General features: G+C 51.3%; 191 protein-coding genes, 9 tRNA genes, 1 rRNA gene and 1 other RNA gene (2 of these 202 cut by a window edge). 50 read left to right on the top strand and 152 right to left on the bottom strand.

Annotated features, from left to right (window positions below):
- The 16 genes from MKZ15_RS01745 to MKZ15_RS01670 all read right to left on the bottom strand — a co-directional run.
- Positions 1 to 135, bottom strand: partial view of an LLM class flavin-dependent oxidoreductase gene (locus MKZ15_RS01745; RefSeq protein WP_213623125.1) — the 5' end (the start) only. Its footprint begins 942 nt before the window's first position; 135 of the gene's 1,077 nt are visible here — the first part of the coding sequence; its start codon is at positions 133 to 135; the stop codon falls past the left edge of the window.
- A 38-nt stretch (positions 136 to 173) separates the two neighbouring features.
- Entirely contained in the window at positions 174 to 1,328 is a 1,155-nt protein-coding gene (locus tag MKZ15_RS01740; RefSeq protein WP_339819342.1) for an ABC transporter substrate-binding protein, read from the bottom strand.
- A 76-nt stretch (positions 1,329 to 1,404) separates the two neighbouring features.
- Positions 1,405 to 2,259, bottom strand: coding sequence for an ABC transporter permease (locus MKZ15_RS01735; protein WP_339819340.1), 855 nt, complete (start codon positions 2,257 to 2,259; stop codon positions 1,405 to 1,407).
- Positions 2,260 to 2,286: 27 nt separating this feature from the next.
- Positions 2,287 to 3,072, bottom strand: coding sequence for an ABC transporter ATP-binding protein (locus tag MKZ15_RS01730; RefSeq protein ID WP_339819337.1), 786 nt, complete (start codon positions 3,070 to 3,072; stop codon positions 2,287 to 2,289).
- A 378-nt stretch (positions 3,073 to 3,450) separates the two neighbouring features.
- A complete protein-coding gene (locus tag MKZ15_RS01725) occupies positions 3,451 to 4,479 on the bottom strand; it encodes an SPFH domain-containing protein (protein ID WP_213623121.1) in 1,029 nt (342 codons plus the stop codon).
- A 20-nt stretch (positions 4,480 to 4,499) separates the two neighbouring features.
- Entirely contained in the window at positions 4,500 to 5,252 is a 753-nt protein-coding gene (locus tag MKZ15_RS01720) for a TPM domain-containing protein (protein ID WP_339822249.1), read from the bottom strand.
- Positions 5,253 to 5,302: 50 nt separating this feature from the next.
- Positions 5,303 to 6,334: a TFIIB-type zinc ribbon-containing protein gene (locus tag MKZ15_RS01715; RefSeq protein ID WP_339822246.1), complete on the bottom strand. Its 1,032-nt coding sequence runs from the start codon at positions 6,332 to 6,334 to the stop codon at positions 5,303 to 5,305.
- A gap of 31 nt (positions 6,335 to 6,365) precedes the next feature.
- Positions 6,366 to 7,064, bottom strand: coding sequence for a PspA/IM30 family protein (locus MKZ15_RS01710; RefSeq protein WP_339819333.1), 699 nt, complete (start codon positions 7,062 to 7,064; stop codon positions 6,366 to 6,368).
- Positions 7,065 to 7,187: 123 nt separating this feature from the next.
- A complete protein-coding gene (locus MKZ15_RS01705) occupies positions 7,188 to 7,337 on the bottom strand; it encodes a hypothetical protein (protein WP_193417174.1) in 150 nt (49 codons plus the stop codon).
- A 77-nt stretch (positions 7,338 to 7,414) separates the two neighbouring features.
- Positions 7,415 to 8,437 carry a PHP domain-containing protein gene (locus tag MKZ15_RS01700; protein WP_339819331.1) on the bottom strand — a complete coding sequence of 341 codons (1,023 nt, stop codon included), beginning with the start codon at positions 8,435 to 8,437 and terminating at the stop codon, positions 7,415 to 7,417.
- 19 nt (positions 8,438 to 8,456) lie between these two features.
- A complete protein-coding gene (locus tag MKZ15_RS01695; protein WP_339819329.1) occupies positions 8,457 to 9,281 on the bottom strand; it encodes an alkaline phosphatase family protein in 825 nt (274 codons plus the stop codon).
- A 14-nt stretch (positions 9,282 to 9,295) separates the two neighbouring features.
- Positions 9,296 to 10,084, bottom strand: a complete 789-nt coding sequence (locus MKZ15_RS01690) for a DeoR/GlpR family DNA-binding transcription regulator (RefSeq protein ID WP_155606874.1) — start codon at positions 10,082 to 10,084, stop codon at positions 9,296 to 9,298.
- Between the two features lie 5 nt (positions 10,085 to 10,089).
- Positions 10,090 to 11,136 carry an ABC transporter ATP-binding protein gene (locus MKZ15_RS01685; protein ID WP_213623116.1) on the bottom strand — a complete coding sequence of 349 codons (1,047 nt, stop codon included), beginning with the start codon at positions 11,134 to 11,136 and terminating at the stop codon, positions 10,090 to 10,092.
- A complete protein-coding gene (locus MKZ15_RS01680) occupies positions 11,133 to 11,942 on the bottom strand; it encodes an ABC transporter permease (protein WP_339819326.1) in 810 nt (269 codons plus the stop codon). Before MKZ15_RS01680 ends, MKZ15_RS01685 begins: the two co-directional genes overlap by 4 nt.
- Positions 11,942 to 12,862 (bottom strand): ABC transporter permease subunit, encoded by a 921-nt coding sequence (locus MKZ15_RS01675; RefSeq protein WP_339819323.1) that lies wholly within the window; start codon positions 12,860 to 12,862, stop codon positions 11,942 to 11,944. Before MKZ15_RS01675 ends, MKZ15_RS01680 begins: the two co-directional genes overlap by 1 nt.
- Before the next feature lie 96 nt (positions 12,863 to 12,958).
- Positions 12,959 to 14,086, bottom strand: coding sequence for an ABC transporter substrate-binding protein (locus MKZ15_RS01670; RefSeq protein WP_339819320.1), 1,128 nt, complete (start codon positions 14,084 to 14,086; stop codon positions 12,959 to 12,961).
- 245 nt (positions 14,087 to 14,331) lie between these two features.
- Between MKZ15_RS01670 and MKZ15_RS01665 the strand changes: the two genes are divergently transcribed.
- From MKZ15_RS01665 to MKZ15_RS01635, 7 genes are all read left to right on the top strand, one after another.
- The gene (locus MKZ15_RS01665) at positions 14,332 to 14,739 is read left to right on the top strand and encodes a CidA/LrgA family protein (RefSeq protein WP_155606878.1); all 408 of its coding nucleotides are present in this window, start codon (positions 14,332 to 14,334) and stop codon (positions 14,737 to 14,739) included.
- On the top strand, positions 14,709 to 15,398 hold the full coding sequence (locus MKZ15_RS01660; RefSeq protein WP_193417182.1) for an LrgB family protein: 690 nt from the start codon (positions 14,709 to 14,711) through the stop codon (positions 15,396 to 15,398). The genes MKZ15_RS01665 and MKZ15_RS01660 overlap by 31 nt, the downstream gene beginning before the upstream one ends.
- Before the next feature lie 808 nt (positions 15,399 to 16,206).
- Positions 16,207 to 16,746, top strand: a complete 540-nt coding sequence (locus MKZ15_RS01655) for a hypothetical protein (RefSeq protein WP_339819317.1) — start codon at positions 16,207 to 16,209, stop codon at positions 16,744 to 16,746.
- Between the two features lie 102 nt (positions 16,747 to 16,848).
- Entirely contained in the window at positions 16,849 to 17,571 is a 723-nt protein-coding gene (locus tag MKZ15_RS01650) for a VanZ family protein (RefSeq protein WP_339819315.1), read from the top strand.
- Positions 17,572 to 17,713: 142 nt separating this feature from the next.
- Positions 17,714 to 18,562: an ABC transporter permease gene (locus tag MKZ15_RS01645; RefSeq protein ID WP_339819313.1), complete on the top strand. Its 849-nt coding sequence runs from the start codon at positions 17,714 to 17,716 to the stop codon at positions 18,560 to 18,562.
- A gap of 10 nt (positions 18,563 to 18,572) precedes the next feature.
- Positions 18,573 to 19,751: a hypothetical protein gene (locus MKZ15_RS01640; RefSeq protein WP_339819311.1), complete on the top strand. Its 1,179-nt coding sequence runs from the start codon at positions 18,573 to 18,575 to the stop codon at positions 19,749 to 19,751.
- Positions 19,744 to 20,424 (top strand): ABC transporter ATP-binding protein, encoded by a 681-nt coding sequence (locus tag MKZ15_RS01635; RefSeq protein ID WP_339819310.1) that lies wholly within the window; start codon positions 19,744 to 19,746, stop codon positions 20,422 to 20,424. The genes MKZ15_RS01640 and MKZ15_RS01635 overlap by 8 nt, the downstream gene beginning before the upstream one ends.
- 172 nt (positions 20,425 to 20,596) lie before the next feature.
- Here the strand turns inward: MKZ15_RS01635 and MKZ15_RS01630 are convergent, their stop codons facing one another.
- Both MKZ15_RS01630 and MKZ15_RS01625 read right to left on the bottom strand, forming a co-directional pair.
- Complete coding sequence (locus tag MKZ15_RS01630) at positions 20,597 to 21,580, bottom strand: VanZ family protein (RefSeq protein ID WP_339819308.1); 984 nt, start codon at positions 21,578 to 21,580, stop codon at positions 20,597 to 20,599.
- A 165-nt stretch (positions 21,581 to 21,745) separates the two neighbouring features.
- A complete protein-coding gene (locus MKZ15_RS01625; protein WP_155606881.1) occupies positions 21,746 to 22,264 on the bottom strand; it encodes an SRPBCC domain-containing protein in 519 nt (172 codons plus the stop codon).
- Positions 22,265 to 22,455: 191 nt separating this feature from the next.
- On the opposite strand from MKZ15_RS01625, the gene MKZ15_RS01620 reads away from it, so the two are divergent.
- The 3 genes from MKZ15_RS01620 to MKZ15_RS01610 all read left to right on the top strand — a co-directional run bounded on the left by MKZ15_RS01620 (position 22,456) and on the right by MKZ15_RS01610 (position 24,612).
- Positions 22,456 to 23,754 carry an arsenic transporter gene (locus tag MKZ15_RS01620; RefSeq protein ID WP_339819305.1) on the top strand — a complete coding sequence of 433 codons (1,299 nt, stop codon included), beginning with the start codon at positions 22,456 to 22,458 and terminating at the stop codon, positions 23,752 to 23,754.
- A gap of 182 nt (positions 23,755 to 23,936) precedes the next feature.
- Complete coding sequence (locus tag MKZ15_RS01615; RefSeq protein WP_339819303.1) at positions 23,937 to 24,203, top strand: AbrB family transcriptional regulator; 267 nt, start codon at positions 23,937 to 23,939, stop codon at positions 24,201 to 24,203.
- 1 nt (position 24,204) lies between these two features.
- A complete protein-coding gene (locus MKZ15_RS01610) occupies positions 24,205 to 24,612 on the top strand; it encodes a type II toxin-antitoxin system death-on-curing family toxin (RefSeq protein WP_339819301.1) in 408 nt (135 codons plus the stop codon).
- A gap of 308 nt (positions 24,613 to 24,920) precedes the next feature.
- Here MKZ15_RS01610 and MKZ15_RS01605 read toward each other — a convergent pair whose 3' ends face one another.
- A complete protein-coding gene (locus MKZ15_RS01605; RefSeq protein WP_339819297.1) occupies positions 24,921 to 25,943 on the bottom strand; it encodes an SGNH/GDSL hydrolase family protein in 1,023 nt (340 codons plus the stop codon).
- Between the two features lie 277 nt (positions 25,944 to 26,220).
- On the opposite strand from MKZ15_RS01605, the gene MKZ15_RS01600 reads away from it, so the two are divergent.
- Positions 26,221 to 27,282, top strand: a complete 1,062-nt coding sequence (locus tag MKZ15_RS01600; RefSeq protein ID WP_339819294.1) for a GntR family transcriptional regulator — start codon at positions 26,221 to 26,223, stop codon at positions 27,280 to 27,282.
- Between the two features lie 41 nt (positions 27,283 to 27,323).
- Complete coding sequence (locus MKZ15_RS01595) at positions 27,324 to 28,304, top strand: GDSL-type esterase/lipase family protein (RefSeq protein ID WP_339819291.1); 981 nt, start codon at positions 27,324 to 27,326, stop codon at positions 28,302 to 28,304.
- 18 nt (positions 28,305 to 28,322) lie between these two features.
- Here MKZ15_RS01595 and MKZ15_RS01590 read toward each other — a convergent pair whose 3' ends face one another.
- The 4 genes from MKZ15_RS01590 to MKZ15_RS01575 all read right to left on the bottom strand — a co-directional run bounded on the left by MKZ15_RS01590 (position 28,323) and on the right by MKZ15_RS01575 (position 34,630).
- On the bottom strand, positions 28,323 to 31,058 hold the full coding sequence (locus tag MKZ15_RS01590; RefSeq protein WP_339819288.1) for a family 78 glycoside hydrolase catalytic domain: 2,736 nt from the start codon (positions 31,056 to 31,058) through the stop codon (positions 28,323 to 28,325).
- A gap of 112 nt (positions 31,059 to 31,170) precedes the next feature.
- Entirely contained in the window at positions 31,171 to 32,715 is a 1,545-nt protein-coding gene (locus tag MKZ15_RS01585) for an extracellular solute-binding protein (protein WP_339819285.1), read from the bottom strand.
- A gap of 41 nt (positions 32,716 to 32,756) precedes the next feature.
- A complete protein-coding gene (locus MKZ15_RS01580) occupies positions 32,757 to 33,668 on the bottom strand; it encodes a carbohydrate ABC transporter permease (RefSeq protein ID WP_339819282.1) in 912 nt (303 codons plus the stop codon).
- 50 nt (positions 33,669 to 33,718) lie between these two features.
- Positions 33,719 to 34,630 (bottom strand): ABC transporter permease subunit, encoded by a 912-nt coding sequence (locus MKZ15_RS01575; RefSeq protein WP_339819280.1) that lies wholly within the window; start codon positions 34,628 to 34,630, stop codon positions 33,719 to 33,721.
- A 244-nt stretch (positions 34,631 to 34,874) separates the two neighbouring features.
- Here MKZ15_RS01575 and MKZ15_RS01570 point away from each other — a divergent pair, with 244 nt between their 5' ends.
- Complete coding sequence (locus MKZ15_RS01570; protein WP_339819278.1) at positions 34,875 to 37,121, top strand: helix-turn-helix domain-containing protein; 2,247 nt, start codon at positions 34,875 to 34,877, stop codon at positions 37,119 to 37,121.
- An 80-nt stretch (positions 37,122 to 37,201) separates the two neighbouring features.
- Here the strand turns inward: MKZ15_RS01570 and MKZ15_RS01565 are convergent, their stop codons facing one another.
- The 7 genes from MKZ15_RS01565 to MKZ15_RS01535 all read right to left on the bottom strand — a co-directional run bounded on the left by MKZ15_RS01565 (position 37,202) and on the right by MKZ15_RS01535 (position 47,310).
- Positions 37,202 to 38,836, bottom strand: coding sequence for a hypothetical protein (locus tag MKZ15_RS01565; protein WP_339819277.1), 1,635 nt, complete (start codon positions 38,834 to 38,836; stop codon positions 37,202 to 37,204).
- A 108-nt stretch (positions 38,837 to 38,944) separates the two neighbouring features.
- Entirely contained in the window at positions 38,945 to 39,613 is a 669-nt protein-coding gene (locus MKZ15_RS01560; RefSeq protein ID WP_339819276.1) for an SGNH/GDSL hydrolase family protein, read from the bottom strand.
- On the bottom strand, positions 39,610 to 42,594 hold the full coding sequence (locus tag MKZ15_RS01555) for a glycoside hydrolase family 38 C-terminal domain-containing protein (RefSeq protein WP_339819273.1): 2,985 nt from the start codon (positions 42,592 to 42,594) through the stop codon (positions 39,610 to 39,612). Before MKZ15_RS01555 ends, MKZ15_RS01560 begins: the two co-directional genes overlap by 4 nt.
- 102 nt (positions 42,595 to 42,696) lie before the next feature.
- On the bottom strand, positions 42,697 to 44,319 hold the full coding sequence (locus MKZ15_RS01550) for an extracellular solute-binding protein (RefSeq protein WP_339819271.1): 1,623 nt from the start codon (positions 44,317 to 44,319) through the stop codon (positions 42,697 to 42,699).
- 32 nt (positions 44,320 to 44,351) lie between these two features.
- Positions 44,352 to 45,248: a carbohydrate ABC transporter permease gene (locus MKZ15_RS01545; RefSeq protein ID WP_155607024.1), complete on the bottom strand. Its 897-nt coding sequence runs from the start codon at positions 45,246 to 45,248 to the stop codon at positions 44,352 to 44,354.
- An 11-nt stretch (positions 45,249 to 45,259) separates the two neighbouring features.
- On the bottom strand, positions 45,260 to 46,174 hold the full coding sequence (locus tag MKZ15_RS01540) for an ABC transporter permease subunit (protein ID WP_339819268.1): 915 nt from the start codon (positions 46,172 to 46,174) through the stop codon (positions 45,260 to 45,262).
- Between the two features lie 290 nt (positions 46,175 to 46,464).
- A complete protein-coding gene (locus MKZ15_RS01535; protein WP_339819266.1) occupies positions 46,465 to 47,310 on the bottom strand; it encodes an AraC family transcriptional regulator in 846 nt (281 codons plus the stop codon).
- A 155-nt stretch (positions 47,311 to 47,465) separates the two neighbouring features.
- Here MKZ15_RS01535 and MKZ15_RS01530 point away from each other — a divergent pair, with 155 nt between their 5' ends.
- Positions 47,466 to 48,407: a DUF1861 family protein gene (locus MKZ15_RS01530; RefSeq protein WP_339819263.1), complete on the top strand. Its 942-nt coding sequence runs from the start codon at positions 47,466 to 47,468 to the stop codon at positions 48,405 to 48,407.
- Between the two features lie 326 nt (positions 48,408 to 48,733).
- Positions 48,734 to 49,816 carry a GntR family transcriptional regulator gene (locus MKZ15_RS01525; protein WP_155607021.1) on the top strand — a complete coding sequence of 361 codons (1,083 nt, stop codon included), beginning with the start codon at positions 48,734 to 48,736 and terminating at the stop codon, positions 49,814 to 49,816.
- 51 nt (positions 49,817 to 49,867) lie between these two features.
- Here MKZ15_RS01525 and MKZ15_RS01520 read toward each other — a convergent pair whose 3' ends face one another.
- The gene (locus MKZ15_RS01520; RefSeq protein WP_155607020.1) at positions 49,868 to 50,704 is read right to left on the bottom strand and encodes a YitT family protein; all 837 of its coding nucleotides are present in this window, start codon (positions 50,702 to 50,704) and stop codon (positions 49,868 to 49,870) included.
- Between the two features lie 290 nt (positions 50,705 to 50,994).
- Between MKZ15_RS01520 and MKZ15_RS01515 the strand changes: the two genes are divergently transcribed.
- The 6 genes from MKZ15_RS01515 (at position 50,995) to MKZ15_RS01490 (ending at position 59,990) form a co-directional block, all read left to right on the top strand.
- The gene (locus MKZ15_RS01515) at positions 50,995 to 52,848 is read left to right on the top strand and encodes a sensor histidine kinase (RefSeq protein WP_339819259.1); all 1,854 of its coding nucleotides are present in this window, start codon (positions 50,995 to 50,997) and stop codon (positions 52,846 to 52,848) included.
- A 1-nt stretch (position 52,849) separates the two neighbouring features.
- A complete protein-coding gene (locus MKZ15_RS01510; RefSeq protein WP_193417204.1) occupies positions 52,850 to 53,695 on the top strand; it encodes a response regulator in 846 nt (281 codons plus the stop codon).
- A gap of 152 nt (positions 53,696 to 53,847) precedes the next feature.
- On the top strand, positions 53,848 to 55,188 hold the full coding sequence (locus MKZ15_RS01505) for an extracellular solute-binding protein (RefSeq protein ID WP_339819256.1): 1,341 nt from the start codon (positions 53,848 to 53,850) through the stop codon (positions 55,186 to 55,188).
- A 215-nt stretch (positions 55,189 to 55,403) separates the two neighbouring features.
- Positions 55,404 to 56,285: a sugar ABC transporter permease gene (locus MKZ15_RS01500; RefSeq protein ID WP_193417206.1), complete on the top strand. Its 882-nt coding sequence runs from the start codon at positions 55,404 to 55,406 to the stop codon at positions 56,283 to 56,285.
- Positions 56,286 to 56,489: 204 nt separating this feature from the next.
- Positions 56,490 to 57,317, top strand: coding sequence for a carbohydrate ABC transporter permease (locus tag MKZ15_RS01495; RefSeq protein ID WP_155607017.1), 828 nt, complete (start codon positions 56,490 to 56,492; stop codon positions 57,315 to 57,317).
- A gap of 414 nt (positions 57,318 to 57,731) precedes the next feature.
- Complete coding sequence (locus tag MKZ15_RS01490) at positions 57,732 to 59,990, top strand: FAD-dependent oxidoreductase (RefSeq protein ID WP_339819254.1); 2,259 nt, start codon at positions 57,732 to 57,734, stop codon at positions 59,988 to 59,990.
- A gap of 51 nt (positions 59,991 to 60,041) precedes the next feature.
- Here the strand turns inward: MKZ15_RS01490 and MKZ15_RS01485 are convergent, their stop codons facing one another.
- Positions 60,042 to 62,339 carry a nitric-oxide reductase large subunit gene (locus MKZ15_RS01485; RefSeq protein WP_155607015.1) on the bottom strand — a complete coding sequence of 766 codons (2,298 nt, stop codon included), beginning with the start codon at positions 62,337 to 62,339 and terminating at the stop codon, positions 60,042 to 60,044.
- A gap of 219 nt (positions 62,340 to 62,558) precedes the next feature.
- Between MKZ15_RS01485 and MKZ15_RS01480 the strand changes: the two genes are divergently transcribed.
- Positions 62,559 to 65,624 (top strand): endo-1,4-beta-xylanase, encoded by a 3,066-nt coding sequence (locus tag MKZ15_RS01480; protein WP_339819251.1) that lies wholly within the window; start codon positions 62,559 to 62,561, stop codon positions 65,622 to 65,624.
- A 56-nt stretch (positions 65,625 to 65,680) separates the two neighbouring features.
- Here the strand turns inward: MKZ15_RS01480 and MKZ15_RS01475 are convergent, their stop codons facing one another.
- The 18 genes from MKZ15_RS01475 to MKZ15_RS01390 all read right to left on the bottom strand — a co-directional run bounded on the left by MKZ15_RS01475 (position 65,681) and on the right by MKZ15_RS01390 (position 88,345).
- Complete coding sequence (locus tag MKZ15_RS01475; protein WP_339819248.1) at positions 65,681 to 67,201, bottom strand: ABC transporter substrate-binding protein; 1,521 nt, start codon at positions 67,199 to 67,201, stop codon at positions 65,681 to 65,683.
- Positions 67,202 to 67,228: 27 nt separating this feature from the next.
- Positions 67,229 to 67,990: a helix-turn-helix domain-containing protein gene (locus MKZ15_RS01470; RefSeq protein WP_155607012.1), complete on the bottom strand. Its 762-nt coding sequence runs from the start codon at positions 67,988 to 67,990 to the stop codon at positions 67,229 to 67,231.
- Positions 67,991 to 67,997: 7 nt separating this feature from the next.
- Positions 67,998 to 69,725 carry a histidine kinase gene (locus tag MKZ15_RS01465; protein ID WP_193417211.1) on the bottom strand — a complete coding sequence of 576 codons (1,728 nt, stop codon included), beginning with the start codon at positions 69,723 to 69,725 and terminating at the stop codon, positions 67,998 to 68,000.
- 134 nt (positions 69,726 to 69,859) lie between these two features.
- A complete protein-coding gene (locus tag MKZ15_RS01460; protein WP_339819244.1) occupies positions 69,860 to 71,359 on the bottom strand; it encodes an ABC transporter substrate-binding protein in 1,500 nt (499 codons plus the stop codon).
- A 64-nt stretch (positions 71,360 to 71,423) separates the two neighbouring features.
- Positions 71,424 to 72,353, bottom strand: a complete 930-nt coding sequence (locus MKZ15_RS01455; RefSeq protein WP_213623098.1) for a carbohydrate ABC transporter permease — start codon at positions 72,351 to 72,353, stop codon at positions 71,424 to 71,426.
- Between the two features lie 12 nt (positions 72,354 to 72,365).
- Complete coding sequence (locus MKZ15_RS01450; RefSeq protein ID WP_339819241.1) at positions 72,366 to 73,310, bottom strand: ABC transporter permease subunit; 945 nt, start codon at positions 73,308 to 73,310, stop codon at positions 72,366 to 72,368.
- Between the two features lie 170 nt (positions 73,311 to 73,480).
- Entirely contained in the window at positions 73,481 to 75,010 is a 1,530-nt protein-coding gene (ahpF, locus tag MKZ15_RS01445) for an alkyl hydroperoxide reductase subunit F (protein WP_339819238.1), read from the bottom strand.
- Positions 75,011 to 75,022: 12 nt separating this feature from the next.
- On the bottom strand, positions 75,023 to 75,586 hold the full coding sequence (ahpC, locus tag MKZ15_RS01440) for an alkyl hydroperoxide reductase subunit C (protein ID WP_155607006.1): 564 nt from the start codon (positions 75,584 to 75,586) through the stop codon (positions 75,023 to 75,025).
- A gap of 272 nt (positions 75,587 to 75,858) precedes the next feature.
- Complete coding sequence (locus MKZ15_RS01435) at positions 75,859 to 76,293, bottom strand: HNH endonuclease (RefSeq protein WP_339819236.1); 435 nt, start codon at positions 76,291 to 76,293, stop codon at positions 75,859 to 75,861.
- Positions 76,294 to 76,316: 23 nt separating this feature from the next.
- On the bottom strand, positions 76,317 to 77,420 hold the full coding sequence (locus MKZ15_RS01430; protein WP_339819234.1) for an NAD(P)-binding protein: 1,104 nt from the start codon (positions 77,418 to 77,420) through the stop codon (positions 76,317 to 76,319).
- Positions 77,421 to 77,514: 94 nt separating this feature from the next.
- A complete protein-coding gene (locus tag MKZ15_RS01425; RefSeq protein WP_339822243.1) occupies positions 77,515 to 78,162 on the bottom strand; it encodes a polysaccharide deacetylase family protein in 648 nt (215 codons plus the stop codon).
- Between the two features lie 41 nt (positions 78,163 to 78,203).
- Positions 78,204 to 79,688: an alpha-N-arabinofuranosidase gene (locus MKZ15_RS01420; RefSeq protein ID WP_155607004.1), complete on the bottom strand. Its 1,485-nt coding sequence runs from the start codon at positions 79,686 to 79,688 to the stop codon at positions 78,204 to 78,206.
- 20 nt (positions 79,689 to 79,708) lie between these two features.
- Positions 79,709 to 80,566, bottom strand: coding sequence for a carbohydrate ABC transporter permease (locus MKZ15_RS01415; protein WP_213623095.1), 858 nt, complete (start codon positions 80,564 to 80,566; stop codon positions 79,709 to 79,711).
- A gap of 11 nt (positions 80,567 to 80,577) precedes the next feature.
- On the bottom strand, positions 80,578 to 81,447 hold the full coding sequence (locus tag MKZ15_RS01410) for a sugar ABC transporter permease (RefSeq protein ID WP_155607002.1): 870 nt from the start codon (positions 81,445 to 81,447) through the stop codon (positions 80,578 to 80,580).
- 71 nt (positions 81,448 to 81,518) lie between these two features.
- On the bottom strand, positions 81,519 to 82,838 hold the full coding sequence (locus MKZ15_RS01405) for an extracellular solute-binding protein (protein WP_155607001.1): 1,320 nt from the start codon (positions 82,836 to 82,838) through the stop codon (positions 81,519 to 81,521).
- 118 nt (positions 82,839 to 82,956) lie between these two features.
- Positions 82,957 to 84,534, bottom strand: coding sequence for a response regulator (locus MKZ15_RS01400; protein ID WP_339819231.1), 1,578 nt, complete (start codon positions 84,532 to 84,534; stop codon positions 82,957 to 82,959).
- The gene (locus tag MKZ15_RS01395) at positions 84,522 to 86,348 is read right to left on the bottom strand and encodes a sensor histidine kinase (RefSeq protein ID WP_339819230.1); all 1,827 of its coding nucleotides are present in this window, start codon (positions 86,346 to 86,348) and stop codon (positions 84,522 to 84,524) included. Before MKZ15_RS01395 ends, MKZ15_RS01400 begins: the two co-directional genes overlap by 13 nt.
- Positions 86,349 to 86,536: 188 nt before the next feature.
- A complete protein-coding gene (locus MKZ15_RS01390; protein WP_339819228.1) occupies positions 86,537 to 88,345 on the bottom strand; it encodes a sugar-binding protein in 1,809 nt (602 codons plus the stop codon).
- 365 nt (positions 88,346 to 88,710) lie between these two features.
- Between MKZ15_RS01390 and sigJ the strand changes: the two genes are divergently transcribed.
- Complete coding sequence (gene sigJ / locus MKZ15_RS01385; protein ID WP_339819226.1) at positions 88,711 to 89,571, top strand: RNA polymerase sigma factor SigJ; 861 nt, start codon at positions 88,711 to 88,713, stop codon at positions 89,569 to 89,571.
- A gap of 65 nt (positions 89,572 to 89,636) precedes the next feature.
- On the opposite strand, the gene MKZ15_RS01380 is transcribed toward sigJ, so the two are convergent.
- The 17 genes from MKZ15_RS01380 to MKZ15_RS01300 all read right to left on the bottom strand — a co-directional run bounded on the left by MKZ15_RS01380 (position 89,637) and on the right by MKZ15_RS01300 (position 112,968).
- Positions 89,637 to 90,116 (bottom strand): carboxymuconolactone decarboxylase family protein, encoded by a 480-nt coding sequence (locus MKZ15_RS01380; protein WP_339819224.1) that lies wholly within the window; start codon positions 90,114 to 90,116, stop codon positions 89,637 to 89,639.
- A gap of 128 nt (positions 90,117 to 90,244) precedes the next feature.
- Positions 90,245 to 91,636 (bottom strand): glycoside hydrolase family 32 protein, encoded by a 1,392-nt coding sequence (locus MKZ15_RS01375; protein ID WP_339819222.1) that lies wholly within the window; start codon positions 91,634 to 91,636, stop codon positions 90,245 to 90,247.
- A 27-nt stretch (positions 91,637 to 91,663) separates the two neighbouring features.
- Complete coding sequence (locus MKZ15_RS01370) at positions 91,664 to 93,931, bottom strand: GH92 family glycosyl hydrolase (RefSeq protein WP_339819219.1); 2,268 nt, start codon at positions 93,929 to 93,931, stop codon at positions 91,664 to 91,666.
- Between the two features lie 200 nt (positions 93,932 to 94,131).
- On the bottom strand, positions 94,132 to 98,322 hold the full coding sequence (locus MKZ15_RS01365) for an S-layer homology domain-containing protein (RefSeq protein WP_339819217.1): 4,191 nt from the start codon (positions 98,320 to 98,322) through the stop codon (positions 94,132 to 94,134).
- A gap of 193 nt (positions 98,323 to 98,515) precedes the next feature.
- Positions 98,516 to 99,712 carry a hypothetical protein gene (locus MKZ15_RS01360; protein WP_339819214.1) on the bottom strand — a complete coding sequence of 399 codons (1,197 nt, stop codon included), beginning with the start codon at positions 99,710 to 99,712 and terminating at the stop codon, positions 98,516 to 98,518.
- A 172-nt stretch (positions 99,713 to 99,884) separates the two neighbouring features.
- Positions 99,885 to 100,667: a sensor domain-containing protein gene (locus MKZ15_RS01355; protein ID WP_339819211.1), complete on the bottom strand. Its 783-nt coding sequence runs from the start codon at positions 100,665 to 100,667 to the stop codon at positions 99,885 to 99,887.
- Between the two features lie 180 nt (positions 100,668 to 100,847).
- The gene (locus MKZ15_RS01350; protein WP_193417230.1) at positions 100,848 to 101,279 is read right to left on the bottom strand and encodes a DUF1259 domain-containing protein; all 432 of its coding nucleotides are present in this window, start codon (positions 101,277 to 101,279) and stop codon (positions 100,848 to 100,850) included.
- Positions 101,280 to 101,322: 43 nt separating this feature from the next.
- Positions 101,323 to 101,742 carry a DUF1259 domain-containing protein gene (locus tag MKZ15_RS01345; protein WP_155606990.1) on the bottom strand — a complete coding sequence of 140 codons (420 nt, stop codon included), beginning with the start codon at positions 101,740 to 101,742 and terminating at the stop codon, positions 101,323 to 101,325.
- Between the two features lie 141 nt (positions 101,743 to 101,883).
- A complete protein-coding gene (locus tag MKZ15_RS01340; RefSeq protein WP_339819208.1) occupies positions 101,884 to 102,627 on the bottom strand; it encodes a CPBP family intramembrane glutamic endopeptidase in 744 nt (247 codons plus the stop codon).
- Between the two features lie 2 nt (positions 102,628 to 102,629).
- Positions 102,630 to 103,211 (bottom strand): TetR/AcrR family transcriptional regulator, encoded by a 582-nt coding sequence (locus MKZ15_RS01335; RefSeq protein ID WP_339819206.1) that lies wholly within the window; start codon positions 103,209 to 103,211, stop codon positions 102,630 to 102,632.
- Between the two features lie 114 nt (positions 103,212 to 103,325).
- Complete coding sequence (locus MKZ15_RS01330; protein WP_339819204.1) at positions 103,326 to 104,003, bottom strand: phosphatase PAP2 family protein; 678 nt, start codon at positions 104,001 to 104,003, stop codon at positions 103,326 to 103,328.
- A gap of 226 nt (positions 104,004 to 104,229) precedes the next feature.
- The gene (locus MKZ15_RS01325; RefSeq protein ID WP_155606987.1) at positions 104,230 to 104,703 is read right to left on the bottom strand and encodes an SRPBCC family protein; all 474 of its coding nucleotides are present in this window, start codon (positions 104,701 to 104,703) and stop codon (positions 104,230 to 104,232) included.
- A 3-nt stretch (positions 104,704 to 104,706) separates the two neighbouring features.
- The gene (locus tag MKZ15_RS01320) at positions 104,707 to 109,470 is read right to left on the bottom strand and encodes a leucine-rich repeat protein (RefSeq protein ID WP_339819201.1); all 4,764 of its coding nucleotides are present in this window, start codon (positions 109,468 to 109,470) and stop codon (positions 104,707 to 104,709) included.
- Positions 109,471 to 109,573: 103 nt separating this feature from the next.
- The gene (locus MKZ15_RS01315; RefSeq protein ID WP_339819198.1) at positions 109,574 to 110,164 is read right to left on the bottom strand and encodes a response regulator transcription factor; all 591 of its coding nucleotides are present in this window, start codon (positions 110,162 to 110,164) and stop codon (positions 109,574 to 109,576) included.
- Positions 110,136 to 111,377 (bottom strand): histidine kinase, encoded by a 1,242-nt coding sequence (locus MKZ15_RS01310; RefSeq protein WP_339819196.1) that lies wholly within the window; start codon positions 111,375 to 111,377, stop codon positions 110,136 to 110,138. The genes MKZ15_RS01315 and MKZ15_RS01310 overlap by 29 nt, the downstream gene beginning before the upstream one ends.
- 155 nt (positions 111,378 to 111,532) lie before the next feature.
- Positions 111,533 to 112,297, bottom strand: a complete 765-nt coding sequence (locus MKZ15_RS01305) for an SDR family oxidoreductase (protein WP_339819194.1) — start codon at positions 112,295 to 112,297, stop codon at positions 111,533 to 111,535.
- A gap of 89 nt (positions 112,298 to 112,386) precedes the next feature.
- Complete coding sequence (locus MKZ15_RS01300; protein ID WP_339819191.1) at positions 112,387 to 112,968, bottom strand: TetR/AcrR family transcriptional regulator; 582 nt, start codon at positions 112,966 to 112,968, stop codon at positions 112,387 to 112,389.
- Between the two features lie 178 nt (positions 112,969 to 113,146).
- On the opposite strand from MKZ15_RS01300, the gene MKZ15_RS01295 reads away from it, so the two are divergent.
- Together MKZ15_RS01295 and MKZ15_RS01290 are read left to right on the top strand one after the other, a co-directional pair.
- On the top strand, positions 113,147 to 114,055 hold the full coding sequence (locus MKZ15_RS01295) for an oxidoreductase (protein ID WP_339819189.1): 909 nt from the start codon (positions 113,147 to 113,149) through the stop codon (positions 114,053 to 114,055).
- Between the two features lie 136 nt (positions 114,056 to 114,191).
- Positions 114,192 to 116,216, top strand: a complete 2,025-nt coding sequence (locus tag MKZ15_RS01290; RefSeq protein WP_339819187.1) for a right-handed parallel beta-helix repeat-containing protein — start codon at positions 114,192 to 114,194, stop codon at positions 116,214 to 116,216.
- Between the two features lie 281 nt (positions 116,217 to 116,497).
- Here MKZ15_RS01290 and MKZ15_RS01285 read toward each other — a convergent pair whose 3' ends face one another.
- The 3 genes from MKZ15_RS01285 to MKZ15_RS01275 form a co-directional block, all read right to left on the bottom strand.
- Complete coding sequence (locus MKZ15_RS01285) at positions 116,498 to 117,247, bottom strand: DUF3800 domain-containing protein (protein ID WP_155606980.1); 750 nt, start codon at positions 117,245 to 117,247, stop codon at positions 116,498 to 116,500.
- 203 nt (positions 117,248 to 117,450) lie between these two features.
- Positions 117,451 to 117,648 (bottom strand): hypothetical protein, encoded by a 198-nt coding sequence (locus MKZ15_RS01280; RefSeq protein ID WP_339819184.1) that lies wholly within the window; start codon positions 117,646 to 117,648, stop codon positions 117,451 to 117,453.
- Between the two features lie 178 nt (positions 117,649 to 117,826).
- Positions 117,827 to 118,033, bottom strand: coding sequence for a helix-turn-helix transcriptional regulator (locus MKZ15_RS01275; RefSeq protein WP_339819182.1), 207 nt, complete (start codon positions 118,031 to 118,033; stop codon positions 117,827 to 117,829).
- 169 nt (positions 118,034 to 118,202) lie between these two features.
- Here MKZ15_RS01275 and MKZ15_RS01270 point away from each other — a divergent pair, with 169 nt between their 5' ends.
- Both MKZ15_RS01270 and MKZ15_RS01265 read left to right on the top strand, forming a co-directional pair.
- Positions 118,203 to 118,499 (top strand): hypothetical protein, encoded by a 297-nt coding sequence (locus MKZ15_RS01270; protein WP_339819180.1) that lies wholly within the window; start codon positions 118,203 to 118,205, stop codon positions 118,497 to 118,499.
- Complete coding sequence (locus MKZ15_RS01265; RefSeq protein ID WP_339822588.1) at positions 118,465 to 118,689, top strand: hypothetical protein; 225 nt, start codon at positions 118,465 to 118,467, stop codon at positions 118,687 to 118,689. Before MKZ15_RS01270 ends, MKZ15_RS01265 begins: the two co-directional genes overlap by 35 nt.
- 137 nt (positions 118,690 to 118,826) lie before the next feature.
- Here the strand turns inward: MKZ15_RS01265 and MKZ15_RS01260 are convergent, their stop codons facing one another.
- The 7 genes from MKZ15_RS01260 to MKZ15_RS01230 form a co-directional block, all read right to left on the bottom strand.
- Positions 118,827 to 119,645 carry a hypothetical protein gene (locus MKZ15_RS01260; RefSeq protein ID WP_339819179.1) on the bottom strand — a complete coding sequence of 273 codons (819 nt, stop codon included), beginning with the start codon at positions 119,643 to 119,645 and terminating at the stop codon, positions 118,827 to 118,829.
- Between the two features lie 98 nt (positions 119,646 to 119,743).
- Complete coding sequence (locus MKZ15_RS01255; protein ID WP_339819178.1) at positions 119,744 to 120,589, bottom strand: hypothetical protein; 846 nt, start codon at positions 120,587 to 120,589, stop codon at positions 119,744 to 119,746.
- Positions 120,586 to 120,921 carry a hypothetical protein gene (locus tag MKZ15_RS01250; protein ID WP_339819175.1) on the bottom strand — a complete coding sequence of 112 codons (336 nt, stop codon included), beginning with the start codon at positions 120,919 to 120,921 and terminating at the stop codon, positions 120,586 to 120,588. Before MKZ15_RS01250 ends, MKZ15_RS01255 begins: the two co-directional genes overlap by 4 nt.
- 1 nt (position 120,922) lies before the next feature.
- The gene (locus tag MKZ15_RS01245; RefSeq protein WP_339819173.1) at positions 120,923 to 121,234 is read right to left on the bottom strand and encodes a pentapeptide repeat-containing protein; all 312 of its coding nucleotides are present in this window, start codon (positions 121,232 to 121,234) and stop codon (positions 120,923 to 120,925) included.
- A gap of 212 nt (positions 121,235 to 121,446) precedes the next feature.
- Positions 121,447 to 123,834, bottom strand: a complete 2,388-nt coding sequence (locus tag MKZ15_RS01240) for a restriction endonuclease-like protein (protein ID WP_339819170.1) — start codon at positions 123,832 to 123,834, stop codon at positions 121,447 to 121,449.
- Positions 123,806 to 125,803 (bottom strand): DUF3578 domain-containing protein, encoded by a 1,998-nt coding sequence (locus tag MKZ15_RS01235; RefSeq protein ID WP_339819167.1) that lies wholly within the window; start codon positions 125,801 to 125,803, stop codon positions 123,806 to 123,808. Before MKZ15_RS01235 ends, MKZ15_RS01240 begins: the two co-directional genes overlap by 29 nt.
- A gap of 403 nt (positions 125,804 to 126,206) precedes the next feature.
- Positions 126,207 to 126,410, bottom strand: a complete 204-nt coding sequence (locus MKZ15_RS01230; RefSeq protein ID WP_339819165.1) for a helix-turn-helix transcriptional regulator — start codon at positions 126,408 to 126,410, stop codon at positions 126,207 to 126,209.
- A 169-nt stretch (positions 126,411 to 126,579) separates the two neighbouring features.
- Between MKZ15_RS01230 and MKZ15_RS01225 the strand changes: the two genes are divergently transcribed.
- Positions 126,580 to 126,867, top strand: a complete 288-nt coding sequence (locus MKZ15_RS01225) for a hypothetical protein (RefSeq protein ID WP_339819163.1) — start codon at positions 126,580 to 126,582, stop codon at positions 126,865 to 126,867.
- Between the two features lie 145 nt (positions 126,868 to 127,012).
- On the opposite strand, the gene MKZ15_RS01220 is transcribed toward MKZ15_RS01225, so the two are convergent.
- The 6 genes from MKZ15_RS01220 to MKZ15_RS01195 form a co-directional block, all read right to left on the bottom strand.
- On the bottom strand, positions 127,013 to 127,783 hold the full coding sequence (locus MKZ15_RS01220; protein ID WP_339819159.1) for a hypothetical protein: 771 nt from the start codon (positions 127,781 to 127,783) through the stop codon (positions 127,013 to 127,015).
- 15 nt (positions 127,784 to 127,798) lie between these two features.
- Positions 127,799 to 129,727: a hypothetical protein gene (locus tag MKZ15_RS01215; RefSeq protein ID WP_339819155.1), complete on the bottom strand. Its 1,929-nt coding sequence runs from the start codon at positions 129,725 to 129,727 to the stop codon at positions 127,799 to 127,801.
- Between the two features lie 181 nt (positions 129,728 to 129,908).
- On the bottom strand, positions 129,909 to 132,782 hold the full coding sequence (locus tag MKZ15_RS01210; protein WP_339819154.1) for a DEAD/DEAH box helicase family protein: 2,874 nt from the start codon (positions 132,780 to 132,782) through the stop codon (positions 129,909 to 129,911).
- Positions 132,783 to 133,259: 477 nt separating this feature from the next.
- Positions 133,260 to 133,623: a transfer-messenger RNA gene (gene ssrA, locus MKZ15_RS01205) on the bottom strand.
- 185 nt (positions 133,624 to 133,808) lie between these two features.
- Positions 133,809 to 134,288 carry an SsrA-binding protein SmpB gene (gene smpB / locus MKZ15_RS01200; protein WP_178024351.1) on the bottom strand — a complete coding sequence of 160 codons (480 nt, stop codon included), beginning with the start codon at positions 134,286 to 134,288 and terminating at the stop codon, positions 133,809 to 133,811.
- A 104-nt stretch (positions 134,289 to 134,392) separates the two neighbouring features.
- Positions 134,393 to 135,247, bottom strand: a complete 855-nt coding sequence (locus MKZ15_RS01195; RefSeq protein WP_339819146.1) for a MurR/RpiR family transcriptional regulator — start codon at positions 135,245 to 135,247, stop codon at positions 134,393 to 134,395.
- Positions 135,248 to 135,434: 187 nt separating this feature from the next.
- On the opposite strand from MKZ15_RS01195, the gene MKZ15_RS01190 reads away from it, so the two are divergent.
- The 4 genes from MKZ15_RS01190 to MKZ15_RS01175 are packed head-to-tail and all read left to right on the top strand — an operon-like array spanning position 135,435 to position 139,767.
- Positions 135,435 to 136,322, top strand: a complete 888-nt coding sequence (locus MKZ15_RS01190) for a cell division protein FtsQ (protein ID WP_339819144.1) — start codon at positions 135,435 to 135,437, stop codon at positions 136,320 to 136,322.
- The gene (locus MKZ15_RS01185) at positions 136,315 to 138,165 is read left to right on the top strand and encodes an energy-coupling factor transporter ATPase (protein ID WP_339819143.1); all 1,851 of its coding nucleotides are present in this window, start codon (positions 136,315 to 136,317) and stop codon (positions 138,163 to 138,165) included. Before MKZ15_RS01190 ends, MKZ15_RS01185 begins: the two co-directional genes overlap by 8 nt.
- Positions 138,140 to 138,961, top strand: a complete 822-nt coding sequence (locus MKZ15_RS01180) for an energy-coupling factor transporter transmembrane component T (protein ID WP_339819141.1) — start codon at positions 138,140 to 138,142, stop codon at positions 138,959 to 138,961. Before MKZ15_RS01185 ends, MKZ15_RS01180 begins: the two co-directional genes overlap by 26 nt.
- Positions 138,962 to 138,981: 20 nt before the next feature.
- Positions 138,982 to 139,767 carry a PHP-associated domain-containing protein gene (locus MKZ15_RS01175; RefSeq protein ID WP_339819139.1) on the top strand — a complete coding sequence of 262 codons (786 nt, stop codon included), beginning with the start codon at positions 138,982 to 138,984 and terminating at the stop codon, positions 139,765 to 139,767.
- Positions 139,768 to 139,820: 53 nt separating this feature from the next.
- On the opposite strand, the gene MKZ15_RS01170 is transcribed toward MKZ15_RS01175, so the two are convergent.
- From MKZ15_RS01170 to rnr, 8 genes are all read right to left on the bottom strand, one after another.
- Entirely contained in the window at positions 139,821 to 141,620 is a 1,800-nt protein-coding gene (locus tag MKZ15_RS01170) for a phosphatase PAP2 family protein (RefSeq protein WP_339819137.1), read from the bottom strand.
- A gap of 262 nt (positions 141,621 to 141,882) precedes the next feature.
- Positions 141,883 to 143,643: a sugar-binding domain-containing protein gene (locus MKZ15_RS01165; RefSeq protein ID WP_339819136.1), complete on the bottom strand. Its 1,761-nt coding sequence runs from the start codon at positions 143,641 to 143,643 to the stop codon at positions 141,883 to 141,885.
- A 23-nt stretch (positions 143,644 to 143,666) separates the two neighbouring features.
- A complete protein-coding gene (locus MKZ15_RS01160) occupies positions 143,667 to 146,135 on the bottom strand; it encodes a family 43 glycosylhydrolase (protein ID WP_339819135.1) in 2,469 nt (822 codons plus the stop codon).
- A 9-nt stretch (positions 146,136 to 146,144) separates the two neighbouring features.
- Positions 146,145 to 146,984 carry a carbohydrate ABC transporter permease gene (locus tag MKZ15_RS01155; RefSeq protein ID WP_155606962.1) on the bottom strand — a complete coding sequence of 280 codons (840 nt, stop codon included), beginning with the start codon at positions 146,982 to 146,984 and terminating at the stop codon, positions 146,145 to 146,147.
- A 39-nt stretch (positions 146,985 to 147,023) separates the two neighbouring features.
- The gene (locus MKZ15_RS01150) at positions 147,024 to 147,917 is read right to left on the bottom strand and encodes a sugar ABC transporter permease (RefSeq protein ID WP_155606961.1); all 894 of its coding nucleotides are present in this window, start codon (positions 147,915 to 147,917) and stop codon (positions 147,024 to 147,026) included.
- Between the two features lie 90 nt (positions 147,918 to 148,007).
- On the bottom strand, positions 148,008 to 149,399 hold the full coding sequence (locus tag MKZ15_RS01145; RefSeq protein ID WP_155606960.1) for a sugar ABC transporter substrate-binding protein: 1,392 nt from the start codon (positions 149,397 to 149,399) through the stop codon (positions 148,008 to 148,010).
- A gap of 131 nt (positions 149,400 to 149,530) precedes the next feature.
- Complete coding sequence (locus tag MKZ15_RS01140; RefSeq protein ID WP_339819132.1) at positions 149,531 to 150,598, bottom strand: GntR family transcriptional regulator; 1,068 nt, start codon at positions 150,596 to 150,598, stop codon at positions 149,531 to 149,533.
- Positions 150,599 to 151,173: 575 nt separating this feature from the next.
- Entirely contained in the window at positions 151,174 to 153,873 is a 2,700-nt protein-coding gene (gene rnr, locus MKZ15_RS01135; protein ID WP_339819131.1) for a ribonuclease R, read from the bottom strand.
- 242 nt (positions 153,874 to 154,115) lie between these two features.
- On the opposite strand from rnr, the gene MKZ15_RS01130 reads away from it, so the two are divergent.
- On the top strand, positions 154,116 to 155,669 hold the full coding sequence (locus tag MKZ15_RS01130) for a methyl-accepting chemotaxis protein (protein ID WP_155606958.1): 1,554 nt from the start codon (positions 154,116 to 154,118) through the stop codon (positions 155,667 to 155,669).
- Positions 155,670 to 155,755: 86 nt separating this feature from the next.
- On the opposite strand, the gene MKZ15_RS01125 is transcribed toward MKZ15_RS01130, so the two are convergent.
- From MKZ15_RS01125 to MKZ15_RS01115, 3 genes are all read right to left on the bottom strand, one after another.
- On the bottom strand, positions 155,756 to 156,328 hold the full coding sequence (locus MKZ15_RS01125; RefSeq protein WP_339819127.1) for a GNAT family N-acetyltransferase: 573 nt from the start codon (positions 156,326 to 156,328) through the stop codon (positions 155,756 to 155,758).
- 198 nt (positions 156,329 to 156,526) lie between these two features.
- Complete coding sequence (gene secG / locus MKZ15_RS01120; protein ID WP_155606956.1) at positions 156,527 to 156,760, bottom strand: preprotein translocase subunit SecG; 234 nt, start codon at positions 156,758 to 156,760, stop codon at positions 156,527 to 156,529.
- Between the two features lie 135 nt (positions 156,761 to 156,895).
- Entirely contained in the window at positions 156,896 to 158,575 is a 1,680-nt protein-coding gene (locus MKZ15_RS01115) for an alpha-glucosidase (protein ID WP_339819125.1), read from the bottom strand.
- 671 nt (positions 158,576 to 159,246) lie between these two features.
- Here MKZ15_RS01115 and MKZ15_RS01110 point away from each other — a divergent pair.
- Positions 159,247 to 160,536: a methyl-accepting chemotaxis protein gene (locus MKZ15_RS01110; RefSeq protein ID WP_339819124.1), complete on the top strand. Its 1,290-nt coding sequence runs from the start codon at positions 159,247 to 159,249 to the stop codon at positions 160,534 to 160,536.
- On the opposite strand, the gene MKZ15_RS01105 is transcribed toward MKZ15_RS01110, so the two are convergent.
- The 12 genes from MKZ15_RS01105 to MKZ15_RS01050 all read right to left on the bottom strand — a co-directional run bounded on the left by MKZ15_RS01105 (position 160,533) and on the right by MKZ15_RS01050 (position 174,624).
- Positions 160,533 to 160,778: a hypothetical protein gene (locus MKZ15_RS01105; protein WP_339819123.1), complete on the bottom strand. Its 246-nt coding sequence runs from the start codon at positions 160,776 to 160,778 to the stop codon at positions 160,533 to 160,535. The two genes, MKZ15_RS01110 and MKZ15_RS01105, sit on opposite strands and share 4 nt — an antisense overlap.
- A gap of 80 nt (positions 160,779 to 160,858) precedes the next feature.
- Positions 160,859 to 162,151 carry a phosphopyruvate hydratase gene (gene eno, locus MKZ15_RS01100; protein ID WP_155606954.1) on the bottom strand — a complete coding sequence of 431 codons (1,293 nt, stop codon included), beginning with the start codon at positions 162,149 to 162,151 and terminating at the stop codon, positions 160,859 to 160,861.
- Between the two features lie 36 nt (positions 162,152 to 162,187).
- Positions 162,188 to 163,735 (bottom strand): 2,3-bisphosphoglycerate-independent phosphoglycerate mutase, encoded by a 1,548-nt coding sequence (gpmI, locus tag MKZ15_RS01095; RefSeq protein ID WP_193417270.1) that lies wholly within the window; start codon positions 163,733 to 163,735, stop codon positions 162,188 to 162,190.
- Positions 163,736 to 164,488 (bottom strand): triose-phosphate isomerase, encoded by a 753-nt coding sequence (tpiA, locus tag MKZ15_RS01090; RefSeq protein ID WP_193417271.1) that lies wholly within the window; start codon positions 164,486 to 164,488, stop codon positions 163,736 to 163,738. It abuts the gene before it with no gap.
- A gap of 248 nt (positions 164,489 to 164,736) precedes the next feature.
- Positions 164,737 to 165,918: a phosphoglycerate kinase gene (locus MKZ15_RS01085; protein ID WP_155606952.1), complete on the bottom strand. Its 1,182-nt coding sequence runs from the start codon at positions 165,916 to 165,918 to the stop codon at positions 164,737 to 164,739.
- Between the two features lie 207 nt (positions 165,919 to 166,125).
- Positions 166,126 to 167,136, bottom strand: coding sequence for a type I glyceraldehyde-3-phosphate dehydrogenase (gene gap, locus MKZ15_RS01080; RefSeq protein ID WP_339819118.1), 1,011 nt, complete (start codon positions 167,134 to 167,136; stop codon positions 166,126 to 166,128).
- A 77-nt stretch (positions 167,137 to 167,213) separates the two neighbouring features.
- Positions 167,214 to 168,260 carry a sugar-binding domain-containing protein gene (locus MKZ15_RS01075; protein WP_155606950.1) on the bottom strand — a complete coding sequence of 349 codons (1,047 nt, stop codon included), beginning with the start codon at positions 168,258 to 168,260 and terminating at the stop codon, positions 167,214 to 167,216.
- Between the two features lie 288 nt (positions 168,261 to 168,548).
- Positions 168,549 to 169,898 carry a glycoside hydrolase family 30 beta sandwich domain-containing protein gene (locus MKZ15_RS01070; protein ID WP_339819114.1) on the bottom strand — a complete coding sequence of 450 codons (1,350 nt, stop codon included), beginning with the start codon at positions 169,896 to 169,898 and terminating at the stop codon, positions 168,549 to 168,551.
- 33 nt (positions 169,899 to 169,931) lie between these two features.
- Complete coding sequence (locus MKZ15_RS01065; protein WP_339819112.1) at positions 169,932 to 171,578, bottom strand: sugar ABC transporter substrate-binding protein; 1,647 nt, start codon at positions 171,576 to 171,578, stop codon at positions 169,932 to 169,934.
- A gap of 77 nt (positions 171,579 to 171,655) precedes the next feature.
- On the bottom strand, positions 171,656 to 172,543 hold the full coding sequence (locus MKZ15_RS01060; RefSeq protein ID WP_339819110.1) for a carbohydrate ABC transporter permease: 888 nt from the start codon (positions 172,541 to 172,543) through the stop codon (positions 171,656 to 171,658).
- Positions 172,544 to 172,559: 16 nt separating this feature from the next.
- Positions 172,560 to 173,516 carry an ABC transporter permease subunit gene (locus tag MKZ15_RS01055; protein WP_339819108.1) on the bottom strand — a complete coding sequence of 319 codons (957 nt, stop codon included), beginning with the start codon at positions 173,514 to 173,516 and terminating at the stop codon, positions 172,560 to 172,562.
- Between the two features lie 97 nt (positions 173,517 to 173,613).
- Positions 173,614 to 174,624, bottom strand: a complete 1,011-nt coding sequence (locus tag MKZ15_RS01050; RefSeq protein WP_155606945.1) for a LacI family DNA-binding transcriptional regulator — start codon at positions 174,622 to 174,624, stop codon at positions 173,614 to 173,616.
- A 161-nt stretch (positions 174,625 to 174,785) separates the two neighbouring features.
- On the opposite strand from MKZ15_RS01050, the gene MKZ15_RS01045 reads away from it, so the two are divergent.
- The 3 genes from MKZ15_RS01045 (at position 174,786) to ade (ending at position 178,088) form a co-directional block, all read left to right on the top strand.
- Positions 174,786 to 174,860, top strand: a tRNA-Arg gene (locus MKZ15_RS01045).
- 223 nt (positions 174,861 to 175,083) lie between these two features.
- A complete protein-coding gene (gene clpP, locus MKZ15_RS01040; RefSeq protein WP_280516406.1) occupies positions 175,084 to 175,683 on the top strand; it encodes an ATP-dependent Clp endopeptidase proteolytic subunit ClpP in 600 nt (199 codons plus the stop codon).
- A 608-nt stretch (positions 175,684 to 176,291) separates the two neighbouring features.
- The gene (gene ade / locus MKZ15_RS01035; RefSeq protein ID WP_339819106.1) at positions 176,292 to 178,088 is read left to right on the top strand and encodes an adenine deaminase; all 1,797 of its coding nucleotides are present in this window, start codon (positions 176,292 to 176,294) and stop codon (positions 178,086 to 178,088) included.
- Positions 178,089 to 178,232: 144 nt separating this feature from the next.
- On the opposite strand, the gene MKZ15_RS01030 is transcribed toward ade, so the two are convergent.
- The 14 genes from MKZ15_RS01030 to MKZ15_RS00965 form a co-directional block, all read right to left on the bottom strand.
- The gene (locus MKZ15_RS01030; RefSeq protein WP_339819104.1) at positions 178,233 to 179,240 is read right to left on the bottom strand and encodes a LacI family DNA-binding transcriptional regulator; all 1,008 of its coding nucleotides are present in this window, start codon (positions 179,238 to 179,240) and stop codon (positions 178,233 to 178,235) included.
- A 19-nt stretch (positions 179,241 to 179,259) separates the two neighbouring features.
- The gene (uxaC, locus tag MKZ15_RS01025) at positions 179,260 to 180,672 is read right to left on the bottom strand and encodes a glucuronate isomerase (RefSeq protein WP_339819101.1); all 1,413 of its coding nucleotides are present in this window, start codon (positions 180,670 to 180,672) and stop codon (positions 179,260 to 179,262) included.
- Between the two features lie 386 nt (positions 180,673 to 181,058).
- Complete coding sequence (locus tag MKZ15_RS01020; RefSeq protein ID WP_339819099.1) at positions 181,059 to 181,838, bottom strand: DUF3298 and DUF4163 domain-containing protein; 780 nt, start codon at positions 181,836 to 181,838, stop codon at positions 181,059 to 181,061.
- Positions 181,839 to 181,974: 136 nt separating this feature from the next.
- Positions 181,975 to 183,018, bottom strand: a complete 1,044-nt coding sequence (locus tag MKZ15_RS01015; RefSeq protein ID WP_280516408.1) for a spermidine/putrescine ABC transporter substrate-binding protein — start codon at positions 183,016 to 183,018, stop codon at positions 181,975 to 181,977.
- A gap of 52 nt (positions 183,019 to 183,070) precedes the next feature.
- Entirely contained in the window at positions 183,071 to 183,877 is an 807-nt protein-coding gene (locus tag MKZ15_RS01010; RefSeq protein WP_155606938.1) for an ABC transporter permease, read from the bottom strand.
- The gene (locus MKZ15_RS01005; protein ID WP_339819096.1) at positions 183,874 to 184,725 is read right to left on the bottom strand and encodes an ABC transporter permease; all 852 of its coding nucleotides are present in this window, start codon (positions 184,723 to 184,725) and stop codon (positions 183,874 to 183,876) included. The genes MKZ15_RS01010 and MKZ15_RS01005 overlap by 4 nt, the downstream gene beginning before the upstream one ends.
- On the bottom strand, positions 184,722 to 185,696 hold the full coding sequence (locus MKZ15_RS01000) for an ABC transporter ATP-binding protein (protein WP_155606936.1): 975 nt from the start codon (positions 185,694 to 185,696) through the stop codon (positions 184,722 to 184,724). Before MKZ15_RS01000 ends, MKZ15_RS01005 begins: the two co-directional genes overlap by 4 nt.
- 207 nt (positions 185,697 to 185,903) lie before the next feature.
- The gene (locus MKZ15_RS00995) at positions 185,904 to 186,659 is read right to left on the bottom strand and encodes an SIMPL domain-containing protein (RefSeq protein ID WP_155606935.1); all 756 of its coding nucleotides are present in this window, start codon (positions 186,657 to 186,659) and stop codon (positions 185,904 to 185,906) included.
- 149 nt (positions 186,660 to 186,808) lie between these two features.
- Positions 186,809 to 187,078: an HPr family phosphocarrier protein gene (locus MKZ15_RS00990; protein ID WP_155606934.1), complete on the bottom strand. Its 270-nt coding sequence runs from the start codon at positions 187,076 to 187,078 to the stop codon at positions 186,809 to 186,811.
- A gap of 109 nt (positions 187,079 to 187,187) precedes the next feature.
- Complete coding sequence (gene whiA / locus MKZ15_RS00985) at positions 187,188 to 188,117, bottom strand: DNA-binding protein WhiA (RefSeq protein ID WP_155606933.1); 930 nt, start codon at positions 188,115 to 188,117, stop codon at positions 187,188 to 187,190.
- A gap of 5 nt (positions 188,118 to 188,122) precedes the next feature.
- Entirely contained in the window at positions 188,123 to 189,067 is a 945-nt protein-coding gene (locus MKZ15_RS00980) for a YvcK family protein (RefSeq protein ID WP_155607041.1), read from the bottom strand.
- A gap of 124 nt (positions 189,068 to 189,191) precedes the next feature.
- Positions 189,192 to 190,082 (bottom strand): RNase adapter RapZ, encoded by an 891-nt coding sequence (gene rapZ / locus MKZ15_RS00975; RefSeq protein ID WP_193417279.1) that lies wholly within the window; start codon positions 190,080 to 190,082, stop codon positions 189,192 to 189,194.
- Between the two features lie 344 nt (positions 190,083 to 190,426).
- Positions 190,427 to 191,377, bottom strand: coding sequence for an ROK family glucokinase (locus MKZ15_RS00970; RefSeq protein ID WP_155606931.1), 951 nt, complete (start codon positions 191,375 to 191,377; stop codon positions 190,427 to 190,429).
- Between the two features lie 350 nt (positions 191,378 to 191,727).
- A complete protein-coding gene (locus MKZ15_RS00965; RefSeq protein WP_339819088.1) occupies positions 191,728 to 193,014 on the bottom strand; it encodes a DUF438 domain-containing protein in 1,287 nt (428 codons plus the stop codon).
- Between the two features lie 195 nt (positions 193,015 to 193,209).
- Between MKZ15_RS00965 and MKZ15_RS00960 the strand changes: the two genes are divergently transcribed.
- Genes MKZ15_RS00960 through MKZ15_RS00940 form a run of 5 tightly spaced genes read left to right on the top strand, consistent with a single transcriptional unit; the run spans position 193,210 to position 197,726 of the window.
- Complete coding sequence (locus tag MKZ15_RS00960) at positions 193,210 to 193,890, top strand: response regulator transcription factor (RefSeq protein WP_155606929.1); 681 nt, start codon at positions 193,210 to 193,212, stop codon at positions 193,888 to 193,890.
- The gene (locus MKZ15_RS00955) at positions 193,887 to 195,296 is read left to right on the top strand and encodes a HAMP domain-containing sensor histidine kinase (RefSeq protein ID WP_339819085.1); all 1,410 of its coding nucleotides are present in this window, start codon (positions 193,887 to 193,889) and stop codon (positions 195,294 to 195,296) included. The genes MKZ15_RS00960 and MKZ15_RS00955 overlap by 4 nt, the downstream gene beginning before the upstream one ends.
- Positions 195,297 to 195,356: 60 nt before the next feature.
- Complete coding sequence (locus tag MKZ15_RS00950) at positions 195,357 to 196,271, top strand: ABC transporter ATP-binding protein (protein ID WP_339819084.1); 915 nt, start codon at positions 195,357 to 195,359, stop codon at positions 196,269 to 196,271.
- Positions 196,268 to 196,984, top strand: coding sequence for an ABC transporter permease (locus MKZ15_RS00945; RefSeq protein ID WP_155606927.1), 717 nt, complete (start codon positions 196,268 to 196,270; stop codon positions 196,982 to 196,984). Before MKZ15_RS00950 ends, MKZ15_RS00945 begins: the two co-directional genes overlap by 4 nt.
- 1 nt (position 196,985) lies before the next feature.
- Positions 196,986 to 197,726, top strand: a complete 741-nt coding sequence (locus MKZ15_RS00940; RefSeq protein ID WP_339819082.1) for an ABC transporter permease — start codon at positions 196,986 to 196,988, stop codon at positions 197,724 to 197,726.
- Positions 197,727 to 197,840: 114 nt separating this feature from the next.
- On the opposite strand, the gene MKZ15_RS00935 is transcribed toward MKZ15_RS00940, so the two are convergent.
- From MKZ15_RS00935 to MKZ15_RS00925, 3 genes are all read right to left on the bottom strand, one after another.
- Entirely contained in the window at positions 197,841 to 198,695 is an 855-nt protein-coding gene (locus tag MKZ15_RS00935; RefSeq protein ID WP_193417285.1) for a carbohydrate ABC transporter permease, read from the bottom strand.
- Positions 198,696 to 198,698: 3 nt separating this feature from the next.
- Positions 198,699 to 199,667, bottom strand: coding sequence for a sugar ABC transporter permease (locus MKZ15_RS00930; RefSeq protein ID WP_193417286.1), 969 nt, complete (start codon positions 199,665 to 199,667; stop codon positions 198,699 to 198,701).
- A gap of 75 nt (positions 199,668 to 199,742) precedes the next feature.
- Complete coding sequence (locus tag MKZ15_RS00925; RefSeq protein WP_239483722.1) at positions 199,743 to 201,155, bottom strand: carbohydrate ABC transporter substrate-binding protein; 1,413 nt, start codon at positions 201,153 to 201,155, stop codon at positions 199,743 to 199,745.
- A 264-nt stretch (positions 201,156 to 201,419) separates the two neighbouring features.
- Here MKZ15_RS00925 and MKZ15_RS00920 point away from each other — a divergent pair, with 264 nt between their 5' ends.
- Genes MKZ15_RS00920 through MKZ15_RS00905 form a run of 4 tightly spaced genes read left to right on the top strand, consistent with a single transcriptional unit; the run spans position 201,420 to position 204,900 of the window.
- A complete protein-coding gene (locus MKZ15_RS00920) occupies positions 201,420 to 202,331 on the top strand; it encodes an ABC transporter ATP-binding protein (RefSeq protein ID WP_339819079.1) in 912 nt (303 codons plus the stop codon).
- A gap of 2 nt (positions 202,332 to 202,333) precedes the next feature.
- Positions 202,334 to 203,071 carry an ABC transporter permease gene (locus MKZ15_RS00915; RefSeq protein WP_339819076.1) on the top strand — a complete coding sequence of 246 codons (738 nt, stop codon included), beginning with the start codon at positions 202,334 to 202,336 and terminating at the stop codon, positions 203,069 to 203,071.
- Positions 203,072 to 203,077: 6 nt separating this feature from the next.
- The gene (locus MKZ15_RS00910) at positions 203,078 to 204,301 is read left to right on the top strand and encodes a sensor histidine kinase (protein WP_213623036.1); all 1,224 of its coding nucleotides are present in this window, start codon (positions 203,078 to 203,080) and stop codon (positions 204,299 to 204,301) included.
- A complete protein-coding gene (locus MKZ15_RS00905) occupies positions 204,298 to 204,900 on the top strand; it encodes a response regulator transcription factor (protein ID WP_155606920.1) in 603 nt (200 codons plus the stop codon). The genes MKZ15_RS00910 and MKZ15_RS00905 overlap by 4 nt, the downstream gene beginning before the upstream one ends.
- 287 nt (positions 204,901 to 205,187) lie before the next feature.
- Here the strand turns inward: MKZ15_RS00905 and trxB are convergent, their stop codons facing one another.
- The 3 genes from trxB to MKZ15_RS00890 all read right to left on the bottom strand — a co-directional run bounded on the left by trxB (position 205,188) and on the right by MKZ15_RS00890 (position 208,330).
- Entirely contained in the window at positions 205,188 to 206,144 is a 957-nt protein-coding gene (gene trxB, locus MKZ15_RS00900; protein WP_155606919.1) for a thioredoxin-disulfide reductase, read from the bottom strand.
- Between the two features lie 111 nt (positions 206,145 to 206,255).
- The gene (locus MKZ15_RS00895) at positions 206,256 to 207,992 is read right to left on the bottom strand and encodes a tetratricopeptide repeat protein (protein ID WP_339819073.1); all 1,737 of its coding nucleotides are present in this window, start codon (positions 207,990 to 207,992) and stop codon (positions 206,256 to 206,258) included.
- Between the two features lie 50 nt (positions 207,993 to 208,042).
- Positions 208,043 to 208,330, bottom strand: coding sequence for a hypothetical protein (locus tag MKZ15_RS00890; protein ID WP_339819070.1), 288 nt, complete (start codon positions 208,328 to 208,330; stop codon positions 208,043 to 208,045).
- A 22-nt stretch (positions 208,331 to 208,352) separates the two neighbouring features.
- On the opposite strand from MKZ15_RS00890, the gene MKZ15_RS00885 reads away from it, so the two are divergent.
- On the top strand, positions 208,353 to 208,745 hold the full coding sequence (locus MKZ15_RS00885) for a DUF1801 domain-containing protein (protein ID WP_213623034.1): 393 nt from the start codon (positions 208,353 to 208,355) through the stop codon (positions 208,743 to 208,745).
- Positions 208,746 to 208,795: 50 nt separating this feature from the next.
- Here the strand turns inward: MKZ15_RS00885 and MKZ15_RS00880 are convergent, their stop codons facing one another.
- Genes MKZ15_RS00880 through hisA form a run of 5 tightly spaced genes read right to left on the bottom strand, consistent with a single transcriptional unit; the run spans position 208,796 to position 212,859 of the window.
- Positions 208,796 to 209,743, bottom strand: coding sequence for a ribose-phosphate pyrophosphokinase (locus MKZ15_RS00880; RefSeq protein WP_155606916.1), 948 nt, complete (start codon positions 209,741 to 209,743; stop codon positions 208,796 to 208,798).
- A 17-nt stretch (positions 209,744 to 209,760) separates the two neighbouring features.
- Positions 209,761 to 210,597, bottom strand: coding sequence for a histidinol-phosphatase HisJ (hisJ, locus tag MKZ15_RS00875; protein ID WP_193417293.1), 837 nt, complete (start codon positions 210,595 to 210,597; stop codon positions 209,761 to 209,763).
- A gap of 18 nt (positions 210,598 to 210,615) precedes the next feature.
- Positions 210,616 to 211,326 carry a bifunctional phosphoribosyl-AMP cyclohydrolase/phosphoribosyl-ATP diphosphatase HisIE gene (gene hisIE / locus MKZ15_RS00870; RefSeq protein WP_193417294.1) on the bottom strand — a complete coding sequence of 237 codons (711 nt, stop codon included), beginning with the start codon at positions 211,324 to 211,326 and terminating at the stop codon, positions 210,616 to 210,618.
- Positions 211,323 to 212,081 carry an imidazole glycerol phosphate synthase subunit HisF gene (gene hisF / locus MKZ15_RS00865; protein ID WP_193417295.1) on the bottom strand — a complete coding sequence of 253 codons (759 nt, stop codon included), beginning with the start codon at positions 212,079 to 212,081 and terminating at the stop codon, positions 211,323 to 211,325. Before hisF ends, hisIE begins: the two co-directional genes overlap by 4 nt.
- Before the next feature lie 22 nt (positions 212,082 to 212,103).
- Entirely contained in the window at positions 212,104 to 212,859 is a 756-nt protein-coding gene (gene hisA, locus MKZ15_RS00860; RefSeq protein WP_193417296.1) for a 1-(5-phosphoribosyl)-5-[(5-phosphoribosylamino)methylideneamino]imidazole-4-carboxamide isomerase, read from the bottom strand.
- A 55-nt stretch (positions 212,860 to 212,914) separates the two neighbouring features.
- Between hisA and MKZ15_RS00855 the strand changes: the two genes are divergently transcribed.
- A complete protein-coding gene (locus MKZ15_RS00855) occupies positions 212,915 to 213,175 on the top strand; it encodes a hypothetical protein (protein ID WP_193417297.1) in 261 nt (86 codons plus the stop codon).
- A 25-nt stretch (positions 213,176 to 213,200) separates the two neighbouring features.
- Here the strand turns inward: MKZ15_RS00855 and hisH are convergent, their stop codons facing one another.
- The 6 genes from hisH to MKZ15_RS00825 form a co-directional block, all read right to left on the bottom strand.
- Complete coding sequence (gene hisH / locus MKZ15_RS00850) at positions 213,201 to 213,833, bottom strand: imidazole glycerol phosphate synthase subunit HisH (protein ID WP_339819062.1); 633 nt, start codon at positions 213,831 to 213,833, stop codon at positions 213,201 to 213,203.
- A gap of 4 nt (positions 213,834 to 213,837) precedes the next feature.
- On the bottom strand, positions 213,838 to 214,452 hold the full coding sequence (hisB, locus tag MKZ15_RS00845) for an imidazoleglycerol-phosphate dehydratase HisB (protein ID WP_193417299.1): 615 nt from the start codon (positions 214,450 to 214,452) through the stop codon (positions 213,838 to 213,840).
- Positions 214,445 to 215,749 (bottom strand): histidinol dehydrogenase, encoded by a 1,305-nt coding sequence (gene hisD, locus MKZ15_RS00840; protein ID WP_339822239.1) that lies wholly within the window; start codon positions 215,747 to 215,749, stop codon positions 214,445 to 214,447. The genes hisB and hisD overlap by 8 nt, the downstream gene beginning before the upstream one ends.
- A gap of 49 nt (positions 215,750 to 215,798) precedes the next feature.
- Positions 215,799 to 216,443 carry an ATP phosphoribosyltransferase gene (hisG, locus tag MKZ15_RS00835; protein ID WP_213623030.1) on the bottom strand — a complete coding sequence of 215 codons (645 nt, stop codon included), beginning with the start codon at positions 216,441 to 216,443 and terminating at the stop codon, positions 215,799 to 215,801.
- Between the two features lie 39 nt (positions 216,444 to 216,482).
- The gene (locus MKZ15_RS00830) at positions 216,483 to 217,682 is read right to left on the bottom strand and encodes an ATP phosphoribosyltransferase regulatory subunit (RefSeq protein WP_339819060.1); all 1,200 of its coding nucleotides are present in this window, start codon (positions 217,680 to 217,682) and stop codon (positions 216,483 to 216,485) included.
- Between the two features lie 244 nt (positions 217,683 to 217,926).
- Entirely contained in the window at positions 217,927 to 219,144 is a 1,218-nt protein-coding gene (locus MKZ15_RS00825) for an acyltransferase (protein ID WP_339819058.1), read from the bottom strand.
- Positions 219,145 to 219,360: 216 nt separating this feature from the next.
- Between MKZ15_RS00825 and MKZ15_RS00820 the strand changes: the two genes are divergently transcribed.
- Positions 219,361 to 219,885: a sigma-70 family RNA polymerase sigma factor gene (locus tag MKZ15_RS00820; RefSeq protein ID WP_339819056.1), complete on the top strand. Its 525-nt coding sequence runs from the start codon at positions 219,361 to 219,363 to the stop codon at positions 219,883 to 219,885.
- Positions 219,878 to 221,275, top strand: coding sequence for a DUF4179 domain-containing protein (locus tag MKZ15_RS00815; RefSeq protein ID WP_339819054.1), 1,398 nt, complete (start codon positions 219,878 to 219,880; stop codon positions 221,273 to 221,275). Before MKZ15_RS00820 ends, MKZ15_RS00815 begins: the two co-directional genes overlap by 8 nt.
- Before the next feature lie 403 nt (positions 221,276 to 221,678).
- Here MKZ15_RS00815 and MKZ15_RS00810 read toward each other — a convergent pair whose 3' ends face one another.
- The 15 genes from MKZ15_RS00810 to MKZ15_RS00740 form a co-directional block, all read right to left on the bottom strand.
- Entirely contained in the window at positions 221,679 to 222,170 is a 492-nt protein-coding gene (locus MKZ15_RS00810; RefSeq protein WP_193417304.1) for an acyltransferase, read from the bottom strand.
- On the bottom strand, positions 222,167 to 222,820 hold the full coding sequence (gene ppaX, locus MKZ15_RS00805) for a pyrophosphatase PpaX (RefSeq protein ID WP_339819050.1): 654 nt from the start codon (positions 222,818 to 222,820) through the stop codon (positions 222,167 to 222,169). The genes MKZ15_RS00810 and ppaX overlap by 4 nt, the downstream gene beginning before the upstream one ends.
- Before the next feature lie 7 nt (positions 222,821 to 222,827).
- The gene (lgt, locus tag MKZ15_RS00800; RefSeq protein ID WP_339819048.1) at positions 222,828 to 223,865 is read right to left on the bottom strand and encodes a prolipoprotein diacylglyceryl transferase; all 1,038 of its coding nucleotides are present in this window, start codon (positions 223,863 to 223,865) and stop codon (positions 222,828 to 222,830) included.
- A gap of 11 nt (positions 223,866 to 223,876) precedes the next feature.
- Positions 223,877 to 224,818, bottom strand: coding sequence for an HPr(Ser) kinase/phosphatase (gene hprK / locus MKZ15_RS00795; RefSeq protein WP_155606902.1), 942 nt, complete (start codon positions 224,816 to 224,818; stop codon positions 223,877 to 223,879).
- A gap of 255 nt (positions 224,819 to 225,073) precedes the next feature.
- Positions 225,074 to 226,195 (bottom strand): sn-glycerol-3-phosphate ABC transporter ATP-binding protein UgpC, encoded by a 1,122-nt coding sequence (gene ugpC / locus MKZ15_RS00790; RefSeq protein WP_339819044.1) that lies wholly within the window; start codon positions 226,193 to 226,195, stop codon positions 225,074 to 225,076.
- Between the two features lie 127 nt (positions 226,196 to 226,322).
- The gene (locus tag MKZ15_RS00785) at positions 226,323 to 227,468 is read right to left on the bottom strand and encodes a helix-turn-helix domain-containing protein (RefSeq protein WP_193417307.1); all 1,146 of its coding nucleotides are present in this window, start codon (positions 227,466 to 227,468) and stop codon (positions 226,323 to 226,325) included.
- Between the two features lie 81 nt (positions 227,469 to 227,549).
- A tRNA-Lys gene (locus MKZ15_RS00780) sits at positions 227,550 to 227,622 on the bottom strand.
- Between the two features lie 8 nt (positions 227,623 to 227,630).
- Positions 227,631 to 227,716 (bottom strand) — tRNA-Tyr (locus MKZ15_RS00775).
- A gap of 51 nt (positions 227,717 to 227,767) precedes the next feature.
- Positions 227,768 to 227,840 (bottom strand) — tRNA-Phe (locus MKZ15_RS00770).
- 83 nt (positions 227,841 to 227,923) lie between these two features.
- Positions 227,924 to 228,000 (bottom strand) — tRNA-Asp (locus MKZ15_RS00765).
- Positions 228,001 to 228,012: 12 nt separating this feature from the next.
- Positions 228,013 to 228,088, bottom strand: a tRNA-Thr gene (locus MKZ15_RS00760).
- A 37-nt stretch (positions 228,089 to 228,125) separates the two neighbouring features.
- Positions 228,126 to 228,201, bottom strand: a tRNA-Val gene (locus MKZ15_RS00755).
- A gap of 9 nt (positions 228,202 to 228,210) precedes the next feature.
- Positions 228,211 to 228,287, bottom strand: a tRNA-Met gene (locus MKZ15_RS00750).
- Positions 228,288 to 228,307: 20 nt separating this feature from the next.
- Positions 228,308 to 228,399: transfer RNA gene (locus MKZ15_RS00745), tRNA-Ser, on the bottom strand.
- 64 nt (positions 228,400 to 228,463) lie between these two features.
- Positions 228,464 to 230,686, bottom strand: a 23S ribosomal RNA gene (locus MKZ15_RS00740) (it continues 704 nt past the right edge of the window).

Raw genomic sequence — 230,686 nt, 5'->3', positions numbered from 1 at the left:
GGCGATGACCGCCGCTTTCCTATTGATGGCATAACTCCCGTCCAATCGCGGGGAGGTTTCGGAAATGATCCAGCCTCCGTTGGTCACCGGCAAAAACACCCCGAAATCCACTTTGTTATAATCGATCGTCGTCATCGGTTCGTCACTCCTTGTATTTTATGAAATTCATAGGCTTATTCCGGCCAAATCAACATTTCACCGTCATAAATCGAATCGATATAGGCATTGTTCATCACTTGATCGACGGGGAGCTGCTCCTTGATGACGCCGGCTAAGGACAACATCTCGATTTCGCGCGACCACTGCTCTTCTGCCTGCCAGGCTACGCCGTGACCTGGGATACGGGATTGCCTTACCAGATTGCTCTCGACCGACCAACGGTTCGTCTCCGTCGGCAAGTCGTATACGGAATCGGATTTGGATGCCATCACCTTTAAGGCTTCCTCGCCATGCGACACCGCATAGTCGTGCGCCCGAGATACAGCTCTCAGGAAATCTTCCACCGCTGTCGGGTGTGCCTCGGCGAACTTGTTGTTCACCGTCAAGACGCCAAAGGAGGTTTCCGCTCCGAACTGGCCGGGGTCGATAATCGAAACCTCAACACCCATTTGCTGCATCAGATAAGGCTCGTTCGACTTGTATACCGTTAATGCGTCCACTTGGCCAGAACTCAACACCGTTGGATCGTATCCTACGGAAACCCCTTTGACTTCCGTCGGGTCCACGCCCGAATTCTTGAACATCGCGACGACGTTCGCCGGCATGGCTCCGTGGTAGCCAAGCATTTTGCCAACCAGGTCCTTGGGCTCCTTCAGGCCGGAATCACTCATGACCATAATGGCGCTAGTGCCCGTGGAGCCGAACGTAGCGATCCCTTTGATGTCCGCGCCGTTCGAGACGGATTGGATCACGAGGCTCGGCGTGCCCGCGCTGGCAATTTGCGCCTGACCTGCCGCCAGGAACTTCATACCCTCCGAATCGAGCCCGGGCATGATCTTTACGTTAAGTCCCAACTCCTTGAAATAACCCAGCTCCTGGGCCATCACAACCTCGATATCCGGCGGAGATGCCGCGTAATAATAACCTGTGATGTACGTAATTTCTCCGGCCTCTTCATTGAGCTTCTTTCTCGCTTCCCAATCGACAGGTCCGTCCTCCGCAGAGCCGTTTGCCGATTCAACCGAGTTGGACGGTTCTCCGGCTCCATGATCCGCAGCGGCATTCGCCGCAGGAGTTGGCGCCTTGCCTGAACTACCGCAGGCCGACAACATCATGGCAGTCAACATCATTAGTACCAATAACAACGGTATTTTTTTGCTTTTCTCCATCTCCATGCTCCTCCATCTCCCTATCCAATATCTCTCATCTATGCGGTCAGCCCGTGGCTGGTCCGGCCTCATTCAATTAGTCTCGGTCGCCGCCCATCGCGTGCCAGAACAACACCTTCCGTTCGATAAACCGCACGACGTTCGTCAACAGAATTCCCATGATCGCCAGCATAAAGATCGCCGAAAACATTCGCTCGGTCTGCAAATAGTTGCTGGACATCATGATGACGTTGCCGAGACCTTCCGTCGATCCACTCCATTCCCCTACTACAGCCCCCATTACACTAAGGCTGACGCAGGTTCTCGCTGCCGAGAACAGATACGGCAAGCTATTCGGCAAACGCAGCTTGAAGAATATTTCCCGTTTGCTGGCATGTAGAGATTGCATGTATTCCAAGTGATTTCCATCAATCGAGCGAAATCCCGTGATCGAATTAATCAACATCGGGAAAAACGTGATAATCGCAGCGATGAGTATTTTCGGCAGCGCATCGAAACCGAACCAGAGGATAAACAAAGGGGCAATGGCTATAATCGGCGTGACGTTGGCAAGAACCGCGATCGGCAGCAGGGTTCGCTCCAGCAAAGGGGAATGGGCCATAAATATCCCGGCAACAATCGCGACCGCCATACCTAGGAAGAATCCTGCCAAAGCTTCGAATAACGTCACCCCGGCGTGAGGCAAATAAAATCCAATGGAAGTTGCAAACTCATATAACACCGATGACGGGGCCGGCAAGGTGACCGGCTGAATCTTGAACAGGCGCACCGCAAGTTCCCAAGCCAGAAACAAGGCAACGAACGCGGCAAGGGGCGGCAAGTACGGCGAGGAAACCACACGGGACTTTACTCTGCTTAGGACGGACGCCTCTTTCTGTTTCCCCGGCTTCGAAGCGACCCTGATTACGCCTTCTCTAGCAGCACTTCTCATGACAGAACCACTTCCTTTCTAGATCTATCAATTCGACTTCCATTCATCCCGCAAGTAACCCCGGATCTCGGCAACATACCGATGGAACTCTTCGGTGTCCTCAATCGGGCCACGTCTCGGCCTTGGCAAGCCAATGTCGATTACCGCCGCTATACGCCCCGGTCTAGCCGACATCACCACCACCTTGTCGGACAATAAAACGGCTTCCCTCAAGCTGTGCGTCACAAACAGCACCGTTTTCTGATGCGACTCCCAGATGTCTAGCAATTGATAGCTAATTTTCTCCCGAGTGATCTCATCCAAAGCGGAAAAAGGTTCATCCATGAGAAGAATAGGCGCTCCGGAGCCGAACGCCCTGGCGATTCCTACCCTTTGCTGCATGCCCCCGGACAATTCCTTCGCGTAGGCATTCACGAAATCGCCAAGCCCGACGGATTTCAGCAATTCTACAGGATCTTCCCGTTCTACCACCTTAACGGCGGCGGTTCCCCTTACGTTCACCTCAAACGGAAGATTCATGTTCTCCAAGACGGTTCGCCAAGGAAACAAAGCCGGAGATTGAGGAACGAAACCGAATTGCTTCCGGCTCTGCGCGTCGAGCGGGCTCAGCCCCCCGATCGTAACCTCGCCCCGATCCACCTCGGCAAGTCCGCCTACGATGCGGAGCAGGGTTGACTTGCCGCATCCGCTTGGACCGATCAGACTGACGAAGGTGCCCTGTTCCAACTCCAGATGAATGTCCCGCAACGCTTCGGTCATATGACCCCGGCGCTTAAACCATTTACTGACATCGCTCACCTTGATGTAAGTCAATCCTCATCACCACACTATGCATTTAATTAGTTGATTAAAAATAATTAACTATCTATTTAATTTGTTATTCAAAATAGTAGCACCACCCAACTTTTATGTCAACTTATATTACAAAGAAAAATTTATTTTTGGCATTTCATTTGAGAATATAGTCAATATTCACGTTTATATGTTAGGTATAATGACATGTATTTCGTTATTCAATCAAAATTCACTTCCAAATTCGGTTTTTTCGTTATGTTAATTAACAAGTTAATCAACCCTGTTTCAACTGACTCTAAACAAAAAAAACACCGTTCTACCTTTTCGGTAGTGAACGGTGTTTGTTTTCCATCTGTCGAATACTCGCGAAGCTAGCAATGGTTAGAACAGAATCCCTTACGCCAGCTTCTGCCCGCAATTCGGGCAGAAATTCGCGCCATCGTTCTTGGCCCCGCAGTTCGGGCAGAAATTAGGGCGCTTGGAACCTGCTCCTGCGGCGGAAGGCGCCGAGGGTTGCGGCGGCTGACTCGTCCCTGGGTTCGGCGACTGCGGCTGCGAATGATCCTTCCCGTGGTCTGGTTCCGAATTCAGGTTCTTCATCATTTCCTTGGCCAGGTTCATGCCCATCATCATGCCCGCCATGTCCGAAGCGGCCCCGCCGCCCTGCACCTTGCCCGAGGCGAGGCCGTCGGTCATGCTGACCTGCTGGTATTTCGGCAGATTGCCGATCATTTCATGCGACGCCGTCTTGGTGATCATATCCTGAATTTCCTTCGGATAACTGAAGCTCATGACCTGGAATCCCGTAATCGCCAGCCCGTCGTCCATCACCTGCATATCCAGGTCTTCCTGAATGCCCCGCGCGATATCCGCAGCGTTGGCCTGCAGATTAAACATGTCTTTGCCCTCTCGGCTAATCCACTTCATCAGCAATTGGTCGAGTACGGAGGTAATGCGAAGTCTGACGTCCTCCACCAAATAACTTTGCTTGACTCCCGCAACCTTATCAATTAACGTCACATAGTCATTGACCTTGAAATTAAACGTACCGTTTGCACGAATCGGCATCCCGCCGGGGAGCTGGGGCGTAGGAATTAACACCGGATTTTGCGTGCCCCACCGGACCGTAAACTCCTTCGTGTTCACGAACAACACCTCAACCCGCATGCCGCTGTTGAAGCCGAACTTAAACCCTTTCAGCGTAGACAGGAACGGCACGATTTCCGAGGCAACGTTATATTCGCCTTCCTCCTTGAAAATCCCCTCGATTTTCCCGTTATTGATAAAGACGGCATCCTGCCCCGAGCGGATGATCAGCTTACTCCCTTTTTTGATCTCCCGGTTATTCCATTTCCAGAAAATCATGTCGTCCCGGAACTCTTCCCATTCCACGACATTGGCAAATTGGCTCTTGAAAAAACTCATAGGCTACCCTGCCCCTTCCGTTAAAATGATCCCCGGCTCCCGCTATGCGAGTGTCCGCCGCTGGTCGTTCCTCCGCCTCCACCGCCACTGCTGCCGCCTCCGCCCCCACTGCTGCTGCTCTCGATCTTCGTTTTCGTTACCGTGGTACGGAGATAGTTGTCTTGCCGCCATATAACGCCGGAGTCACCCGAATCCTCGTAGGTACGATTGTTCACCGTGACCCTGCCGCCGCTCCGGAACGCCATTATACCGACAACCACTCCCCCGATGACGAGTGCGATCACGAGTTGAATGGCGGTATTGAACAGGAGGTTATCCGGATTCACTCCCGGTCGGAACCCCATATACCGGTAGGATGTGCGTATGTATTCTGCGAAGGCGCCATGATAATCGCCTGCCGTTAGGAGCGGGGCGATTTTATTGCGAATCTTATCCAAACGGCTGTCATCCAGGTATTTCTCACCTTTATAGAAACCCGCCAAATATAAATCCCGGTTGCGCATATCCAACGTCAAAATCACGGCATTGCCATGGGCTTTGTCGTACCCCGGAGCTCGCTCGTCATAGAAATCCTCCGTCAACTTGACGACGTCCTCATCTTCGGGGTTATCCGTCGTAAAGACGATAAAGTCCGTCTCCCGTTTCGGCCCGTATTCATTAGCCAAAGCATTCAAATCATCGATATATTCCGGATACAGAATATCGGCTTCGTCGTAAATCAGCTTCTTCTCGGTTGGTGTTTGTTCTGCCCAAGCCGTCAACGGAGTCAGCATCCATAACGCGACCAACGTTAGCAACAAAAACGTGGTTACCCTTCGCTTGTTCATATGAAGCCGCCTCCCAACATCCAGGCCACGATTTTGAGCCCCAGGAAAGATACAGCCGATACGCCGGCGAACCATGCCGCCATTTTCCCCTTGCTAAGTGGCGGTTTCCCCACCACTTTCCCCGTCTGCCCGTTCATCGCAAACGTGTATTGTTTCCCCTTGTAGTTGTAATAAACCATCCACACCGGAAGCAGCGTATAATCGGACCGCTTAACGGTCGTATCCATCTGCTTGTCGGAATAACTTACCGTAGCATATTCAGCAACAGTCGAAGATATATAGGATTCGATATAAGGCATTGTTTTCTCCTGGGCTCTCGGGGTGAGTTGCTCGCTGTTAAAGTTATACTTTTCGGCGATATAGCCTGCGAGATAAGGCGTCTTAAACGTCTTCAATTGATCGTAGGGAAAAGGCTCCAGCTTATCCATCAGCTGATCGTCCATTTTCGCCGAGGCATCGATCGGCAGCCGCACATAATTGAGACGGATTCTCCGGTAGAACTCGTAATAATCCGTTTCCGTGTATTGGTAATCGCCTCTCCGATAGCTTCTCACCTGGGTCCCTTGGCCGCGGACATCCACATTATGAAGTAAGTCGTACAACCAGAACGGCACGTACATCCCGGTGATGTTCTGGATGCGGTCCGCGGTCATGAAGCCGCGGGGCGTGAGCAGCCCTTTCCGACACCATTTCTTGAAGGCCGCCATCGCTTCTTCCTTGCTGATCGCAAAGGGGATCACCTGTTGCGGGGCCAGCTTTCCGGTCAGGCGATCGCTCAACACCACGGCGGAGCCGCAGAAGCTGCAGGTCGTCGCACTGGTCTCCGGTTCCGTCACGATCACCGCGCCGCAGCTTTCGCAATGATACTCCCGGACCTCATCCTCCGCGAATACCTCCTGCTTTAACGGGTCGGGAATTTGCTCGATATTGTCTTTGCGGCCGCAGCTTGGGCAGGATAACATGCCCGTCGTACTATCGAAAGTCATGCCGCTGCCGCAGCTCGGACATTTGTATTCAATGACCGGCAAATCGTTCACCTCAATCCATCCGAATAAGAATTCAGAAATTTTGCTTATTTATTTTCGCTTTAAGCGCCGCGAGTTCGTCCTCCGGAGTAGTTACCGTAAGAGTACCCGACTCCTCTCTGGCCGTGTTGTTGCCCTTCTCCAGCTCCGCGAAGATAGCATCCAGATCGTCTTCCCGCGTCCCAGCTCGCAGCTCGGCCAATGCCAGCGCTTCGTTCAGCGCTTGATCGGCCTTCGCCTCCAGCTCGCGAAGAGTCTCCTTCCCACCGGAAGCCTGTGTCCGGCTCAGCGTTTCGGCCTCCGCCAGTTTGCGCTTCAGCTCGGCTTGCCGCGCCTCCAGCCCCTGCAGTTCGGAACCCAGCTTATCCTGCATCCGCTTCATTTTGGACGAATTGTCCGCGGCTTGCTCGTAGGCCGCCTGCAGCCCATTCAGACGCTCCGCCTGCTTCCCCTTCCGCTCCAGAAACTTCAGCGCGGCAGATTCGTCGCCCGATTCCACCGCTTTCTCCGCATACCGCTGTAGCTTCCGGACCTCCTCGGCGCACTCATCCAGCGCGCGCTTCGCCCGTTCTTCCTCCACCTGCACCGCCGTCGCCTCCGCCTTGACTTGCCCTATATCCAGCCTCAACTGGCGAATATAGGCATCCACCGTCGCTGCCGGATCCGGTGAACGCTCCAGCAATGCGGAGAGATTGGACCGCATCACGTCCCGAAACCTCGCCAAGATTCCCACTTCTCGTCCTCCTTCAGATCCGTTATTTACTTAATAATACATCAAATCCGATCCATTGGTTTCAATGTCGGCGATGAAGGGATGGCAAAAATAAAAACGCCCCCAAAGGGGCGCATACACGGGTTATTGGTCAGAGTCTTCCTTTTTCTCGGAGTACGCGATCAGGTTGACCTTCTCCCCGAGGGTTTGCTCGATCTTCTCCTCGAGCCTCCGAATCTCCTGAACCAGCGACGCCCGGTCCTCCAAATCCGTGAATTCGTAATCTTGTTGCATAACGCTACACTCCTCCCTAGTTTTAAGATAACTTGCGCGGAAAGGAGTCGTTATATGCAGCAGCGGGGTCATAAACCTTACTTGGCTGCCGCATGGTTATTCTTAAAAATCGGCACCATCCGCCGCTTCCCTTCCCGAAACACCGCCAGCTCCTTATATCCGAGCTTGACCATGTCGGCCAAGGCCGTATCGAGCAGGGTGCCGATATCGTCCGGAAAGTGAGCATCGGAGGATAACGTCAGCGGAACCCCGTAATGGGCCAATACCGACAGGAACAAAGGACTCGGGCAGCTCTCGGCGATGGGATAGCGGTAGGCGAGGCCGGTATTGATCTCCGTAGCGACGCCGCTACGGGCCATTTCCTTGGCGATGCTCCGGTAATACGGCAGCAGCTTCTTCTCATTAGCCGGCCGGAAGCCAAACACCTTCAGGTTGTCCGGATGGGCGATAATCTGGAACAACCCCGAGACGCTAGCCTGTCGCAGCAATTCGTAATAATCCGCGTAGGTTTGCACGGGATCCCGGCCGTCAAAGCCGGTCTTCGCCTCCGGATTGTCGAAACCCCAGCCTTCCAGAAAATGTACCGAGCCGATCACGTAATCCCAATCATAGCCGGACAAAATCTCACCCAATTCCGCTTCGCACCCGGGGAAGAAATCCGCCTCGATGCCGAGGGCCAAATCCGGCCGAGTCTTCTTCGCCTTCGTGACGAAGTTCACGAAATCCGCGATCGATGCCACGCATACTTGGTCCAACCAGGTCCGCTGCAGCTTGCCAACCCGACTGTCATCCAACAGCATATGTTTCTCGTAATACGGGCGGCATTCCCGGAACCGGTACAGATGATCGACGACGCCAAACTCCTGAATGCCGCGTTCGCGCCCCCGAATCAAGTAGCGATCCAACCATTCTTCGCTATAGGCTCCCTGCTCCATACGCCGAGACAACAGCTGTTTCATTTCTTCGGCATACTCGATCGTGTGATGCCCCAGCGCTGGATCCGGCCCCGGCTCGGTCGCAGCCAATCCTTGTAAGGTACGCGATAGCCAGCGCAAAGAATACGGGCCTTCTTCCAGATGAAAATGCATGTCAACCTTCACCCGCAAACTCCCTCCTTGTCTACTCCCATTTCACCATGGCCCCGGAAGGCTTGATCCCGAGATAATGGCACATCAGCGGAGCCAAATAGAGTTGGGACAATCCCTGATCGCTCTGGAGCTTCGGCGACGGAATCGGTAACTCGCCAAATACATACAGCGGAACGTTTCGCTCCTCTGGCTCGGTTCCTCCATGTTGTCCCGCCGCATTCATCCCGTGATCGGAGGTGACGATAATCTCATACCCTTGCGACCGCCACAGCGGCACAAGGGTAGCCAGCATCCCATCCACCGCGCGGACGGCGCCTTCGTACTGCTTGCTTTCCCCGCCGTGCTTATGCCCCATATCGTCGATGTTCATCGAGTGGATATAAAGGAAGCTCGGATCATACGTCGTGCGCAAATGCTCCGCATCGAGGAACAGATGGCTATCCGGATAGTGGTCTTCAAAATAAAAGATTCCGTGCTGAATCGGCTGGTTTTCCTCATGCTGATGCCGGTCGGTGACCGGATTAAACGGTGCCCGGTTATACAGTTCGCCGACCCAATGGTACGCAGCGGCGGCCGTTCTTAGTCCCGCGGCTACGGCGAGATGGAACACGCTTTGCTCCCGGCTTAGCCGCGCAATGTGATTCGCCGTGATGCCGTTTCTCGCAACTGGCGTACCGGTCAACAGCACTTCGTAGAGCGGGCGCGACAAGCTCGGAAGCTGCGACTGCACTTGATAACAGGTAACCTCCCCCTGCTCCACGAGATGCTCCATGTACCCGAGATACTTGCGGGCAGCATCATATCTTAACCCGTCCAGTACTACCACGACGAGCTTCTTGGCTTCTGCTGATGACATTCGTTTCTCCCCCTTTAATTGGTGGCTTCCATCCATTGGATCCGATGACTGCGGAGCGTCTGCATCCACTCCTTTGGTGCGGCGGCGTCGCTGACAATGGCGTGAACCTGCCCAAGCGGCGCGATCTCCACGAAAGCTTCCTTGCCCAGCTTGGACGCATCGGCCAGCACGATCGTGCGGGACGCCGCTTCGATCATCCGGCGCGACATCCCCGTCTCGTCAACATCGTAATCGCTGATTCCGCGTTCCAAGGAGATCCCCCCGATGGAGATAAACGCCTTATCGACCCGAAACTGCGACAATATGCTTTCGCCGATCGTTCCCGACATCGACTGTTGCTCCGGATTTAATTCCCCGCCTACCACAAATATCTTCCCGGAAAACCTCCCGCCGTTCAGCGATTCCATCAAGTGATACGCCACGGCCAGCGAGTTCGTCAGGATCGTAAGCCGCTCCCGCCCGGCAATCGCCTTGGCCATCTCCAGTGTCGTCGTGCCGATATCGATGGCGATCGTATCGCCGGATTCGATCAGCTCAGCGGCAGCCCGGCCGATTCGCTCCTTCTCCTCCGCCTTGACCTTCTGACGCTGCAAATACGGCGGTTCGTAGCTGGTTAGCTTAGTCAGGACCGCGCCGCCGTACACTCTTTTGGCCAAACCTTCTTTCTCCAGCAGGATCAAATCGCGGCGTACGGTCTCTTCTGATACGGTGAAGCGATGCGAGAGTTCCGGTACCTTCACCTGTCCCTCCTGCTTCAACTGCTCCATGATGAATCGTTTGCGTTCCTCGGATGAAATGGACAACTTGCTTAGGCCCCTTCCTTCTCTAGCTGCAGCAATTGTGCGCGATCCAAAGCCAGGGCGACCTTGCGGTCCTCCTCCAACCGACGGCTTCGCCCGTCATTTAAGGCATCCACTGTCAGCCGGATGCCGGCGGCATCGATGGCGTAACGGATCACGTTGCCGAGGATCGACGCCGAATGAACGGTTCCTTCCACAATCGGTTTGCCCGCATGGATCAGGTCAATCTCTTGATCCTGTTCGCCGACCAGCGAAAGCGCCTCCGGCCGGATGGCATAACTCTCCCCGTCGCCGGGGACCGTGCCGAACAGCCGCATCGCTTCAGCCCGCGTCAGCACGTTGTAGCTGCCCATGAACCGCGCGACGAACTCGGTGACAGGCTTGCCGTACAATTCCTCCGGCGTCCCTTGTTGTACGATATTCCCTTGATTCATTAGGCAGACCCGGTCGGATAAAGTTAGCGCTTCTTCCTGATCATGCGTGACGAAGATCGTGGTCATGTTGAATTGCTTTTGAATCTCGCGGATTTCCGTCCGCAGGTTTTTGCGGATTTTCGCATCCAGCGCGCTCAGCGGCTCATCCAGCAGAAGCACCTTGGGCCGGACGGCGAGCGATCGGGCGAGCGCCACCCGCTGCTGCTGGCCTCCCGACAGTTGTGCGGGATAGGCGTCCCGCTTGTCGGTCAAGTCAATGAGCTCCAAGAGTTCGCCGGATCTTTGGCGACGGGCTTCCTTGGTCATCCCGCGCATCCGCATGCCGTATTCGATATTCTCGCTGACCGTCAGATTCGGGAACAAAGCGTACGATTGGAACACCATGCCGATCTCTCGGCTGCGAGGGGGCAGGTTGACGATGTCCTTGTCATCCAGCCAAATCCGCCCTTCGTTGATCTCCGTCAGACCGGCGATGCAGCGCAGCAGCGTGCTTTTTCCACATCCGGACGGACCTAACAGCGTGACGAGTTCCCCCTCGCGAATGTCCAAATTCACCTGATTCAGCACCGTCGTCGTTCCGAATTGCTTACGGATCCCTTCCAGCTTCAGATATGGCTTCATTCTGAAATCCCCCTGTTTACTTTTTTGCCGAGTTTCATCAAGATCATGGACAACGCCAGGATAAACAAGAAATACGAAATCGCGATCGCGCTGGCCAAATGCCCGCTTTCATTCATGCGCCGGGACAAGTACACTTGGATGGTCTGAATATGTCCCCCAACCAGCATATTGGTCATGACGAATTCCCCGAATAGCACGGAAAAAGACAACAGCGTCGAAGTCACCACGCCCGGCCAAATGTTCGGCAAAATCACGGTCACGAACGCTTTCATGCGGCCGGCACCCAGCATTTCCGCGGCATTCAGCAGCTCCGGCGCCGATACGGTCAACAGGCTGTTGCGGATGCCCTGGTACATATAAGGCAGCACGATGATGAAATACGCGCCGATCAAAATATAGGCGGTGCCCGAAATGTTGATTGGACCGGTGGAATATGTGCGGATCAACCCCACCGCAGCAACGACGCCGGGCACGGCATAAGGGAGCACGACGATTCCTTTCATGAAGCTCTCCAGCCGGGGCAAGTAAACGGTGATGATGAAAACGGCCGGCAGCATGACGGCCAGGCTAAGCGCGATACTGATCGCGCAGAGGTACAGGGATTTCCACAACGCGTCCAGAAATCGCGCATCCTGGAACATTCCGCTGAACCACTCCAACGTCCAGCTCTCCGGCAGGAGGGTCGCTTGCCACTCCTTCGCGAACGCGTAAATCATCGTCGCCAGAAGGGGGAGCAGCAGATAGGCCATCATCACGAGCATCAGCGAACGCGAGCCCCATCCTGCTTTCTTGCTTGGCGTCTGCATTACAATTCCTCCTTCAACGCAGGAGATTTCAGCTTGGGCCATCTCCGCCGACTGCGGACCTTACCCTCCGATGAGCCGGATTGAAACTGGTGCAGGCGCTGGGTCATCTTGTGGTTGAGATATACAGCCAGCAGCGTCGACAAGCCCATAATGACCGCCAGCGCATTCCCCAGCTGCGGCTCGGTCACGACATCGCCCGAGACCAGATTGCCGATTCGCACAGCGAGCAAATTGAAATTGCTTCCGACGAGGGCATAAGCGGTTGCGTAAGCGCCCATCGCATTCGCGAATAAGATTCCCAGCGTACCGAACACGGCCGGCAGCAGCACCGGAATCCCGATCGTTCTCCAAAACTGCCAATGGCTCGCGCCAAGCAGCGACGCTGCTTCCTTCCACTGCTCCCGAATCCCGTAAAACGACGGGTACAGCAGCAACAAAGCCAGGGGAACCTGAAAATAGACATACACCAGGACCAGCCCCGACCAGCTATATAAGTTGAAACCGGCAAACACGTCCCACCCCCACTGCTTAAAGAGCAAGGTAAAAACCCCATTGCTCCCGAGCAGGATAATGTACGCGAAGGCGAGCGGCACGCCAGCGAAATTCGAAGTCATATTGGACACCATGATCAAGCGGTCCCGCATCTTCGGCGCGAACCGCGTTACGGAGTAGGCGCATGCCAATCCGACGACAATCCCGATGACGCTCGAGAAGACCGAGATCAACAAGCTATTCTGAATGGCTTTGAGATAATAGTCGCTTTGAAAAATTCGGGCGTAATACCCAAACGTGATTCCGGCACCCTTCTCCGGGCTGACGCTTCCCGTTAACATCGACACGATCGGCACCAGTTGGAACAGGGCCACCATGACGACGAAAGGAACCAGTCCAAGCAGATACCAGCGATTTTTCCGTTTCACGCCACACCCTCCTTATTGGAAAAAAGGGGCGCCCTCCGTCCAAGACGTTTGACGCACCACTTCAAATGGTAGAACTCGGACTCGCAATTCGTCCAGTTAGTTCATATGAACAAGCACGCGCTCCTGCCACAGCTGCGGCAGCTTCTTCGTTGTTTCTTCCCAAGCCTTGTAGTCGCCGATCGGCTTCACGTTGGCATAGGCATCGGCCGGCAGCAGCTTGGCGGCAACGTCCTCGGGAAGCTGTACGTTCTCGCGGATCGGACGGGCATAGCCCTTCGCCAGGTTGATTTGGCCGGCATCACTCAAGATGTACTCACGTGCCAGCTTGGCCGCATGCGGATGCGGCGCGTATTTGTTAATGATCGTAGCGTAACCGCTGACCACGCTGCCTTCCTTCGGAATAGCGACGTTAAACTTCTCCGGACCGCCCAGTTGATCGCGGTAGTTCAGGGCATTGAAGTCCCAGAACAAGGTCACTTGCACTTCGCCTTTCTCGATGTTGGCCAGCGAAGCTTCTGCGCTGGATAAGCGGCCTTTTTTCGCCAAGTCTTCGAAGTAAGCAATCCCCGGCTCGATGTTCGTTTCATCCCCGCCGTAGGCAATGGCGGCGGCCAGGACGGCCATTTGCGCTTGCGCAGCTTTGGTCACGTCGCCGACGATGATTTTATAGTCGCCGTTCTTCAGATCTTCCCAGCTTTGCGGCGGTTGTTGGACCAGGTCCGTGTTCGTGAAGAAAGCGATAGACCCTTGGTACCCTACGATCCAGTGGCCGTCCTTATCCTTGGCCCAATCCGGAACCTCGTCCCAATACGAGGTTTTGAACGGTTGGGTCACGCCCTTGTTCACGGCAACCGGACCAAACGCGATCCCCACGTCGCCGATATCTGCGGTCGGTTTGTCCTTCTCCGCCTCGAATTTGGCGATTTCATCGGCACTCGACATATCCGTATCCGTGTGATCCAGCGAATACTTGGTTTTCAGATCCACCCAAGTATCTTTCCAGTTCGCCCACGTATCCGGCATGCCTACGCTCACGACAGAACCTTCTTCTTTCGCTTTCGCTTCCAGATCGGCCAGCGTAAGCTCCTCGGCCTGCGCCGCTCCGCTTGTGTCCGTAGCGGCCGCATTGCCTCCATTGTCACTCGCACCACAAGCCGCTAGCATCAATACAAACAAGGATAAGACCAGACCCAGCGTGAACTGCTTCTTTAACCCAAATTTCATGGTTTTCATGCACTCCCTGTGGATTATTGTGGGTTCGTTATGTATTTCTGTTGATTCCGACCCAAGTAGAGTATAGGTTTTGACTGTTTGCGCTGGATTAATGGAAATGGTGAAGTTTATTAAATCGGAGGCGGATGATTTGTTCGGATTTTCGCCCTTGTAAAGTGCGTTCCGGAAGGGATAAGATTACTTTGACATTTTTCGGCAGCAAGGAGGCGCAATGAAGAGGACACTCTTCCACATCTATGAAAGTCATTCATTTCTTCTTCCAGATTGCCCTGCTCACGGGGTTTTACGGTGCAGGGTTGTTGCTTCAGACGGTAAGCAAGGCACCGATTCCCGGGAGCATCTTCGGCCTCGTGCTGTTGTTCCTGGCTCTTAAACTGCGGATTGTTCCTGCGAGGTGGATGGAACAAGGGGCCGGATTTATGCAAAAGTTGATCCCGTTATTCCTGGTACCGGCCACGGTTGGCGTCATGGACTATTTCCAGGTGTTCACTGCGGGCGGACAATGGCTGATTCTAATCGTTGTGCTCAGCACGCTTTTAACCATGATATTGGCAGGGTTGACTACGCAATGGGTAGCCCAACGGACCTCGAAACCTCAAGAGGAGGCGATCCCATGCGTGAAATCCTTTACGAAGCAGGCATAGTGCTGGGCGTAGTCCTCTTATACCTCCTGATGAGCGGATTGTATCGCAAGTTGAAATGGGCCATTCTCGTTCCGGTCCTCACCTGTTCCGCACTCGTGATCGGCTTGTTGATGACGACGGGGACTTCCTACGGCGATTTCATGAGAGGCGGACGTTGGCTGCAATATGGTCTTGGCCCCGCCGTCGTAGCGCTCGCCTACCCGATGTACAAAGAACTCGACGCGTTGCTCAGAGAATGGAGAGCGGTCCTCGCCGGCACGATCGTCGGCATTGCGGCTGGAATGATCAGCGGCATCGGATTTGCCCTATGGGCAGGGTATCCCCGTGAACTGATCGTGTCCATCTTGCCCAAATCGATTACAACACCGGTTGCGATGGAAATCTCCAGCAGCTTGGGAGGGAACGCATCCATTACCTCCGCCCTGGTGATGCTCGCGGGGCTTACGGGTGTCATTCTGGGCCCTATCGTCTTCAAATGCTTTGGAATTACCAACGACAACGGGAGGGGCATTGGCTTCGGGGCCGCCTCCCATGCGCTAGGCACGGGCAAGGCCGCGGAGTTTGGACCCACCGTCGTCTCGACCAGCACGGTGGCTCTGACCTTTAGCGCCGTGTTCGGCTCCGTGCTGGCGCCGTTGGTCGCTTGGCTCTTGTTGTGATCAGGGGAACAGCGGATGAGCCTCGCCTCGTCACTTCTTGTAGCCTCGTAGCCTCCTCCCTCTGCAGTTCCACGCATGCAAATAAGGCCCTTTTGGGGCCTTATTTTTGTTAATTTGGCTCTTTCGCCGAAAATAAGGGACTTTTATGGCCTTATCGATCCGGGCGCCGGCCAAAACCGCATTTTCCCGGCCTATCCATGCAAAATAAGGCCAAAAAAGGCCGCTATTTCGAGCCAAACGCCAATCGGGAGGAAAATAAGGCCCTTTTTTACCCTATTTCCGCACGCGGCCAACGCAACAAATGCCCGAGAGGCCGCAGCCATATGCTACATACTTATTGTTACAACAACTACGTCACCGATCTGTTGACCCCCCTATCGACCAATCTGCTACTCTCGGCATTATAAGGGCGAAATCCTCAAATCTATGTTGGTTAGCAAAACTGTCCTCATCTACAAGTTTTGATTTTGCATATAAGAGCCTCGAAACAAATAACTCTCCCATATATAAATAGAGTAAAAGACTATTCCATGTATATTTACGTTTATTACATACAAAGAGAAAGTTAGATTATTTAGATATGTTTAACTTATATTATAATATTTTACAATTTGGTATTTTCGCGATAATATGACTCTTGTAATTAGTAAATATTTACTATTAAATACTTATCAAGGAAAGGAGATGGCGTTTATAAGCAATGACAGATAAAATCTACATTGATTTATAACTCCATCTAAGATTAAACGAAGATGATTTTTGATGAGCAGAAGTCCATTAATTAATCCAATTAAGGAGGAGTTTTATCATGATTTTTAATCTCAAGAACATTAAAAAATCATTTATCATTGCTACGTTACTATGTTTGGTAATGGTTTTGGGTACTTCCGCAAATGTATCAGCCAATGAAAGCGACAAATCTATTAAACTTTCATATGGTGAGAATTATGAGAATAAAGAGACAGGCGAATATTTCAGATGGGTAACATCTCCCACGAAAAAAGGAATCGCAGCAAACTCTGTAGCTAAAGAATTTGAATTTAAGATTCGTTTCTCTGTAGAATCAGATGGTTTTACAATTGACAGTTCTTCAGTGGATATTGATTCTACTGCCTGGGTCGAGGATGTATTTGGAAATGTAGAGAGTGGTTACGAAGGTCATAAATATACGGTCCAACTTAGTCGATTGTTAACAACAAAAAGTTTGCAGTTTGATATAGACGGGACAGAATCCGGAACAATTTCAGGACTTACGAGTGGCGGTACTTATAAGATAAAAATTATCAATAATGATTATATTCCAGACGGTCAATATTTGGTCGGATATGGATCTGTAACAAATAATTAAAGAAACACATCAAAAAATGGTATTATAGAAGGCGATGATATCGTCTTCTATAATACCATGCTTTTATTTCGACAATTTTTCCGGAGGTGTGGATAGCATAAAATGAAAAAAAATATGATTTACCAGAAAGTCATAGCATTTTTTTTCTATGGCATAAGTTTAGCAATTCTTCTACTACTCATTTATGCATTGTTTAAAACTAATTTTTCCGGGACAATTTTTAAATATATATCACTTGCTGCTATTCTTTATTTTGTATTTGTTCTAATTGCAAACTCATTGCTATTATTAGCAGTTAACAATAATACACTGAGAATCAGAACATTCAAATTTAGCTTTTTTCTTTACTTTTTAATCTACATCACTATGATGTGTGGATTATTATTCAAATCTGGTGTAGATTGGAAATATAGTTCTCTGATAGAATATTATGTTGAAAACTCTAATCTCATACCTTTTAAAACAATATCGTTTTATTTTTTAGCTTTTGTAGGTGACTACATAAATAAGTCGATTGTGTTAGGAAATATTGTAGGTAACATTTTAATGTTTGTTCCTTTGGATTTATTTATAAGTATTTTCTTCCCTTCAAAGATAATTGGTTTAAAAAGAAAAATATTTATGTTCCTTTTTTTCATCATAATGATTGAAGTTATTCAATTAGTAACCCAAACAGGATTCTTTGATGTAGATGACATTATACTTAATTCCATCGGTTTTATGACTGGTTATTTCTTATTCAGGACACAGAGCATTCAAAAAATGATTAGATTTGTATTTATTCATGAAAAGGCGCCTAAAAGTGAGGACTATGCGGAGAATTAGAACTTTCCTTGAGGTTTTGAGTAGACAATTTATCAATGACGCAAAAATTAACGTAATCATCTTGTGTACTTTAATTCTGACCTTTTCTTTTGTATTTATCATATCCGGAGATATCGTATCGAAGTTTTTAGAGTATGGAAAAATGAATGTTGCTGTGAGGACTTACGAAATTAGACTCGCGGGTGCTAATTCTGTTGAATCCTTTGATTCTATTTTTAAGGAATTCATAAACAAACGAATCGAAAAAATAACTCACCTGAATCTATCTGCAAAAAATAGCGTCATTCGCCATTTTGATGTTGCTTTTGATCATCAACATACCAACCTCTATCCCCATACCAACAATACAATCATTCTAGGTCGAAATTTTAGTAATAGCGAGCTACTATATGGGCTAAATGTAATCATACTAAGTCAGAAAGATTACTCAAAATATTATAGTAATTATAAATTAGGTGATATTGTTCAATTTGCAGATTATGATTTCAGATTTATTGGTATTCATAATGAAGATAAAATAAGCGGTCCCATAATCCCTTATAATACTGTGCTGAAACTCTCAAAAGGCAATGAAAATAACTTTCGCGTCAATGAAGCCTTTATATTGATGGAGGAACGATTAAATAAAAAAGAGATTCGTGCAGTTGTCAGATCAGCCAAAAATCATCTGAATTATGACACTGACTATCAAATTACCACCTCCTCTTCTTGGATGAAAGACAGTATCTTAAAAAATACGTCCGGGAGTGTTATTTCTGCATTTATAGTTATCGTGTTCAGTTCACTTAATATAATTAATTTGCTTCGGATCATCCATTTTCGGAATAAGAACGTAATGAAAATATACAGAGTTCTTGGTTATGAGGACAAATATATTGCTTTTAATTTCATTGTGATATTGGTTGTGTTAACAATTATTTCAGTAATTCTCGGATCTTATTTAGCTGGTCCAATAGGTTCATATATTAAGCAAATTACGGCTGTCTATTAAAGAGGAGAATATGAGCAGAATTTTTGAATTTATTAAAATATATGCCTCCCCCAGCAAATACAAGTACTTATATCTTTCTTTGGAGCTAGTCGTTTTTTGTTTCATATTTCATCTGGTTTTTAATAATGTCGGAGAAATCAAACTCATTAAACAAACATTGGAAAGAGCCGGTGCAAGTCACCTATATCTTGCCGAGATGACTATTAGCGACATGAATAATCTATCTAAAAAATTAGCTGTTTTGCAGAAGAAATTACCTTATGGAATTGAAATGATCAGCCCCTCGAAAAAGCTGGCGTTTACAGATCAATTGCAAGGTAATCAACAAATTACCGTAGATTTTTTATCACGGAATGAAATCAAACAATATAAATATTTGATCTCAAAAGGTGACTATTTTCAAGATATTGATGATAGTGAGAAAATTTACCCAACTATAGTTCCGAAAAAATTAAGCAATAAATACGAATTAGGAAAAGCTTATAACATTACGATAAATAAAAATCTGATGAGCCTGCAATCTATTAAAATTAAAATCATAGGAGTTCGAAATGACAACTATATTTTGGAACACACCTATGGGAATCCCAATATTTACCGAGGGGATAGTACAATCTTAGTATTTGATCGTATAGGCGAAATTTCTAAGCTTTTCTATAGTGAATTCGATGGTTCGGTTTCCATCATGTTCGAGAATACTCGTCCTTATTCTGAAGGTGTGTTTACTTCATTTTTAGAAGATATGGGTTTAAAAAATATTAATAATCTTGAAGAGAACATCCTTATGCTAAAAGGATTAACATATAAGGATTTATATATATACCTCACTCTTTTAATTGTCATTTTCCCACTTATCGTTGTTTCGATATCAAGTTTCTTTTACCTAGAATTTCATAATAGAAAAAGCGAACTATTCATTTTAAAGAATTGCGGCATCGACGTGAAATTTTATTTCCAATCAATGTATATTATGAATTTAGCATTCTTCCTAGTTCCAGTAATACTTCAAGAAATCGTCTGGTTTTTGATATGCTCGGGTTACGGTATCCGATATTTTTGGTTGCACTGTTTGTTAATTCTTGCGTTATGTTTTGTTACAGTAACCTTGATTACTTCGTTTAATTCATATTTTTTTAAGAAAGTTAATTATGATGATAAGTCATTAGATAAGGAGATCATATGTGAATAACAATAAAACAAATGACATTATTGTATTGAATAAAATAACAAAAGAGTATAGCGGAAATGAACTAGCACTCAATAACGTTACTCTTTCTATAACTACTGGTGAGATGATTGCAATTGTTGGCGCATCCGGGTCAGGTAAAACTACCTTGATGAACATCATTGGGGGAAATATCAAAAATTACTCGGGTAGCTATCATTTCCAAGGAAGAGACTTCAAATCCATATCAAAAAAAGAAATAGCGGAAATAAAAAATAAGCATATCGGTTATGTACTACAGAATTTTGGATTAATCGAAGACATGTCAGTCTATAACAACCTTAAACTGCCTTTACTATTTAATCAGGCTATTCAAATTGATCAATTCAATAAAATGATTGTAAATACATTGAACAAAGTAGGTTTACCTAATTTTGCCACAAAAAAGACAAGACTCTTATCCGGTGGCGAAAAACAACGTGTAGCGATTGCAAGAGCCATCATAAATAACCCGGAATTAGTTATTGCAGATGAACCAACAGGGGCATTGGATTCCAAAAATACTATCGCCAGTATGGAGTTATTCAAAAAACTTAATAAAGAGAACGGGATCACTTTTATTATCGCAACTCATAATAGTTACGTAGCAGACATGTGTAACAGAGTAGTCGTTATACAAGATGGAAAGATAAAATAAAAATATTCAGGAAGAAGTAAGGTGATATTGGCCTATGGTCGTGCTCATGATCTTTTTGAAGACGAGGGTAAAGCTTGGAGGGCGGTGAAGCCGCTGATCAGGGCACTTTCATTACCTTACAAGATTTAATTCAGAAAACAAAGGAGCCCGCCAACCTATCCGTTGCATCTCTTTACTCAACCACGCTAACCAACACCGCTTCGGCCACTTGCCGATCCTCATCGGATAGCCAGACTTTCACTGGGGGAGCCATCTCCCTCGTTTCCAACAAAGAAACGACTTCGGATCTGGATGCCTTTTGATAGTTGCTGATCACGGTATGTTGATGGGAACGGATGTGGCTGACGAAGAATTTCGTTGCGTCTGTGATTGGGAACCGACCCTCCTCGCCCTCCGCTTCTTCTGGAGCCGAAGTTCCCCTTAGTTTCAGGTTCATCTGCACCGTCACTTCTTGTGTTCCCACAGCGGTCAAACTCCCAAACACATCGGCCCGAGCTTCATCCCAACCTGCCATCACCTCTTTATTCTCGTCGACAAAACCAACCCTTGTATTGGAGAATGGCAAAAGGCTGTCATAACCCAGCATTCTGGCGGAAGCGACTCCGGCTAAGCCAACCAGCATAAAGAGGACAATCAAGACCGTCAGGAGGCGATTCGTCGAAGAGGTTTTTTTTCGGAACCAACGATAGATCCCGATCCCGATCACCCCACCCAAAGTATTCAATAGAATATCGTCGATATCGCTGCTGCCCAAAGCCAGGACATATTGAATGATCTCAAGCAGGAGCGAGGTAACCAGCAGCCAGAGCGATTGCAGACGAATAGACCTTCCTTTCCCTGCATGGGCCGCCAAGATCCCCAAAGGGACGAACAACGCGATATTCCCCCCTACATTAAGCAATGCTCTTCCCATACCCATATTGGGGCTCGTGAAGAACTCTGCGATCGTATAAAAAGGAATCCAATTGATGCTTCTTATCGACCGCTCTCCCGCATGGTAGAAAATCGCCGCAAAAGGAACCGTCTTAAACAAAATCACCTGAAGCGTGAATAAACCATATGCGCTAAATAATAAGTAAAAGAGCGCCTGCAACCAACGGCTTGTTCTGGCTTGGCTGAGGTTGATGCTCCGTCCTCGATCGAACTTTGAATCCATCCTGTAGATCCACCTTCCTTGGTTCTTTTTTGAGGCCACCTTTCACAAGGTTCGTACTATCGGAATTACGTTTGGATGGATCCATTAGTTAGCGCCTTTAGGCTTCTTAGGCAAAAAGAAAACAGCCGCCGGCACTTCAAGCCGACAGCTGTTCTTGATTCTTGCTTATTTCACTTCGCTCAGGCGCTCTTCCAGGCGATCCCACGTTTCGGTAATGCCTTGCAGCATGCCCATATCCATAACGGTTTTGAGCGATTCCGAAGAAACGTATTCCCCCCGGCTGACTAGCTTCGTTTGGCCGCCGCCCAGATCAATGAACTCCATTGTAATGACGGTGGCTGGCAACGAAGCGTTGACGTTCCCCTCGGCATCCGAGAAGTAATCGGTATAAACGAACCCGTCTGGTTCGTCAATTTCCTTGTATACGGCTTTGCCCCAGGATTCCGTTCCGTAAAAATCCCCCATTTGCGGGTCCATGCATTTCATGCAGTAATGCCAGATCCCGCCAGGCTGGAAATCGACGGTGCATACCGTAACCTCAAATCCCCTTGGTCCCCACCAGTGTTTCAGATGCTCCGCTTCTTTAAACATGGAGAACACCAGCTCTTTCGGCGCGTTAAACACCCGTTCCAGTACCAGTACCGTTTCATTTTCCACGCGGTGAACCATCGTTTGATTCGACATCGACAAATCCTCCTCATTGGGATTAGAGATTTAGGTTTTATGAGAACAATATACACTATACGGAATATTCCTGTAAAGGAATATTTAAAATTGATGTACAAATAAAGAAAGCAGTGAGACAATGATTAACGGCTTAGGCTTAATACAGAGCCCGGAAAGATAGAGAGAGTTTGGGGGAAGAAGAGAAACCGATGGAATTTGACATCTTAGCAGCATCGCTCATTTTTGTGATTACCTTAACCTTTGTGATTTGGCAGCCAAAGGGGCTGAATATTGGGTGGTCCGCCTGCGGTGGCGCAGTGCTGGCCCTGCTAGCCGGCGTCGTCGGATTAGACGACGTAGGGGAAGTCGTGCAGATCACGTGGAACGCCACCTTGACGTTTATCGCAATCATTATCATTTCGCTGATCTTGGACGAGATCGGCTTGTTCGAATGGGCGGCGCTGCATATGGCCCGGGCTGCTCGGAGCAGCGGCATTCGCATGTTCGTTTACGTTAGCTTGCTGGGGGCGGTTGTCTCGGCGTTTTTTGCTAACGATGGGGCGGCCTTGATCCTCACACCGATCGTGCTCGCGATGGTCCGCCATTTGAATTTTGAGGAGAAAATGATCTTTCCTTTCATTATAGCCAGCGGATTTATCGCGGATACCACCTCACTGCCTCTCGTCGTCAGCAACCTGGTGAACATCGTATCGGCGGACTATTTCGGGATTGGTTTCGCGCAGTATGCCGCCCGGATGATTATACCGAATCTGTTCTCGCTGGCGGCGACGATTACCGTGTTGCTGCTCTATTTTCGCAAAAGCATCCCTCGTGCCTATGACCCGTCCAAGCTCAAAGCACCGGCCGAGGCCATCAAAGACCCGCGCTTATTCCGCTTGTCCTGGGTAGTGATGGGGATCCTGCTGGTCGGATACCTGGTGAGCGAGTTCCTCCATCTCCCGGTGTCCTTGCTTGCCGATGCAGTGGCCCTGATCTTCTGGGCGATTGCCCGTCGGAGCCAAGCGGTCGACACGAAGGCCGTCATGAAAGGCGCGCCATGGAACATCGTCGTTTTCTCGATCGGGATGTACGTCGTTGTGTATGGCCTCGGCAATGCCGGGCTGACCGAGGTCTTGGCGGATCTCATCCAAGCGGCGGCGGATCAAGGCCTGTTCGTGTCCACGATGGCCATGGGTTACATCTCGGCGTTCTTGTCGTCGATCATGAACAACCTGCCGGCCGTCATGACCGGCGTACTTGGCATCGCCGAAACCGCCACCTCGGGTACGGTCCGCGAATCGCTGATCTACGCCAACGTCATCGGCGCCGACCTCGGCCCGAAGATCACGCCGATCGGCTCGCTCGCCACCCTTGTCTGGCTCCACGTCCTCGCTAAGAAGGGCGTCCGTATCTCTTGGGGGACATACTTCAAGGTCGGCATCGTGCTGACGATCCCGATTTTGTTCGCGACGTTGTTGGGGTTGTGGGTGGTTTTGAGGGTGTTTTAAGAGGGGCAATTGCCCCCTTTTCTTATTCCACGAATATCAATTTACTCCCTTGATACTTCCATTTTGCGGTGATATCCTCAATGCCAATGCGGCTTCGGATAAGGTTTATTTTAGGTTACAAGTAATAAACCATAATGTATAATTGTTATAACAATTGAATAGTATAATAAGGAGGTATATCTATGGGTAAGGTGATGCATGAAATGGAACGTAAAGTAACGAAGTTTGGAAATAGTCTCGGAATTACCATGACCGAAGCTCTGAAGCAAATCGGACTAGATATAGGTGATGCTGTGAAAATCGATGTAAATGAAGCAGATGGAGAAATTATTATACGTAAGGCCAACAAGGTAACTCTACCTGCAGGGATCAGCCCCGAGTTTCTCGAAACCCTCTCCAATGTGATGGAAGAGTACGATGAAACATTAAAAGGCCTGAAGGATCGATAGTATGCCCATTCGATACCTAACGGTTCAAGAGGTTGTAGCCATAAATGTTGCTGTGATCCAAAAGTATAGTCCAGAGGAACATGTTGGAATTAAAGATAGGGGCCTATTGGAGTCAGCGGTATTTCGCCCTCAATCCTCCGCTTTTAGTAAGGAAGCCTATCCTACACTATTTGACAAATCCGCAGCTTTATTTCAATCCCTTGGGCAAAATCATCCTTTCCATAACGCAAACAAAAGAACCGCATTTACCGCTCTGGTTATCTTCTTAAAACTGAACGGTTTTGACTTTATCATGGACCAAAAGGCGGCTGAAGATTTAACCGTCAACATGGTAAACCATCATTATGAGTTTCAGGAATTAGCTCAAGTGATTCAACAACATTGCTCTAACACACAAACAGATAAATAGTCCCCTTATAGTGTGAAAACAGTGAATTTACAAGGATCCGCGGGCTCCCCCTTCTCTCTCTTCTGTCTCTTCTATCTCTTACTCTTCTAGCTAGTGCAAAGAAATTATGGAGAATTACCGGAGAGGGTGAGCGATTGAACCTTCTTGAGAACCACCTCGAAGATTTCGTCCTTTTTGCAAGAAAGGTCTGTGATTTCGATGCCTAGACCCAGCATACAATTCAACTCGAACCAAAGGAACGCGAAAAATCATTCACCTGATTCATCACGTTCCTTCGATCTTTCCTAGGCGTCTTATTGATTTCAAATTCAAAACACGCATTCCGTGGCGATCGTTGGCCGCTTAAGTAGTTCCCATCCGGTCTTGGCAGAAATAAAAGAAGCAAGCTCCGAGCCCATGCGATAATGCGTTTGATAGCCGGGATGGTATCGTCCGCCCCATCCTTCAACCTCTGGATGGATTAAGCCTAGATCAACCAGGAACACTTTCTGATTTCCGTTTTGGTTGAAATGGGATACCACCTTTTGGACACTGGGGAGATAATTGTTATTCATGGTTCCGACACAGCAAAATACATAAGGATCTTGATATTTCTCCAGAATGGTCCGAACGAATTCGATATAAGCTGCGATATACTCTTCATCAACGATCGGCGTTGAATAATCATTTTGGCCCAAGTTAATGACCACCCCATCCGGAATATAGCATTTGAAATCCCAAGGCGTCGTCCCTTTCCCAAGTGTCCCGTAAAAATGCTCCGGCAACCCTTGCTGGTTCCCTACCGCATCCTGCCAAACGCCAATTCCGCAGATCGCCAGCGTATGATATTCCGCGTTTAGCATCCTGGCGCTGATCCCGACATAGGACATGTATCCGTCGTCCAGATGTGGCGCTTCGGCGAGCTCATGGGGATGGCCAATCCCGGCCCCGTCCGTGATTGAATCGCCATAGTATTCAAGCCGGAGCGACTTTGCCGCAGGCGGGGTAAGGAAGCTTCCGCCCTCAGGCAACGAAAAGCGATGGAACGTAATCCCTCCCGTTAGAATCCCCGTGCGTTTATGGATCTCTAACGTATGTTCTCCATCAGGCAATCCCTGTTCAATGACGTACTCATGGACTCCCTTCTTCAAATTAATCCAATTCCGGGCTACGCCGTCCAGTACGATTTCAACATAATCCTTCCCGTCGGAATCCTCCGCCGTCATGGTAATTGCAGTTCCCCGAAAAGCAAGAAAAACGGCTGAGTTCACCCACCCGCATCTTGGAAGTTCCTCCTCAGTCAGGTCAAACCTCCCCATGAATCTAGCATGTTGCGAAAAATGAAACTCCATTGCTGCTCCTCCCTTCAACTTCGAGTATTGTCACCAAACCGAGCATATATCAGTTTAAATAAAGTATACTTTATTTATTAATATATTCTCTTTTCATATTATCAATCGACCCCTATTCAGTCAATAACATATAAGATATGCGCCCGCTAAGTCTTTATGTATAATACTTAAAGGGATGCGGAATAAATTTCTCGCCTAATAATAAAGTATACTTTTATAAGACAATATACTATAATCAAGTATAAAGAACGAGAGACTGAAATCGAGGGGTATTAAGGTGAACGAACCGAAATATGACACCGTAAAACGAGCGCTACTCCATCAGATTCAATCCGGCAAACTTCGGCCTGGCGATAAATTGCCCAGCGAGGAAGATCTAATGAAGCAGTTTCAAGTAAGTGGCATTACGATACGCAAAGCCATGACCGAACTGGCGAACGAAGGCGCCATCATCAGAATTAAACGGAAAGGCTCTTTCGTAACCCAAACTCAGGCCGCAGATCCATCCAGCCGTTTGATCGCATTTATCTTATCGGCAGAGGATAATTACGATGTTTCGTATATGAAAATCATTAAAGGGGCTCAACAAGCGGCAGCTGAATTCAACTATTCCTTAATTGTGGAATGGAGTAACGAGAATCTCGCTGTGGAACAGGCATCCATCCAGAAGATGCTGGACCGGAAAGTCGACGGGTTTTTGATCTATCCGTTTGATCCGGTCCAAAGTCAGGACAACTACCAATTCATCGAACGAAACAACATTCCTTACCTATTGGTAGACCGGTACAATGTGGATCATCCCAGTTATTTTTCCGGCTGCAACAATTTTGACGGGGCCATCCTCGCTACTCGGGAGCTCCTCCGCCTAAAACACACGAAAGTCAAATTTACCAGCTATCATTTCTTCCTACAATCCGAACAAGAACGATTCGCCGGTTATTGCAGCGCCATGCGTCAGGCCGGTCTTCCGGTCACCGACGACAATTTGTTAACCGACATTGATTATGACCAATTGACTGACAGCATTAGGAAACGTGAGGTTACCGCTTTGTTTTGTTCCAATGACAAGCTGGCCATTGAAATAATCGGGCAATTGTCTAGTCGCGGCATCAACATCCCGCAAAATGTTTCCATTATGGGATTCGACGATTGGGACCATTCCGACAATTTGTCGATCGGATTATCGACCATCCGGCAAGATTTCGAAGAAATCGGCAGAAACGCCGCAAACCTGCTGCACCAGGTTATCCAAGGCAATACCCATGGAAACAACACGAAAATATTGTCGGGGGTTTCTTTGGTCATCCGGGAATCCACCTGCGAGAATCCATATGCATAGCCTTATCAAATCACAAACCCCACGAAAGGAAGGACCCTTTAATGAGATTCGACTTTTTGACCTTTAGTCTCAGACACGGACTATTCCATCAAGAGCAGGACGGAATATCCTGCTTCCTCCCTGGCAGTGCGATTACCGTGCGTTTCCACGGGCGAGAAGTCACTGCCGAAATTGAGGATGTTAACGGAGAGGGTAAAAGCTGGGTAAACGTCTATATCGACGATCTCCCCGTACGGGTGATGAGAATCGATCCGGATAACCGGGTATACCAGCTGGCCGACGACCTGGAGGACGCCCCGCATACTTTAACGCTGCAGAAGCGAACGGAAGCGGCATTTGGCACCCTCAAATTCACCAACCTAACCACAGAAAATGGAATCTTTCTGAGCCCGCCGTCCCCTCTCCCCCGCCGCCTGCTGATCATCGGCGATTCGATCACTTGCGGCTTTGGCAACGAGGCGCAGATTCCTTGCGATTGCGATGCTTCACGCGAGAATATCGCTCTCGCCTACAGCTCGTTGACCGGCCAGTTTTTGAATGCCGAGACTTTGATCGTCGGGGCATCTGGTACGGGCTGCTATCAGAACTTTGGCGGCTCCAAAAAAAGTCGCATGTCGGATTATTTTATGGAAACCATCTGCCCTTATCTCGACCAAAAGTCCATGGATCCGTTTCACCCAGAATTCATCGTTATTAATCTCGGAACCAACGATTGGTCCGCCCCCATCGAACCCTCGGATTACCTGGCACAATATCGTAAACTGGTAGACTTCATTCGCAGCAGGTATCCCTCGGCCCAATTGTTCTGCGCCATCGGCCCAATGCATCTTGGCCCAAGTCCCCATTTGCAGACCCTGGTAGAAGAACTCAACAAAGAAAGCGACAAGCCTGTGCACTTCGTGGAATTCCCGCTGATCCAACGGCCGGAAGACGGCATGGGAGGCTGCGGACATCCTTCCATCAAGAAACATCGGCAGATGGCCGAACAGTTAGCAGGCACGATCCGTCAGCTTTGTTTTTAAAAAAAGAGACAGCCACCCTCATGAGGAGGAGGCTGTCTCTTTTTGTGAAGATGACCTAATATTCACTATAAACTCGTAACTCCCCGAACCAAGTTCAACAACCAGATCATGTCGATCCTCCCTCAATTGGAGAGAATCAGGCAGGCACTCCCCTTCATAACGCGGCCAGAGGATCTGATTGTACCCTTGCTCGAAAATCGAAGATAACGGCAAATCCTCGCTTTGTAATGGAAAATACACTTCGGCACGGCAATTCGGGGGGATCTGAATCTGGCATTCCCAGCTTACGCGGTTTACCTTGGACCAACGAACGGTATATGGCCCGCGAATCGTATGTGTCGTAGCGGACGCGTGGCGCAGTCTCCTTGCACGAAACGGCCTGAACACCGCCCGCCCAAAAGCAACGGCTTCGGGATGCGGAGCGATGCCGGCCACATGCTTGTAGAACCAGGCGCTAACGCTGCCGAACATCGGGTGATTATGGGAATCGTGGCCATCCCAGGATTCCCACAACGTCGTAGCGCCATTGTCGAGCATATAGCCATAACCGGGAAATTCTTTGGACAACACCATTTCCAAAGCCAAGTCCGTCTCCCCCTGTTCGCTGAACAAATCGAACAAGAAGGAAGTGCCGAATATGCCCGTGTCCAGATGCCCGTGCAGATCATCCCGATAATGCCGCAAGACCCGCTGCCACACTTGATCGGCATAGGTGTCGGGGACGCAGCCCAGAACGAACGGAAATACATCCGCGCCTTGGCGCCCGATGGAATAACTGGCTGTTTCCGAATTAAAAAAGGCTTCGTTAAACGATTCGCACACAAGGCAATGCAGCTCCGCATACCGTTTGCGATCCTCTTCATAACCGAGAACCCCGGCCACCTCGGACATCAAGCCTGCCGTATAAGCATAATAGAAGGTGCTCACCAGTCCAGGCGGTAGCTGGTTCTCTCCGGGGACGCACCAGTCCCCCAGAAACCAACTGCCCGGTTCTTCGAATTCCACGAGATAGCTGCCCCGATGACGCGTACCCAAATAATCCATCCAACTCTTCATGCCTTCATAGTGTTCGATCAACAGTCGCCGGTCCCCATAGGTACGGTACATGAGCCACGGCATGATCACATAGGCGGATCCCCAGGCGACTCCCCCTCCGCCTCCATTAAACGGGGCCGTGTGCGGGACAAAACCTGTCTTTTTATTCTGCGCATCGCCAATATCACGAATCCACTTGGCATAAAAGGTGGACATCTCAAAATTGTAGATCGCTGCCTGGGCCGTGACATGGCCATCTCCCGTGTATCCAAGCCGTTCGCGATGCGGACAATCGCTAGGCACACCGCCGTGCAAATTGGACAGCTGCGCCCAACGATAAGCTTCTTGGATCTGATTCAGCAACGGTTCAGAGCAGGCGAATTGACCGATGGGCTCGACAGCCGCATGCACGATGACACCTTCCAGATCCTTTACATCCGGTACTCCGGGATATCCGGATATCTCTACGTAACGAAAGCCATGCCAAACGAATCGGGGCTCGTATTGCTCTGTTCCCCGTCCATTCATGATGTAGGTATCGGCTTGTATTTGACCTTCTCCTCCGCAGCTTCCAAAATCAAGCGCCCCGTCAGCCCCGCAATTTTCAGCAAATCTCATCGTAATCCGCTGTCTGGAGTTCCCTTGCATGCGAAGGCGTACCCAACCCGAGAAATTTTGACCCAAATCAAATACATATACATTCGGCCTGACCTCGACACGCGAGATGGGGGTGATCGTGCCGATTTTTTTATCCGGAGGAGATAATTGAGCCGTCAACCGCCCGGCCGGCGGATGAACCAAACGGGCAGGGCCCCAGGATGTATCATCAAAGTGATTCCCCGTCCATCCAGGCTGTTCAAGCCGAGCATCATAGATCTCTCCGTAGAACACGTTATTGAACACAATCGGCCCGGGGTTGCATTTCCAATGGTCGTCACTCCGAATGCAGTCCACTGTACCATCCTCATACGTGATGACCAGCTGCAAAATCAACTTGGGGGCACCATACCTCATGTTTCCTTCAACGGTTCTCTCCGCCTGATTGTAGAACCCGTTCCCCAACATGACGGCAATCGTATTCTCTCCGTGCTGAAGATGGCCGGGTACGGAATGCTGAATATAGTGAACGCTTTTGGAAGTTTGATCCTCAAACGGATACAACAAGCCTTCGATCTGCCGATCATCATAATCCGTCCAATTCGGTACTAGGACATGGTCCCCTATCGGATTGGCATTCAAATACAGCTCAAAATAGCCAAGGCCGGAAATATCTAGAACCGCGTGTTTGACCTTCTTTTCAATCGAAAAAGTCCTTCTAAATAACGGAGCCGCGATCGCCTCGTCAGCCCCGATCCACAGAGCCGTCCATTCATCCGGGCTAAGGATCCCCATGTCAAAAAAAGCTACCGCTTCCGACTCGTATTGTCCTCCATTTTGATCCCAGCATCGGACGGTCCAGTAACAACGTTGTCCGCTGACCAGCGGCTTGCCTGCATAAGAAACGTGATAGGTATCCGCAGATTCAACTTTGCCGGAATCCCACAAATCACCGACTCCCGCAAGCATATTTCTTTCCTCTGCGGACACGATGATTTGATACGCCACCTGTCTGCGGTTTCGTTTAGAAGCGTGGAGCTCCCAACTAAAGCGGGGTGACTTGGTTTGCACACCAAGCGGATTGTTCGTGTACTCACACCGCAGGCGATCCACTTTATCCATGACGCCACTCCCTTTCCAAATCAGTAAGATTCCACATCAATTAGGCAATAGGGCCGCCAAAAGGCAGCCCTCATACTCTATTCAACCTATAGGAAAGCGCGAGCCGCTTTCCCTATTTTTTCGCCAAGAAGTCATCAACCTGCTTCTGCAGTTCGGTCTGGATTTTCTTCAGGACCGTTTCACCTTCCGCTTTGAACTTAACAAAGTACTCATCCGGATCCAACGCACCGTTAAATAATCCGCTATAATATTTGGCTTGGATCGTTGCGAATTGCGCCACTTCGTTCTTCACCGGAGTTGGATCGAAAGAGAAGCCGGTCATGATATCCTTTGTGAAGTTGTCGGCCTGCGCAATAAATTGACTATACTTCGCCGTTTCTTCATCCGTCCCCGCCCATTCCCGCTCCAGCACAGGATTCAGCATGAGTTGGAATGATACGATGCCGCCATCGTTGTTCAGTGTTTCGTATTGATGATCCCCAACCGATTTCCAGTTGACACCTTCAATGCCCCGCTCCAACAGATCATAATTTTCCTGACGGTTCGCCCAATCCAAGAACATCATCGCGCGATCCTTATGTTTGCTGGTCTTCACGATACAAATAAAGTTATCCATTTTGAAATTCGACAGATTTTTTCCTGGCGTGATATCAAAAAGACGAACGGCTTCCAGTTCACCATCAGGCACAACCTGTTTTAATTGGTCATTAAACGGTTTGGGAATACCAAAGGCCATTTGCGGCGTAGCCGCCACCTTGTTCTGCAGCTGCATTTCGGCCGAACTGGTTTTGTTCGTTAGAACGTCCTGCGACATGACTTTATCCACGAATAACTTGCGGACATCCAGGATATTTGACCAAATTTTAGGCTCCTTGGTTTCAAAGAAATTGTAGGCCTTCCCGTCATTTCCCTTGTAGTACAACATCAAGCTGGCTCCCGCAAAGTTCGTCGGGCGGATACTCACACTGGTGTCATCCCGGATCAGCCAGTTCACCCACGTATAAGTGACGTCATCTGCCCCGGCGATAAGCGGCGTAATCCCGGGATAATGATCTCGGATGGCATAAAGATACGCTTTCAGCTCCTCATACGTCTTCACCGGAGGTAAGTTTAGCTGCTCTCTCAAGTCTTTGCGAATAAAAACCGATCTTTGCTGGGTGTAAGCATTCCCCAGGGGTACGCCATAGATGCTGCCATTAATTTTGTTCGCATCCCACATTTGCTGCGGTCTCGTCTTCAGTACATTAGGGCCGTATTTCTCCAATAGTTCACTTAACTCTTCGTAATATCCCTGGGCTGCCATCGTGTCCAAATGCAGCCAAGGCGCATCAAAGATTAAATCTACGCTCTCGCCTGAAGCCAACATAACGTTGGTTTTCTGATTTAGATCCGCAAAGTCGACCATAGTAATCTTAACCTGCGTATTCATCTCGGCTTTCAAGCGCTTATTTACTTCGGCCAGAACCTCGTCGAAGTTCGCCCCCTTCCCTCCCGGAACGACGATTTCCAAGGTAACCGGTTCTAGAGAGGAAGCTCCGGTTCCCCCGGAGTTGTTGGCAGTCGAGGCGTCCTTGCCGCCTGCGCCGGAGCAGCCGGATAAAGCGATCGTCAGCGCCAGCAGCGCAACTCCCAAAATCTTATGTTTTGATTTGGCCATGTAAGTAACTCCCTTCCACATGATATTATCGATTGGAAATTTCACCCTTTGATCGAGCCCAAGGTCAGGCCTTTAACAAAATATTTCTGGACCATCGGATACATAAAAATAATCGGTCCAATCGTTAGACAAACGGTAGCCAGCTTGACCCCCTCTGCCGGGGGCAGCGTCAGCACATTGCTGTGATTCATCGAGGAGAGCTGCATCTGCGACATAAGTTGCCGAAGCAGCAGCTGAAGCGGGTACATCTCGCTGTTATCGATAAACAGAAGCGAAAGCCACCAATCGTTCCAATATTGCAAGGCGTAGAATAAGCTGATCGTCGCAATCACCGGCGTGGAGATCGGCCGGATGATTTTGAAGAAGATCGTCCACTCTCCAGCCCCATCCATATTAGCCGATTCATTCAATTCATAGGGTAACGAACGGTAGAACGAAACTAAAATAAACGCAAAGAACGGATTCATGACATAAGGGAGGATGAGCGCCCAAAGCGTATCCTTTAGATGCAGCCACTGGACGACCAAGAGATAGAAACCAACCAGCCCCGAACCGAAAACCATCGGCACATACGTCATGAAGGAGAGAAAACCGCCATATCGGTTCTTACGATGCGCTAACACGTAAGCAAATAAAGCCGTGACCCCAAGCCCGATGGCTGTGCCAATGGCGGTTACTGCAATCGTGACCCCATAACTTACAAACATTTGCTTCCCTTGAAGGAGAAACCGATAGGATTCTATTGTGAAGTCATCAGGCCATATGGCATATCCGTGGAGAGCCAAGCTCCGGGTGGTGGCGAACGAATTGATGACCATCAGCCAGAACGGGAACAAGCAAGCCAGCGCAAATAGAACCAGAAACAACCCGAATAGCCACACTGTCACTTTGTCAGAGATGCCGCCTGTCCGTCGCACTTGTGCGAGCGGGTTCAGAGCTACCGGACGATTCATTTGTAAAGTTCACCTCCCTTTCAATTGCACGGAATGAAGACGCTAGACTTTTAAAACAACCTGGAATCCTTGTCCACCTTCCGCACCAGCGCATTAAAGGAGACGACGGCAATCAGCCCCATGATGGACTGATAGAATACGATCGCTGACGACATGCTAAAATTCCCAAGCTGTCGTAGCGCACGATAAGAATACGTATCGATCACGTCGGTTGTCGGAAATAGGATCCCGTTATCCCCTATAATCCCGTAGATCATGCCGAAATCCCCATAGAATATCCGCCCAACCCCCAGAAGCACAAGAATGATGATTTGCGGCTTGAGCAAGGGGAGCGTAATATACCTCATCTGCTGCAAACGCGTGGCTCCGTCAAGACGGGCACTCTCGTAATAATCGGCTGAGAACCCCGTGATAGCCGCTAACAGGATAATAGAGTAGTAACCCGCACTCTTCCAAATTCGTGTAAAGGTAAGAATGATCGGCCACACCCATGGGGTCTGATACCAATCAACGGCTTGAAGTCCGCTCATGTCCAAGACACGGTTGATCAGGCCATCCGTATTGTTAAGTAGAATAAATGTCATATAACCGACGACAACCCATGAGATGAAATAAGGCAAGAAGACAACGGATTGGATCGTACGTTTAAACCATTTCAGACGAAGTTCATTTAAGAAAAGTGCAACGAGAAGTGCAAACACCATTTCAAACACAATGAACAACGTATTTAAATAGACAGTATTAACCGTAACCTGAAGCCAGTCTCGATTGGAAAAAAAGAAGCGGAAATTGTCCAGACCTACCCACTCGCTCCCCCATAGGCCCTTGCTGATTTGGAAGTCCTTGAATGCAAGCAAATGTCCTGCCAGAGGAATGTAGGAGAAAACAACGAGAAAGACAATCCCCGGGATCGCCATCGAGTACAAGCCCCGGTTCTTGGCAAGGTCTCTGATGAGTCTCAAATTTTAGTACCCCTCCTTTCTAACCGATCTGTCTGATGTGGCCATATCCTGACAGTGATTATTATGGAGGGTAGGACTCCTCCGGGATAGTCCTCATAGTGTCATTGGAGGTTCTCATCTGCAGCATCTCGCTCCCGCAAACGTCCTCGTTTGCACATTGTTAAAATGAAGACTTCACACGCAAGCCAAGTTATGGATATGATGGAATCACAGTCTATCAATTGTACCCGGGGTGCTGGATGAGATGAAGATCAAACTTTTTCTACAGAAGACTTACTTTCGTACCTTTCTATTGCTAACCACGGTTTTGATCTGTTCCATGATTCCCTTCACCTATTTTCTGTCGGCGGAATTCTCAAAATACACCATGCTAGAGGTGCGCAGCAATTCGCAAAACGAGGTCAACAACCTCGCATCGAAGGCGGAAATGATTCTCGGTAATCTGAAAGCTTACGGGCTAAGCATGTACGCCGATCAGAACATTCAGAACTGGTTCTTTAACACAGATCAAGACCCGCTCATTAATCACGCCGCCCAGGTCGCTCAGTCGAATTTCATGTCGACCGAACCGCTCATCCAACGATCCTATTTAATCAATTTGAAACAAGGCCTTGTTGTCGATTCGAAAACGGGAATTATCCGTTTTGACGCTTTTGCTGACCAGCGCATGCTAGATCGGGTCAAATTACTCCAACGCCAATATTTACGCTTCTTCAAACATTCGCTGGATAGCTCCGACTATCTGGCCCTTGTTCTACCCGCAACTCCCGAGAAGCGCTCTGACTTCTATCTCGTGCTTCTTATCGATCAACCGCTATTGAATAAGCTGCTCATCGGTGAAACCGTCACCTCGGAGCAAGACATTCGAATTCTCGACGAGCACGGAGAACTGCTATTGGGCACGCCCAATCCCGAGTTAAATGAGCTGCTGCATCAAGCCGGGCAGGAGCATCCGACCAACGAGTTCCAAGTCCAACTGCCGGATCAGAGATGGTTCGTCAATACCGCCGGATTAACCTCGGAAAACTGGGCGGTCTATTATTCGACCGAATACCATACGTTGACTCGTCATATCTCTTCGTTTCAACAAAAATTGGTAGCGTATACGTTACTATTACTTGGAATCGTCTCTACGTTGTTCTTCTGGAGTTCACGCCGTTCCCTGCGTTCCCTTACCTTTATGTCTGAAAAGCTGCGAAAAAGGGTCGCTTTGACCAACATCTCAGCGGACGCCAAACCCGATATCCAGTGGATTAACGACGGCATCGATATGCTGCTGAACAATATGGATCAGCTGCATGCCTCCATGCGAAATCACTCCGAGCTCGTTCGAACGGAATTTCTCGCGCAGTGGGTGCTGCACGGAACGCCAGGAACCAAGAGCTATGAGTACATTCAAGCCCAAACCCAACTCACGTCCTGCAAGCATCTGTTTCTGGCCGTCCTGCGGATTGAAGCGTATACGGTCTTTTGTGAACGTTACGACTTTCCTTCCCGGAAATTAATCAAATATGCCATACGCAATATTAGCGAAGAGATTATCGGCGCCGAATCCTATGCCGTCGAAGGATTGGATATGGGCGGCGATCATCTCATCTTAATTATGGGCGGCCATGTCTCAAGCGAGCTCCAACTCCAACGACTCCTTCAAGAGATCCGCAATCAGATTGCGCGTATTTTGGGGATCGATACAACGGTCGCCGTCAGCGATGCCTATGACTTCGGGGCCAACCTTCGAAACGTGTATGATCACATCTACGAATTGACGATGCTGCGATTTCTGGATGGGGAGAAGCCCCTCTTTCTGGAGAGCGATTATGAAGAATTTATGGCCGGTTATCCCGCCGCATCCGAGGCGCTGGAGACCGCCGACATCATCAAGGCGATCCGCCGCGGTCGTCCGGATACCGCCGTTGCCCTGCTTCGCCAGCAGATGAAGCACATCCATGAGCTTCCTTATCGCGATTGCAAGCTTAACCTGACTTACTTTACCTACGACTTGCTCAAGAGCTTCAATAAGTCCAACGCTTTACATGGAATGAGCAATATCCATCAGCTTCTGGAGCGGTACAGCACGCTATCCGATTTCCAAGCCTGGCTGGAGAATATGGTCACAACGCTTGCGACCGAAACCGAAGTCCCGAAATCCTCGAACCGCAAGGAAGAGATCGTCCAGGAAATCAAAGAATACGTCGATAGCCACCTGCAGGATGCGCAATTATCGATTGAGCAGGTTGCTGACAATTTCTCCTTCTCCGTAAGCTATATTCGGCTGGTATTTAAGGAGATTGCCAACCTGTCATTGTCCGAGTATATCCTTCAGGCAAGAATCGAGCGAGTGAAGGAGAAATTGGTATCCAGCCAACTCTCCGTGTTAGAGATTGCGGACCAGTGCGGATTCTTATCCAAAGGTCACTTCTTCTCCGCATTTAAGAAGTTTACGAATCTCACTCCCAAGCAATATCGAGAAATCCATGGAGACACCCTCTAATCAAGGAGAAGGGCCATCCGGAAAGGAATTCAGCACCTTTCAGATGGCCCTTAGATTGATATTTACTTCGCGGCTTGCTCTTAACGGCTGCCTGTACCTTGAACAGGTTCCAACCCCAGTTTTGGGTTAGACAAGTCGAGTTTATACATGACTTGATTATAGTTATAACGGGGAGTTGGGATGTGATCGGTGTACGTATTGGTATAGGTTCCCTCGAAGTAAATCACCCGTCCCCCATCCTTGCTGAAGTATTTGTGCTGTGCCACATTATAGAAAGTATAATTGTCATGCGTGATGATCTTCTTGGCGTGGACCCAGGGACCCTGAGGCGTAGGAGCTTCCGCATACCAAATTTCCCCGAGCACCGACGTGCTGCCCAGAACCTGCTGCCCGATCATCACGTAACGCTGCCGATAATCGTTCCATTCAATAGAACTTGAGGCGATTTCCACCCATTCACCGGTATCGGCATCCGTCAATTGATAATAATGCGGGTCATCCGCTTGAATCAGTCCGAGTTGAATCAATTCCTTCTCTTGATTCTGGCTCAGCGGCGGGGTGTTCTTCTTCCATCCCCAGACTAAGTTGCCGTTCCCGTCACGTTCCAACGAAGTTTGCGCCCCATTGTACGTCGTTCCAGGCATCAGGCAAGTAAATGCTTCGTATTGGGTGTAGTCGATGATGGCTTCGTAGCTTGCAGCCACGCGCAAATTAGGCACTCGATGTTCGGTGAACAACCAATAGCCCTGACCGTTCTCCTCATAATAGGTGGCCTGGCCGCCAGGATGGCGCCAATCCTCTATGGATGGGAACTGGACGACCTGCTCGAACTCCTTCGTCTGATCGTTAAAGGCCAGAATCCCATAAGCGGTGGGTTCCGGATTATGCGTACTGTAACCGGCAAGCAGGCGTTCCTGTCCGTTCTGGTCCTCGGCCGTCATCAAGCCGAATACCCAGGCGATGCCAGCACCATCCGGCAATGGCGGCACTAGGCTCTTCACGAACCCATCCTCTTTCGTGAAATAACTCAGATTCACTCCAATATCCGGATCCAACCCTCCGTTTTGCGGTAAATCGGAAGTCGCTCCCGTCACACGGAAGTTCCCCAACGGATAGGCCGGTCTGTCGGTATCGCCCCAGAACCAGTACAGCTTATCTTGATACTTAATCACCTGCACGGAATCCTGCCCCATGACCAACCCGTTTACTAACGGCTCCTGAATCGGCGTATGTTGACCCAGTAGTACGCTGTCTCGGTAGATGCCCTGGCCTGTCATTCGGTATAACCTTTCGGCAATGTTGGTTCGGTTCATCTCAATCGTAATAGAGCCCCCGGGCGTAATCTGCACCGCTTGCCCGCGATAGCCAAACATGTCCACGGGGTAATCGTAACCGTCGCTCGACAGATGAAAGAAGACATTCTGATCCATCAGGCCGGGCTCGTCAAAAGCCACAACACCGGCACTGTCCGTGTAGTAAAGAATATTGTTGGTCGTCCTTAGTTCAACCAAGGGAATCCCTCGCCCCGTTTCAGCGTCCACCACTTTGATCATAAAGGGTTTATGGACTGCTTTCTTAGCAACACTAACATCCGGTGCAATTGTGTCTTCCACCGCTTGCGCTGCCGTTGCAACGCCTGGAGTCATCAGGGCCATCAACATCATGCATGTCCATATCCCCGCTCTGTTCCACTGCCTGATTCTCAATCTTCTCACCCTCCCGGCCTATCAAAATGAAATCATGACAAATTAACCATCCTGAACTCAAATCGTGATGTCGAACACGCACACCTTAGCCGATGGATCACCTCCTTACCATGGTTCTCAAATGCCAACCTTCATACGCGTCCAGTCGAATTGGATCGCGTCCAACAAAGCACGCGCGATCAAAAGATGTCCCGTCATATTCGGATGCACCCGGTCGGAGGCCAACGCGGTAGGATGCATGTAGTTGAAGTGGTCAACAAAAGCCGCCTGGATATCAATAAACCGTGCTCCTACCCTCTCCGCGACCCGATGGGCGGCACGGCCAAATTCATCCATTCGGCTGCGCATCGTATCGCCGCTATTTGGCTCCAGATAAAATGGCGACATGATGACGAGGCCTTGCAGGCCGGGAAGAGCCAATCGCACCAGCTCTTCCAGGGTCTGCTCATATTCTTCTAGACTCACATGCGACTCTGGTATCGCAGGTTGGTCGAATTGCCTCCATACGTCGTTAATGCCAATCATGACCGTTAGCCAATCCGGGTTCAGGTCCAATACATCCGTGTGCCATCTCTCTTTTAAGTCCCGGACCGTGTTCCCGCTGATGCCCATATTCGTCACGCGGACGGAGAGCTCCGGATAAGCCGCCTGCAGCATCGCGTCCACGATCGCGACATACCCTTTGCCTACGCCCTGGAACAGACCTTCACCATACGGATATTTGCGCTCGCAATCCGTGATCGAGTCGCCGATCATCACCAGACGTTGTCCGTTCCTCAGCTTCATGCTTCATTCCCCCCGTTCCGTTGGAGCCGAATCGTCTTCACTTCGAACGGACGGAAGGGCAGTACCACATCCCGCTCCGCATACAGCACTTCGGCCTTCTTCTCCTCAAGCATATCCGCCTCATAAACTGCGGCGAAGGACAGGCCCACATGAAGCTTGCACGTCACCGAAGCTCCCTTACTCTCATAAAGGCGCAAGATCCAGTCGCCCGATCCGTCTTCGGCAAGTTTAACCGTTTCTGCGATCACATTGGACTGATCTAGGGCAAGCAACGACTGCGTCTCCCGACTTCCGCCAGTCACAAGGCTAACCGGATAATTCAACTCGTAGGCTTCCCTTACGACGGGACTATCGAGGAACGCCCCCTTCCAGAAGGTGAATCCGTAAGTAAATTGATGTACTCCCTGATCGGACGTCTCATCTGGCCAAGTCGGGGCCCGAAGCAACGTTAAACTCATGAGGTTATCGTCGACGGAAATTCCGTATTTGCAGTCATTCAACAAGGCAAAGCCGCGGTTCGCTTCGGCAAGCGCCGACCACTTATGCTGAACCACTTCATAGCGATCCGCATCATGTGGGCGCGAAGCATGGTTGGGTCTCTTCACGTGACCAAATTGAATTTCCTGCAGCGACTCGTTCGTGTGGACGTGAACAGGGAAGTCAACTTTCAGCAGCTTATTCTTCTCTTGCCAATGCACGGTCGTATGGAATTCCACCCGGCGGCTACCGGCGCGCAGCCGGATATCTTGGATCAGGGCCGATTGATTTATCTTGCGTTCGACCCGGATATTCGCAAAGAGCGGACCGTTCGCGGTAACGGATACATTGGCGCGATCATTCAACTCAATCGGGGCTAAGCGATAACGCCGGTCAATTTCCCATGCGTCGAAATCCGAATTCTGATCTCGATACATCCGCATGACATTACAGTGATCGGCAGCCCATTCCCCTCCGGTCTCTTTGTCAAAAATACTGGTGATCTCGCCTCGTTCGTTGAGTTCAAGCGCCATCCATTCGTTCTCCAGATGCGATTCCGTCGCGATAACGGTGGATACCGCAGGGGCATCCGCCGCTTTCGTTTCGACGCGATACGTTGACCAGCCCATGGAAGGAGCCTCTACCTCCGCATAATTTGCACCTTCGTACGATTGGACCGGCAGAGCCGCTCCGTTCTCGTCCGATATTCCTTGAACGCCCGCGGGCAAGACAACCAGGTCCTTTCTCGTCCAAGATAACGAGTTAAAGACGGTAACTCGAGAAGCATCATCGTTCGTAAGCGCCTCTCTTGCTGTAGAAGCTAATCCGTAAACATTCGTATTTAGTTCCTTCAGCGTAAGCTGCGCCTCTTCATGGACGCGATGAATAGAGGATCCCGGCAAAATATCATGGAATTGATGCAACAGCAAAATCTTCCACAAATGATCCAGATCCTTTTGAGGATACGCTCGTTTCTGAAGCAGTTCCGCAGCAGTCCCCCACAATTCAACTTCACGGAAGCCGATTTCCGCCTTCCGATTCAGCTTCTTAATAAGTGCTTGCGTCGTGTAGGTCCCGCGGTGTGCCGGATAATAGAGCTCGCCAACGTATTTGACATCAGGAAGGCCTCGCTCGATCTGATCCTCAAAATATTCGATTGGCGATCCATGCTTCGTCTTAGGAACGCCCTCCAAATTACCCAGCCTGCGCAGAAACTCGAGATCGTCTCGATTAGATCCGCCGCCTCCGTCCCCGTGACCAAACTGGGTTAGCCGAGTGGAGATCCCTTCAAGCTGGACGCGGTCACTCCATTGTTGGATTAAGAAGGAAGGCCTGATCCGAATCGGGTAGTAATCGCCGTAGTTAAGTAAATGCGTCAGGACTTGCGAACCGTCGATCCCTTCCCACAGGAATGTGTTATGCGGGAACGGATCCGCGATATTATCATAGGTGCCGAACAACTTCACGGAGCCGAAATACTTGATTCCGCAGCCCTTCATAATTTGCGGCAGGTTCCCGGAATAACCAAACACATCCGGCAGCCACAACATCTCATTCTCCACGCCAAACTCTTCCTTAAAGAACCGCTTTCCGTGCATGGCTTGGCGGATCAAGCTTTCCCCGCCAGGCAAATTGGTGTCGGGCTCAACCCACATGGAGCCTTCAGGAATGATCTTTCCTTCCTTGACCGCTTGCTTGATACGCGCATACAACTCCGGATATAACGTCTTGACTAATTGGAACAAATACGGCTGACTCTGGGTGTACCGGTATTCCGGATATTCGTCGATCAGCGCCAGCTGGTTGGACATCGTCCGTGCAATCTTCCGTTTCGTCTCTTCAATCGGCCATAACCAAGCGACATCCAGGTGCGATTGGCCCATAAGATAGAGCGTAGGCGCCGTTGAACCGTTCACGCAGGCCAAGAGCGGCTCCATGATTCGCCGGCACTGCTTAACGTTCTCTTCCAGCAATTCTTGACGTAAAGTGAGATCGATCGTGGCAAACACCCGGGTTAGACAACGGTCGATTTCCGCCACGCGAAGGGATTTAGCATCGAGATGATTGCGCAGATCATATAAGCACTCCAAATCGATAAAAAATTGATACACTTCCTCTTCAAAAATACAGAGTTGCGACTCTCCGAACATAGGCTGCGTATCCGAATGGCCAGCATAGGCTTCAGCAACAATATCGAAGCGCTCCCCCGCTTTCGCCGAACGTGTCAAAGTTACGTAATAATGGTTAAGGTCCTTGGCACCGCTTACGATTCCGTTAATGTACACGGTCGCTTCGGAACCAAAATCAAGCATAGCTACAAGCCGTTTACCTTCCGCTTCCTTGGGAACAACGGCGGTTCCTCGGAACCAGCCGTATTCCCATTTGTCTCCCCAACGTTGGCCCGGGGTGATCTCCCGGAACGGTTGGCCATCCATCTCATGAATAAACAACTGCTGCATCGTCGTAAAACCAGAAAAATCGAGGGGCGAAACTTTCGTAATCACAAATTGATCCTTTTTATTCAAAAGCTTTTCAACATGAAATAAAATCTCTTTCTTGTCACTCATGTTTCTTCTCACATCCTATGGTTTCTGTAGTAAGATCGCTTAGTTGGAAATGACTCTTTTAGCGGCATCGTTATAGATTTGTAGCACCTCATCGATGTTGCCCATTTTATGAATCTTATCGATGAACGCCTGCCAATTGTCGAAACTGTTCTTCCCTGCTACAAATTTGGCCTGTTCTTCCGTTACGAACGTTTTCACCGGGTTCATGATCTCCGAGATTCGCTGACTTTCGTCACTCGTAAGTTGAATCGACGGCTCACTCAGCCAAGAAGGAACATACTCGTTCTCAGGCATTGGCAGACTTGTCAGAAACTCAGACTTCTCAATAGGCACTTCTTCATATTTACCGTCAAACACCGTATAATCCGTCGCGGCAAAATCCACGAATGCCCTAGAGTCGTTCACCATCTGTAAGCCCGGATTATAATTTCGACTTGCACGCATGCCGTATTTATCTCCCTCTAACCAAGGGTCCTTGGCCGTTTTCAACGAATCGACAAAGGTCGGAACACCGTCTTCCCCAATGGTATAGGTCGTGCCTTCAATCCCCCAAGTGATCAGTTCAATCATTTCATCCGTATATTGATAATCAATGAATTTGATCAATTCCTCCGGATTTTTCACTTTCGAACTTACACCGTAAGCTCCCCAGCCCAAATCCGGGGTATTGCCGTTGACGACCTCCTGCCAGGCTTTTCCGTATTTCGGATTTTCAGGGTAGATCGACACGGCAAAAATCTTGCCGTCATTTGCGGTTCTGGTGTACTCGCCCGGGGTGGTGAACCATTGGGTCAGCCACATGAGGTTATCGCCGTTGAGCGCCTTTCTTTTCAGCGTATCGTCCGTATCAATCGTGTACTCCGGATCCAGCAGCTTTTCTGAATACAGCTTATTCGCATATAGGAGCGCATCTTTATAGCCTTCATCCAAAACTCCGTATACATATTTCTCGCCATCCCAGAAGATGTCGTCCCGGATGTGATTCGCCGAGAAGAGAGATCTCAAGCTATTCCATTTTGTAGCGACTGGAAATTTGTCGGGGTAAAGCGCTTTGAGCTTCTTGGCCGCGTCATAAAATTCATCCAGGGTTTCCGGGATTTTGATATTGTTTGCCTTAAATACGTCGTAGCGGTAAGCGGACGTATTCTGAATCAGCATGCCGCGATCCTCCGGGAATCGGGGGGTGGAGGTTTCCTTAAAGGTATACATCTTGCCTTCGGCATCCGTTACCCGCTTCATCCCGTTCTTTACTTTGCTAATGTAGTTCATATAGTTCGGCATTAAGTCTTTATATTGAGCTAACTCCAGAAGCTGGCCTTGTTTGGCCATCTCAGTAGTGTCATAGAATAAAGGTGTTACGAAGAAGTCCGTGAGATCATCGCTTGCGATCATGAGTTTGACCTTCTCGTCATACTCGGAAGACGGAATATAGTTATAGTCGATCTCTACCTTCTTGCCCATATAAGCTTCCATCCGTTTATGCCATTCTTTGCCCACCATACTGTTGGGATTATCTACGCCGTTCGACGGCAACGTTACCGAGAATCGCATCACCTCTTGCTTGTCTTCGTTGGTAGCAGCGTTTTTGGAACCACTTGAACATCCGGACAAAGCCAACAGCGTAACCAATCCAAGAACCATTACTTTCATCCATTTACTCATTTGATTTCCCCCTAATTTGACAAATAGACCGCTTAACCCTTAATGGAACCCACGAAAATCCCTTTGGTAAAATGCTTCTGGAAGATCGGGTAAATACACATGATCGGAAACATCGTGATGATGATGACGCTCATACGTACCGCCTTCGGATCAAGCGCTTCCCCTGGGGCATTGATGGCAACTGCACCGCCCCCCACCCGTCCCTGAATGGCGGTGGTATCTAAAGTAAACAAATAGTTTCTTAATACCATCTGCAAAGGATACTTATCTTGGTCTCGCAAATAGATCAAGGCTTCGAACCAGCTGTTCCAGCTTCCCACCAGACCAAACAGCGCAAAGGTTGCGATGAGCGCCTTGGACAGCGGCAGAATGATTCTGAATAGGACAACCACGTCATTAGCCCCATCGATATAAGCCGAGTCCTTCAGTTCCGACGGGATGTTCAAAAAGAAAGTGCGAAATAGAAACACGTTGTAGGCGCTGACCGCACCAGGAAGAATCATGACCCATATCGTATCTAGCAGATTAAGACTCCGCATCAGCAGATAGGTTGGGATCAAGCCGCCGCCGAAGAACATCGTAACCATGAGGAACAGCGTAAGAAACTTCTTGCCGGCAAACCCGGGAATCGTGAGAGGGTATGCCATCAGCGCCGTAAACAACAGCATAATTCCAGTAGAACCTGCCGCGTAAATGATCGAGTTCAAATATCCTTTGAAAATATACGGATCTTGAAATACGGTCGAGTAAGCCTCCAGATTAAATCCTTTAGGCCAAACGGTGACACTTCCGGAAGAAATAAATCGCGTGCTGCTTAGCGAGGTTGCGATGATATGCAAAATCGGGTACAACACGACAATTAAGATGAACAGCATGATAACGATATTGATCACATCGAAAGCTCTTGAACCGAAGCTAACCTTTTTCATTTCCCCACCACCTAGAACAAACTCGTCTCTGACATCTTTCGGCTGAACCAATTGGTAAAGTAAAGAATAATGAACGAGATCAGCGACATGAATAACCCAATGGCCGTCGTGTATTCATACTGAGCCCCCAAGATCCCTTGGCGATAAACATAGGATCCAATAACATCCGCGACTTCGTACGTCTCGGGCGAGTAAAGTAAAATAATCTTCTGAAAATCGCTCCCGAGAATCCCGCCCACTGCAAAAATCAATAAGATAATCGTCGTTGGTTTCAGCGAAGGCCAAGTGATATGCACGACCTTCTTCCAACGCCCAGCCCCATCTACCTCGGCTACGTCATAGAGGGTTGGATCAATGCCGCTTAATGCAGCCAGGTAGATAATTGTGCCAAAGCCTACGCCTTGCCATATGCCGGAAGAGATAAAAATGGTTCGAAAATAGTCCGGCTCCAGAAGAAACATCACCGGATCTCCACCGAAAAAGGCCACAATATGGTTAAACAAGCCATCCCGTGCCGTAAATTCCTTTAGCATTCCCGCTACAATAACAACCGAAATAAAGTGAGGGAAATAAGATACCGTCTGTACAAACTTCTTAAATCCCTTTTTCTTTAGTTCGTTAAACAGCAAAGCCAATATAATCGGCGCTGGAAACGACCAAAATAACGTATACAAACCGAGAAGTAAGGTATTCTTTAATACCCGGAAAGCCATGGGGTCATTAAAAAAGGATATGAAGTATTTAAACCCCACCCACTCACTTCCCCAAATCCCTTTGGAAGCATTAAAGTCCTTGAAAGCGATTAGAATTCCGTACATCGGAAAATAGTGAAAGATTAACAGCGTCAGAAAGCCTGGAAGCACCATAAGGTAGAGATACCGGTGCTTAATGATCCTGGAGATCAGCCTGTTATTGGTTGTCTGCACAACGAACACCTCCTGACTGTAAAAATGTTGTGACAGATAGTGCGTTGATGAAGTCTCACCGAGAAACAGAAACTGAATCGCCTATACCTCCCCATTTGTAAGCGCATACATTTCACCCCCTGAGCAAACCCTTCGATAGCCAATAACGGCAAGATGCTTAGGTTACAGGCTTCTCCCCCACAGATATGACCATCATTAAGAGAATAAGTTATTATGCTAAGTAGAAAATAACACATACTATTTAACGCGTCAACAAAAGTATTTATTATACATTCGCTAAAGTTAGTATGTTATCTACGTGCTAATCCAAACTGGCGATACCTATGGGGCGTCAGGCCATGCTTTCGTTTAAACAAGTCGTAGAAGTAACTGACATTATCGAGCCCGATCTCCATGCTGATCTCCAAAATGTCCATATCCGTGTTAAGGAGCAAATTCTCGGCATAGGACACCCTTAATTGATTGATATACTGGGTCGGAGACATGCCGAGACATCGTTTGAACATTCGGCATACATAGGCATGCGACTTCCCGGACAATTGAACAAGGGCCGCCGTCCCCCGTGTGAAGTGCTCCTTCTTTTTGGCTTCTTTGCATAGGGTCCTAAACCATTCCGGTTGTCCGGTTAAATCAACGGGATCGTCCTCTGCCTTGATGTAGCGGGAGAACAGGTCAGTCAAGATAGCTCTGACTTCCGCCTTGACGACCAGCTTCTTTTCCTGAGGGATCAAACTGAGCTGATCGAGCCGATACCGCACATATTCTTTCTCTGTCTTGGACAGCAATGTCGAAGGCGGCATGTCAGGCACAAGCAGCCGATCGCTGGGAAACCCTCCCCCCAAAAAGGCGATCAGGTCGTCCAGCACCTTCCGGTGAAACGACAAATTGATAAACTGGCAATCGCCATCCGTTTGCTCATAGTAATGAACATCCCGATCGCGTATGAAGACGAGTGTATTCTCCTGCAGCAACTGTCGGTTGCCGTTAATAACGTGTACTACGCTTCCCTTCAGGATCAGAAACAGCTCAAAGAAGTCATGAGTATGCATCCCGATGGTATCTTTCACCGATGCGATCAACCGATAATGCGCCTGAATTTCAGCATCAATACCGTCTACCGCCAGAAGCTTTAGCATTACGAACTCCCCCTTGTTCATCTATCAATATGGACCCTGACTTAGCCCTCTGATGTCAAAACACCATAAAACAATCCAAAATGGAGCAAGATTTAGCGCCAAACTTTCGATTAGGATGAAGTTGTTATCGAAACCCCGGAAGGAGAATTTCTCAGATGAATTTATTAGATCTGCGTCAGCAATTTGAAGCTACCAAGCGCGTCTATGAGAGTGCCAAGCTAATCTTCCACGGCGTTCAAGGCTACGATGTCTATAATCCTTCTATTCCATTTGAGTGGAATGGCAAGCGTTATATTTTGGGACGCATGGAGAAGCGCCATGAGTGGGCGAGGTCATGGGTTCGCCTGTTTGAAGAAAGCGCCCCGGACGAATGGACGGTTGTGCCGGATACGGTGATTTATCAACTTGAAGATCCTTATATTAGCGTGATCCATAAACAGCTCGTATTAGGCGGTACGCACGTTCGTTACAAGCAAGGACGTCTCGATACCTTTTACGGTTATTTCTATAAGGGCTACGACCTGCATGATCTCTTCTATTTCACGACGGGTCCTGAATACATGAAGGATATTCGGCTGGTGGAGCTTCAGGACGGAAGGATTGGCGTCTTCTCGCGTCCGCGCAGCGAAAAGGTACGTAAGCAGTTCGGGAGCGAATCCTTAGTGGGATTCACGATCATTAACCACCTCGACGAACTGTCTCCGGAAGTTATCGAGAACGCCGAAAATATCTGCGGGTTGTTTCAAAAGGACGAGTGGGGCGGCTGCAACCAGGCGTACTTGCTTGAAAGTGGGAAGATCGGTGTAATCGGCCATATCTGCTATGCTCAGGAGGATCGATCCACCTATATGAACATGGCGTTTGTTCTAGATCCGCAGACGAATCAATTTTCGGACCTAAAAATCATCGGCACCCGTCCCTGCTATCCTGAAGGCCCCGCTAAAAAGCCGCATCTCACCGACTGTGCATTTACCGCAGGTATAGAAATGCGTCCGGACGGCAAAGTCAATCTGTACAGCGGCATCGGGGACACCGAAGCCGCCCGCATCGTGATCGACTACCCCTTCGAAAAGGAAGGCGCCATCATAACCTTCTAAATGAAATTCCTCATCCTTAAGCTGCTGGTTATGCCAGCGGCTTTTTTTATTACATGGTAAAGACAATACCATCCACTATTGCAAATCTACCTCTCCGAAAGTTATTATAATAAGTAAATCAAAACGCATACCTTTATACGACCACATCGTAATATAAACCTTCTGTAAATTCAATCCTTCTCTAAGAATCTGCTGGAATCTAGCTAAATTTCTTAAATTTACGCTTAGATTCGACAAGAATCTTCAGTTGTTTCAGTCTAAGTACGTATACTTTTTAAAACGGATGTGGCTATAATTAAAGAAATGCTGATATGAGGTGAACCTAATTGAGCAAGAAGGACCTGGCCCTGCCAAAGTACCAAATGGTGAAAGACTATGTCTTATCCCAAATCGAAAACCAGGAATTTACGGAGGATGAACGGATTCCAAGCGAGTCCGAATTTTCCAAGCTGTTGGATGTCAGCTCGATTACAGTCCGAAAGGCTCTTTCGGAGTTGGTAAACGAGGGGGTCATCTATCGTGTCAGAGGGAAGGGAAGCTTTGTCGCCAGCCAAGCAGCAGCAGTTCCAGACAAGACCTCCAATCTGGTTGCCTTCGTCATTTCCGGCATTGAACTGTACGATAGTTCGTATTTGCAAATCATGAGAGGGATTCAATCTTTTCTAGGCAAGCAAGGCTGCAAGCTGATTATCGAATTTGTGGAGAATGATTTCGAACAAGAACGGGAACTTATCCTGGGGTTAATTCAGACGGAGCTAAGAGGGATTTTGATTTATTCCTCCGATCCGGAAGCTGCGAAGGGCTACCTTGGAGAAATTCGGAAAAGGGGAATTCCGTTCGTCATGCTGGACCGCTCCCCTTCCGGCTATCCGGTGAACGTCGTCACCTGCAACAACCACGATGGAGCTTATGAAGCCGTCGAATACTTGATTAAGCAGGGGCATCGAAGTATTGGATTTGCAGCTTACGATTACTATCTTAGCCCCGAGGTTGACAGATATAACGGTTATCGGAATGCCATGACAAATGCATCCCTTCCGATTCCCGAATCTCTCTTATTTCTGAATAAAGAAATAGACTATGCGGTGATGGCGAATCTCATCCGAAACGGGGAAATGACCGCGCTGTTCTGCGCCAATGACAAGCGAGCACTTGAAGCCCTTGAACAGCTTACCTTACTTGGCATTCGCATCCCGGAACAAGTATCCCTCATGGGATTTGACGATTTCGAAAGCTCCAAATTCGCCAAGGTTGCCTTGAGCACCGTGAAGCAATACTTCGATACCATTGGTTACGAGAGTGCCAAGTTGCTGTTTGAAATTACCGAGGGGACATCCTACGGGAATAAGAAAGTCATGTTACCCACCAGCCTCGTCCTGCGTGACACGGTCAAGTCACTCAAGGGATAAGGCTAGGGGCAGATGGGCAATCGTTTGTGATCGTAGAAATCGATTGCCCCCTCACTTCGAAATATCCAAAAACCCCTCCCCAAACACATCCCGCACATCGTGAATCGTCAGGAAGGCGGCTTGGTCGATGGAGCGGACGATTCTTTTTAGCGTGGACACCTCTTGCTTGCTGATGACGATGTACAGGACTTCCTTCGGGTTCTTCGTATAGTAGCCGTGGCCCGACAGGACGGTTACGCCGCGGTCCATTTGGGTGATGACCCTCTCGGCGATGTCGTTTTGCTTCTCGGAGATAATCGTGACGGCTTTCTTGGGATTCAGCCCCTCGATCATGAAGTCCATCACTTTCGTGCCTACATATAAGATCACGATCGTCAGCATCAGCTTCTCCGCGCCAATGATGAAATAGGAAGAGAATGCCACGATCAGATCGAAAAACAGCAGCGCATAGCTGATATTCCAATCGAGATATTTATTGGCGATCCGGGCCAGGATCACGGTTCCTGCTGTCGTTCCGCCAACCCGTACGATCAGACCGATCCCGACCCCTACGATCACGCCGGCGAATACCGCATTGATGGTCGGCTCGTGCGAATCAATCCGCCAGTTTTCCGTCAAATGCAGGAACAACGAGTTAAAAGCAACCGCAATCACCGTATAAATCGTCGTCCGACGATCCAGAAATTTATACCCGACGATGAGCAGCACGCCATTAATCACGATATTAACGACCGATGGCGACCACTGATACAGGTAGTACAAAATAATTGTGACCCCCGTAACGCCCCCTTCGCCAAAGTCGTTCGGAATAATAAACAAATTGACGGCCAGCGCAAATAAAAAGGCCCCTACAATGATAATCAAGATATCCGCAATTCTCTTCTTCATTCCCACTCGAATCCTCTTCTCTCCACCGCATTTCTATCTTAACAACCAGAACATCGTAGCGATTCGAATTTGGAAAGTCAAGATGACTTTAACACATTACTTCTCTAGTTCGTTCACATGGAAAAGGAGGTAATCGCTAAAACATCAATAGAACAAATCTACACATCCCACCCTGCACCTCCGCCTTTTTACAACAAATCCACGCAATTTCCGGCGACGCCTCTGCGAACTTTGGTCCTATGCTATAATTTGAGGAAAAGACACCTGCGACCGCACAGGAGGCATGCCGCATGGCTGGATTTATGCGTTACCTGATCCCCCAGAAGTTAAAATACCGCCTGTTCATGGCGTTTGTTTGCCTGATTCTGCTGCCCTTCTGCGCCCTGAATTGGTACAACTACCAGCGCATCGAGACCTTGGTTCAGCAAAAAATCAGCCAGCAAAGCCACTCCCAACTGGAGCAGATGTACCGGACCTTGGAGGATCAGATGGGCATCGCCTTCAAGACGCTAATCTTTCTGAAGCAAGACGACTCCGTGAAATCCGTGCTTCGAAACCCGGAGCTACACGATGGTATGGAAAATAAACGGATCATGGAGAATATTTTCATGAACCTGAACAACAGCTTCTTCCTGTACAACCCTTCCGTCTACTTCATGATTCTGGATATGAATGAAAGCGTATACACCTCTTACCCGCCCCGGGACGCCTTGGTCTACGACAAGCTTAGAAACCACCCCGGCTTCGACCAGCAGGCGATGAATGCCAACGCGTACCATTGGGTCCCCAACGACCCGAACTATGTGCTGCGAGACGTCTCGACCAGCACCTATTTGCTGTCCTTATACGCCTACTTGGGCGATAACCCGAACCGGCCTTACGGCATGACCCGCATCAGCATTGACTATTCCTCCTGGCTGCGCTCCATTCATAACCAATCGGATTTGCAACAGCAGTATTTCCTGATTACGCGCGCGGGGGAGGAAATCTCCAAGTCGGTGCCGGATGCGGTGTTACCGGATAAAGTCATGGCGGAAATCGCCAAGCAGCCGGACCGGCAATACTTCATCGACAAGGACTCTAACTCCCTGGTCAATTACATCTATGTAGAATCGTTGGACTGGTATATCGTGAACCGAATTCCGCTGCCGATCCTGTTTAATGAGATTGACGCGTTGAAACGGCAGTATTTTACGACATTTTTCATGCTGATGGGAGCCTTTCTGGTCATAACCTTCGCAATCGCCGCAACGATCACCCGTCCGTTGTCCCATTTGCAAAATAAAATGATGGCGGTCGTTCGCAAAAACTTGAAAATCCGGCTGCCGGAACAAAAATTCCGCGGGGAGATTCTGGACTTAACCCGTACCTTCAATACGATGCTCGACGACATGGACGCCTTGATCCATCGCCTGAAGGCAGAGGAGCGCCAGAAGGAGGCTGTTCATTTTCATATGCTGCTGGCGCAGATGAACCCTCATTTTCTGCTAAATACGCTAAATACGATCAAGTGGAGTGCGATTCGCCAGGGAAATGAAGACATCACCGAGATCACCTTATCCTTGGGCAAGCTGCTGGAGGCCAGCCTGAATTCGGAACAAGATCTGGTGCATCTGCAAGACGAAATCGAGCTGGTGCAGGCCTATGTGCATATTCAGCAGGTTCGTTACAATCACCGGTTCGAGGTCGCTTACACGTTGGAGGACGAAGTCGTCTTTGCGCTGGTGCCGAAGCTGAGTCTGCAACCGCTCGTCGAGAACGCCATTATGCACGGGGTCAGTCATCTGACCGGCCCAGGCCGGATTGAGATTCGCGTCCGACGCGAGGGGCTAGCCCAACTAACCGTTGAAATTGAAGATAACGGGATCGGAATGGCGCGTTCGGCCCAAATCAAGAAGACCCGAAAGCGGCCGGGCATCGGCCTGGACAATGTTCGGGAGCGGCTGCGGCTGCTCTTTAAGGAAGAAGGGCGCATGGATGTGGCGTCCTCGGACCAAGGAACTCGGGTTCGGTTTACGATTCCTTTATTGCTATCAACGCCTTATGCCAAAAGTCAACGGGAAGCAGCGCTGGCGAAGGAAGGCCATCCCCTGACGCTGCCGCCGGGGGAGGCCGCGGCCAACGATCCGAAAGGAGGTCAATAACATGTGGAAGGTGCTACTGGTCGAAGACGAGGTGTTCGTTCGCGAATCGGTTCGTGAAATCATCGCTTGGGAAGAGCTCGGATTTACGGTGGCAGGTGAAGCCGGCAACGGCGGTGAGGCGCTCGAGATGATCCGGCGCGACCCGCCTGATCTGGTGCTCGCAGACATCGTCATGCCGGAGATGGACGGGGTAGAGCTGCTCCGCCGCACTCGGGAAGAGGGTTATCATTCTCGCTTCATCATGCTAACCTGCATCGGCGAATTCGAATATGTACGGCAGGCGATGGAATACGGCGCTTCCAATTATATTCTGAAGCTGTCGATGAGCGTTAACTCGCTGCGGGATACGCTGCGCAAAGTGAGCACGGAACTCGCTAGGGACGGCGGCGCGGAGCCGGCGACTCAGGAGATCGGCGAGGCGAATCCGCAGGCGGTATCGGCATCTGCAATGGAATTGGCAGCGGCATCTGCTTCGGCCGCTTCAAACCTCAGTCTGGCCGGAACCGCAGTAAGCATCTCCCATCCCGAGGTGTGCAAAATTATCGATTACATCGCCGAGCATTACGCGCAGGACATCACGGTCAAATCGATGGCCCAATACGTCATGATGGGCGAGAACTACGTTAGCGCCTTGTTCAAGAAAAAAACCGGACAAACGCTGATCCACTACCTGCACCGCATCCGGGTGGAGAAAGCGCAGGAATATCTGCTGCACACCGATCTGCCCGTTCACGAGATTGGTCAACGGGTGGGCTTCATCAATGACAACTACTTCATCAAGATCTTCAAACGCCTCACCCAGCAGACGCCCAGCAAATACCGGCAATGGAACAAAACCGCCGAATAGAAGAAATCGATGGCGCAAATCCCCCGTTTCCGGACGCGCAATTGCATCGTTTTGTTCCGTGAACTGAAGGGATATGTAGGTTCAATTCCGCTCCCGTCCCCTGCTACGATGAGGGGGATTCAACCATCAACGATATAGGGAGGTCTTTACCCGTGAGAAACAAAAAAGGATGGGCCGCACTGCTGCTCTGCACGCTGCTGATCGGCCTGCTGGCTGGCTGCGGCGGCAATAACAGTAATGGGGCGAAGGGAAATTCGGGAGCGGCAACCCCAGATTCGAAAGCGCCTTCATCGGGCGAAACGATCAAACTGACGATGTGGGGCGGGGTTCCGCCGGAAGCCGGTCCGCAAGCTGTAGTAGACGCGTGGAACGCCGCGCACCCCGACGTGCAGGTCGAATACGTACGGTTCGTGAATGACGACGACGGGAACCTGAAGCTCGATACCGCGCTCGCCACGGGGCAAGCGGTCGATCTCTACGTGAACTACTCGGTGACGCAGGCGGCCAAACGGGTCGAGTCCGGCACGGTGCTCGATTTGAGCTCTTTTTCCGACTACAATATTGACGAGAAGATTGGCTCCAACGCAGCCACCTGGAAAATCGACGGCAAGTATTACGGCATCCCCACTAAGAAAAACGTTCAGTTCTTCGCTTTAAACAAGGATGCATTGGACGCTGCGGGACTCACGGTACCGAAAGCTTGGACCTGGGACGAAGCCCGGGAATACGCCAAAAAGCTGAAAGCTGCCGGCTTTAAATACGGGCTGGTGCAGCATATGGAACCGTTCGCCGATCCGATGGATTCGGTTCTGGAGAAGAACGGCTACGTCAAAGAGGACGGCGGCTCCAACATGGACCACCCGCTCGTGCTGAAATGGCTGGAAACGATGAACGCCATGATGAAGGACGACCAAACCACGCCGCCGCTTGGCGAGCAACTGACGTCCAAAATGCCGGTGGAAAACATGTTCCTCGGCGGTGAAGCCGCGATGATCAACATCGGAGAATGGCTGCTGCGCAGCTCCAATAACATGAAGGACTTCCCTCGCGACTTCAAAATCGCGTTTGCTCCCGTCCCCCGACTGGCGGAGAACGAAGCCGATTTCATCACCAGCGGCGGTGTAGGCGACTTTATCTCAATTAATGCCAACTCGAAGAACACGGAAGCGGCTTGGGAGTTCCTCAAATGGTACGCCGACGAAGGCATGATGCCGATGGCTGCCGGAGGACGGTTGCCTGCCTCGTCCGCGGTCGATCAAGACGCCGCGATCCAAAGCCTGCTCGGCGAATATGCGGACACCTATGACCAGGAATCGCTGGAATTCGTCCTATACGGAAACCAAACTCCAACCTTCGTCCGCAAGCTTCCACAGGAAATGGTGGACATGCGCTCGCAGGAATACGAGAAATTCTTCCTCGACAACCAAACCGCCGAGCAAACGGTGCAGGCGATGGTCAAACGTCATAATGAGTACCTGAAACAAAACAAATAGCAAGTTTAGAGAAGGTCCGGCTGGGTGCAGCCGGGCTTTTCTTTTTTTGCGAAATAGAACATATCTACATCTCCCCCACGCCGTCCTGCAGACCGCCTGAGAAATGCGTATTTCTGTAGCATGAGGTCGGTGGTTTTGTTCCTTATAACGGCCCGCCCCCTCCTGCTATGCTGAGGACATAACCGAACTTTCAAGCCCAAGAGGAGTGGAGCCATGTGAAAACATCGTGGATGAAAAGGCAGCAATTGCTGGGATACGTGTTTATCGGACCGAACATGATCGGCGTGCTGCTGTTTTTTATTTTACCGGCCATTTATTCGTTTTACCTGATGTTCACGGATTACAAGTTCATGAAGCCGGGCACCCGGTTCATCGGACTCGCCAATATCCAACGCATGCTGGGGGACGAAGTCTTCTATATCGCGCTAAAAAACACCCTGATCTTCCTGCTATCAGTGCCGGTGTCGATCGGGTTGGCTTTTGTCGTGGCGGTGGTCTTGAACCGCTCCGTGCATATGAAAAAGCTGCTGCGCGCCTTATACTTCATGCCTTACATCACCAGCGGCGTCGCCGTCGCTTTCGTGTGGATGTTGTTGTTCCAGCCGACGAACGGGCCAATCAACGGACTGCTGCGGGCGATTGGCATCGCCAACCCGCCGGGATGGCTGTCGACCACGGAGACGTCGATGTACGCCATCGACATCATCTGGATCTGGTTTATGCTCGGCTATAACATGATCATCTACCTGGCCGCCCTGCAGGAAATCTCCGGGGAGCTCCTGGAAGCCGCCAAGATCGACGGGGCCCGCACCTGGCAAACGATCCGTAGCGTCGTCTGGCCGCTCGTCAGTCCGACCACCTTCCTGCTGCTCGTCACCGGCTTGATCATGTCGATCAAGCAGTTTGGGATCATCCAGGCGATCACGCAGGGCGGACCCGGGAACAGCACAACCGTCCTGTCGCTGTTCATCTACCAGAACGCCTTCCGTTATTACGAGATGGGCTACGCTTCGGCGATTTCCTGGGCGCTGTTCCTGGTCATCCTGATCTTCACGATGATTCAATGGGTCGGCCAAAAACGCTGGGTTCACTACTAGAACGAGTAGTTTATTGGCAAAATCGCTGGGCGGATCGATGAGATAAGGGTACAAAATGGTGCTATTTCGGCGAGTCAACGGGAGTTGGCCGTATTTCGTACCACTTTGTGGAGAATAAGGCCATAAAGTTCCGCTATGTTGATAAGGTGTCTCCGGTCCCAAATCAAAAGCAGCAATACTAGCACTTTTAAGGAGGAAAAAAGCATGCCATCGACTTCCGTCACCAAAATCGTCACCACGTGCGTCATGCTCTTGTTCGGGGTACTTATGGTCGTTCCGTTCCTATGGATGATCAGCACCTCGTTCAAAACGCCGGCGGAGGTATTTCAGTTTCCGATCAAGTGGATTCCCGCCGACTTCAACTGGGAGCATCATATCAAGGTGTGGACCGGCAAGAACAGCTTCACTCACTACTACTTAAACTCTCTGAAAATATCGCTGATCAGCGTCACCGGCGCCGTGTTGCTGTCTTCACTGGCCGCGTACGGGTTCTCGCGGATCGAGTTCAAGGGGCGGAACGCGATGTTCATGGTGTACCTGTCGATGATGATGGTTCCGCCGCAGGTGCTGTTTGTGCCGAAGTTCATCATGTTCGACTGGGCGGGGATTTATAACACCCATTGGGCGCTGATTCTGCCCGGGATGTTTACGATCTTCGGCGTGTTTATGATGCGGCAGTTCTTCCTCACCGTACCGCAGGAAATCTCCGAAGCCGCCTTTATCGACGGCGCCGGCCATTTCCGCATCTTCTTCCGGCTAATTCTGCCGCTAGCCAAGCCGGCGCTCGCCACACTGGCGATCATCGACTTCTCCTGGCACTGGAACGATTACGAGAACGCCCTGGTGTTCCTGATCGACCAGGATCTGTTCACGGTGCCGCTTGGCCTGCAAAACTTCATCCTGGAGAACACCGTCGATTACAACGGCATGATGGCGGCGGCCACCGCGGGGATTATCCCGATGATTCTCGTCTTCCTGATCGGCCAGAAATACATTATTCAAGGCGTATCGAGTTCGGCGGTGAAGGGGTAAGAGCGTGCGGCTGGTCGAATTGAATGTTGCATCAAATGCAGCATTTAGGTGCGACCCACGGGTAGGAGCGTTGTTACAAGTTCACTAGTTACCTATCAAACGCTGAATTGTATTCGGTTTTTCGAACACAATTCGTCGCTAACGAGCCAAAATGCGAATTGTATTCGATTTTTCATACAGATTCCCAGCTCCCGACATCCTGAGCGCTGATTATATATGAAATTTCATATACAATCCGCCAAAATCGCCAAAAGCGACGAATTGTATTCGGTTTTTCGCCTATATTGCTTGCCACTCGCATTTTTGGCTCGACATTCACATTTCTGGCTCGACATTCGCACTTTTGACTCGCCGAATCATTAATTCGGCATCTCCTTCAACTCACTCAGTCAAACGAAAGGGGTTTACAAACCAATGAGAAACGAAACGGTACGTAGCGACATTACGGTCGTCGGCGGAGGACTCGCCGGCGTTTGCGCCGCCGTGGCGGCGGCCAGGCTCGGGCGTAAGGTGGCGCTCGTGCAGAACCGCCCGGTACTCGGCGGCAATTCCAGCAGCGAGGTGCGCGTCTGGGTCTGCGGAGCGACCGCGCACGGCACGAACCGGTACGCCCGCGAGACCGGGATCATGGGCGAAATGTTCGTGGAGAACCAGTACCGCAATCCCGACGGCAATCCCTATCTGTGGGATATGGTCGTGTTAGAAACGGTACTGGCTGAGCCGAACCTCTCGTTATACCTGAACACCGACGTGCACGAGGTCGAGGCGGACGGCGAAGAGGAGGCGCGGCAGATCCGATCCGTCACCGGCTGGATGATGGGCTCGGAGCGGCGCATCCGCTTTGAGAGCCCGATCTTCCTCGACTGCACCGGGGACGGACTCGTCGGGTTCCTGGCCGGCGCCAAGTACCGGCTCGGCCGGGAGGCCCGGCACGAATTCGACGAAGCCTGGGCGCCCGAGGTCGCCGACGACATCACGCTCGGCAGCACGCTGCTGTTCTACACGAAGGACGCCGGGCACCCGGTGAAGTTCGTACCGCCATCCTTCGCCAAGGATATTACGCAGACCCCGATCCCGCTAAGGCGCGTCATCCGCAGCGGCGACTCGGGTTGCCATTACTGGTGGATCGAATGGGGCGGCGAGCTGGACACCGTGCATGACAACGAGCGCATCCGCGACGAGTTGTCGGCCGTTATCTACGGAATTTGGAATTACATCAAAAATTCCGGACAGTTCGACGCCGACCGCATGACCCTGGAATGGGTCGGCTCGATCCCCGGCAAGCGGGAATACCGCCGCTTTCTCGGCGACTACACGCTGACCCAGAACGACATTCTGGCGCAGGAGCCGTTCGAGGACCGGGTCGCGTTTGGCGGCTGGTCGATCGACCTGCATCCGCCGCAAGGGATGTACGCCGAGGAAAGCGGCTCGAAGCATCTGCACGCGGACGGGAACTACCATATCCCGTTCCGCTCGCTCTACTCCGCGAACGTGTCCAACCTGCTGTTCGCGGGCCGCAACATCAGCGCGACGCACGTCGCATTCGGCACGACGCGGGTCATGGCGACCTGCGCCACGATCGGCGAAGCCGCAGGGACCGCCGCGGCGCTATGCGCGGAGCTGGGCGCGACGCCGCGGGAGCTGTCGCGCCAGCACACCCCGCTGCTGCGGCAAACGCTGCTGCGGCAGGATGCCTCCGTGCTGGGCGTCGCGAACGAAGACGCCGCGGACTTGACCCGGAGCGCGAAGCTGAGCGCCTCCTCCTTCCTGTCCCGCCTGGCAGCGGAATCGGCCGACGAGGCGTACCCGCTGGAACGAGACGTCGCCCTGCTGCTTCCGGCCGATCCCGGCCTCGCCGGCACGATTGAATGGCGGCTGGACGCGGCGCAGGACACGGAGCTTACCGTCGAGGTGTGGAGCACCGGAAAACCGGAAAACTACGTCCCCGCCACTCTTGAATACCAAGCGACCGTGGCTATACCCCAGGGCGAGGGACAGTGGATTCCCGTCCGGTTTGACTGGACGCCGGAAAAGCCGCAGAACGCTTTTGTCATCATCCGTAATAATCCATCAATCCGACTCTACTTGTCCCATACGCCGCTGACGGGACTACTGGCCTTCGAACGGGGCGCGGCGGCTCGCGTCTCCAAGGATCTCGAAGATCATGACGATTCCCAGCCGGTGGTGGAATGGAGCATGAAGCGTCTGGCTCGCAAAACGTTCTGCTTCCGCGCAGACTTCACCACCGACGCCTATCGCCCTGAGCATATCCTGGACGGTTATAAGCGGCCTTACGGCGGCCCGCATCTTTGGCTGTCGAAGCCGATGGCGCAGGATACCCAACCTTGGGTCGAGCTCGCCTGGGAGAACGAGCAAACCGTCCGCGAAATTCATGTGATTTTTAACGACGACGTCAACGAGGACTTGATCAACCTGCACCATCATCGCACGCCGTTCGAAATCATCCCTGAGTTGGTAAAGAGTTATCGGCTCGAAGCGCAGGATCCCGCCGGGAATTGGATCGCTCTGATCTCGGAAACCGGCAACCGACGGCGCAAGCAGGTACATCGCCTGGAAACCGCCGTTCCGGTCAAAGCCATCCGGCTTGTCGTGGAGGAGACAAACGGGTCGCAGCATGCGGAGCTGATCGAGGTCCGAGTGTACGAGAAATAACGAGAATAGCCCGCTCAATTGAGCGGGCTATTGGTTTGCTATCTTATACGCTTACTTCCGCGAAGAAACTGCTTTGGCCTTCGGTTTGTCCGATAGATACGGAACGCGTTCGCCTTTGAGCGACCATCCCGTCTTCAAACCGAGGATGAACCAGCCTAGGGCAAGCAGCCCTAACGTGAAAATGGAGTCGCCGATGACTCGCAGCCAGACGAAATTGTGGATGATCCCCCGGGTCATGAATTCCGCCGAACGGGCGTACCAGTAACCATGTTCCACGCTGGCCCAGGTCTGCATGAGCCCGATCGGCAGAAGGCTCAGAAGCACCATCAGCAACAACCCGATGTTGATGGCCCAGAAGGAGAAGCGGAGCGCCCCCGTTTTCCATTCAAAATTGGTGGTCAAACCGCGCAAGCAGAACAACATCAGCCCGATTCCCAAGGTACCGTACACGCCGAACAAAGCGGTATGCCCATGCACCGGCGTTGTATTCAAGCCCTGCATATAGTACAAGGCCACCGGCGGGTTGATGAAGAAGCCGAACAACCCCGCACCAACGAGGTTCCAGAAAGCCACGGCCACGAAGAAGTAAATCGGCCATTTGTAGGCTTTGACCCACGGACGGGCTCTCGTCAAAGTCAGGTTCTCATAGGCTTCGAATCCAATCAAGCAGAGCGGAACGACCTCCAAAGCGCTGAATGCCGCACCGAAGGCCAGCACCCCAATGGGCGTGCCGCTGAAATAGAGATGGTGGAACGTGCCGATGATCCCGCCGAACAGAAAGATGATCGTCGAGAAGAGTACCGAACCGGTGGCCACTCGGACTCGCAGCAAGCCCATGCGAGTGAACAGGAAGGCCATCACCACCGTGGCGAACACCTCGAAGAAGCCTTCGACCCAGAGATGGACAACCCACCAGCGCCAATATTCGGCGATCGCCAAATGGGTATGCTGCCCCCACATCAGGCCAGGGACGTAAAACAACGGAATCGCGGTGGAAGCCAGCAAGAACAAGACCAGCAGGTTACGCGTTTCACTGCCTTTTTTCAGCGCGGGCCAGATCGCCCGGGCCATCAGGAACAGCCAAAGGAACAATCCGACGGTAAGGAAAATCTGCCAGAACCGGCCCAGATCGACATATTCATACCCCTGATGTCCAAACCAGAAGTTCGCCGTGAAACCGAGTCTTTGCTGGATCGCGAACCATTGTCCGACCATCGATCCGACAACGATTATTAACAAGCAGACGAACAGGAAGTTGACTCCCGCTCTCTGCAGCTTCGGTTCATGTCCGGAAACGGCCGGCGCTACGAACAGTCCGGTGGCCAACCAAGCCGTGGCGATCCAGAAGATGCCGAGCTGCGTGTGCCATGTTCGCGTCACCGAGTAAGGGATCCAGTCTGCTATAGGAATGCCGTAGAAGCTGCTCCCCTCTACCTGGTAGTGAGCCGTGATCGCTCCCAATGCCGCCTGGACCACCACCAACGCGGTGACCACCCAGAAGTATTTCAAGGTCGCTTTCATTGATGGGGTAGGTGACAAAGCCAACAAGGGGTCCTTCTCAGGAAAACGCTCCTCCCCTTCTGTATGCTTCTGGGTAGCGTAATACCATGCCAGAGCTCCAATGCCCGCCAACAGCAGTACAAAGCTGACCACCGACCAAATGACCATGGAGCCGGTTAATGTATTGCCTACCAGCGGCTCATGCGGCCAATTGTTCGTATAGCTGACGTTCTCTCCGGGCCGTTCCGCCGCGCAGGACCAAGCCGCCCAGAAGAAGAACGCATTCAGCGCCTTAGCTCTGGCGGGATCCTTCAGGGCATTGCTTGGAATGGCGTAATCGTCGCGCAGCTTGTCGAATTGAGGGTCATGACCGAACAAGCCCGCATAATACCGACTTAACTCGGTAAACGTTTGGGCACGGTCCGGCGATAGGGTGATTTGCCCGCTACCGGAATCGTATGTATTCGTGCGCATTTCTTTTTTTAACCTACTGAGTAGCAGCGCCTGTTGATCATCGTTCAAGCGGTCATACGAATTTCCGGTTTCGGTTTGCGCCCATCGATGGAGCAGCATTTCCGATTCCCGGTGCAGCCAATCCGCCGACCAGTCGGGAGCGACATAGGCCCCGTGCCCCCAGACGCTTCCGATTTCCTGGCCGCCCATCGACTGCCAGACATTCTGACCGTCCAAAATATCCTGTTCGGTCATCAGCACCGTGCCGTCAGTAGATACCACTTGCTTCGGAATAGGAGGCATGGAATGGTAGATCTCCCCGCCGTAATAACCCAAGACCGCAAAGGAAATCGCAATCACGAGCCCCAGGCTGATCCATAACTTGGCCACTTTCATTACATATCACGCTCCTGTACGACAATGATGGTTAAGGACGTAGCTCCTTGATTGGTTAGGGTACCCCCGAATTTCCTATAATAACCAAGAATGAATCTTTAATTTCGAGAAAGCCAGGCTTCCCAATGGGGTGGTATCATTTGAGGCAGGAAAGGAGGAGCCTTCCAACAAAATGTAAGCGCTTAACTGCCATATTCAATATCAAAGGGGAGTGATCGAATGAATCAATCGATGAAACGTGTCCTCATGCTGCTGATCGCCGCAGTCTTGCTGCTGCCTGCAGGATGGCCGGCCTCGGTAACCAAAGCCGACACCTCGGCTCCGGACGGCACGGTCACGGTGTACCATGAGGACTTCGCAAATGGAATCGGCAAAGCAGTCCAATCAGGAGGGGCGACCCTGACGCAGGTCACTGGCAAGACGTTTACCGGCAACGAGGATGGAGGCGCATTATACGTCAGTAACCGGGTAAACAACTGGGACGCGGCCGACTTCCGGTTTAGCGATATCGGCTTGGTGAACGGCAAAACCTATACGGCCCAAGTTACCGTATACGTGGACGCCGCCGTTAGCGTACCCGCTGACGCCAAAACTGCCCTTCAAACCGTGGACAGCTACGGCAATTATGCCGAAGCGGCATACCTCGCCGGCCAAGCCGTGACATTAACGAAGGAGTTTACCGTGGATACAAGCGCAGACAAGGCGCTGCGCATCAACTCGAATGCTGCAGGTGCTGCGGTTCCTTTCTACATCGGAGACATTCGCATCACGGAGCAAGCCAGCTCCGGCGGTGGTGAGCAGCCGCCTAGAGACCCGGCATTGCCTTTCTCCACGATCACCTTTGAGGATCAAAAATCCGGCGGCTTCGCGGGCCGAGCAGGTACCGAAACGTTGACCGTGACGAACGAGGCGAACCATACGCCAGGCGGTTCCTATGCGCTCAAGGTTGAAGGCCGTACCGACACCTGGCACGGGCCAACGCTGCGCGTAGAGAAATACGTGGACCAAGGCGCCGAATACAAGATTTCGGCCTGGGTCAAGCTGATCGATCCCGCCAGCTCGCAAATCCAGCTGTCTACTCAAATCGGCGAAGGCAGCAGCGCGAATTACGTAGCCCTATCCCCCAAGACCCTAAATACCGGGGACAATTGGGTTCAGTTTGAAGGAACCTACCGTTATAACAGCGTGGGCGGCGAATTTTTGACGATTTACGTGGAAAGTTCGAATAACGCGACCGCTTCTTTTTACATCGACGACGTGAGTTTTGAAAGCACTGGATCCGGCCCAATTGCCATCCAAAAAGATCTGATCCCGCTGAAAACCGCTTACCAAAGCGACTTCTTGATCGGTAACGCCATCTCGGCCGAGGATTTGGAAGGCGTGCGCTTGGAGCTGCTCGGCATGCACCACAACGTCGCCACAGCCGGCAACGCCATGAAGCCTGACGGGCTGCAGCCGACAAAAGGCAATTTTACGTTTACCGCGGCGGATGCCATGGTCGATAAGGTCCGGGCAGAAGGGATGCAAATGCACGGCCATGTCTTGGTCTGGCACCAGCAATCGCCGGCTTGGATGAATACGGCCACCGATGCACAAGGAAACTCGGTCCCATTGAGCCGGGAAGAGGCCTTGGCTAACTTGCGGACTCACATTCAAACCGTCATGGAGCATTTCGGCAACAAGGTGATTTCTTGGGACGTTGTCAACGAAGCGATGAACGATAACCCGGGGAACCCGGCGGATTGGCAAGCGTCCTTGCGGCAAGCCCCGTGGAAGACCGCGATCGGCGATGACTACGTTGAGCAGGCGTTCCTCGCAGCCAGAGAAGTGCTCGATCGGCATCCGGAATGGGATATCAAGTTGTATTACAACGATTACAACGAAGATAACCAGAACAAAGCTCAAGCCATCTATAACATGGTCAAAGCGTTGAACGACAAATATGCGCTGACCCATCCGGGCAAAAAGCTGATCGACGGCGTCGGCATGCAAGCGCACTATAGCGTTAACACGAATCCGGAGAACGTTCGACTATCCCTGGAGAAATTCATCTCCTTGGGCGTGGAAGTCAGCATCACAGAGCTGGACATTCAAGCCGGCAGCAACTACCAGCTGTCCGAGAAGCTGGCGAATGCGCAAGGTTATTTGTACGCGCAATTGATGCAAATCTTCAAAGCGCATGCCGACCACATCGCCCGCGTCACCTTCTGGGGATTGGATGACGGCACCAGCTGGCGCTCCTCGTCTAACCCGTTGCTGTTTGACAAGAATCTTCAGGCCAAACCGGCTTATTACGGCGTGATTAACCCCGCCAAGTTCATTGAAGAACACCAACCGGATGTGTCGGAAGCGAGCCAGTCTACCGCTTTCTATGGTACGCCTACCGTAGATGGGGCGGCGGATGCCGTTTGGAGCAAAGCCCCGGCGATGCCGATCCAGCGTTACCAAACGGCTTGGCAAGGGGCATCCGGCACAGCCAAAGCGCTCTGGGACGATCAGAACCTGTATGTCCTGATTCAAGTCAGCGACGCGCAGTTGGATAAGAACAATCCAAACGCATGGGAGCAGGATTCGGTTGAGGTGTTCCTGGACGAGAATAATGCCAAGACCTCGTTCTATCAAGATGACGATGGACAATTCCGCGTGAACTATGCGAATGAGGCTAGCTTTAATCCAGAGAAGCTCGCCACAGGCTTCGTATCGGCGACCAAGGTCGACGGCACGAACTATACGGTCGAAATGAAGATTCCGTTTCAATCGGTTACACCGGCGAATAATGTAAAAATCGGCTTCGACACGCAGATCAACGATGCCAAAGACGGCGCGCGCCAAAGCGTGGCCGCCTGGAACGACACGACCGGCAACGGATATCAAGACACCTCTGTCTACGGCATCTTGACCTTGACGGGAAAAGGCAACGTCGATACGACGCCGCCCGTTTTGAAGATTACCGCCAGTCCCGCCGTTCTCTCGACACCAAACCACAAGATGGTTCCGATCCGGATCACATGGAAGGCCTCCGATAAGGATTCCGGTATTGCCTCGATTAAGTTAGTTTCGATCACCAGCAACGAAAGCGACAACGGGCTGGGCGATGGCGACAAAGCGAACGATATTCAAGGCGCCGATATCGGAACAGCTGATAAAGAGTTCCAGCTACGGGCGGAGCGATCGGGGAAAGGAAACGGAAGAATTTACACGATCACCTACGAAGCTACCGACAAGGCGGGCAATAAAACGACAGCCAAGACCACGGTCCAAGTCCCGAAGGGGAAGAAGAAGTAACAGCAAAAACGGCGGTGACAGGGATTCTCCCTGCACCGCCGTTTTCTATTCCGCCGTCATCGCTTACTCGAAGCACGCCAAGCATCCAGCTGTTTTTGCACCTCGGCCTGCACCTCGTAGAGGCCCGCCTGCTTCAGTTCCTCATTGAACTTCGGAAGTTCGGTATCTACGTCCACGCTGCCGGTCATAAGGCTCGGATAATATTTCTGCCAGACCATCTTGATGTTCTGCATCTGGATCGGCATCATGGACAAATCCGGCGTAAACCCAAACGTACTAGATTTCACGGCTCTTGCGTTGGAAGCGCGAAATTCCTCCCATTTATTTATCGGTTCCGGATTCTCGCCGCCCATCGTCTTTAAGATAAACCAGTTGCCTTGGGTAAACGTAACTCCAATGTAGTTGGACGAAACGTCGGATACGGGGTGTCCGTCCGCATCCTTCGGAGGGATCAGCACGACTTGACCCTTCTTGTCCAAGGTGTAATGCACGCCTTCGATCCCATAGTTAAATAGGTTTCGTACCTCCGGGTCGGTATTGAGCAGGTTCAAGAACTTGATACATTCGACCGGATACTTCGTATCCGAACTGACCGCCATGACGCCTCCCCGCACATCTTCGGTCGTGACCACCTCCGTCGTGACGGGATGCGCAACGACCTTGTAGCCGCGATCCTTACTCCAGCTATTCTCAGAGAGGGGGCCGCCGCTTGAGGCCTTCCAGAACACTTTCTTCCCTCTCTCCAGCTCCTGACTCTCCCGTAAAGCCGCATCTTCGTTGATGTAGCCTGCCTGATAATAACGCCGAAGCGTATCCAGCACCCGCCGAGCCTCCTCGGTTTCGAAAATACTCACGACCCGAGAACGGGAATCTAAAGACCGCAGCATTAATGGGAGTTCCTTATCAATCACGTACTCGTACCCATATAAAGCGAAGAAGTTATGGGAATCCTTGTCCAGCTCCATCGGCAAATAATCGAATTCCTTCTGCTTGATCATCTGCATCAAGGGTTCCAGCGATTCCAGGGTATTGTACTTCGTAATATCGATGTTATACTTCTTCACCAGCTCTTCCGGATACATCCACTGTTGGCGGACCGCTAATTCCTTATTGGTGGGCACGCCATAAATCCCCCCATCGTCCATCCGTACGCCCTGCCAAAACATGGGGTCAATGACATCGTACATATCCTTGCCCGTACTGGACAGATAGTCATCCAGCCGCAGCCAAGCTCCACGCTTCACGTAAGTGGTGAACTCCGGGGCATAAGCGATATCGAAGGGCGTTCCCGCCGATAACATCGTGTTGAGGCGATTATCGTATTCCTGCCATCCGACCTTGATATAAGTAATGGTGATTCCGATCTTCTTAGCCAATACTTCATTGATCTTGTCATTCACCTTCTTCAGGTCCGGATCCGGCTCCCCGATCGTATAGTAGACCAAATTGACCATGTCCTTACGCGGTATCGTTTCCCCTTTGTCAGAGGAAGGCGAACAGCCCATGACAAGTAGGGATAACATGCCGGTTAATGCCAAGAAAAGGGCCACACGATTGAACAACGAACGTCGCTGCATCCCATCCTCCTTTCCGCCTGTGGAGCACTAGCTTTTTTTTCGAAGATCCGAAGGGGACATGCCATAATATCCTTGAAAATGCGTGTAAAAGTAATTCAAATTTGCGTAGCCCACGGACTGGGCGATGTTGGCGATCTTCTCGTTCGTAGCGAGAATGCGCTCCTTCGCAAGAAGCATACGGTACGCCATCAAATATTCCGAAAATTTCATGCGGGTTTCTTTTAAGAACAACTGTCCAAGGTACGTACTATTCATGCGAAAACGCTCCGCCACCGATTTCAACGTGATGTTCTGGGCAAACTCCGCCTTCACCATGAGCAGGATACGGTTGGTCAGTTTGGATAACTCCTCATAGGGAATTCCCAGGATCGGATCCGTAGTGTTATCTTTCCTGCTGATCCCATTTAAAGTCCCCTGCAAATCCTCCACAATGATCTTCTCAATCACCTTCTGCAGCTTGGAACGCTCAACGGGCTTTAGCAGATAGTCCTTCACGCCGCAGCGAATCGCCGCTTGGGCATATTCGAATTCACTGTAACCGCTCATTATAATATATTTGGTAGGGAGACGCAGTTCATTGAGCTGATGGATGATCTCATACCCAAGATCAGGGCCGATACATACATCGAAGATGGCGATATCCGGCAATAAATCCACGGATTTGGCGATCGCGTCTTCTTTCGTTTCGCTCGTTTCGATTTGGTGAAAGCCGTATTCCCCCCAATCCAAGGTTCGCTTCATGCCCTCCAGAATCTGCGGTTCGTCATCTACGATCAGAAGCTTATACATGCTGAAGTCACCCCTTTGTGATCCTCACGGTAATCTTGACTCCCGCTTCCTCATTATTCTCAATTTCCATCGCTAAGGCCTCACCATAGAAAAAATGCAGCCGGGTATGCACGTTACGCAGTCCAATACTGCGTACAGGCGTATCATCACGACAGATCAGATGTTGCCTCACTTCTTCCAGACGCGCTTCGGGTATACATTTCCCGTTATCCATAAATTCCAGGATGAACCGTCCGTCCTCTTCCCAACCGTTCACGACGAGTAAATTGAATTCACTGCTTGAATTGAACCCATGAACGAAGAAGTTCTCGGCCAGCGGTTGCATCCAAAATTTGACCGTCTGGAGACGCAATAGCGCCTCATCCACATTGATCTGATAATAGAACCGTCCCGGATACTTCAGCTCCATGATGCTCAGAAACTTCTGCAACAGTTCCAGCTCTTCCCCGATCGAAATAATATTGTCTTTGTGAACGATATCGCGATAGAGAGAACCTAAGGTCGCAATGGCATCCGCCGTATCCACGTCACGGTGAAGCAAAGCCGTGGAGCGAATCGACTCCAGGGTATTGTACAGAAAATGGGGGTTGATCTGATGCTGAAGCGCTTTCATTTCGGTTTCCTGCTGCTTCAATTTCAGCAAATACTCGGTGCGAATATGTTTATCAAGCTCATGCACCATATCATCCAATTCGCGGGCAATCATGCCGTATTCGTTGCGCCGATAGGGAGCGGGGAAACTCGACGTGAAATCCGCCGTCTTCACTCGCTTGATGGAGTGGATGATGTGCCTTAGGAATCTCGCATCGTCACGCATATTGTAAGCGATAAGCAGCAATACGCTAATCATGGCCAACAGAACAATACCTACGACAGCAAATAGGATGCCCGCCTTTTGATGCATCAGGTGAGACAAATCCACGAGAAACACAAATCGGTAATCAAACTTGGTGGAGGTAAAGGTCATGAAGAAGACATTCTTCATCCCCCCTAAGGAAGAATACCCGCTGCTTCGTTTCTCCTCCGTGGCTTTGAGCGCCATCTCCTTGGTCCCATGGTCCATGCCGGAGATCATATACACTTCACCCGAATCGCTAATGGCCGCGGCGATGTCCAACTTATAACCTTGTACTTTCCTGAACAACGGATCGCTGCCGATCAAGAAGCGGAACTCTCCGATTTGACGAGAAATCTGGTTGGGGTCGGACAATTTCTTACGGTACACAAATCCCTTCTCCATAGACTCGCGAAAGATCTCATCCGTGTTCGGCACGCGAAACAGAAAGCTAGGATTGCCATTGTCATCAAACCGCACCACGTTGCTATCGGAATCGGTATGCAGACTGACTTGGGTCAGATCTCCCTTCATGGAACTGTGTAAGAAAGCCCTCATATCTTCCGGGAAAGAGACCAGCGGTTCATTGTATTGGCTATTCTGCAGCCTGCTCGTCTGGTAACCTTCCGCGGTGTTCCCAAGAAAGAAACGAACATCCGTCATCAGGCGATCATTAGAGTAAATTCGCTGCATATAAGCTTCAATTCGATCGGTATCATACTGCAGCTCGTTCTCGATTCGAGCAAACGTGCTGATTGCTTCAGCTCGAGCACCCTCGATCCACTGATACATGAGAACTGCACAGGTCATGATGCCCAGCGCCAAACCGATGGTCACAACAGATATCGTATAGGCAATGAATTTACTTCGGTATATTTTAATCTGCCAAAAGGAGCCCATTCGGCGCCTCCTTTGCCTTGTGTCTTACGGCGCTGATTCCAATGCCATCCTCTGTCCTCATTATACCATCATATTGAAAAGCCCGAACGGTAGATAAATCTACCGTCCGGGCCAATCGAGTGAAGCCTTAGCTCTTATTTAAAGAAGGCATCAATCTGCTCTTGTGCAGCTTTCATGATGGTATCCATTCCGGCCTTTTTCAGTTCTTCGATGATCTGTGGCACCCTCTTCTCCGGATCGGATGCGCCTGTGAGCAATTCATAACGGTACTTATCCCACGTCGCTTTCACGTTCGCTACTTCGGTAGTCAGATTGGTCGTGTCGAGTGAGAAACCGAGCAAGGACGAAGCGGTCGCTTGTTCATTCAGCTTCTGAACTTGTACCCATTGATCTTCCGGAGCTCCTTTGGTTGTCGCCATATTGAAGAAGGTCCCTTGCGTATATCCAGCCAGCGGCCAAGTATCGGAAATACGTTCAATGACTTTCTCGCCGTCCACTTTCACGTAGTCGACGCCCTCTTCACCAAAGGCCAGCATGTTGCGAAGCTTCGGATCGGTATTCACCAGCTCCAGGTATTTCAAAGCTTCCTTCTTATACTTGGAATTGGCCGAGATTCCGTTGAGGGAACCTTGAATCGTTGCCGTCGTGTAGAGCGGTCCGTAAACCTGCGTCATGTCGTACTTCTCGACGCCCTCGTTGATTTGCCAAGTAATGTCCGCCCCTGGGAAGCCTTGAGCACTGAAGAACGCGCGGCCTTTGTCCGCTTCCGGCTTGGTTGGAGCATCGGGATTGATAATGCCATCCTTATACCATTGGTGCAGAATCTTCAATTCGTCCATGACATCCTGTTGTTCCAGAACGGATACCACCTTGCGGGAAGCGTCATCCACCGACACCCCAATCGGAGGGAATCCCAGCGCAAGATCGTCATACCGGTTAAAGAATCCGTTAAATCCGTCGCCTTGCGTCATCGGCAATGGATAGAAGCTCTTGCCCTCTCCGTCTTTCATGTCGTGGAACGGTTTATCCAGATCCTTCAGGGTTTTGATGTTGTTCAAGTCAATGCCGTATTTCTCAACATACTTATGATCGAACACCCAATATTGGGTTAGAGAGGAGTCCTTATAGGTTGGCACGGAATAAAGCTTGCCGCCGATTCTCGTCCCATCCCATACCTTCTCTGGAATGAACTTATACAGTTCCGGTGTCTCGCTTTGCACCAAATCGGTGATGTCTGCGAGCGCCCCGATGGTCACTTGCTGATTGTATTTGGAAACGTTGGTGAAGAGGATATCGAAAGGTTCACCCGTGTTTACGATCGTGTTAATTTTCGTATCCCAATCGCCCCAGCTTGCCACTTTAATGTCGATCTTCACGCCGATTTTCTCGGCTGTGTATTCGTTCATGGCTTCGATGGCCTTCTCGAAGTTATCCGGAACCTGACCGCCGATCGTCCACCATACCAACGTCGGGATCTCCCCCGAAGTTGTCGGTGTTTCTGTAGAAGTGTTCGTCGAAGAGTCTGGCGAGTTGTTCGCCGACGAAGAATTCGACTTCGAACCGCATGCGGCAAGAACGGACATGAGAAGCATCATAATACATAGGGTAGAGATGAGCTTCAAAGACCTTGTCATAGATATTTCCTCCCTTTTGTGTTCTTAATATACATAAACTGAGACAAGCCCAGTTTATTTCGGATTATCCTTTGACTGCGCCTACAGTCAAGCCGGAGATGAAGTATCGCTGGAAGAAGGGATACGCAAAGGCGACCGGGAGCACAATCACGACAGCCACCGCCATGCGGGCGGATTCTTTAGGCATCGTGGCAACCAGCTCCGCGTAACTAATCCCCAGACTAGAAGCATTCCTTGCCAGCGCGTCCACATTGCTCATCAAGTTATTCAACAGTGCCTGCAACGAATACAGGTCCTGATTGTTGATGTACAACATCGATTGGAACCAGTCATTCCAGTAACCAAAACATAGGAACAAACCTATCGTTGCGATGACCGGTAAGGAGATCGGTAAAATGATCGAGAAGAAAATGCGCAACTGGCCGGCTCCATCGATTTCTGCGGATTCGATTAATCCGTCCGGAATCGTGCTTTTAAAGAAGGTCTTACAAATAATGACGTTAAATGAGGAGACCGCCAGCGGCAGAATCAGCGACCAAACCGTATCTTTCAGCCCCAGTAAATTGGCATTGATATAGTAGCTCGAGACCAACCCGCCGTTGAACACCATTGGAATAAATACGACCCACGTCAGGAACCCCTTCAGCTTATAATTCGGCCGAGAGAGAACGTACCCCATCGAGGTGGTGAGCAGAATCCCCAACACGGTTCCGACGATCGTGACAAAGACGGAGATCCCCAAGGCCTGCAAAATCATCGTTCCCTGCTTCGCGATATACCCGTAGGCATCCCCCGAGAAGGCCGTTGGGATCAGGTGATAGCCGTTCTCCCGAATCGAGTCTTCACTGGACAGCGAGATGGATAAGACCACCAGCATAGGCACAACACAAATCACCGCAAGGAAGAAGAAGAGGAGATGGAGGAGTAAATTCACCCCTTTGCTTGGACGATTAAAGCGATCCAAGCCGCTCTCGTAAACCGTTCTTGTTGCCATAAACGCACCTCCTTAGATCATCGCGCTATCCGAATCGATTTTGCGAACCGTCCAGTTCGCCGCTAGAATCATCAGACAGCCGAGAACCGATTGTACAAAAGCCGCAGCCGAAGCCATGCCGACAGTTGCCGTTTTGAGCTGCTTGTAAACCAAGACATCAATCGTCGTGGCCACATTAAACAGGGAATTGGAGTCCCTCGGGACCTGAAAGAATAACCCGAAGTCCGTGTAGAAGATCCGTCCCACCGCCAAGATGAACATCATCACGATAACCAGTTTCATCAGCGGCAGCGTGATAAACCGGGTTTGCTGCCAGAGCGTAGCGCCATCGATCACGGCCGCTTCATAGTAGGTCTTATCAATCCCGGCGATTGTCGCCAAATAGACGACCATTCCATAACCTAGCCCCTTCCAGATATTCATGAAGATCAAGAAGTAAGGCCAATATTTCGGTTCCATGTACCAGTTGACCGGCTCATTTCCCCAATTCACCAACATTTGATTGAGAATCCCCTTATCGAAACTTAAGAACGCCCAACCCACAGCGGAGACTACAACCCAGGAGAGGAAATAGGGCAGGAACATCATCGTTTGATAGGCTTTCCCGGCCCGGCGGTTGTGGATCATCCCGATCATCAAGGCTAAAGCCACGGGGATCACAATCCCAAGGACGATAAAGATCAAGTTGTACCCGATGGTGTTCCGAATAATGATCCAGGCATCGTTCGACTTGAAGAGGAATTCAAAGTTTTTGAGGCCTGCCCAGGGGCTGTTGAATACATTGCTCAGAAACCCACCGGTTATTTTGAAATTCTTAAAGGCGATAATGATGCCGAACATCGGCAGGAAACTGAACAGAATATACCAAAGGGTCGTTGGCAAGGCCAATAACGTCAGCTCCGTGTCTTGTTTGCGCCAACGCGAGTGTAAGCGCTTTCTGTTTTCCTTCGACTTCATGTTCCGTCACCTCTTTCCTTCAGCGTGTACTGCTCTGTCTAATCTCATTTTATCGGGAATACAGCGCTTACATCCAGACCATAAACTTGATACTATAGTCAACAAACTTTAGATTTGTACACAAAAATAGCCCGCTCTCGATGAGCGGGCTTAAGGTCATACCTATGATGTTATTGATTGCGGATCATGTAATCGAAGGCTCCCAAGGCAGCTGTCGCGCCTGAACCCATCGAAATAATGATTTGCTTGTAAGCCGAGTTCGTGCAGTCGCCGGCCGCAAATACGCCTGGAAGAGTCGTTGCCCCACGGTTGTCGACGATAATCTCGCCCATCCGGGTACGTTCTAGCGTGCCTTCCAGCCATTCCGTGTTCGGCACAAGGCCGATTTGAACGAATACGCCTTCCAGCTCGAGATGCTTCTCTTCACCGCTTTCCCGCTCGATGTAGGTTACTCCGTTCACCTTGCTGTCCCCCGTAACTTCCTTCACTTGCGCGTTCTTGATTACGGTGGTGTTCGGCAAGCTGTTCAGACGATCCTGCAAGACAGAGTCGGCTTTCAACTCAGGCATGAATTCAAGTACGGTCACATGCGATGCCACGCCCGCCAGGTCAATGGCTGCCTCAACACCGGAGTTGCCTCCGCCGACGACAGCGACACGTTTCCCTGCAAACAATGGACCATCACAGTGCGGGCAATACGCCACGCCTTTATTCTTAAATTCTGCTTCGCCCGGTACATTCATGTTGCGCCAGCGTGCCCCGGTGGACAGGATGACCGTTTTGCTCTTCAGGACCGCACCGTTCTCCAGCTCCACTTCGATCAGGTCCTTCTTCTGAAGGCCTTTCGCCCGCTGCGACATCATGATGTCGATATTGTATTCCTTCGCGTGTTCCTCCAGATTGGCCGCAAGCTTAGGCCCTTCGGTATACTTCACGCCAATCAAGTTCTCGATGCCAAGGGTGTCGTTCACTTGTCCGCCAAAGCGTTCAGCGACGATCCCGGTACGGATCCCTTTACGTGCTGCGTAAATCGCCGCGCTGGCACCGGCAGGTCCGCCCCCTACGACAAGCACGTCGTAAGGCTCTTTGCCTTCAAATGCCGTCGTATCCGACGAGCCCAGCTTGCCCAGAATGTCCTCGACGGACATCCGGCCGTTACCGAACAGCTCCCCGTTCATGAATACGGTTGGCACCGCCATGATCTCTTTGCTCTCGACTTCATCCTTGAAAGCCGCGCCGTCGATCATTGTATGGGAAATGCCAGGATTCAGAACGCTCAGCAGGTTCAACGCCTGAACGACGTCCGGGCAGTTATGGCAGGTCAAGCTGACGTAGGTTTCGAAGCGGTATTCGCCTCGAATCCCCTTGATTTGATCAATAATATGCTGTTCAACCTTCGGAGGTCTTCCGCTGACTTGCAACAAAGCCAGTACCAGGGAAGTAAACTCATGGCCCAGTGGAACACCGGCAAAGGTGATGCCGGTCTCTTCCCCTACGCGATTCACGCTGAAGCTAGGGGTTCTGGGTAAAGTCGTTTGTTCGACGGTAATTTTATCCGACATGCTGGACAACTCGTGAACGAGGTCCAGCATATCGTTCGAAACCGTATCGGTTCCGGCACTGACTTTCAGCAGAACATTCCCTTCAAGAAGCTGAAGATATTGCTCTAATTGTTGTTTGATGTCTGCATCCAGTTTCATGATTCTCTCTCCTTAGATCTTGCCAACCAAGTCAAGGCTTGGTTTCAAAGTTGCGGCTCCTTCTTTCCATTTCGCCGGGCAAACTTCACCTGGATGGTTATGAACGTATTGAGCTGCTTTGATCTTGTCGATCAGGGTGCTTGCATCGCGTCCAATCCCGCCAGCCGTGATTTCGATAGCTTGGATCACGCCGTTCGGGTCGATGATAAAGGTACCCCGATCCGCCACGCCTTCTTCTTCGATCAGAACGTCGAAGTTGCGGGAAATCGTGTGGGAGGGGTCGCCGATCATAATGTAAGTAACCTTGCCGATCGCTTCGGAGCTATCGTGCCAAGCTTTATGCACGAAGTGGGAGTCGGTCGATACAGAATAGACCTCAACGCCAAGATCTTTCAAGGTAGCATATTGATCCTGCAAGTCTTCCAGCTCCGTAGGGCATACGAACGTGAAGTCCGCTGGATAGAAGCATACAACGCTCCATTTCCCTTTAAAGTCTGCATCGGAAACATCGATAAATTTCCCGTTCTGATAAGCTTGAGCTTTAAAAGGCAATACTTCTTTTCCAATCAATGACATGATTTAACTCTCCTTTTGGCTGTGGTTTGTCTGTTATTTATATTAATTATTATATGCGAACCATTCTCAACGTCAATCTACTTCACCAAGTCTTCACAATTAATATACCCTCATCCGTTGAAACTAATCGTTTGCTTTGTAACTTTCACAAATTACTCACACGACTTTCAGAGGAACCCACTCGACTTTTAGAGCTTACTAGAAAGGATGAATAGGATCATGGGGCGCAAACCTAAAAGGCTTCGGACCGGAGGTTCGGTCGGAAGCCTTTTTTACGATTCCCTCCTTCGTTTCCGCTTGGACAGAAGGTACGGGCCGATCATCGCCCTGAGGATACGGTAACGGAGCTTGAAGGGATAGGGTGCAGCCCTCCCGTTTTCCTTCAAATAACTAAAGGCCGCACGGTTTCCCCGACTCGAATTACATTCGCTGCAAGAGGCAATCAGGTTCTGGGGTAGATCCGAACCGCCTTTGCTTGAGGGAATGAGATGGTCTACCGTCGTTGCAGGAGCACCGCACCATAAGCAGGTGTAGCGGTCTCGCCTTAGGGCGATCTTCCGATAATCTCGGAACAAGAACGGGTTGTAGAGCAATTGGATGGTCTGCTCGTCCAGCCAGACGGCCCGTTCCCGATTTACTTCCCGCCAAGCGCGATCCAGCGTGCACGGGGTTAGCTCTCGGCCATCCATATTCAATACGGTGATCACGCCGATCCCCTCCTAGGTTTTGATCAGGAGGTCACTCCTTGTTTGATTTTCACATAAGGACGCATCAAATAACTGGCTACTTTCAAGGGATTGATCCGTTTGGAAAAACACAGCTTGTTCGCCAGAGGACCATCCAGCACCCGTACGATTCGATCCAAATCGGCATTGTCGAGCTGTTCCATCACCCGACGTAGAACCAGCGAATGCTCATAGCTTTGACGTAGGGGGGCAGTCAACTCCTCATACTTGCCTAGACCGCATAGATCGTAAGCCGCATAAACTCCGGTCAAAAGTGCACTATATTGCCCAAATCCCAAGAACGGCATCAAGCTGCCATAGCAATTTCCAACATAGAAGGTGTTGCCGATCCGGGCCCTTTCGCAGATCCCCACCAGGTAATGCGTGATATGAAATTCATCCGTCACGGGGAGAGTCTGCCCTAGTTCGGTTCGAACGGTTTGGTGGAACGGTTCCCAGAGGTCCTGAAGTTTGACTCCCTCATTCGCGGGGATATCGGGGATGCCGATGACCAGGTTCGCTTCTTTCTCCGAAAAAGGAAGGAGATATCCGTACCCTCTCGGAGTAAGGTCGTAATCGAACCAGGTCTTGACTGCGTAGCGATCAAATTGACCTTCGACGGTAGCCCCCATCAAGGATACAGAGAGGTCTTCCCGAAAGTTTCGGGTTTTTTTCGCGTAACCCGCGTCCCCTGTGGCCATGACCACATGCGTATAGTCCGCCAGCAGTTGCTCATAGGTTTTCTCCGATTGAAAATAGATTGGCGAATTCACTTGCCGGCTGAGCTGGGCTTCGAACGAATCTTCTTCTCTCCCGCGGATATTGAGGAAGCCTAACGGTCCCTCCAGGATGGCCTTCTCCCACTTGGATTGAATCGTCATCTGTTCAATGCTCGCAGTCGGGTGAAGGAACAGTCCGTATTCTTCGGAAAACTTAGCAATGACATCCTGAACCGGCCGCGAAAATATCGAAAGAAGCGCCTCCGCATTCACGAACCGGTCGCCGACTCGACTCCTTTTCTCAAAGATGACCGGTTCGATGCCGTTACGCTCCAACGTAATCGCGCAAGCTAGGCCCGATAACCCCGCCCCCATAATAGCTACCTTCATACCGCAACCCTCATCTATTCAATAGTTGTAAGATATAGGGTCTCTTATTTAAATTTGAGCATGCATGACTTATGGGTGGGAGTTCATGGGAGGTTTAGGTGTTATCAGATACTTGTTCATTCGTCAACGTCATAAGCTCACTGACCGTCACCAACCGATATCCATCGGCAGTCAGCTCCTCGGTTAGCACCCGAACCGCCTCGATCGTCTGTGCCCGGTCACCATATCCGTCATGGAACAGGAAGATACTGCCGTTCGCCACCGACCGGCGCGTATGCTCCAAGATAAAATCCACGCCGGGTTGGGGCTGCTCCCAATCCTTTGCCTCACCGTTAACGCACCCGATCGAATAATACCCGAACTCCTCGGCAAGCGATAAGATAACCTCATTCACGGCAAAATACGGCGGCCGGAAGCTGAATGCCGGCTTTCCGGTCACCTGGCGGATCCGCTCGTCTCCCAGCAGGATTTCGGCCCGTGCCTCCTCCAGCGTCAAACGGGTCAAATCCGGATGTGAGTACGTGTGATTGGCAATCTCATGTCCGGCGGCATGTACCTTGGCCGCGATGTCTCCAAACCGATCGATCTCCTGCCCAATCATGCAAAAGGTGGCCTTCCCGTTCACCTTCCGAAAAATCTCCAGCACTTGTTCCGTATAAACGGGATGCGGCCCGTCGTCAAACGTAAAGGCGACCGCCTTCTCCCCGGTCGGCACCCGGTGTACCAACGAACCCTTGGCCATCATCATGAGACCCCTCCGATTCATTTAAGATGCCAGCTAGCCTAGACCAGCGTCAGCACGACGACAGACATCGGCGGCAGCGTTGCCGACAAGCCGTTTTCACTTACCTTCGTAACTCCTTCAAATACGTGCGGTTTCACTGTCTCTGGCTGCTCGAAGGTATTATGCGCATTCCTATCGGCATGCGTCAACACTCGCCCGGTGACCTTCTTGCCCGCCGCTAATCCGCGCAATTGCAGAGTTACGGAAGCTTCCTGCTGCGGATCAACGTTGCACAGGCTAATATCGATCGTGCCGTCCGCTCGTTTTGAAGCCGAACCGCTGATCTGAGGAATCGAATCCTCGCCCAAGCTGTAGACGTCTGCGTCCAGATGAAGGGCAAGCGCCTCGGCGTCCTGGTGAACCTTAAACATCTCGAAGACATGATAGGTTGGGGTCAACAGCATCTTCTCGCCTTCGGTCAGAATCATCGCCTGCAGCACGTTGACGGTCTGCGCAATATTTGCCATATGGACGCGGTCGCAGTGACGGTGGAAGATATGAAAATGCAAACCGGCAACCAGCGCATCCCGCATGGAATTTTGCTGATACAGGAAACCTGGATTTGTCCCCGGTTCCACTTGGAACCAGTTCCCCCACTCGTCCACGATTAGGCCGACCCGTTTCTGCGGATCGTATTGGTCCATGATCGCCGAATGCCGCTTAATCAACTCGTCCATATGAAGCGCTAGCTTCATCGTCTCGAACCACTCCGCTTCATCGAAGCCCAGCGCCGGACGTTTGACTTCAAAACCTCCCGGCACCGTGTAGTTATGCAGGCTGAGTCCGTCCATGTACGCGCCGGCTTGGCGCATCAGCGTCTCCGTCCAGTGGTAGTCATCGACATTGGCGCCGCCGGCGATTTTATAAAGCCGGTTCTCGCCGTAATTTCGGACGTACGTCTGGTATCTGCGGTACTCGTCGGCGTAATATTCCGCCCGCATGTTCCCGCCGCAGCCCCAGTTCTCGTTGCCGACACCGAAATACTTCAGGTGCCAAGGCTTCTCCCGTCCGTTCGCCTGCCGCCAGTTGGCCATCGGCGATTCGCCGTCAAAGGTCATGTATTCGACCCATTCCTGCATCTCCTGCACGGTTCCGCTGCCGACGTTCCCGCAAATGTACGGCTCCGTGCCCAGCAGCTCGCAGAGATCAAAAAATTCATGCGTACCAAAGTGATTATTCTCCACGACGCCGCCCCAATGCGTATTCACCATCCGTTTTCGTTGTTCCCGCGGACCCACGCCGTCCTTCCAATGGTACTCGTCAGCAAAACAGCCGCCCGGCCAGCGCAGCACCGGGATGTTCAGTCCCCGCAGTGCTGCGAGTACGTCGTTTCGAATGCCGCGGGTGTTCGGAATCGGCGAATCCTCGCCCACCCAGATGCCTTCGTAGATACAGCGGCCGAGATGCTCGGCGAAGTGCCCGTAAATATGGCGGCTGATCGTTCCAACGGATTGATCGGCATTGACCGTGATTTTGGCAACCATCCTCTGTTCTCCCTTCATTTCTAACCTTTGACTGCCCCTGCAATCATGCTTTGTTGGACTTGCTTGTTCAACAATAAATAAATGACCACCGTTGGGACGGTCGTGATCATCAGCCCAGCCCCTATGATTCCCCACTGCGTAATGTACGTTCCGACCATCGACATCATCCCGACCGTCAGCGTCTGATAATGCGCGTCATTGATGAAGGTCACCGCAAACATCAGCTCGTTCCAACAGGAGAGGAAGGTGAAGATCGCTACGGTAGCGATCGCGGGACGAATCAACGGCAGAATGATATAAAAGAAGGTTCTGTAAATGCCGCATCCGTCGATCACCGCGGATTCCTCCATCTCGCGGGGAACCCCCTTGAAGAAGCTGCCGAGAATGAATACGGCCATCGGAATTCCGAACGCGACGTAAGGAATAATCAACGACCAGTAGGTGTTCAGCAAATGCAGGTTTTTTAGAACCATAAACAACGGCAACAGCGCCGCATGAATCGGGACCATCATCCCGAGGAGGATCAGCGTCATCGTCAAATTGCTCAGCTTCCAGTTCATTCTCGTGATGGCATAGGCCGCCATCGAGGACAAGATCAATACCAGGATGATGGAAGCCGCCGTGACCCACACGCTATTCACGAAGTAGCTCATGACGTTGCCGTCCGATAATGCCTTGGCATAGTTGCTCCAAAGGAGCTTCTTCGGAAATCCCGCTACATCGCCGCTGAAGATCTCGCTGTTGTCTTTCAGGGAGAAGAACGCGAGCCAAATCAGGGGATACACTTGAACAATCGCCACGAGGACCAAAAACAATTGCAACAGGACCTTCCCAAGGAATGACGGCTTTTTGGGCAACCTTGCTTCTACAGTATTCATCAAACTCACCCCTATTCGGTCTTGAAGAATTTATTGATCAGCACCGTGAAGATCAAGCATTCCAGAATAATAAAGACGGATACCGCACTGCCGTAACCGTACCGGTACGTATTGAAGATCGTCGTGTACATCAAGGTGCTTGGCACCTCGGTCGCGAACAAAGGACCGCCGCCCGTGAGGACATACACCAGATCAAAGACCTTGAAGGCGCCAATGACCGAGAAAACGAGACAGACTTTGAGAATCGGCTTCATTAACGGGATCGTAATCGAGAAGGCGGTTCGGACCCGGGAAGCCCCGTCAATTTTGGCCGCTTCGAGAATATCCTGCGAGATCGACTTCGCCCCGGCATACATCAGCAGCATATGATATCCGACGTATTGCCACAGGGTTGGAATGAACGACGCCACGAGGGCGGTTTTTTTCTGACCTAGCCAATCTTGGGCCAATCCCGAGAGGCCGATGTTGTCCAGCAATGTATTTAAAAGGCCGTAATCCGCATTGTAGATTTTGGACCATAATTGCGCGATCACCACGGTGGAGATCAACACCGGAATAAAATACACCGTCCGATAAAAGCCTTCACCTTTCACCGAGGAAGCCAGGATTAAGGCAAGCAGCAGAGAAATCGGCAATTGAATGAAGATGGATGCTGCCGCGAACAGGAAGGAATTGCGGATGGAATGCAGAGCCCTGGCATCGGTGAACATCTCCACGTAGTTATCCAGTCCGATAAAAGTTCCTTTACCGACGCCATTCCAATCCAACACGCTGTAATAACTCGAGACAAAGATCGGAACCAATACAATTCCGCAAAAAATGAGAAGGGTAGGAAGAACGAATATCGCAATCGCGGTCTTGTTCGAAAACACTGAATTCATCGTAAGTTCTCCTCTCAAAGATCGTGGTCAGGGTTTCCCCTGACCACGTCTGGTTTGAGATGATTCAAGGATTAAAGCGTAAGTTCCGTCGGTTTGAGCTGCGCCATCTGTTTACAGAACTCCTCTGGCGTAATATCGCCAGCCAGGAGCGAGGCAATCAGGTTCTTATGCGTTTCCGCAGACTCGGCCGGAAGAATGTTATCCCACCAGGTAATAAACGAGGTTGCGGTCTTCATAATGTCGGCGGCCGATTGGTCCAGCGAGGACAGGCTTGAGGTGTCCAGCCCATCGATGTTCCAGCTTGGAAGGCCTGCGCCGGCCAGATAACCCTGCGTACCCAACTGCTCGCTCAGATACATCAGGAAATCAACCGCTTCTTTCGGATGCTTCGTCGTGCTGCTGACATAGAACCCGTCTACGGCCCCGCCGAAGATTTCCGTAGCTTTGCCCTTCCCGTCTTCAAACACCGGGAATGGAATGACTTGAACCTTCCCTTTGGTTGCCGAGGACGGATCTTCGATCCCGGCATTCACCCAGTTCGCTTGGAACATCATGGCGCCGCTGCCTGCATTAAATGCGCCCAGCATCTCATCGTAGCTCATACTCAGCATACTGCTGTTAAACGCGCCTACCTTCGCCAGTTCCTGCATCTTGGCCGCGGCGGCAACGAAATCCGGCGAATCCCATTTGGCCGGATCCTTGAAGGCTTCGATCACCGCGTCATTTCCGGCCTGGCGCATTGCGATCATGTCGTACCAGTACATGCCCGGCCAGCGGTCTTTCTCGCCAATCAGCGCCGGCGTGATTCCCGCCGCTTTCAGCTTCTCCACCGCATCCAGCAATTCCGTGTACGTCGTCGGGATTTTGGCTCCCGCCTTCTCGAACAACTCGGTGTTTACGTAAAGGTTGGCAATATGGGTGTAAACGGGCAGCGTATAGATTTTGCCGTCGGTTTCAATGGCTTCTGCCATCCCCGGCGCCATCTTCGATTTGATCTCATCGGTCAGATAGCTGGAGATTTCCAGCACGTTTTCGGATTCGATATAAGGCTGCATAAAGCTTCCGCCGCCCATGCCGTAGAAGAGGTCTGGCGCTTCGTTAGCCGCCAGTGACGTTTTGATTTTCGTCTTGTACTGTTCGCCGGTTGTACCGGTCCGTTCAATTTGGACGTCGGGATGCTCGCTGTTCCACTTCTCGATGATTTGCGGCAGCAATTTCGCCGACGGGTCCGTGTTCCCTACCGATTGGTCCCATAACGTCAGCTTGATGGAACCGCTTCCACTTCCGTCCGAAGACTTCCCTTCGGAAGAATTGGACGAACAGGCTGCCAAGCTACCCGCTAGACCTAACGCAAGGACGATACTCATGGATCTTTTTAACAACGCTTTCATCTCTTTGACCTCCCAAATAGATTCGATGCATCTACCGTTATTTTAGGAAAGATCCCCCGGGACCTCCATTCATAAAACCTGCATCCCCTTTTAAAATTCAAGCATTCCTCACTCGTCATCAGGCGTTACGGTACTCATTCATGGATCGTCCGGTCGACTTCTTGAAGAGGATACTGAAATAATGCGGATCCGTAATGCCAACCCGTTCGCCAATCTCATAACCTTTGAAATCCGTGGTTTTCAAAAGGCATTCCGCTTTCTTCATACGCAAGTTGGTCAGGTACTCTACGAAGGTCTGACCCGTTTCCTTCTTCATGAGCCGGCCCAGATGGCCCGGACTGACGAAGAAGACCGCTGCGGTACTGGCCAATCCGACCCCGGGATCGCCCAGGTTCTGTTCCAGATACGCCTGCACCTGATGGATCAGGTTCCCTTCCTTGGCTTGTCTTTTCGCAGAAATCGCCTTGGCAACCTGAAGGACGTAAGGCTCCAACGCTTGAACCAACTCCGGTAAATTATCGGCCGTAATGATCGACACCAGCGTCTCTGTGTCTAGTCCCTGTTCACCGTCTAGCTGCTGCTCCATCGCCGCGTGTTGGCATTCATGAATCACGTCCATCGCCGCCATCCGAAACTGGGACACGCTAGAGAAGGATACGTCAAAGATTTGCTCCAGCATCTCCGCTGCGCGATCAGAGGAACCGACGCTGATGTAAAATTGCAGTTGCCTCAATAGCTCCGGGTTAGATCGGTACGTTTCCTCTCTGCTGTCTACCATATCCTCATAGCAAATTACCTGGTTATTCCCAACGAACGCTTTATAACGGATCGCGTTGCAGGCTTCCTTATATCCCAGATGGCCTTCCTGTAAGCTCTGGCGCTTCCGCCCGACTCCAATGTTGACCATGCCTTTCGGAGCATGGATTAATCGGTTGAGCAACGCTTCACAGATCCCGGTTAGGTCTCCCTCTGGACGAAAAGAAATCAAGACAAACTGGTTTCGAGTATCCGACAGCATGGTGATGTAAGGATCTCCCTGAAAGAACAGCTCCATCTTCCGCTTGCACGCCATCCCAAGCAAAATCAACTGCTCCTCGGTGTGTTTCTCCGCTATCGGGGTAATTTCGACAACGGCAATTTGGTAGGGAGCTTGCTTCCGGAAGGCGGGCAGCTGAAAATATTCGGCTTGCTCCCGGATTTCTTCCCGGGAAAGCGTCCCCTGTAACCACTGCAGCAGGAACTTCTCCCGGAGATAAGGAAGACTCCGCGCCAACTCTTCCTTCAGTCTCGTAAGTTCCCCTTCCCGGGATCGTTCCTCCTCGATCTTCCGTTTCAGCTTGCTGGTGACATGCAGCAGGTCCGCCGCCCGAATCGGTTTGAGCAGGAAATCGAACACCCCGATTTTGATGCTCTGTTGCGCATATTCAAACTCATCATGGCCGCTTACGACGACAATTTTGATCTGCGGATGCTTCTCCAGGACGCTTCGGCTAAATTCGATCCCGTCGATGTTCGGCATGTAGATGTCGGTAAGGATGACATCCGGTTTCTGCTGCTCCACCAACTCCATCGCCTCCTGGGCACTCGGAGCTTCCCCAACGATCTCGAAGCCTTCCTGCTCCCAATCAATGCGCATGCGAATCAAATTCCGGATTAAATGCTCATCGTCAACGATGAGAACTTTCAACTTTTCCATGGCACATCTACTCCATTCGGTAGAATTAGCGTGATCGTTGTCCCTGACCCCGGTTCACTTACGATGTGGAATACGTCTTTATCTTCATAAAAAATACGCAAGCGCTCCATCGTCCCCCATAAGCCAAAGCTCTTGATTTGACCTTGTCTTTCCGTGAACAGGATTTGCTCGATCTCCTCCCGCGACATGCCGATGCCATCGTCGGAAATCGACAGGATCACCGATTCGTCCACTTGCTTGGCGGTGATCCGTATGGCCCCTTTCGTCCCCTTAGGCCGAATGCCATGGTAGAGTGAGTTCTCTACCAACGGCTGAAGCACCAGCTTCGGAATCGGGATTAGGTCGCAGCCCTCCTCCACCTCGAACCGGGCCTCAAATACGTCCGGGTAACGCACGCTCTGGATGATTAAGTAATTCCGTACGATCTCGATTTCTTCGCCAACGGTAATGACGTCTTGCCCTTTGCTCACACTCAACCGATAATAGCTCCCCAGCGCCTCGATCAACTCACATACCTGTTCGTTCTCTCCGGATAGCGCAAGCGACGTGATCGAGTCTAGCGTGTTATACAAGAAATGGGGCTTGATTTGGGATTGAAGCGCATTCAACTCTGCTTTGCGTATCGTCTTCTGCTCTTCAATGACGCGCTTCAGCAGCTGATCAATCTGTTCGATCATCCGGTTGTATCCGTTATACAGCTGCTCCAGCTCGAAGCTGCTCGGCTCCGTAGTGACCTTCATGAAATTGCCGCTAGGCGCTTTATTCATCGCCCGAAGCAGCTTCTGAATCGGTTTAATGATACTGCGTGAAATCACGAAGGAGCTGACAAAGAAGATGGTGCCGTTAATAATCAGCAAGACCAGCGTCAGCACCACCAACGATTGGTTACGCGACTCCATGGAGTTGTGCGGCGAGATGCTCACAAATTTCCAGTTGTAGGCTCCGCCCGACAAATAGGTCACGGTATATTTCCGGGAACCCAAATTCATGGATAGGGAGCCTGAATCCTTTTGCTGAAATTGATCCTCCAACATCGCCTTGTTCGTTTCGAGCAGTTCATGCAGAACGGCACTGCCTTGCTCGTCCGTTGCATCCGCCACAATGGTCTGATTGTTTTCATCTAAAATGGCGATTTGCAAGGAGCTCCCATTTTGCAGATTCGAATAAGCCTGAACTAATGCGCCGTCCTTGATATCTATGACCAACACCCCGAGAGGGGCCGTATTGTCGATGTCGCGAATCAAGCGTATAAAAGAGACGATATTGCCGTCGGCGGAGTCCGCAGGCCCTCGTCGATTATCCAGCCTCAGAATATATTTTCCTTTATTGCTCACCACTTGGTCATACCAGGGGGCATCCTTGATATCCACCTCCATGTACGTTGGCAATTCTTGAGTTGCGACGGTGAAGCGATGCCCCGCATGGTCATAAATGTGCACGGAGTCGATGATCGGAACCGCTTGCATAAGATTGTACAGATAGGAGCTGACCTTCGACTGGGTTTGCAGATTCGCGTATACATCTCCCTGCCGGAGCAAGTTCTGCAAATTGCGATCGGAGAAGATCATTTTCGAATAGTTGTTGACGTTCTCAATCATTAAATCTACGTTTGTCCTTATGGACGTCACCGTTTGCAGCGAGGCCTCATTGATTTTCTTCTGGGCCGAATTGGCTGCCATTTGGTCCAGTACCATATAGCTTAAACCCACTGTAAACAAGATCACGAGAAAATAAGCAAACGGAATCTTAAAAGCTAGCTTTTTCGGCTTGCCGTAACTTAAAGATCGTATGCTCTTCACCAACCGCGTTTTCACTGTCCGGTCCTCCGCTTCTTGTGCCTTAGAATCCCACAACCTTCATTATATCGATAGATGGCCAAGCCAAACAATTTGAAAACACAACCGGAAGTAGGGAAAAGGTTAGACGATGCGGCCAAGAGGCCCCCTGTCGCACCAGGACAAGAGGCCTCTCGGCTCAGCAGTTACATCCTTTCGTTAGGAATCTATTTGAACAGGTCCGGCAGAATATCGTAGATGTACTGGTTCACCCAGTTCCAGGCGTGCGTGCCGCCATCGCCTACAATGAAGTAGAAATTCCCCTTGGTCGTATCCGACGAATAAATGAAGGTATCGGTGAGCTGTTTCATCGCATCGATCTGAGGCTTCAAGTTCGGATAAGCGATGTCCAAACTGCCCGTGGCGCTGAAGATATAGTAATCCTGCGGTTGATACCCTGCGTCCTTGGCGACTTTGGCCAGGTATTCCGCCGTTTCCTTCGGTTTGCTGCCTCCGCCTCCTTGGCCCAACGCCCAGCTATCCCCGCTTAACGGGAGGTAATACTTGAAATAGTCGAGGTTATGGATGAAGGTATACCATGTCGTCACTGAGCCCATAGAGAACCCGCCGAACGCCCGATGCGCCCGGGAAGCCTTCAACTCGTCCAGGCTGGCGGACTTCGCATACGTATGATACTTCGTTTCCACCAACGGCACGATGGTCTGGATTAATTCCTCGTGGAAGAGAGCCGTATCGTTTTTCCCGCCGTAGAAGGTTGGGGTTACCACGATCATCGGTTCAATGTCGCCGTTTGCGATCATATGGTCGATGATTTTCTTCAATTCCTTGCTTTGGCCGGGGCCGCCGAAGATGAGATTCTCGTTTTCCCCGCCGCCGTGCATCAGATAAAGCACATTATACTGCTTCGTGGAATCGGACGCGTCGTAACCGTACGGAAGATAAACATTCAGCTTCTTCTCATCCATTCCGCCGGTTAAGTTTGGCGTCTTGTACGTTAAGCTCTCGATCGTCCCCGGTTTGGCGCTCTCGGTTCGGTAGGCGTCCGGAACTTCCTTGAAATATTTCTCGTTCGCGGCTTCCTCCGTCATCTGCAGCTTGCTAACCGCAGCCTGGATAGCCGCGTATTGCTCATCGATTTGAGGTTGAGTGGCCTTTTTGTCGTTCAGAACGTTGGCGGCAACCACCTTCATCAGGGCGTCCTTCACCACGGCTGGATTTTGATATAGCGTAAAGTCCAGCTTCAGCGTGCTCTTGATCAGATTCAGAAGGTCGTAGGGATTAACTCCGCTGACATCCCCCTTGGTCTTGCCCGTGAGCACGATTTCGCCGAATTTGCTCGTATCGTTCCAGGCGCTGCCCGTTGAATCGAATAGATTCAAGGTCCCGATTCGATTTGCATCCTTCGCGTCGTTGATTTGCAATTCGAGGCCCATTACCTTTCCGTTCTCGGGTTTGGATTGGAGGGCAACCCGGGCTTCGATGACATATCCGCCGTCCACTCGTTTCGAAGCGGTGTAGAACCGCTCGACTTTACCGTTGTCCACGGATTGGGCATTCTCAACATTGACACGGAAATGCAAGTCGTCTAGTCCGTATTCCGGCGTCTTGTCGTGATTCTCATCCAGGAAGATCTCCAAGGAATCCTGCATGTAAGGAGTCACCGATTCGGTCGAAAGATGCTTATCCCTGACTTCAACCAGGACATACAGGGCGCGGTCATCCCACAAAGCCTTGAAAGTGGCGGAGGCCTCTGCTTGATCCGAAGCAAATTTAGGTGTAACCGCTTGCACTTTGCTCCAAGCTTTGTCGATGTCGCCGTCAATCACGGGCGAACCGAAGTGGGCCGCCATTCTGCCCTGGGCATCCAGCCCGCTCTTGTCTCCCGGTGCAGGCTTTCCTGGGTTCGGTGCCGCGGAAACCTCGGTCCACGAACCAGGAGCATTCGCAAACACCAAGGATACGCCGATCAACATCATCATAAAGGATTGCAGGAACAGCTTCGTATTTCTCTTCAACAAGTTCTCCTCCTTCAACCGGTCATGGGTTCTGGGTGGTTCCTCTGTTTTCATACGATACTTTCGCCGTTACCAACGCCCGAAAACAGCCTTCAGCCAACACACCCCCATACCGCCAGGTTTAGAAGCGCTTTCATAATTAACCTCCTTTAAAGGAAAATGAGTTTCACCCCTATTTTAGGGAGAGCAGGGCGATGACTACATTCATAAATCGAGCATTGGCTTTCAAAATTCGAACATCTATAGGGAGAACCAACGGAATCTTCCCCTCGTTCCTTTGTCACAAAAACACCCCGTACCTCGTCTTATGATTAAGGCCAAGTATGAATAGGTTATGAAACCGAGAAACGATAGGAAGTGAAACCATGAAGGAACTGTACGAGAAATATAATAGACTGCTCTTTAAACTCGCTTATCAACTGACCGGATCCGTCACGGATGCGGAGGATGTGGTACACGACGTATTTCTGAAAATCGCCGATGTGCCGCCAGAGAAGCTGACAGAACCCAAAGCTTATCTTTGCAAGATGGTCACGAACCGTTGCCGGGACCTGTATAAATCGGCACGCCGAAAACGGGAGCAATACTATGGGGAATGGCTTCCGGAGCCGCTGCACAGCCTGCATGACGATGCGATGGAAGCCGTCGTCCGCGATGACCTGCTGTCCTATGCGATGCTGGTTCTGCTTGAAAGGTTATCTCCAACGGAACGCGTCGTGTTTGTGCTTCGAGAGGCGCTTGGCTTTGATTATCCGGAAATCGCCGAACTGGTGGAGAAAAGCGAAGTGAACTGTCGAAAACTGCTCAGTCGAGCCCACGCAAAAATGGGGATGACTGCGGATCAACTCGTTCCCCAGGAGGGAACCGCTCCCGAGCTCGTCCATCATTTCCTTAACGCGCTCAAACAAGGGAACCTCGATCAAATCTTATCCATTCTGGACCAAGAGGTTGTCCTTGTCGCCGATGGAGGAGGCAAAGTCTTGGCCGCTGCCAAACCGATCTTTACCAGAGATCTCGTTGCCCAATTCCTGCTAGGGCCGTTTCGGCAAGCCACCACGATCGATGGAATCCAATTCGAGGTTACTCGGGTGAATGGACAGCCGGCTTTTCGGATTCGATCGGAGGAAGGGATTCATTCCGTCGGAATTTTCCATGTGGAGAACGACCAAATCCGCAACATCTATCTGGTTAGAAACCCGGATAAACTAAAACATGTCGAGGAATGAAACGAAGCACCAAGAGCCCCTAGGGATTCTTGGTGCTTCTGTTTTTTTACGTCGAGGCTTATCGCTTAGCTCAGTCCGGCTTTCGTCAATCCGAAGGCGGCGTCGGCAGAACCCGGTACGGTCTTGAAGGCAACGTTAACCCGGTTCCAGGCATTGATCGTCATGATCGAGAACGTGAGATCGGAAATCTCTTTTTCGGAAAATTGCTCGCGAACCCGATTATATATCTCATCCGGCACGCCATGCTCCGGCAAATGGGTCAGAATCTCGGTCCAGGCCAGGGCCGCCCGTTCGCGGGGGCTAAACAGCGTTGATTCCCGCCAAATCGAAATGTGGTACAGGCGCAGCTCGCTTTCGCCGTGGATTTTCGCCTCCTTCACGTGCATATCGAAGCAAAATCCGCATCCATTGAGTTGCGAGGCTCGGATGTGAACGAGGTGGCGAATCTCCTCCTCAATGGAGCTTCCCTTCTCAGCCCCGCTGAGTTCCATTAATCGGTTGAAAAATTCCGGGGATTGTTGCATGTAATTGATGCGTTGTGTCATTGTTCATCTACCTCCCATTTTTGATCAAGCACGAAAATATAACGACGAGGCGATTCATTCTGTGACAACATCAACATCAGAAAAAAAGCAGCTGAGCCGAGAGCTTCTCGTCAGCTGCCAAGTCTTCACTAAATCCCGCGTAAATTCCATGCGCAAAGGGAACTCATCGCCACGCTTGGTCCCTGTACAAATAACCGAATCCCCTCACTATCCTTGCGCAGAGGATACACTCGGCCCGTCAAGCAAAGTTCTTCATTGACGAACACTTCAACAATGGAGTGGTCGATGAAGAGGTGAACTCGAAGTTGTTTGTGCTGCTGCATATCGTAAAGGGCCGCGAGTTCCCAAGTATGAACGCCCGCCGCTTGACTGGATCGGGAACGGTCCAGTACGATCCGTCCTCCGACTACATCGAACTTCAGGGTAGTTTGCTCCTCTCCTTCCGGCGAACGGAATACTTCAAATCCAAACAACGCCTCAGAACCGGCCAGCTCATACTCAACGATGATCTCGACGGCTTTACCTTTTGTCTCTAGCTTATGATGGCCTTGCGTCCAGACCGTCTTCGGAAGCTCAAATGGGTTCTCCCTCAACACCTGAAGCTCCGCAACCGGTTTGAAGATCAGCGTGTTCTTGTCTGGGCGGAGCTCCACGGTTCTCGGGATCGACTGCACCCCTGACCATCCCTGGATCTCCGTCATCTCTCCGCGGGCGTTGTCGGGGAGCCATCCCCACAGAATACGCCGGCCGTCCGGAGCAAGCATAGATTGCGGTGCATAGTACCCTTCCCAGCCGCCATGATCCACGAAGCCCTCCTGCTCTTTCATAAACCGGAGATCGTCCCCCATGGATCCCACAAGATACTTCACCTTGTCGCTTGGCGAGTAGATCAGAACCATTTTGTCTTGCAGGCGGAAGGCGTTCGGGCATTCCCACAGGTTTTCCTCCCCCGTATGCAGGAGATGCAAGAAGGTCCACTCCTGCAGGTTCGCCGACTCGTACAATAACGCGCAGCCTTTGCCTTCCACGCTTCCTCCCAGCACCATCAGCCAGCGGTCTCCCTCTTTCCAGACATAAGGGTCCCTCCAGTCCCTTACGATCAGATCCTTGTCGTGGGCATCCGAGGTTAAAACTGGATTTACCTCGGACTTTACCCAAGTCATCAGACCATCGGGGCTGGTGGCCATCCATTGCTCCGCGCCGGTCTCGGCATTCCGCTCGCCTTCGCCTACGCTGGTATAGAACAGGGTCGGCACGCCTTGATCATCGATCACCGCACAGCCGGAGTAACAATGCACCTCGCCAAGTTCGGTGGAAGGCGCCAACGCGATGGGTAGGTGTTGCCAATGCACCAGATCCGTGCTCACCGCATGCCCCCAGTGGATCGTCCCCCACTGATCCCCATGCGGGTTGTATTGATAGAACAAATGATATTGACCTTCGCGATAAACAAGCCCGTTCGGATCGTTCATCCAATTCGCAGGAGGGGTAAAATGATAAATAGGCTTGCCTAGGGTCATGTCACATTCCTCCATTTCACCGGGATCCTAACGCGAAGTCATCGAAGGCGGGGCATCCTCCGGGGAGCTTCCCCATGCCTTGTTCGGCCGCGGCCCCATCTCTAACACAAGCTGTCCTCCGCTCATCAAGTCCTGATGGGTAAGCCAAGGCCGCGAATGCGGTTGCCCGTTCAAAACGGCGGATTGGATGTACTTGTTCGCCTTGGAGACCTGACGCGCTTCGATGACAAACGTTTGACTCTCCCCGACACGGAGCGTCGTCTTCTCGAAGATCGGGCTGCCGATATCATAAACAGGCCGCCCCGGGCACACCGGATAGAAACCCATCGCGCTGAATACGTACCAGGACGATAGCGAACCGATGTCATCGTCCCCGCACAGACCGGCTGGCCCGGCGTTGTACATTAGGTGTTGGATATCGCGTACGCGCCGCTGCGTTTTCCAAGGAGCCCCCGCGTAATTGAATAAGTACGGGATATGAAAGCTGGGTTCGTTGCCGTGGGCATACATTCCGATCAGTCCCGACATATCAGGGAATTGCCCGAGAAACCAAGGTTTCTCCATCGTGTACTGCTCCGTAAACAACGCGTCGAGCTTTTGGACGAAAGCCTCTCTCCCGCCCATCAGCCGGATTAATCCCTCCACATCGTGCTGCACATGGAAGGTATAGATCCAACTGTTCACTTCGGCAAAATACCCCTCCCCGGCAAATCCGCCGGACAGCTTCGGATCAAACGGCTCAACCCATTCCCCTTCCGCCGTCTTGGGAGCCATCAGTCCGAAATCAGGGCGGAACAAATGGCGGTAGTTACCCGCGCGTTGAAGGAAACGCTCGGCTTCCGCTTCCCGCCCCAGCTTACGGGCCACTTGGGCGACGCACCAGTCGTCGTAAGCTCTCTCCAGCGTAACGGATACGGATTGCCGGCGGTGCCAGGGATCGACCTCCGGCACCCATTCGTCAACGCCCACATCGGGGACCCAGGTAATCTGATTCGGCATCTTCTCCATGACGAGGTCCCAGAGTCGTTTTCTCCACTCGTCCGGATCCGCGACCTTCGCATCCTCCCTTACGGGGAGTGCCGGGAACCAGCCTTGTTCGTGGTACACCCGGTCCAATTCCGTAGCCGGCACCGTCCGCCAGGGAATCAGCGACATTTCCGTCGCATCCTTAAGCATGCCTTCATAGGCCTTCTCAACCTGGATATCATCCAGTCCCTTGGCACAAGCATCGGCAATAAGCGAAGCGGCATGATGGCCGATCATGACCGCATGATCCCCCCCCGGATGGGGAAGTTTCGGCAACAACCCGCCCTGTTCGTACATTCTGACCAACGAGTACACCATATCCTCAAACACGCGTGGTTCGATGAGGCTTTGCAACGGGCGGGCGCAACGATACGTATCCCAAAGCTGGTCATGCGTGTAAAAATCCCGTCCCTCCGCCTTGTGAACGCGTCCGTCGAAGCCACTGTAATACTGTCCGTCTTCCGTAATATTCCGCATCCGTTGCAGCGTACGGTACATCGCCGTATAGAAAATCGTCCGTTCTTCCTCCGTCCCGCCTTCCACCTCGATCGCGGAAAGCGCGCGGTTCCAAGCCTCGCGGGCCCGGGAAACGGCAGCGTCGAAATCCCAGTCCGGCAGCTCTTGCTGTCGGTTCTTACGGGCTTGCTCCAGACTGATGTAGGAGATGCCTACCTTCAACTCGATCGTAGCTTCCCCCTTCGGCGATCCGTAGGCTAAGTAGGCTTTGGGGCTGTTTTCGATAAAACCAAATGACGACGTTGCCTCTCTCATTTCCAAGCTAAAATAGCAAACATATCCTTTACGGGCACGCTCCCCTTCGATCACGCGACCCTCGTTCTTGTGAAATTGCGTAGAATCGCCGCCATCGAGGATGACATGGACCGGCCCAGTGGTATAGAAACGAAAATAGGCGCTGCGCTGAGCCGCTGTCATCTCGGCGTCGATCTCATGATCCTCCAGGAAGACGCGATACTTATAGGGCCGGGCCTCCTCCAAATCATGATCGAAGATAGAGGCATGTGCTTCCGGGCGATCGGACAAAGGGCTGCCGGAAACCGTCACCGATGCTGGTCCGAAGGAGAATCCGAAATTTTTGTCCGCCAAATACTTGTCTCCGATACCCGGCGTGGTGACCGGATCGATCTCCATCATCCCATGGGGAAGCTGCACGGTTGGCGACGTGGACCACGTTTTGTAGGACAACGTCCCGATATTGGTATTGACGTAGGAAGCCCAATCCCGATCCGCACGAGCGGTTATGTTCTTCAAGTTCATCCCTCCCAAAATGATAATCCCATTTCAATTATATATAATATATTCATCATAACATATAGTACACAAATTTTAGCGTAGATAACGATTTCACTTAGGGCTTCCCCCTCTTAAAAACAGAAAAGCGACCTTTGCAGGTCGCTCGCTTTTGAAATTGCATGAAGGCTGGGAATCTAAGGAGAATCGACAAGTGTGGGTTATCCTTCTATCATTTTTATCATTCTACCAATGACCATCACCGCCTCCGCCCGGGTTGCCTGGTCTTGGGGGCGTATGGTGCGGTCCGGATATCCGGAGAAGATCCCCTGCTCCGTCACGGCTTGGACGGCATCCTTCGCCCAACTCGAGATCCGTTCCCCGTCCGCGAAGGACAGAACGCTCTTCGGCTTCTCTAAATGCAAGGCGTTTGCCGCTATCACGGCCATCTGCTCCCTCGTAATCGGCTGGTCCGGTGCAAAGAGTGTGTCGTCAATCCCCCGGATGACCCCGTTGGCGTAGGCGATGGAGATTGCCGACCGTGCCCAATGCTTCTCCGTGTCGGCAAACGTTTTATCCCCCGCCGCTTTCCATGCCATCGCCGAGTTCAAGATCGAAACGAACTCTGCCCGCGTAATCGGACGGTTCGGCCGGAAGGTGCCGTCCGGATACCCGCTGACGATCCCGCTCTCCGTAAGATGCCGGATCGTTTCCTCAGCGTAGTGGCCTTGGATATCCGTCAGTACGACCGCTGGCTCTTGGATCTCAACCGTTCGGGAGAGGGCCGCAAATTTCGTAAAATGATCGGTTGTGCCGCTGACGGTGCCGTTTTCGTAGTCAACGAGCAGATTGTTCAACGCAACCCATTCCCCCGTCTCCTCGTTCAGCCAAACTAGCAGGATCTGTTTGCCATCCTCCTGCTTCACGTCGGCGTTCAGGCGCAGTTGGATGGTCACAGGAACAAGGAATTTTCCCGGCACATTCTTCTTAAAATCAAATACCCGGCTAACTAGACGTTCCTGCTCGGACAACGGCAGGGCACTCGTATCCGTGATCTCTTCGATCGTCACCTGGAACGGGCGATCCATCGCACCTGCCGGAAACTGGATTTCCCCACCAGTGAACTTTGCTGTGCCGCCAGCAGGCCCGATCGGATATACGTTGTTCGGCAACGATGGCGCTCCGCTGTTAGTAGAGGACGTATTGCCGCCCGGCGATGGCGCCGGGTTACTGCTTCTCTGGATCAGCCGGAACCGCTGGGACGTTGCCGTCTTCTCGTTCCCCATCTGATCTGCCGCTCTCACATGCAGGTACCAATCGCCGTCCGCTCCGCTCTTCGTCAAATTAGCGCCACTAACGAACGGTACCCAGCCATCCGTTGGCGAAGCGGGATCCGTTGTCCATACATATTGGAGCGATGAAGCATCGACTCCGCTTCCGGTATCCCCTACCGTCGTCCGGGTTGAAGCCGAACCCTCCGCGACTTCCCGCCCGTTCGGGGAGAAATCGATAGTAGGAGGCGTTTGATCGATCCTCACCTTCATCTCTTCGGACAGACGATGTCCAGCTTCATCCTCCGCTTCGAAAACAACTCGATGATCCCCATCCCCGGTGATTTCGATCGGCGTCCCGTTCGCATACGCTTGCGGCGACCCGCCATCCATCGTATAGGTAAAGGAAACGATCTCGCCGAATCCCCCCGCAGCGTACACACTGACGGTAACGCTCTGGTTCGTCCAGTCGCCATCCCCGTAAGGGCTGCCATCCGCTTGAACCATCTCCGGGGTCAAGGTCAGCCCGCTGGCGCTGATTTTCACCGTGGCGCGTGTCGTCGTTTCCATCCCCGCCTGATCCGCCGCCTTGAAATCGAGGACATATACGCCGTCATCCCGAAGCTCAAGGCTTGAAGAGTACGCCGTCCAGGTATCCCCGCCATCCAATGAATAAACGAATTCCGTGACGTCCGCCGGATCGCCATCAACCGAGGCGCTCACCGTCACAGGCTCGTTTGTCCACGTTCCGTCTAGATATTCGTCCCCATTTGACGTGGTCATCGTAATCGTAATCTCCGGCGGCCAAGGTTGATCTGCCACACTGAGCAGCGGATGACCCGCCAGATCGGAGACACTTCCCACATTCGCGTCATAGGACAGCTGGATGTCCTGTCCGCTATGCAGCTCCTCGCCGACCGTCAACTCTAAGGTTTTCGCTCCGGTTTTTACGGTATCAAGAACCCCAATTCCAACACCGTCTGCGGATACGAAAAACCCTCCCGTTGCAAGCAGATTTACCTCTTCATCCAAAGTCACCACGAGGTGATTTGGAGCTTCGACTCGTAGGTTCACGATCGCCGGGGGAGCGGTGTCAATGCCGAGATTCGCGGCAATGCCTTGCAAGGCCGGATACGACTTCCCTTCCTCGATCGTCCAGGTCCCATTAAAATCCCACGTCTCGAACGTGGATTTGCTCTTCATCGCTGCAGTCGGCTTCCCGCCTCCGTGGCCCGTTGTTGCAGCATCATAATATCCCGCGGTGACGCTGGAAGTCGGGCTGAAATCCCGGCCTACCAACCCTCCGATTTCGGAACCGGAGCCTGGGACATTCCCTGCGGCATAAGCCCGGTTGACCGTTCCGACATGTCGTCCGATCAGACCGCCGGTTTCGGAGCTCCCCGCAACGGAACCGGTGGCATAAGCATCTTCAATTAAACTCCCCAGATCGGCACGGCCCACCAGGCCGCCAACCACCATCCAGCCGGAGACATCGCCTCCCGCGAACGATTTCGTGATGACGCCGGGATACATATTCCCCACCAGGCCCCCGACTTTCTCAATGCCACTTACGCTGGCTGTCGAATAGGACAACTCGACGGTCCCCCCGCTCATATCCCCAATTAAGCCGCCGCTGGAGTATCCTCCGTTGATGCGGCCGCCCTCTACCCCAATGCCGTGCACGCGGCCTCCAACGCCGAGACTCCCAATCAACCCGACCTGGACGGTTCCCGGGCGGTTGATGAATAAGCCGCGAACCGCATGCCCTTGGCCATCGAGCTGCCCGGTGAAGGGGCCGAGCGTCGCATCGCCAATCGGCGCGAAGCCCGCCCCATCCTCGTTGCTCGTGGCCCACATATCGGCCCGGCTATCGTCCGTGAACACCGTGCCGAAATCCATATCGCTTACCAGCGTATAATCCGCCGTCAGATCCATCGCCATCAATTGTAGTTGATGGGCGTTACCGACAACCTGTGACCATTCCGCCCGAAGGAAAGGCCGCGTTGAACCTTCCATCATGAACCAGTCCGCCGTGAAATCCAACCCGGTGTAGCTCGCCTGGCTCAGCGCTTGTGCGGTTGTTAGGCTTGTCGCGTCACAAGAAACCTTCTCGTAAGCATCATTAAAGTAGCCGCACCCGTCCGCCTGCCCTGAAGTCTCTTCATCCCAGTAGTTACCTTCCATAAAGGTGCCGTTATTGGAACCAAGCACACCGCCGACATCACCTGCGGGAGCAGTAACCTGACCGGAGGCATGGGACTTACCAATATAGCCATCTACCGCCATGCCGACCAGTCCGCCAACGATTTTGTCTCCGCTGACAGACCCGATGTTATAGGATGTGCTTAAGATTCCACCGGATAGATACCCCGCCAAACCGCCTATGTAATTACCACTTCCATGAACCGTGCCGGCAAAATAGGATCGACTTAACTCCCCCCCTTCCTTCAGCCCGATAAGTCCGCCAACCGTGTCATTTCCTTCCACATGACCGGTCGCATACGATTCCGTTACCGTTCCATCGCTGCGTCCTACCAATCCTCCGACATTATTCGTTCCGCTGACATTCCCCGTAGCGTACGAGGTGAGAATCTGGCCGTATTCGTAACCAACCAGCCCCCCAACCACTCCAGATCCCCATACATCGACCCCGGCATGGGACTGCTCGATCGTCCCGTTATTGTTCCCTGCCAGTGCGCCGGTAGAGGTGCCGCCCGTGATGGTACCGCCCTCCATCCCTAGATCTCGAACCATACCTCCCGTGCCAATCATTCCAAACAGCCCCACCCCATCCTGAGACGGCCGATTGATCGTCAGGTTACGGATCACATGACCTGCCCCGTCTAACATCCCCGTGAACTGCTTGGAGCTGTCCCCGCTGCCTCTTTCCCCAATCGGCATCCAGCCCGCTCCGCCGTCCCAACCCGCCGTCGCCGACGCATCGATATCCGCGCCAAGCCGATAGTGGGCCGTCAAGTTGCCCCGTACTTCATCAAGCTGATCCAGCGTCGTGACGATAAAGGGATCCCCCGCCGTCCCGCTTCCCGCCATCGCCAATCCTTCCGAATCCGCAAAGACGGACATTGGCGGGACACCCAACACCAACGACAGTACCATCAACCCTATGAAAAAACGCTTCATTCCGTTCAACCCTTCCTTCTCTCTTTCACCGAATGATAATCATTCTAAAATTATAAAAGATCTCATCGGTCATCGAATCTAACCGCGGTTATAGATTCGGTTATAGAAGGTGGGGATGAACGCTCCTATATAGCAAAAAAGGGCTCTGCATGCTTTTTCACGAATGCCAGAACCCTGTCGGAACATCCAGGGTCTAAATAATTTCAATTCTCGTTTCCTGGACATCTACAATTGTGTTTACTTCCTCATTATCATGCCAATAGATCTCGCATCTAATGTTCGAGTTTGGTTCTTTCTTTATGGCGACAACTTTATTTACGTTCCAATCGATCGACACCTTAAATTGACCTGAACTAACAGGAACATTTTCAGAACCAAGTTCCCATATCACAATTTCACCAATTCTATTTATCTCTTTATCTGCCCGAGTTTTTGAATAAAAATGGATCGTTGTATTTTCTGGCAAATTCATTAAATCATAGTGGATACTCGGATTGCTGTACTGTCCGTCTCGATCATTCCCTTGGACAATTACACCACTTTCCAAAGAATGGTTTTTGCATCTATATTGAAGTAAATTTTCCACATCTCTAAATACAATCGATGTATTTGCGGGTATACTTCTCCACAATTTAACACAATCGATGATCTGGTTATGTCTTTCCAGGGCCGGAACCACAGTATTATTGTAATGATTCAGTCGATTCTCTTCACATCTTCCCTTATAGACAGATAAATTCTCAGATCCACTCCATCTATGTTTTTTTTTGCCCCACTGTGAAGTGTAATAGGCATAATTTTGAGGGTCCATATCTCCTACGGGCAAGCCTCTACCGCTGCTACAGGATGAAGAGACAAAGGTTTTTGCCAATTCTATAATCTCCGTTGATTTTGCCTCCGCCCAATCTGCGTATTCCTTTGCACGACTCGTCAAGTCTTGAACAAAAGCTCCATTGGTGCTCGATAGATATCTTAGACATACTAAATCCATACTTGCAGAGATCATGAAAGGTCCTAAAGTTTTAGTGCCCTCCATGATAAAACGCTCCGCCAAAATATGAACCTTTCCTTCAAGTTGTTTGATCATATCCGTATCTTGCTTGGGTAAATACATTAGAATGTCTTTTCTAACGGCTTCAAGATCGGCAGACCATTCCTCAATAAATTGTTGATTTACGATTTGATCAATCCGTTGGCAGATTTCATCAACTGAACTTCGTATTAATTGATCAGTAGATGATTCAATGCCAAGTAGTTTTTCTAATTCTACTCCAATCGTATCTCCGGCCAATTTGCTAACAATTCCTGCTGCAATCCATCCTGCAACAGCCATCCAATCGACAACAAAAGTTTCTTCATTAAAATTGTTCTGATAGTTTTCTCTTGTCATTATTTAGCCCCCCATTTTCTTTGAGTATTTTCCCCCTTCTTCTACCACATTATCCATATTCCTTATATGATAACGACGGTCTGGGAATGGCCGATGATTAATAAACAAAGAAGAGTTATCGGAAGTGATCCGATAACTCTTCTTGTGTATCAAGGGGATATCCAAACCATATCTAAGCCAGCCACAACTTCTCTTGCCCAGGTTGCTCGTCCAGGAACTCCTCATATTGCGGCTGAACAGGCGCATGGATTTGAGTTGGAGCCGGCTCTGGCGTCGGCTGCAGATAAGCCTCGTCCACATACATGATTCTGCGTTGAACCTGCATCAATCCATTCACGACGCGAAGCGCGACCCAGAACAACACCAGGCCAATGCCTTCGGAGAGCAGATACTGCTGATTATAGGTCCAATCGATATGGAAATACGTGAATAGGGTGTTTTCCAAAATATCCAGCTTCATTTCATTCATCAGAATGATATGCACGACGGGAAGGGCAATAAAGCCGATCCCTAGGGCAAGGGCCGTAACCATCACCGCAAAGAAGACGATGCCGGTGATGAAACGAAGGATCACGAGCATCAGATTTCGGAAGAACAACTCCCCGTCAAACCCCTTCACCATACGCATAAACCAATTCTGTCCAGCCTCTGCTTGTGCGTAGTTTGGAACTGCCGCGGGCGGAACCGGCAACCTTAAAATATGCCGAATCAGACTTTGCTCAAAGCTCACAATCCCATTCAACAGCTTGGCCATTCCAAAAAACATCGGGATCCCGATAAACACCGGAGTCAACGCAATGGAAAGGGCCAGCCCCGTAATCGCTAACGTCAAATAGATGATCCCCAACGGGAGAGAGAGCAAGAGATAGAGCATCGTTGCATAGGTCTTGGGATTAAACAGCGCCCAATTCACCTTCCCCACTTTCGCCACATTCGTCGCTTCTACTGCTTTCACTTTCAAACACTCCTTTACCTTCATCAGTCACGCGCAAAGTTTATAAACCCATTATAACTACCGTATTGGCGCGATATAACCGTCTTAGGTGGTGTTTGGAAGCTAGACTTTAGGCTAGGGCGATTCGAAAATAAAAGAGGCGAACCGTGGAACTGAAATCCACCATCCGCCGCCGTGCAATTAGCCCAAGAATGCGATAGAGCGCTTTACTTTTTTGGCAAAATCAATCGGATCATCAATGGATTCCCAGTGAACATACATCAGCCGCGGACTATCAAAGAGCCAGTGATTGTGAACCGCCGTTACTTTAATCCCGTTTTTGCGCAAATTGGTTAACAACCGATTAACCTGGCTTTGGAAGAGAGCCGTTTCCCCCAAACAAAGGGCACGACCTGAGCGATCCAATGACTCAAACGAGAACAGTTGATAACGGATCAACGGGGAAGTCGTTTTTCTCCCCAATATTGCAGCATTAATTCTTCGATTTCGGCTGACAAAACAAACGGGCCCTTTGGTGATTTCATGCTCCGTTCCACCTAAAATGCTAGAAAACTCGTTACACAGTCTTCGAAAACGAGGACTTGCCTTCACTTGTGCCGCCATTGCATTCATCCTTTCCATTCATCCGATAATCAAATCACGAAACAAAGCCGGACTAACCCAAAAAGGCAATTGAAGCTTTGGTTTTTCTAGCAAATTCAATAGGATCCGAGACCGCCTCCCAGTGGATATACATCAACCGTGGGTTTTCCTTCAGCCAGTGGTTATGAACGGCTGTCACTTTGATCCCCCGCTTCCGGAGGTTCGTGATCAAGCGGTTGACCTGATTCTGATGCAAGGCCGTCTCCCCCAGACAAAGCGCGCGCCCCGACTTATCCAGCGATTCAAACGAAAACATTTGCATCTGAACCAAAGGAGACCGCGTTCTTCTTCTCAAGATCGACTCGCGCAGATTCGTCATCCGCGTAACAAAACAGACCGGACCTTCTTCGATCTCGGATTCGCCGCCCAAGATTTTGCCGAATTGGTTACACAGTCTTCTGAATTGAGGACTTACCTTCCCATGTGCCGCCATAGACATCCTCCTTATATCAATATCAAGACATCCTATGTCAGAAAGAAATCATATGCATAGACATTTACTCTTGCTGAACAAATAAAAAAAGCACCCAAAAAGGTGCTTGATAAACCGTAATTAGCATCGCCTTAGTTCGCGTCAGGCTGCTGCCGTTCCGCGTTTCCATAACCCAACCGTGAAGATCAACAAAATCAGTACCTGGGCCGAAACTACCACCAAAGCCGTTTGGTCGAAGACCATCTCCGTGCTGAAGGAAAGGAAGTTATGGACCGCATGCCACACGATGCCAATCCAAAGGCTGCGGGTAATACTGATGATGAGTGCCAGTACAAGACCAACAAGAAATGCAAAGACAATCTGTAGCAACACCTCGACCGGATTGGTTCCGCTCAGGGCGTTGGCGGCATGCAGCACGCCAAAGACAACGGACGAGCCGATCACGGCCTGTTTACGGGTTAATCGGGATAGGAAGGAAAAGGACAATCCTCGAAAATAAAGCTCCTCGTTGAAGCCTACCATAATGGTGAACAGAGCAAGCACGGCGTATTCGGCCCCCGGACGGGTATACGCGTCGGGACCGTAGGCGACGAGCGGAATGACCTCCAACAGCAACAACGGCACGCCTAACCAAATGGAGCGTACGCTACCCGAGGCAGGGCGGCGAAAGCCGATCTCTTCAGCCGAAATCCGGGAACGGCGCAACAACCACAGGCCCACCAAGATGGATAAAACCACGGACGCTGTCATGACGAGGTACGCCGGAACTTCCGCTAATTCGGTAACTTGAGCCGCCGCGGAGCCGACAGCGGTCAGGAAGGTGCAGATCAGTGCCGCGATGACAGCGGCAAGATAAGGATGTTTGGTGATGAATTTCTCGGACATGGTTAAAGCTCCTCGCCTTTTTTTTTGAGTACAACCAGCAAGCCTTTAAATATGCTGCCTAACACGTCTCGTGCCTCCCCGTCGTCCATCGTGCTGCTATTCGTGGCGACCAAAGAAGCAATTCCGTGGGTCGTATACCAGATCCCGGCATATAACCTCCGCGCTAAATCGGGCGAAAGTCCGGTCATGCTCCCGATCATCGCAATCACCTGTTCGTCGCCTTCGGTGGAGCCGGCAATCTCGGTCACCTTCTCCTGCTGCAGCCGGTTCGACATAAACAGAAGCTGGAATAGCTTTTTTTCCGTCCGTGCAAACCGGATATACGCGAGACCCATCTCCAGAAAGCCGTTCCCGCCGCCCTGCATCGCCTCCAGCATCGCCGTGTTGTAGAGATGCTCCGCATAGGCGGATATCGCTTCCCTTAATTCTTCCATCGAAGCAAAGTGGCTAAAAATCGGCTGCGTGGAAGTGCCCAGCTTCTTCGCGACGTTTCGCGCATTGACGGCATCCATTCCCTCTTCACGCAACAGCTCCAGCGCCGCATCCAATACGATCTCCCGCGTCACCTTCGGTTTCGGGGGCATATGGTTTCCTCCTTGTTTCCGTTAAATAACAATTGTTATATTACGTATGTTATTTTATATTCAGCCCTATGTCAATGATATTTTTTCGGTTTGCGGGCCCTCCCGTCAACACCCTCATTTCCTTATCTCCCTCGTTTTTTCAGCTGAAACCTTCAGTTTCCTTTTTTCCAGATACCTCTGATAAAACCAAATGGAAACCGTTAACCAGCTGCCGCTTGCTAAGAATCCACCAAGAACATCACTTGGATAATGTACGCCTAAATAGATACGGCTGACTCCAATTGCGGTGATCATCATGATGCTAATTATGATTAACAATCCACGGCCAACGGGTGTTGATATATGGCGCCAGAGTAAATAGGCGAGAATTCCATACAAACTAAAAGCAGCCATAGAGTGTCCGCTGGGAAAACTAAACCCGTTTGCATTTACAATTCGATGTAATGTGGGACGGGCACGATGAAAGATAACCTTTAATGTTTCGTTTAAAAGAGCTGAACCGACGACCACAGATGCAAATAAAATCAACTCTCTACGGTGATGTAAAACTTGATATAGAAAAAACAGAACAATTATTGTAAGAACGACGACGGGAATTTCTCCGCCGATAAAGGTAAAGAATCTCATGATATTCGTAAGTGCAGGTGCTTCTCGTCCTTGAACCAAAGAAGTAATTACGCTGTCAAATTGGTTTATCTTTTGATCGGATACCAGCAGGGCTACGATTCCAAATCCTAAAGCGCTCAGAAGGCTTATAAAAAAGGCGCGGGTTAGCTGTAACTTTAAATTCACTTTTAAACAGACTCCTCTTTTACTGGGCTCCTTTTTGCTGCCCTTTGAATTGTTGACCGTTCCTGAGATGGTCGCCCCCCCAACCACCTTAATCTGTGCATTTTTAGGAAAAATACCCTTGAACGATATGCGTTCAAGGGTATTTCGGAATCGTATTCGTGATCTTAGCCAATAGTCACCTTGGAAAGTAGAGAAAGTTCTGCTTTCTATTTTGCAATCTGGCAGATCAAGCTTCGCGCCTCCGAATCAGCTCCTTCTCCAGACTCTCTCTTCCTCGGTTCATCGCCCAAAAATGATTCGAGGTGAAGAGCGGTTTCAGGATTGGCGAGAACAGTTTGAGTAAAGGCTTCTCGGCGTTCACGTACCAATCAAACTGTACGTTCACGTATTCCCCATCCTGCTCGAACCGCCATGTCCCGTGACCGACCAAGTCGCCCGAAGACTTTAAGGCGATAGAATGCGGCGCTTGTTCCGCCGTCTTGCATGACCTCCAACGAAGCTTGTAGGGCAACTTGCCTCTGGAGAGAATTTCATAGACCTCGTTGCCCGTCTCCTTGTCGGTACCTCCCGTTTGAATCTTCAAGTACACTTCGGGCCACCAGCGTTGATAGTCCAAGAAGTCGGAGCAAATCTCATAGATTTCCCAGATGTTCCCCTTTACCCGCCAGTGGGTCGGCATGTAATATTCGTTCGCAGCCATGGCTTAGTTCATCCCCTCCAACAGTTGTTCGATTTCAGGACTTAACGAGATCGCTCGCAAGAGGACGGTCAACACTTCGGCCCGGGTAGCGCTCTGATTCGGGCCGAATGCATTCTCGCTCCGGCCATTGATAATGCCAGCATTCGCGGCTAGCCGAATCTGATCCTTGGCCCACGTAGGTTCAATATCCTGCAGATTCACCGTCTTCTCCTGCTTCACCTCCGCCAAATTGACAATCCTGGCGAGGATCGCAATCATCTCGGCGCGCGTGATGTTTCGATCGGCATGGAACATGCCGTCCTCGTAGCCCTTGATGATGCCGTTACTGGCCAGTATAAGTACTGCATCCCTCGCCCAGCTGTTCTCAATATCGGTAAAGCCAGGCGTTGCTGCGGTGCCTTGGGCAAGCGGGAACAGCCTTACGAGCATCGAAGCGAATTCTCCTCGCGTGATGATGGCATCCGGCTTGAAAGCCCCGTCGCCGTATCCTTGAACAATCCCGAGTCTTGCGAACAAGCGGATGCTATCCGCTGCCCAGTGGTCTTCCGTATCCGGAAAGACGGGAACATTCGCATGGCGAGGATCGTTGAATTTGGCGGTCAGAAACTCCAGCATCGTATGGATCGCTACCGCGTCATTCACGTCGATCGGAGGTCGGCCGGGAACGACATGGAGTACCGCAGGCTTCTCTGGCGGCTGCGTTGTCGGGTCCGTCGGCGTCGTTGGTCTCGTCGGTGTTGCCGGTGCTGTCGGTGTTGTCGGGTTCGTTGGTGTTGCCGGGCCCGGCGGCGTTGACGGACCCGTTGGCGTTGTCGGGGTATCCCCGCCGCCAGATTGACGCTTGTAGATCGTGACTTCTTGGCTTCCGATGACCCCGGAGCCATCCTGAGCCGCCGCCTGAACCGTCACGGTGCCGGCATGTTCCGCCTTCAGCAATCCATTCTCATCAATGACCGCCTTACCGGTACCGCCTTGGATTGACCACGATACCTGCTTGTTCGTGGCATCGTCCGGATTCACGCGGGCGGTCATTTGCAGCGTGCCACCTTCATAAACGGAGGAGGTGACGCTTGTCACCGTAATGCTGGCAACCGGGATCGTGACCACCGGTTCCGAAGCCCTCGTGATCGTAACCCGATAAGCTTTGGTCGTTCCATTATCCGCTATTACGAATAGCGTTACGGGGTTGGAGCCCACATTCAGGTGGACCTCTATAGGATGACCGGACTCAACTATATTCCCGTTGACGGTTATGGTCGCCGCCAGATCAGATACTTCAGGCACGATCGTGACGCTGCTCGTCGCATGTCCGACCTCGGCAGTATAGCTGGTAACCTCCGCTTGGAACTGAGGCGTTAGATCACCGACGCTCAGCGTCAAGCCCGCTAAGTTGGCATCCGAGCTTGGATTTGAGCCAGACATCGGCTTAACCCGAATCGATACCGTTGCCAGTTCCGCACTCGATCCATCAAGGATCGCCGATAGCTCGACTATGGTTGTCTCGGTTACCTGCGGAGCTTTCCAAATGGTTTCGAAAGTGCCGTTTTCATCGGTTACCACCGTTGCCATGTCGGTCTCCGTCAGGATCCACTTGCCTCCGTTCGGGCTGCTCAAGTGAACGGAGAGGTTCGCTTGAGGCGTATCGTCTTCATCCACAACCGTACCGGAAACCCGGATTTCCTCGCCGCTTGACACCACATTGCTGAACGCGAACAGCTGGATCGCGAGCTGCTTGTTCTCCCACTTGGCGTATAAGGTCATGTCCCCGGCAACCGTATCCTGTTCGAAGTTCCATGGTGTCGCATAGCTCGGGTCCTTGTACCAACCGGCAAATCGATACCCATCCTTGCCCGGCGTCGGCGGCTCAGTTAGATTAGCCCCCTCGCTGGCGGTCGTCGCAGGAATGGCCGTTCCCCCGTTTGTCTCATACGAAACGGAATATTGCACAGGCGCAGGTTCCCATACGGCATAGAGCTTCACAATTCCGCGTACGAGCTTGAATTTATAGCTTTTACCCGCCTCATGGAAATTTCCGCTTCCATCGTTCCCCGTATTCCATCCTTGAAAAGTAAATCCCGTTCTCTTTAAGCTCCCACCCGGCTGAATCACCATCGATGAATAATAACTGTAATGCGTATTGTCGACCGGCGCTTCCCCTTCGGTTTGCCCGTTGCCGTCATATTCGACGCGGACATCGCTCGTTTCATAAGGGAACCCGTTTGAAGTCGCATAATTGACCATGTCTCGGTCGCCAACGGCCGGGAAGATGAGCTTGACTCCATTTTGCGTCCCTCCGAACACTTCGTCCCCCAGCCTCAAGGTCGCAGGCAGGATCACTTGAGTGAGCCTGTTATTATTAAAGGCATTCGTATCCAAGTAAGTTGTCGTCCCCGGCAGAATGATGGAAGACAACCGATTCTCGGAGAACGCGCCGAACCCAATCTCTTGCAGACCGTCTTCGGCGAACATTACATTCTCCAGAAGATTGTTATAGAACGCATAATCATCCACCTGGGTAACGCCGCTTGGGATCGTAATCGAAGTTAACCGATTATTCTCGAAAGCACGGCTGTTTACGGAAGTTAAGCCATCCGGCAGCATCACCGCCGTCAGCTCCTCGTTCGCAAAAGCACCCTCTCCGATCTCCATCACGACATAGCCGTCGATCGTCTCGGGAATGACCACATTCGAATCCGTTCCTTTGTACCTCGTAATCACAATCCCGCTGCCGTCGTCTTTCAGACGGTAGGTATAATCTCCGCTGGTCATCGTATCGGCTCTGCGGACATGCAGCGTATACGTCTGCGTGTGGAGTCCGTCCCCCGCGGTGACGACGATCGGGATCAAGTTCAACCCGGCTTGCAACGGTACCCGGACGGCTGAACCGCTGGCGGCAGGCATATGGTTAATGCTCAGCGTGGACAGATCGCTGGCTGTGCTTGCCGTCACGCCGATACTCGTGACGACATGGCTGACGTCCGCAACGGTGTAATTGTACGTGTCGCCCGAGAATTCCGGACTGAGCGTCATGGAATCTAGCGACAAGCCGCTTAACCGGGCATTGGATTTCTCCGATGGGACGACCTGAAGCGTCCGGTTGTCCATCACGTCGGTCGTACCGTCTACGCTCGCCGTGATGGTTACGGATTCAGGATCCGTGACCCAAGGAGCCGTCCATTCCGCGGTAAAACTGCCGCTCGCATCCGTTGTCACAGACACGTCGCTGCCCTCCGTGAGCTTCCATATGCCCCTCGTGCTATTCAGATTCACGACGGCGTTCGCAACAGGCGAGTCGTTCTCGTCTCTCACCACGCCGGTTACCGTCAGGGTATCGCCGCCCGTCACATTCACGTTATCTGCCGCCAGCTCTAGTGAAGCGATCGCTGCCGATCCGTTCCACTTCCATTTCGCATACAACGTTATATCTACGAAGACGTTATCCTGGGCGAAGTCCCATGGCTGCGAGTATCCGATGTCCTGATACCATCCGTCAAAGGCATATTCCGCCCTCGTCGGCACCGGAGGTTCAGTTGCTTGTTCTCCGTAGGCAACCGTTTGGGATGCGACGGACGTTCCCCCTCTCGTATCGAACGTTACTTGATAGGTACTCGTCTCCCAGTTGGCATACAAGGTCAAGTTCCCGTACGGAAAGCCATAAATAATCGGATAGTTGCCGCCGAAGTAACTCGTCCCGCTTCCATCCGGCATCGTATTCCATCCTTTGAAGGTATAACCGTCCTTCGTTAACGAACCTTGATCCGGGACCGCAAACTGTTTATAGCACACATAAGGCGTCGATGAGGGAGGTGTGCCCCCTGTGCTGCCGTTCCCGTCATAGGTAATCCCATATTTGCAAGGGATGATCTGGAGACCGTATTTGCTAGCATGGTTTTGAACCGATACGTCGCCGGCGAGCGGAACATAGATCGCAACATTCGGATTCAGACCGAATACGGGATACATATCCCCGCTGCCCAAATCGACATTCGGTGGGATCGCAACATTGCCCAATTGATTGCTCTCGAAGGCATTGACGTGGATGGCGATTACCGATTTGGGGATTTGAAGCGTCGTTAATTGATTGTTGGCGAAGGCATAATCCTCAATTCGAGTCAGTCCTTCCGGAAGGGCAACGCTGGCCAGACGATTATGCTGGAATGCGCCCATTCCGATGGAATTCAGGCTGCCGGGAAGCGTTAGGCTTTCCAACTGATTGTTCTCGAAGGCATAGGCACCCAGGAAGGTTAAGTTTTCAAGCGTAACGCTTTGTAGAAGGTTTTTTTGAAAAGCCCCTTTACCGAGGTACGTTACGCCGGGAATCTCGATCGTGGTCAAGCGATTGTCTTTGAAGGCATAATCGTAAATCTCCGCAACGCTCAGCGGGATCGCGGCGTGGGATAATTGGTTGGACTCGAAGGCATTGTTGCCAATGTACGTAACGCCATCCGGAATCGTGAGGTCTGTAAGCTGATTGCGGTAAAAGGCGAAGCTCTCGATTCTTGTAATGCCGATCGGGATCGTAACGCTGGCAAGTCCAGCGTTGGACAATGCGCTACTTCCGATAACGGTGACCGCCTTGCCTTCGATCTCGCTCGGAATGACGACCTCTGTGCTTGTTCCTGTGTAACCCGTAATCGTGACCGTGTCATCCGATTGCACCACATAAGTAAAATCGTTGTCCTGAATTTCCTCTGCGTGAGCCGTCGGCAGGGACAAGTTACCTCCAAGCATCACGCACAACATGAACAAGGTAAAAATTCGGCGCATAATTCTCCTCCAATTAAGATTGATCCATTGTCTATTAATGTAGAATAATCAATCCTATTAAAAAATCCCCCGAATGGGGGGGATTGGATGGAGTGCCTGTCGGCTATGAAATAATCTTCAACTCTTTGGCGCGCTGCAGCGCCTTCACGCGGTTATTGACGTCCAGCTTCCGAAAGACGTTCTTCAAGTGAGACTTCACCGTTTCCGAAGTGATGTGCAGCGACTCCGCAATTTGTCGGTTGGATAACCCTTCCGCCATATATTGGACGATTCGCGTCTCCTGTCCGGTCAGCAAGCCGGTTGAGGCCGGCTCCTCCTCGGAAGCCTCCTCTCGATATTTCTCCCTGATCTTCTCCCACGTTCGGGCAAATCGTTGTTTCGTCACCGGCTTCATTAAGTAGTCTAAAGCGTTCACTTCGAACGCTTGTACCGCATAATCGTCAAAGCCCGTGACGAAGATGACGGATAGGCAAGGATCCTGCTCCAGCAATAATCGGGACAACGACATCCCGTCCACTTCCGGCATGGAGATATCGAGGAAAGCCACTTGAATGGGGTTGGCTCGCACATACTCATAAGCTTCGCGCGGAGTCAGAAACGTGCCGCATACTTCGAGGTCCTCATATTCGGCAAGCAGATGCTGTAGCCCTCGCACCGACAAAGCTTCATCGTCTACGATCATCGCTCTTATCATCCAACTTCCTCCTGTCTGACGGATAGGGGAGCTCGAAGAACACCTTCGTTCCGACTCCAACCGCACTTTTGACTTGCAAGCTTGCATCGTATAGCAGCTTGATTCGTCGTGCTATGTTTCTCAGCCCGATTCCTCTGCGCCCCGAATCCGAACCAAGCACTTCTTGCCGCTTCGCCTCGCTCATTCCGCATCCGTTATCTTCGACGCTGAACCGAAGCTTCCCGTCCACTTCCCGAACCGAGATTTTGACCATGCCGCCTCTTACGCTAGACATCAAACCGTGCTTGATCGCATTCTCGACCAAGGGCTGCAAGATGAGCGGAGGAATGAGGCGATTCGAATCAGCCTCGATTTCGTACTCGATAGCCAACCGGTCGCCGAATCGTGCTTTTTCAATGTTGACGTAAGCCTGGGTCAATTCCAACTCGTTCTCCAATGTCGTGAACGTGTCCATTTGCTTGAAGTTAAGCCCGGATCTGAGATATTGAGAGAGGTCCAGCGTAAGCTGTTTCGCCTGTGGGGGGTCTTCTACGCAGAGAACGGCTATCGAATTCAGGGCGTTGTTTAGAAAATGTGGCTGAATCTGCGAACGTAAAAAAGCGATCTCTGCATCTTTGGCTTCCGCCAGCCGCTGTTGATTTTTCACGATCGTCTCCTTCACCGTCTCATTCAACGCAACGAAGACCAGCACGACGGCCACCATAACCAGGGTGTATAGAAGTATAGAGCTCAAGAACGTATCGAATAAGCCAATAAAGAGGGCCATTGAAAGAAAACTGCAAATGCAATAGCTAACTGTTAGACCTGTCGCGATCAACAGCCTTTGGTTCTTATTCGCTTGCAGGAATCGGGACTGGAAAAATAGGAAGATCGGGATGCACATAAATACGGCCAACGTCGTCGCATAGAATCCGCCATCCATCCCAAGGTAGGAGCGGTAGAGCAGAATAAGCAAGGATAGAAACAGCGTCGTCTCGACCCCACCGTAGAACGCCCCCAGAAGCAACGGAACGATACGGATGTCGATGGATAATTGATCGGTAACGTGGACGGGAAAGGTCATGCATAACACAAGCGCGACTCCGAATAGAAGCGCCTGCGTCAGCCTGAAATACTTAAATCTTCCGAAGCCGATCGAATAAAATAATTGGAAAGCGAAAATTAACGTAACGACGAACGCTACCTGCAACAATAAGTCTTCAAGGATATTCATCACAGCCGCCCTGTATCCTTCCCATCGATTCTATTAAGCCTATTGTAAGTAATCTCTGGCTGTTTTGTCTAACAGGGGTGTTGGATGCCGAAGGCATGAAAACATCATTCAGCCCTCAAGTCATCTTAATGATTTGAGGGCTGATTTTTCGTAGATTACAAATGGGATCCCCCGCTGGCATCGATCAACTGCCCCGTGACCCACCGGCTGTCAGAGGAAGCGAGGAAAGCAGCGATATCTGCCACATCTTCCGGCTCCCCCCATCTTCCAAAAATCGAAAATTCGGCACCAAACTTCCGGCTCTCCGGATGTTCCAGCATGGCCGCGTTCATGTCCGTGGCTACGAATCCGGGCAGGATGGCATTAACCGTAATCCCGCGGGGGCCGAGCTGATTCGATAGGGAGAGAGTCAGCGCGTTCACGGCTCCCTTGGTCATGTTATAGGCGGTAACCGCCGGAAGCGAGATTCGGGTCGTGGCCGACGAGAGGTTGATGATCCGGCCGCCCTCGCGAATACGCGGCAGCGCTTTTTTCGTCACAAAGAATGGGGCTTTCAGATTGATGGCGATCACTTCATCGAAGCTCGGTTCGGTGGTCTCCTCAATCGATGTGGTAAGGGGAAGCCCTGCATTGTTTACTAAAATATCAAAGTGAGGCTCCCCCGTCCGTTCCTTTAATGCATCATCCAATCTCTCATAAAGGTTCTGCACGCCTTGCTCAGATCCCAGCTCGGAACCGATCGCAAACGCAGAACCCCCTTGCTGCTCGATTTCACGAACCGTATCTTCCGCAGCGCCGTGATTCCTAGCGTAGTGAACTGCGACTAAGGCCCCTTCTGCAGCCAATCGCAATGCGATGGCACGCCCGATCCCGCGGCTTGCGCCGGTTACCAATGCGGCCTTACCCGTCAACTTGCTCATGTCCTCATCTCCCTCAAATATTTTTCAGCGAACCCTTCGGTTTCACTAAAGTTATAACATGAGGGGGATTTCGAAATGCTGCTCTTCTATTATCCGGTGACGGGGGCTAAACCTGCGGCAACGACCACTAGAACGTCTTTCACCGTGTCTTCCGCCGAACTCTGCTGGGGATGCCTGCTCCACTCCATGGCCGATCCAAAGATGCCCCAGCTTGCGATCCGGGCGGTCGCCTCCACCGTCTTGCGCGAAACGGAGGGTTCCGCTTGTTCGCTTAACCAGGCAAATAAGAGGTCATAGAGTTCTTTTTGCATCACGAGCTCAAACAGGGTCTCATACTGACGATCCGCCAAAGACATATACGGACGCGTACAGAAGAGAAAGTCGAACACGATGAGAATCAGCATCCGCAGACTCCCGATATCGGATAAGGCCGAATTCGGCAGCTCATCCTCCAGCTTCTCCAGGAATTTCTCCCTCATCCAGCTCTCCAGAAACGTAAATTTGTCTTCAAAATGCGCATAAAACGTCGAGCGATTTACCGTCGCGTAGGCCGTAATCTCTTGTATGGTAATCGAAGAGACATTCTTCTTCTGCTCCAGCAATTCCATAAAAGCTTGCATCAGGAGCTGACGCGTTCTTTTTACACGGGGATCGTCGGGGTTCGTGAGCATGTCAGGCTTCTCCTCTCTATCAGGATAAAAACAACAAAACGAGGCGTGTGTTGGATAAGCCACGAATGCGCTCATTTATTGGTTGTAAGACCTAAATTGCTTAGATAAGATTAGCACAGACAGTGTAATCAGTGAAAGCTATAAAGTAGGTAGGATGACCAAGGAAGGACGAAACGATATGACAACAACCTGGACAGAAGAACACATCCCGGATCAGACCGGACGAGTGGCTATCGTAACCGGAGCCAACAGCGGGATTGGCTGGGAAGCGGCGCGGGCCCTAGCCAGCAAAGGGGCGACGGTCATTATGGCCTGCCGCAATGTCGCCAATGCCAACCTTGCCGCTGATCGGATTCAAGCACTCAAGCCGTCGGGCAAAGTCGTAGTCATGGCGCTCGATCTGGGGGATCTGGCCTCCGTTCGCGCTTTTGCAACGGCCTTTCGCCAGAACTACCAGCGGCTGGATCTCCTGATCAACAATGCCGGCGTGGCGCATCCCCCTTACGGGAAGACCGTACAGGGCTTCGAGCAGCAGTTTGGGACGAACCACCTGGGGCATTTTGCGCTGACCGGTCTGCTGCTGGATCAGCTCGGCGCGACGCCGGGCGCGCGCATCGTGACCGTAAGCAGTATTTCGCATCGGTCGGGAATCATCCACTTTGATGACCTGAACCTGGAACGGAATTACAAACCATCGCTCGGCTATGCTCAGAGCAAACTGGCGAATCTCCTGTTCACCTATGAGCTGCAGCGTCGGCTGGTTACCGCAGGCCAATCCACGCTAGCCGTAGCGGCACATCCGGGCTGGTCCGCGACCAATGCGCTGCGGCATTCTAATTTCATGCGACACCTGAATCCGATGTTCGCGCAGCCCCCGAAAATGGGCGTTTTGCCGACCCTTTACGCGGCCACTGCGTCAGACGTCCGAGGCGGCGATTACTTTGGGCCAAGCCTTCTCGAATTGCGTGGCTTCCCCAAGAAAGTCGAATCGAGTCCGCGCTCGCATGACGAAGCCGTCGCGCGGAGATTATGGGCGGTTTCGGAAGAGCTGACGCAGGTCAGGTATGAGTTCGGGGCGGGAAAATAAACGAATAGGTGCTTTGGAAGTTGTAACCCGCTCAGTGAGCGGGTTACAACTTTTTGACCATTCCGGCTATCATTTGTACAATATTTATAGCCGTTTGAACCGGCGACATCCGATAGGCAGGAAGAAGGAGATTCTTATGGAATACCATGTATCCATGCATGGGAATGATCAGGCAAGTGGAACAATGGATCAACCCTTTCGTACGATATCACGCGCTGCGGCTCTTGCCATGGCTGGGGATACGGTTATCGTTCATGCCGGAGTATACAGGGAATGGGTGAACCCGGCCAATGGAGGAACAGAGGAGCATCGAATCCTCTATCGATCCGCAGGCGACGGGGAAGTCGTCATAACAGGCGCTGAACGGATTACCGACTGGAAGTCTGAGGGGGGCCATGCTTGGAGTACAGAAGTACCTAACTCCCTGTTTTCCGTTCGTAATCCCTTTGAAGAGGAGCTCCGTGGAGACTGGGTGTTTGACGGGCCCTTCCCGGTTCATCTCGGGGATGTCTATTTGGATGGCAAATCTCTGTATGAATGCGATCGTGTTGAGAAGGTTCACCAGCCCAAAATTTGGCCCGAAGCCAAATATCCCAAAGACTCCCTGTTAACGTGGTATGCCGAGGTTGGATCTGCAACAACCAAGATCTGGGCCAATTTTGGCGGAAAAGATCCTCGTAAAGAAAATGTAGAAATCAATGTCCGTCCTTATTGCTTCTGGCCTGAGAAACCCGGACTTAACTACATAACTGTAAGCGGATTCACGCTTCGTCAGGCCTCTCCACAATGGGCGCCGCCTACGGACTACCAGGAGGGTTTGATCGGACCTCACTGGAGCAAGGGTTGGATTATTGAAAACAATCTCATCAATGAATCCAAATGCGTGGGGATCAGCCTGGGTACCGAAGTCGGTACGGGTCACGCTAAGTCTTCCGGGAAGCATATTAAGGGTGGTACGCAACGTGAGCAGGAAGTTATTTTGCGCGCCTTACGCTCCGGCTGGCATAAAGATCGAGTTGGCAGTCACATCGTTCGAGGTAATGTGATTCATGATTGCGAACAGGCAGGTATCGTGGGCCATATGGGGGCCGCCTTCAGCCGTATTTATCAGAACCGGATTTACAATATTCACCACAAACGGCTCAGACACGGTGCCGAAGTCGCAGGAATTAAACTGCATGCTTCCCTGGATACTCAAATTTGTGAAAATATCATCTATAGCTGTTACCGTGCGCTTTGGCTTGATTGGCAGGCACAGGGCACCCGCATCAGCCGCAATGTATTTTTTGACAACCTATCAGAAGACTTGTTCGTTGAGGTTTGCCATGGTCCGTATCTAGCGGATCACAATCTGTTCCTCTCTCCTATGAATTTTCGGAATATGGCGCAGGGCGGAGCCTTTGTCCATAATTTATTTGCAGGCCGATTTGTCGTTCGTTCCGAGATTACCCGTACTACGCCGTATCACTTCCCTCACGAGACGGCAATGGCAGGGTACTCCAATATCACCGGGGGCGATGACAGGTACTACAACAACATCTTTTTGGGGGATGAGGGTGCGAATCAGGAGCCGGTTCCCATCACCTTTTTCGAGCATCTCCCGCTTAAACCAAGGGATGAAGTTGGAGAGAACGGGAAGACGGTCATGGATGGGGTTCCGGACGATTCCATCTGCTATCTGCATGCTGTGGGACTGGGAGGCTACGACAACCATCCTGATGCAAAAGATAAGAAATGGTGGGAATATACCAAAGAGGAGCTTGCTGAGCTAGGCGATGCCGCAAAGGATTTCTTAATCGGAAATGCCGTTCTTCCGGTGGCTATGGGTGGAAATGTGTATCTTAACCATGCAGTTCCAGGCAGTCATGAGCCCCATGCGAAAATCTATGCGCAGAAGGGCATCACCGTTCAGGTTCATCCTGCGCAAGGCCGCGTGCAAATTAAGGTCCATGCGCCCGAACTGCTTCGAGGAGCCTCTGCCCTATTGGTGACCACCGACCTGCTTGGCAAGACTTATCACGCCGAGATGAAGTATGAGGAGCCGGACGGCACTCCTTATCGTTTCGACTCCGACTTTTTCGGGACAAAGAGACCTGATGCAGATGTCACACCCGGTCCGTTTGAATTGACCGAAGAGGGTCGCTTTGACTTTGAATTTTAGATAGAAGAAGGGCCCGACCGTTAGGTCAGGGCCTTTATTATACATATGGAGGCAAGGGGTGCAGTGACATTATTGAAGTCAGATATCACCCTGAAAATAAAACAAGACCAGCACGAGGCAGCTCCTGGACAGAACCACAACACCAGTCTTTGAGGCTATTATACAATATCAGATATTGATGTCAACCCTTTTACAAAAATGAGACCAGCACGAGGCAGCTCCTGGACAGAACCACAACACCAGTCTCACTACATATATAACCCACTTGGAATGAAATTATTCTATCCTCTTGTCAATAAGCGTAATGGAATTTTGTAAATCCCATGCAGTTGTTGATCGCCATGAGGAGAGGGAACTAAACAAGTTCGTGATTGAATTTTAGAATATAATTCATTAACCCAAGTTGAGAAAGGGTCCATTGTAGTTGCCCCGACACAAAGTTCATGGTATTTTCTGATGACACCTGCGCATAAATCAGCAAGTTGTATACCTTCTTCTACCTTTGAACTTACAAAGAATGCCGATTCCACAATTGAAGTGCAGTTATTTCCTTCCCCAGAGCGGAATAAATAGTTTTTCATTTTGTGAGAGATTAACATGTCGTTCCCCTCATCCTGAGAATCGAAAGAGACTATACACTTCTTCCCCCGCATATAGGAATACCCATTAATACGTTGAAGCAAGAACCTGTAGTGATTAGGGAATGTACCTCCCTCCACTTGAAGCGGTTCTTCAGGTTTTTCCATCACTATTCCAAAAACTTTCAAGTTCATAATATTACATAGAATCTCGTTTACAACTCGATCTGCAAATACTTTATTGTTGATATTTTTAGTAATTGACTTTGGCTTAAGGACATTCACTGCTTTAAGTTCCACATCATGACGCCCGTACAAATCCATTTTGATATTGTACATTCGCTGCATGATATTCCTTACTTCATCCTTAGGGATGCATACTGCTGCAAGTACGGGGTTTTGGGTTTCATCATTCGGATGAGGAAAGCCACTCTCGTCAATATATGCTAACATACAACCCCTCCACTAAACTGATATCAATAGAGTACTATATATACCAAAAATATCAAAGAAAAAAGACACCTGACCCGGTGTCTCTTCTAATAAGCGGTATAGAGGCGAAGGGCGTCGAGCAAAATGATGATTGGCGCTAATCAGAGGAAGGATTCATTTAATAGCTTCCTTGCCTGCCGACAAATCTGTACTTTGAGGGATGGTTATTCAACACACTTCCGCTCCGCCCGCTTTCCCTGTAAATCGAAAATGATCTCGAATTTATTCCCCTCAGCATCCTCGCGATTACGTTTGTTATCCTTAATATAGTACAGGGATGCTCCAGATTGTTTGGCTTGTTGTCGAGCACGTTGACTGGCCTTCTTAAGTATACTTTGAAGCTGTTCTCGATCGACTGCCATAACGAGGACCCCCTTCTGTTTTCTGTTCATTGCTTTACATTATTATACACAAATAAAAAAGCCATCAACCACATCATTGGCTGAAGGCTTTTCGTTTTGTTTGTAGTATGGAGGCGAAAGGTGCCGAGCCCCTGTCCGATTATGTCACCCAAGAGTCACCGTTACGTGTTTATATTCTTTATTTTTTATCCGGGATATGCTCCAACAAATCACCCGGCTGACAATCTAATGCGGAACAGATTTTATCAATGATCTCTAGTGAGACATATTCATTGGTGTTCAACTTTGCCAGAGTAGCTGATGAGATGCCCGTCATTTTTAATAACTCCAGTTTCTTTATCTCTCGGTCTATGAGTAATTTTTGTAATGGTTTATAGCTAATCATTGCTTAACCCCTCACAAGGTAGTTGAATTTTTCTTTAATTATATTGAATAAACTTTGCATAGGCAAAATTACATTTGTGTTCGCTTGACAGTAAAGTTCACTATGATAAAATAATATTTACTAAGTTAAAATTTAGTTTGTAAGAATAAAATCTTGGGAGGTGCGATTCTTGACCCATTCTATAGAAGTCTTACTTGATCCGCTCATTCGTAATCGATTAGAGACTCTATACGGTGAGCTAAAAACCAATCACTCTGATTTCAACCAAGTATTGAGTGAATCTGAACACTATATGAAGACCATCCGAGAATCCCTTCCTGACAACCTCCAGCATACGCTATTCCTTTATGAGGACACTCAAATCACCTTGCAAGCCATTCTAGAAATCAAAATATATCTGCAAGGGTTTAAAGATGCCTTGTATCTATTTAATGAATTACATATTACTAAGCCCTCAAATCATTAAAATGATTTGGGGCCTTTACGCAGCCACCGCACCAGACGTCCAAGGCGGAGAATACTTTGGGCCAAGCCATCTCGAACTACGCGGCGTCGAATCGAGCCTGCTATCGCATGACGAAGCCGCCGCGCGGCGGTTGTGGGAGGTTTCGGAGGAAATGACGGTGGTGGGGTATGGGTTTGGGGCGGGGATATGAGCGAGGTTTAATGTTCCAATCTTCAGGTACTAAATTTCATTTTTTGTTTCATATTGTAGAAATCTCGATGAATGTTGAAACAGTACGATACTTCTACACCTAACAATAAACTAACTGTCTGATTTATGAAGCAGCACCTATTCTAAAGGGCTACTTAAATAGTTCAATAGTGCTTTTGAAATACCCATATTTGCCCGTCTATCATAACCATCATACCCCGGCATAGGATTTGCTTCCAAAATTATGTACTCATTATTATTAAGCAACTTGAAATCAAAACCAATAAATTCTAATCCGGACCTATTTCTGTACTCTATGCATAATTCTTTTATACTCCTCGGAATATCGACCGGAGTAAATTTAGACCCTCCTTTTTCGTATCGGTAATCAACACCAGTGCAATCAATTCTTTCAGAAAAAAAGGTCTCTCGTAATAGGTGTGTTCTAATATCGGCTCCTGATATATACTTCTGGAAAATTACTGGGCTTTGTTTTAATAATTGGAGGTTTGGCTTCAATGCATTGTTATATTTACTTACAATTGTCTTCTCAGAACTTGCCCCTTTGAAAATAGTTTCTGAATCTGATGTAAATTTCTCAGCGTCTTGTGCTGAATTGGTTAATAAAGTTTCTGGTACATTAAATCCACATTCTTTAAGTAGATAAAGGTGCAGAAATTTTGAGGAATTACTTAAATCACTGCCCGGTCTATTGATTACCATAATCGGAATATTGCGTAAAATCAATTCCATTACCTTTAATCTCTGCAAACGAGAGAAGCGAACTTCATCTATTTCATGTTCCTGATATGGAAAAATAATTCGGGAGTATACTCCAGTTACTTTAGACTCTGGAAACTGGATTCGCATCCCAGGGTATTCAATACTACCAGTTAGTGTTGCTTCGTCCCAATGATAATTACCATGATTGAGAAATTGATATAAATCAAAGAACATGTAATGGTATCCCAATACCTTTGCTATACTGATGGTATGAACGATTGTCCTATCTGATGGAATTCCAATAAAAAGGATCACTTTTATTCACCTATCCTTTATGTTAACTCCATTAAAAGTCGCTCGTTAATCCTATCTTCGATACCATTAATCCACGAAAAAGGAGGCTTATCCAAAACCTTCACTAAAATTAGCTCATCATCATGAATTGTTAATACTAGGGCATAAAAATATATACCACTTCGAGCGAGCTGTTGACTTACTGCTTTGATTAACTTCTTGTGCTCCCCACCCTCGACATCATAACTAAAATCGTTAAGTATAGTCTCGTATCTATGACCTACACAAATATGAATTAAATATTTGTGATGTGGAGCCATTGTGTACCGAAAGTAATGTTCACTTTTCTTCTCAAACCACGCAGGGTGCACTTCATCAGTATTTATAATTCCAATTTGATTTGTCACTTCGTTTTGAATGTGAATCTCACTTTTGTTATCTTCTATGTCCCTCATCACTAACTCTAAAATAGAGGAATGTTTAAACTTTAATAATTTCAAATGCGAAGCTAAACTATCATAAGAATTTTTCCAGCCCATTAGGTTTGGTCGATTTATTACCGGTTTTTGGACAATGTAGCAGAGTGCCCACAGCAAGGCAAAGTATTCTCTGTTTGCAAAATGCTCATCACGATTAGATGGACGCTCAAAAATGGTCTCAGGCTCTCTTATAAAAATGGAAGTTTTAGTAGGATTGAGCTCTATATTTCCATCGTCCAAAATCAGGTTGATAGTACAATTACCGTCTTTATTTAGAAAAAGACTTGTTCTTGTACTTTTTAGATCATTAATAACGGTATGTTTGTAATGTTTTGATTTTAGATAGCCTTTAAAACAACAAATAAACGGATCGGTGTCTTTTCCAATTAACAGAATATGATTCATAATATTGGTTTCAAGATATCTCTTACATTATTTATTTCCCCATATTTAATTACCGTCACCCTGTTTGTTACCTCAGCTAGATTAGGCATATCGCAAGTCTCATTACCATCAGAACCTTCTTTCCCTTCACTCCCATCGGATCCCTCCTTTGATTCTTTTCCTTCACTCCCCTCACTGCCTTCGCTTCCATCACTCTTGATATCTAAATCGTTTATTTTAGTTACAGCTACATTAATTGCTTCCTCCACACTTATAGGTTGTACCCTGAGATCTCTAAGCAAATCTGGACGTAACCCTGCGTTTATAAACAAATAGCTATTATCAGAAGGCATGCTAAAACACCCCATTTTCCCTTAAAATATCATCAACTTTAAAACCATTTATAACCAAGCCTTCTACTTTTGAAGCTTCGATGTAAATGTTCTTTATATCACATTGAAGAAAACGAACATCATCTAAAGTGGCCTGGGCAAACGTTGATTTCGTAATTTTCACTCGTAAAAGTTGACAATTATTGAAATCAGATAATAAGAAGTTGGAGCCCGCAAAGCTATTTTTGTGCCAAGTAGATTGTCGAACATCAGCATTTTCGATAAACATATTTGGTTCTAAAAGCAACTCACCATTTTCAAATTGTTGGGGCAAATTCAATCCCTCCTTCGTAATATTATTTGAATCTGGTCATACATCCATTATTTGAATTTACTCGTATTTTTATTCACCCTGTTCTCCACCATCAAACTAGAACCGTTGGAAAGGTCTCTATAGTGAAATAAGCCATACCTAGATAAGGTACGGCTTTAGAATTAATTCCGCGTATTATCCTAACATCCACTCGTGACTTGTAGAAAATGCATTTACGACTCCTCCACCCGAATCCCCACCACTTTCTCCGCCAAGTCCACATCAGCATGATCCAGTTGCACCTTCACCTTACCCAATCTGCGAGCCTCGCGCCATTCCCGCAAGTCTTCTTCATTCTCCAGCTTCAATTCCGCTATTTCACTGGCCCGATCAAACATGTACTTGCTCGTGTAGAGGCAGGTGTAAATCCCTTGTCCTCCTAGAGCAATCGGATTGTCCCGCCGCTCCCAACGTTCAATCGTAAACTTAACATATAGCTCCTCTTCCGTTCCGGACCGGGCCGGCCGTTCCGTGATTTCCCGTCTCCGGACCACCTTCCAATCCAGTATGCGGCCGAACCAGTGAATGCCTGTGTTGCCGGGACCTTGGAACTTCTTGCGAGACTGGCACATGGCGATGTATTCGATTTGAGTCAGCAGCTTGTGGTCAGCGATATTTTTTAGGGGCATATGGTAGAACTGATGCTTCAAAGCCATATCCAGCTGGGAAGGCTCCCTGAGCGAACCCACCAGGACATTCTTTCCCACAAATTTGTTGTAGTAATATTCCTTCGTCCCGCGAGGGCGAGTGGAACGTTCGTAGGCTTTCTCCGGGCTGTCTTGGATGATCTCCTCCAGCAGTTGGTCCATCAAATTCGTCGTGTTCGGCAGAAACGGGATCGCCCCGATGTTGACGAGCTGAATGCTTTTGTAAAAAGGGTGCTCCCTAAACTTCGCCTCATCCGGATACGGAAACAGCACATACGCCCCAAACATACTCCGCTCATACTCGCCGTTCCGCCCATCCTGGTACACAATCGCATCCCGGTACCGGTGCATCGTGTTGATGTCGTCCTCCTCAGGCCCCGGCTGCTTGTACTTCGTCCAGTAAGGCGTCCCCTCATAGGCTGGATTCAAGCGGTATTTCGCATCAAAAATATACTTATACTCAACCGCCGCGTCATTCTTTTTCAAGGTCAGCACGTTATCTGGTCTCTGCGCCAACGTAGAGTGGCCATCCCCCTTAGGCAGGGAATTGTAGTAGAGCGTAAACACCTCCCCATTTCGCGGATTCCGATACACCATCTTCGCCTTCCGCCCGCGATCCAGCGTCACAAACAGACCCGTCCGATTCACCTTAATCAGATCCTGGCTCACCAGCTCATATTTCCGCCGCATCAAATCGTGGATTTTCAGGAAACACCAGTACTCATACAACTGCGCCAGATCCTTCATCGATAACCGGAACAGATCCCCTTGAATCGAGAGCCCCTTCATCAGCAAGAGATAAATCCGATAGACTTCCCGATACCCCGGAGCCATCTGCAGGACCAGCGTGATCGAAACCTGCTTCATATCCCCGACTTGTAAAAAATCCTGCTGTAGCAGCCGCTGCAACTGTGAACGCATCACGTCAATTTTCTTCAGCAATACGGGATCCGCGGTGCCTTTCCTCGCTGCATGGGACCGTAGCTCCTTCAGCTTCGAGGTAATGCGCAGCAACACCCAGCGGATGAACCGATTTTCCGCCGTATCGAAGTCCATATACCGCCGGGTTTCAAGCACATGCGTAGGCAGCTCCTGCCCCGGAACAAACAGCTCCGGCCTTTTGCGCAAAAAGGCGATATTCTCCTTCCCCACCCGCTTCGCCCTCGACGCCTCCACCAGATGAGATTCACGGCGCATTTTATAGTGGGGGGCATTTTTGATCAGATCGATCCCTTGGGTCAGTTGCCCAAAAACCTGCTGTAATATCGTAAAAAACTCTGTCACACTCTGATGCCGGGTCTCCCTTAACCCGGTCAGATGAAACGTCTTGCGCAGAAAGTCAAAAGACAGATTATAGATCTGCTCATTCACCTCTCGCAAAATCACTTCGTAATCGCGCTTGTAATCCATTTTGGATGGGAACACTTCGAGCTGCAGCTTGAAGATGACTTCGCCATGCAGGCGTAACTCCAGTTCCGAAAGACCAACCTCATTCTGAAAGTTAAGAATCCCCGACATAACACGGCCAAGACGGCCTACAGGTTTAACCGCTTGCCGCAAGTGAAGATTTTCATGGAAGAATACGATCGGTAGATCCTTCTGTTTCTTCTCTACTACGATTTCATAAGCTTGGGTTTCATAAAACAGGGGCTCTGCCGGATCGCCAGGATTCCAAGCTTGGAGACCCGAGGACTCATGCGAAAAGACTTGAATCGAGTTCATCTCCACTTTCGGCGAGGGGACTTCTACTTGAAAATGGGCGTCCACCCACACCTCCCCCTCCTGCCGATGAAGCTGCATCGTCTCGACAGTCGGATGAAATGGCTTCCCTTTGATATTTAAATCAAACAGATTGGTCTCAATGCGTAGTAACTCCATCGGCGCATTACGATAACCAGTAAGAGGTGAATCCATCTTCTTCAAGCCTCCGTAACATCGAAGCGATTTTCCTTGCACTACGCGGATACTGGGCCTGATCGAGCAGTGATTTAAGCTTATTACCCTCGAACAATGAAGTCGTATCCTCTACATACTCCTTGACGGCAAAAGAGGAACCCACACACTCCCGCATCAAGTTCAGAAGAACTCTCCGGATCGAAGCGCTGCTGCCTTGAATGCGAGGCAATATTTTCTGGAGTAACTGGTGATCCAACGCCTCATCCTCGGCCAGCAACCCAAACCGCTGATTATAGAGCATATAGAAGCACACCGCATCCCGAATCCGAAAACCAACATGCGCATGGATCTCCTCCAAAATGCCGTTGATCCGCACCAACATTTCGGTCGTCTTCGTAATCAGTGCTTTGGATTCCACGTTATAGGCATCTACTAGCTGTAGATAGTCACTTCTTAGGAAGCGATTTGGCGTGGCCTCTGGACTTAGCTCAACCCCTAACTCATCGTCAGGAAATTGAGCTAAAAAGATATCATTAAACTCAATCGTATTTGCCCGGTCGAGCACCTTTTTACTAAAAGGGTGGGTTGTCTCGTCCATGTTGACCGTTCCGACCAAGTACACATTCTCGGGAATCGACAGATTGCCATACATCTCATGATCCTCATCCTGAACAAGCGAACTGCCGTGAATGATGGGATCGGTAGCAATATGTCCATCCCGCCATTCCTGAGTCTCCAGAATGCTAAGCATATCGCTGAAGTAATGCTCTACTCGAGCCAAGTTCATCTCATCAAGGCAGATAAAATAAGGCTTGCTCGGGTTAAGGGACGCCTCCAACAATACCTCGGTAACACGCCCCGGGCGGAACTTGCCGGACAAGTCACTGTAACCAATCAGATCAGACGGGTCACTCCAATCCGGCCGAATCGGGATCAGCGTAAACTGTCCATTCTCCGAAGTCGCCCCCATTGCCTCCGCAAAGAGCTTGATCAGCTTAGTTTTCCCGGTTCCTGATACACCTGCTAGGATGACGAAGGGCTTGGTTTTGAGGGAGAGGTAGAAGTTTTCGATCAATCCAGACGGGTAGGCAAACCCCTTATTTTTAATGTACAATTGGATACCATCCAAATTCCCGCGAACTGCCTCATCATCCATGTTCTCTTCCACCGTTTCCAAAGGATATTCAAGATCTTCGATCTGATCTGTTTGAAGCTCTCGATTGACGTATTCTTGGTATGTCGTCATCAATTGTTCTAGATCAGAAACTAGTTGATCATCGCTTGGGATATGAGACGCATCGTACCGCTTATAAGCAACCGTCGACACCTGGTAGTCACGCCCCAAACCAGCTGAGGTGAGATGGATATTTTCATCTTTGGAGAAACCCTGAAAATCCAGGCTCCCCCTTAATTCCGTCACCTTTTGCTGTAGGATCTTGTACCCTTCTTTTCTGCCTTGCTCTCGGATAGGTTTCGTAACCCCTTGGTTAAAAGTCAGGTAGACCGCGCTCATGTCCTCAGCAAATAAGTAGACGATATATTCCCCGTATTGGGTAGACTTCGTAATTCGGGTATCCATAAGGGCTAGCCAGGGAACCGTTGCCCAATTCCCCATCCCTACTGAGCCTTGAATTCTGATATCCTCCGAAACAAAAGGAAGCGTTCGAAGCTGCTCCGGCAATGTTTTTCTGAATAAAGTACCCAGAGCGTGATTCGTAAACGATTCGGTCTTAGCTTGAGAATAGGTGTGTAGGATATGTACCAAACTCTCGTGAAGAGAGAAGCTTGGCTCCTGTCCAAGCTGGTTATGGTATAGGTCCAATTCACGGTTAACATAATCCTGTAACTCCGATAACACCGCTTCCCCTTGCGCCCATACTGAATCCGCAAACGTCAAAAAAGCCCCGTCCGGCTGTTTAACAACAACCGAACGAAGCGCTTCTATTGGAGTATCGAGAATATGAGTCTTTATTTGCGGAACGTTCATAAGCTCCCATCGTGTTGCTACTTTATTTGGAGGTGAGTCCACAACAAGACCGTTACTCTCTCTATATTGGTAGTATGTTAGAAAACGTCTCGCTACATCATCAAACTTAAGCAACTTATCGTTCGTTTCCTGCCAAGTGTCAATCATCGCAAGCACAAGCACCATTTTGTAGGATTTTTGCTTTACACGGAATATATTAGCTAATTCAACTGGAAGTGACATGCTTTGCCCTCCGGAATTGTGATAGGTAAATAATAGTCGAAAGAGAGACCCGACCTTAAATATATCTTATTTTCGGTCGGGTCTTATTCTGCTTCTAACAAACAATGCGATGGTCTCGTTGTAATACAAGGATTCCTTCTTGTGTTATTCACTATCATTCTTTGCCTCTTTTATACCCTATTTATTTGTCAGGAATATGCTCCAATAAATCACCAGGTTGACATTTTAATGCCGAACAGATTTTATCAATGATTTCAAGAGAGACATATTCATTGGTGTTCAACTTTGCCAATGTAGCTGATGAGATGCCCGTCATTTTTAATAGCTCAAGTTTCTTTATCTCTCGATCAATGAGTAATTTTTGTAATGGTTTATAACTGATCATTTACATGCCCCTCACTAGATAGTTGCATTTTTCTTTAATTATAGTGAATAAATTTTGCATAGGCAAAATTATATTTGCGACCTCTTGACTCATAGATTCATTATGATAAAATAATTTTTGTTAGGTCGAAATTTATTTTGCAATAAAAAAATCTTGGGAGGTGCGATTCTTGACCTATTCTTTAGAAGTCTTACTTGATCCGCTGATTCGTAACAGATTAGAGACCCTATATGGTGAGCTAAAAACCAATCACTCTGATTTCAATCAAGTATTTAACGAATCTGAACATTACATTAAGACCATCCGAGAATCCCTTCCTGACAACCTTAAGCAACCTTTATTCCTTTATGAAGACGCTCAATTTACTTTGCAAGCAATTTTGGAAATAAAGATATATCTACAAGGTTTTAAGGACGCTTTGCATCTATTCAATGAATTGCGTATTACTAAACTTTAAAGACAATGGGCCTACCAGTTGACTAGCTGGATCCAGTTATAAATAAGAAAACTCTTCAAATTTCATCGATTCAGGATAAGGAAGAGACTAGTATACTTCAAATCTTAATTAAAAAACGAGGCACCCAAGGTGTCCCGTTTTTTAATTAAGATTCAGTTAATTCGTCATTAACTTCATAATCTTTTCCTTGCAATGTATTTTTAAGCCAACTTCTATAGCCCTCTAATTCATCAACCTGTTCTGATGTTACAGTAATCGCAGATGATGGATGAGAAACTATGTTGCGAAGTGTATTAATATCATTTAGCCATGAGGTTTTGACTTCTTTGTTTCCTGATTTTTTATAAGCAAAGATTTGCTCGAAAAGGCCCCAGTTATCTAAAATGATTTTCCTATAATCCATAAGATCAAAATAGAACTCTCTTCCTCCGCGTTGATTATCGTTCTGCTCTAGTCTCTCGGTAACCTTTAGTCTAACTTGTTTAGGCACTCCAAAGAACCACCATTCCTGTGCCTGTTCGCCGTGTTCTCGTTTTAATTCTTCAAGTATAACTTTTTGTAAAGTGGTCTCGATCCAATCAATGATCTCTTTAGCTTTAAGATGATTTTGTGCTTTTTCTTGCTCTAAGAATTCGTCTAACCCTTGCGGGTTAAATTGTGGAATTTGGGAGCGTATTGCAATTTGACACCTCTTTGTTCTAGTAGTCTGACCTTGAATACCTCTTAGATTCCTAAATCCCTTGCGTTCCTCTTCTGTTAATTCTCCAAAATAATTACCTAGAGCAGTTGAATAAGGAGAAATAATCTCTGCTAATTCCTCATTTTCTAGATGCAGAAGTTTTGCACCATTACTCTCAAGATGTTGAAATACGCTTCTAAGTACGTTTAAGCATGTTATTACACCGGCGCAACACACTAAAGTAGGCCCTTGCTATTTATATAATGAATCGAACTCCTTTTGTTCCGCAGGACTAAGGAACTCCGGAGTAACGATTGTGTTTATTTTGATATAGAAATCCTCAAATTTAACCCCTATTTCTTCGGTTATATCCGTTGTACAATAGTCTAATCTTCGTCTATCGTGATCTATTAATGGACTCTTTTTTATTAAGTTAATAAATTGCTCTGTATTAACTTGCCCCTCGTAGTACTCGTTAAACAATGGTCTAGTTATAATTATACCGGATATTATCTCAACAATTTGCGGCGGCCTTCTCTCAAAATATCCGACGAAATGAGTATCGTCAGTTATAAATGTATCGTTAATTTTTAACGTTTGACCTTGCGAAGTATTGGTTACAATCATTTTGTAGACTCTATTAATTCGCTCCAATCCTAGTTTATTTTTAATTTTTTGAAAATTTTCTTTATATAAATAAAAGTCCACTATTCTATCAAGTTGATTACATGCATCATTAAGATCATCTAGATTACGCATGTATTCTCTATACGATGTGGGATGATTTAGATGCTTCATCTCTATGAAAAACAAATCATCACTGAGGGCAAAGACAGCATCACATTCATAATCTTTCATTTCCAAATAAGTACATTTTACATTAGCGCGTCCCACTGACCTTCTGATGTTCTTTTCAAATTCTGTTCCTTTAATAGAAATATTAATTTCTTTACTATTTAGATTTAGTAAAATAGCCCTCGAAGAATCTGTTATAAAAGATGCAGAAGGTACAACAACATAGTCATTTCCTATTTTGATAAAAGGACAATCAAATAAATCATTGGAATTAATATCAAAAGTCATGAAATCCAGTATTTTTTCTGCCTTATTTTTTCGAATTCCTACCTCAACTAATTTATTGATCCATTTTTGTTTGGATCTTGCCATACAGACATCGTTAAGTGAAATATCTTTAAAATCATTAATAATTTTTCTTCTATGCTTTAAGAACTTATTGCATTCAACAGCAACCAGGGAATATGCTCTCACTAATTCAGATAATTTCATTTCACTAAACTCAATATTAAGATCTTCAATTGAGAAATACTCTTGAATAAACTCACACGCTGCCTTCTCATGTTTAGAAATATATTTATCGGGAGGCAAAGCCTTCGAAATTGTATACTGCTGCTCGAATATATATTCTTCATAGCTCAGTCTACTCATCTTTGCGTTCCTTATATCCATAAACCTCATATGAGAAATATGTTTTCCTCTAGCTTGTTCTCCCACCGCTTTGATGTTCATCTGATTATTATCTACCACTTCAACTTCAGTATCGAAATAACTCCATAATTCCATTATTGTATCCAAATAATTCCTTACACCCGAGCTGTTTAAATGTTTTCCAGCACAAAGAATATTATCTCTCGCTATTCTTTTGGATATTCCATTAAAATCATACTTTTTATAGAAAAAATACTTTAAAACAAGTCCGGTAGATTGAACGATATTCTCGTATATATCCGAGGAATTATTATTTAATCCATTTATTCTCCCCAACATTAAGTCGACCGATATTTTTTCATTAAACTCAGTTAAAAAAGTTTCTAATGCAATTAGATAAGAACATACATGGAGGTCAGTAGAAAGACATTTTTCAATTTCAAGAATATATTTTTCATTAAACCTCTTATATAACGCGTTCAGATGACTAACTTCCCGTTCAAAATCCATAAGCTCATTTGAGCACGAGTCTTGTTCTTTCAAAAACTCTAAAATTTCTTTATACAATTTGTTATCTCTTGGCCTGCCTGTTCCATATGGATTAATACAAATACCCGATTTCTTGACTAATTTAATTGTATTAACGATTCCATTGTTAGCGTAATTATCTTTAATTAATTGTAGAAAATCTGCTTTATCGAACTTCACCAATTTTTCTAATTCAAGGAGGTGCATGTAATCTCCCCTATCTCTTGATCGTGGTATACACTACAAAATACTAATGGCTTGTTAATGACTTTGATTTACGAAAGTGATTTGACTTAAATGGGCGATGCAGAAACCTATGAATTTTCATAGAGAAATAATTTAAACATCTTTAATAAAAAGTGGTCTTTTCTATTCAACTATGTTTAAATCATAAACTCCCCCATATTCCAAATTCGGTTACACGGCCACTATTTTTAATGTAAAAATTGGTGGCCGCTAGAACCTCCTGATATTTAGGTGGCAAGACTGTTCCCCTACTAATTGCAGGTTGGACAATAACGATTTTAGAAGTAAAGAGCTTGTTTTGCTTCAGCGATTTCTCGAGTTCCTGATATTGACCTTTTCTCATTTTACAGTGCTTACTTCTTCTACGACTTCTTATTTTGTCAAGCAGGGTTCCCCTTGATTTTAGCCATATAATTGATTTTATTGCTTGTTGTGTAACCTCATAAATATCACCTAAATCTGCATTGAATCTTCTGCCCCCCATTGCTTTAACATGGAAGAGTATTGCTTCAAGCTTCTGATCCGTTTCACTAATTGTAATGTAATCGGCAATTTCACCCGTTCCATGGTCATAAAGCATATAATTAAAATTGTCCTGTTCAGTTAATATTTCCTCTAAAACGTCTTGAATTGATCCTTGTCCTGAAGCTGCCTTACCAAATTCACACCGAATGTCTGTTTTGTATTTTGCCCAATCAACACTTTTGATGTTTCCAGAAGAAAAAACAATAGCATCTGGTACTCCTGTACTTATTTCATTACCTTCAATTATTGCATCGTCTGTTGTTTTAAAAATTAATGGATAATTATTTAAATATTCGGCCAGCCCCACTCTATTTCTTCCGTCTTTTATAATAATACTAGGTACAGCGCAGTGAAATTTCCCATCTGGCGTGCAAACAATTAACTCCGAAGAGCCGTGAACGCTCACTTCAACTTTGATTTCCATAGCAGAAACGGAAATAATTCTGATTGCTGCATCTGTTAATATAAATTCTGATACTTCTTCCTGACTTTCTATTAGAACGGGGGGAGATGAATATGTCCGATCAGAAAAAAAACAAAAAAACACTGTTTCAGGAAATTGTTTAAGCCTTTGAGGCAAAGGCATTAAATCATAATTAGTGTTTGTTCTTACTTTTATTGATTCATTGGCAATTTTAAGACCATATGAATCACACCATTTTACATACTCTGGAATAAGCAAATACGAGCTGCTCCAAATTTTTGATCCACTGCTATAACCAATAGTAACTGGTCCTGTTTCGGCAACAGCTTTACAAAAAACATGTCCAGCTGAATACATTCTTCCAGTAGCCGGATCAATAGTGGAAGCTACATTAGAACCAGCATAAATTCGATACGACTCTCCAGATTCGGCAAATCTATTTTGCATGCCTGTATTAAACATTTCAAACTCTTGTAATTCGCCTAGAACCCGATGAATTTCATTCCTTGGTATCTTATCGTAATTTGTAGTAAAAGCTTCTGCGATCAGTTGATAATCCATTTCACTTTTCATCTGCGAATAAATAAACAGAAGTGATGTTTCTTTTTGATAATGAACAATAAAAAGGAAATTTTCAACATCCAAAACTTGTTCGGTTTCTGACCACTTTGGTCGATTTTTAATAACCCCTAAGCCTACAACTGTGTTATCTAAAGGATTTCTAAAGATGTTTTCACCTACATTGCAGGTTTTAGGAAAGACTCCATTGAGATTAAACCCTGAGATATGATAGACCTTCGCGTGACAATTCGGTCTTAAACTATGCAAAGAGACTATATCTTCAGATGTGGCAGCACCATCACTTCGAATATATTCTCCAAGATTTCTTTTTACTTCTTCCTCTTTTCGAATTGTCCGTTCACTCATGTCCACTATGATTTCCTGCCAAACGGCATCGCTAGTAAAAAGTTTGTAGTTTTCTATTATCAGTTCATCATCATTCATAGCAATAAACTTAGCCACGCTAATATTATCAGCATTGGTTCTTGCAAATCTTCCAATAAATTGAAGTGTGCTGGCAAGAGATTTATGCGGTGAATGAATAGCTGCAATTTTTAAATTGGGAAAATCAAATCCTTCTCCCAGCATATCAACACAAATGATACCATCAATGCGTTTTTCCTTTAATTCACTAATACAAGACTCAACAGTTCTATAGGACATAGAGCTATCTATACGTTTCAATATTAGTTTTGTCTCGTTCTGATAAAGCTGTTCCAGTTGCTTTGCTTTTTCCCGAGTGTCAGTTCGTACCATCAGATAATGATCATATCCCATTTGTCTATCGTTAAGAAATATGCGTTCTGCTTCTTTAGCTATAAGTTTATCTTTTTCCGGTGCTTCATCAATTGGAATATAACGGACTTCGCCAAAAATTCCATCGCGATACGCCATTGACAATGGATAGGTATACAGAATCTCTCCCTTTAACTCTTTACGATCCATACGAAAAGGAGTAGCTGTAAATAGTAAATGGTTAGAATCCTTCATATTGATAAGGATCTGCTGCCACGTTTGCGCAGGTACATGATGTGCCTCATCTATGAGAACTAAATCAAACTTACCCTTAACATTACTTTCAGATAAAGATAACGCACATTGAGGCGTTGCAATAACCACATCTGAAGCATCAACATCAGAGTGAAGCTCATCAGAATATTTATTTTTAAGTTCATAAACCAGCGGGGGAGTGATCTTTTCTGAAAAAGCCGATGCCTCTTTGAGCGTTTTTAGTTCGACAAAATCTTTAAATATTTGGCCCCGCACCATTACACTGGGAGTAACAATAAGTACTTTCCTACTCAAAGTGATGTACGGCGTCATCATTAAAACGGCCGTCTTTCCCGATCCCGTAGGCATAACGATAATACCTGCAGCTTTTTTACGCAGTGTTTTAAAAGAAGCGATAGCATGAATTGCACCTAGTTGAGCATTTCTCAGACCAATCGTGTTATCGGTTGAGATAGGATATCTTAATTCATTATAATTATTTGAGAAATAACTCATTGTATAAGATCTCCTTTGCATTAAATTTAGGTTAATCTTTGAGTTACATATTCATATTAGAAAAATCAATGGGACTAGTTACTAAATACTCATAAAAATACTACCTATAGCACTAGTATTCGACAGAAAAACAGTCACACCTCCAAATATGAACAAAAAAGGAGATTACCAACAAGTTGATAATCTCCTTTGAAATCAAATAATCTATTAATCTTTTAGTGAATATAGCTCATTTCCATACTACCACTGTTTTCTAACGATGCAGCAATATTCTTTATTCATAGATTATGGAAACTCCGGTTGCTAGATCAAAACCATTGAGTTCTCTACCCATATTCTTGACAACCACTTTAGTCGGAAATTTTCTGAAATCAAGGAATTCGCTAACTGTACACAAAGAGCACGTTGAACTTATCTTAATGCTACATCCTCCTTGAAACAAAAAAATCCACAACCTCATACGGTTGTGGATTTTCTCTATGGAGGCGAGGGGAGTCGAACCCCTGTCCGAAGGCAACGCCACATAGGTTTCTACGGGTGTAGTGACAGATTTGATGTCACCCTAGAGACTCCCTGTCACCGGATTCCCTTCGGGTCAGCCTGATTATCTTCTTCCGTTGACCCCAGGCGGAGACCAGACGGCGTATCCCACTAAAGTTGGGCCCTATTCCCGGCACATGGGCGATGCAGAGATAGAGCTAGCTCACAGGTTATTAAGCTGCGAAAGCTAAGTTGTTGTTTTGTTTGCCGTTTAATTGGCTTTAGCGTTGATGAAGTGGACGCGTCCCCACTACCCGCTACCCATGCTCGATCTACCCCCGTCGAATCCAAAAACGCCCCCGAAATAAAAGGGTGTTGGATCAAAAGGTGCAGCCTGCAAGGGCCTGCTGTTGTTCGTTATCACAATTCCTTCTCCATAATAAGGAACGTGATCCTCTCTTACATCAATTAGTATACCACGTCTGCGCTTCTCGATGTTTATGGACTTGATGGAAACGCTGGGAACTTCGCCTTAGCCGACTAAACTTATCTTGCGACCTTCTGCTTCTCGCGCAGTGCCCGTTGAATATCACGCTGAGCATCACGCTTCGCAGCCGTGTCGCGCTTGTCGTATTGCTTCTTCCCTTTGCCCAGGCCCAGCAACAGCTTCGCATATCCGTTACGGATGTAAATCTTGAGCGGTACGATCGAGTACCCTTCCTGCTTGGACAAGCCCAGCAGCTTGTTGATTTGCACCTTATGCATCAGCAGCTTGCGCGTCCGCGTCGGGTCCAGTGGATTATACCGGTTCCCCTGCTCAAACGGGCTGATATGCATGTTGTGGATATGGATCTCGCCGTTCCGGATCGTTGCGAACGCATCCCCGATATTCACCCGGGCGTTCCGAATCGACTTGATCTCCGTGCCGGTCAGCACCATGCCCGCTTCGTAGGTATCTTCGATGAAATAGTCATGGGAAGCTTTTTTGTTCTGCGCCAGCACCTTACCGTCACTCTTCTTACCCATGTTCATCTTCCTCCTCTTGAAGCCCCACAGGGCAGTTTACCAGACATTTATTGTACCAACTTAGGCGGTCAAAAGCAAGGATGGACACCCTCCAGCCACCCACCTCAAGCCTTCCCCCGTGGCAACTTATCGGCATACCTCGCCCGCAGTTCTCCCAAGTACTCCAGCTTGGCTAGCACCTTCTCTTTATGAAGTAGTCCGATGCTCAAGATCATCTGCTCGATCAGCAGCAGCGGCGTCACCATCGAATGGAATTCTCCCAGATCCCCACGGCTCACATAAAAAGCAGCGTCCACCTGCGCCCCATACCGGAACTCTTCGCGATCCGTCACCATCACGGCCGAGCAGCCGATCCGCTTGATGCAGTCGAGGATTACTTCGGTCTCCGGCAGCAGTCGGGTGAAGTTGAACAGCAGCACCACATCCTCCCGCTGCACATGTGCCAGCGATTCCAGCAGCTCATGGCCGCTGGCCGCCATCATCCGTACCGACATTCCAAATCGTGACAGCCGGTAAAATAACAACTCCCCCAACGCCACGGACGGCCCCGGCGCATAGACGTAGATCCGTCTGGCTCCAGCCATCAACGCAGCGGCGTGCTTCAATTCCTCCGGGTCGGCCCGTTCCGCCGATTCCCGCAGATGAAGGCTCGTTTGCTCCAGCAGCTTCAGCGGCAAGCTCGACGGATCGAGCCGGGAGATGGTCGCCTCCAGCTTATGCGCTGGCGTTGTATCGATGGCCTGGCGAAGCCGCAAGCGGAAGTCCTTGCCGTTCTCGTATCCTGCCGTCCGCCAAAACCGCGACACCGTGGCAATACTCGTGCCCACCCGGTCCGCCAACTCCTGCTCGGTCATGAACAACGCCTCGTCGGGATGCCGCTCGATGAAATCGGCGATTTTTTGATGGCCGGGGGAGAACTTCACTTGATTCGCAAACCGTGGATTCCGGTACTTCGGCATGGGTTCAGCTCCTTATTGTCTCGTTGCATTTCGTTCCTATCCTAACAGCCAATTGTTATGTAAATTTATTTACATCGTTTTCACTATGTAAAAAATATTACAATCCGTTGACATACACCCACGTCTCATTTAATACTCGGCCTCTACACTTTGGGAAGAACGACTCATTAAAGGAGGCTTTCCCTTCATGAACCGTAAAACCTTGTACACCCTCACGTCCTCGCAAAAAATGATGATCTTCGTCCTCTCCATGTCCCTGTACGGCTTGTCCAACATGTTCACCGAGCTCATCCCCGAGTTTCGCCTCGGGCCGATCGAGCTCTCGGTGGAATACTTCGCGTTCATCCCGCTCACCTTGTGCATGCTGTTCCACCCACTGTATGCGGCGGTCGGGGCGGCGCTGGGCGAGGTGATTTTCGGCGAGCTGATGCTGGGACAATTCGGCGGACTGGGCGAGCTGGAAAAATTCCTGACCTTCTCCTTCGCGATGTACGTCGCCGGGCGTATGGTCCGTAACCCGCAAAACCGCCTGCAAGTCGGCACCGCCGCCATCACGGGCGTCATCATCCACCAGCTGTGCAGCAGCCTGGTCGACATCGGCAAAGTCTGGATCGGCGTCGAAGAATTTGAAGCCGTGCCCGGACTGGCGCAAAGCGTCGTGATCGTCGAAGGCGTCAGCTTCCTGAACGACGTGCTGTTCTCCGGCATCCTGTTCGCCCTGCTGCCTACCCTCTACCTGGTTCCTAGGCTCTATGGAAAAATCGAACCGCTCCTCGGCATCAAACCACGCGACAAATCCACCAAATACGAAGCCGCTGGCGTCATTTCGCCGAAGCTGGTGTTAAGCGGGATCGCGCTAGCGCTGATCGCGTTTGGCGCGGAATCGCTGTCCGAAACGGACTGGAACTTCGGCGAGTGGGACAGCGGATTGGCCGACCGGTTGGGCTCGGGGGCCATCTGGCTCAGCATTGCAGCCGCAGCCATCGTGGCCGTCATCGTCCTGCTGATCATGCGGGCCAAGCGGTCGCGCAGCATCCAAACCGGGGACGAGTCCGAGAACCTGCCGTATGCTTAATCCGATCAACGAAACCCGCGGCCCCGTGATCGACATCCGCAACGTGTCGTTTACTTACCCGGGCTCGGAGCTGCCGGTGCTAAATCAGGTGAATCTAACGATCGAACCGGGTTCCTTCACCGCCATCATCGGCGGCAACGGCTCCGGCAAATCAACGTTGTGCAAGCTGCTGAACGGGCTGATCCCACATTATTATTCCGGCGACTTTGAAGGCGAGGTCCTCATTCACGGCCAATCTACCTCGCAAAAAACCGTCGCCCAACTCTCCCGCCGCGTCGGCTACGTCTATCAGGACTTCGACAACCAGCTCGTGCGGCCCACCGTGCTGGATGAGGCCTGCTTCGCCCCGCTGAACTACGGGCTGCCCGATTACAAGGACCGGGCGCTCCACGCTTTGGAGCTCTGCGGCCTGACCCACTTGCAGCAATGCTACATTTGGGAGCTGAGCGGCGGGCAAAAGCATCTGCTCGCTCTAGCCGGGGCCCTTTCGCTCGGCGCAGAGATTCTCATCGTCGACGAGCCGGTGTCTCAGCTCGACCCCAGTCATGCCCGGCAGGTCTACGAAGTGCTGCGGGAGCTGAACCAGAACCACGGCAAGACGATTATCGTCATCGAGCATCATTCGGAATTTATCGCCGACTATTGTCAGGAGGTCTGCCTGTTGGATCAAGGCCGGGTGTTGTGGAAACGCCCGGTCTCCGAAGCCCTGAACAGCCTCGACGATCTGGAGCAGCTGGGCATTCAGCCGCCCGAGGTGACCCAGGCCGCAGCTTATCTAGCGATCCTGCCGGAAGCCAACGCTTCTTCGCGGCGGAATCCCAACGAGAAGCAACCCCAGCAGGCAGCATATCCGATTACGACCGAAGCCGCGATTCCTTATTTTCAGCGGCAGCTTCCGACTCTACCGGATGAAACGCCTGCACTATGGACCAGCTCCGGTGACCTATCCGCCGAGAAAGGGCATCACCCTGACGACGACCAACGTATCCCCGTCATCCAGTTCAACGGGGCCTCCCTGAACTACCGCACGATCCGCAAAGCGGAACGAACCGTGCTGCACGGCATCGACTTGACGCTCTATGAAGGCGAACGGATCGCACTCATCGGCAACAACGGCGCGGGCAAATCCTCCCTGCTGAAGCTGATCGCCGGGATCGCCAAGCCGTCCGACGGCAACGTTGCCATCCTCCAACAGGATACCCGCAGCATCTCCATCGAGCAGCTGTCGCGGGATGTTGCTTTCGTCTTCCAGAACCCGGAAGACATGTTCATCGAGGACAGTGTGCGCAAAGAGATCGCGTATTGCCTGAAACGGCGCGGCTACCCGGATGCGGACGACACGCTGCAACGCATGCTGCACAGCTTCCGGCTGGAGCCGTTGCAGGAGCGCGACGCGCGCCTCCTGAGCGGCGGGCAGCAGCGCCGCGTCTCGCTCGCCATTGGCGCGGCAATCCGGCCCGCGATCATGTTGCTCGACGAGCCGACGGCCAATCTCGATTTGGCCACGCGAGAAGAGCTGCTCGGCACGCTGGAGGAGCTGAACCAGCACGTCCGCACGGTGCTGATCGCTACGCATGACATGCAGCTCGTCCATCGCTGGGCCACGCGCGTCATCGTCATGCACGACGGCCGAGTGCTGGCCGACGGGACGGCGGCGCAGGTCTTCTCCAGCCCGGAGCTGATCCGCCGCGCCGGCCTGGCGCTGACGCAAAGCATGGAGCTGTCCGCCGCTCTCGGCCTCCAGCCGCCATGCGGATCGCCGACCGAGCTGGCCGACTGCCTCTACAGCCTCATCACCGGAAAGGAGACCCTCCCGCATGCAGCTCGTCCGCAACTGGTTTAACAAAATCTCGCTCGACCGCATCCAGCTCGAATTGATGAACACGGCCTACGGCAGCGGCCATGCTTCCTTATCCCGGCTGGATCCGCGAGGACTTCTGATTTGGTACCTGTTTTTCGCCATCGTTCCGTGGTTTCTTAACAGCTATATCGTGCTAGCCGGGATGTGCCTGTTCGTCATCATCACGACCGTGTTATCCCGGGTCACGCCGTTTATCATCATTGTGCTCTGCCTCGGCCTGATCGGACAGGTGGGATGGCTGTTTATCATCTCGCTTTTCTTCGGAGGAGACATTTCTTCCGCTCTGCCGCTGCTCAAGCTTACGCTGAAGCTGTCGATCGTCTCGCTCGCCAGCATCACCGTGTTCTCGGGCATGGATCCGGAAAAAATCAGCGACGGCTTACTCGCCCTCGGCGTCCCCGCCGCCTTCTCGTTCAGCTTGTCCTACGGCTACCGCATTCTGCCGGTATTGTTCGAGGAGTTCCGCAACGTCCTGCTCTCGTACCGGCTGCGCGGCAAAGCGCCCGAGCGGCACGGCGTCCTTTACTGGCGGCTGGGCGCGTATTATTTGAAGCTGCTGGTGTACGCTTTTTTTCCGCTGATGCTGGCCACGGCCAAACGCTCCCGCACCACCGTAGAAGCGCTGGAGACGCGCGGCTTCTCATACGGCATGAAAAACCCCGCCGCCAAGAAACTCAAGCTATCGCATTTGAAACTGCAGCGGCGCGATGTGCTTTTTCTGGGCGGATCGGCGCTTTATGTGGCGTTATTATTCTGGACTTCCTCATCATTTAACTAACCGACAAGGAGTTGTTTTCGATGCGCATCGACTTGCACACCCACGCCAAATTATCCAAGGCCACCGATTTCTCGCCGGCCTATTACGAGGAAATGATTGCCGAAGCCAAGGCGAACGGGCTGAACGCCCTTGCTTTGACGGAGCATTTTAATACGCGCAACTTCCATGAAGTGTATGACAACCTCGACCGCCTGTACCCCTTCAATGGTGAATATTACGAGGCGGACGGCCTCCGCATCTTCCCCGGCATGGAGGTGGATATCCGCGAAACGGGCCATATTCTGCTGATCGGTCGCAAGGAGCACATCCTGGAGGTTCGAAAGGCACTGGACCCTTATACGGAAAAAGGCTCCTTTATCCCCTTCGACGAGCTGATGACGTTGGCCGAGAACTACCCGTTGCTCAAAATCGGCGCGCATCCGTTCCGCATCTCCACCCCGCTCCATCATCTGGGGGCGGAGCAGCTGCGGCGGTTGGACGCTTTTGACCTGAACGCCAAGGATATGTACGAATACGGCAACGAAGTGAATCGCGCCAACGTCGAGCGTTTCGCCGCCGAACTGGGGAAACCGGTGACCGCCGGAAGCGATACCCATCAGTGCCTGCAATACGGCAGCTTGTACAACGAACTCCATCGCCCCTGCGACTCCGTCGTCGAGCTGAAGCAGGCCATCTTGAGCAGGGCCTACGAGCTGCGCGTCGCCGACAGCCTGCCCCTCCAGGTCAAAGCCTCCGTCATGCTAAAAAAACTGCTGAAACGCCTCGCACAGCTGGAAGAGCCCACCCCCACGTTAGCCGATGCGTAAAAACAAACCAGCCCCCGGAGCCAAAACTCCGGGGGCTGTTCTTTTGGCGAGCCTTACTTCTTCGTGATCAGCAGTTGCACGCTATGTGCGTTGTAGATGGCTTTGACTTGCGTTTTAGCCGGCAGGCCTTTCGTTTCGATCGAAGCGAAGGCGCTTTTCGGATCGCGTTTACCGCTCGTAATCACGGTAATGCGCTGCTTATCGGATACCTTCACGCCGGTGAAGTCCACGAGCAGCTTGCCGCCATACGTTGCCGTTCCTTTAATGCGGAGCGGTCCGTTGTCCGCACCAGCTAAGGCAAGCTCCAACGTCCCTTGAGCCGCTTGCTTGAAGTTGCCGGAGACAATCAGCTCGCCGGGAACGTTTTTGCGCAAAATCCCGCCGTTGTTCACGACCGGACCGTTCCCTAGAGATGTAGCCGAGCTGCCGATCAACGTACCTTGCTCCAACTGCACTCCGCCTGTAAACGTATTGTTGCCCGACAGCTCCAAAGTGCCGGTTCCTTGCTTCGTCAGTTTCCCGTAACCGGAAATGTCGTTGCGCCACTGGTCTTCCGCATGGAAACCGCCTTTCGCAGCATCCATCATTACCGTGACATCGTTCACGAAGGCGCCAAAGCCATCCGCTGCCGCAAACAAATTCAAGCGGCCCCAACCTTCCTTGTCGTCCAGCAGCGGGTACCCGGATGGTAGTCCGGTTGTCGCCAGAACCCAACGGCGTTGCGTGTTATCCAAATAAGGCAAACGCGTTTCGAGCAGCACTTCGGCCCCTTTTGGCACCGTCACGGCTTTGCCTTTGTCTTGAATCTGCGGAAAATCGTACGTCAGCCGCTCCGTGAACTTCTGCTTATTGCTTTCGTAATTGCTATAAGGATCCGTGCCCGTGCCGACTTGGTTGAGCAGCTTCGTATGCGCCTCTTTGTAGGCGGCTTCCTTCAAGCTCTGATTCTCCGGATCGTTCAGGATCGAGGCGGACAACGCCGTAGCCAACACCCGTCCCCCCATCACGTCCAGCGGAGAATGCATCCCGGCCACGATCCGGCTATGACCCAGATCGGAAGCTCGCGTCAGCAGCTCCTGATACCGCTCCGGTACGGCATAGGCCATAGCAAACGCCGCCAGGTAAGCCGCATTGGTATGTCCGCTCGGGAATCCGCCGTCATTGGTCGGATCCGGATTTTTGGCGGGAATGAGCGTAGGCAGTACGCTAACCTCTTCGCTCCAACGGAACGGACGAGGGTATTGATAGTATCCTTTTGCCGGATTCGAGGAGGAATAGTTGCCCCGCACCGTGTTGACCAGCTTCACCATGTTGCCCAGCTTGGACTCCGGATCGCCCGCACCCGTGCCCTTATCGTCGTATTTCACTTCGGTCGCATCCGCCGGGATATCGAGGATCGTCGTTTGGGCTCCAGCCAAACTGCGATAGACGTCGGCCAGCGGGCCTAACCCGTCGATGACGCTGTAGCTCTGATTTCTCCGGTCGTCGAGATACGCCGCTTTTCCTTCGACTTCGGTGCGTTTGGCCGTGATCTCAACGACTTTACGTATATTAGCGTCCAAGACCGACTGCTTCAGGATCGTTCCACCATCCCAGGTCTTCCCCGGCGTCCACAGTTCGAGATAACCCGAAAGCGCCTCAAGGGCCGGGTTGGTCTCGACCGTCGCATTCTCCTTCACGTTGTTCTTGTACCGATCCGCAAAAGTCCCCGAAGCCGCCTCAACCGGGGCCACGCTAGAAGGGAGCATCTGTGCGGCGACGTTCGCGCTCGCTACACCCGCACTGCCCAGCGGACTTGCCAACACCAGGGAGAGAAGTAAAGTTAATACGATGGATGTTTTTAACCTGTTCATGCCGTTGATCATTCCTCCTTATTGAATGGCTTGCAAGACCCAAGGTCGCAAACCTACCCTTCCTAATGTAGGGGACAAGTGTTAAGCGAGTGTTAGCGTGAAGTTTGGTCAAGGTTAATATCCATCTAATTTGATTTATATCATCATTAATCTTCCAACCGCACACAGCCAGGGAAGAAATTGGGACATCACATTCAGCTTAAGAAAAAAGAGGCCAGCGGTCTAAACCGCCAGCCTCCTTATGAGGTTCTGCTTCAAGATGCTACTCCAGATTAATCCGCCGGATCGTCTCCAGCGGCACCTTAGGTTCGCGAGTCTCCGTCAACAAGCCGTTAACCTCCTGCTGCACGTCGGTAATTTGCGTATAACAGTAACCGCAGATGTAGTCGATCGACTTGATCGCTTTCGTGATGCTCTCGAACCGTTCGATAAACGCCTCTTCCCCGCTAACTTGGTTCCCGTATCCCCAGCCCGACTCCGATTGGAAAGCGATCCCGCCGAACTCCGTTACGAGGATCGGTTGGCCGCGATAGGCGTGCCCGTTCGCCAGGGCATATTTCCAATTGTTAAAGGAAATGTGGTTGCCGGTGATGTCTTCCCTATTCTTATACCGCTCCAGGAAACGGCTTCCCGATTCCTCATAATCATGCAGGGTCAAAATGTCCGAAACCGTGTGCTCCCACCCGTCATTCGTAATCACCGGACGATAAGGGTCGATCGCCTTCGTCAGGTGATAAATCCCTTCCGTAAACTCCTGTTGCTTGCGGTCGTTCAGGATATTGGCCACGCCCCAGGACTCGTTAAAAGGAACCCAAGTGATGATACTCGGATGATTATATTGTTGGCGAACGATCTCGACCCATTCCTTCGAGAAGGCCTCAACCGCCTGATCGTTAAATTCGAACGTCGCCGCCATCTCCGACCAGACGAGCAACCCTTTGACGTCGCACCAGTACAAGAATCGGGCGTCTTCGATCTTCATATGCTTGCGAACGCCGTTATACCCCATTGCCATGATCTTATCGATGTCTTCGAGAATCGCTTCCTCAGAAGGCGGCGTTAAATGCGAATCCGGCCAATAGCCTTGATCCAAAATCAATCTTTGGTAAATCGGCGTATTGTTCAGCAGTACCTTTCCGTTCTCGATTGAAATTTTGCGCAACCCGAAATAGGAGTACACCTGATCGACCACCTGATCGTCCCGGTACAAAATAAATTCCACGTCGTACAAATTCGGACGCTGCGGCGACCACTCGCTGAATTTCCACGGTCCTCCCGCTTCATGCAGCAAATCGGCATCCACGCGAAGCCAAGGCCGGTCGATGGCCAAGCGCAGCCGCTTCATGGTTCTACCTTTCAAAGAGATGACGGTCTCCACCTCAAGCCGGCCGCCTTCCAGATCGCCCGCGACCTGAAACTCAAACGCCACAGATCTGCGATCATAGTCAGGGGTGATCTTCACCGCATCCAAATGCGCCGAGTCCACGAACTCCAGCCATACCGTTTGCCAAATCCCCGTGGTTTGCACATAGAAGCATTCGAAGCTATCGCTCTGCCAGCGCTGCTTCCCGCGAGGCTGGGTGCAGCTCTCGCTGTCCTCCGCCTTCAACGTCAGTACATTTTCGCTGCCAAAAGTCACGTACGGCGTGATGTCAAAAGAGAACGCAGCGTATCCGCCTTGATGCTCCCCGACATAAACGCCATTGACCCACAGCTTGGCCCGGTAATCGACGGCTTGAAAGTGGAGTATCGCCCGCTGCCCCGCCGCATCGGCCGGGAGGGTTAACTTCTTCTCATACCAGACCTGCGGGTGGAACGTCTCCTCTCCAATTCCGCTCAGCTTGGTTTCGTACGTAAACGGCACCTGGATCTTGCGATCGGCCTGCAGATCTACGTACCAGTTCTCCCGCTCGCCGATATTGCCATCGTCAAAGCGGAAGTCCCACTCTCCATTCAAGTTGATCCATTGCTCCCTCACGAATTGCGGTCTGGGATAATCTTTGATATACATATGGGTTGTCATGGGTTAAACTCCTTTTCCTCTATCTATCTCTTTGCTTTAACTTTCATCTGGGTAAAGCTGAACGTCGTATCGATGCTTCGAAGCCCAACACGTCCGTGGAAATAAGGATCGGGATCCGTATAGTCGATGACCGGTTCCTCCGCTCCGCCCCAATAGACTTGAATGCGAGAACCCGCCATCACGACACGCAGGGAGTACGTCTGTCCGGGTTCCATCGAGGCGCGTCCGCTGCTCACTGCCAGCGAACCATAATTGAGCTTCAACAGCTGCAACTGCCCGTCGGTAAGGCTGATCGCATAGCCCATCGCCGAATCCTGTACTTGATGCTCGAAGTAGGATTCGTTCGTCGTGCGGAGGAACACCTGTCCTTCCCCGCTCAAGCTCTCCGGAATGCCCACTTTCAGCGACAGCTCGTAATCATCCCAAGCCGCGTTACCGACGAACAAACGATCATCCGCGATCCCGCTTCCTTGAAACCCGCCGTCAATGGCTTCGAAAGCCCCGTAAATATTCTCGGCTTCGACCAATTCCAACAGATTCGCTGTCTCTGCTCCCGGCACTTCCGCCGACGCATAAAGCTTCAATTCTTGGAAGCTGACTTGGCCCTTGCGCAGCTTGACCTTTAGCGTATGATAGCCTTCCGGGAGCTCCATCGTCCCCAGCTTGACCGTTTTCCACCCCGGGTCGGAATCTGCTGCCAACTTAAAGGTTTGCTTCTCGTTCCCGCTGCTCACTTCGACCGTTGCCGCTTCCTTCGAGGTTAACAAGCGCATCGCTAAGCCGTAGGTTCCGGCCTCGGCCACGTTGACCTTATAGGACAGCCAATCCCCATCCTGCTCCAGCTTCACGAAGTAACTGCGATCCTCCGCCTGACCGATGGAAACCCCATCCGACTTGCGGAACTCCCCTGCAGCGGCGTCGGACGGATTCACCTTGAAACCGCGCTCGGCGTCCTTCAAATAATGAACGGCTTCAAGGGTACCCGGAACAGGTTTATACACTTCGAAATCGCTGCTCCCGTTCACATCGTTGGAGAACGCCGTGTACGAATACGAAGGTTCGGCATGGAACGCCGCGTACCCGATCCGGCCCGTAACGGTTGTTTGAACCGGAAGGTTAAACTTCATCATCTGGTCAAAATAAACGCGAACCGCGCTTCCGTCATTTTCCACGCGCACCGTATGAAGTTTCATATAATCGAATTCTTCCGGCAACCGGAGGCTGTCAAGTTGCTCCGCCTGACCTCCGTGGACCTGCATCACGGACAACTCGCCCGTCGCTGGCGTCAATCGTACTGCCCCATAGTTCTCCGAATCGGTATACGAAAAAATCGCCTCCACATAAGCCTGTTCCTCATCCACCGGTTGCTTGAAGCTCAGGTTGTACTCCGCGGTAAATCCGGCGTTCGTTTTCACCTTGCTTAGCCATCTGCTCGTGCCGTCCGGCATCGACTCTACATCCCAAGCCGTCTTCGCCTCCGGCTGATCCAAGCGGCTTTGGAAATCCGGTTGCTTCGGAACCGGCTGCGCGGTATTCGTCGGCCCCAGCACTTCCATCCGGTCGCCGTTGAACACGATCCGATCGATATCCATTTGCCGCACCGGCGGGCCTTCCGCAGAGTGGCCCACCAAATTGTGATAGACCATGTAATAGGAATCCAGATCCGGCCCAACAAAGCTCGAGCTATGACCCAAGCCAACGAACGAACCGGATGTGTGAATCACCACCGGATTGTTGTCCGGCACCTGATAAGTCCCCGTCGGGTCGTCGTGAGCGACGGCGTAGTTAATCCGATATCCTTTGCTGAATACATGATTGCCGGTATAGGTCATATAGTACGTGCCGTTGCGTTTGATGATCGTGGAGCCTTCCGTCCACCCGCCCAGATAAGCGTTGGTCGTAGACCCGATATCGATCGTATAAGGATCCGTCATCGGATGGATGACGATGCCCTGATCTCCCGCATGCGTGAAGTACCACGCGCCGTTATCGTCAATAAAAACCGAGCCGTCGATGCTAAGTCCCAAATTCTCCGTCTGCACCTCAAACGGCCCCGTCGGGCTATCGCTTCGTAATACGTAGTGTCCGTTCCCGGCGGGCGAGGTGTACATATAGAAGTACCCGTTCCAATACACCACCTCGGGCGCGTAGGCGCCCGTCGTGATCGGGTCCTCGGTCACCAAGCCTTCGGGCGTCCAATGAATCAGGTCCTCCGAGCTCCAACCTTTGATCCCGGCGCGGAAGTCCTTCGTACTGCAGTAGAGATAATACTTTCCGTCGTGGCGAAGAATATAGGGGTCGCCGATGCCGTAATCCTCCCATTCTTCGGGCAGCGTAAAAGGGTTCTGATAAGTTGGATCCTGATCGCTATACAATTTCACCTTCACCCCTTCGTTCGAGCTACATGAACCAAGAATTAGTGCGATACAGACGGCCGCACACAAGGCGGCCAGCGTGAACTTCTTCCTTCTCCCGGGCTTTTGGTTATCCATCTTCGCTTCCTATCCCTTCAACCCGCTGATCGCCAAAGATTCGACGAAATACTTCTGACAGAAGAAGAACACCAGGATGACGGGAACCATGGCAATGACCGAAGCCGACATAATCAACGGGTAATCGGAATTGCTAATATACATCGATTGAAGGGAAGCGATCATCACCTGGATGGTCTGCTTCTCCGGGGTATGCAGATAAATCAACGGACCCAGGAAATCATTCCAGATCCCCATGAACCCTAGCGCGGCTTGAGCCGCAATCGCCGGTTTGGCGATCGGCAGGGCAATTTGCATAAACGTGCGAATGAATCCGCTCCCGTCCAGCTTCGCGGCTTCGATCAATTCCGTCGGGATGGAGCCCTGCATGAACTGACGCAGGAAGAACACCACCACGATGTTGCCGAACAACCCGGGAACGATTAACGGAAGCAACGTGTCTACCCAATCCAACTTAGAGAACCCGATAAATTGCGGAATCATCATGACCGAATACGGAATCATCATGGTGCCGAGCAAACACATAAAGATCGTTTCTTTGAACGGAAAATCCACCTTGGCAAACGCATAGGCCGCCATCGTGGAAACGAATAAACCGATCGTCAAGACGAATACCACGATCGTCGCGCTATTCAGAAAGCCATGGAGGATCGGCGCTTCGGCCCAAACTCCCTTGTAGTTGGCGAACGTGACAGGATTCGGAATCCACTTCGGCGGAAGGTCGAACACGTTCTTTTTCTCCTTAAGAGAGGTCGATAACGACCAGGCCAGCGGAGCCAACATAATAATGGAACCAAACAATAAGATAAGGACATTGATGCTAAGGGTAATTCGACGTCTCAGCAGCATAAACACGCCTCCAATGCTAAAGTCTCAAGTAACGCTTTCCTAATCGTTGTAGATCCAACGTTTGGATAAACGGAATTGGAGCAGCGTTAAGATGAAAATAATGATGCCAAGCACCCAAGCCAGCGAGCTCGCGTAACCCATGTTGAAGTATTCGAACGCATGCTGGTAAATGTAGAAGACCACCGTTGCCGCGCTGAATTCAGGACCCCCGTCCGCTGCCATGACATAGATCTGGCTGAACGCTTGGAACGTACCGATGACGCCCATGACCACGATATAGAAATGAATGTTCGACAGAAGCGGAAACGTGATATGAACGAATTTCTGAAATCCATTGGCCCCGTCCACCTCGGCCGCTTCGTAGTAGCTTCGGGGGATCGATTGCAACCCGGCCAAATAGAGCACCATATTGCCCCCGATGCCGCCCCAGAGTCCCATCAAGATCAAGGACGGCTTGATCCATAGAGGATCGCCAAGCCAGTTCGGTCCGGTGATATGAAAGCTATTCCATAACAGCTGATTCAGCAGACCGTAGTCCTGGTTTAAGATCCATTGCCATAAGAGGGAAACCGCGATGATCGGCGAGATCACCGGGATGTAATAGATCGTCCGAAATACCGAGATACCCTTGATCTTCTGGTTCATGAGGATCGCCAGCAGCAGGGAAAGCACCATGCCAAGAGGGATCCCGATCAGCATGAACACCGTGTTGAACAGCGACTTAAACACCTTCTCGTCCTTAAACAGATCCACGTAGTTGGCTAAGCCGACAAACTTCGGGGACGAAACCATGTCCCACTCCGTTACGCTTAATACGGCTGAGGCAATTAACGGAGCAAGGCCGAAGATGAGGAACCCGAGCAGCGGAACCGCAACGAAGCCGTAAGCCCACAGGATCTCCTTGCGCCGAAAACCGGGGATTTTATTAGTCATAACCCTTCTTCCTTCCCGCGAAAGAAATTAGAGAAGGTGAAAGCAGTACGCGCCTGGCTTCCACCTTCCATTGTTCTTCTATCTACCGAATTACTTGTTCCCTTTGTCGTACAAGTCTTGCAGCTTAGGCGCAATCTCTTTCGCCCATTCCGCCGCCGTTTGCTTGCCGGTCCACACCTTGCTGGCCTCTTGGTTGAAGGTATCCAGCCATTGCGTATCTTTCGAGCCATATTCAACCGGAGGGTGTCCATACTCAATGATGTCGAGGAAGACCTGCTTATGCTCCGGAGCCTTGCCGTTGTTCAAGTAATCGTTCTTCGCCATATCGATTAAGTTAGGCACCGCCTGGCCCATCTCCATGTTTTGCTTCTGACCTTCAGGGTCCAAGGACAGGAAGGCAGCCAAGTTAAACGCCTCTTGCGGGTGTTTGGACTTGCTGGAAAGGGCAAAGCCCATCGATCCAAGCCAAGTTGACGTAGTTCCCGTGTTCGGGCTTGCCGGCCACGGCGCGATATCCCAGCCGAAAGGCAAATCCCAGAAGGCCGGTTGGTCCCAAGGTCCAAGCGGGAACATGCCGATCTTCCCGGCGACGAACCGCGAATAGCTGTTCATCGCTTTCTCGTCGTCCGCGGAAGGGCTCACATGATATTTCAGATTCAAATCCGCGATAAACTGCATCGCCTCGGCAAACTCCGGCGTATCCACGGCGATTTTCCCTGTCACATAATCGATGTATTGTCCGCCGTTCCCCCATACCGCTGCTTCTAAAGGAAATCCGGCTCCGCCGAAAATATCGGATTTGCCGTCACCGTTCGTATCCTTCGTGACTGCTTGGGCCGCCTTCAGGTAATCGTCCCAAGTCCATCCGCCCGGTTCGGCAGAGGGATAAGCGGCCCCCGCTTCATCAAAGAGATCCTTGTTATAGGCCATCGCCCAAGGGCCGACGTCCTTCGGAAGTCCGTACAAGTCTCCCGTCCCCAGATTCTTTCCGTCGAACCGATATCGGTCGATGGCTTGCTTCCATACATTGTCTTGTTTGAAGAGTTCCGTGTTATCCAAGTAGCTTTGAATGTCGAGAATCGTGCCGGCCTCCGCATACTTGAAGAATGCCGGTCCAGACAGATAGAAGACATCCGGTGCTTTGCCGGAGGCTACCAGCGTCGTGAGCTTCTGGTTGTATTCCGCCGGAGGCACGCTGGTGTAATTCACTTTCACGTTCGGGTATTTGTCTTCAAAGGATTGGATCAATGAAGCAAAAATCTTCTTCTCGTTTGGATCTCCGTGACCCATGAAAGAAATTTCGACTTTCTCGTCCGAGGTGACTTGCTGCCCGTTTGAAGCGCCTTGATTCTGGTTTCCCGGTTCCTTCGAGGCATTGGCCGAGTTGGCATTATTACTAGAGCCGCAACCTGTAAGCGCTACCAACATGGACATGACCAAAAGCACCGCAATGACTGCCAAGCGATTGGTTTTCACGTGCATAACCTCCCTATTAAATTCGTCGCGATTACGGAATGGTGTGTGTCTGTTTAGGTCTGTAACCGCTTTACATTTGCATTTTAGTATATCCACTTAGATATTAGTATACTTTATTTAGTATATAATATACTTTATTAGATTAATTCTACGGGAACCGTGACTCTGCGCGGATTCGAGTGGCCTTCCAGCTGCTCCAGCAAACATTCCACGGTATGCTTACACATCGTTTCGATATCCTGCTGCACGAAGTGGATGCCCGGTCTTTCCGGCCCGTCGAATCCGACCAGCGCAAATTCCTCCGGCACTCGCTTATTCAATCGTTGCAGCGCTTTATAGGCATAGCCCGTGAGCTGTGCGTTCATGACGAACGCCGCCGTAATCTCGGGATGAGAACGGAAAAATTCATAGATCATTTCTTCCCCGGGGCCCTTATGGATATCGTCGATATTTAAGATACACCATTGGTTTTTGTTAATCGGCAATTGATTCTGATAGAACGCCCGCTCAAAGCCGGCCGCGCGGTCTTCGGTTACGGTATTCGTGATCACGGGAGAAATGAGGGCGATTTCCCGGTGCCCCTGGTTCAGCAAGTAGCTGACAGCGTCGAAGGTTCCCTTCTCGTTGTCCGCGCTGACGCTGTAAGTCCGGATATCCTTTAAATAACGGTCAATCAGAACGAGCGGGAATTTATCGATCGATAGGCGTAAAATGTCCTCGTTGTAGTTCTCCTCCTCGGTCGGAAAGATGATCATGCCCTTCACGCCGTTGCGATTAAAGGCTTCGATCGCTTCGCTTTCATTTCGCTGCGATTCCCTCGATATACTGAGCGTGAGTTGATAGCCGGACGCCCAGGCAAACCGTTCGATATTGTCCACGATCCGCTGTTCCACCTTGGTCTGCAGCGTAGGGATGATCAAGCCGATCGTTCCCTTGCGGGTAGAATCCGTGCGTTGCGTGGCACCGGCTGCATTCAAATAGCTCCACACCTCGTCATTAACGAAGGTCCCTTTGCCTTGATGCCGAGTTAAGATGCCTTCATCCGCCAGGCCGATCAGGGCGTTTTTGCTCGTGATCTGGCTGACATGATACTCCTCGGCCAGCTCCTTCTCCGACGGGATCCGGTCTCCCGGCCTGAGTTCCCCGGATTGGATGCGCTCCTTGATCTCATCCTGGATCTGTTTATATAAGGGTAGATTCTTCACAATAGGTCACTCCCATCTTCGCTCAACATAATATATATACTTAGTATATTATTTATTTTTCTTTTGTCTATGAGGAAGATGTGACCTCTCGGTAGGTAACAGCCGTTCGAAGGAACTGAATGCCCTGCTGATCGCGCAGGGTACACGACATTAACGATCACGAAGAACCGGATCAAAATGCGCTGCGCCTTGGACGATGTATCGATCGGTCATGAAGCAAGCTTACCCAAGCGGACCTATAGCGGAAGAAAAAATGGCCTCGCTCCCCATCTGCGCTGTTGCACGAAATGATCGAAATAACTGCGTAGATGCAATTATTTCCTCGCAGCCTGAGCTCAACGGCTAAATAGCTGTGTAAATACAGTTATTTTCTACGATTTTGAGAAAATCGGCCTTTACCTGGGGAATAACTGTATTCTTGCAGCTATTTTAAGAAAAACCCGACAATCGGTGAAAATAGCTGCACTCCTGCAGTTATTTTCCCTCCGGCCCAAGCGTCTGCATGTGGCTGTGTATCGAACAAAAAAGCCGATCCGGAACGCTCCGGATCGACTTTTCTCCTACGTGTTGCTTGCTCACTTCTTCTTGCCCTTGCCGCCGCCCCGCTTGCGGCCCGGAGCAGCCTCCTTGGCGCCCCCGTCCCGGGCGCCGACGAAGACCCCGCTCGCGGACGTCTTCTTCCGCCGCGAGCCTTTGTCCTCGCCGGTGCTGCGGTATCCGCGACCGGCATCGCGGGCCACGGCGACCGTCCCGGAGGCGTAGCCTCCCTTGCCGGAGCCGAAGCCAAATGCGGGCGCGCCGTCCGACGCGACGCCCGAGCTCTCGCCCGCGCCGCTATCCGCGCGGGCTACGGCGCTGCCAAGCGCGACGCCGCCGCTGCCTTTGGCAGCTCCGCCGCGCTTGCCGCGCTTCCCGCCGGGTGCGCCCGCCCCGGCGCCTACGGCCTCGGCGGTGTTGGCCCCCGCCGCCGCCCGGCCGGGCTTGCCCTTGGCGCCGCCTGCGCCGCGGCCGCCCTTGCCTTTGCCGGCGGCCTTGCCACCGCCTTTGCCCGGCTTGCCGCTGCGGCCTCCGCCGCCCCGACCGCCTTCAAAGGCTCCGCGTCCGCCGCCGAACTCGCCGCGCTGCCGCGGCTTCATGTCGACCATCTCGAAGTCGATGGTATGGTCGTCCATGTTCACGCGGGCCACGCGGATCTTGACCTCGTCGCCGATCCGGTAGATCTTCGACGTGCGTTCCCCGATCAGCGCCATATGCTGCTCGTGGAAATGGTAATAGTCATCCGTCATCGCGCTAAGCCGGATCAGCCCTTCCACCGTGTTCTCCAGCTCGATGAACATGCCGAAGCTCGTGACGCTGCTGATAATGCCAGGGAATTCCTCCCCGACCTTATCCAGCATGTACTCCGCTTTCTTCAGCTGTTCCGTGTCGCGCTCCGCCTCCACGGCGATACGCTCCCGCTCGGACGATTGCTGCGCGATATCCTGCATCCGGCTGGCCAGGTACTCCATCCGCGCCTCGCTTAGCGTCCCGTTGCTCTCGATCACCTCGCGAATCACTCGGTGGATCACCAGGTCGGGATACCGCCGGATCGGCGAGGTGAAGTGCGTGTAGAACTCCGCCGCCAGCCCGAAATGCCCGGTGCTTTCCGCATCGTATTTCGCCTGCTTCATCGAGCGCAGCATCATCGTGCTGATGACTGTCTGCTCCTTCGTGCCCTGAATGTCCTCCAGCAGCGTCTGCAGCGCGCGCGGATGTATCTTGTTGCCTTTCCCGCCTTTGACCGCATACCCGAAGTTGGCGACAAATGCCATGAAGTTCATCAGCTTCTCCTGGTCCGGATCCTCGTGAATCCGATAAATGAACGGCACCTTCAGCCAATGAAAATGCTCCGCCACCGTTTCATTCGCCGCCAGCATGAATTCCTCAATAATTTGTTCCGCGATCGAACGTTCGCGCTTCACGATGTCGACCGGCTTGCCGTTCTCGTCAACGATCACCTTCGATTCCTCGAAATCGAAGTCGACCGCGCCGCGCCGCATGCGGTTCCCCCGCAGCTTCAGGGCCAGCTCCTTCATCAGCTGGAACGTCTCGACCAGATCGGCGTAACGTTCGGTTACCTCCGGATCTTCTTCCTGCAGAATTTTCCGCACATTGGTGTAGGTCATCCGTTCCTTGGTGCGAATCACGCTCGTGAAGATATCGTGCTTCACGACCTTCATCTGCTCGTTGAATTCCATCTCGCAGGACAGCGTGAAGCGGTCTACCTTCGGATTCAAGGAGCATATCCCGTTCGACAGCCGGTGCGGCAGCATCGGAATGACGCGATCCACCAGATACACGCTGCAGCCGCGGTTATATGCTTCTTGATCGAGCTTGGAATTCTCCCGCACGTAATAGCCGACATCGGCGATATGCACGCCCAGTCTGATATTCCCGTTCGGCAAGCGCTCCACATTCACGGCGTCGTCCAGGTCCTTCGCGTCCTCGCCGTCGATCGTGACGATCACCTTGTCGCGTAAATCCCGCCGCCCCTGGCGGACGATTTCCGCCTCTTCGATCTCGTCGGGGGCATCCTGCGCCTCGGCCATGACGTCCTCCGGGAACGCCTCCGGCAGCTGATGCTTGCGAATGATCGACAGGATATCGACCCCCGGGTCGTCCTTGTGTCCGAGTATCTCGATGACTTGGCCTACCGCTGCAGACCTTCCTTCCGGGTATTCCACGATTTCAGCTACGACCTTCTCGCCGTCGACCGCCCCGCCGAAGCCTTCGCGAGGGATAAACAGATCCTTGTTGATCCGTTTGTCATCCGGGATCACGAAACCAAACGATTCGTTATTCTGGAATACCCCCACCACTTGGGTTACGGCACGGTGTACGATGCGCACGACCTCGCCTTCCAGCTTGCCGCCGCCCGCGCTTTTCGAGCTGACTCGCACCAACACGGTGTCTCCATTCATCGCGCTTTTCAAATCATTCGCATGGATGTATACGTCGGGATGCTCGCGATCCTCCGGGATCAGAAAAGCAAACCCTTTGGCATGGGCCTGCAAACGGCCGCGCACCAAATCCATCCGTTCCGGAACGCCGTAACGATGAGTGCGGGTTAAGATAATTTGTCCTTCCTGCTCCAACCGGTTGAGCATTTTCAGGAACTCTTTGAATTCGCCGGCATCGGTGATGCCAAAATGCTCCTCCAGCTCTTGATACGTCAACGGTTTATATGCGGTTTCCCGCATAAAAGCGAGCAGCTCTGCTTCTGTGATTAATTTCAAATGATTTCACCTCAAACCCGGCTTGTCCCTTTGGTGCCGGGGTGTAATTTTGCATGACATTTCCATGATATTCCTCTAGCCGTATATCCCCTAGTATACACGAAATTCGCGGTTGGCATCCGTTTTCGCCCGGGATTCCCGTGAAATTGCATGGATTTCATGAAAAAGGCTTAATTTTTATGAAAATCCAGCCGACAATATAATGGAAGAATTCCACGAATTAGGAGAGGGAGAAAGAAGGTATGGAGAACAATAGCATTCTGCAACGACGCAATAAGTTATTCGTCAAAATCATCTGGGGAATGGTCGCCCTCGGCGTCCTGACCGACATCATGATCCAGGTCGACAGCAAAGTCCTGTTTACGTTGATCATCGTCGGCGGAATCTGCTGTTCCATCGCGACCTACATGACTTACGCGAACAAAGGGACACGCTACGTTATGTTCGTCATCCCCGTGATCACCCAGCTGTTGACGTTTCTGCTGATCTACCAAGATCCGGACCCGATCATCAGCACGTATCTGCTCGTCTACGTGTCCGTCGGCATCATGACGTTGTATTCGAACTATAAGCCGATTCTGTTCTCGGGCGTATTGGGCATGGGGATCACGGTTTATTTCTTCAACGTTCCCTTCTACCACGATAAATTATTCGCCCGGGAATCGCTCAGTTATTTGCTGCTGTTCCTGGGATTTCTGATCGTAGCCTTAGCTTTTGCCGCCCGGTTCAGCGAACGCTTGCAGAAGGACGTCTTAGCTAAGCAGCAGGATGCCTTAGAGGCGAAGCGCCGCAGCGACGAGCTGCTCACGAATCTGCAAACCTCGCTGGATGTACTGGGCCGTCTGAGCACGCAGCTGCGGGATAACGTAAACGTCACCGGCTCGATCTCTAAAGAGATCACAACCACCTTCGGTAGCGTCTCCGCCACCCTGGAGCGACAAACGCTGGGGCTTACGGAAACGACCCAATCCGTGCAAGAGGTTGGCGGGGCCGTGGAAGTCACCGCCGAAATTTCGGCCCAGCTTCAGGAGCTATCGACCGACATGCTTCACAATACGGAGGCAGCCGGGGCAAAAATGAATTCCTTATCCTTACATATCCAGCATCTGCAGCAGGTGATTGCGGGTACGGTCACCCAAATGCAGAAGCTTCGCGACCAGAACGAGCAAATCAGCCAAATCGTCGAAACGATCCATGGGATCTCCACGCAGACGAACCTTCTGGCCATGAATGCAGCCATTGAAGCGGCCCATGCCGGGGAACATGGCAAAGGTTTTGCCGTCGTCTCCACGGAAATTCGCAAACTCGCGGAAAATTCGCAAAAGGCGACCCAGAGCATTAACGACATTCTGGCGGACGTCATCGGGCAAATCAACAATGTTGCCGAACAGATTACGCTAGGCTCCACCGCGATCCATTCCGGGCAGGAAGAGGCACAGGAAGTTCAGAGCTATGTAGAGAAGGTGTCCGACAATGCGCGTACGGTTAACCAGCAATCCGGTGAGGTGGATCGTTCGGTACGGCAGATGCAAGACCGATACGGCAGCATTATGGCGGAAATTATGGAGCTGGCCGAAAGCACCGAACACAATATGAGCGCGGCCCAGCAGATTTTGGCGGGTATCGAGGCCCAGGATGGCAAAATCCACGAGATCGTTCAACACTATCAGGATCTCGACACCTTGATTCTATCGTTATCGGCCACCGCAGCGGAAGAAACCGCACCAACGCCTCAAGCGGTCCAAACGGCGTCCGCTCCGTCAGGTCACGCCAAGCAACCGATCCCGGTCGGTTAAGGTCGCCTGCGCGTCGGTTTAGAAGGGATTCCTTCTAAATCTAATGAAAAAGGCTTGCCCGCGGGCAAGCCTTCTTTTTATTTATTTTATGTAGATAAGACCGTTTCCTGATTCAAGCTCTCGAGCGTGTCCACATACCAGACATAGCGCTCCGGATTCTCGTAAAACTCCGCCACATGGATAATGGCCGGTACGACATCGTCCCCTTTGTAGAATCGGCGTTCCCCGACCTGGGTCATCGGGACATGGAAGGAGATGCGAAGCGCCCGAAACAACGTAGGCTCAAGCAGGGTGACATAATGACGGATCCCGTTCTGCTGGGCAAACAATACGATGGTTGCGAGTAACCGGTTGAGATTTCGACCGCGGTACCGCCTCAGCAGCGCCACCTTATCGACCTCGGCGATTTCCCCCGGGCTTGAAACCAAGATAGCCGGGTGATCATCAAACGGTGCCAAATCGTTTAAGGGCTCGTCCGTTTGCGGCGCATAAGGTTTGAATTCCACGGTACCCACCGGCACCCCCGAGGTGTCATAAACGAGGCAACGACCTAAGACGTCGTCGGCAAATTCCGGTTCAAAGCCTTTCTCCATCCAAGCTTCCATCCAAATCGAGTGAAACAAGGTTCCTTCCTCCAGCGTACTCACCAGCTTGTACAATTTCCTTCCTCCTCTCATTGTCTGTACCAAAATTGTAATATTTTTACCTTTCTCAAGCCACGAAAATCCTACATAATCTAACATTTATTACTAATAAATTCCTTTCAATATTGTTACGATTTGTTTTCATAAAGTAACGCAAAAAAAGCCCCCGTCTCCTTAAAGGAAACGAGGGCTTACTCTGCTAGAATGATAAGGTTAATCCAACACGACGGCAACGACGATCGACAAGATGAAGAAACCCGCTGCCAATCCGACCGTGATTCGTTCGAGAACGAGCTCCATGCCGCGCGCTTTCGTTTTTCCGAAAAGATGTTCAGCTCCCCCGGAGATGGCACCGGCTAGACCCGCGCTCTTCCCTTTCTGCAGCAACACGACTGCGATCAAACCGATCGAGAAAATAACGAGCAATACCTTCAGCAAAATATCCATTCAATCCACCTCCTAAGTGAGAAACATCCTTCATCTATTCCATAATAACTCAGATATTTACGATACAAAAACAGCATTATCATTGTACCATAGCGTCCCTCGAATAACAACCGTTTTCCGATTGTCCCCGCTACATTAACTTAGTTTATATACCCGCGCCTCGTAAGGCCGCAAATCCATGCTCCGCACGTCTGCACCGGCTGGCACCCCGTCGTAGTTTGCAATAAGCAGTTCTGCGGCTTGGGCCTTTTCAGGACTGAGGGCCTCTGCTTCCGGTGTCGTCCAGTTGAATCGGGCCGGTTGGTCGTAGAAATTCAACACCACCAATAATTGCTCTTGCCCCAACGTGCGGGTGTAAGCGTACACTTGATTATCGTCGGCATTTAGCAGCTCATATCTCCCATAAACGATCACCTCATGCTGCTTACGCAGTTCGATCAGGCGGCGGTAATAGTGGAAGATCGAGTTTTCATCCGTCAGCGCTTGCTCCACATTGATGTCCCGGTAATTCGGGTTGACCGCTAGCCAAGGTGTACCCGTCGTAAACCCGGCATGCGGGCTACGGCCGTCCCATTGCATCGGGGTACGCGCGTTGTCCCGCCCTTTGGCGTAAATCGCCTCCATGATTTCCTCCGGTGTACGGCCTTTCTCCAGATACTCCTTGTACATGTTTATCGTCTCGATATCCCGATACTCGTCGATCGTCTCGAACCGAACATTGGTCATACCGATTTCCTCGCCCTGGTAGATATAAGGCGTCCCCTGAAGCGTATGCAACAGCGTGGCCAGCATTTTGGCCGATACGTTACGGTACTCACGATCATTGCCGAATCGCGATAGCAGGCGCGGCTGATCGTGGTTGTTCAAGTAGATACTGTTCCAAGCCTTTCCTTCCAACTCGGTCTGCCATTTGGAGAAGATCTGTTTGAAGTCGACTAGCTTCCACGGTTTGCCCCACCATTTGCCGTCGGATCCTGAATCGATCCCCATCAGCTCGAACTGGAACACCATGCTCAGCTCGCCCCGATCCGTTCCGGCGAATAGGGTCGCATCCTCCGGCGTCACATCCAGAGTTTCGCCCACCGTCATGATATCGTATTTGGACAAGACCTCGCGGTTCATTTCCTGCAGGAACTCGTGAACCCGTGGACCGTTGATGCAAGTCCCGCCGTCTTCGCTGTTCGGCAACCCTGGAGGTTTAGAGATCATGTTGATGACGTCCATCCGGAATCCGTCGATCCCTTTATCGAGCCACCAGGTCATCATATCGTACACTTCGCGGCGGACCTTCGGATTCTCCCAGTTCAGGTCCGGCTGCTTCTTGGAGAACATATGAAGATAATATTCGCCCGTGGATTCATCGAATTCCCAGGCGGGTCCGCTAAAGAACGAACCCCAGTCGTTCGGGGCCTCGCCGTCTTTGCCGGGATGCCAAATATAATAATCCCGGTATGGATTATCCTTCGATTTGCGCGATTCCACGAACCAGTGATGCTCATCCGAGCTATGATTGACGACCAGGTCCATGATCAACTTCATGCCCCGTGCATGCAATCCATTCAGCAGCTCCTCCCAGTCCTGCATCGTTCCAAAAGAATTCATGATCGACTGATAATCGCTAATATCGTACCCATTATCGTCGTTTGGCGACTGATACACAGGGCATAACCAAACCACGTCCACGCCTAGTGTCTTTAAATAGTCCAGCTTGGAGATGATCCCCCGCAAGTCGCCGATCCCGTCCCCGTTGCTGTCCATAAAACTACGCGGATAAATTTGATATACGACGCTTTCCTTCCACCACTTTTTGTCCACGAATAGGTCCTCCTCCGGATGGCTCTAATTAGTTATGTCCGTCCGTTGTATTTTGCACTTAGCCTTGCTATACAGCTAGTGGAGTAAACGCTTACGTTAGGATTAACAACAGGACCAGGAAAAATAAGAACATGAAACGGCCTTATTTCCCTTAGATTCATGTTTACCGGGACAATAGCGGTATCATTTGTCCTTATTTAGCCGCTCGGGCGTAAACTGCTCCATTTCGGAAGGAATAAGGGTATTTATTACCCTTATTTTCAATCCAACCGCTGGGAAGACGTAAATAAGGGTATTTTATACCGCTATTCCTGCGCCGATGGCCGAAGCCTGACCGCGTGTGCCGTTTGGAACGCAAGCCTCGACCGCGCCTACCAATCCGGCAACGTCCTTCATTGTTGCACCCATGCTTGCATCCTCGCTTTTTTTCTAAGAAACGTAAACGTTTACTCTATTCTTCTTCAATATACCGAACCACCGCTTCAGTTGTCAATGAGAGTCGCCTATGAAACAAGTTTCTATGTCTTTGATTCGCCACAATTTGACATCATTCGACATTATTCTTCATTTCTCTCTTACCCTATATTTAGGAAAGTGCTATTCTTAAGACAGAATCCTGCATCACGTTAATGCATCATTAGAATACATACTTCGAGGAGCGTGCGTGCCCAATGCGAAACAGCAATGAAGTACTCCGAAACTTTGTCAGCTACTTCGGCAAGATGATCATCCAGGGAGCGCTGATGGGAGCCTTTGCCATTACCATCAGTTCACTGATCGCCGGCGAGCCAATCTTGACGAGTCAGCATCTCGTTTTGATGCTGTTGATCATCGTTGCCACCATCGGTTTTGGCATCAAAAATTTCCTGGCCTACGCCAAGCCTTTTAAGGAAATCGAACGATTCATTTCGCAAATTGCCGCTGGCAACCTGACGCACCGGATCCGGATGGATCAATTGGGCAGCTTGAAGCGTTTCGGCGTGCCGATGGAAGAGATGCGGGGGCATTTGGGACAACTCGTGCTCCAAGTGAAACAGACCTCAACCGAGGTCAATCACAAGATTCGCGATTTGCATGAACGCCTCCAATCGAATCGCGAACAGTTTGATCAGATCGTTGCGGCGATGGAGGTCATCGCGGCCGCCAGTAAACAGCAATACTCCGCTGCCAAGGAAAGCGCCAAAGCCGTTGAAGAGCTGGCGACGGGTATCGGTCATATCTCTGAAATCTCTCTCTCGGTCACTGAGTCTTCCAGTGGGGTTGCCTCCATGGCAGAGACGACACGGCAGGAGATGCTGGCAATGAACGAACAGATGGGCAAGATGAATCAATCCTTTCGTGTTCTCACCGAAACGATTTCGCAGTTTCTGGGACGCAGCGAGGATATCGCTACTTCTACGGATGCCATTACGGGGATTTTGCAGCAGACGCACATCCTCGCTCTGAACGCGAACATTGAAGCGGCCCGGGCCGGCGAACAAGGCCGAGGATTTGCCGTCGTCGCCACCGAAATTCGCAAGCTGGCTTCCGAGGCGAACCGCTTCGCCGAAGAGATCGGGGAATTGCTGCAGAAAGCCGAAGAGGAATCTAACCAATCGAAGTCGGCCATGGACAAGTCCCACCAGGAGATTCAAGCAGGCATCACGGTGCTGGGTAAAACTGAGACGGTGATGGACGATATTCTTACCCAGGTTGTAGAAACGATCAATACCGAAATGAGCGGGTTCTCCGCGACCGGACAGCAAATGGCGGCTGGAAGCCAGGAGGTGGCCGCAACCGTCGACGAGATGGCGCGTTCCTCCTCGGAAACCACTCGTCATATCGATAACATCGTCATGCTGACCGCGCAGATTCACGAATCCATTCAGACCATGTCCACGGACGGGGATCAACTGGAGACCCTCGGAAGAGAACTGCAAGGCACGATTGAAAGCTTCCGTTTGGATGAGTCGCGAAGCTAGGTCGCTTCAACCTGAATATAATACAACAAGGTTCGTCCTATAAGTAAGTAGATCTTATCGCAGAAATGTTGCATTTTGTGCAGGATTTGGGCGGTGGAACGGCCCGTGGAGGTGAAATGTTGCACTTTGTGCAGCATTTTGGGGGCGTATGCGAAGAAATCGGGCTGAATTGTTGCACAAACTGCAACATTCTTGCCGATTTCTTGCCCACCATCTTCTGAAAAGAAAAAATAATCGGCCAAGGCATGAACGCCCTGGCCGATTATTTTTTTTGCAAAAAGCCCCTTGTTACTAGAAGACCGGAGTTATCCGGTCGTCCTTCTTAACGGTGTGCCTTCAGGTTGTAGAAGGATTTCAAGCCGTTGTATTGAGCCAGATCAGCCAATTGGTCTTCGATGCGAAGCAATTGGTTGTATTTCGCGATACGGTCCGTACGGGAAGGAGCACCGGTTTTGATTTGGCCGGCGTTCGTTGCCACGGCGATATCGGCAATCGTGCTGTCTTCGGATTCGCCGGAACGGTGGGAGATCACTGCCGTATAACCTGCGCGTTTTGCCATTTCGATCGCGTCGAATGTTTCTGTCAACGTACCGATTTGGTTTACTTTGATCAGGATCGAGTTACCGATGCCTTCTTGGATCCCTTTGTACAGACGTTCGGTGTTGGTTACGAACAGGTCGTCACCCACGAGTTGGATTTTGTTACCCAGTTTCTCGGTCAGCAGCTTCCAACCTTCCCAATCGTCTTCGGCGCAGCCGTCTTCGATCGTGATGATCGGATATTTGTCTGCCCAAGAAGCAAGCAGGTCAACGAACTCAGCGGAAGTGAAGGATTTGCCTTCGCCTTCCAGATGGTATTTGCCGTCTTTGTAGAACTCGGTAGAAGCGACGTCCATACCCAAGAATACGTCTTTACCTGGCGTGTAGCCGGCTTTCGTGATAGCTTCCATAATCGAGGACAAAGCGTCTTCGTTGGAAGTGAAGTTTGGTGCAAAACCGCCTTCGTCGCCAACAGCCGTGTTCAGGCCTTTGGCTTTAAGTACAGATTTCAGGTTGTGGAAAATCTCCGCGCCTGTGCGAAGAGCTTCTTTGAAGGAAGGAGCGCCTACAGGCAGGATCATGAATTCTTGTACGTCTACGTTGTTGTCGGCATGCGCGCCGCCGTTCACGATGTTCATCATCGGAACAGGAAGCTGTTTCGCGTTAAATCCGCCCAGGTAAGCATACAGCGGCAGGTCCAAAGCGTCTGCAGCTGCGCGAGCAACCGCCATCGAAACGGCCAGGATCGCGTTAGCGCCCAGTTTGCCTTTGTTAGGCGTGCCGTCCAATTCGATCATCATTTTGTCGATGCCAACTTGGTCCAACGCGTCCATGCCAATCACTTCAGGAGCGATGGTTTCGTTCACGTTCTTCACGGCGTTCAATACGCCTTTGCCCAGGTAACGGGATTTGTCGTCGTCGCGAAGCTCTACAGCTTCATGCGCGCCGGTGGAAGCACCGGAAGGAACGATGGCACGGCCCATTGCGCCGGATTCGAGATAAACTTCAACTTCAACGGTAGGGTTGCCGCGGGAGTCAAGGACTTCGCGAGCGTATACGTCAGAAATAATCGTCATTAGAATACAATCTCCTTTGAGTGTTTTATAGTTATTTTATGCCTTGCGGCTGGCAATCATCGATTGACCGGTCATTTCCGGCGGCTGCGGCAAGCCCATCAAGTCGAGCAGCGTTGGAGCTACATCGGCGAGAATGCCTTTGTCGCGAAGCACGACGTTCTCATCGGTAACGATGAATGGAACCGGGTTCGTCGTATGTGCGGTAAATGGACGGCCTTGGTCGTCGGTTTCCATATCGGCATTCCCGTGGTCGGCAATAATGATGACAACTCCGCCTTTGGCTTTGACGGCGTCAACAACCTTGCCTACGCACTCATCCGTTACTTCAACCGCTTTGATCGTTGGCTCCATCATCCCGGAGTGCCCGACCATGTCCGGATTCGCGAAGTTCAAGATGATCGCGTCGTGTTGATCCGACTCGATTTCTTTGACGCAAGCTTCCGCCACTTCATAGGCGCTCATTTCCGGTTTCAAGTCGTACGTTGCGACCTTCGGCGAGTTGATCAGGACGCGTTTTTCGCCCGGAAGCTCTACATCGCGTCCGCCGCTGAAGAAGAACGTCACATGCGGGTATTTTTCCGTTTCAGCGATCCGCAATTGCTTCTTACCGTTTTGCACCAGCACTTCACCAAACGTATTGTCGAGATTCTTTGGCTTGTACGCTACATAGCCGTCAACCGATTCCGCAAACAGGGTCAAGCACACGAAGTGCAGGTCTTTCGGGAATTTCGGTCCGCGGTCGAAGCCTTGGAAATCCTTGTTCGTAAATACGTTGGACAGTTGAATGGCACGGTCTGGACGGAAGTTGAGGAAAATGACGCTGTCGCCGCTTTCCACTTGCGCGATCGGTTGGCCATGGCCATCGACAATCACGGTCGGCATCACGAATTCGTCAAATACTGATTTCTCGTACGATTCTGTTACCGCCTGAATTGGGTCCGTATATTGCGGTCCTTCCGCATACACCATGGCCCGGTACGATTTCTCGACGCGGTCCCAACGTTTGTCGCGGTCCATCGCGTAATAGCGGCCTTGCACCGTTGCGATCTTACCGACGCCAAGCTCGTTCATCTTGGCGATCAGCCGCTCCAGGAAGCCCTTCGCGCTGTCCGGAGCCACGTCGCGACCGTCAAGGAAAGCATGCACGTAAACCTCGTGCATCTCTTCCTTCTTCGCCAGCTCGAGCATGGCAAACATATGCTCAATGTGGCTATGCACGCCGCCGTCGGACAGAAGGCCGTACAGATGCAGCTTCTTGCCTTTCGATTTGGCGCTGCGCACCGCCTCTACCAGCGTTTCATTCGAGAAAAATTCGCCTTCGCGAATCGATTTAGAGATCCGGGTCAAGTCCTGGTATACAATCCGGCCGGCACCGATATTCAAGTGACCGACTTCGGAGTTCCCCATTTGACCTTCCGGCAAACCTACCGCTTCCCCGCTGGCGGTCAGCGTGGTGTTCGGGTATTGCTTCAAATAACGGTCATAGTTCGGTTTGTTCGCTTGAGCCACCGCATTGCCTTCGACTTTTTCGCGAAGACCGAACCCGTCCATGATGATCAGAGCTACTGGTTTGGGAGCCGTCATTTATTTCGCCCCCTCAACGAGCTGGATGTAAGAGTCCGGCTGCAGGCTGGCACCGCCGACGAGTGCGCCGTCGATGTCGCTTTGGCCCATATACTCCTTCACGTTCTCCGGTTTAACGCTGCCGCCGTATTGGATACGGATTTTCGCGGCCACATCGTTGCCGTACAAACCTTGAACCAGGCTGCGAATATAGGAAATCACTTCGTTCGCGTCTTGCGAAGTGGAGGATTTGCCTGTACCAATCGCCCAGATCGGTTCATAAGCAATAACGACTTGCGCCGCTTGCTCCGCAGTTAACCCTTTCAAAGCCGCTTCGGTTTGCACCTTCACGACTTCTTTCGTTTGGCCGGCTTCGCGCTCTTCCAGCTTCTCGCCGACGCAAGGAATCGGGGTCAACCCGTGTTTGAATGCGGCAAGGATCTTCTTATTCACGATTTCGTCGGTTTCGCCGAAATACGCCCGGCGCTCGGAGTGGCCGATGATGACATAGTCCACGCCAAGCTCTTTCAGCATGCGTCCGCTGACTTCACCGGTGAAGGCTCCTTCGTCTTCAAAATGCATGTTTTGCGCGCCGATTTTGATCGACGTGCCTTTTGCTGCTTCTACCAAAGCCGGAAGGTTGGTGAACGGCGCGCAGATAACGCTCTCTACGCCGGCAACCTCCGCTTTTCCTTTAACGGCTTCGAAGAAGGTTTTGGCTTCGGAAACGGTTTTGAACATTTTCCAGTTTCCGGCGATAATAGGTGTTCTCACAGAGCCCACTCCTTCACTTCTTCATAGAGGTAGTTCAAAAAACGAACTTTGATCACGATGCAACTCAAGAAGTCGATTCGACATCGAATCTTGAATTCACCCGGGCCTTCCGTTGCTCACGTAGACTCATCTACGCTCCGCTACTCAGTCCCTGACTTCATCCAACCTTCTCGGTGCTGAAAGCCCGTTATTTGAACTTTGATCTTAATATGGTAGTTCAAAAAACGAACTTTGATCTGATAAACGGTTTACTTGTCGTTCAAAGCCACGACGCCTGGAAGCGCCTTGCCTTCCATGAATTCCAGGGAAGCCCCGCCGCCCGTGGAGATGTGGTTCATTTGCGAAGCCAGGTTGAACTTCTCAGCTGCTGCTGCAGAGTCGCCGCCGCCGATGATGGTGTAGCCTTCTGTTGTTGCGCAGGCTTCAGCCACTTCTTTCGTCCCGTTTGCGAAAATATCGATTTCGAACACGCCCATCGGCCCGTTCCAAACGACCAGCTTGGAGTTCTTGATGATTTCGGCATATTTCGCACGCGTCTTCGGCCCGATGTCCACGCCTTCCCAATCTGCAGGAATGCTGTCGATATCTACCGCTTTATGGTTAGCTGTTGCGCTGAAGTCGTCAGCGACGATGCAATCAACCGGAAGCACGAAGTTCTTGCCCAGCTTCTTCGCTTTCTCGATGAAGCCAAGAGCGGCATCCAGTTTGCTGTCATCCAACAGCGATTGGCCGATTTCGTGACCTTGCGCTTTGAAGAAGGTGTAAGCCAAGCCGCCGCCAATCAACACATTGTCCGCGATGTTGAGCAAGTTGTCGATGACGTCGATTTTGTCTTTAACCTTCGACCCGCCGATAATAGCAGTGAAAGGACGATCCGGATTCGACAGTGCTTTGCCGAGAACGGACAATTCTTTCTCCATCAGCAAGCCGGATACGGCTGGCAGGTAATGAGCGATGCCTTCCGTCGAAGCGTGCGCGCGGTGTGCTGCGCCAAACGCATCGTTGACGAACAGATCAGCCAGCTCAGCGAATTGCTTCGCGAGTTCAGGATCATTCTTCTCTTCGCCCGGGTAGAAACGTACGTTTTCAAGCACCAGTACGTCGCCGTTGTTCAAGGCATTTACTTTGGCTTTCGCGGCTTCGCCTACAGCTTCGTCAGCTTTGGCTACTTCTTTGCCGAGCAGCTCGCCCAAGCGTTTCGCTGGCAGCGTCAAACGCATGTCTTCGTTGACTTGGCCTTTTGGACGGCCCAAGTGACTCGCGAGGATGACCTTTGCGCCATTTTCGATCAAGTATTTAATCGTCGGCAACGTTTCGCGGATCCGAGTGTCATCGGTAATCTTGCCATCTTGCATCGGTACATTGAAATCTACGCGGACAAACACGCGTTTGCCGGTTACTTCCACATCACGTACACTTTTCTTATTCATCTCCACGTTCCTCCTAACGGTATGCGCGGGGAAAAATGCGCATCTACGGCTTTGATTCTGTTTTCTCTCCTAAGACGCCATGAAACTTCTCTCTATTTATAAAAAAACGGTGTGTGTGTGAATGTCGTATTTCATGCAAGAACCAAAGAGGAGTCCTTAAATTAGGTTGCTCCTCTTTGGGATGAATCGATCTTTATGGGTTACTTCTTATTTTACTTTTTTCGCGAAGTATTCCAGCGTACGAACCAACTGTGCAGTGTAGGACATTTCGTTGTCGTACCACGATACGGTTTTCACCAATTGTTTGTCGCCTACGGACAATACTTTCGTTTGCGTAGCGTCGAACAAGGAACCGTAAGTGATGCCTACGATATCCGAAGATACGATTTCGTCTTCGGTGTAACCGAAAGTTTCTGGGTCAGAAGCGGCTCTCATAGCAGCGTTCACTTCGTCAACCGTAACGGTTTTCTCAAGAACAGTTACAAGCTCAGTCAAAGAACCGGTTGGTACAGGCACACGTTGAGCTGCGCCGTCGAGTTTACCTTTCAGTTCAGGGATAACCAGGCCGATGGCTTTCGCTGCGCCAGTTGTGTTAGGAATGATGTTTGCTGCAGCTGCACGAGCACGACGGAAGTCACCTTTCGCATGCGGAGCGTCCAGCGTGTTTTGGTCGCCAGTGTAGGCATGGATTGTAGTCATCAAGCCTTCTACGATGCCGAATTTGTCATTCAGCGCTTTAGCCATAGGAGCCAAGCAGTTCGTTGTGCAAGACGCGCCGGAAATAACAGTTTCCGTGCCGTCGAGGATTTCATGGTTTACGTTGTAAACAACGGTTTTCATGTCGCCGGTAGCTGGAGCGGAGATTACAACTTTCTTCGCGCCGCCTTTCAGGTGAAGCTCAGCTTTTTCTTTCGTTGTGAAGAAGCCTGTGCACTCCAGAACGATGTCAACGCCAAGCTCGCCCCAAGGCAATTCTTCAGGGTTACGGTTAGCCAGAACCTTAACTTCTTTACCGTTTACTTTGAAGAATCCGTCATGTACTTCAACGTCGCCGTCGAAGCGGCCTTGAGTTGTATCATATTTCAACAAATGAGCCAACATTTTCGCATCTGTCAGGTCATTGATTGCTACGACTTCGATACCTTCCACGTTTTGAATGCGGCGGAATGCCAAACGTCCAATACGTCCAAACCCGTTAATCCCTACTTTTACGCTCATTGAATAGTTCCTCCCAGTGTTTGATTTTTTTTATTATTCAAGACAGGCCCGAAAAAACCCGTCATGAGTAAACCCATTTATTTCCCGGATTTCTTGCTGAGCTCACGAACGATCTCTTCCGCCGCAGCTTCATCGGTCACTAGAATATCCTCATGTCCAAATCGCAATACGGCATGGATCGCTTTCGCTTTGCTCTTGCCTCCCGCGATTCCGATCACGGTCTCTGTTCGCTTGATGTCCTCGAGACGCAGGCCTAAGGTTAGCATTTTGTGCACGACGACGCCATCTTCATTAAAGTAATAACCAAATGATTCCGCTAGCGCGCCTTCCTTGCGGATTTCCTCAGCCATGCCCGGCTCCAGCTTGCGGCGCCGCGCCATCTCCATAGCGTCTCCGATCCCGTGCACCACGATACGTGCCTGGCGGATCATGTTCACGATATCTTGAATGTTCGGATCGTGAACGAGCGACTCATAAGCTTCCTTCCCCAGCAAATCGGGAACATGCAGCAGGCGATAACCTGCACCAACCCGCTTCGCCATGCCGGAAGCGATGGTGTTCGCCTGGATTTCCAGGCTCTCGCCAAGACCTCCGCGTGCTGGTACAAACCAGCTTTGCTTCATCGTGACGTTCGGCGGTGGATTCAGCTGATCCGCGACTTCCGCCAGCGTTGTGCCGCCGGTTACCGCAACCACATCATCCCCACACATGGCACCCATCAGTGCCTTGGCACCTGCACGCCCCAGCTCCCGTTTTACGAGCGGTGAGGTTTCGCAGTCTCCAGGTACAATCACCACTTTACGCAGTCCATAATGCTGACGGATCGTGTCCTCCAAATTGGAGAGCCCGAACAACTCTAGCATCATCGGTTCCAAATCCTCAATCAATCGCCGTCCTGCGTCGCTGATTCTCATGCCTATATTCTCGATTTCTATCAGGCCTTGGGCCTTCATGAGATCTGTCTCGGCACGCAACACACGCTCCGTCATGTCCAGCGAATTCGCCAAGGTTCTGCGGCCAATGACTTCAGACAACATGATCTGGTGAAGTATAGTGTACCTTTTCTTGAGAATGTCCATGAGATCAGGAAGAAGCTGCTGTTGAATCTCTAATATATTTCGCATGCTTTCCACTCCTGCAAGCTTCGTCTTCTCTCTCCATCTCCTGGTCTTAAAATGTCCCGGGTTAACTTTTTAAGTCCCACTGATATTTTAACCAATATTTAGTTCGGTTGCAAGCCTGACGTCCGTATCATTTACTTTTGCCATTTTACTTATACATGGGGCCTCTAGGAGTACGTTATCGTTCCATAAAAAAGCTCCTTCCGCGAAATATAAACGATTGATGTCGTCTACTCTCGCAAAAGGAGCATGCGTGATTCACTTCAATATAATTGCCCGTTCAAGCAAGGCTTACGCTCTAGGGATACGAAGGGACAACGCGCTCTTCGGTCCGAGCCGGAACCGGGCTTCTTGCGTTCCTGTCAGCTCCAACGCGACATTTCTCGCTTCTTCCCCATCATTAAACAGTACGACGCCAATTGAATCGTCCGTATTCCGGAAAGCCACGGAGCGAATCGCAGCCTCCTCTGCCTCAGCGGCAATCCGCACCGCCTGCGGCCGGATCACTTTGCTGAAATGAGCCAGCGCATAATAATCCAGCGTATACTCGAGCTCGCGGGTCTGCTGGTTCACCGTCACAATCCCGCGGCATGTGCTCTTCCCAAAGCCGGGGACGGTGGGCCCATTCTGCTCATCGAGCGCCATATTCCAAAGCACCAGCGATTGGCTGTGATGGCGCAAAATTTCAATTCCCGTCCGCATGACATTAGAGAACGCCGGTTCAAACGCCGGAATCCATTCTCCACCGGAGCCTTCGGTGAAATGTACCTCTTTTTCCGGATAAGCCTCCTTCACTTGGCTTTGCGCCGAAGCTTCCCCTCCATACCAATGCCAGGCCACGCCGTCGACCGCATCCGCCGCTTCCTTGAATACGGACAGTGGATAATCCGGACGATCCCAGTTGTGGTCATAAGCCAGGATCTTCGTGGTCAAGCCGCGTTTCGCAAAAGCCGGTTTCAAATAGTTTTTCACAAAATCAGTCTGCATCTCGTCCGTCATCAACATCCCCGGGTAATGTCCCGGCACATAAAGCGGTTCGTTCTGCGGCGTCACCGCATAAATCGATAAACCGTGCTCGGCGTAGGATTCTACATAACGAACGAAGTAGTTCGCATAGGCTTCATAATATTCCTTCTTCAGTTCCCCGCCGATCATCGAGCCACTCGTCTTCATCCAGCCCGGCGCGCTCCAGGGGGAGCCAAACAGCTTGATGGATGGATTCAAGGCCAGCGCTTCTTGTAAGAGTGGAATCACGTCGGCCTCGTCGTGGCGGATAGAGAACCGCCCCATTTCCGGGTCGGTCTCGCCCTCGGGTAAATCGTCGTAGCTATAGATGAACCGGGCATAATCCGAGGCACCCATCGGGTTGCGCAATACGGAAAGGCCAATCCCTTCTTCCGAGTCAAACAACTTCTTCATTAAGGATAAACGCTGCTCTTCGGTAAGCACTTGGTGGATCAAATAGGCTGCCGAATCGGTAAAAGAAGCTCCAAATCCGTCCATTGCCTGATAGCCCACGGTTTCATCCAATCGGACGGCAACATCCGATACTGCCGAATCCTGCGGCAGCAGCTGCTCTCTCGTTTTTTGGACGAAGAGAGAAGACTCTCCAGAGGAATAATAAAGTTCGAGCTCAAGCATGATGTTCCCTCCACTTCTATAATGACGCTCAGTTTACTTGAGGCCGAGCTTATCTTTATTGGCTTTCATTTTCTCCGTACGAATCTTCACGATTTGATCCCAACCGTTGTCTTCGATGAATTTCTTATAGTTGTTCAACGTACTCTCGAATTCCCCATCGTTCTTCGCACGAATCAAGCTGACCATCGTTGTGTTCCAGGTTGTGTTGATCGCCGTCAAAGAACGAGCTTCCGGAGATCCCGCGTCCGGATTGATATTTTCAAGGATGAAGTGAGGTACCAGCTTGCCTTTGCCCCACTCTTGCATTTGCTTAATGGACTCAGGGAAGGCATCGGCGCTCAGCGCTTTATGACGATCATGACCGAAGAACATGAATTCGCCCATGCGGTATTCTTTCTTGAACTTGTCGGCATCTGTCTGTTGCAATTCTTTGACTTCCGGCGTGAATTGAACCGTACCATCCGCGTTCTTCGTGTACGTCTCGCCCTCAATCCCGTAATTCATCAGCATCTGGCCTTCTTCATCCAACAGGTACGTGAAGATTTGGAGGGCTTTCGCCGGATCTTTGCATTGTTTCGTAATAAAGCTGATCATCCAGCCGGTGATGCCGGATTGGTTCAATTTCGGCGTGTTGCCTACTGTACTTTGCGGTCCGTCGATGGCCAGATAAGCTTGATCCGGATGGGCGGTGGCGAAGATTTGCAGATTGCCGCCTTGCTGCGGAGTTCCGTCAAGCAGCATCGTTGCGTATTTACCCGATTTCACCTTCTCTTCAAAGGCTGGGCCGTCATCGGCAAAGCTGTCGTCGCTGATATTGCCGGCTTGATGCACTTGATTTAGCGTCTTGAGCCAAGTCAGGTAATCTTCATCCAGGTTCCGGTTGTAGAATTCGCCGTTTTCGGTTTCCAGCGGCACGCCAAGGAAGTCTTGGAACACGTCGCCCAGGGAACCTGTTCCTTCGCCGATCGAGTTAAAACCGAAAGGAATCAGCTCCGGGAATTGGGTTTTGATTTGCTGCATCACATTTTTGAACTCCTCGGGCGTACCAATAACTGGCTTGCCCAGCGCTTCATACACGTCCTTGCGGATCACGAAGGCGGTTTTGGCCGGAATGTTACCGCTGTCATAATCGGCTTGCGTATTGGAGTAGTTCGGGTAACCGTATGTGTTGCCGTCGGCTTGCTTAAACCAGTTGAGCGTATCTTGCGCAGCCACTTTGTTGAAATAAGGGTCGTATTTCTCCGCCAGTTCGTTCAGCGGCAATGCCCAGGAAGAAGCCTTCTGTACGACGGCGGAGTTCGAATCGAACACCGTGATCAGGTCCGGCATGTCGCTTCCCGCGAAGAAAGTGTTGAGTTTCGTATCGTCGCCAGTCACAAATTTGATGTCGATATTCAAATCTTCTTTGATTTTCTTCGTGACCACATCTTTGCCGAAGTCCGTATTCCACCAATCGGCGTTGACGTACCAAGTCAGCTGGGTTGGCTCTTCCTTCTTATCCAGCTTCCATGCCGGTGTATTGGCGTCTACCGTATAACGGTTCTCCAGGGAGACGTCCCCTTTCGCAGCCTTGGAGCCGCCGCCGGAGCCGCCGCATCCCGTAACGACCAGCGCAGCAGTCAGCAAGGCGGCGCAAGCCGTGATCCCTTTTCTAGCGAGACTTTTGTTCAACTTTAACATTTGTGTACCCTCCCTTTTTTTGTAAGCACAACCAGTTCAACACGCGGTAGACGTCCTCATTCTAAGTTGCTGATTCGTTACTCCTTCACCGCCCCCAGCATCATGCCGGAGATAAAGTATCTTTGTAATAATGGATAAATCACAACAATCGGCAAAGTCGTAATCACAATTGTTGCGAGTTGAACTCCTTTGGTGGTCGTTTCAATCACGACGGAACCCGCGATGTTCTGCATCGATTGGGTCTGGGATTGAACGATGATTTCGTACAGCTTCATTTGCAGCGGATACAGATATTGATCGGTGATGTACAACTTCGTCGTCATGAAGTCGTTCCACTGATTCACGCCGTTGAATAAGGCAATGGTAGCCATGGCCGGCATCGACAACGGAATAAAGATCTTCAGGAAAATCCTCCAGTCTCCGGCACCGTCGATCTTGGCCGATTCCTCCAGGGAATCCGGCACGTTCCGGAAGAAGTTCATGAGAATCACGACGTCGTAGTAGCTGAACAAAGCCGGGATGATGTACACCCAGAAGCTGTTAAGCAAACCCAGCGATTTAATGAGCAAGTACGTCGGAATCATGCCGCCCGAGAAGAACATCGTAATGACGCCCATCGTCACGTACAGCTTGCGGCCGCGCACATTGCTCTTGCTGAGGCCGTAACCGATCATCGCGCAGAAGAATACGTGGGTAACCACGCCGATGACCGTCTTCAGGACCGAGATCAGGAACGACTGCCAAATCGTATCGTCCCGAAACACCGCCTCGTAGTTCTCCAGAGAAAATTCCTTGGGCCAGAAGACGAACCCGCCTTCCGCCAGCGATCGCCCCGAACTGAAGGAAGAAACGATGACGTTCCAGAGCGGAATGACAATGATGATTGTAAATAGAATCAGGACCGTGACATTGACGGTATCAAAAATTCGGCTGTCGAGATCCTGTTTGACCGCCTTTCGATTCATAGCTGCTGCTCCTTCCTTACAGGACAGATTGATTATCGTTGAGTTTGCTGGTCACCTTATTGGCAAACACCAACAGAATGACGGAGACGATCGAAACGCCGAGACCGACGGCGGTCGCGTAGGAGAAATCCCCTTGCGTCATCCCCATCCGGTACACGTAAGAGTTGATGACCTCGGCTTTTTCCCGGTTCTGGGAGTTGATCAGCACTAAGGTCTGGTCCAGGTTGGAGCCCAGCAGGCCGCTGACGGTCAGGATCAGGTTCAAGCTGATAATCATCTTCATGTTCGGTAAGGTGATGTTCCAAATTTGCCGGAGCCGGCTCGCCCCATCGATCTTGGCCGCCTCGTAATAGGTCGGATCAATCTTGGCCATGATGGCGAGATAGAGGATCGTCCCCCAACCCGCTTCTTTCCAGACATCGGACAACACGGCGATCCACCAATATTTGCCCGGATCCAACATGATGTTCTGAGCCTTCGAAATGATTCCCAGGTCCAGCAGCAGCTGATTGAACATGCCGGTCGTCGAGAACCAAGTGATTAACATCCCGCCAAGAACGATCCAGGATAAAAAGTGCGGGAGATAGGAAATGGTCTGTACGATTTTTTTGAACCGGCCCATGCTCAGTTCGTAAATCATGATCGCCAGGATAATCGGGATCACGAACCCGATCGCCAGTTTCAGAAAGCTGATCCCCAGCGTGTTCACCACCGAATCCCAGAAGTACCGATCGCTTGCGATAATCTTGAAGTTATCCAATCCCACCCATGGGGCGGAGCTTAGCGTATCGATGACCGTGTAGTTCTTAAAGGCGATGGTTAACCCATAAATGGGGACGTAGCAAAATATAATCATAAAAATAATCCCCGGCCAGATCATCGACTGGATTTCCCACTGCCTGCCGAAGTCGATAAAGAATTGCTTCAATCTTAATCCCACCGGTTTCTTGGCTGCCGCAGCTGACTTCGCCATTTTGCGCTCCTCTCTTTATTCCTCAGGAAGGAATAAAAACGTTTTTATTTTTATCAAAAAGTTCCCTATCGTCAGAATCTTTCAAACGCGCCCGAGCCTAGTCTCGCCTTAAACGGACATGGCTCGAGCCCCGCACGATCAGTTCACCGTCCAGTTTTTGCACCTTCCCCTGCTCCTGCTTCTTAATCATGTTCACCAAATGGTTGACGGCCAAAATCCCTTGCCGAGCAATTTGATTTCGTACGGTGGTTAGAGGCGGCGTAAAATACTGAGCGATATCGATATCGTCAAACCCGACGACGCTGATGTCCCTTGGAACTTCAAGTCCATACGAGCGCAAAGCCTTAATGCACCCGATCGCACTCAGATCGTTGCCCGCCAGAATCGCGTCCGGTATTTTGCCCGGATGTTTGTGAACAAAAGCCCGAACCGCATTATAGGTGCTCTCTTCTTCAAAATACCCCTGCACAATGAAATCCTCGTCCACCGGCAATTGATGCTCTCGTAAAGCGGCGAGGTACCCTTCCTTCCGCTGCACGCTGTCGTACATCGTATCCACGCCGGACAGGTAGGCGATTCTCTTGTGGCCCAGGCTAATCAGGTACTTAGTGGCTTCGTAAGAGGAGGCATAAGAATTGAAAATGACCGTTCCCATCGTTTCCTTCTGAATGACCCGATCGAGAAATACCGCCTTGATCTTGTCTTTCTCCATCATTGCGATATCTTGATCATCAACCCGTAATTCCTCGTAAATGATGACGCCGTCGACTCGTCGACCCATGATATTGCTAATAATGGTTTGCTTGTCGGCCGTAACCATCACGTGCAAACCGTATCCAAGCCGTTCGCTCTCACGCGCCATCGACTCGACCAGAATGTAGAAATAAGGTCCCGAGACGCTGGTCGTGAAAAAGCCGAGCATATTCGTCTTCTTCGACTTCAGCTGCTTCCCGTTTAAATTCGGAACGTAGTTCAGTTGCTTGGCAACCTTCAGCACGTGGGATTTGGTCTCCGGGTTCAGTACGTCCACGTCATTTAACGCGTTAGAAACCGTGGAGATCGAAACGCCCGCCGCTTTAGCTACATCCTTAATGGTGACTTTCCCCATCTCTCGATACACCCTATCTATAAAAACGTTTTTATATATTCATCAAGTTATCATAGAAACGCTTTCATGGCAATCCTTTTTTTGGGCCTTTTTTTGCTTTAAGGATTTCGCCTTGCGTTTTGATTTGAAATATCATATAATAATTTTTGTTCGCTAAATTTGCGCCCGTGGTCCAATGGATATGACGTAGGCCTCCGGAGCCTGAGATCGAGGTTCGATTCCTCGCGGGCGCGCCATTCTATATTTGATTTACATGAACAAGTCCTGACTTTTAGTCGATTGGACTTTTTTTATTCTCTTGAGTTTGACTTTCTTTGACTTTCTCGATTAAATTGTTTATGATGAGATTAATCTTCTTCGTTTCCGTCAATTCTTAGATTGATTGGGGCGATTTTTGCAGACTATTCCATTGGGTGGGTCGTTCCATGCGAGCGCCCTAAATTTAAGGAGGTTTTATTGGTGAGTTATATTCCTATGGTCGTTGAACAAAGCAATCGCGGCGAGCGCGCTTACGACATTTATTCCCGTCTGCTCAAGGACCGGATCATCTTCCTGGGCTCCCAGGTGAACGATGTCGTCGCCAACTCCATCATTGCCCAGATGCTGTTTCTGGACGCGGAAGATCCAACGAAGGACATCTCCCTATACATTAACAGCCCTGGCGGTTCCATTACTGCCGGTATGGCGATTTATGATACGATGCAATTCATTAAATCCGACGTCTCCACGATTTGCGTCGGGCTCGCCGCTTCGATGGGCGCTTTCCTGTTGAACGCAGGCGCACCAGGCAAACGCTATGCGCTGCCGAACAGCGAAATCATGATCCATCAGCCGCTCGGCGGAGCCGAGGGCCAAGCAACGGACATCGAAATCCGCGCCCGCCGTATCCTCAAAATGCGTGATAAGCTAAACCAAATCCTCGCCGAACGGACCGGCCAACCGCTGGATCGGATCGAGAAGGACACCGACCGCGACTACTTCATGAGCGCGGCGGAAGCGAAGGAATACGGCTTGGTCGACAAAGTCATCGAAAAAGTGGATCCAACCGCCAAAGCCTAAGGCTTAAGACGAAAGGCTGCGCTTCGAACAGAAAGTTCTGTTCGAAGGGCGGCCTTTCTTGTTATATTTATTTTTAAATAAAGCGAGGGAAGGCACCCGCCAGCCCGGCGCTGGGCAGCCACGGTGACTGCGCGGAGGCGCCGGGGGAGCCCATGGGGGTTGTGGGGCGAGCTCGAAGGCCCCGGGGGAGCCCATGGGGCCACGTGGGGCGAGCTGAGGGCGCTGGGCCGGCCGATCATAAGCAGAATTCTGCCACCGTCCGCTCTAACGCTGATGAGAAACGCTATACTAGCAAATTCGGGGGTTTTTCTATTCTAACGACGCTGAGCGGCGCTATTTTCATCGAGAGTACCTGTTTACCGCTGTAAAATGAACAATAAGCTCTGTGGTAAGCGTTAGACTCGGAATGCCGCGATTTTGGCCCACTTAAGCTCTGTAGCAAGCATTAGCGCTAAAGTTAGTTCAGGTGGGACAGTTGGGATGGCCATTTAGTTGTGACATTGGACGGCTAGGCGCTAATTGATTAGTTGTGACATTAGACGGCTTGGGATGGTTAGGTGTGACTTGGCTTGGTTAATCGACGGATAATTAAAGGAGTGAATCGGGAGATGAAACAATCCGCAAGGAAGAAGCTGTATGAAGTAAGCCGTACGTTGGCGAATGTCGCCATGGGTAAAGCGAAGGCCGATTTGGTCGTTAAGGGCGGTACGTTGGTCAATGTCTACACCGGGGAGCTGTTGCCGCAGACGGACGTCGCCGTTGCCGAAGGGCGAATCGCCTTCGTGGGGAACGCCGAGCACACGATCGGCGAGGACACCGTCGTGATCGACGCGGCGGGACGCCACATTGTTCCCGGGCTTCTGGACGGGCATATGCACGTTGAGAGCACCATGCTGTCGGTAGCCGAGTTCGCCAAGGCGGCGCTGTCCAAAGGGACGACCGGCATCTTTATGGATCCGCACGAAATCGCCAACGTGTTTGGCGCGGAGGGCGTGCGCTGGATGCACGAGGAAGGTCAAGTCCTGCCGCTTAAGGTCTATACCACGTTTCCTTCCTGCGTGCCGGCCACCGATCATTTGGAGGATGCTGGAGCATCGCTGAACACGGGCGATATTGCCGAAGGGATGACCTGGGACGGGGTCGAAGGATTGGGAGAAGTCATGAACTTCCCCGGCGTCGTGTTTGGAGATCCGAAAATGCACGGCGAGATCCAAGCTACGATGGAGGCGGGAAAAACGGTAACCGGGCATTTTCCGAGCGATGACGAGCGGATGCTCCAGGCTTACACCGCATCGGGCGTTACCTCCTGTCACGAGACGGTGACCCGGGAGCAAGGGCTGGCCAAGCTGCGTATCGGCATGCACCTGATGATCCGCGAGGGCTCGGCTTGGCATGACGTTAAAGAAGTGATCAAGGTAGTCACCGAAGATAAGGTGAACCCTTCGAACATCCTGCTGGTCACCGACGACGTGTATCCGCAGACGTTGATCGAGCAAGGCCACATGAACCATGTCGTGCGCCGGGCCATTGAAGAAGGCGTCGATCCGGTCACCGCGATTCAGATGGGAACCATCAATACGGCGCGGTACTTCAAGGTCGACGGCGACTTGGGCGGGATCGCGCCGGGTAAATGCGCGGACCTGCTGCTGATCGGCGATCTGCGGCGGATGGAGCCGTCGACGGTTATCACCGACGGCAAGGTCGCCTACGACGACGGACAGCTCCGCGTTCCGTTCCCGGCGTACCCGTATCCGCCGCAGGCGCGTGCCTCGGTGAAATTGGCGCGTCCGCTGACCGCCGCCGATTTCCTCTACCGCAGCGCCAGCGGCAAAGAGCAAACGACGATCCACGTCATTGACGTGATCGAGAACAGCGCCCGCACGGCGAAGGGGACAGCAACCGTCAAGGTTGACGGGGACGGAATCGTGCGGCTGGCCGCCGAGCAGGATATCACGGCGCTCGCTTGCATCGACCGTCATCGCGGGTCCGGCGAGCTGTCGCTCGCCTTCGCGCGGGGCTTCGGCCTGAAGCAAGGGGCCGTAGCTTCCACGGTCGCACATGACAGCCACAACCTGCTCGTCATGGGTACGAATCCCGAGGACATGGCATTCGCGGCAAACGAGCTGGCGAAGTTGGGCGGCGGCATGATTGCCGTGCTGGACGGCCAGGTGCTCGCGGCGGTGCCGATGGCTATCGCCGGCCTGATGTCCGATCAGCCGCTGGAGACCGTCGTCACCCAAGTGAAGGGTCTGGAGGCGGCCTGGAAGCAACTCGGCTGCCAGTTGAACGCACCGTTCATGACGTTTTCGCTGATCGCCTTGCCAGTCATTCCCGAGCTGCGTATCACCAACCGCGGCCTGGCCGACGTGAACGAGTTCAAGCTCGTTCCGGTGGAAATCGATTAGCACCGGTTAAAGCTGCGAACCATACGTACCCAACCCTAAATAAACCCGCCAGAGGGTTCCTTCTGGCGGGTTTTTAGCATGACCCTTACAATGATCCGTGGAGCACGTTGCATGACCGGCCTATCGAGATCATACTGCCGCAGATTAGCGCAGCACCCCAACCGACTCACGACACACGAGTCGCGTGTCCAACTGCACCAGCTCCCCGCCGGTCGCAGGTGCCTCAATCAGCTCGAGGATCTTGCACGCGCCCATCCGGCTAAGCTGCTCGATCGGCCGTTGCACCGTGGTGAGCGGCGGATTCGTGTAATGTGAGAAGCCGATGTCGTCAAAGCCGACGATCGAGACGTCCGCAGGAATCTGCAATCCCGCCTCTGCGGCCGCCTTCATCGCGCCAATCGCCATATCGTCGTTGCAGCAGAACACCGCTGTCGGCCGTTCCTCCAGCGACAGCGCCATAAGCCTCCCCATCGCCAAATACCCGCTCTCCACGTCGTAGCGGCCCTCCACCATCCATTCCCTCCTGACTTCCAGGCCAGCGGACGTCATGGCCTCTAGATACCCCTCCTTGCGCTCCTGCGTCGACTTGTAGCCGGCGATCCCTTCCACCAGAGCGATGCATGTATGGCCCGAGTCGACTAAATGGCGTGTCATCGCATAGGCACCCTCCCGGTCGTTGGACACAAAATTGATCATGCCAGGATCGCCCACATTCCGATTCAACACAACCAGTGGAATCCCCTGCTCCCGTACATGGCGGATAAACGCATCATCAAGTTCGCTTTGGCTCATCAGCAGAATGCCGTCAAACCGACGGCGATGAATCGAACTGAAATCCTCGAAATCATCGATCCCTCGGAGAAACAAATTATACTGGACGCCAACCTCCTGACCCACACCGCGGATGGCCTCTGCGAGGAAGCTGGAGGACGTCCCCTGGACCATGCTCGTAAAAAACAACCCGATCGTATGGGAGCGCTGCAACACCAAACTCTTCGCGTTATAATTCGGCACGTAATGCAGCTGCTCGGCAATCTCTAGGATCTTGCGTTTGGTCTCCTCCTTGATGAGCGGACTGTTGTTCAGCGCCCGGGAAACCGTCATATGCGAGACGTTCGCCGCCCGGGCGATGTCTTTAATCGTAGCGGACATGAAGCAGCGTCAATCCTTTCTATTGTTCCGGAAAAGCAAAATATCGCTTGGCATTGCCATAGCAAATGTCGGTAACGATCCGTCCCAGCAATTCGAAGTCCTCCGGTGCCTCACCGCGATCGACCCAATCGCCGAGCACATCGCAAAGCAAGCGACGGAAATACTCGTGCCGTGTATACGATAGGAAGCTGCGCGAGTCCGTCAGCATCCCGAGGAATTGCGACAACACGCCAAAGTTGGCCAGCGTACGCATTTGCTGAGTCATCCCATCCTTGTTGTCGTTAAACCACCAAGCGGTACCGAACTGGATCTTGCCCGGCACTCCGCCACCCTGGAAGCTGCCCATGATGCTGGCAAGGGCCCAGTAATCGTTTGGGTTCAGCGAATACAGGATCGTCTTCGGCAACCCGCCATCCTGCTCCAGGGCGTCGAGCAGCCCGGCCAGCGCTTCGGCCAGCGGCCCATCGTTAATCGCGTCGTAGCCCGTATCGGGGCCAAGTCGCTTGAACATCGCCGTGTTCGTGTTCCGCAGCGCATGGATATGCAGCTGCATCGCCCACCCGCGCGCAGCATATTCCTTGCCTAGGAAGCGCATCGTATACGATTTGTATTTCCGTTCTTCCACCGGAGTCACGGAGCCCTTGCTCAACGCCTTGGCGAAAATCGCCTCCACTTCCTTCAGCGTCGTCTCGCGATACTCCAGTGTATCTAGCGCATGGTCGGACACACGACCGCCGATTTCATGGAAGAAGTCGATCCGCTCGCGCAACGCGTCTAGTAACGCCCCGTAATTCGGGATCGGCTTGCCCGTCGTCGCCTCCAGCTTCGCCAACCAAGGTTTAAACGTATCGCGGTTGATCTCTAGGAACTTGTCGGGGCGGAAGCTTGGCAGAACTGCGGTGTCGAAGCCCTCCAGTTCCTTGATCTTCAAATGATATTCAAGTGAATCCGCCGGATCGTCGGTGGTACAAACCACGTTGACCTTGGACTTCGTAATCAGATCGCGTGCGCCAAACCCTTCGCTTTGCAGCTTGGCATTTGCTTTGTCCCAGATAGCCGGGGCGCTCTGCTCGTTGAGCAGCTCCTGAATCCCGAAGAACCGTTGCAGCTCCAGGTGCGTCCAATGGTACAACGGATTACCCAGCAGCTGCGGCACAACCTTGGCCCAAGCTAGGAACTTGTCATAGTCATCTGCCCCGCCGGTAATGAGCTCCTCGTCGACTCCACAAGCCCGCATCACCCGCCACTTGTAATGATCGCCGCCCAGCCAGGCTTCCGTCAGGTTGCGGAACGTCTTGTTCTCGTAGATCTCCTGCGGGCTCAAATGGCAGTGGTAGTCGATGATCGGCAGATCCTTCGCATATTGATGGTACAGCACCTCCGCCGTATCGCTGTTCAAAAGAAAATTTTTCCCCAAAAACTTCTTCGCCATATTCCCATTCTCCCTTCAATTGGATCGTTGCCTCTCCTATTGTTCACGTTAACATCATTATGCTGATTCCATTGTAACCGTTTCCGGGTAAAACGCAAGGAGATTTATAAGTGCTGGGAAGACGTTGTCAATAACCTCCGTGTGTGTGCAACATCGAGGGGATTACTGTTGGATTTCCTGCAACATACTTGACCCGAATGGGCCTAGCTCGTTCCGACCTGCTGCCGCAATGATGTTGCAATTTGTACAACAATGGGGTCTTGAACGCCCTGAACCCAACGAATTTGTTATACAAACTGCAGGATCTGCCCTCGCCTCGCTCCATACAAAAACCGCCCTCCCGGCAGCATCCAGCCGAAGAGGACGGTAAAAAGGAATCGAACGCTTTAACGCGTTTTAAAATCAAACGGATTCGTACCCGGCGGCAGCAACTGGGCGAACGGAAAGTGGAATTCCGGGAAGCCAAACACATAAGGCAGATAGTCATACAGCTGGAAGAAGATCGTGACGCCGTCATCCTGCACAAAATACGAAGGATTCGGGCCGATCGTCTTGAAGTTGCCGAAATACCCGTCGGTTTCCTGCAGCTTCTTGGCAATGGCCGGGTCAACGATATTGCGGTAATTCGGGTTCGCCCGGAGCAGCTCGTCCAGCGTCAGCAGCTTTCCGTTATCCAATCGGAACGTCAGACCCTCCCGCACGGTAATTCCATGCGCACCGCCGGTGTAAGAGTACAGATCCTCGTAAAGACTTAGCACCCCGTCGCGATTGTAGGTCACCTTGTAGACGCCGACATATTCGTAAGGGTTCCCGCTGGGCGTCGTCGGCTGTCCCGCTTTCGCTTCCTTCAGCGCATTTGCCACAAACGTTTCCGCCTTCTCTTTGAGCAGCTTATTCATCCTCTTCTGGACCGATTTGTTCTTCAACCCGCTGATTTGCGGATAATCAACTTTAATCGAGGCTTCGGGGATTTTCTTCTCGATCGTATGGTTCGTGATCTTGACGCCCTGCTGCTCCTGCTGGAGTGTCGGTTTCGCCGCCCCCATCTCCCCGCTAAGCTCTACCGGCGACTGCGGCGCAGCTTCCGTCGGAACGACAGCCACACCGGAAACCATCAGCCCTGCGGTCATCAGCGATGTCATCATTTTTACCGCGTTACGCTTCATTGGATATCGCCACCCTCTTCAAGTTAATACCTAAATTATGACCCTGGTGGCAATAATTCATGTACGCAAAAAGCGCCAGCACGCCTTCCCTAATGGGAAGTGCCTGGCGCTTTTCAGAGATGCCATTGTAAAAATCCTACCGTCCGCTCTTCAATTCGGTCCAGAAGCGGTCATACAGCTGCAGCTTGTCGCCCACGTCGCCAAGCCATTCGGTACGGGACAATTCGTCCTCGGACAGATTAATCATTTTGTCGTTCCGATACTCTTCGCTGTGGAACTCCGTCGCTTTGGTATTCGGATCGCTGTAGCCAATGGATTCGTAGTTCTTCGCGCTCACTTCCGGATCGAGCATGAAGTTGATGAATTTCTCAGCTAGTTCTTTATGCTTCGAATCCTTCGGAATCGCATAGTTGTCCGACCAGATGGTGCCGCCTTCCTTCGGAACGACATAAGCCACGTCCGGATTGTCCTGTGCGATGTAGGAGGCATCGCCCGACCAGACGGTGGCGATCCAGCCTTCCTCTTGAATCATTTTTTGCTTAATATTATCGGTATCAAAAGCCAAAACGCTCGGCAGCAAATTCTTCAGATCCTCCACGGCAGCCGTGATCTCGCCTTCATCGGTGGAACTGTTGGAGCGTCCGGCCTTCTTCAATGCCATGCCGATCACCTCGCGGTTATCGTCAAGCAAGATGACCTTCCCCTTGTACTCGGGATTCCACAGGTCCTCCCAGCTGTCGATCTCGTCTTTAACGTATTTCGTGTTGTAGGCGATCCCCGTTACCCCTGAGGTGTATACGACCGAGTATTTGTTCCCTGGATCGTATGCTGGGTCTTTATAGGCGTCGGATACATTAGCGAAGTTCGGAATATTGTTCATGTCCAGCGGCGCCAACAGGTCTTGCTTGATCATCGTAGCCACCATGTAATCCGACGGTTGAATCAGGTCATAACCGCCGCCGCCCGCCTTGATTTTGGCCAGCAGGTCTTCATTGTTCGCAAACACGTCATAATTGATCTTCACGTCAAACTCTTGTTCGAATTGCTTCAGCACTTCCTCGTCAAAATTGTCGGCCCAGCTGTAAATGTTCAACGTCTCCTTCGAAGATCCGCAGCCGGACAGCAACCCGATAAGCATCAATCCTGCTAGTACGAGGCTAGCCCATTTCTTGTTTTTTATGTTCAATTCCCAATCTCCCTTCTGTTTCGTCGTACCGAATATAAGAATCCTCCTAGAACGGAAGCACGGATTGTTTCTTCTGGCCCTTGCCACGATTCAGCACAAATTGCGCCAGGAAAATCAAGGTCACCGTTACCAGGATCAAAATCGTACATAATGCGTTAATTTCCGGGGAAATACCCCGTTTGACTTGTCCATAGATGTAAATCGGCAGTGTGGTCGAATTCGGCCCGCTGACAAAGAAGCTCACCATGAAGTCGTCCAGCGATAGCGTAAACGCGATCAACGCCCCGGAGATGATACCTGGAGCGATTTGCGGCAAGGTCACGTGTCGGAACGTTTGCCACGAGCTTGCTCCCAAATCCTGTGCCGCCTCCTCCAATTGCCCTCCCATGCCGGACAGACGGGTGGTGACAACTACGTAGACGTAGGACAAGCTGAACGTAATATGCGCGATGATAATCGTCATTTTGCCTAGCGGCATATTCAATTGATTGAACAAGACCAACAAGGATAAGCCCATAATGATGTCCGGGATAATAATCGGCAGATACAACAGGCCGCCCATTCCCGCCTTAAAGCGGCGACCCAGCTTCCGCATCGCCAGCGCCGCCAGCGTGCCAAGCACCGTTGAAATTACTGTCGAGACAACCGCCACGGTCAAGCTGTTGGCCAGCGCTTCCATGACATGGCGGTTATCGAACAACGAAATATACCAATCGAATGTAAACCCGCTCCAATCCGCCGCCAACCTAGAACTGTTAAACGAATAAGCGACGATAAATAGGATCGGCACATAGATAAAAATCATCATCACCAGCGAATGAACACCCAGCAGCGGATGGCTTTTGGTTTTCATGAACGCACCTCCCGCACCTTTTGATATCGCGAGGTCATCGCCCGATTAAACAGCGCAATCAGAATCAGCGACGTGATCACGAAGATCACCGACAGCGCCGAACCAAACGGCCAGTTGCGGGCTCCTAGGAACTGGCTCTGGATAATGTTGCTGATCATGGCCGATTTGGCCCCGCCCAGGATATCGGTCACGACAAACATCCCCGTCGTCGATACGTACACCAGCACCGAGCCGGTCATGATCCCGGACTTGGTTTGCGGCAGCGTAATGTGCCAGAACGATCTCCAGCGCGTTGCTCCAAGATCGCTGGCTGCCTCCAGCAACTTCTTGTCCATTTGCTCCAGCGCCACATAAATTGGCAGCACCATAAACGGAATAAACGTATACACCATGCCGAGCAACACAGCCCCTTTGGTGTACAGCATCTGCAGCGGCTCGGAGATCAGCCCGATGCCAAGCAGGAGCTCGTTGACAATCCCTTGCGTACGCAGCAGCAGCACCCAGGCATAGGTGCGGATCAGGAAGTTAATCCAGAACGGCACGGTAATAAGCACTAGGCCCCAGGTTTGCATTCTCGGGCCGGCATTCGCGATATAGTAGGCCAAAGGGTAGCTGAGCAGTAGGCATAATGCAGTCGTCAATACGGATAACAGAATCGTGTCCCAATAAATCCCCAAATATAACGGGTCGAAAAATAACGCATAGGCATCCAGATTAAAAGCCAGCACGACATTGCCAAGATCGTCGCGTCCCATAAAGGAGATCCCCACCACGATCAGCATCGGCACGACCAGGAACAGGCATAACCACAGGAGCACCGGCAGCATGCTCAAGCCAGATTTCTTCATGATCCGATGACCACCTCGTCTTCTGGCTTCCAATCCACCCCAACCGTCTCTCCGATTTGCCACGTGCGCTCATCGTTTACGTCGAGCACCACCGAGACGGTCATCGGTTCGTTGTCGAGCTGGACAATCAGCTTGTGAACCCCGCCGAGATACAGCACGTCTTGCAGCTCGCCGCTTCGCTTGGATTCGCCGTTCTCACCGCCCCGCACGGCCTTCAGCTTCTCCGGCCGCACGGCGAACAACCGCCCGTCCCGGGAGAAGATGTTATTCTCGCCAACGAAGGTGGCCGAAAACAACGTGGCCGGCTGTGCGTAAATTTCCCGCGGCGTGCCGATCTGTTCCACCTGACCGCTGTTCATGACCACGATGCGATCGGACATCATCATCGCTTCTTCCTGGTCATGCGTCACGTACACAAACGTGATGCCGAGACTGCGCTGCAGCTGCTTGAGCTCGCCTTGTAGGCTCTTGCGCAGCTGTAGGTCCAACGCACCTAACGGCTCATCCAACAGCAGCACCCGAGGCTTGTTGGCAATCGCCCGCGCGATAGCCACCCGCTGCTGCTGCCCGCCGGACAGCTGATGCGGGTAACGCTTGGTGAGCGCGGTCAGTTGCGTCATCTCGACCGCTTCCCGCACGCGTTCCTGCTGCTGCTTGGCTGGCATCTTCTTCATCTTAAGCCCGAAGGCGACATTCTCTTCCACTGTCATATGAGGAAACAAAGCATAATGTTGAAAAACAAGGTTCAAATCCCGGCGATTTGGCGGCAAATTCGTCAGGTCCTGTCCGTCGAGCAGGATTTTTCCAGCGGACGGTTGCTCGAACCCGGCGATCATGCGCAAAATCGTCGTCTTGCCGCAGCCGCTCGGGCCCAGCAAGGTGAGGAATTCCCCTTCCTTAATCGTGAGCGTTAGCGGATGCAAGGCGACCTGTCCCGCAAAGCGTTTCTCCACCGCGGCCAGTTCTATCATCTTTGCATCAACTCCTTCAATGTAGGCTTGTCTTCCTAAGAAAAAAAAGCCATATCCATTGGTATGGCTTAACGGGTGCTAGATCATTTTTTCGCATATTCACTATACCTTGTTTTGACGCGGGTTACAATAGTTTTTGTTGGGTACCAAGGGAGTCAAATCAAAACCGCCCCCGATCGAAATCGGGGGCGGTTCCTATTGCTCGGTTTATTTCAGTTCGTACATCACGGTCAATGTTGTTTGCAAGTCAATTTCGCCCGGTTCCACCGGCGTGCTAGCTGCGGAATCGGCCGCGGCCATTTCCATCATCTTATAATTCTGCGTGAAGATTGGCGTGCTAGCATTAGCCTGGCTGATGCTCAGTACGATGCCCACCTGGCGGTTCGCTGCCTTGGCGATCGACGCCGCTTTCTTGTTGGCGTCATTCATCGCCTTTTGGATCACCTGATCCTGATATTGATCCGGATTTTCGGTACTGAAGCGGATATTGTCGATCCGGTTGGCTCCCGCCGCCGATGCCGCATCGAGCAACTGTCCAACCTTCGCCAAATCGCGGTAGGTCACTTCAAGCGAATGCTGAGCGGAATACCCCTTGATTTGCTGGCCTTCCTTATCGCTGTACGTATAATTCGGCTGTACGTAGAATTGGCCGGTTTGGATATCCTTATCGGCAATTCCCCATGTCTCTTTCAACAGCTTGGTCAGTGCAGCAACCTTGGTCGCATTGGCGCTTTGGGCTTCCTTCGCCGTCTTGGCTTCCGTCACTACGCCAATCGATAGATACGCTACATCCGGCTTCACGGACAACTCGCCACTGCCCACAACCGTAACCACATTCTTCTGCATCTCGCCATCCGCATAGACCGGCGTCGGCGCATTCAGGGTACCGCTTACAAACATTCCTCCAGCAATCAGTGTCCCCGCAACCAGCAGCGATGCCGCAGGCTTCATCCATGTTCTCATGTTCATGACCTCCATTTATTTGATAGACATTGGTAATTTACCCTTCTAAACGCAAACCGCGTACAAATGTTGCAGTTCACGCAAAAAAAGGATGATTCCGCAGTAAATCTACGGAAACATCCCCTTGTTCCGAATGGCAAAACCAGCGTTTACTGGTTCTCCAACTCCTCTTTGCTAACCAAATTGATTAAAGCGTTTGCAGCCTGCTCAGCATCCGCACCTTCCGCGCTGATGAAAATCTCAGTACCGGTACTGATCGCGAGGCTCATAATCCCCATAATGCTCTTGGCATTGACTTTTTTATCGTCTTTCTCAACGAAAATCTCGGAAGAATATTTATTCGCTTCCTGAACGAAAAGCGCAGCCGGCCGGGCATGCAGCCCCGTCTTCAGACGAACGGTAACCGGGTGTTTAACCATGAAAACTTACCCCCTATACGAATTCAATCCACATCATCATATTCGTAGACATTATAATTTCTATCATTATAGCATACGGAGTACGTAAGACACTAGCAGCAAAACCTTTTTAGCTCCCGCGAATTTTTTCGGCAAGCTCGTCGATTTTGCGCAGCCGGTGGTTCACTCCCGATTTGCTAACCGTTCCTTTGAGCAGCTCGCCCACTTCTTTCAGGTTCATATCGGGGTGGGCCAAGCGGACCTCGGCAACTTCTCGCAGCTTCTCCGGCAAATTCTCCAAACCCATTTCCTTCTGAAGCAGCTTGATGTTGTCGATCTGCCGAACGGCAGCGCCGATCGTTTTGTTCAAATTAGCGGTCTCGCAATTCACGATGCGATTCACGGAATTCCGCATGTCACGCATGATCCGCACGTCCTCGAATTTGAACAACGCCTGATGCGCGCCGATGATGCTGAGGAGCTCGATGATTTTTTCGCCTTCTTTGATGTAGAAAATAAACCCTTTCTTCCGTTCGATGCAGCGTGCGTTCAGATGAAACTCATTCGCCAAATCGACTAGCGCCTTGCAGTGCTCCTCGTACATCGAGGCAATCTCCAGGTGGTACGAAGAACCCTCCGGATTGTTGACCGAACCTCCGGCCATAAATGCCCCACGCAGATAAGCCCGTTTACAACAGTTTTTCCGGGTGAGCTCCGGATTAATCCCCGAGTTGAAAATAAACCCTTCGGAGACGATTTTCAACTCCCGTAAAATCTCCTCAACCCGGGCCGGAATGCGGACGATGTAGACGTTGTTTTTCTTGAGGCGCATCTTTTTCCGGACCAGCAGCTCCGTATGAATTTGGAAATGCTTCTTCAGCAAGGAGTAGATCCGCCTTGCGATCGCGGCGTTTTCGGTGGAGATATCCAAAATGATCTTTTTGTTCGAAACCTGCACCGATCCGTTCATCCGGATCAAGGCGGATAATTCGGCCTGCTCGCAGCAGTCCGAGGCTTCGACCATCGTCAGCTCTTTTTTGGTTTGCGCCGCAAATGACAAGGGACTCACCTCTTTCGTAAAATCCAGTTATCAACCAGTTGGTAAATATGATGGCTTAATTTATCAGCGTCATGCCGCAGGTATCTTCGGAACAACACCAACGTATCGGCGATGACCTTGTACCCTTGACCCGTCACGTTATCCCAGTCTACCTGGACGGGCTTAGCACCTTTCTCTGCGTAGAAATCCTGAACCTGCGGCGGAATTTCGCCGTCATTCACGATCACGTAGTCGAACAAATGCTTGCCGACATGGTTATACACTGCCTGCAAATGGTCGCTGACCGTGTAATCGTCCGTCTCGCCCGGTTGGGTCATGACGTTGCATATGAATATTTTGATCGCAGAAGTATTCTCCAATACGGCCTCCGCCAGCTTTGGTACGAGCAAGTTAGGAATGATGCTGGTATACAAGCTACCCGGTCCGATCAGAATCGCGTCGGCCTCCCGGATCGCCTCAACGGCCTCCGGCAACGGCTCGACTTCCTCCGGTTCAAGGAAGATACGCTTGATTCGGCCCCGCACTTCGGGAATCTTCGATTCCCCGGTCACGATCGTACCGTCTTCCATCTCCGCATGCAGCACCACCGCCTGACCGGCAGCGGGCAGTACGCGCCCACGCACGGCAAAGACACGGCTGAGCTCGCGAACGGCCGTCACAAAATCGCCGGAAATGTCTGTAATCGCGGCCAAAATCAAATTGCCCAAACTATGGCCGGCCAGCCCCGAACCCGAGGCAAACCGGTAGTTCAACATATCCGACAGCAGCGGCTCGACGTCGGCCAGCGCGGTTAATACGTTTCGGATATCGCCGGGTGGCGGCATTTGCAGTTCGTTGCGCAAAATCCCGGAGCTGCCCCCATCGTCGGCTACGGTTACGATAGCCGTGATATCGAGCGGTTTCTCTTTCAACCCGCGAAGCATGACAGACAATCCGGTGCCCCCGCCCATCACGACGATCCGCGGAACTCTGTTCTCCTTAGCCCGATGTATCACTTGGTTCACCTCTTAATGAGGGTTCAAAGGAGATCGGATCCTCCTTCTGAATAGCCTCTATACTTGCAGGGGAGCTAGATTAACGGTCTCGACCCTCGTCGCGATGACTCACGCGAACCGTTTCCGTTTCGCTGACGCCGAGCATCCGACCGAGGTATTCGGCAATCGCAACCGAGCGGTGTTTCCCGCCGGTGCAGCCGATCCCGATGATCACCTGGCTTTTCCCCTCTTTATGGTACTGCGGCAACAGAAAATGCAGCATATCCAGCAGTTTGGCCAGGAACGTTTGGGTCTCCGGCCACTTCATAACATATTCATATACATCGCTGTCTTGTCCCGTGTGCGGACGAAGCTGCTCGATATAATGCGGATTCGGCAAGAAGCGAACGTCGAACACCAGGTCAGCGTCGATTGGGATGCCGTATTTGAATCCGAACGAAGTAATATTTACCGATAAATTGCTGCTCTCCAGATGTGAGAAGCGGGAAATGATCTTCTCCTTGAGCTGCGCCGGCTTCATGTTGCTGGTATCAATCACCTGGGTTGCCGACATCCGCAATTCATCCAGCATTTTACGCTCCAGCCGAATGCCGTCGAGCGGCATACCTTCTGGGGCTAGCGGATGACGGCGGCGGCTTTCCTTATACCGCTGTACGAGAATCGAGTCGGTGGCATCGAGGAACAGGATTTCACACTTGATGGTGAAATGTTCCTTAATAAAGCTAAGCGACTCCGACAGCGCCGTGAAGAATTCCCGGCCGCGCAGGTCGATGACGAGCGCGACCTTGGCAATTTTCCCTTTGGACTGCTCAATCAATTCGGCGAATTTGGGAATCAGCACCGGAGGCAAATTATCCACGCAAAAAAATCCGAGATCTTCCAGACTCCGTACGGCCAGCGATTTACCTGCCCCCGACATGCCCGTGATAATGATCAGATTGGCGACCGAACCTGTTTCCTTCTCCGGCATTGTTGTTCCCTCCTCGCGAAATTCTCCTTGTCCCATGTTCTTTTTTTCTCCTCAGCAAACCATTAGCCGACCTGCTTGAACGTCACTGATCCTAACGGACCGTAATGACCTTATTGCCCGATTTTCCGGCGGTTTCCCGCTGTAACGGACCTCAGAGACCTTATTGGGCTCGTAGGTCGGCCATTTCGCTGCATTTGCCTGAAATAGGGTCTCCTCGGTCCGTTAGAATCCGCAATGGGTCTGCAACGGACGAATAGCGTCTCTGGTGTCCGTTAGCCTGCAGGTATACATCGCACTGACTCATCTTCATGATGATAAGACGACTTTTTGAACTTCCTTAATAATTAGGAGCGGAGGAAGAGGCCGGCGGCACCAACCATCCCCGCATCATTGCCCAGCGTAGCCGGTACGATTTGCATGCCTCTTTGCACCGGCTCCGGCGTCAATTTGGCGAATACGCTGCGGACTTCGTTAAACAGAATGTCGCCTGCTTTGGATACCCCTCCACCGACGATAAACAGTTCTGGATTCAGAACGACCGCAACCGCCGCCATCGATTTGCCCAGATAATAGGCCGCACGGTTCACGATACGGATCGCCGCCTCGTCACCGGCTTTAGCCGCATCAAAGACGTCCTTGGCCATGATGTTCTCCACATGCGACAGCGACGTCCGGTCCCCGCGTGCCACGGCATCCTTAGCCATACGGATAATGCCCGTAGCCGAAGAGACGGTCTCCAGGCAGCCCATTTGTCCGCAGCCGCAGCCGATCGCTTCCAGGTCCGGAACGACGGACATATGCCCAAGCTCGCCGGCCATCCCGGAGAACCCTTGATAAATTTTACCGTTCATGATGATGCCACCGCCAACGCCAGTGCCCAGCGTGTAGCAAACGCAGTTCTCGATTCCTTTGCCAGCTCCGCCCCAGGCTTCGCCCAGCGCCGCCACATTGGCATCGTTGTCTATTTTGATCGGCTTGCCCAGTCGCTGTTCCAAAATCTCACGAATCGGGAAATCCTTCAAACCTACATTCGGCGCCAAAATAATGATCCCCTCGCGGACATTCGTAAACCCAGCCACGCCAGCGCCTACCCCCGCGACCTGCTCCCAGGCGAACGGCGATTCTTCCACGACGCGCCGGACGTACTTCTCGATGTTCGCGACGATCGTATCCGCGCCCTTATCGACTTCGGTCGGGCCTTCATACGTATGAAGAAGTTGACCTTCTTCATTGCAAATGCCAACCTTGACTGCCGTACCGCCCAAGTCAACGCCAATGTAGATTTTTTCAGACATTTTCACAAGCCACCTTTTTCTTAAATAATAGATAATTTACGTGTCCATACGTGCAAAAAGGCCATTCTCTATCCATCACCACGCTGACCGCGCCATGACTGAAAACGCCTTCGCAAGTAGTTTACTCCTACGTACCAACTATAAGCGAACCCTTCGGTTCGGTCAAGAGAAGGGGGAAACGGCAATCCCAGTAACGATAAGGGATTTTGCGTAAATGACGTAGATCACAGACAGGTGGATGCGACCCCAAAACCCACTAATTCCCTTTGACCTCGTCACCTCAACAATGCCCATAAAAAAACCGGCATTCGCAATACGAATGCCGGGGGTATGTCGCGTGCCGTGCGAATTTAGGATAAAATCCGTTTTTGCCCTTCCAACTCACGAATGGGAGCGATATTCTGCGTGAATTCGAGCGTTCCCAAATAACGGCCATCTTCGCTGCGAACGGCAAAATAGCGGATGTAAACGAATTTGTCCTTGATCGGAATCCAGAAATCCTCGGCATCCTTCCGCCCTGCTTTGAAATCCTCCAACAATTGGTTGACGACATGGACGCTTTGCGGCGGATGGCAATTTTGCACGGTTCGACCAATGACCGCCTTCGTCCGGGCAAATATCCGTTCCTTACCGTGAGAGAAATAACGGACGACATCGTTCTCGTCAATAAACGTCAAATCGACCGGGAGATGGTTCATCACCGCCTCCAGCTGCTCCATCGACAGAATGCCGGTTTCGAATTTGACGAAGCCCTGCGGGACTGCCGTCCCCTCTGGGGCGGTTCCCCCGGCTTCGGCCGCAGTTCCTCCCGATTCGCTGTCTGAAGGCTGAAGCGGCACACGCTCCGGAATCCATTCGTGCTCCGGTGCCGTCAAGCAGAAGCCAATTTGTTCGCTTTCCCTGGCGATGCTGACCCATTCGTCTTCCGTTAACTTCTCAAGGGCCATCGGCAGCAAAATATTCTCTTCTTTAAAGATCATTTCGTTGACTTCCTTAATGATCCGTTCGAGATCCAGGAGGATCGTCTCCTGATCTGCGCTGCCGTTCGCCAGCTTGCCCTTTGTTTCCTTAATCATCATGCGAATTCCGTCATCAATTCCCCACATCACCTTCGTCGGTCCGTAGACGCCGTACTTCTCCAAATACGGGAACAGCAGGTTTTCTTTGCGGCTGTAGTGCTTATCCAGGTCCAGAAGCAGGCTTAAATCCTCCAACAGCTTGAATACCAGCTCCTCGCCGGCTTCCTTCCGGTACTTGTCGAGATGTAGCCGCAGCTTGAAATTGACCAGTCGCTCGATCTCACGGTTTTCCTGCTTAAAGGTGTGCACCGGATGGCCTGGCTGTTCCTCCGGCTTGGACGAGCGGTGAATATCTTCAATCGAGCCCTTAAATATCGCCGTATGGACCGAGCACAACCGCTGTACCTCCTCAACGGGGATGCCTTCCTCTTCCATCAGCGCATGCTCCATCGCGGAGATTTCCGAGACGGTCACGTCGCCGACCGCCGCTTCAAACCGCGCCTTTACTTCGTCTACGCTCTTGCCCTGATGCAGCTCTTTAATGATTTCTTTCAGCAGTTGCTGACGCCGGTTCAGTTCCGGAGCGCCAAACTCCCGATTATTGATCAATTCACTCATGGTCCAGTCCCTCCTTATAGGGTTTAACTTCTGTCTCTTCCGACTCTCTCGCTGATAACCATTCTCAAGAACAAGGTAGCACAGGGAAAATTGCCGGCTTGTGATTGCAATCACAAATATTCCGAGCGAATCATGGTTCCTCCCGTTTCTTTTTTCTCCGTCTTTTGCCAAAATAGAAGGAGGAGGAATGCCATCATGCCTATAACAAATTTGCTATATATTGAAGACGATCTCGAAATCGGCGAATGGGTCAGCACAAATTTGCAGGAGCGCGGTTACGCCGTTACCTGGCTGAAGAGCGGGGAACATGCCGTGGAGAAGGCTGCCGAGTGCCAGCTGGTCATTCTCGATGTGATGCTTCCTGGCTTGGACGGCTTCACCATAGGAGGACGTTTAAAGCAGCAGTACCCTGAGCTTCCGGTGCTGATGCTGTCGGCCCGAACCTCAATCGACGACAAGCTGCAGGGGCTCAAATTCGCCGACGATTATTTGACGAAGCCGTTCCACCCCGACGAGCTGGCGGCCCGGATCGAGGTGCTGCTGCGCCGCAGCGGGGGTTCCGCCGACCCGGAGCCGCTGCGCCTTAAACATTTGCTTGTGTATGAAAAAGAAAATCGGATCATCGATCAGAACACCGGCGAAGAAATCGTGTTGACCGGTAAACAGTTTCATATTTTTGCCTACCTGCTGCGCCATCTCGGGCAAATCCTGACCAAAGAGCAGATCTACGAAGCGGTATGGAATGAACCCTATCTGGACGGGGACAAAACCTTGATGGTCCATATCCGCCACCTGCGCGAGAAGCTGGAACGCGATCCCGCGAATCCCGAAGTCATTGAGACGATTCGCGGGATCGGGTATCGGGTGAGAGCATGAGATTCCGTCCGGTTCGCAAGTTCCGCAAATCGCTGCTCACGAGATACGTGTTGATCCTGGTAATCGCTTTTGTCTTCATCCCCGTTCTTATTCCGGTTAGTTTTTTCGCGTCTTGGAGTATCAATTTGCTGATGAATCCGGGACATTTATGGCAACAAACCAAACGCCCCTACGGGACGGGTATGGACATCGAGACCACTTGGCACCAGGCTGCCGCCGGGCTGAAAGGAGCTTCTGTCGAAACCATCGACGGGAAACTCAAGGAGCTGAAGAAGCGTTATCCCGACGCCGCGCTGTATTGGGTCGACACAGCCGGACAAACCCGTCTGCAGCTGCCGGAACAGGGAACGGTGCCGAAGCAGTGGTCCCTGGAAGACACCATCGCCTTCATGAAGCAACGCGTGGACGCCGACCCTTTTACGGTCGTCGCTTTCATTGGCGGGAACGAACGGGCCAAGCAGGGCTTCATGGTACTGGAGCTCCCGCGTAAATTTATGGTGATCCAAGATGTGGACCGGCAAAGCGACAGCCGTTTCTACGGCGTTTTTTTAGCGATTCTACTGGGGGCGTTCGTGCTGCTGTCCTATCTGTTCTTCAGCGATATTCGCAAACGGCTGCTGCGACTGGAGGCCGGCATGACCCGTCCGGGCCCCGATGGGCTTCCCTCTCTTATCCATGAAGGGCGACCGGACGAAATCGGCCGGTTGGAGCAAGCTTTTAACCACATGGTATTCGAACTGAAGGACAGCCGCCAGCGCGAAAGCGAGGAAGAAGAACTGCGCAAGAGCCTGATCAGCCATTTATCGCATGACCTGCGTACGCCGCTGACTGTGCTGGGGAGCCATTTGTATTCGCTCCGCCAAGAGTCATTAAGTGATCAGGGCCGGCAATCGCTGACTTTGATGGAGACCAAAATCAGCGATTTGTCCGGCCTGATGGACCATCTATTATCGTATAACCTGCTCTCCAGCGGGCGTTATGCCATGTCCTTGGAGCGGCTTGATGTTATGCGGCTGGTAAGGGAGAGTGCCGCCGCCTGGTATCCCGTTTGGGAGAAGGCCGGGATCACGGCCGATGTCGAGTTGCCGGAGCAGCCGCTCTACTGGAACATTGATGCCCAGGGCTTCCGCCGCGTGCTGGATAACCTGTTCCAGAACCTCGTACGGCATGCGGGTTCCGGACGTTATGCGGGGATTACAGTAGAGCCTCGTGGCGATGCTATAGCCCTCGTGATCGGGGACCGCGGCCCTGGGATGGAGTCCGCTTCAGCCGCTGTAGGAGCTGGGCTAGGCCTGCAGATCGTCGATCTGCTGCTGCGGGAAATGGGGCTTACCCGGGACACGGTATCCACGGATGAGGGAACGAAGATATATATTTATCCGTCCATAAAATTAAACGAATCTTAAACTTCCTCTGTCTATGTCTTTAAACTCCGGACGATATGATCATTTCCGAGGTGATAGATCGTGAATGAAATGATCATTCAAACAGAAGGCTTAACGAAAAAATACCGTGGCCGCGCCGCGGTAGACCATTTAAACCTGGAGATCGCCAAAGGAGACATCTACGGGTTCCTGGGGCCTAATGGCGCTGGGAAAACAACGACGATCCGCATGCTGCTTGGCTTAATTCAGCCGACCTCTGGTTCGATCCACATTTTCGGCCGCGAGCTGCAACGAGACAAGCTGGCCATCCTGCGCCGCATCGGCTCGCTGGTCGAATCCCCGTCTTATTACGGCCATTTGAGCGCGATTGATAATCTGGAGGCAATTCGCCGCATTCTGCAGGTGCCAAAATCGCGGATCGACGAAGTGCTGGAGATCGTCTCGTTAACCAGCGAAGCACGCCGGCCTGTGAAGGGCTTCTCCCTCGGGATGAAGCAACGTCTTGGCATCGCGGCATCGTTGCTCGGTAATCCTGAGCTGCTCATCCTGGACGAGCCGACGAATGGGCTGGATCCTTCCGGCATCCACGAGATCCGCGAATTGATCAAGAGCATGCCTCAGCAGTACGGTATCACCGTACTGGTATCCAGCCATCTGCTCGGCGAAATGGAACTGATGGCCAGTAAAGTGGGCATCATCCGCGAAGGCCGGATGGTGTTTCAGGATACAATCGACAATCTGCGGCTCCGATCGGCGCATGATATGGAACTCGTCGTATCGGAGCCGGACGAGGCGCTCTGGATCGCCCGCGATCTGGGCGCAGCCGGCAAGCTGCAGAGCGGAACCCTCTCGTTTCCGGGCATGGCTGATGCCCAGGTGGCCCATCTGGTCAAACGATTGGTGGAAAATGGACATTCCGTTTATCGCGTTGAACAGAAGAAAAAATCGCTCGAGGACATCTTCATGCAGGTGATCGGGGAGGGGGCAGCGTTATGATGTTGCGCTCCCTATCCTCCGACTTCCTGAAGATTCGACGCAAAGGCATTTGGTTCTTGATTTTCCTGGCTCCGATCGGGCTGATCGTCATGCAGGCGCTCAATTATGGGCTGCGCTTTGACTGGATGATGAAGCAGCATGCGAGCGATCCATGGGGCGGATTATTAGAGAACATCTCGTTTTTTGTTCCCATTGCCCTTTATCTCGGATGCACGCTGATTAGCTCGCTGGTCGCCAATGTGGAGCATCAGGTGAGCTCTTTGAAGCAACTGCTCGCTCTGCCGATCTCCCGGACCGCGGTGTTCAGCGCCAAGTTCCTGCTGTGCTTCCTGTTGCTATGCGTATCGTGCGTGTTGTTATCAATCGCCACAGTGATTCTTGGGGTATCCTTCGGCTTCAAACCCGGATCGATCCCTTTTCCGGATTTGGCACGCCTGGGATTTTATCCGCTGTTTGCCGTACTTCCGCTTCTGGCCTTGCAGCTCTGGCTTTCACTGGCTTATCGCAACCAAGCGCTTCCGGTGTCCCTTGGTGTGACCATTTCGATCATCTCGCCGTTTACGATGAATCTGTCGGAATGGTTCCCCCTGAACTGGCCGATGTTCGGGCTTTTCGGCCCGCACCGCGAATGGTTCGTGGCGGCTGGCCTGGCCGTCGGCGCGGTCATCCTCCTGATCGGGTTAATTCATTTCAACCGAAAGGACGTGGACTAAGATGAGAACCTTTCTGAACGTCTTGGCCGCCGAACGCCTAAAAATGGCGAGATCCCGCGTGTGGCTCGTCCTGTTAGCCAGCCCGGCCTTATCCGCCCTGATCGGCGTCTTGATCGATCTTCCGGACGGCTTGGATGCGAGCGCCTGGCCGCTCTTGATCAGCGGTATGTCAATGCTTCACGGGCTGTTGTTCTTGCCTATTATGTCCGGCTTGTTCCCGTCGTTTCTGTGCCGCTACGAGCATACCGGCGGCGGATGGAAGCAGCTGCTTGTATTACCTGTCTCACGCAGCGCAGTATACATGGCCAAGTTCACCGTTGTCTTCGGGTTGCTAGCCGTCTCCCAGTTGCTGTTCTTAGCCGCTCTCCTGATCGTGGCGCAGGTCCAGGGCATTTCCGGCCCGTTACCTTGGGGAATGATCGCTACGAGTCTTCTCGGCGGTCTAATTGCCTGCTTGCCGCTTGTCGCCTTGCAGATGGGCGTATCGCTGGTTTGGACCAGCTTTGCCGCCCCGCTCGCGGTCAATGTCTCGCTGACGATTCCGAACTTGCTGATTATCAACTCGGCTAAAATAGGCCCATACTACCCATGGGCCCAGCCGCTACTGGCCATGATGCCGCGCGGGCAGGCGGATTACGGCGCCTTTAATCTGCCGTATGAGAGCCTGTTTATCACCGTTCTCGGCAGCTTCCTATTGTTCCTGGCAGCCGGCATGCTGTACTTCCGACGCAAAGCGGTGTAGGAACACACAACTACAAAAAGGCCTGTAGATTAGCCGGAAGAGCCATTACTCATCCAAGCCAATCTAGAGGCCTCTATTTATAGGGGGGGTATTATGAAATGCTAAAACACCAGGTTATTCTTTGACGCCACCTAAAGCGACACCGGCAATAATGTACCGGGACAATAGGAAGTACACAATGAACAATGGTAACGCGGTCAACGCTAGCCCCATATAGATGGAACCATACTCCGTCTTATAAATATCACCGCGAAGTAAGCTTACCATGATCGGCATCGTATACTTACTCTTATCCGTCAGCAAAATGAGCGGCATAAACAGGTTGTTCCAGTTCGCTACGAAGGCAAAAATGGCCTGAGTTGCGATCGCCGGCATCATCAGTGGCAGAATGATTCGGTTAAACGTTTTGAATTCGCCGGAACCGTCTACGCGTGCTGCCTCGACGATCTCCAACGACAACGTAGCAAGCAAGTATTGACGCATGAAAAATACCACAGCCGGTGCTGCAATCGCTGGCAAAATCAGCGGAAGGAAGTTATTGGTCCAATGTAATTTATACATGAACTGATAAAAACCGATGGAGCTGGCTTGGGCTGGGATCAGCATCACGCACATAATAAAGGTAAAGAACGGTTGACGCAACTTCCAGTTATAAGCCACAAGACCATAAGCGGTCAGGGACGAGAAATACACCGTCAGGATGGTTGCAGCACCCGAGATCGTAAACGAGTTCACGAACCCTTGAATCGGGTCAAAGCTCTTGTCCAGCAGCACACGCAAGTTGTTCATCATATGAGATGAAGGAAGCAACGAGAGGCCGCTCTGGATTTCAGGAGTGGAACGTGTGGCGTTCACAAACATGATCCAGAAAGGAAGAATGCTGAGTAGAGCCAACAAGATACACACGATATAAATAATCGTCCGGTTCACTCTTAACGCGACGACACTACCCTCTTTAATTTTTTCCACGGCTTACACCTCCCCTTGAGCTGCACGATCAGCCTTTTTCTGCTGTTTCAGTGCTTTTTTCAATTTCGCCGCATCCCGATCACGCATCAGGTAGAACAAGACTGCGGACAAGAGGGCCGCGATCAAGAACAAGATCATACTTGCTGCTGCAGCTTTGTTGTACATGTAACTTCCCTTGAACGCTTGCGTGTAGATAAAGACGGAAGTCGTAAGTGTAGCATCACTAGGTCCACCTTGCAGGAACAATTGCGGAATATCAAACATCGTTAAACCGCCAATCATCGATGTAATCAATGTGTAGAGCAAGATGGTACGAAGACTTGGCAACGTGATGCGGAAGAAGGTTTGCCAACCGTTCGCGCCGTCAATTGCCGCGGACTCAAATAAAGCAGGATTTATGCCCATAACGCCTGCTACCAGAATGATCATGGTGTTCCCATACCACATCCAGAACTGGATGAATGCCACGATCCCCCGCGCCGTCGTCTTGTCCTGAAGGAAGAAGATCGGCGCATCGGACCAACCGAACATTTGGAATAGACTGTTCATTGGTCCCATTGGATAAGCGAACAGGGAGCTAAAAAGCACTGCAATCGTACTTGCAGTGATAATATTCGGCATATAGAGCAAGATCTTGAATGCACCTTGTCCTTTAATATTTAGGCGCTTGTTAGTGAACCAAGCGGTGAGCAAGAGTGCTAGGCCAATCTGTGGGACAAAGTTGATAGCCCATAGCAGCCCTGTATTAACGAGAGACTTCTTAAATGAAGCATTCTCAAGGATCAGATCTTTAAAGTTTTGAAAAGGGTTATCGAGAATTTCAAGCGGTTTTGGGATAATACCTTGCATATTCGTGAAACCGATGATTAGAGTGTACACAATGGGATACAGCGAGAAAACTAAAAAAATCAAAATAAAGGGTAAAGAAAAAATATACCCGTATCTCGAATAATTAACTCCTTTGTGACGCATGGCTCTCACCTCTTTTTAATGGATATAAAGGGGCGGGAAACACCCCGCCCCTTCGCATCTACCGCTTATAACTTCTTATTCGCTTTCGATGCCAAGTTGGTCTTTCACTTGTTGTTTGAAGGTTTTGATCGCATCGTCACGGGATTTGTTGCCTGCCGTGTAATCACGAACTTGATCGCGCCAGAGTTTGTTGATTGTTTCGTCGTATTGCGTCAAGTTCTTACCGGAAGCGTTCGCGTTAGCCGGTACGAAAATGTCAAACATGTTCTGGCCGCCGAGCAATGGAACTTCGCCATTCGATTTCGACATAACTACGGAGGAAGCTACGCTATCCTTCGTCCCTTGCTCGCCCTCTTTCATCGTGCCGTTAGCCCACAGATATTGGAGGCCCGTTTCGGAAGAGTCAAGCGTTACCCAATTGATAAAGTCTGCAACTGCTTTTTTCTTCGCTTCGTCTTTGGTTACATCTTTGTTAGCCAAGAGCCAAGTACCGCCCCAGAAGAAGCCTGTTGGTGGTTCAGTAACTGCCCAGTCACCATTCGTATCTTTTACATTGTCTTTCATTGTGTAGTTGATGAGCCAAGCAGGACCAAAGAAACCAAAGATCGGTTGAGGGCCGGTTCCGGACATATCCGCGAACCAAGCTTCTTGCCAGTCTTGTGTATCGTTATGGAAACCGTTGTCTTTCAACTTTTTGGAGAGATCAATGAACTCTTCACGTTTTGGATCGATATGAAGTTTGCCGTCTACAATCCAACCTTGTTCGGAACTGTTCTCGATCGCATGCCACATATCGCCGTCACCGGATACGATGCCGTAGCCTTTAGCTTTCAGCTTCTCAGCTGCCGAGAAGAACTTATCCCAACCAGGACCAACTTCAGCTTTGATTGCAGCTGGGTCGTCTGTTCCGAATACGTCCTTCGCAATCGAACGACGGTAGATGAACGCGCCGCCAGTTGCTTGGTAGCCAAGGCCTTTCAACGCGCCTTCTTTACTACCGATATCTACAGAGTATTGAGCGATGCCTGCGTCCTTAACCATTTGGTCAGTCAAGCCCAGGTCAGCGTAGTTTGCCGCATAACTGGAAGCATCACCTTGCGTATACTTCAGGACGAATGCTGCTTCAGCCGCATAGATGTCCGGAGCGTCTTTGCCGCCGCCGGCCAGAGCTTGGTCAAGCGCAGGCTGGTAAGCGCCATCAGTAGTAGCGATAACTGTGGTTTTGAATTCAACGTTTGCATCTGGATGAAGTTCCAAATATTTTGTTGTCATATTCGGAATTTCATCCGTAAAGCTCCACAGATTGATGGTAACCTTTTCACCCTTAGAACCTGTACCCGCGGAAGAATTCGATTCCGTCGGCGTATTCGTATTCGAGGACGATTCGTTCTTGGAGTTGTTGCCTCCGCAAGCCGTGAGGGCTGTCGTCATCACCAGCAATGCAGAGATCCCGATCAACAGGTGTTTCATGCGTTTCATGCGTTTCATGCTTTGCCTCCCCTTTTTGTTTTCTACTCGGTATTTTGTAACCGCATTCATATTTTAATACATCTTGCCCCTCTCCATAAGTAAGCGCTTATTGGGAAAAGTTCAACTATTTTTGGGTCTTGCCAGGAGGAAGCCTGTAACCGCTTAACCCCTTGTGACAATTGTCATCTTTAACTCATGACAATCCTTACTAACGAGGTTCGGAGCGTTCCATTATCCTAGAGTTAACCGATAAAAAACCAGAAATTGGAGGCGAAAATTAACGTGGAATCCATCATTGAAATGCACGACGTCAGCAAAAGTTTCAAAGATAAAAAGGCGGTCGATCACCTATCCTTCCGCATTCCCAAAGGCTCCATCACCGCGATTCTCGGTCCGAACGGAGCCGGGAAGACAACCGCGGTCTCGATGCTTCTCGGCTTGCTCGAACCTACCGCCGGAACCGTAAAGCTGTTTGGTCAATCGCCTAAGGATCGAACGGTCCGGGAGCGGACCGGTGCCATGCTCCAAGAGGTCAGCGTCATGGACCGGCTTAAGGTGCGCGAGGTTCTCGAGCTGATCTCCAGCTACTACCCGAACCCGATGGATCTGGCTGAGCTCGTCCGCCTGACCGGGCTCGGGGCTACCGATTTAAACCGGTATGCCGAGAAGTTGTCCGGCGGGCAAAAGCGTAGCCTCGGCTTCGCCCTCGCCTTGGCGGGCAACCCCGAGCTGGTGTTCTTCGACGAGCCGACTGTCGGGCTTGATATCACTGCCCGGCGGCGCTTCTGGGACAGCGTCCGTCAACTGGCCGAGCAAGGGAAGACGATCGTCTTCACGACGCATTACTTGCAGGAAGCTGACGATATCGCCGATCGGATCCTGTTGTTTAACCGGGGCAGCCTGGTTGCGGACGGCACGCCGGAAGCGATTAAATCGCGTATCGTCAAGCGTTCCGTTTCCTTCCTCACCGACGGCGACGGTACCGAACTGCGAAGCCAGCTTTTGGCGCTCTCCCCAGTCGCGGAGTGCTTCAACAAAGACGGCCGAATCCATGTGACGACGGACGACACGGATGCGGCGCTCGCTGCCTTGTTTACAGCCGGACTTCCCGTCCACGACATACGAATCGAACAGGGTCGTCTGGACGAAGCATTCGAGCAGCTTACGGCCAATCATGAAGAGGAGGCGGTCTAACGATGCGCACGATAACGATGCAATGCAAAGCGGAAATGCTACGGGTATTTCGCAATCCCTATTATGTTTTCTGGTCGCTGTTAATGCCGGTCATGTTCTATTTTATCTTTACTCGGTTTGTCAATACCGGAGCCGACACTCCGGGCGAGTGGCAAGCGCATTACCTGATGTCGATGACAACGTTCAGCGTCATGGGTTCGGCGATCATGACACTCGGCATCCGGCTGGTACAGGAGCGAACCCAAGGGTGGTCCACCTTCATGCGAGTCACGCCGCTCCCCGGGCCGGTATACTTCTTCGGCAAAATGTTCGGCCAAACGATGATGCATCTGTTTTCCGTCGTGTTTATTTTTATCGCAGGGTATTTGATTAACGGGGTATCGTTGCCTTGGCACCTGTGGATCTACAGCGGACTTTGGATTGTGGCGGCTTCGCTCCCTTTCCTCGCGTTGGGCACGCTGGTCGGTCTGATGAAACGCGTCGATACGGCGAGCGGTGTCAGTAACGTATTGTACCTCGCACTAGCTGTCACGGGCGGGATGTGGATGCCAATCGAAGTGCTGCCTAAAGCGATGCAGGCCATCGGCAAATGGCTACCCTCCTACCAGTTCGGCGGCGGTGCCTGGTCGATCGTTCAGGGCGTTGCACCGAGCTGGCGCAACGTGTTGATTTTGCTGGGCTACCTCTTCCTGTTTATGGTACTATCCACATATATCCGAAAAAAACAGGAAGCGGTGTAATTTCACATGAGGTTCGGCAAGTTCGAATTATTTCCGAAAAAATACGGCTGGTTTCCTTACATTTGGCCGATTTATCTCGCTCTTCCCATAGTTAATATTCGCGGAGAGGAAGGCGTCAAACTGTTTATCGGCTGTGCCATGATTGCCCTCTTTGCGGTGACGTACCGTCAGTTATACTGGGCTACCGGTCAAACATTTAACTTATGGCTTGCGCTTCAATTAGGGTTGATTCTCGCGCTCTGCGCATTCTATAGTCCATACAATTTCTATCTGGGTTTCTTCACCTCGAACTTTATCGGCTGGTACACCGACCATAAGAAATTTAATATCGCGATATCTTGCTTTGCTGCAGTGGAATTGCTGTCGCTCCTGATTGGCTCCCGGGATCTGCTGGTTACTGACCTACCGTTCCTGGTGCCCTTTCTGCTCATCATGCTGGTGATGCCGTACGGCATCCGTTCCATGGCAAGACGGCAGCATCTGGAGCAGGAACTTGACCGGGCAAACGAACAAATCAAAGAGCTGATCAAGCGCGAGGAACGGATGCGGATCGCCCGCGATTTGCACGACACGTTGGGGCATACCTTGTCCCTGATCACGCTGAAGAGTCAGCTGGTCGAGAAGCTCGCAGGCAAAGACTCCGAGCGGGCCCAGGCCGAAGCGCGTGAAATCCAGCGAACTTCCCGAGCAGCTTTGCGTCAGGTGCGGGAGCTCGTCTCCGACATGAGGGCGATTACGGTTGCGGAGGCCCTGGCCGAAGCCGGCGAAATCTTGCGGGCGGCCGACATCGCCATTGACGTAGAGGGCGATCCGCGGCTAACCGGCGTGTCGGACTTGACGCAGAACATCGTCAGCCTCTGCATCAAAGAGGCGGTGACGAACATCGTCAAGCACAGCCGGGCTACGCGATGCTCCGTCACGGTCGAGATCGCCCCGGCCGAGGTGCGGCTCCAAATCGAGGACAACGGCATTGGGTTGGCCGCGCGGAACGCGGGCGATGGTGATGGCAACGGCGACGGGCCGTTCACGCCGCCGGGCGACAGCGTCGCGGGCAACGGCCTGAAGGGCATGGCCGAGCGGCTGTCGCTGATCGACGGCGCATTAACCGTTGGTCCAGGAGTCCCGGGGCGCTCGGACACTCCCGAATCCGGCTCCCGCCGGGGCACCCGGCTGCGGATCGCGATCCCGCTCATCGTGAAGGAAGCCAACAAAGAGGGGGAAACAGCATGATCCGCATCGTGATTGCCGAGGATCAACGCATGTTGCGGGGAGCGCTAGCCTCTCTGCTCGATCTGGAGGACGACCTTGAGGTCGTCGGCCAGGCCGGAGACGGGGCCGGGGCGCTGGCGCTTATCGAGACCCTGCGCCCGGATGTCTGCCTGATGGACATCGAAATGCCGTTGATGAGCGGACTCGAGGTTGCCGAGAAGCTGCAAGCTCAGGGATCGCCGTGCCGCGTGATCATTCTGACGACGTTTGCCCGGCCGGGTTACTTCGAGCGAGCTGTCAAGACCGGCGTTCAAGGTTATCTGCTCAAGGACGAGTCCAGCGATCGCCTGGCGGAAGCGATCCGCCGGGTGATGGCCGGACACCGCGAAGCTTCGCCGGAGCTTGTCTTCGGCAGCCTCCGCCGTGATAACCCCCTGACCGCTCGCGAGCAGGAGATCCTACGGCTGGCTGCCGAAGGCCGTACCGCTGGGGAAATTGCCGGATCCCTGCACTTGTCCTACGGCACCGTCCGCAATTATATTTCGGAAGTTTTGAACAAGCTGGAGGTCAAAACCCGTATTGAAGCGGTACGCCTCGCGGAGGAGAACGGCTGGATTTGAGCAGCTCGCTGGACACGAAGACACACAAAAGGACGCCGAAGATCGGCGTCCTTTTAAAGTTATATACGATTTTTCGCATACAATAGGGCGCAGACGACGAAAAGTCCGAAATATATTCGGTTTTTCATATAGATTCTAGGACTTCGTTTGGAGGTTGCCTAAATCTGTATGAAATTTCGTATACATTCCTTTGAAATCGCCGAAAACTCCCACATTGTAATCGATTTTTCGCATACATTCTGACCAGAACAACACAATCTGCTCTGCGCCCCTGTCCATTCACTCGCTCAACTCCCCGTCGGACCGCTCCAATCGTGCACCATGCTGCCCTCGAGGAATTTCTCGCAATCCATCGCCGCCATGCATCCAGACCCGGCCGCGGTGATCGCTTGGCGGTACCGCGTATCCTGCACGTCACCGCAGGCGAAGACTCCGGGTACATTCGTTTCCGTTGTTCCCGGCTTGACGACGATGTACCCGTGCTCATCCGTCGCGACCGCGCCGCCGAGGAACTTGGTGTTCGGGGTATGGCCAATCGCCACGAACACCCCGTCGGCTTCCAGCAGCTGTTCCTGATCGCCGGTATTGTTGCGTACTTTTAGGCCCTTCACCTTGCCGCCGTCTTCCGTCACCACTTCCAGGGGCGTGCGATTCAAGGCCCAGCGAATTTTCTCGTTGGCCTTGGCCCGATCCTGCATAATCTTCGAAGCGCGCAGCTCTCCCCGGCGATGCACGATCGTCACCTCCGTGGCGAATCGGGTCAAGAAGTTCGCTTCCTCCATCGCGGAGTCGCCGCCTCCGACAACGAGAAGCTTCTTGCCGCGGAAGAAGAATCCGTCACAAGTTGCGCAGGTGCTGACCCCCCGGCCAACGTTCTCCTGCTCGCCGGGAATCCCCAAATACCTAGCCGACGCTCCCGTCGACAAAATGACCGTTTCGGATTCCAGCCTCTCGCCGCCCTCTAATGTCACTTGAAACGGCCGTTTCGAAAAATCAACCGCCTCGACCCAACCGTTCCTAAACTCAGCGCCAAAGCGCTCCGCCTGCTTACGCATGTTGTCCATGAGCTCGGGCCCCATAATGCCTTCCGGAAAGCCTGGAAAGTTCTCCACTTCCGTCGTCGTGGTCAGTTGCCCGCCGGGCTCCAGGCCTTCGATCACCACCGGGCTCAAGCTCGCCCGCGCCAAATAAATCGCCGCCGTCAGTCCGGCCGGCCCCGTTCCAATCACCAACACTTTATGCATTCGTTCGTACCTCCTTGGTTCCTAGGAATTTGCTCGACCTCTCGATTCCTATGTAAATGGAATGCTCCATCAAATTTTCCCCAAGTTGGACCCGCTTTACCCGCAAACAAACTATTGGACCGACGGAAAAATCGCCTCAATCTTCTCTTTCACCCCGCACACCTCATCCACACGTTGGACGTAACGGCGTGCCGTCGATGCTGAAATATTGTAATTCTGCGCTACCTGTTCGTAGGTGACCGCCAGGCCGTGCATTTTGGCCGTCAAATACTCGAGTGCCGCAGCCCAACCTTCCAAATGGGAAATCGTTGGCGTATCCGGATATAACCGGGTGAGAAAATCCGCCCACAACGTCTCCATATCATGCTGCTGTTGAAGATCGAAGCTCCGCTTCATCCGCTCCATCGCCAAATCCACGACCGCCTGCCATTCGTTCTGCCATACCGGTAGCTCTGTCGACACACGGCTGGGATCGACCATGGTCGTCGTCGCCCCGGTTCGAACGGGCAGTGGATTGCTTACGCCGAGATTCCGGAGCACGAACAGAGCCATTTCCTTCAGATAGGCATCTTCCTCCGGCTCCAGCAAAAAGCCTTGCAACGCTTCCTCGACTTCCCGATCAGCGATCAGGCCCAACGCCTGAATCACCTGAAGCTTTGTCTTCGCATCCCCGTGGCGTAGTGCCCAGAAGAACGAAGAGCGGATCAACGGATTCTCCTTCAACTCGGTTGGGATGCCTTGATCCGTGACCTCCCAGCGCTTCATTTGCTCCTCAAACGGCAGCAGGTACTGATAATTCACCGGAAACGGCCCCGCTTCGGGATGCTCACGCTCCTGGGCGAGACAGTTTAAATAATAGTCCGACACGCTCGAGCCGGGGTCCAGCCTTTTTGCCGTATTCCAAAGTTGTTCCGCTTCAGATCGCCGTCCGGTATAATACGCTGCCACGGCCGCGTAGTGATAGAGGCTCGCTTCAAAGGACGCATCCTCCCCGCGCAGCAGCCGTCTGAAATGGCCGAAGGCCGCGTTGTGACGGCCCAAAATGCCCATCGTCGTCGCCAGCTTGAATACGTGCTCCTGGTGGAAGGGCACGATATTTTCCAATCGTCCGGCCAACTCCTCCAGTGCCTCGTGGTTCCCCTCATGCTGGTAAAAAATCGCCAGATTACACAAACCATGCAAATTCCCGGGGTCTTGTGCCAATACCTCTCCCACCGTATCCAGCGCTTTGCGGAACAACCCCAGGTAGTAATACCCTAAGGCTAGGTTATTGCGGGCTGCTAAGAAGTCAGTGTGGTTCCGCACCAACTCCTCCAGCATTTTGACGGCTTGCGAGAATTTTCCTTCTTCCAGTAACGCGCGAGCCTGATCATGCTCGTATACGCCATGCCGAGACTTGATACTTTTTAACTTCGTCGGCCGGTCCAGTTCGTATTGCAGCAGGTCGATCATCTCTTCGGCTTCGCTTAAAAACTGACCGCTCTCATCCTGCTCCAGATAACTGACGAGCGCCTCTTCGGCCGCTTCGAACATATCCATATTGGCGTAGTTGTTCGCCATGTAGAAATAACATTCCGTCATGGCTGGGTCAACCTCTTCCAAGACGGTCTGTAGCACCTCATTGGAAGCCTCGTAATCTCCCATTTCCGATAAAATCCCGGCCATATTGCAGTGATTCACCGGGTTGCTCGGTTCGTATTCCACGGCTTTTCGAAAATATTTCAATGCCTTGTCATAGCGATAGCGGTCCAACGAAGAGACAGCTCTCTCGAAGAAAAACCCCGCATCCATCGAGAAGGGCAGCACTTTTCCCCGTTTGGTTTTGGTTGGTCGCTTTTTTTCGTTCAAGCAAGGCACCTCCTTTGATTTCATTTCTGATAAGTCTACTTCCCGTACACTCAGGTAAACTCTCCATTCCACAGTATAACATAGGAGAAGCTGTCCTCCCACGGGGAATCCTGGCGGAAAATAACGGATGTGGCAAAGCCGGAAGGAAAACCGCCTCTCGCAGCCGAATAAATAAGATATTTGCAGAGAAAGGAGTTATTTCCATCATGCATCTGGTGTTTGTCTGGGAAAACATCATCGTCACCGCGTTCATCCTCGCCCTTGTGGTCTTTGCCGTCTGGTCCATATTCAGAAATATGCGACATCGAAAATAAAAACCGCCCTATATCTGCAATCATGAGAAGGAGGCCTTGTAAAACGATGGAAGCGAATAACCCCTCGTTTGCCACAATCGATGAATATATCGCCCAATTCCAGCCGGAGATTCAGGACCGACTGCAGCAAATCCGCAAGCTGGTTCGGGAGGTTGCGCCTGACGCGAAAGAGAAAATCAGCTACCAAATGCCGACGTTTGAAACGAATGGCAAAAATCTGGTGCATTTCGCGGCCTTTAAGAAGCATATCGGCTTTTACCCAACGCCTAGCGGTACGGAGGAATTTGCAGAGGAGTTGTCCATTTATAAGGGCGGCAAAGGGTCCGTACAGTTCCCCTTGAATCAGCCGCTGCCGCTGGACTTGATTCGCCGCATCGTTCTCTTCCGCGTGGCGGAAAACCAACGGATCGCGGAAGAGAAAGCCGCGAAGAAACGTTAGAACATAAAAAAAGCCGCCCCTAGGGCGGCATTTACTCGAATCGGTTTAGACTAAATTCCCCGATCCTTGAACAAAGCGGCAATGGATCCGCCTTCCAGGATAAACTGCGTGGCCCGGGCCAGCATCGGCGCGACCGAGAGCACCTGTACATGGGGCGAATGCAGCTCCGGCTGTGCGATCGAATCGGTGACCACCACCTGGCGGATGTTCGGGTGCTGAAGCTTATCCAGAGCATTTTCGGAAAAGAGCCCATGCGTCGCGCACACGTAAGGGTCCGCCGCCCCCCGTTCTTTCAGGCTTTCCACAACGTTAACGATGGTGGTCCCGGTATCGATCAAATCTTCGATAATGATCGGCGTATGCCCGGCGACGTCGCCGATGACGTGCGTGATCACCGATTCGTTGTGCGTGGGGCGTTTCTTGATCATGATCGCGAACGGCGAATCCAGCCCATTGGCCAGCTTTTCGGCCATCGAAGCGCGTCCCGCATCCGGCGAGACGATCACGGGATTCGGGATCTGCTGGGCCTTCAGATAGTCGGTCATCAAGTCCAGCGCGGTCAAATGATCGACCGGGATGTTGAAGAAGCCTTGAATCGCCGGCGCGTGCAAATCGATCGTCACCACCCGGTTCGCCCCCGCCGTCGTCAGCACATCGGCGAGCAGCTTGGCCGAAATCGGCTCCCGCGGCGCAGACTTGCGTTCCTGCCGGGCGTAACCGTAATAGGGCATAATGATGTTGATCGTTCGAGCAGAGGCCCGTTTCGCCGCATCGATCATCACCAGAAGCTCAACGAACAGCTCATTGATCGGATGGGCTAACGACTGAACGAGAAACACATCGAAATTACGGATGCTCTCTTCATAATGCACATAAATTTCTCCGCTTTTGAATCGCGATAACTTCACTTTTCCGGGTTCGACACCTAACCGGCCGCAGATATCTGACACCAACTTCGGATTGGACGAACCGGAAAACACACGCATTTTGGCTTCCATAATATCCTCCCGAATCCTTATTTACGACTTCCCTCTTCCAGAGGAATCATCGTCCGCCGACGTCCTTCAAAGGTCGCCAACTCCCGTACGCCCAGGTTATATAGCAGGGTACGTGCCTGATCCAGGTGTTCGCTCAGTTTCTGCGGATCATGGGCATCCGACCCGATGGTGAGCGGAATACCCAGCTCAATCGCGGCCCGCAAAATCCTTTCGCTCGGAAACATCTCGGCGCACGGCTTGGATAATCCCGAGGCGTTGAGCTCCATCGCGATCCCGGCTTTCTTAACGGCAGCCAAAGTTTTACGTTCTAACTGGATCGTCTCTTCTTCCCGTTCGGGTCCCGGCGTATAACCAAACCGCTTGATCACATCGAGGTGGCCGAGGAAGTCGTAGAATCCTGTCTGTGCGGCCTTCGTCACGGCATCATAATACCGCTCATATACCGCAAACACATCCTGGCCTTCCCAGTTGTGAACCTGGCGGAAATCCGATACATCCCATTCCCAGAGAAAATGCACCGAACCGATCACATAATCCCACGGATAAGCCGTGATGATTTGCTCGATGCGCGCCTCCCAGCCTTCAATATAGTCGCCTTCCAGACCAACCCGAACATCGATTTGCCCGCGGTATTTCTCCTTCAGCCGAAACGCTTCTTCGACATAACGAGGCAACTCCTCCATCGGCATGGCCATTTCCGGATAATAGGTAGCCGGATCGACATGCAGCAGCGGCATATGGTCGGAGACGCCAAGCTGGGACAAGCCGATTTCGATCCCCCGGCGAACGTACTCCTCCAACGCGCCAACGGCATGTCCGCAGCGTTCATGATGCGTATGGTAATCGATCAGCATCCGTTTATGCACCCCGCTCTAGTCGCGCCGCGGCCGTTCGTGACGCCGCTCCAGCTCCTGCATGATATCATCGAGCGGCAGGTTGCGTTCGCGCAGCAGCACCAGCAAGTGATAGATCAGATCGCTCACTTCGTAACGCAGCTCGTCGTTATCGCCGTTTTTGGCCGCGATGATCGACTCGGCGGTCTCTTCGCCGACTTTTTTGAGGATTTTATCGAGACCTTTCTCAAACAAATACGTGGTATACGCCCCTTCCGGACGTTCCGCGTAACGCTCGGCGATCAGCTGTTCCAGCTCTGCGAGCACCTTGAAGCGATCCTCGGCCCCGCCATTTAACCCAGTTGAAGCTGCCGCTATCTCAGCCTCAGCTGCCGTGCGATAGAAGCAAGTCGGCTCCCCGGTATGGCAAGCTGGCCCATTCGCAATCACCTCGACCAATAGCGTGTCTCCGTCACAGTCGTATTTCAAGGCCGTGATCCGCTGGGTGTTGCCGGAGGTCGCCCCTTTGTTCCACAGCTCAGCGCGCGACCGGCTCCAGAACCAGGTTAATCCGGTTTCCACCGATTTTCGCAGCGACTCGCGGTTCATGTAGGCTAGCATCAGCACGTCCTTGCTGCCCGCATCCTGCACAATCGCCGGAACCAGCCCGGATGCATCCCATTTCACCGCTTGCTCCAGTCCCTCTACAGATAGCGATAATTGCAGCGGTTGTTCATTTCCTACGGTCATCGTATTTCCACCCCTTTGGCTTTCAGCTCTTGTTTCAAATCCGGTATCGCAATTTCTTTATAATGAAAAATCGTCGCCGCCAGCGCCGCGTCTGCCTGTCCTTCGGTAAATACCTCGTAAAAATCGTTCGCCTTTCCGGCCCCCCCGGAGGCGATGACCGGGATCCCTACCGACCGGCTCACCGCGCTCGTCAGCGGCAAATCGAATCCGTCCTTGGTGCCGTCGGCGTCCATGCTCGTCAGCAAAATTTCCCCGGCTCCCCGCTTCTCGGCTTCTTGCACCCAAGCGAGGGCGCGGATCCCTGTCGGCTTGCGTCCGCCGTGGGTGTACACTTCCCACTCGCCCCACTCGGCGTTAAACTTGGCATCTACCGCCACCACGATACACTGGGAACCGAAGCGCCGTGCCCCATCCGAGATCAGCTCGGGATTCACCACCGCCGCCGTATTAATGCCGATCTTATCGGCTCCGGCGCGCAGCAGGCGCTTCATGTCATCGACTTGGGAGATCCCGCCGCCAACCGTAAACGGGATGGCAATTTCGCCTGCCGTTTGCTTCACGACCTCGACCATCGTAGCCCGTCCTTCGTGCGATGCGGAAATGTCCAGGAACACGAGCTCATCCGCTCCCTCCCGATCATACAACGCCGCCAGCTCTACAGGGTCGCCGGCATCACGCAGGTTCACAAAATTCACGCCTTTGACGACCCGCCCGTCCTTCACGTCCAGGCAGGGGATAATTCGCTTTGCGAGCATGCTGGTTCGACTTCCTTTCTATCTATTCTACGTTCGAGGATTTCAAGGATCCAATCGCCGTGATTGCTTGGGTCAAATCGATGTTTCCCGTGTACAGCGCTTTGCCCACGATCACCCCACCGATCCCTTGATCCGCATGCGCCGCGAGTCGCAGCAAATCGTCCTGCACCGTCACCCCGCCGGAGGCAATCACGGTTTTGCCGGATGCCTGAGCCAGCGATAGGATCGCTTCAACGTTAGGACCTTGCATCATCCCGTCGCGGGAAATGTCCGTGAAGATAAACGTCTCCGCCCCTTTGGCGGCCAACTCCTTCGCCAGCACTTCGGCTTGGACCTCGGATGTTTCCAGCCAGCCGCGCGTGGCGACAAGGCCGTTCCGGGCATCGATGCCGATGGCGACCTGATCGCCGTAAGTGCCCAGCACCGCTTCGGTAAACGCGCGGTCTTCGATCGCCGCCGTGCCGAGAATGACCCGACTTACGCCCAGCGACAGCAGGCGTTTAACGTCATCCAACGTGCGCAGCCCGCCGCCGACCTGCACCGGCACTTGCACGCTGCGGGCAATTTCGCCGATCAGCTCGTCGTTGACCGGATGTCCGGCCTTGGCGCCGTCCAAGTCGACCAAATGAATAAACGACCCGCCTTGCGCTTCCCAGGAACGGGCCACTTCCACCGGATTGGCATTATACACCGTTTCGCGATCGTAATCGCCTTGGACCAGACGCACGCATTGCCCCCCGCGAATATCGATAGCTGGATAAATCATAAAAGATGACATGGATGAAAACGACCTCCCGTCGTAGTTGATCTGAAAACTGCGATGTAATCGTGTAATGATTGCGTTGACTGCAATCGTAGGAATTGATGTGGTGACAGCAATAATCGGATTTGAAGCAACACCTGCAATAACGGTAATTTATGGCGCTATTTCGGCGCGTTCATGCAGTTTGAGCGAAAATAGCGGTATTTTCTGGCGTTATTTAAGCCAAATCGCTGGTTTTGAAGTAACTTGCCCCATAATAACGCCACTATATACCGCTAATCACCCGCAAACCCTGCCGACCCGCAAAAATAAAGCCATAAATTACCGTTAAAAACAGATCGGATGCAATGTGAAACCTACGCTTCCACCTGCCGCCGCTCCACTAACGTCAGGAAGTTGCGCAGCAGCGCCATGCCAAGCTCGCCGCTCTTCTCGGGATGAAACTGCATCCCGAACACGTTGCCGCGGCCGACGATGGCGGTCACCGGATGGCCGTAGTCGGTCACGGCCAGCACATCCTCTTGCTGCTCGGCTAACACGTGGTAGGAGTGGACGAAGTAGACATGTCCCTCTTCCAGCCCCGCGAGCAGCGGGTTCTCCGGCTGCAGGAACGCCAGCCGGTTCCAGCCCATATGCGGCACCTTGTACCCTTCGGTGCCCGCAAACCGCACCGCTCGGCCCGGCAGCAAGCCTAGTCCCTCGTTCCGCCCATGCTCTTCGCTTTCGCCGAAGAGCAGCTGCATCCCGAGGCAGATGCCGAGCAGCGGCACACCTTGACCGGCCGCCTGCCGCACCACGGCGTCCAGACCCGACGCGCGCAAATGCTCCATTGCGTCGCCGAAAGCCCCAACGCCCGGCAGCAGCACGCCGTCCGCCGCCAGGATCTCCGCCTCGTCCGCGGTGACGCGGCCTTCGTAGCCGAGGCGCTCTACCGCTTTGCTAACGCTATGCAGGTTGCCCATCCCGTAATCGACGATGGCGATGTTCATTGCGTTACAGCACTCCTTTCGTCGACGGCACCCCGCTGACTCGCGGATCGATGCTCGTCGCCTCATCCAGCGCCCGCCCGAGCGCTTTGAACACCGCCTCGATCATGTGGTGCGTGTTCTGACCGTAGTGCACAATCACGTGCAGCGTGATCCGCGCCTCCAGCGCCAGCTTCCACAGAAACTCATGCACGAGCTGCACATCGAAGCTGCCGACCCGATCGGAAGGATATTCCGCGCGATATTCGAAATGCGGCCGGTTGCTAACGTCGATCACCACTTGAGCCAACGCTTCGTCCATCGGAATGAACACGCTCGAATAGCGTTTGATTCCCTTTTTGTCGCCCAACGCCTCCCGGATCACCTGACCCAGGCATATGCCGATATCCTCCACCGTATGATGGTCGTCGATCTCAATATCGCCGCGTGCTTGGACCGATAAATCAAAATGTCCGTGTTTGGTGAACAAATCGAGCATATGGTTCAAAAAAGGCACGTCCGTTTCCAATTGAGCGCTCCCGCTACCGTCCACCGCAAAGCTCAACTGGATATCGGTTTCATTCGTTTTGCGGCTGACGCTCGATTGTCGAGCCGCCGTTCCCTCGTTATTCAAATTAGCCATGTTCGTTCCCCGCCTTTCCTTCCTGCTGCAGCCGGACCTCGATCGCCCGGGCATGGCCTTCCAGGCCTTCCCGCCGCGCCAGCTCCATAATGGTCGCCCCGTTCTCCAGCAGCGCTTCCTTGCTATAGTAAATCAAACTGGATTTCTTAATAAAATCGTCCACATCGACAGGCGACGAGAATCGCGCCGTGCCGTTGGTCGGAATGATATGGTTCGGTCCGGCGAAATAATCGCCAACCGGCTCCGAGCTGTACGGCCCGAGGAAAATCGCCCCGGCATTCTCCACCCGCCCCAGATAACCCATCGGATTCTCTACGATCAGTTCAAAATGCTCCGGCGCCAGCTGATTAATCACGTCGATTCCTTCTTCGATCGAATCGACGAGTAGAATCGCGCCGTAACGCTCGATCGAAGCTCCGGCAATCGCCTTGCGCGGCAGCGCGGCCAGCTGCCGCTCCACCTCGGCCTGGCACGCCTTCGCAAATGCCTCCGATGGCGTCACGAGGATCGCCGACGCCATCTCGTCGTGTTCGGCCTGGGACAGCAGATCCGCCGCCACATAGGCGGGATTGGCGCTGTCGTCGGCCAGCACGGCGATTTCACTAGGACCGGCGATACTGTCGATATCGACGACGCCGTACACTTCGCGTTTGGCTAACGCGACGTAGATGTTGCCCGGCCCGCAGATTTTATCGACGGGCCGGATCGTGTCGGTGCCGTACGCGAGCGCGGCAACCGCTTGAGCCCCGCCGACCCGGTAGATTTCGTGAACGCCGGCTTCCGCCGCGGCCACGAGGATATACGGGTCGATCCCGGCTTTGCCGCCCGTCGCCGGCGGCGTCACCATCACGATCTCCGGCACGCCCGCCACCTGCGCGGGGATCACGTTCATGAGCACGGAGGAAGGGTAGGCCGCCTTCCCGCCAGGAACGTAAACCCCGACGCGCTTCAGCGGCCGGATGATTTGTCCCAGCAAGCTCCCGTCCGGCTGCAAATCCATCCAGGAATTGCGTTTCTGCCGGGCGTGGAACGCCCGAATATTCGCGGCCGCTGCCTGAATCGCGGTAACGAACGACGGCTCTACCACGTCATACGCCGCTTTCAGCTCCTCCTTCGTCACACGCAGCCCCGACGCTTCCAGCTTCATGCCGTCAAATTGCTCTGTGTAACGAAGCAACGCCGCATCGCCTTCCATTTTGATTGCCTGGACGATCGTCTTCACCGCTTCGTTCTGTTCCGGCGATCCGTATTCTACTTCCCGCCGCAAATCAAACTCCTCTGCCGATACCAGTTTCATCATCCGGCATCCCCCTGCTTTCCTCACATATATCGTTTCTCGTCGCACCTTAAGCCTGCTTGACCTCATCCCGCCGAATCACCTTGCTCAGCGCATCGCATACGGCTTGAATCTCGGCGTTCTTCATCCGGTAGCTGACGCGGTTGGCGACCAAACGGCTGGTGATGTCAAAAATCTTCTCCATCTCGACCAACCCGTTCTCCTTAAGCGTCTGCCCGGTTTCAACCATATCGACAATCCGATCGGCCAAACCGATCAACGGCGCCAGCTCAATCGAGCCGTTCAGCTTGATCACTTCAACCTGTTGCCCATGCTCACGGAAAAATTGCGATGCCACGTTCGGATATTTCGTCGCGACTCGCTGCTGGATCCCCGGTTTCCAATCCGGCAGCGCGATGACCGACATGCGGCAGCGAGCAATGCCGAGATCGAGTAACTCGTAAACGTCCCGGTTCTCCTCCATTAACACGTCCTTGCCGACGATGCCGATATCGGCCACCCCATATTCCACATAAGTCGGCACGTCAACCGGCTTCGCCAAAATAAACTCCATGCCGATATCCGGAAGTGGAATGACCAGCTTGCGGGTTTCGTCCACATCGTCCGGAATCTGAATGCCCGCCTCGCGGAACAAGGCGGATGCTTTCTTATTAATACGCCCCTTGGGCATGGCGACTTTGATGATCTGTTTCAATGGATTGCGACCTCCTTGCAGGCACTATCTTGCCTTGAGTCAAAAGCTAACAAACGTCAGGATATCGCCGTACGATGCTCCGAGCGGTCCTGCCTTTCGTGCGGATTCCGGCGCACTTAGCAAATCCTCCGGACCCTCGGCACGGCGCATCAGCACGCTGCGACCTTCTCCGCGCAGCCGTTCCGCTTCGGTGAACGCCCGCTTCCGGTTCGGCGCATCATACTGCAGCAAGTCCGGCAACTCCGCTTCGCTTGCAAGGCCCCCCACTCCGTCCAGAATCCGATTCGTCTTCAGCGAGAAGCCCGTCGCCGGCGCGGGGCGGCCGAACTGCTGCAGCAAATTGTCGTACCGTCCGCCGCTGCACACCGGGAAACCCAGCTCCGCCGCATATCCTTCAAACGTCATGCCTGTATAATAGGAAAAGTCCCCGATCATCGTGAGGTCGATCATCACATGTTCGGCTACGCCAAAATCCTCCAGCGCCTCCCACACCTGGCAGAGATGGCGGATCGACGTTTGGGCGAGCGGATTTCCGCTCAGCTCCAACGCTTGGCCGCAGATTTCCTTCCCACCGCGCAAGCGGAGAATTCCCTCCAGCTCGTCACGTTGCTGCGGCGACAGGGATAATTCCGCCAGCGTCTCTCGGTAACCGACGTAATCGCGGTGCAGCAGCCCGTCTTTGAGCGCCTCTTGAATATCTTCACGGCCTGGAACCACATCTTCCAGCAGGCCGTTCAGGAAGCCGACATGCCCGACGGCGATCTTAAACGACTTTACGCCAGCGGCCTGCAGCGAAGCTACCGCCAAGGCAATCACCTCGGCGTCCGCATCCGGGGAATCATCTCCGACCAGTTCCACTCCGGTTTGAAAAAACTCCGCCTCCCGTCCCGCCTCTTCCTCAATCGCCCGGAACACGTTGGCGTGATATGACAAGCGGAGCGGCAGCGGTTCTTCTTTGAGCAAAGAAGAGACGACACGGGCGATCGGCGCCGTCATATCGGAACGGAGCACCATCGTGGTGCCCCGATTATTCAGCAATTTAAACAGTTTCTGATCCGACGTCGAGCTGGCTACGCCTACCGTATCGTAATATTCCATTGTTGGCGTCATGATCTGCCGGTAACCCCAACCGGCCATGCAATCCAGCACGCGCCGTTCGATGGCCCGCAGTTTATCCACGGCAAAAGGCAGATAGTCGCGGACACCCGCCGGTTTTTCAAAGCCTTTTGGTTTCGACAAGTGTTTCACCTCACCGTTCTTCTGTCATACATCAATTTTTTCTTTATTATATTAAAGTGCTACCATACTACCAAAGTAAAGAGTAGCCCAATTTTATCATATTTTCTTTTGGACCGTCAATCGCTTCTTCCTCTCTATGTCCTTCCCTAAAGTATTCCCCAAGCCGGTGCCGAAACCCTTGCTCCTTGCCGAAAAAACGCAACAAACCGGTCTGGTAACCCAGACCGGCAGGGGATGCTCAAAGTTACATATTTACGCCAACTGAGGAACTTTGGCCGCTTTCCCGCCGCCCGGACGGTTTATTTTTGCGCAAGGAAGCCGGCACATTCCCGAGAAACCACGCAGCGAACGGCAACCGCCGGAAGCAGAACTGCACGAACACCCAGGATAAGAACAACGCTCCCAACGAGCCGACTACGATATAGAAGAGATAGCCGAACGCAGCGCCGGGCAGCCTTTGTTCGCTCCAGAAAAGCCGATAAACGAACAGGACAAACGGATGAAACAAATAGATGCCAAAGGAGAGCTCACCCAGTCGGGTTAGCGATCGGGTCCAGAAGCCTGAGCCTTTTCGCTGGATATAAAATGCCGCCTTCATTAATACCAATGCGGAAAATAAGGAGTGAACGTTCCATAATAACTCAAACCAAAGAGAGTTCGGCGAACTGAGGCCCTGACGGAACGAATACCAGAGCTGGACATGAACCAGGGCGATTGCCAGCCATCCCATCCATAAAGCAGCCGTCCATCCCTTTTGGAGCTTCGGCAGCGCTTTCCATTCCATCGTGAGCCAGACTTTGATTTTGCCAAAATAGATGGCCAATACTGCACCAAGCATGTAATAACCCATATAAGAAATCGCGAAGCTTGCTTTATTCGGCAACTGCAGCTCGTATTTGTTCAAGAACACGAATCCCCATTGCAGCGCGAGACCGCAGGGGAGAATCAGAGCGAGCAGCACGCGGTGATTGCGAAAGGATTGAAATAACCACAAGAAGAGCGGAAACAACAGATAAAACTGAATGCTGATAAACACGAAATAGAGATGGGTGTAGGCCGTGCCGGTCAGCAGCGCCGTCCCCAGCGACTTTAGCTCGTACATCTTGGAATTATTGATGAAATCATGGCGGTAGAACGCCACAAGCAGAAAATAACAGCAGGAGACCAATACATATGGCAAGAGGATATAAGTTAGGCGTTTCTTGTAGAACTTGCCCACCAACTTGCGACTGATCGGCTGATCGTAGTAATTGTAGAAGAGCACGAAACTGCTGAGGAAGATAAACGACGGGGTTCCGATTTTGAAAAAAATATTCATCCAATTATAAAAGTAGTAGACCGGTGAATTCAACGCTTGTTCCGCCGCCGCGAACGAGGAAGCATGTACCTGGATCACGCTGATGATGGCTAATGCCCGAAAGATGTCCAGCTGCGGCAAACGCTCTTTGACCACCTTGCTCACTCAACCAACCCCTATTCATAATTAAGAAGAAGCCTTATTTATGTACTAGACGCCCGTTTTTGGCAAAAGTTTCTATCGAGTGCTCATTTCACTATACCAGAAGTTGGTCCATCGTAAAACCGTTTGACCTTCTTCACCGTCTTTAATACAGGGAATGAAATTACCGGCCGGTAATCCCTGTTCGCTGCATTTCATATGGGAAGGAAGGGGCCCGAATTGGAAGAGAGAGAATGGGCTGCCGCTGCCTGCAGCGGAGACGAACAAGCCTTTTACCAGTTGATATCCATCCATCGGCGAAAGCTCTACGGCATCGCCTACAGCTATCTGCGCAACGAAGCGGACGCCTTGGAGGCGATTCAGGAAACGGTGTGCAAGGCTTGGATCAAATGCCGGCGCCTAAAGGATCCTGAGGCCTTCATTCCTTGGCTGATCCGGATCTTGATCAACTGCTGCATCGATGAGCTCAAACGGCGGAAAAGGGTTCTTCCATACGTGGCGGAAACGGTGCAGGCAACTGGAGAAATGGTCAGCGTATTCAAAATGGATCTAGATTCGGCATTGGATCGGCTCAAGCCCAAATACCGTCATGTATTGACGCTGAAGTATTATCAAGACATGACCCTGGCGGAGATCGCCCGGGTGCTGGACTGTCCGGAGGGGACCGTCAAGACCTGGCTGCATCAGGGCCTGAAGCAGCTACGCCGCCATATGGATGTGGGAGGTGAATTGTATTATGGTTGATCGGGAGGAAAATCAGCGATTGGCTCGTTATTTTGACGGGGTTCGGTTGGCCGAGAAGCAGATCGGAAACGAGCAACTGGACGCGGCGATCCGGCGCGGCTTGGAACAGGGAAGAAGCCTACGCGGCAAATGGCAGCTACGCCGGGGTCTGGCCTGGACAGCCGGAGCAGCAGGGACGCTGGCCGTGTGCCTGTTGTTGCTGTTCGTTTGGCCAAGTGGGAGCCCGTTTGTTGGCTCATTCTTATTTTCCACAACAGCCAGTCCGAATAAAGTCATTCCAAGCTATGTCTCATCCTTGATGACCTCCGAGATGGAGCGAGCCGCCGAACATGGCTTATACCAGCCAATCAACAAGTCGACAGAAGTGGCCGGAACGAAGGTCACCGTCGACGGTGTACTGGCCGATGGGCGGACGGTGGTGGTATTTTATTCGATGGTCAATTCTGAGGATGTGAAAGCCGTTGATAACCTTTATGGCTATCTGATCGATAAGGATGGGGATATATTTATCAACCTTCCTAGACAAAGCGGTACATCATTTGTTGATTCTAAGGATGTTAAACATAGCTTCTTTAAGATCACCTTTGATCAAGATGCGCCGACTCAAGCTGGCTTTGCTATAGATTCCAAAGCCATCAATGGGGATGCTCTTGCCAAAATCCGCTTCGGATGGAGCAGTCGTCCTTATGCCAATTTGAAGAAGACCCTTTCCGTGAATCAAACCGCAATCCTATACGGCAAGCCATTGACAGTGGACCAAATCGTCCTGCGGCCGCTGAGCACGACGCTCCTGTTCAAGCCGCAGAAAATCGTGGATAAACCCATGACGGATTACCTTGAGGCCAAGCTGTATCTGGGCGAGCACGGGGAGGATCAATTTTGGCGATACACGAAATCTAGAGGCATCATTTACGATTACGGGAACGGGAAGACCTCGACGCCTTATCTCTCTGGGATTGATTTTGAAAGCCTTTATTACACGGATTGGAACGAAGTCACGCTCCAAATCGACGGTTTTGGAACCCCAGTTTCAAGGACACTGAATCTCGCGGTTGATACAGACAAGAACCAACTCATTGCTCCAAACCCGGCCGTAGAGATGATTGAAGTCGTTCCCGGTAAACAATCGATCGAGATACGCTTGTATATGCATCAAAGTGCTGAATCCAAGATAGCGATGCCATACCGCGTTGAGGATCACTTTACGGACGATAAAGGGAACACCTATCGAATTCTGAGCGAAAATGACTTCCCCTCGTATCGTCTTGATGACGACGTGGAGACGATCAGTTTCAAACTGGAGTCGCGTCAATATTCCCAACCGCTGAACTTCACGCTAACGGAAACCTTGGACTACAAACCCCAACAATTCAAGATCCCACTCAAATAATACGCAAAAAGCGGTCCCGATCGGCAAGTCGCCGGTTCGAGGCCGCTTTTTTAATTCAGCTTAACTTCTAACGCTTGCCACAATGCTTATATCCGCCAAAATCACCGTTTTGCAATTCTAACGCTGACCACAATGCTTATTGTCTCTATTTTCTGCCGTAATCAGGTGTTTTCCTCGAAATAGCGTTGCACAGCGTCGTTAGAATCTCAACAGCGCCGAATTGGTCACAATAGCGTTCCTGATCAGCGTTAGCGCATTTACCAAAATAGCGTTCCTGATCAGCGTTAGCGCACCAGGCATATGTGTCTCGCTCGTTAAGATACATCGAGATCGAGTTACTCCTCCATGCAACCTGACTAGCCGAGTCTTACTGCCACTTCGAGCTCCCTAGGTCATGCGTGCATTAACTAGGGCTCTTCCGCTCCAGCACCCGCAGCGGATTACCGCCGACAAAGGTGCCCGGAGCCACGTCTTTATGTACCACTGATCCGGCCGCGACAACTGCGCCGTCCCCGATCGTGACGCCAGGGAGAATGGTGCTGTTCGCCCCAATCATTACCTCGTCGCCAATCCTTACCTCACCCAATCGGTATTCCTTGATCAGGTACTCATGGGCCAGGATCGTTGTGTTGTAACCGATCACCGAGTTACGCCCGACGGTTATCAACTCCGGAAAAAATACGTCAACCATCACCATTAGCCCAAACGCCGTATGCTCGCCGACCTTCATACCCAAAACCCGTCGATAAATCGCATTCTTAACGGAAAGAATCGGGCAGTACCGGGCAATTTGGATAAAAATAAAATTGCGGACGCCCTTCCACGGGCTTACCGTTCGGTATAGCTGCCAAAGCGCGTTAGGCCCTTCGACCGGATACCGTTTGACTTGTCTCACGACTTCACCGGCTCCCAACCTAAGATACCGTAAAGATCGGTCATATCCTGGAGGATGTAGTCAGGATCATACTTACGCAGCACCGCTTCGCCTTTCAAAGACCAAGCCACACCGGCAGCCTGCACGCCGGCAGCCTTCGCACATTGCAGATCTGCCGCACTGTCACCGACCATCAGCGTTCGCGCTGGATCGGCGTTCAACTCGCGCAGCGCCGTCAGAATCGGTTCGGGATGCGGCTTGGGATGCTTCACGTCCTCCACCGTTACGATTGCCTTCATATACGGTTTGAACCCGAACATATTCAAGGCGAGCAGCGTCGTTTCCTTGATCTTTGTCGTGACGATGCCCATCGTGATCCCCCGTTCGTGCAGCCTTGAGATCACTTCCTTCACATGCGGAAAGTCACGGATCAGTTCATCATGACGTTCCCGATTGTATTTCCGGTAATCCGCCACCAGATCGGCGACGTCCTGCCTACCCGAGAAAATCTGCAGTTGATGCTCCAGCGTCATCCCCATATGTGGGATCATTTCTTCCCGGGTATGGGGCTTCAAGCCGTTCTTCTCAATGACATGCTCAAATGTCGTAATAATCAGTTCGTTGGTATTAATGATCGTTCCGTCTAAATCAAATAACACGGTGTCTATCATGCAGTCGCTACTCCTTCTTCTCTTCCGGAACTTCCGGTTGTTCCTCCGTTGTCGTCTCCGTCGTCTTGGCCGGCTCCACCTTCACCGGTTCGACATTTCCAACTGCTCCTGGCACCTCCACAGCGGCTACCTTCGTGGAAATAATCGGATCGCTGTAGTACGGCAAATCACTTACCGTACGGCGTCGCACAATAATGAAAATAACAGCGGCAATCACAATCCCAATGGCGAGCAGTTGCGAAATACGGACGTTACCGTAAGACGGGGCCAGATAGCCCAACTCAAAGCCGAACCAGGTCATCGGCGACCACAGCCCGTTCACGAACGAAGCGAGCCAAGCAGCCCCTTGGAAAGCCAGGCTGTCGGTCCGCAGCGCTTCAATGAAGAACCGTCCGATCGAATACCAAATGAAATACGACGCAAACAATTCACCAGACCGCAGAAACTTCTGTCTGCGCAAGATGAGAAGCAAGATCAATCCCACCAGGTTCCATAACGATTCATATAAAAACGTAGGGTGATGGAACGTCCCCTGCACATTCATTTGATTTACGATAAACGACGGCAGGTGCAGGCTATTTCGCAAAAATTCTTCGGTCGTCGGGCCGCCATAAGCTTCCTGATTGACAAAGTTCCCCCAACGCCCGATCATTTGCCCGATAATAAGCCCAGGAGCACAAATATCAGCAATTCTCCAGAAATTATATCCACGGCGCCGAACAAAGATCACCGCGCAAATAATCGCACCGATGAGCGCTCCGTAAATCGCGATACCGCCGTTCCAGATCTTAAAGACATCCCAGAAGTTATTTTTGTAATCGTCCCACATAAATGCGACGTAATAAATCCGCGCGGCAATAATTGCCGACGGCACCCCCAGCAACAGCAAGTCCATAAAGAATTCCTGGGGAATGCGGAATCGCTTCCCTTCCCATACCGCTAGCAGAAGGCCAACCAATGCAGCGCTTCCTAAAATCAGCCCATACCAGTGTACTTTCAAGCCCCCGATGGAAAATGCGATCGGGTCCAATAACAAAGTGCCCATCGTTCACGCTCCTAATCCAAATCGTCGATATCTTCCGCAATCGTTTCGGTCAGTTTTGTCGTAAACTGCAGCGCGGCGTTATACCCCATCCGCTTCAAACGGAAGTTCATCGCAGCCACCTCGATGATAACAGCCAAGTTCCGCCCCGGGCGTACGGGAATCGTGGCCAGCGGTACATCGGTATCGATGATTCGCGTCGTCTCCTCATCCAGCCCCAACCGATCATATTGCTTCTCCTGCTGCCAAGCTTCCAATCTGACCACCAGCGTAATCCGCTTATTGTTACGGATCGCCCCGGCGCCAAACAACGTCATGACATTGATAATCCCGACACCGCGGATTTCCAACAGGTGACGGATCAGTTCGGGTGCCGAACCATGCAATTGATTGTCCGAGGTTTGCCGGATTTCTACGGCATCGTCCGCAATCAGACGGTGACCGCGCTTCACCAGCTCAAGTGCAGTTTCGCTCTTCCCGATACCGCTGCTGCCCGTAATCAGCATCCCTACTCCATAAACATCGACGAGAACCCCGTGAATGGTCGCCGTTGGCGCCAGCTTCCGTTCTAGAAAACTCGTGATCCGGCTCGAGAGTATGGTTGTGGCCATGCTGCTGCGAAGAACCGGGATTTGCTTCTCCGAACTGATTTCAATTAATTCTTCCGGCACATTCCAAGACCGAGTGACGATAATGCAGGGAGTTTCCTCACTGCTGCATAAACGCTCCATACGATCTCTGCGCTCTTTCTCCGGAAGCATCTCAAAGAAAGCCAACTCCGTCTTCCCTAAGATCTGAACGCGCTCCGGCGGATGGTATTCAAAATAGCCGGCCATTTCCAGACCCGGACGATACAGATCATCCACCGTGATCGCACGCTTTAAGCCCTGCTCTCCGGAAACCACCTCGAGCCCGAACTGGTTAACCAATTCGGATACTTTCACTTTTTTAGCCATGGTGCTCTTCCTTTCCCCTGCCGGCATCCCCAACGGGTTCCTCGTCTCAACAAGCTCCGGCTCCAATATAAGCTGCCATTACGGCATTCATTCATCTTGTTACAGGATCACTCAATGTATTCATCGTAAAGGAAATTGTCACGTAAATCAATCATTGCCCCGGGAGCAGCCCCGGGTTCCATGTTTCGGAGCTGTCAATCCTCCCGCTTAACAAAAAAACCGCCCCGAAGGGCGGTTTCTTCAACGCTTAACGGTTTAGCCGAAGAATACGTTGCGTTCTGTTTCTTTGTCGAAGATATGAATTTTGTTCATATCGATCGCCAGTTTAACATTGTCACCTTCACGCGTGTTGGAGCGGCCGTCTACGCGAGCGATCAGGCCGTCGCCGCCAGCACCGTTCAGGTACAATTGCATTTCGTGACCCAGGTTTTCCGTCAGGTACACGTTAGCGGTGAATGCAGTTTGCGGCGAAGCTTCCAGGAATACTGGCTCTTCATGGATGTCCTCAGGACGAATACCCATGATGACTTCTTTGCCGATGTAGCCTTTTTCTTTCAGAACGGTTGCTTTACCTTGAGGCACAACAACGTCCATGTTGCTCGCTTTGAAACGAACTGTACCGGCTTCTTCTGCCAGAGTACCGTTTACGAAGTTCATCGTAGGGGAACCAATAAAGCCAGCAACGAAGATGTTGCCCGGTTGGTTGTACAGCTCTTCTGGAGAAGCAGCTTGTTGGATGATACCGTCGTGCATAACCACGATGCGGTCACCCATCGTCATAGCTTCGATTTGGTCATGGGTTACGTAGATGCAAGTGGTTTCCAAACGTTTAACCAGTTTCGTGATTTCCGCGCGCATTTGACCGCGCAGTTTAGCATCCAAGTTGGAAAGCGGTTCGTCCATCAGGAACACTTGAGGATCGCGGACAATCGCGCGGCCCAAGGCAACCCGTTGACGTTGACCACCGGAAAGAGCTTTAGGTTTGCGATCCAGCAAATGCTCGATGTCGAGGATCTTTGCAGCTTCGCGAACGCGTTGGTCGATTTCGTCTTTCTTCACTTTACGCAATTTCAAACCAAACGCCATGTTTTGATAAACGTTCATGTGCGGATACAACGCGTAGGATTGGAATACCATCGCGATGTCGCGGTCTTTCGGAGCAACGTCGTTCACGACGCGGTCGCCGATGTACAATTTACCTTCAGTAATTTCTTCCAAACCAGCGATCATCCGAAGAGTTGTGGATTTACCGCAACCAGATGGACCTACCAGTACGAGGAATTCTTTATCCGCAATATCAAGGTTGATGTCTTCTACGGTTGCTTTTGCAGCACCCGGGTATTTTTTGAAAATGTGTTCTAAGCGTACGCCTGCCATGTGTTTGGCCTCCCATAAGTAAATTTGGTGGTAAGGGTTCTATGACCTTTATGAAATCGGATACATTTTATATTTATATATTAGTCGATAGGAGTTCACCCATCCATCCACAAACTGCACAAAAAACTCATGGCCTTTTCGTCACTTTATACAATAAGAGCTCCAGCTTGACCAAAACAGCGTCGTTAAACGTCCGCACATCCAGTCCGGTCTCCTGTTTGAATTTATCAATCCGATATAATAAGGTATTCCGGTGAATATAAAGCCGTTTGGCGGTTTCGCTAACATTACAGTCCAACGCAAAAAACGTCTCCAGCGTCGTCAACGTCTCCTCGTCTTGCAACAGGCCGGCACGGTCCCCAAGCTCCAGGGTGAACTGACGGCGTTGCTCCTCCGGGATACTGTATACGAGCCTCTCCAACTTCAGCTCCCAAGGCAAGTGGATTTGATCGGTAATATTAAACACTCGACCGAGGGCCAGCGTCTGACGCAAGAACAACGTGGCGGATGCCAACTCTGTCTCCCCGATTAATGTGCCCCCTACCGTCAGATGAAATCCCCCGACCCATTCGTTGGTTACGAGCTCGTATAGCCCTTGGCAAAGCGCGCCCAGCAGGTCTCGTTCTGTCTCCGCCGCTTCTTCGCTCTCTTCCCGCAAGCTCATAAACAGCTCTTCGGCCAGCAGGATCAGCCAATCCTCTTTCAGCGGGATTAAGATCACTTCACCGCCGAAATAACTCTTCAAGAGCTTGTTCAGTTTCGAAAAAGAAAGGGCCTGACCTTGCCCCGAACTCTCCCAATTCAGCAAAAAGGGCAGCATTCGTCCCTTCAGCTTCGGCTTCATGGAATAATGCTCGGGAAGCGGCTGGTTCAGTTCTCCCAACTCTATACGCTCCTGCAACCATTCCCCTAGTTGGATGCTGCGTGTCTCATCGTCTCGCTTCGGGCTTGGTATCATATGAGACGATTCTCGAGCCGCGGACAAAAGCAATTGAATGAGTTGCGCCTCCGCCTCGGTTACCTGGGAAAGCTCCGTCTCAAGCACGCGAACGTTTCCTTGCTGGCGTTCCACGAGCCATACCCACCGATGCTCGATACGAAAAGGACCGGAACTCCGGCCATCTGAATTCGGAATGGCGTCGTTCCAGGCCTGTAATTGCCACACGCTCTCCGATAATGACGTACCGATAACGCTCTCCACTTGCTGTATCAGCCATTTGATTTCCATAGCGTTGCCTTTCTCTCCATGCATTTTAGTGTTGATTAAATTCATTTTATCATACCCGCTGGTGTAAACGTAAATCCCGCTTTAGCGCAAAAAAGCCGTCAACCCTAAGGTCAACGGCTTTGGATATGAGCCATGAAGGACTCGAACCTTCGACACCCTGATTAAAAGTCAGGTGCTCTACCAACTGAGCTAATGGCTCATAAAAACTGGTGGAGGCTGATGGATTCGAACCACCGAACTCGTCAGAGAACAGATTTACAGTCTGCTGCGTTTGGCCACTTCGCTAAGCCTCCATATGAATTATGCTACCCGAATTACCCGAAAATAATGTAGGAGCATAAAAGTGGCTCGGGACGGAATCGAACCGCCGACACGAGGATTTTCAGTCCTCTGCTCTACCGACTGAGCTACCGAGCCATAGGTTTTACAGAAAATTTCCAAAAAAATAAAGCGGTGAAGTTGGTCACTTTCCCACTTTACGGTGGAAATATTTAAATAAATGGCGGAGCCGACGGGATTCGAACCCGCGGTCTCCTGCGTGACAGGCAGGCATGTTAGGCCTCTACACCACGGCTCCGCGTGAAGTAAATGGTGCCGGCGAGAGGACTTGAACCCCCAACCTACTGATTACAAGTCAGTTGCTCTACCAGTTGAGCTACACCGGCACGGTGTAAAAATGATTTGTTTGCAAGGTGTCGATGATGGTGGAGGCTGAGGGGATCGAACCCCCGACCCTCTGCTTGTAAGGCAGATGCTCTCCCAGCTGAGCTAAGCCTCCGAGATGTTATGGTAGCGGCGGAGGGGATCGAACCCCCGACCTCACGGGTATGAACCGTACGCTCTAGCCAGCTGAGCTACGCCGCCACAATATAAGCTTGTACAAATGGCGGAGAGAGAGGGATTCGAACCCTCGCACCGCTTACGCAGTCTAACCCCTTAGCAGAGGGTCCCCTTATAGCCACTTGGGTATCTCTCCAAGCCATAAATTCAAGGTTTAATCCTTGAAAACTGGATACGAAACGTATTTGCGTGTTAGATTTTTGGATAAGCCCTCGACCGATTAGTACCTGTCAGCTCCATACATTGCTGCACTTCCACCTCAGGCCTATCAACCTCGTCGTCTTCAAGGGGTCTTACTAATTGGGAAATCTCATCTTGAGGGGGGCTTCACGCTTAGATGCTTTCAGCGCTTATCCCGTCCGCACTTAGCTACCCAGCTATGCTCCTGGCGGAACAACTGGTGCACCAGCGGTGCGTCCATCCCGGTCCTCTCGTACTAAGGACAGCTCCTCTCAAATTTCCTGCGCCCACGACAGATAGGGACCGAACTGTCTCACGACGTTCTGAACCCAGCTCGCGTACCGCTTTAATGGGCGAACAGCCCAACCCTTGGGACCTACTTCAGCCCCAGGATGCGATGAGCCGACATCGAGGTGCCAAACCTCCCCGTCGATGTGGACTCTTGGGGGAGATAAGCCTGTTATCCCCAGGGTAGCTTTTATCCGTTGAGCGATGGCCCTTCCATGCGGTACCACCGGATCACTAAGCCCGACTTTCGTCCCTGCTCGACTTGTCAGTCTCGCAGTCAAGCTCCCTTTTGCCTTTGCACTCTTCGAATGATTTCCAACCATTCTGAGGGAACCTTGGGGCGCCTCCGTTACTCTTTAGGAGGCGACCGCCCCAGTCAAACTGCCCACCTGACACTGTCCCCGTACCGGATCACGGTACCAGGTTAGAACTCCGATACGATCAGGGTGGTATCCCAACGGCGCCTCCACCGAAGCTGGCGCTCCGGCTTCCTAGGCTCCCACCTATCCTGTACAAATCGTATCAAAGTCCAATATCAAGCTGCAGTAAAGCTCCATGGGGTCTTTCCGTCTTGTCGCGGGTAACCTGCATCTTCACAGGTATTAAAATTTCACCGGATCTCTCGTTGAGACAGCGCCCAAGTCGTTACGCCATTCGTGCGGGTCAGAATTTACCTGACAAGGAATTTCGCTACCTTAGGACCGTTATAGTTACGGCCGCCGTTTACTGGGGCTTCGGTTCATAGCTTCGGGTTACCCCTAACCACTCCCCTTAACCTTCCAGCACCGGGCAGGCGTCAGCCCGTATACTTCGCCTTGCGGCTTCGCACAGACCTGTGTTTTTGCTAAACAGTCGCTTGGGCCTTTTCACTGCGGCCCCCTCGAGCTATTCACTCTACCGGGGCACCCCTTCTCCCGAAGTTACGGGGTCATTTTGCCGAGTTCCTTAACGAGAGTTCTTCCGCGCGCCTTAGAATTCTCTTCTCGCCTACCTGTGTCGGTTTGCGGTACGGGCACCTTCTCCTGACTAGAGGCTTTTCTTGGCAGTGTGAGATCATGACCTTCGGTACTATAATTTTCCCTCCCCATCACAGCCCAGCCTTACGGTGTGCGGATTTGCCTACACACCAGCCTCACTGCTTGGACGAGCATCCATCAGCTCGCGTCACTACCCTACTGCGTCACCCCATCGCTCATAACGGATTACGGTGGTACAGGAATTTCAACCTGTTGTCCTTCGACTACGCCTTTCGGCCTCGCCTTAGGTCCCGACTTACCCTGAGCGGACGAACCTTCCTCAGGAACCCTTAGGCTTTCGGCGGATCAGATTCTCACTGATCTTTTCGTTACTCATACCGGCATTCTCACTTGTATGCTGTCCAGCGCTCCTTACGGTACACCTTCTACCTACATACAACGCTCCCCTACCCCAGATGCAAAGCATCTAGCCATAGCTTCGGTGGTGTGTTTAGCCCCGTTACATTTTCGGCGCAGAGTCACTCGACCAGTGAGCTATTACGCACTCTTTAAATGGTGGCTGCTTCTAAGCCAACATCCTGGTTGTCTGTGCAACTCCACATCCTTTCCCACTTAACACACACTTGGGGACCTTAGCTGATGGTCTGGGCTGTTTCCCTTTTGACAATGGATCTTAGCACTCACTGTCTGACTCCCGGTTAATCAGTCTGTGGCATTCGGAGTTTGACTGAGCTTGGTAACCCTTGGCGGGCCCCGCACCCAATCAGTGCTCTACCTCCACGACTATCCCACCGAGGCTAGCCCTAAAGCTATTTCGGGGAGAACCAGCTATCTCCGAGTTCGATTGGAATTTCTCCGCTACCCCCACCTCATCCCCGCACTTTTCAACGTACGTGGGTTCGGGCCTCCAGTGCGTGTTACCGCACCTTCACCCTGGACAGGGGTAGATCACACGGTTTCGGGTCTACGCCTACAAAC

Source organism: Paenibacillus sp. FSL R7-0216, from assembly GCF_037969915.1.
GTDB classification, from domain to species: domain Bacteria; phylum Bacillota; class Bacilli; order Paenibacillales; family Paenibacillaceae; genus Fontibacillus; species Fontibacillus rhizolycopersici.
The sequence above is the reverse complement of the archived record's forward strand: the minus strand, read 5'-3'. Positions and strand labels throughout refer to the sequence as shown.

What these genes read in the sequence shown, in the direction of transcription:
- MKZ15_RS01740 (WP_339819342.1), bottom strand. Translation starts at nt 1,328, where the DNA reads ATGGAGAAAAGCAAAAAAATACCGTTGTTATTGGTACTAATGATGTTG.
- MKZ15_RS01735 (WP_339819340.1), bottom strand. Translation starts at nt 2,259, where the DNA reads ATGAGAAGTGCTGCTAGAGAAGGCGTAATCAGGGTCGCTTCGAAGCCG.
- MKZ15_RS01725 (WP_213623121.1), bottom strand. Translation starts at nt 4,479, where the DNA reads ATGAGTTTTTTCAAGAGCCAATTTGCCAATGTCGTGGAATGGGAAGAG.
- MKZ15_RS01720 (WP_339822249.1), bottom strand. Translation starts at nt 5,252, where the DNA reads ATGCTGACTCCGTTGACGGCTTGGGCAGAACAAACACCAACCGAGAAG.
- MKZ15_RS01705 (WP_193417174.1), bottom strand. Translation starts at nt 7,337, where the DNA reads ATGCAACAAGATTACGAATTCACGGATTTGGAGGACCGGGCGTCGCTG.
- MKZ15_RS01695 (WP_339819329.1), bottom strand. Translation starts at nt 9,281, where the DNA reads ATGTCATCAGCAGAAGCCAAGAAGCTCGTCGTGGTAGTACTGGACGGG.
- MKZ15_RS01685 (WP_213623116.1), bottom strand. Translation starts at nt 11,136, where the DNA reads ATGAAGCCATATCTGAAGCTGGAAGGGATCCGTAAGCAATTCGGAACG.
- MKZ15_RS01680 (WP_339819326.1), bottom strand. Translation starts at nt 11,942, where the DNA reads ATGCAGACGCCAAGCAAGAAAGCAGGATGGGGCTCGCGTTCGCTGATG.
- MKZ15_RS01670 (WP_339819320.1), bottom strand. Translation starts at nt 14,086, where the DNA reads ATGAAATTTGGGTTAAAGAAGCAGTTCACGCTGGGTCTGGTCTTATCC.
- MKZ15_RS01665 (WP_155606878.1), top strand. Translation starts at nt 14,332, where the DNA reads ATGAAAGTCATTCATTTCTTCTTCCAGATTGCCCTGCTCACGGGGTTT.
- MKZ15_RS01660 (WP_193417182.1), top strand. Translation starts at nt 14,709, where the DNA reads ATGCGTGAAATCCTTTACGAAGCAGGCATAGTGCTGGGCGTAGTCCTC.
- MKZ15_RS01655 (WP_339819317.1), top strand. Translation starts at nt 16,207, where the DNA reads ATGATTTTTAATCTCAAGAACATTAAAAAATCATTTATCATTGCTACG.
- MKZ15_RS01650 (WP_339819315.1), top strand. Translation starts at nt 16,849, where the DNA reads ATGAAAAAAAATATGATTTACCAGAAAGTCATAGCATTTTTTTTCTAT.
- MKZ15_RS01645 (WP_339819313.1), top strand. Translation starts at nt 17,714, where the DNA reads ATGAATGTTGCTGTGAGGACTTACGAAATTAGACTCGCGGGTGCTAAT.
- MKZ15_RS01640 (WP_339819311.1), top strand. Translation starts at nt 18,573, where the DNA reads ATGAGCAGAATTTTTGAATTTATTAAAATATATGCCTCCCCCAGCAAA.
- MKZ15_RS01630 (WP_339819308.1), bottom strand. Translation starts at nt 21,580, where the DNA reads ATGGATTCAAAGTTCGATCGAGGACGGAGCATCAACCTCAGCCAAGCC.
- MKZ15_RS01625 (WP_155606881.1), bottom strand. Translation starts at nt 22,264, where the DNA reads ATGTCGAATCAAACGATGGTTCACCGCGTGGAAAATGAAACGGTACTG.
- MKZ15_RS01620 (WP_339819305.1), top strand. Translation starts at nt 22,456, where the DNA reads ATGGAATTTGACATCTTAGCAGCATCGCTCATTTTTGTGATTACCTTA.
- MKZ15_RS01615 (WP_339819303.1), top strand. Translation starts at nt 23,937, where the DNA reads ATGGGTAAGGTGATGCATGAAATGGAACGTAAAGTAACGAAGTTTGGA.
- MKZ15_RS01610 (WP_339819301.1), top strand. Translation starts at nt 24,205, where the DNA reads ATGCCCATTCGATACCTAACGGTTCAAGAGGTTGTAGCCATAAATGTT.
- MKZ15_RS01605 (WP_339819297.1), bottom strand. Translation starts at nt 25,943, where the DNA reads ATGGAGTTTCATTTTTCGCAACATGCTAGATTCATGGGGAGGTTTGAC.
- MKZ15_RS01595 (WP_339819291.1), top strand. Translation starts at nt 27,324, where the DNA reads ATGAGATTCGACTTTTTGACCTTTAGTCTCAGACACGGACTATTCCAT.
- MKZ15_RS01590 (WP_339819288.1), bottom strand. Translation starts at nt 31,058, where the DNA reads ATGGATAAAGTGGATCGCCTGCGGTGTGAGTACACGAACAATCCGCTT.
- MKZ15_RS01585 (WP_339819285.1), bottom strand. Translation starts at nt 32,715, where the DNA reads ATGGCCAAATCAAAACATAAGATTTTGGGAGTTGCGCTGCTGGCGCTG.
- MKZ15_RS01580 (WP_339819282.1), bottom strand. Translation starts at nt 33,668, where the DNA reads ATGAATCGTCCGGTAGCTCTGAACCCGCTCGCACAAGTGCGACGGACA.
- MKZ15_RS01570 (WP_339819278.1), top strand. Translation starts at nt 34,875, where the DNA reads ATGAAGATCAAACTTTTTCTACAGAAGACTTACTTTCGTACCTTTCTA.
- MKZ15_RS01560 (WP_339819276.1), bottom strand. Translation starts at nt 39,613, where the DNA reads ATGAAGCTGAGGAACGGACAACGTCTGGTGATGATCGGCGACTCGATC.
- MKZ15_RS01550 (WP_339819271.1), bottom strand. Translation starts at nt 44,319, where the DNA reads ATGAGTAAATGGATGAAAGTAATGGTTCTTGGATTGGTTACGCTGTTG.
- MKZ15_RS01545 (WP_155607024.1), bottom strand. Translation starts at nt 45,248, where the DNA reads ATGAAAAAGGTTAGCTTCGGTTCAAGAGCTTTCGATGTGATCAATATC.
- MKZ15_RS01535 (WP_339819266.1), bottom strand. Translation starts at nt 47,310, where the DNA reads ATGCTAAAGCTTCTGGCGGTAGACGGTATTGATGCTGAAATTCAGGCG.
- MKZ15_RS01530 (WP_339819263.1), top strand. Translation starts at nt 47,466, where the DNA reads ATGAATTTATTAGATCTGCGTCAGCAATTTGAAGCTACCAAGCGCGTC.
- MKZ15_RS01520 (WP_155607020.1), bottom strand. Translation starts at nt 50,704, where the DNA reads ATGAAGAAGAGAATTGCGGATATCTTGATTATCATTGTAGGGGCCTTT.
- MKZ15_RS01515 (WP_339819259.1), top strand. Translation starts at nt 50,995, where the DNA reads ATGGCTGGATTTATGCGTTACCTGATCCCCCAGAAGTTAAAATACCGC.
- MKZ15_RS01510 (WP_193417204.1), top strand. Translation starts at nt 52,850, where the DNA reads ATGTGGAAGGTGCTACTGGTCGAAGACGAGGTGTTCGTTCGCGAATCG.
- MKZ15_RS01495 (WP_155607017.1), top strand. Translation starts at nt 56,490, where the DNA reads ATGCCATCGACTTCCGTCACCAAAATCGTCACCACGTGCGTCATGCTC.
- MKZ15_RS01490 (WP_339819254.1), top strand. Translation starts at nt 57,732, where the DNA reads ATGAGAAACGAAACGGTACGTAGCGACATTACGGTCGTCGGCGGAGGA.
- MKZ15_RS01485 (WP_155607015.1), bottom strand. Translation starts at nt 62,339, where the DNA reads ATGAAAGTGGCCAAGTTATGGATCAGCCTGGGGCTCGTGATTGCGATT.
- MKZ15_RS01480 (WP_339819251.1), top strand. Translation starts at nt 62,559, where the DNA reads ATGAATCAATCGATGAAACGTGTCCTCATGCTGCTGATCGCCGCAGTC.
- MKZ15_RS01475 (WP_339819248.1), bottom strand. Translation starts at nt 67,201, where the DNA reads ATGCAGCGACGTTCGTTGTTCAATCGTGTGGCCCTTTTCTTGGCATTA.
- MKZ15_RS01470 (WP_155607012.1), bottom strand. Translation starts at nt 67,990, where the DNA reads ATGTATAAGCTTCTGATCGTAGATGACGAACCGCAGATTCTGGAGGGC.
- MKZ15_RS01465 (WP_193417211.1), bottom strand. Translation starts at nt 69,725, where the DNA reads ATGGGCTCCTTTTGGCAGATTAAAATATACCGAAGTAAATTCATTGCC.
- MKZ15_RS01460 (WP_339819244.1), bottom strand. Translation starts at nt 71,359, where the DNA reads ATGACAAGGTCTTTGAAGCTCATCTCTACCCTATGTATTATGATGCTT.
- MKZ15_RS01455 (WP_213623098.1), bottom strand. Translation starts at nt 72,353, where the DNA reads ATGGCAACAAGAACGGTTTACGAGAGCGGCTTGGATCGCTTTAATCGT.
- MKZ15_RS01450 (WP_339819241.1), bottom strand. Translation starts at nt 73,310, where the DNA reads ATGAAGTCGAAGGAAAACAGAAAGCGCTTACACTCGCGTTGGCGCAAA.
- ahpF (WP_339819238.1), bottom strand. Translation starts at nt 75,010, where the DNA reads ATGAAACTGGATGCAGACATCAAACAACAATTAGAGCAATATCTTCAG.
- ahpC (WP_155607006.1), bottom strand. Translation starts at nt 75,586, where the DNA reads ATGTCATTGATTGGAAAAGAAGTATTGCCTTTTAAAGCTCAAGCTTAT.
- MKZ15_RS01430 (WP_339819234.1), bottom strand. Translation starts at nt 77,420, where the DNA reads ATGAAGGTAGCTATTATGGGGGCGGGGTTATCGGGCCTAGCTTGCGCG.
- MKZ15_RS01425 (WP_339822243.1), bottom strand. Translation starts at nt 78,162, where the DNA reads ATGGCCAAGGGTTCGTTGGTACACCGGGTGCCGACCGGGGAGAAGGCG.
- MKZ15_RS01420 (WP_155607004.1), bottom strand. Translation starts at nt 79,688, where the DNA reads ATGGTTGCCAAAATCACGGTCAATGCCGATCAATCCGTTGGAACGATC.
- MKZ15_RS01415 (WP_213623095.1), bottom strand. Translation starts at nt 80,566, where the DNA reads ATGAATACTGTAGAAGCAAGGTTGCCCAAAAAGCCGTCATTCCTTGGG.
- MKZ15_RS01410 (WP_155607002.1), bottom strand. Translation starts at nt 81,447, where the DNA reads ATGAATTCAGTGTTTTCGAACAAGACCGCGATTGCGATATTCGTTCTT.
- MKZ15_RS01405 (WP_155607001.1), bottom strand. Translation starts at nt 82,838, where the DNA reads ATGAAAGCGTTGTTAAAAAGATCCATGAGTATCGTCCTTGCGTTAGGT.
- MKZ15_RS01400 (WP_339819231.1), bottom strand. Translation starts at nt 84,534, where the DNA reads ATGGAAAAGTTGAAAGTTCTCATCGTTGACGATGAGCATTTAATCCGG.
- sigJ (WP_339819226.1), top strand. Translation starts at nt 88,711, where the DNA reads ATGAAGGAACTGTACGAGAAATATAATAGACTGCTCTTTAAACTCGCT.
- MKZ15_RS01380 (WP_339819224.1), bottom strand. Translation starts at nt 90,116, where the DNA reads ATGACACAACGCATCAATTACATGCAACAATCCCCGGAATTTTTCAAC.
- MKZ15_RS01375 (WP_339819222.1), bottom strand. Translation starts at nt 91,636, where the DNA reads ATGACCCTAGGCAAGCCTATTTATCATTTTACCCCTCCTGCGAATTGG.
- MKZ15_RS01365 (WP_339819217.1), bottom strand. Translation starts at nt 98,322, where the DNA reads ATGAAGCGTTTTTTCATAGGGTTGATGGTACTGTCGTTGGTGTTGGGT.
- MKZ15_RS01360 (WP_339819214.1), bottom strand. Translation starts at nt 99,712, where the DNA reads ATGACAAGAGAAAACTATCAGAACAATTTTAATGAAGAAACTTTTGTT.
- MKZ15_RS01350 (WP_193417230.1), bottom strand. Translation starts at nt 101,279, where the DNA reads ATGAATGCAATGGCGGCACAAGTGAAGGCAAGTCCTCGTTTTCGAAGA.
- MKZ15_RS01345 (WP_155606990.1), bottom strand. Translation starts at nt 101,742, where the DNA reads ATGGCGGCACATGGGAAGGTAAGTCCTCAATTCAGAAGACTGTGTAAC.
- MKZ15_RS01340 (WP_339819208.1), bottom strand. Translation starts at nt 102,627, where the DNA reads ATGTCCGAGAAATTCATCACCAAACATCCTTATCTTGCCGCTGTCATC.
- MKZ15_RS01335 (WP_339819206.1), bottom strand. Translation starts at nt 103,211, where the DNA reads ATGCCCCCGAAACCGAAGGTGACGCGGGAGATCGTATTGGATGCGGCG.
- MKZ15_RS01325 (WP_155606987.1), bottom strand. Translation starts at nt 104,703, where the DNA reads ATGGCTGCGAACGAATATTACATGCCGACCCACTGGCGGGTAAAGGGG.
- MKZ15_RS01320 (WP_339819201.1), bottom strand. Translation starts at nt 109,470, where the DNA reads ATGCGCCGAATTTTTACCTTGTTCATGTTGTGCGTGATGCTTGGAGGT.
- MKZ15_RS01315 (WP_339819198.1), bottom strand. Translation starts at nt 110,164, where the DNA reads ATGATAAGAGCGATGATCGTAGACGATGAAGCTTTGTCGGTGCGAGGG.
- MKZ15_RS01310 (WP_339819196.1), bottom strand. Translation starts at nt 111,377, where the DNA reads ATGAATATCCTTGAAGACTTATTGTTGCAGGTAGCGTTCGTCGTTACG.
- MKZ15_RS01305 (WP_339819194.1), bottom strand. Translation starts at nt 112,297, where the DNA reads ATGAGCAAGTTGACGGGTAAGGCCGCATTGGTAACCGGCGCAAGCCGC.
- MKZ15_RS01300 (WP_339819191.1), bottom strand. Translation starts at nt 112,968, where the DNA reads ATGCTCACGAACCCCGACGATCCCCGTGTAAAAAGAACGCGTCAGCTC.
- MKZ15_RS01295 (WP_339819189.1), top strand. Translation starts at nt 113,147, where the DNA reads ATGACAACAACCTGGACAGAAGAACACATCCCGGATCAGACCGGACGA.
- MKZ15_RS01290 (WP_339819187.1), top strand. Translation starts at nt 114,192, where the DNA reads ATGGAATACCATGTATCCATGCATGGGAATGATCAGGCAAGTGGAACA.
- MKZ15_RS01285 (WP_155606980.1), bottom strand. Translation starts at nt 117,247, where the DNA reads ATGTTAGCATATATTGACGAGAGTGGCTTTCCTCATCCGAATGATGAA.
- MKZ15_RS01280 (WP_339819184.1), bottom strand. Translation starts at nt 117,648, where the DNA reads ATGGCAGTCGATCGAGAACAGCTTCAAAGTATACTTAAGAAGGCCAGT.
- MKZ15_RS01275 (WP_339819182.1), bottom strand. Translation starts at nt 118,033, where the DNA reads ATGATTAGCTATAAACCATTACAAAAATTACTCATAGACCGAGAGATA.
- MKZ15_RS01265 (WP_339822588.1), top strand. Translation starts at nt 118,465, where the DNA reads ATGAATTACATATTACTAAGCCCTCAAATCATTAAAATGATTTGGGGC.
- MKZ15_RS01260 (WP_339819179.1), bottom strand. Translation starts at nt 119,645, where the DNA reads ATGTTCTTTGATTTATATCAATTTCTCAATCATGGTAATTATCATTGG.
- MKZ15_RS01255 (WP_339819178.1), bottom strand. Translation starts at nt 120,589, where the DNA reads ATGAATCATATTCTGTTAATTGGAAAAGACACCGATCCGTTTATTTGT.
- MKZ15_RS01250 (WP_339819175.1), bottom strand. Translation starts at nt 120,921, where the DNA reads ATGCCTTCTGATAATAGCTATTTGTTTATAAACGCAGGGTTACGTCCA.
- MKZ15_RS01240 (WP_339819170.1), bottom strand. Translation starts at nt 123,834, where the DNA reads ATGGATTCACCTCTTACTGGTTATCGTAATGCGCCGATGGAGTTACTA.
- MKZ15_RS01235 (WP_339819167.1), bottom strand. Translation starts at nt 125,803, where the DNA reads ATGAACGTTCCGCAAATAAAGACTCATATTCTCGATACTCCAATAGAA.
- MKZ15_RS01230 (WP_339819165.1), bottom strand. Translation starts at nt 126,410, where the DNA reads ATGATCAGTTATAAACCATTACAAAAATTACTCATTGATCGAGAGATA.
- MKZ15_RS01215 (WP_339819155.1), bottom strand. Translation starts at nt 129,727, where the DNA reads ATGCACCTCCTTGAATTAGAAAAATTGGTGAAGTTCGATAAAGCAGAT.
- MKZ15_RS01210 (WP_339819154.1), bottom strand. Translation starts at nt 132,782, where the DNA reads ATGAGTTATTTCTCAAATAATTATAATGAATTAAGATATCCTATCTCA.
- smpB (WP_178024351.1), bottom strand. Translation starts at nt 134,288, where the DNA reads ATGGGTAAGAAGAGTGACGGTAAGGTGCTGGCGCAGAACAAAAAAGCT.
- MKZ15_RS01195 (WP_339819146.1), bottom strand. Translation starts at nt 135,247, where the DNA reads ATGCCGAAGTACCGGAATCCACGGTTTGCGAATCAAGTGAAGTTCTCC.
- MKZ15_RS01190 (WP_339819144.1), top strand. Translation starts at nt 135,435, where the DNA reads ATGAACCGTAAAACCTTGTACACCCTCACGTCCTCGCAAAAAATGATG.
- MKZ15_RS01185 (WP_339819143.1), top strand. Translation starts at nt 136,315, where the DNA reads ATGCTTAATCCGATCAACGAAACCCGCGGCCCCGTGATCGACATCCGC.
- MKZ15_RS01180 (WP_339819141.1), top strand. Translation starts at nt 138,140, where the DNA reads ATGCAGCTCGTCCGCAACTGGTTTAACAAAATCTCGCTCGACCGCATC.
- MKZ15_RS01175 (WP_339819139.1), top strand. Translation starts at nt 138,982, where the DNA reads ATGCGCATCGACTTGCACACCCACGCCAAATTATCCAAGGCCACCGAT.
- MKZ15_RS01170 (WP_339819137.1), bottom strand. Translation starts at nt 141,620, where the DNA reads ATGAACAGGTTAAAAACATCCATCGTATTAACTTTACTTCTCTCCCTG.
- MKZ15_RS01165 (WP_339819136.1), bottom strand. Translation starts at nt 143,643, where the DNA reads ATGACAACCCATATGTATATCAAAGATTATCCCAGACCGCAATTCGTG.
- MKZ15_RS01160 (WP_339819135.1), bottom strand. Translation starts at nt 146,135, where the DNA reads ATGGATAACCAAAAGCCCGGGAGAAGGAAGAAGTTCACGCTGGCCGCC.
- MKZ15_RS01155 (WP_155606962.1), bottom strand. Translation starts at nt 146,984, where the DNA reads ATGCTGCTGAGACGTCGAATTACCCTTAGCATCAATGTCCTTATCTTA.
- MKZ15_RS01150 (WP_155606961.1), bottom strand. Translation starts at nt 147,917, where the DNA reads ATGACTAATAAAATCCCCGGTTTTCGGCGCAAGGAGATCCTGTGGGCT.
- MKZ15_RS01145 (WP_155606960.1), bottom strand. Translation starts at nt 149,399, where the DNA reads ATGCACGTGAAAACCAATCGCTTGGCAGTCATTGCGGTGCTTTTGGTC.
- MKZ15_RS01130 (WP_155606958.1), top strand. Translation starts at nt 154,116, where the DNA reads ATGGAGAACAATAGCATTCTGCAACGACGCAATAAGTTATTCGTCAAA.
- secG (WP_155606956.1), bottom strand. Translation starts at nt 156,760, where the DNA reads ATGGATATTTTGCTGAAGGTATTGCTCGTTATTTTCTCGATCGGTTTG.
- MKZ15_RS01110 (WP_339819124.1), top strand. Translation starts at nt 159,247, where the DNA reads ATGCGAAACAGCAATGAAGTACTCCGAAACTTTGTCAGCTACTTCGGC.
- eno (WP_155606954.1), bottom strand. Translation starts at nt 162,151, where the DNA reads ATGACGATTATTTCTGACGTATACGCTCGCGAAGTCCTTGACTCCCGC.
- gpmI (WP_193417270.1), bottom strand. Translation starts at nt 163,735, where the DNA reads ATGACGGCTCCCAAACCAGTAGCTCTGATCATCATGGACGGGTTCGGT.
- MKZ15_RS01085 (WP_155606952.1), bottom strand. Translation starts at nt 165,918, where the DNA reads ATGAATAAGAAAAGTGTACGTGATGTGGAAGTAACCGGCAAACGCGTG.
- gap (WP_339819118.1), bottom strand. Translation starts at nt 167,136, where the DNA reads ATGAGCGTAAAAGTAGGGATTAACGGGTTTGGACGTATTGGACGTTTG.
- MKZ15_RS01075 (WP_155606950.1), bottom strand. Translation starts at nt 168,260, where the DNA reads ATGCGAAATATATTAGAGATTCAACAGCAGCTTCTTCCTGATCTCATG.
- MKZ15_RS01070 (WP_339819114.1), bottom strand. Translation starts at nt 169,898, where the DNA reads ATGCTTGAGCTCGAACTTTATTATTCCTCTGGAGAGTCTTCTCTCTTC.
- MKZ15_RS01065 (WP_339819112.1), bottom strand. Translation starts at nt 171,578, where the DNA reads ATGTTAAAGTTGAACAAAAGTCTCGCTAGAAAAGGGATCACGGCTTGC.
- MKZ15_RS01060 (WP_339819110.1), bottom strand. Translation starts at nt 172,543, where the DNA reads ATGAATCGAAAGGCGGTCAAACAGGATCTCGACAGCCGAATTTTTGAT.
- MKZ15_RS01055 (WP_339819108.1), bottom strand. Translation starts at nt 173,516, where the DNA reads ATGGCGAAGTCAGCTGCGGCAGCCAAGAAACCGGTGGGATTAAGATTG.
- MKZ15_RS01050 (WP_155606945.1), bottom strand. Translation starts at nt 174,624, where the DNA reads ATGGGGAAAGTCACCATTAAGGATGTAGCTAAAGCGGCGGGCGTTTCG.
- ade (WP_339819106.1), top strand. Translation starts at nt 176,292, where the DNA reads ATGAAACAATCCGCAAGGAAGAAGCTGTATGAAGTAAGCCGTACGTTG.
- MKZ15_RS01030 (WP_339819104.1), bottom strand. Translation starts at nt 179,240, where the DNA reads ATGTCCGCTACGATTAAAGACATCGCCCGGGCGGCGAACGTCTCGCAT.
- uxaC (WP_339819101.1), bottom strand. Translation starts at nt 180,672, where the DNA reads ATGGCGAAGAAGTTTTTGGGGAAAAATTTTCTTTTGAACAGCGATACG.
- MKZ15_RS01020 (WP_339819099.1), bottom strand. Translation starts at nt 181,838, where the DNA reads ATGAAGCGTAACGCGGTAAAAATGATGACATCGCTGATGACCGCAGGG.
- MKZ15_RS01010 (WP_155606938.1), bottom strand. Translation starts at nt 183,877, where the DNA reads ATGAAAACCAAAAGCCATCCGCTGCTGGGTGTTCATTCGCTGGTGATG.
- MKZ15_RS01005 (WP_339819096.1), bottom strand. Translation starts at nt 184,725, where the DNA reads ATGAAGAAATCTGGCTTGAGCATGCTGCCGGTGCTCCTGTGGTTATGC.
- MKZ15_RS01000 (WP_155606936.1), bottom strand. Translation starts at nt 185,696, where the DNA reads ATGATAGAACTGGCCGCGGTGGAGAAACGCTTTGCGGGACAGGTCGCC.
- MKZ15_RS00995 (WP_155606935.1), bottom strand. Translation starts at nt 186,659, where the DNA reads ATGAGAACATGGATGAAGCCTGCGGCATCGCTGCTGGTTGCGGGGACA.
- MKZ15_RS00990 (WP_155606934.1), bottom strand. Translation starts at nt 187,078, where the DNA reads ATGGTTAAACACCCGGTTACCGTTCGTCTGAAGACGGGGCTGCATGCC.
- MKZ15_RS00980 (WP_155607041.1), bottom strand. Translation starts at nt 189,067, where the DNA reads ATGGGCGGGGGCACCGGATTGTCTGTCATGCTTCGCGGGTTGAAAGAG.
- rapZ (WP_193417279.1), bottom strand. Translation starts at nt 190,082, where the DNA reads ATGCCGGAGAAGGAAACAGGTTCGGTCGCCAATCTGATCATTATCACG.
- MKZ15_RS00970 (WP_155606931.1), bottom strand. Translation starts at nt 191,377, where the DNA reads ATGTCTGAAAAAATCTACATTGGCGTTGACTTGGGCGGTACGGCAGTC.
- MKZ15_RS00965 (WP_339819088.1), bottom strand. Translation starts at nt 193,014, where the DNA reads ATGAGTGAATTGATCAATAATCGGGAGTTTGGCGCTCCGGAACTGAAC.
- MKZ15_RS00960 (WP_155606929.1), top strand. Translation starts at nt 193,210, where the DNA reads ATGCCTATAACAAATTTGCTATATATTGAAGACGATCTCGAAATCGGC.
- MKZ15_RS00955 (WP_339819085.1), top strand. Translation starts at nt 193,887, where the DNA reads ATGAGATTCCGTCCGGTTCGCAAGTTCCGCAAATCGCTGCTCACGAGA.
- MKZ15_RS00945 (WP_155606927.1), top strand. Translation starts at nt 196,268, where the DNA reads ATGATGTTGCGCTCCCTATCCTCCGACTTCCTGAAGATTCGACGCAAA.
- MKZ15_RS00940 (WP_339819082.1), top strand. Translation starts at nt 196,986, where the DNA reads ATGAGAACCTTTCTGAACGTCTTGGCCGCCGAACGCCTAAAAATGGCG.
- MKZ15_RS00930 (WP_193417286.1), bottom strand. Translation starts at nt 199,667, where the DNA reads ATGCGTCACAAAGGAGTTAATTATTCGAGATACGGGTATATTTTTTCT.
- MKZ15_RS00925 (WP_239483722.1), bottom strand. Translation starts at nt 201,155, where the DNA reads ATGAAACGCATGAAACGCATGAAACACCTGTTGATCGGGATCTCTGCA.
- MKZ15_RS00915 (WP_339819076.1), top strand. Translation starts at nt 202,334, where the DNA reads ATGCGCACGATAACGATGCAATGCAAAGCGGAAATGCTACGGGTATTT.
- MKZ15_RS00910 (WP_213623036.1), top strand. Translation starts at nt 203,078, where the DNA reads ATGAGGTTCGGCAAGTTCGAATTATTTCCGAAAAAATACGGCTGGTTT.
- MKZ15_RS00905 (WP_155606920.1), top strand. Translation starts at nt 204,298, where the DNA reads ATGATCCGCATCGTGATTGCCGAGGATCAACGCATGTTGCGGGGAGCG.
- trxB (WP_155606919.1), bottom strand. Translation starts at nt 206,144, where the DNA reads ATGCATAAAGTGTTGGTGATTGGAACGGGGCCGGCCGGACTGACGGCG.
- MKZ15_RS00890 (WP_339819070.1), bottom strand. Translation starts at nt 208,330, where the DNA reads ATGATTGCAGATATAGGGCGGTTTTTATTTTCGATGTCGCATATTTCT.
- MKZ15_RS00885 (WP_213623034.1), top strand. Translation starts at nt 208,353, where the DNA reads ATGGAAGCGAATAACCCCTCGTTTGCCACAATCGATGAATATATCGCC.
- MKZ15_RS00880 (WP_155606916.1), bottom strand. Translation starts at nt 209,743, where the DNA reads ATGGAAGCCAAAATGCGTGTGTTTTCCGGTTCGTCCAATCCGAAGTTG.
- hisJ (WP_193417293.1), bottom strand. Translation starts at nt 210,597, where the DNA reads ATGCTGATCGATTACCATACGCATCATGAACGCTGCGGACATGCCGTT.
- hisIE (WP_193417294.1), bottom strand. Translation starts at nt 211,326, where the DNA reads ATGACCGTAGGAAATGAACAACCGCTGCAATTATCGCTATCTGTAGAG.
- hisF (WP_193417295.1), bottom strand. Translation starts at nt 212,081, where the DNA reads ATGCTCGCAAAGCGAATTATCCCCTGCCTGGACGTGAAGGACGGGCGG.
- hisA (WP_193417296.1), bottom strand. Translation starts at nt 212,859, where the DNA reads ATGTCATCTTTTATGATTTATCCAGCTATCGATATTCGCGGGGGGCAA.
- MKZ15_RS00855 (WP_193417297.1), top strand. Translation starts at nt 212,915, where the DNA reads ATGATTGCGTTGACTGCAATCGTAGGAATTGATGTGGTGACAGCAATA.
- hisH (WP_339819062.1), bottom strand. Translation starts at nt 213,833, where the DNA reads ATGAACATCGCCATCGTCGATTACGGGATGGGCAACCTGCATAGCGTT.
- hisB (WP_193417299.1), bottom strand. Translation starts at nt 214,452, where the DNA reads ATGGCTAATTTGAATAACGAGGGAACGGCGGCTCGACAATCGAGCGTC.
- hisD (WP_339822239.1), bottom strand. Translation starts at nt 215,749, where the DNA reads ATGAAACTGGTATCGGCAGAGGAGTTTGATTTGCGGCGGGAAGTAGAA.
- MKZ15_RS00815 (WP_339819054.1), top strand. Translation starts at nt 219,878, where the DNA reads ATGGTTGATCGGGAGGAAAATCAGCGATTGGCTCGTTATTTTGACGGG.
- ppaX (WP_339819050.1), bottom strand. Translation starts at nt 222,820, where the DNA reads ATGATAGACACCGTGTTATTTGATTTAGACGGAACGATCATTAATACC.
- lgt (WP_339819048.1), bottom strand. Translation starts at nt 223,865, where the DNA reads ATGGGCACTTTGTTATTGGACCCGATCGCATTTTCCATCGGGGGCTTG.
- hprK (WP_155606902.1), bottom strand. Translation starts at nt 224,818, where the DNA reads ATGGCTAAAAAAGTGAAAGTATCCGAATTGGTTAACCAGTTCGGGCTC.
- ugpC (WP_339819044.1), bottom strand. Translation starts at nt 226,195, where the DNA reads ATGGCAGGCGTACGCTTAGAACACATTTTCAAAAAATACCCGGGTGCT.
- MKZ15_RS00785 (WP_193417307.1), bottom strand. Translation starts at nt 227,468, where the DNA reads ATGAATTTAATCAACACTAAAATGCATGGAGAGAAAGGCAACGCTATG.